Origin of the sequence: Zhongshania marina, from assembly GCF_002915595.1 — a bacterium.
Classification (GTDB): domain Bacteria; phylum Pseudomonadota; class Gammaproteobacteria; order Pseudomonadales; family Spongiibacteraceae; genus Spongiibacter; species Spongiibacter marinus_B.
The window spans coordinates 1-220407 of record NZ_PQGG01000040.1 but is presented as its reverse complement, the minus strand read 5'-3'; the positions used below and the strand labels follow the sequence as shown (position 1 = coordinate 220407).

General features: G+C 48.9%; 189 protein-coding genes, 2 tRNA genes, 1 pseudogene and 2 riboswitches. Of the genes and pseudogenes, 109 read left to right on the top strand and 83 right to left on the bottom strand.

Annotated features, from left to right (window positions below):
• Positions 1 to 279, top strand: a 279-nt coding sequence (locus C0068_RS17730) for an integrase core domain-containing protein (protein ID WP_146047867.1), incomplete at its 5' end; no start/stop codon positions are given.
• 92 nt (positions 280 to 371) lie between these two features.
• On the opposite strand, the gene C0068_RS19490 is transcribed toward C0068_RS17730, so the two are convergent.
• Positions 372 to 929, bottom strand: coding sequence for a hypothetical protein (locus C0068_RS19490; RefSeq protein WP_146047923.1), 558 nt, complete (start codon positions 927 to 929; stop codon positions 372 to 374).
• A gap of 123 nt (positions 930 to 1052) precedes the next feature.
• Here C0068_RS19490 and C0068_RS17720 point away from each other — a divergent pair, with 123 nt between their 5' ends.
• The gene (locus C0068_RS17720) at positions 1053 to 1346 is read left to right on the top strand and encodes a DUF1244 domain-containing protein (protein WP_103685810.1); all 294 of its coding nucleotides are present in this window, start codon (positions 1053 to 1055) and stop codon (positions 1344 to 1346) included.
• Between the two features lie 30 nt (positions 1347 to 1376).
• On the opposite strand, the gene C0068_RS17715 is transcribed toward C0068_RS17720, so the two are convergent.
• Positions 1377 to 1829, bottom strand: coding sequence for a hypothetical protein (locus C0068_RS17715; RefSeq protein ID WP_103685809.1), 453 nt, complete (start codon positions 1827 to 1829; stop codon positions 1377 to 1379).
• A 78-nt stretch (positions 1830 to 1907) separates the two neighbouring features.
• Between C0068_RS17715 and dinB the strand changes: the two genes are divergently transcribed.
• Entirely contained in the window at positions 1908 to 2999 is a 1092-nt protein-coding gene (dinB, locus tag C0068_RS17710) for a DNA polymerase IV (RefSeq protein WP_103685819.1), read from the top strand.
• Positions 3000 to 3081: 82 nt separating this feature from the next.
• Here dinB and C0068_RS17705 read toward each other — a convergent pair whose 3' ends face one another.
• From C0068_RS17705 to gcvP, 3 genes are all read right to left on the bottom strand, one after another.
• Complete coding sequence (locus C0068_RS17705; protein ID WP_158250023.1) at positions 3082 to 4395, bottom strand: OmpA family protein; 1314 nt, start codon at positions 4393 to 4395, stop codon at positions 3082 to 3084.
• A 66-nt stretch (positions 4396 to 4461) separates the two neighbouring features.
• Positions 4462 to 7236 (bottom strand): hypothetical protein, encoded by a 2775-nt coding sequence (locus C0068_RS17700; protein WP_103685807.1) that lies wholly within the window; start codon positions 7234 to 7236, stop codon positions 4462 to 4464.
• A 239-nt stretch (positions 7237 to 7475) separates the two neighbouring features.
• Positions 7476 to 10352: an aminomethyl-transferring glycine dehydrogenase gene (gene gcvP / locus C0068_RS17695; protein WP_103685806.1), complete on the bottom strand. Its 2877-nt coding sequence runs from the start codon at positions 10350 to 10352 to the stop codon at positions 7476 to 7478.
• 340 nt (positions 10353 to 10692) lie between these two features.
• On the opposite strand from gcvP, the gene C0068_RS17690 reads away from it, so the two are divergent.
• The 4 genes from C0068_RS17690 (at position 10693) to C0068_RS17675 (ending at position 13717) form a co-directional block, all read left to right on the top strand.
• Positions 10693 to 11811, top strand: coding sequence for a peptidoglycan-binding domain-containing protein (locus C0068_RS17690; RefSeq protein WP_146047922.1), 1119 nt, complete (start codon positions 10693 to 10695; stop codon positions 11809 to 11811).
• A 72-nt stretch (positions 11812 to 11883) separates the two neighbouring features.
• Positions 11884 to 12465, top strand: a complete 582-nt coding sequence (locus C0068_RS17685; protein WP_103685818.1) for a uracil-DNA glycosylase family protein — start codon at positions 11884 to 11886, stop codon at positions 12463 to 12465.
• The gene (locus C0068_RS17680) at positions 12462 to 13061 is read left to right on the top strand and encodes an NUDIX domain-containing protein (protein ID WP_103685804.1); all 600 of its coding nucleotides are present in this window, start codon (positions 12462 to 12464) and stop codon (positions 13059 to 13061) included. The genes C0068_RS17685 and C0068_RS17680 overlap by 4 nt, the downstream gene beginning before the upstream one ends.
• 59 nt (positions 13062 to 13120) lie before the next feature.
• Positions 13121 to 13717: a DUF1134 domain-containing protein gene (locus tag C0068_RS17675; RefSeq protein WP_103685803.1), complete on the top strand. Its 597-nt coding sequence runs from the start codon at positions 13121 to 13123 to the stop codon at positions 13715 to 13717.
• Positions 13718 to 13772: 55 nt separating this feature from the next.
• On the opposite strand, the gene C0068_RS17670 is transcribed toward C0068_RS17675, so the two are convergent.
• Together C0068_RS17670 and greB are read right to left on the bottom strand one after the other, a co-directional pair.
• Positions 13773 to 15059, bottom strand: coding sequence for an alpha/beta hydrolase (locus C0068_RS17670; RefSeq protein ID WP_103685802.1), 1287 nt, complete (start codon positions 15057 to 15059; stop codon positions 13773 to 13775).
• 107 nt (positions 15060 to 15166) lie between these two features.
• Complete coding sequence (gene greB, locus C0068_RS17665; protein WP_103685801.1) at positions 15167 to 15667, bottom strand: transcription elongation factor GreB; 501 nt, start codon at positions 15665 to 15667, stop codon at positions 15167 to 15169.
• Positions 15668 to 15881: 214 nt separating this feature from the next.
• On the opposite strand from greB, the gene C0068_RS17660 reads away from it, so the two are divergent.
• From C0068_RS17660 to C0068_RS17615, 10 genes are all read left to right on the top strand, one after another.
• Positions 15882 to 16700 carry a M23 family metallopeptidase gene (locus C0068_RS17660; RefSeq protein WP_103685800.1) on the top strand — a complete coding sequence of 273 codons (819 nt, stop codon included), beginning with the start codon at positions 15882 to 15884 and terminating at the stop codon, positions 16698 to 16700.
• Positions 16701 to 16760: 60 nt separating this feature from the next.
• Entirely contained in the window at positions 16761 to 16946 is a 186-nt protein-coding gene (locus C0068_RS17655) for a Trm112 family protein (protein ID WP_103685799.1), read from the top strand.
• Positions 16947 to 17128: 182 nt separating this feature from the next.
• Positions 17129 to 19750 (top strand): alanine--tRNA ligase, encoded by a 2622-nt coding sequence (gene alaS, locus C0068_RS17650; protein WP_103685798.1) that lies wholly within the window; start codon positions 17129 to 17131, stop codon positions 19748 to 19750.
• Positions 19751 to 19861: 111 nt separating this feature from the next.
• Complete coding sequence (locus C0068_RS17645) at positions 19862 to 21091, top strand: aspartate kinase (protein WP_103685797.1); 1230 nt, start codon at positions 19862 to 19864, stop codon at positions 21089 to 21091.
• Positions 21092 to 21167: 76 nt separating this feature from the next.
• A complete protein-coding gene (gene csrA, locus C0068_RS17640) occupies positions 21168 to 21347 on the top strand; it encodes a carbon storage regulator CsrA (RefSeq protein WP_103685796.1) in 180 nt (59 codons plus the stop codon).
• Between the two features lie 147 nt (positions 21348 to 21494).
• Positions 21495 to 21586: transfer RNA gene (locus tag C0068_RS17635), tRNA-Ser, on the top strand.
• Positions 21587 to 22034: 448 nt separating this feature from the next.
• Positions 22035 to 23195: an efflux RND transporter periplasmic adaptor subunit gene (locus tag C0068_RS17630; protein WP_233208859.1), complete on the top strand. Its 1161-nt coding sequence runs from the start codon at positions 22035 to 22037 to the stop codon at positions 23193 to 23195.
• Between the two features lie 76 nt (positions 23196 to 23271).
• On the top strand, positions 23272 to 26379 hold the full coding sequence (locus C0068_RS17625; protein ID WP_103685795.1) for an efflux RND transporter permease subunit: 3108 nt from the start codon (positions 23272 to 23274) through the stop codon (positions 26377 to 26379).
• A gap of 81 nt (positions 26380 to 26460) precedes the next feature.
• Entirely contained in the window at positions 26461 to 26742 is a 282-nt protein-coding gene (gene ppnP, locus C0068_RS17620; protein ID WP_103685794.1) for a pyrimidine/purine nucleoside phosphorylase, read from the top strand.
• A gap of 278 nt (positions 26743 to 27020) precedes the next feature.
• On the top strand, positions 27021 to 27866 hold the full coding sequence (locus C0068_RS17615; RefSeq protein ID WP_103685793.1) for an OmpA family protein: 846 nt from the start codon (positions 27021 to 27023) through the stop codon (positions 27864 to 27866).
• Positions 27867 to 27985: 119 nt separating this feature from the next.
• Here C0068_RS17615 and C0068_RS17610 read toward each other — a convergent pair whose 3' ends face one another.
• Both C0068_RS17610 and C0068_RS17605 read right to left on the bottom strand, forming a co-directional pair.
• Complete coding sequence (locus C0068_RS17610; protein WP_103685792.1) at positions 27986 to 29308, bottom strand: flavohemoglobin expression-modulating QEGLA motif protein; 1323 nt, start codon at positions 29306 to 29308, stop codon at positions 27986 to 27988.
• A 10-nt stretch (positions 29309 to 29318) separates the two neighbouring features.
• Positions 29319 to 30428: a GNAT family N-acetyltransferase/peptidase C39 family protein gene (locus C0068_RS17605; protein WP_103685791.1), complete on the bottom strand. Its 1110-nt coding sequence runs from the start codon at positions 30426 to 30428 to the stop codon at positions 29319 to 29321.
• Positions 30429 to 30661: 233 nt separating this feature from the next.
• Between C0068_RS17605 and C0068_RS17600 the strand changes: the two genes are divergently transcribed.
• Positions 30662 to 32128, top strand: coding sequence for a RimK family ATP-grasp domain-containing protein (locus tag C0068_RS17600; protein ID WP_103685790.1), 1467 nt, complete (start codon positions 30662 to 30664; stop codon positions 32126 to 32128).
• Between the two features lie 14 nt (positions 32129 to 32142).
• Here the strand turns inward: C0068_RS17600 and C0068_RS17595 are convergent, their stop codons facing one another.
• Positions 32143 to 33222: a DUF3080 family protein gene (locus C0068_RS17595; RefSeq protein WP_158250022.1), complete on the bottom strand. Its 1080-nt coding sequence runs from the start codon at positions 33220 to 33222 to the stop codon at positions 32143 to 32145.
• Between the two features lie 21 nt (positions 33223 to 33243).
• Positions 33244 to 33807 (bottom strand): glutathione peroxidase, encoded by a 564-nt coding sequence (locus C0068_RS17590; RefSeq protein WP_103685788.1) that lies wholly within the window; start codon positions 33805 to 33807, stop codon positions 33244 to 33246.
• A gap of 243 nt (positions 33808 to 34050) precedes the next feature.
• On the opposite strand from C0068_RS17590, the gene C0068_RS17585 reads away from it, so the two are divergent.
• The 3 genes from C0068_RS17585 to C0068_RS17575 all read left to right on the top strand — a co-directional run bounded on the left by C0068_RS17585 (position 34051) and on the right by C0068_RS17575 (position 37825).
• Complete coding sequence (locus C0068_RS17585) at positions 34051 to 35523, top strand: 3'-5' exonuclease family protein (RefSeq protein ID WP_103685787.1); 1473 nt, start codon at positions 34051 to 34053, stop codon at positions 35521 to 35523.
• Between the two features lie 136 nt (positions 35524 to 35659).
• Positions 35660 to 36838: a pyridoxal-phosphate-dependent aminotransferase family protein gene (locus tag C0068_RS17580; RefSeq protein ID WP_103685786.1), complete on the top strand. Its 1179-nt coding sequence runs from the start codon at positions 35660 to 35662 to the stop codon at positions 36836 to 36838.
• A gap of 144 nt (positions 36839 to 36982) precedes the next feature.
• Positions 36983 to 37825 carry an HDOD domain-containing protein gene (locus tag C0068_RS17575; protein WP_103685816.1) on the top strand — a complete coding sequence of 281 codons (843 nt, stop codon included), beginning with the start codon at positions 36983 to 36985 and terminating at the stop codon, positions 37823 to 37825.
• 136 nt (positions 37826 to 37961) lie between these two features.
• Here C0068_RS17575 and C0068_RS17570 read toward each other — a convergent pair whose 3' ends face one another.
• The 4 genes from C0068_RS17570 to C0068_RS17555 are packed head-to-tail and all read right to left on the bottom strand — an operon-like array spanning position 37962 to position 41465.
• Positions 37962 to 38714 (bottom strand): YciK family oxidoreductase, encoded by a 753-nt coding sequence (locus C0068_RS17570; RefSeq protein ID WP_199176221.1) that lies wholly within the window; start codon positions 38712 to 38714, stop codon positions 37962 to 37964.
• A 24-nt stretch (positions 38715 to 38738) separates the two neighbouring features.
• Positions 38739 to 39404 (bottom strand): HAD-IA family hydrolase, encoded by a 666-nt coding sequence (locus C0068_RS17565; RefSeq protein WP_103685784.1) that lies wholly within the window; start codon positions 39402 to 39404, stop codon positions 38739 to 38741.
• Complete coding sequence (gene ubiG, locus C0068_RS17560; protein ID WP_103685783.1) at positions 39404 to 40135, bottom strand: bifunctional 2-polyprenyl-6-hydroxyphenol methylase/3-demethylubiquinol 3-O-methyltransferase UbiG; 732 nt, start codon at positions 40133 to 40135, stop codon at positions 39404 to 39406. Before ubiG ends, C0068_RS17565 begins: the two co-directional genes overlap by 1 nt.
• A 1-nt stretch (position 40136) precedes the next feature.
• Positions 40137 to 41465 (bottom strand): TRZ/ATZ family hydrolase, encoded by a 1329-nt coding sequence (locus C0068_RS17555; RefSeq protein ID WP_103685782.1) that lies wholly within the window; start codon positions 41463 to 41465, stop codon positions 40137 to 40139.
• 273 nt (positions 41466 to 41738) lie between these two features.
• Here C0068_RS17555 and gyrA point away from each other — a divergent pair, with 273 nt between their 5' ends.
• From gyrA to C0068_RS17490, 14 genes are all read left to right on the top strand, one after another.
• Positions 41739 to 44393 (top strand): DNA gyrase subunit A, encoded by a 2655-nt coding sequence (gyrA, locus tag C0068_RS17550; RefSeq protein ID WP_103685781.1) that lies wholly within the window; start codon positions 41739 to 41741, stop codon positions 44391 to 44393.
• A 100-nt stretch (positions 44394 to 44493) separates the two neighbouring features.
• Positions 44494 to 45573 (top strand): 3-phosphoserine/phosphohydroxythreonine transaminase, encoded by a 1080-nt coding sequence (gene serC / locus C0068_RS17545; RefSeq protein ID WP_103685780.1) that lies wholly within the window; start codon positions 44494 to 44496, stop codon positions 45571 to 45573.
• Positions 45574 to 45577: 4 nt separating this feature from the next.
• Positions 45578 to 46723 (top strand): prephenate dehydratase, encoded by a 1146-nt coding sequence (gene pheA / locus C0068_RS17540; protein WP_103685779.1) that lies wholly within the window; start codon positions 45578 to 45580, stop codon positions 46721 to 46723.
• A 39-nt stretch (positions 46724 to 46762) separates the two neighbouring features.
• Positions 46763 to 47866 (top strand): histidinol-phosphate transaminase, encoded by a 1104-nt coding sequence (gene hisC, locus C0068_RS17535; protein WP_233208858.1) that lies wholly within the window; start codon positions 46763 to 46765, stop codon positions 47864 to 47866.
• Positions 47859 to 48755, top strand: coding sequence for a prephenate dehydrogenase/arogenate dehydrogenase family protein (locus tag C0068_RS19730; protein WP_434061425.1), 897 nt, complete (start codon positions 47859 to 47861; stop codon positions 48753 to 48755). Before hisC ends, C0068_RS19730 begins: the two co-directional genes overlap by 8 nt.
• A gap of 39 nt (positions 48756 to 48794) precedes the next feature.
• Positions 48795 to 50096, top strand: coding sequence for a 3-phosphoshikimate 1-carboxyvinyltransferase (gene aroA / locus C0068_RS19725; protein ID WP_233208856.1), 1302 nt, complete (start codon positions 48795 to 48797; stop codon positions 50094 to 50096).
• 2 nt (positions 50097 to 50098) lie between these two features.
• Positions 50099 to 50797 carry a (d)CMP kinase gene (cmk, locus tag C0068_RS17525; RefSeq protein WP_103685777.1) on the top strand — a complete coding sequence of 233 codons (699 nt, stop codon included), beginning with the start codon at positions 50099 to 50101 and terminating at the stop codon, positions 50795 to 50797.
• A 138-nt stretch (positions 50798 to 50935) separates the two neighbouring features.
• Entirely contained in the window at positions 50936 to 52615 is a 1680-nt protein-coding gene (gene rpsA, locus C0068_RS17520; RefSeq protein WP_103685776.1) for a 30S ribosomal protein S1, read from the top strand.
• Positions 52616 to 52736: 121 nt separating this feature from the next.
• On the top strand, positions 52737 to 53033 hold the full coding sequence (gene ihfB, locus C0068_RS17515) for an integration host factor subunit beta (protein ID WP_103685775.1): 297 nt from the start codon (positions 52737 to 52739) through the stop codon (positions 53031 to 53033).
• Between the two features lie 77 nt (positions 53034 to 53110).
• Positions 53111 to 53404: a lipopolysaccharide assembly protein LapA domain-containing protein gene (locus tag C0068_RS17510; protein ID WP_103685774.1), complete on the top strand. Its 294-nt coding sequence runs from the start codon at positions 53111 to 53113 to the stop codon at positions 53402 to 53404.
• A 6-nt stretch (positions 53405 to 53410) separates the two neighbouring features.
• Positions 53411 to 54613: a lipopolysaccharide assembly protein LapB gene (locus C0068_RS17505; RefSeq protein WP_103685773.1), complete on the top strand. Its 1203-nt coding sequence runs from the start codon at positions 53411 to 53413 to the stop codon at positions 54611 to 54613.
• 8 nt (positions 54614 to 54621) lie between these two features.
• On the top strand, positions 54622 to 55323 hold the full coding sequence (gene pyrF, locus C0068_RS17500) for an orotidine-5'-phosphate decarboxylase (protein ID WP_103685772.1): 702 nt from the start codon (positions 54622 to 54624) through the stop codon (positions 55321 to 55323).
• Between the two features lie 39 nt (positions 55324 to 55362).
• A complete protein-coding gene (locus C0068_RS17495; RefSeq protein ID WP_103685771.1) occupies positions 55363 to 56334 on the top strand; it encodes a DHH family phosphoesterase in 972 nt (323 codons plus the stop codon).
• A gap of 1 nt (position 56335) precedes the next feature.
• Positions 56336 to 58108 carry an SLC13 family permease gene (locus C0068_RS17490; RefSeq protein WP_103685770.1) on the top strand — a complete coding sequence of 591 codons (1773 nt, stop codon included), beginning with the start codon at positions 56336 to 56338 and terminating at the stop codon, positions 58106 to 58108.
• Position 58109: 1 nt separating this feature from the next.
• Here C0068_RS17490 and C0068_RS17485 read toward each other — a convergent pair whose 3' ends face one another.
• Together C0068_RS17485 and C0068_RS17480 are read right to left on the bottom strand one after the other, a co-directional pair.
• Positions 58110 to 58454, bottom strand: coding sequence for a hypothetical protein (locus C0068_RS17485; RefSeq protein WP_146047921.1), 345 nt, complete (start codon positions 58452 to 58454; stop codon positions 58110 to 58112).
• A gap of 422 nt (positions 58455 to 58876) precedes the next feature.
• On the bottom strand, positions 58877 to 59353 hold the full coding sequence (locus C0068_RS17480; protein ID WP_199176218.1) for an Lrp/AsnC family transcriptional regulator: 477 nt from the start codon (positions 59351 to 59353) through the stop codon (positions 58877 to 58879).
• 214 nt (positions 59354 to 59567) lie between these two features.
• On the opposite strand from C0068_RS17480, the gene C0068_RS17475 reads away from it, so the two are divergent.
• The 6 genes from C0068_RS17475 (at position 59568) to C0068_RS17450 (ending at position 70606) form a co-directional block, all read left to right on the top strand.
• On the top strand, positions 59568 to 63044 hold the full coding sequence (locus tag C0068_RS17475) for an indolepyruvate ferredoxin oxidoreductase family protein (protein WP_103685767.1): 3477 nt from the start codon (positions 59568 to 59570) through the stop codon (positions 63042 to 63044).
• A 20-nt stretch (positions 63045 to 63064) separates the two neighbouring features.
• Positions 63065 to 64120, top strand: coding sequence for a Glu/Leu/Phe/Val family dehydrogenase (locus tag C0068_RS17470; protein ID WP_103685766.1), 1056 nt, complete (start codon positions 63065 to 63067; stop codon positions 64118 to 64120).
• A 374-nt stretch (positions 64121 to 64494) separates the two neighbouring features.
• The gene (locus C0068_RS17465) at positions 64495 to 65979 is read left to right on the top strand and encodes a circularly permuted type 2 ATP-grasp protein (protein ID WP_103685765.1); all 1485 of its coding nucleotides are present in this window, start codon (positions 64495 to 64497) and stop codon (positions 65977 to 65979) included.
• Positions 65979 to 66911, top strand: a complete 933-nt coding sequence (locus tag C0068_RS17460) for an alpha-E domain-containing protein (RefSeq protein ID WP_103685764.1) — start codon at positions 65979 to 65981, stop codon at positions 66909 to 66911. The genes C0068_RS17465 and C0068_RS17460 overlap by 1 nt, the downstream gene beginning before the upstream one ends.
• 225 nt (positions 66912 to 67136) lie before the next feature.
• Positions 67137 to 69662 carry a circularly permuted type 2 ATP-grasp protein gene (locus tag C0068_RS17455; protein ID WP_103685763.1) on the top strand — a complete coding sequence of 842 codons (2526 nt, stop codon included), beginning with the start codon at positions 67137 to 67139 and terminating at the stop codon, positions 69660 to 69662.
• A complete protein-coding gene (locus tag C0068_RS17450; protein WP_103685762.1) occupies positions 69659 to 70606 on the top strand; it encodes a transglutaminase family protein in 948 nt (315 codons plus the stop codon). The genes C0068_RS17455 and C0068_RS17450 overlap by 4 nt, the downstream gene beginning before the upstream one ends.
• Positions 70607 to 70774: 168 nt before the next feature.
• Here C0068_RS17450 and C0068_RS17445 read toward each other — a convergent pair whose 3' ends face one another.
• From C0068_RS17445 to C0068_RS17435, 3 genes are all read right to left on the bottom strand, one after another.
• The gene (locus C0068_RS17445; protein WP_199176217.1) at positions 70775 to 71905 is read right to left on the bottom strand and encodes a sensor histidine kinase; all 1131 of its coding nucleotides are present in this window, start codon (positions 71903 to 71905) and stop codon (positions 70775 to 70777) included.
• Between the two features lie 122 nt (positions 71906 to 72027).
• On the bottom strand, positions 72028 to 72732 hold the full coding sequence (locus tag C0068_RS17440; RefSeq protein ID WP_103685760.1) for a response regulator transcription factor: 705 nt from the start codon (positions 72730 to 72732) through the stop codon (positions 72028 to 72030).
• A 13-nt stretch (positions 72733 to 72745) separates the two neighbouring features.
• Positions 72746 to 75151 carry a TonB-dependent receptor gene (locus C0068_RS17435; protein WP_103685759.1) on the bottom strand — a complete coding sequence of 802 codons (2406 nt, stop codon included), beginning with the start codon at positions 75149 to 75151 and terminating at the stop codon, positions 72746 to 72748.
• A gap of 542 nt (positions 75152 to 75693) precedes the next feature.
• On the opposite strand from C0068_RS17435, the gene C0068_RS17430 reads away from it, so the two are divergent.
• Positions 75694 to 76038 carry a PBPRA1643 family SWIM/SEC-C metal-binding motif protein gene (locus C0068_RS17430; protein ID WP_103685758.1) on the top strand — a complete coding sequence of 115 codons (345 nt, stop codon included), beginning with the start codon at positions 75694 to 75696 and terminating at the stop codon, positions 76036 to 76038.
• Between the two features lie 39 nt (positions 76039 to 76077).
• On the opposite strand, the gene C0068_RS17425 is transcribed toward C0068_RS17430, so the two are convergent.
• On the bottom strand, positions 76078 to 76446 hold the full coding sequence (locus C0068_RS17425) for a DUF3703 domain-containing protein (protein ID WP_103685757.1): 369 nt from the start codon (positions 76444 to 76446) through the stop codon (positions 76078 to 76080).
• A gap of 219 nt (positions 76447 to 76665) precedes the next feature.
• Between C0068_RS17425 and C0068_RS17420 the strand changes: the two genes are divergently transcribed.
• The 8 genes from C0068_RS17420 to C0068_RS17385 all read left to right on the top strand — a co-directional run bounded on the left by C0068_RS17420 (position 76666) and on the right by C0068_RS17385 (position 84249).
• The gene (locus tag C0068_RS17420) at positions 76666 to 77526 is read left to right on the top strand and encodes an SDR family NAD(P)-dependent oxidoreductase (protein ID WP_103685756.1); all 861 of its coding nucleotides are present in this window, start codon (positions 76666 to 76668) and stop codon (positions 77524 to 77526) included.
• A gap of 176 nt (positions 77527 to 77702) precedes the next feature.
• Entirely contained in the window at positions 77703 to 78536 is an 834-nt protein-coding gene (locus C0068_RS17415) for an alpha/beta fold hydrolase (protein ID WP_103685755.1), read from the top strand.
• 2 nt (positions 78537 to 78538) lie between these two features.
• The gene (locus C0068_RS17410; RefSeq protein WP_103685815.1) at positions 78539 to 79327 is read left to right on the top strand and encodes a fumarylacetoacetate hydrolase family protein; all 789 of its coding nucleotides are present in this window, start codon (positions 78539 to 78541) and stop codon (positions 79325 to 79327) included.
• Positions 79328 to 79365: 38 nt separating this feature from the next.
• Positions 79366 to 80283, top strand: coding sequence for an acetaldehyde dehydrogenase (acetylating) (locus C0068_RS17405; protein ID WP_103685754.1), 918 nt, complete (start codon positions 79366 to 79368; stop codon positions 80281 to 80283).
• 12 nt (positions 80284 to 80295) lie between these two features.
• Positions 80296 to 81324, top strand: coding sequence for a 4-hydroxy-2-oxovalerate aldolase (gene dmpG / locus C0068_RS17400; RefSeq protein WP_103685753.1), 1029 nt, complete (start codon positions 80296 to 80298; stop codon positions 81322 to 81324).
• Positions 81325 to 81456: 132 nt separating this feature from the next.
• The gene (locus C0068_RS17395) at positions 81457 to 82578 is read left to right on the top strand and encodes a helix-turn-helix transcriptional regulator (protein WP_103685752.1); all 1122 of its coding nucleotides are present in this window, start codon (positions 81457 to 81459) and stop codon (positions 82576 to 82578) included.
• Positions 82579 to 82619: 41 nt separating this feature from the next.
• A complete protein-coding gene (locus C0068_RS17390) occupies positions 82620 to 83375 on the top strand; it encodes an SDR family NAD(P)-dependent oxidoreductase (protein WP_103685751.1) in 756 nt (251 codons plus the stop codon).
• Between the two features lie 151 nt (positions 83376 to 83526).
• Positions 83527 to 84249 carry a YebC/PmpR family DNA-binding transcriptional regulator gene (locus C0068_RS17385; RefSeq protein ID WP_103685750.1) on the top strand — a complete coding sequence of 241 codons (723 nt, stop codon included), beginning with the start codon at positions 83527 to 83529 and terminating at the stop codon, positions 84247 to 84249.
• A gap of 167 nt (positions 84250 to 84416) precedes the next feature.
• Here C0068_RS17385 and C0068_RS17380 read toward each other — a convergent pair whose 3' ends face one another.
• Entirely contained in the window at positions 84417 to 85007 is a 591-nt protein-coding gene (locus tag C0068_RS17380) for a hypothetical protein (RefSeq protein WP_146047920.1), read from the bottom strand.
• A 428-nt stretch (positions 85008 to 85435) separates the two neighbouring features.
• Entirely contained in the window at positions 85436 to 86308 is an 873-nt protein-coding gene (locus tag C0068_RS17375) for an AraC family transcriptional regulator (RefSeq protein WP_103685748.1), read from the bottom strand.
• A gap of 204 nt (positions 86309 to 86512) precedes the next feature.
• Between C0068_RS17375 and C0068_RS17370 the strand changes: the two genes are divergently transcribed.
• The 11 genes from C0068_RS17370 to C0068_RS17320 all read left to right on the top strand — a co-directional run bounded on the left by C0068_RS17370 (position 86513) and on the right by C0068_RS17320 (position 99415).
• A complete protein-coding gene (locus C0068_RS17370; RefSeq protein ID WP_103685747.1) occupies positions 86513 to 87931 on the top strand; it encodes an aldehyde dehydrogenase family protein in 1419 nt (472 codons plus the stop codon).
• Positions 87932 to 88001: 70 nt separating this feature from the next.
• The gene (locus C0068_RS17365; RefSeq protein ID WP_103685746.1) at positions 88002 to 89162 is read left to right on the top strand and encodes an acyl-CoA dehydrogenase family protein; all 1161 of its coding nucleotides are present in this window, start codon (positions 88002 to 88004) and stop codon (positions 89160 to 89162) included.
• Entirely contained in the window at positions 89159 to 89950 is a 792-nt protein-coding gene (locus tag C0068_RS17360; protein ID WP_103685745.1) for an enoyl-CoA hydratase, read from the top strand. The genes C0068_RS17365 and C0068_RS17360 overlap by 4 nt, the downstream gene beginning before the upstream one ends.
• Positions 89950 to 91071: an enoyl-CoA hydratase/isomerase family protein gene (locus C0068_RS17355; protein WP_103685744.1), complete on the top strand. Its 1122-nt coding sequence runs from the start codon at positions 89950 to 89952 to the stop codon at positions 91069 to 91071. The genes C0068_RS17360 and C0068_RS17355 overlap by 1 nt, the downstream gene beginning before the upstream one ends.
• A gap of 121 nt (positions 91072 to 91192) precedes the next feature.
• Positions 91193 to 92077, top strand: coding sequence for a 3-hydroxyisobutyrate dehydrogenase (gene mmsB, locus C0068_RS17350; RefSeq protein WP_103685743.1), 885 nt, complete (start codon positions 91193 to 91195; stop codon positions 92075 to 92077).
• A 177-nt stretch (positions 92078 to 92254) separates the two neighbouring features.
• A complete protein-coding gene (locus tag C0068_RS17345; RefSeq protein ID WP_103685742.1) occupies positions 92255 to 92776 on the top strand; it encodes a shikimate kinase in 522 nt (173 codons plus the stop codon).
• 123 nt (positions 92777 to 92899) lie between these two features.
• Entirely contained in the window at positions 92900 to 93397 is a 498-nt protein-coding gene (locus C0068_RS17340; protein ID WP_103685741.1) for a 6-pyruvoyl trahydropterin synthase family protein, read from the top strand.
• A gap of 122 nt (positions 93398 to 93519) precedes the next feature.
• Complete coding sequence (locus C0068_RS17335; RefSeq protein ID WP_103685740.1) at positions 93520 to 94224, top strand: SDR family NAD(P)-dependent oxidoreductase; 705 nt, start codon at positions 93520 to 93522, stop codon at positions 94222 to 94224.
• Between the two features lie 361 nt (positions 94225 to 94585).
• A complete protein-coding gene (locus C0068_RS17330) occupies positions 94586 to 96508 on the top strand; it encodes a PrkA family serine protein kinase (RefSeq protein ID WP_103685739.1) in 1923 nt (640 codons plus the stop codon).
• Between the two features lie 169 nt (positions 96509 to 96677).
• Positions 96678 to 97901, top strand: a complete 1224-nt coding sequence (locus tag C0068_RS17325) for a YeaH/YhbH family protein (protein WP_103685738.1) — start codon at positions 96678 to 96680, stop codon at positions 97899 to 97901.
• Positions 97898 to 99415, top strand: a complete 1518-nt coding sequence (locus C0068_RS17320; RefSeq protein ID WP_103685737.1) for a SpoVR family protein — start codon at positions 97898 to 97900, stop codon at positions 99413 to 99415. Before C0068_RS17325 ends, C0068_RS17320 begins: the two co-directional genes overlap by 4 nt.
• Positions 99416 to 99479: 64 nt before the next feature.
• Here the strand turns inward: C0068_RS17320 and C0068_RS17315 are convergent, their stop codons facing one another.
• Complete coding sequence (locus C0068_RS17315; protein WP_103685736.1) at positions 99480 to 100295, bottom strand: enoyl-CoA hydratase-related protein; 816 nt, start codon at positions 100293 to 100295, stop codon at positions 99480 to 99482.
• 278 nt (positions 100296 to 100573) lie between these two features.
• On the opposite strand from C0068_RS17315, the gene C0068_RS17310 reads away from it, so the two are divergent.
• A complete protein-coding gene (locus C0068_RS17310; protein ID WP_103685735.1) occupies positions 100574 to 100864 on the top strand; it encodes a DUF6482 family protein in 291 nt (96 codons plus the stop codon).
• Positions 100865 to 100879: 15 nt separating this feature from the next.
• On the opposite strand, the gene C0068_RS17305 is transcribed toward C0068_RS17310, so the two are convergent.
• A complete protein-coding gene (locus C0068_RS17305; RefSeq protein WP_103685734.1) occupies positions 100880 to 102421 on the bottom strand; it encodes a hypothetical protein in 1542 nt (513 codons plus the stop codon).
• 247 nt (positions 102422 to 102668) lie between these two features.
• Between C0068_RS17305 and C0068_RS17300 the strand changes: the two genes are divergently transcribed.
• The 3 genes from C0068_RS17300 (at position 102669) to C0068_RS17290 (ending at position 110353) form a co-directional block, all read left to right on the top strand.
• A complete protein-coding gene (locus tag C0068_RS17300; protein ID WP_103685733.1) occupies positions 102669 to 104867 on the top strand; it encodes an amidohydrolase family protein in 2199 nt (732 codons plus the stop codon).
• Positions 104868 to 105143: 276 nt separating this feature from the next.
• Positions 105144 to 109286, top strand: coding sequence for a response regulator (locus C0068_RS17295; protein ID WP_103685732.1), 4143 nt, complete (start codon positions 105144 to 105146; stop codon positions 109284 to 109286).
• Between the two features lie 107 nt (positions 109287 to 109393).
• Positions 109394 to 110353, top strand: coding sequence for a diguanylate cyclase (locus tag C0068_RS17290; RefSeq protein WP_103685731.1), 960 nt, complete (start codon positions 109394 to 109396; stop codon positions 110351 to 110353).
• A gap of 46 nt (positions 110354 to 110399) precedes the next feature.
• Here C0068_RS17290 and C0068_RS17285 read toward each other — a convergent pair whose 3' ends face one another.
• The gene (locus tag C0068_RS17285) at positions 110400 to 111452 is read right to left on the bottom strand and encodes an NAD(P)-dependent alcohol dehydrogenase (RefSeq protein WP_103685730.1); all 1053 of its coding nucleotides are present in this window, start codon (positions 111450 to 111452) and stop codon (positions 110400 to 110402) included.
• A gap of 163 nt (positions 111453 to 111615) precedes the next feature.
• Positions 111616 to 112698, bottom strand: a complete 1083-nt coding sequence (locus C0068_RS17280) for an EAL domain-containing protein (RefSeq protein ID WP_103685729.1) — start codon at positions 112696 to 112698, stop codon at positions 111616 to 111618.
• Positions 112699 to 113392: 694 nt separating this feature from the next.
• On the opposite strand from C0068_RS17280, the gene C0068_RS17275 reads away from it, so the two are divergent.
• The 8 genes from C0068_RS17275 (at position 113393) to C0068_RS17240 (ending at position 122439) form a co-directional block, all read left to right on the top strand.
• Positions 113393 to 113956 (top strand): CBS domain-containing protein, encoded by a 564-nt coding sequence (locus tag C0068_RS17275; protein WP_103685728.1) that lies wholly within the window; start codon positions 113393 to 113395, stop codon positions 113954 to 113956.
• 243 nt (positions 113957 to 114199) lie between these two features.
• Positions 114200 to 114700, top strand: a complete 501-nt coding sequence (locus C0068_RS17270) for a MarR family winged helix-turn-helix transcriptional regulator (protein WP_103685727.1) — start codon at positions 114200 to 114202, stop codon at positions 114698 to 114700.
• A complete protein-coding gene (locus C0068_RS17265) occupies positions 114700 to 115851 on the top strand; it encodes an HlyD family secretion protein (protein ID WP_103685726.1) in 1152 nt (383 codons plus the stop codon). Before C0068_RS17270 ends, C0068_RS17265 begins: the two co-directional genes overlap by 1 nt.
• 1 nt (position 115852) lies before the next feature.
• A complete protein-coding gene (locus C0068_RS17260) occupies positions 115853 to 117400 on the top strand; it encodes a DHA2 family efflux MFS transporter permease subunit (RefSeq protein WP_103685725.1) in 1548 nt (515 codons plus the stop codon).
• Between the two features lie 183 nt (positions 117401 to 117583).
• Positions 117584 to 119680 carry a TonB-dependent receptor family protein gene (locus C0068_RS17255; RefSeq protein ID WP_103685724.1) on the top strand — a complete coding sequence of 699 codons (2097 nt, stop codon included), beginning with the start codon at positions 117584 to 117586 and terminating at the stop codon, positions 119678 to 119680.
• A gap of 243 nt (positions 119681 to 119923) precedes the next feature.
• Positions 119924 to 121057: a CaiB/BaiF CoA transferase family protein gene (locus C0068_RS17250; protein WP_103685723.1), complete on the top strand. Its 1134-nt coding sequence runs from the start codon at positions 119924 to 119926 to the stop codon at positions 121055 to 121057.
• A gap of 135 nt (positions 121058 to 121192) precedes the next feature.
• Positions 121193 to 122215 (top strand): SAM-dependent methyltransferase, encoded by a 1023-nt coding sequence (locus C0068_RS17245; protein WP_103685722.1) that lies wholly within the window; start codon positions 121193 to 121195, stop codon positions 122213 to 122215.
• 147 nt (positions 122216 to 122362) lie between these two features.
• A tRNA-Arg gene (locus tag C0068_RS17240) sits at positions 122363 to 122439 on the top strand.
• A 102-nt stretch (positions 122440 to 122541) separates the two neighbouring features.
• On the opposite strand, the gene C0068_RS17235 is transcribed toward C0068_RS17240, so the two are convergent.
• Positions 122542 to 123507: a M56 family metallopeptidase gene (locus tag C0068_RS17235; RefSeq protein ID WP_103685721.1), complete on the bottom strand. Its 966-nt coding sequence runs from the start codon at positions 123505 to 123507 to the stop codon at positions 122542 to 122544.
• Positions 123500 to 123940 (bottom strand): BlaI/MecI/CopY family transcriptional regulator, encoded by a 441-nt coding sequence (locus tag C0068_RS17230; protein ID WP_103685720.1) that lies wholly within the window; start codon positions 123938 to 123940, stop codon positions 123500 to 123502. Before C0068_RS17230 ends, C0068_RS17235 begins: the two co-directional genes overlap by 8 nt.
• 113 nt (positions 123941 to 124053) lie before the next feature.
• Between C0068_RS17230 and C0068_RS17225 the strand changes: the two genes are divergently transcribed.
• A complete protein-coding gene (locus tag C0068_RS17225; RefSeq protein WP_103685719.1) occupies positions 124054 to 126108 on the top strand; it encodes a TonB-dependent receptor in 2055 nt (684 codons plus the stop codon).
• 79 nt (positions 126109 to 126187) lie between these two features.
• Here the strand turns inward: C0068_RS17225 and C0068_RS17220 are convergent.
• The 5 genes and pseudogenes from C0068_RS17220 to C0068_RS17200 form a co-directional block, all read right to left on the bottom strand.
• Positions 126188 to 126478: pseudogene (locus C0068_RS17220) on the bottom strand (SDR family NAD(P)-dependent oxidoreductase); the annotation flags it as partial.
• Between the two features lie 140 nt (positions 126479 to 126618).
• Positions 126619 to 128814, bottom strand: a complete 2196-nt coding sequence (locus C0068_RS17215) for a TonB-dependent receptor (RefSeq protein ID WP_103685717.1) — start codon at positions 128812 to 128814, stop codon at positions 126619 to 126621.
• A 159-nt stretch (positions 128815 to 128973) separates the two neighbouring features.
• Complete coding sequence (locus C0068_RS17210; RefSeq protein ID WP_103685716.1) at positions 128974 to 129924, bottom strand: FecR domain-containing protein; 951 nt, start codon at positions 129922 to 129924, stop codon at positions 128974 to 128976.
• A gap of 6 nt (positions 129925 to 129930) precedes the next feature.
• Positions 129931 to 130440, bottom strand: a complete 510-nt coding sequence (locus C0068_RS17205; RefSeq protein ID WP_103685715.1) for a sigma-70 family RNA polymerase sigma factor — start codon at positions 130438 to 130440, stop codon at positions 129931 to 129933.
• Positions 130441 to 130895: 455 nt separating this feature from the next.
• Positions 130896 to 131867 (bottom strand): DUF6607 family protein, encoded by a 972-nt coding sequence (locus tag C0068_RS17200; RefSeq protein ID WP_199176216.1) that lies wholly within the window; start codon positions 131865 to 131867, stop codon positions 130896 to 130898.
• Between the two features lie 183 nt (positions 131868 to 132050).
• On the opposite strand from C0068_RS17200, the gene C0068_RS17195 reads away from it, so the two are divergent.
• The 7 genes from C0068_RS17195 (at position 132051) to C0068_RS17165 (ending at position 140578) form a co-directional block, all read left to right on the top strand.
• Positions 132051 to 134048 carry a TonB-dependent receptor plug domain-containing protein gene (locus C0068_RS17195; protein WP_103685714.1) on the top strand — a complete coding sequence of 666 codons (1998 nt, stop codon included), beginning with the start codon at positions 132051 to 132053 and terminating at the stop codon, positions 134046 to 134048.
• Positions 134045 to 135379: an HmuY family protein gene (locus tag C0068_RS17190; RefSeq protein ID WP_158250021.1), complete on the top strand. Its 1335-nt coding sequence runs from the start codon at positions 134045 to 134047 to the stop codon at positions 135377 to 135379. Before C0068_RS17195 ends, C0068_RS17190 begins: the two co-directional genes overlap by 4 nt.
• Positions 135380 to 135492: 113 nt before the next feature.
• Positions 135493 to 136122: a biliverdin-producing heme oxygenase gene (locus C0068_RS17185; protein ID WP_199176215.1), complete on the top strand. Its 630-nt coding sequence runs from the start codon at positions 135493 to 135495 to the stop codon at positions 136120 to 136122.
• On the top strand, positions 136116 to 136514 hold the full coding sequence (locus C0068_RS17180; protein ID WP_103685712.1) for a YbaN family protein: 399 nt from the start codon (positions 136116 to 136118) through the stop codon (positions 136512 to 136514). Before C0068_RS17185 ends, C0068_RS17180 begins: the two co-directional genes overlap by 7 nt.
• 431 nt (positions 136515 to 136945) lie before the next feature.
• Complete coding sequence (locus C0068_RS17175) at positions 136946 to 137818, top strand: M24 family metallopeptidase (protein ID WP_103685711.1); 873 nt, start codon at positions 136946 to 136948, stop codon at positions 137816 to 137818.
• On the top strand, positions 137815 to 139572 hold the full coding sequence (locus tag C0068_RS17170) for an SDR family oxidoreductase (protein WP_103685710.1): 1758 nt from the start codon (positions 137815 to 137817) through the stop codon (positions 139570 to 139572). The genes C0068_RS17175 and C0068_RS17170 overlap by 4 nt, the downstream gene beginning before the upstream one ends.
• Positions 139573 to 139588: 16 nt before the next feature.
• Positions 139589 to 140578, top strand: a complete 990-nt coding sequence (locus C0068_RS17165; protein WP_103685709.1) for a metal-dependent hydrolase — start codon at positions 139589 to 139591, stop codon at positions 140576 to 140578.
• Between the two features lie 227 nt (positions 140579 to 140805).
• Here the strand turns inward: C0068_RS17165 and C0068_RS17160 are convergent, their stop codons facing one another.
• The 3 genes from C0068_RS17160 to C0068_RS17150 form a co-directional block, all read right to left on the bottom strand.
• Positions 140806 to 141600 carry a MerR family transcriptional regulator gene (locus C0068_RS17160; protein ID WP_103685708.1) on the bottom strand — a complete coding sequence of 265 codons (795 nt, stop codon included), beginning with the start codon at positions 141598 to 141600 and terminating at the stop codon, positions 140806 to 140808.
• A gap of 124 nt (positions 141601 to 141724) precedes the next feature.
• Positions 141725 to 142582 (bottom strand): metal-dependent hydrolase, encoded by an 858-nt coding sequence (locus C0068_RS17155; RefSeq protein WP_103685707.1) that lies wholly within the window; start codon positions 142580 to 142582, stop codon positions 141725 to 141727.
• 17 nt (positions 142583 to 142599) lie between these two features.
• Positions 142600 to 143466 carry an SDR family NAD(P)-dependent oxidoreductase gene (locus C0068_RS17150; protein WP_103685706.1) on the bottom strand — a complete coding sequence of 289 codons (867 nt, stop codon included), beginning with the start codon at positions 143464 to 143466 and terminating at the stop codon, positions 142600 to 142602.
• 144 nt (positions 143467 to 143610) lie between these two features.
• Between C0068_RS17150 and C0068_RS17145 the strand changes: the two genes are divergently transcribed.
• Positions 143611 to 145176 (top strand): flavin-containing monooxygenase, encoded by a 1566-nt coding sequence (locus tag C0068_RS17145; RefSeq protein WP_103685705.1) that lies wholly within the window; start codon positions 143611 to 143613, stop codon positions 145174 to 145176.
• Here the strand turns inward: C0068_RS17145 and C0068_RS17140 are convergent.
• The 4 genes from C0068_RS17140 to C0068_RS17125 are packed head-to-tail and all read right to left on the bottom strand — an operon-like array spanning position 145169 to position 149246.
• Entirely contained in the window at positions 145169 to 145882 is a 714-nt protein-coding gene (locus tag C0068_RS17140; protein ID WP_103685704.1) for a YceI family protein, read from the bottom strand. The two genes, C0068_RS17145 and C0068_RS17140, sit on opposite strands and share 8 nt — an antisense overlap.
• The gene (locus C0068_RS17135) at positions 145879 to 146643 is read right to left on the bottom strand and encodes a hypothetical protein (RefSeq protein WP_103685703.1); all 765 of its coding nucleotides are present in this window, start codon (positions 146641 to 146643) and stop codon (positions 145879 to 145881) included. The genes C0068_RS17140 and C0068_RS17135 overlap by 4 nt, the downstream gene beginning before the upstream one ends.
• 17 nt (positions 146644 to 146660) lie before the next feature.
• Positions 146661 to 148796, bottom strand: coding sequence for a DUF1302 domain-containing protein (locus C0068_RS17130; RefSeq protein WP_103685702.1), 2136 nt, complete (start codon positions 148794 to 148796; stop codon positions 146661 to 146663).
• Between the two features lie 33 nt (positions 148797 to 148829).
• Positions 148830 to 149246 carry a DUF4282 domain-containing protein gene (locus C0068_RS17125; protein WP_103685701.1) on the bottom strand — a complete coding sequence of 139 codons (417 nt, stop codon included), beginning with the start codon at positions 149244 to 149246 and terminating at the stop codon, positions 148830 to 148832.
• A 153-nt stretch (positions 149247 to 149399) separates the two neighbouring features.
• Between C0068_RS17125 and C0068_RS17120 the strand changes: the two genes are divergently transcribed.
• The 5 genes from C0068_RS17120 to C0068_RS17100 all read left to right on the top strand — a co-directional run bounded on the left by C0068_RS17120 (position 149400) and on the right by C0068_RS17100 (position 153802).
• Positions 149400 to 150146, top strand: coding sequence for an Abi-alpha family protein (locus C0068_RS17120; RefSeq protein WP_103685700.1), 747 nt, complete (start codon positions 149400 to 149402; stop codon positions 150144 to 150146).
• Positions 150147 to 150186: 40 nt separating this feature from the next.
• Entirely contained in the window at positions 150187 to 151419 is a 1233-nt protein-coding gene (locus C0068_RS17115) for a DUF445 domain-containing protein (protein ID WP_103685699.1), read from the top strand.
• A gap of 207 nt (positions 151420 to 151626) precedes the next feature.
• Positions 151627 to 151998, top strand: a complete 372-nt coding sequence (locus C0068_RS17110) for a hypothetical protein (protein WP_103685698.1) — start codon at positions 151627 to 151629, stop codon at positions 151996 to 151998.
• Positions 151985 to 152437: a hypothetical protein gene (locus C0068_RS19720; protein ID WP_103685697.1), complete on the top strand. Its 453-nt coding sequence runs from the start codon at positions 151985 to 151987 to the stop codon at positions 152435 to 152437. The genes C0068_RS17110 and C0068_RS19720 overlap by 14 nt, the downstream gene beginning before the upstream one ends.
• 348 nt (positions 152438 to 152785) lie before the next feature.
• Positions 152786 to 153802 (top strand): nucleoid-associated protein, encoded by a 1017-nt coding sequence (locus tag C0068_RS17100; protein ID WP_103685696.1) that lies wholly within the window; start codon positions 152786 to 152788, stop codon positions 153800 to 153802.
• 88 nt (positions 153803 to 153890) lie between these two features.
• Here the strand turns inward: C0068_RS17100 and leuA are convergent, their stop codons facing one another.
• Positions 153891 to 155582 (bottom strand): 2-isopropylmalate synthase, encoded by a 1692-nt coding sequence (gene leuA / locus C0068_RS17095; protein WP_103685695.1) that lies wholly within the window; start codon positions 155580 to 155582, stop codon positions 153891 to 153893.
• Between the two features lie 302 nt (positions 155583 to 155884).
• Between leuA and C0068_RS17090 the strand changes: the two genes are divergently transcribed.
• From C0068_RS17090 to C0068_RS17065, 7 genes are all read left to right on the top strand, one after another.
• Positions 155885 to 156364 carry an Lrp/AsnC family transcriptional regulator gene (locus C0068_RS17090; protein WP_103685694.1) on the top strand — a complete coding sequence of 160 codons (480 nt, stop codon included), beginning with the start codon at positions 155885 to 155887 and terminating at the stop codon, positions 156362 to 156364.
• A 32-nt stretch (positions 156365 to 156396) separates the two neighbouring features.
• Entirely contained in the window at positions 156397 to 156762 is a 366-nt protein-coding gene (locus tag C0068_RS17085) for a Rieske (2Fe-2S) protein (protein WP_103685812.1), read from the top strand.
• A 35-nt stretch (positions 156763 to 156797) separates the two neighbouring features.
• Positions 156798 to 157235, top strand: coding sequence for a DUF2721 domain-containing protein (locus tag C0068_RS17080; RefSeq protein ID WP_103685693.1), 438 nt, complete (start codon positions 156798 to 156800; stop codon positions 157233 to 157235).
• A 33-nt stretch (positions 157236 to 157268) separates the two neighbouring features.
• The gene (locus C0068_RS17075) at positions 157269 to 157862 is read left to right on the top strand and encodes a Tom37 metaxin N-terminal-like domain-containing protein (protein ID WP_199176214.1); all 594 of its coding nucleotides are present in this window, start codon (positions 157269 to 157271) and stop codon (positions 157860 to 157862) included.
• The gene (locus C0068_RS19895) at positions 157832 to 157975 is read left to right on the top strand and encodes a glutathione S-transferase C-terminal domain-containing protein (protein WP_199176213.1); all 144 of its coding nucleotides are present in this window, start codon (positions 157832 to 157834) and stop codon (positions 157973 to 157975) included. Before C0068_RS17075 ends, C0068_RS19895 begins: the two co-directional genes overlap by 31 nt.
• Positions 157976 to 157986: 11 nt before the next feature.
• Positions 157987 to 158577, top strand: a complete 591-nt coding sequence (locus C0068_RS17070; RefSeq protein ID WP_103685692.1) for a DJ-1/PfpI family protein — start codon at positions 157987 to 157989, stop codon at positions 158575 to 158577.
• Positions 158578 to 158953: 376 nt separating this feature from the next.
• Complete coding sequence (locus C0068_RS17065; protein ID WP_103685691.1) at positions 158954 to 160228, top strand: NAD(P)/FAD-dependent oxidoreductase; 1275 nt, start codon at positions 158954 to 158956, stop codon at positions 160226 to 160228.
• A 68-nt stretch (positions 160229 to 160296) separates the two neighbouring features.
• Here C0068_RS17065 and C0068_RS17060 read toward each other — a convergent pair whose 3' ends face one another.
• The 13 genes from C0068_RS17060 to C0068_RS17000 all read right to left on the bottom strand — a co-directional run bounded on the left by C0068_RS17060 (position 160297) and on the right by C0068_RS17000 (position 172578).
• Entirely contained in the window at positions 160297 to 161091 is a 795-nt protein-coding gene (locus C0068_RS17060) for a sulfite exporter TauE/SafE family protein (RefSeq protein WP_103685690.1), read from the bottom strand.
• Positions 161081 to 161263: a cbb3-type cytochrome oxidase assembly protein CcoS gene (ccoS, locus tag C0068_RS17055; RefSeq protein ID WP_103685689.1), complete on the bottom strand. Its 183-nt coding sequence runs from the start codon at positions 161261 to 161263 to the stop codon at positions 161081 to 161083. The genes C0068_RS17060 and ccoS overlap by 11 nt, the downstream gene beginning before the upstream one ends.
• The gene (locus tag C0068_RS17050; RefSeq protein WP_103685688.1) at positions 161256 to 163700 is read right to left on the bottom strand and encodes a heavy metal translocating P-type ATPase; all 2445 of its coding nucleotides are present in this window, start codon (positions 163698 to 163700) and stop codon (positions 161256 to 161258) included. The genes ccoS and C0068_RS17050 overlap by 8 nt, the downstream gene beginning before the upstream one ends.
• On the bottom strand, positions 163697 to 164230 hold the full coding sequence (locus C0068_RS17045) for a FixH family protein (RefSeq protein ID WP_103685687.1): 534 nt from the start codon (positions 164228 to 164230) through the stop codon (positions 163697 to 163699). Before C0068_RS17045 ends, C0068_RS17050 begins: the two co-directional genes overlap by 4 nt.
• 23 nt (positions 164231 to 164253) lie before the next feature.
• On the bottom strand, positions 164254 to 165708 hold the full coding sequence (ccoG, locus tag C0068_RS17040) for a cytochrome c oxidase accessory protein CcoG (protein ID WP_103685686.1): 1455 nt from the start codon (positions 165706 to 165708) through the stop codon (positions 164254 to 164256).
• Positions 165709 to 165733: 25 nt separating this feature from the next.
• Positions 165734 to 166615 carry a cytochrome-c oxidase, cbb3-type subunit III gene (ccoP, locus tag C0068_RS17035; protein ID WP_103685685.1) on the bottom strand — a complete coding sequence of 294 codons (882 nt, stop codon included), beginning with the start codon at positions 166613 to 166615 and terminating at the stop codon, positions 165734 to 165736.
• Entirely contained in the window at positions 166608 to 166796 is a 189-nt protein-coding gene (locus tag C0068_RS17030; protein WP_103685684.1) for a cbb3-type cytochrome oxidase subunit 3, read from the bottom strand. The genes ccoP and C0068_RS17030 overlap by 8 nt, the downstream gene beginning before the upstream one ends.
• A gap of 19 nt (positions 166797 to 166815) precedes the next feature.
• Positions 166816 to 167424, bottom strand: coding sequence for a cytochrome-c oxidase, cbb3-type subunit II (gene ccoO / locus C0068_RS17025; protein WP_103685683.1), 609 nt, complete (start codon positions 167422 to 167424; stop codon positions 166816 to 166818).
• Positions 167421 to 168854 carry a cytochrome-c oxidase, cbb3-type subunit I gene (ccoN, locus tag C0068_RS17020; protein WP_103685682.1) on the bottom strand — a complete coding sequence of 478 codons (1434 nt, stop codon included), beginning with the start codon at positions 168852 to 168854 and terminating at the stop codon, positions 167421 to 167423. The genes ccoO and ccoN overlap by 4 nt, the downstream gene beginning before the upstream one ends.
• 138 nt (positions 168855 to 168992) lie before the next feature.
• Complete coding sequence (locus tag C0068_RS17015; protein ID WP_103685681.1) at positions 168993 to 169604, bottom strand: Yip1 family protein; 612 nt, start codon at positions 169602 to 169604, stop codon at positions 168993 to 168995.
• A 139-nt stretch (positions 169605 to 169743) separates the two neighbouring features.
• Positions 169744 to 170490, bottom strand: coding sequence for a fumarate/nitrate reduction transcriptional regulator Fnr (gene fnr, locus C0068_RS17010; RefSeq protein WP_103685811.1), 747 nt, complete (start codon positions 170488 to 170490; stop codon positions 169744 to 169746).
• 132 nt (positions 170491 to 170622) lie between these two features.
• On the bottom strand, positions 170623 to 172032 hold the full coding sequence (gene hemN, locus C0068_RS17005; RefSeq protein ID WP_103685680.1) for an oxygen-independent coproporphyrinogen III oxidase: 1410 nt from the start codon (positions 172030 to 172032) through the stop codon (positions 170623 to 170625).
• A 15-nt stretch (positions 172033 to 172047) separates the two neighbouring features.
• Positions 172048 to 172578: a hemerythrin domain-containing protein gene (locus C0068_RS17000; protein ID WP_103685679.1), complete on the bottom strand. Its 531-nt coding sequence runs from the start codon at positions 172576 to 172578 to the stop codon at positions 172048 to 172050.
• A gap of 149 nt (positions 172579 to 172727) precedes the next feature.
• Here C0068_RS17000 and C0068_RS16995 point away from each other — a divergent pair, with 149 nt between their 5' ends.
• Both C0068_RS16995 and C0068_RS16990 read left to right on the top strand, forming a co-directional pair.
• Complete coding sequence (locus tag C0068_RS16995) at positions 172728 to 174857, top strand: acetyl-CoA hydrolase/transferase C-terminal domain-containing protein (protein WP_103685678.1); 2130 nt, start codon at positions 172728 to 172730, stop codon at positions 174855 to 174857.
• Between the two features lie 276 nt (positions 174858 to 175133).
• Complete coding sequence (locus C0068_RS16990; protein ID WP_103685677.1) at positions 175134 to 175514, top strand: hypothetical protein; 381 nt, start codon at positions 175134 to 175136, stop codon at positions 175512 to 175514.
• A 104-nt stretch (positions 175515 to 175618) separates the two neighbouring features.
• On the opposite strand, the gene C0068_RS19600 is transcribed toward C0068_RS16990, so the two are convergent.
• Together C0068_RS19600 and C0068_RS16980 are read right to left on the bottom strand one after the other, a co-directional pair.
• Positions 175619 to 177493, bottom strand: coding sequence for a TapB family protein (locus tag C0068_RS19600; protein WP_199176212.1), 1875 nt, complete (start codon positions 177491 to 177493; stop codon positions 175619 to 175621).
• 352 nt (positions 177494 to 177845) lie between these two features.
• Positions 177846 to 179648: an acyl-CoA dehydrogenase C-terminal domain-containing protein gene (locus C0068_RS16980; RefSeq protein WP_103685676.1), complete on the bottom strand. Its 1803-nt coding sequence runs from the start codon at positions 179646 to 179648 to the stop codon at positions 177846 to 177848.
• A 263-nt stretch (positions 179649 to 179911) separates the two neighbouring features.
• Here C0068_RS16980 and C0068_RS16975 point away from each other — a divergent pair, with 263 nt between their 5' ends.
• Complete coding sequence (locus tag C0068_RS16975; protein WP_158250020.1) at positions 179912 to 181039, top strand: enoyl-CoA hydratase/isomerase family protein; 1128 nt, start codon at positions 179912 to 179914, stop codon at positions 181037 to 181039.
• 95 nt (positions 181040 to 181134) lie between these two features.
• On the opposite strand, the gene C0068_RS16970 is transcribed toward C0068_RS16975, so the two are convergent.
• Positions 181135 to 181764: a hypothetical protein gene (locus C0068_RS16970; RefSeq protein ID WP_103685674.1), complete on the bottom strand. Its 630-nt coding sequence runs from the start codon at positions 181762 to 181764 to the stop codon at positions 181135 to 181137.
• Positions 181761 to 183074: an ammonium transporter gene (locus C0068_RS16965; protein WP_103685673.1), complete on the bottom strand. Its 1314-nt coding sequence runs from the start codon at positions 183072 to 183074 to the stop codon at positions 181761 to 181763. Before C0068_RS16965 ends, C0068_RS16970 begins: the two co-directional genes overlap by 4 nt.
• Positions 183075 to 183451: 377 nt before the next feature.
• Here C0068_RS16965 and C0068_RS16960 point away from each other — a divergent pair, with 377 nt between their 5' ends.
• On the top strand, positions 183452 to 183664 hold the full coding sequence (locus C0068_RS16960; protein WP_103685672.1) for a DUF2061 domain-containing protein: 213 nt from the start codon (positions 183452 to 183454) through the stop codon (positions 183662 to 183664).
• Positions 183665 to 183704: 40 nt separating this feature from the next.
• Here C0068_RS16960 and C0068_RS16955 read toward each other — a convergent pair whose 3' ends face one another.
• The 14 genes from C0068_RS16955 to C0068_RS16890 all read right to left on the bottom strand — a co-directional run bounded on the left by C0068_RS16955 (position 183705) and on the right by C0068_RS16890 (position 194756).
• Positions 183705 to 185141, bottom strand: a complete 1437-nt coding sequence (locus C0068_RS16955) for a PepSY-associated TM helix domain-containing protein (RefSeq protein WP_103685671.1) — start codon at positions 185139 to 185141, stop codon at positions 183705 to 183707.
• A 64-nt stretch (positions 185142 to 185205) separates the two neighbouring features.
• The gene (locus tag C0068_RS16950) at positions 185206 to 185751 is read right to left on the bottom strand and encodes a hypothetical protein (protein WP_103685670.1); all 546 of its coding nucleotides are present in this window, start codon (positions 185749 to 185751) and stop codon (positions 185206 to 185208) included.
• 316 nt (positions 185752 to 186067) lie between these two features.
• Positions 186068 to 186460, bottom strand: coding sequence for a cupin domain-containing protein (locus C0068_RS16945; RefSeq protein WP_103685669.1), 393 nt, complete (start codon positions 186458 to 186460; stop codon positions 186068 to 186070).
• Between the two features lie 29 nt (positions 186461 to 186489).
• Complete coding sequence (locus C0068_RS16940; protein ID WP_103685668.1) at positions 186490 to 186669, bottom strand: hypothetical protein; 180 nt, start codon at positions 186667 to 186669, stop codon at positions 186490 to 186492.
• Between the two features lie 230 nt (positions 186670 to 186899).
• Positions 186900 to 188594 carry a Na(+)/H(+) antiporter subunit D gene (locus tag C0068_RS16935; RefSeq protein WP_103685667.1) on the bottom strand — a complete coding sequence of 565 codons (1695 nt, stop codon included), beginning with the start codon at positions 188592 to 188594 and terminating at the stop codon, positions 186900 to 186902.
• A complete protein-coding gene (locus C0068_RS16930; protein WP_103685666.1) occupies positions 188581 to 188865 on the bottom strand; it encodes a hypothetical protein in 285 nt (94 codons plus the stop codon). The genes C0068_RS16935 and C0068_RS16930 overlap by 14 nt, the downstream gene beginning before the upstream one ends.
• Entirely contained in the window at positions 188862 to 190334 is a 1473-nt protein-coding gene (locus C0068_RS16925) for a proton-conducting transporter transmembrane domain-containing protein (RefSeq protein ID WP_103685665.1), read from the bottom strand. The genes C0068_RS16930 and C0068_RS16925 overlap by 4 nt, the downstream gene beginning before the upstream one ends.
• Positions 190334 to 191809, bottom strand: coding sequence for a monovalent cation/H+ antiporter subunit D family protein (locus tag C0068_RS16920; RefSeq protein ID WP_103685664.1), 1476 nt, complete (start codon positions 191807 to 191809; stop codon positions 190334 to 190336). Before C0068_RS16920 ends, C0068_RS16925 begins: the two co-directional genes overlap by 1 nt.
• Positions 191803 to 192159, bottom strand: a complete 357-nt coding sequence (locus C0068_RS16915; RefSeq protein ID WP_103685663.1) for a cation:proton antiporter subunit C — start codon at positions 192157 to 192159, stop codon at positions 191803 to 191805. Before C0068_RS16915 ends, C0068_RS16920 begins: the two co-directional genes overlap by 7 nt.
• The gene (locus tag C0068_RS16910) at positions 192156 to 193130 is read right to left on the bottom strand and encodes a DUF4040 domain-containing protein (RefSeq protein WP_269844907.1); all 975 of its coding nucleotides are present in this window, start codon (positions 193128 to 193130) and stop codon (positions 192156 to 192158) included. Before C0068_RS16910 ends, C0068_RS16915 begins: the two co-directional genes overlap by 4 nt.
• A gap of 51 nt (positions 193131 to 193181) precedes the next feature.
• On the bottom strand, positions 193182 to 193502 hold the full coding sequence (gene mnhG, locus C0068_RS16905) for a monovalent cation/H(+) antiporter subunit G (protein WP_103685661.1): 321 nt from the start codon (positions 193500 to 193502) through the stop codon (positions 193182 to 193184).
• A complete protein-coding gene (locus C0068_RS16900; RefSeq protein WP_233208854.1) occupies positions 193495 to 193773 on the bottom strand; it encodes an MrpF/PhaF family protein in 279 nt (92 codons plus the stop codon). The genes mnhG and C0068_RS16900 overlap by 8 nt, the downstream gene beginning before the upstream one ends.
• Positions 193774 to 193775: 2 nt before the next feature.
• Positions 193776 to 194243 carry a Na+/H+ antiporter subunit E gene (locus tag C0068_RS16895; protein ID WP_103685659.1) on the bottom strand — a complete coding sequence of 156 codons (468 nt, stop codon included), beginning with the start codon at positions 194241 to 194243 and terminating at the stop codon, positions 193776 to 193778.
• Positions 194244 to 194327: 84 nt separating this feature from the next.
• A complete protein-coding gene (locus tag C0068_RS16890) occupies positions 194328 to 194756 on the bottom strand; it encodes a Rap1a/Tai family immunity protein (protein ID WP_103685658.1) in 429 nt (142 codons plus the stop codon).
• 353 nt (positions 194757 to 195109) lie between these two features.
• Here C0068_RS16890 and C0068_RS16885 point away from each other — a divergent pair, with 353 nt between their 5' ends.
• Complete coding sequence (locus C0068_RS16885) at positions 195110 to 195829, top strand: response regulator transcription factor (RefSeq protein WP_103685657.1); 720 nt, start codon at positions 195110 to 195112, stop codon at positions 195827 to 195829.
• On the top strand, positions 195826 to 197181 hold the full coding sequence (locus tag C0068_RS16880) for an ATP-binding protein (RefSeq protein ID WP_103685656.1): 1356 nt from the start codon (positions 195826 to 195828) through the stop codon (positions 197179 to 197181). Before C0068_RS16885 ends, C0068_RS16880 begins: the two co-directional genes overlap by 4 nt.
• A 109-nt stretch (positions 197182 to 197290) precedes the next feature.
• Here C0068_RS16880 and C0068_RS16875 read toward each other — a convergent pair whose 3' ends face one another.
• Positions 197291 to 198478: a lipid-transfer protein gene (locus C0068_RS16875; RefSeq protein ID WP_103685655.1), complete on the bottom strand. Its 1188-nt coding sequence runs from the start codon at positions 198476 to 198478 to the stop codon at positions 197291 to 197293.
• A complete protein-coding gene (locus C0068_RS16870; RefSeq protein ID WP_103685654.1) occupies positions 198475 to 198924 on the bottom strand; it encodes a Zn-ribbon domain-containing OB-fold protein in 450 nt (149 codons plus the stop codon). Before C0068_RS16870 ends, C0068_RS16875 begins: the two co-directional genes overlap by 4 nt.
• Positions 198925 to 199202: 278 nt before the next feature.
• On the opposite strand from C0068_RS16870, the gene C0068_RS16865 reads away from it, so the two are divergent.
• From C0068_RS16865 to C0068_RS16850, 4 genes are all read left to right on the top strand, one after another.
• Positions 199203 to 200390, top strand: coding sequence for an acyl-CoA dehydrogenase family protein (locus tag C0068_RS16865; RefSeq protein WP_103685653.1), 1188 nt, complete (start codon positions 199203 to 199205; stop codon positions 200388 to 200390).
• A gap of 30 nt (positions 200391 to 200420) precedes the next feature.
• The gene (locus tag C0068_RS16860) at positions 200421 to 201557 is read left to right on the top strand and encodes an acyl-CoA dehydrogenase family protein (RefSeq protein WP_103685652.1); all 1137 of its coding nucleotides are present in this window, start codon (positions 200421 to 200423) and stop codon (positions 201555 to 201557) included.
• Between the two features lie 184 nt (positions 201558 to 201741).
• Positions 201742 to 202143 (top strand): hypothetical protein, encoded by a 402-nt coding sequence (locus C0068_RS16855; protein ID WP_103685651.1) that lies wholly within the window; start codon positions 201742 to 201744, stop codon positions 202141 to 202143.
• Positions 202144 to 202297: 154 nt separating this feature from the next.
• Entirely contained in the window at positions 202298 to 203194 is an 897-nt protein-coding gene (locus C0068_RS16850) for an alpha/beta fold hydrolase (RefSeq protein ID WP_103685650.1), read from the top strand.
• A gap of 21 nt (positions 203195 to 203215) precedes the next feature.
• Here the strand turns inward: C0068_RS16850 and C0068_RS16845 are convergent, their stop codons facing one another.
• The 3 genes from C0068_RS16845 to C0068_RS16835 form a co-directional block, all read right to left on the bottom strand.
• Positions 203216 to 204124, bottom strand: a complete 909-nt coding sequence (locus C0068_RS16845; protein WP_103685649.1) for a hydroxymethylglutaryl-CoA lyase — start codon at positions 204122 to 204124, stop codon at positions 203216 to 203218.
• Positions 204125 to 204265: 141 nt separating this feature from the next.
• On the bottom strand, positions 204266 to 205036 hold the full coding sequence (locus C0068_RS16840; RefSeq protein WP_103685648.1) for an SDR family oxidoreductase: 771 nt from the start codon (positions 205034 to 205036) through the stop codon (positions 204266 to 204268).
• Between the two features lie 24 nt (positions 205037 to 205060).
• The gene (locus C0068_RS16835; RefSeq protein ID WP_103685647.1) at positions 205061 to 205780 is read right to left on the bottom strand and encodes a glutathione S-transferase family protein; all 720 of its coding nucleotides are present in this window, start codon (positions 205778 to 205780) and stop codon (positions 205061 to 205063) included.
• A gap of 250 nt (positions 205781 to 206030) precedes the next feature.
• On the opposite strand from C0068_RS16835, the gene C0068_RS16830 reads away from it, so the two are divergent.
• From C0068_RS16830 to C0068_RS16815, 4 genes are all read left to right on the top strand, one after another.
• Positions 206031 to 208433, top strand: a complete 2403-nt coding sequence (locus C0068_RS16830; protein ID WP_158250019.1) for a TonB-dependent receptor — start codon at positions 206031 to 206033, stop codon at positions 208431 to 208433.
• A gap of 127 nt (positions 208434 to 208560) precedes the next feature.
• Positions 208561 to 208792, top strand: a riboswitch (cobalamin riboswitch).
• Between the two features lie 176 nt (positions 208793 to 208968).
• Entirely contained in the window at positions 208969 to 210108 is a 1140-nt protein-coding gene (locus C0068_RS16825; RefSeq protein ID WP_103685645.1) for a TonB-dependent receptor, read from the top strand.
• Positions 210109 to 210117: 9 nt separating this feature from the next.
• Positions 210118 to 211173 carry a TonB-dependent receptor gene (locus C0068_RS16820; RefSeq protein WP_103685644.1) on the top strand — a complete coding sequence of 352 codons (1056 nt, stop codon included), beginning with the start codon at positions 210118 to 210120 and terminating at the stop codon, positions 211171 to 211173.
• Complete coding sequence (locus C0068_RS16815) at positions 211173 to 212765, top strand: PepSY domain-containing protein (RefSeq protein ID WP_103685643.1); 1593 nt, start codon at positions 211173 to 211175, stop codon at positions 212763 to 212765. The genes C0068_RS16820 and C0068_RS16815 overlap by 1 nt, the downstream gene beginning before the upstream one ends.
• Positions 212766 to 212846: 81 nt before the next feature.
• Here the strand turns inward: C0068_RS16815 and C0068_RS16810 are convergent, their stop codons facing one another.
• On the bottom strand, positions 212847 to 213098 hold the full coding sequence (locus tag C0068_RS16810) for a GlsB/YeaQ/YmgE family stress response membrane protein (protein ID WP_103685642.1): 252 nt from the start codon (positions 213096 to 213098) through the stop codon (positions 212847 to 212849).
• A 172-nt stretch (positions 213099 to 213270) separates the two neighbouring features.
• Positions 213271 to 214206 (bottom strand): LysR family transcriptional regulator, encoded by a 936-nt coding sequence (locus C0068_RS16805; RefSeq protein WP_103685641.1) that lies wholly within the window; start codon positions 214204 to 214206, stop codon positions 213271 to 213273.
• Positions 214207 to 214355: 149 nt separating this feature from the next.
• Here C0068_RS16805 and trxA point away from each other — a divergent pair, with 149 nt between their 5' ends.
• Positions 214356 to 214679, top strand: coding sequence for a thioredoxin (gene trxA / locus C0068_RS16800; RefSeq protein WP_103685640.1), 324 nt, complete (start codon positions 214356 to 214358; stop codon positions 214677 to 214679).
• An 88-nt stretch (positions 214680 to 214767) separates the two neighbouring features.
• On the opposite strand, the gene C0068_RS16795 is transcribed toward trxA, so the two are convergent.
• The 3 genes from C0068_RS16795 to C0068_RS16785 are packed head-to-tail and all read right to left on the bottom strand — an operon-like array spanning position 214768 to position 220052.
• The gene (locus tag C0068_RS16795; RefSeq protein ID WP_103685639.1) at positions 214768 to 215073 is read right to left on the bottom strand and encodes a DUF2149 domain-containing protein; all 306 of its coding nucleotides are present in this window, start codon (positions 215071 to 215073) and stop codon (positions 214768 to 214770) included.
• A gap of 1 nt (position 215074) precedes the next feature.
• Positions 215075 to 215533: a MotA/TolQ/ExbB proton channel family protein gene (locus C0068_RS16790; RefSeq protein ID WP_103685638.1), complete on the bottom strand. Its 459-nt coding sequence runs from the start codon at positions 215531 to 215533 to the stop codon at positions 215075 to 215077.
• A gap of 22 nt (positions 215534 to 215555) precedes the next feature.
• A complete protein-coding gene (locus tag C0068_RS16785) occupies positions 215556 to 220052 on the bottom strand; it encodes a cobaltochelatase subunit CobN (RefSeq protein ID WP_103685637.1) in 4497 nt (1498 codons plus the stop codon).
• Positions 220053 to 220165: 113 nt separating this feature from the next.
• A riboswitch (cobalamin riboswitch) is annotated at positions 220166 to 220403 on the bottom strand.
• Between the last annotated feature and the right edge of the window lie 4 nt (positions 220404 to 220407).

Below are 220407 nucleotides of genomic sequence, written 5' to 3'. Positions count from 1 at the left end.
AATGACATTGATCATACGAAGACGAAAGCAATGCATCCGCAAACCAATGGGATCTGCGAGCGCTTCCACAAGACCATTCTGCAAGAGTTCTATCAGATCACCTTCCGCAAGAAACTGTATGCCGATATTAACGAGCTACAAAAAGATCTGGACGAATGGATTAAATATTACAACAATGAGCGAACTCATCAGGGCAAGATGTGCTGCGGCAGAACGCCAATGGCAACTTTACTTGATGGTAAAACGATCTGGGCTGAGAAGAATTTAGCTCAGATCTAAACTGGCAGACACCGGTAAAAAACGGGTAACTGTCAGATCAAGTCTGAGCTACTACACTTAATTGCTTTACAACCCGTGCTTTGAAGGTGCTGCTACTGTTTTGGGGCTGCTTTTTTAGCGGCAGCCTTTTTAGGTGCGGCTTTCTTCGCAGGTGCTTTTTTGGCTGGCGCTTTTTTAGCAGCAACTTTTTTCGCCGCTGGCTTTTTGGCCGGGGCTTTTTTTGCTGCTGCCTTTTTGGGCGCAGCTTTGGTTTTGCTGTCAAAGCTTTTTGCGGCATCTTGGGCTGCTTTGGCTAGTGCCTTAGCGCGTTGATAGTCGCCTTTAAGCTCGGCCAGTTGATTCTTGGCCATAATCATTACAGCCTTGGCGTCTAGCTCTAATTCCTTGGCACTCTCGACAGCGGAGTGTGCGCGATCAACTTGCTTTTGGATTCGGCTATCCATTTTTGCTTTGGCTTTTTTCTGCAATTCGCCAAGCTTGGCTTGTTCTGCCTTTAATTTTTCGCGGGCGCGTTCTGCCTGTGCTTTTGCCTTATCGATAGCTTTATTGGCATCCACCATTAAGCGGTCACGCAGTTGTTCAACTTTTGCTTCTAGCGATTCAATTTCTTTGCGGATCAGTGCAACGGGATCCATCTTCTTATTTGTCATATCAGCGAGCCTCGGTAAACGTGTATTTTGTATTAATCGACGAACTTCACTACTTGCAACAGCCATAACATAGCAAACTTTGCGATAATGCACAGTGAAACTTTAATTTATTAGGACGAAACAATGGATAAAACGCAAATTGATGCAATTGAGGCGGCTGTATTTCGGCGTCTATTAGCTCATTTAGATGAGCGTAAAGATGTTCAAAATATTGATCTGATGAATTTGGCGGGTTTTTGTCGCAACTGTTTGTCTAAATGGTATATGGCCGCAGCGGCGGACGAGAATCTGAGTGTCGATTACGATGCGGCACGAGAGCGCGTTTACGGTATGCCGTATTCGCAGTGGAAGGCGGAATTTCAAGGTGAAGCCAGTGCAGAACAATTAGCTGGCTTCGAAAAAAATAAACCGGAGTAATAAAGGTTTATTGGCACTGCATTGATGTTGTTATAGGCCACCGTTAGGAATAAAGCGGTTGTCGGTGTTATTGCGAATCCATAACAGCATTTCGCGGTCCAGTTTTTCGCCGCGCTTGCGCAGTACCTTATTAAGCCATATAGCAGGCGACTCTTTGCCAGCGTCCCAGCCGCTAATAAGTTTTTCGGCACGGGTGAAAAAGCGAATTAAGGCAATAATATCGTCATTGCTGAGTTCTTCTGCGGCGGCCTGCCAGTGTTCTTGAGAGACGCGCATAAAGACGCTATAGCGTTGTTGTTCATCACTTGTGAAGGGAGCTGGTAGCGCTTCTAACTGATCCTCTTGGCTTATCGCAATACAGCGTTGCAGCCACTGCGAGTCTATTGTGAGCGTGTCTTTTTCTTTTTCGGGGGTCCAGCTGCCAATGGTCATTTCTAAATTGCTCGCATTACTAACAATGCCGCCAGTATAGCGCATATTCATTAGTGACTTACGAGTGGGTATTTGATATTTTGCTGGCTATTTATACAGTTGTTTGAGTGGGGTAGTGAGTGGTGCGTTTTGCGTAAGATAATTCACTGCGACTGTGATTGCTTTTATGCCTCAGTGGAGCTGCGTGATGATCCAAGCTTACAAGGACGACCCGTTGCCGTAGGCGGTGCGGCGGATCGCAGAGGGGTAGTCGCAACATGTAATTACGAGGCTCGCGCCTTCGGTATTCATTCGGCTATGCCGACGGCGAGTGCTATGCGGCGCTGTCCAGAACTTATCGTGCTCACTCCGCGTATGGAAAAATATCGCGAGGTTGCACTGCAGATAAGAGAGATTTTTGGCCGCTACACTAGCGAAATTGAGCCGCTGTCTTTGGATGAAGCTTATCTGGATGTAAGCAACTGCAGCGATTTTCAAGGTAGCGCGACACGTATTGCGCAGGCGATTCGTCGCCAGGTAAGGGAGGAAGTAGGAATCACGATTTCTGCAGGTGTCGCGCCTAATAAGTTTTTGGCGAAGGTAGCAAGTGACTGGGATAAGCCCGATGGCTTGACGGTGATTACGCCGGCGCAAGTTGATGAGTTTGTATTGGGTTTGCCGGTTAAGAAAATTCATGGTGTTGGCAAAGTGATGGCCGCGCGAATGGCAGAGCATGAAATTTATTCCTGTGCGGATTTGAGGGTGCGCTCATTGGAGGAGCTGCTGACACTTTTCGGCAAGTTTGGCCATCAACTGTATGACTATGCGCGAGGTATAGACGAGCGCTTAGTCAAGCCGCACAGAGAGCGTAAATCATTGAGTGTTGAGACGACCTTTGCACAGGATCTTGTCGGTGTTGATGCCGCTAAAGCCGCGGTATCGGATTTATTTGTCGAGCTTGAAAAGCGTTTGATACGAGCGGGTGATAAGCGGTTTTCAGGGGCTTTTGTAAAATTGAAATCCGCAGATTTTCGACAAACAACGATTGATCGTCGACATGACGGTGAGTTGAGCTTGGCGCTTTTCGAAGGCTTGCTGGAGGGGGCCTGGCCACGGATGGCCGCAGCACTGCGTTTGATCGGGATAGGAGTGCGTTTTTCGGCAAAAGAAGAGCAAACGGAAAAGAGCGTATTGCCGTATTTTCGTGAGGAACAATTAGATTTATTTTCTGATCTTGACTGATTTTATTGGTTTTCGGTTTAGCACCAAAACGTGGGCAATAAAAAAGGGCGGTAAAACCGCCCTTATTCAGTATTTCTCAGCCTTATTGATTTGGGCTAATAACCTGTAATTCAACACGGCGATTGCGCTCACGGCCTTCGTCTGTGTTGTTGTCAGCTACTGGTCTGCTTTCGCCATAACCTTTCGCTTGTTGACGTGAACGGCTAATGCCTTTAGTCGATAAATAATTAACGACTGACTGCGCACGTTGCTGAGACAGTGTCAGGTTATAGGAATCACTGCCGACAGAGTCGGTGTGGCCCATAATGATGATGCTAACGTCAGGCTCGTTTGACAGCGACTCGGCCACTTTATCTAGAATGGTTTGTGAGTCGAGCATTAAGCGCGATTTATTGAACTCAAAGTGTACGCCTGAGAGCTCAACGGTTTGAGAAATAACACAGCCGCGCGAGTTAACTTTCAAGCCGGGTAGAGTGCCAGGACATTGGTCAATCTTGTCAGGTACGCCGTCGCCGTCGCTATCAAGTGGGCAGCCCTGCGCGTTCACTGGTACGCCACGTGGTGTATTTGGACATTGGTCGATGTCATTTGGTACGCCATCGCCGTCGTCATCAATTGAACAGCCGTTTACGTTAACCCGTGCGCCTGGTGGCGTATTGGGGCACTGATCGCGGAAGTTTGGAATACCGTCGTTGTCGCTATCCAATGGGCAGCCAGTGGAATCAACTGGAGTACCACGGGGGGTGTTGGGACACTTATCTAAGCGGTCTGGTACGCCGTCACCGTCTGAGTCGTAATTATACGGCAGTGGCTTTTCACCGAAGGGAACAGAAATACCTATTAAGACAGCGTAGGTGTAGAAATTATCGTCGTTAGGGAATAGTGGAGCTTGACGCTTGATACTATCGATCTGATAGCGCACTTCGCCACGTATCGCGACAGTATCAAGTTCATAGCTAAAACCGCCGATAAGATCGCTACCATAGTCAGACTGAGTGGCAGTGATTGTACCTGCATCATATTCTACTTCGTGGTAAGTCAAACCTACACCGATGTATGGTTGAACTGGGTCGGCATCTAGCATGAATGCGCCGCGTGGGAAGTATAAAAAGTCTAAGCCACCCGCAGTACGGCTGTAGGTGTCATCTTTAGAGTTTTTGAACTCACCATAATTAAGGTGCGTGTCGACCATAACGTAGGCGCTAATTGGCTTGCCTAGACCGATTTTACCTTGGTTGCCTGAATCAAAATCGCTTTTATCGGCAATCGTGGAGCCGATTATGCCGTGCATGCGCCAGCGATTATCAATTACCGTTTCTTCGTCGTCTGCCGCAAAAGCAGAAAAAGCGCTGCACCCTACAGCTAGAGCAAGCGTTATATTACGCATTTGACTCATCAACATATTCTCCATGTTCAAGCACATATTAAAACGCGACCTTGCGGCCGCGTTTATTCATTTTCATTAAGGTGTTGGCAGGCCAGGAATGCTCGGCAAGTCTGGTGTACCGCCTGGGAGCGTGGGAATAGCGAAGTTCCCAAATACGTCTTGGCAATCATCAAAGCTGATGCCAGTTAATTCGCTAAATGCACCCGGATTGAGGCCCAGTAAGGCATCTAGCAAAGTGCCTACTACTGTTGTTAGCGGATCTACGACGCAGGCATCAAGTCCAGTAATGACTGGGCTTAATGGAGAGCCATCTCCAAGTAATGCATTAGTTACTTGGCCAAGACCGCCGATAGGACTATCAGGGAAATTCTCGTTAATAGTAGAGAAATTACCGGTGATGAGTGCGTTAACAATTTCTTCACCTGGAATCGCACCGCCGTCATCGTTGGTGGCAAGAGCGGTGAGAATTGGATCCGCTATCGTGCTGATGGTGTAGACCAAAGGAAGTACAATACCGGGGCCTTCTAGGCCTGGGAAGTTTCCACCGAGGGTCAATACCGGTTCAAGTGTTTCACATAGCTCGTTAGAGAAAACTAGTAGGTCATCGTCAGCTGCTGGCAACACCAGAACAGTAGAGCCTTCTTGGGTAACGATATCGCCCTCAGTAAAGCCGTCGTTGTCACTGTCGATAAACGCCTGTACGCAGACAGTGCTTAGACGTAGCAGACCGCGGGACTCCAGCGAGCCTTTGGTTTGACCGCTAAAGCTTGCTGCAGGAGTACTAGATGTTTCTGGTAGGCCGGGGATTTGATCTAAACCAGGAACTTGATCGAAGCCAGGAAGTTGGTCTAGACCAGGGATTCCATCAGCGCCTGGCAAGCTAGGTGCCGCACTGGATACGCAGCTCGGTGAGGCACTTGAATTGCCAGACCAATAGCCTGATAGAGCTGAGAAAATAAGGCGTTCGCGGTTGGTTACGTCTACTAGTGGAGAGCCGTCAGCTTTTGGATTAGCTAAAAATGCTGCACTCATGTCATCTGCGCCGCTTTCAAATAGTGCGAAAGCGTAGAATCGTTGGTTGCCGCGAAGGTAGTTTTCGCCATCAGCTACGGTACCCACGAGGTCTGTGCGACCAACACATGAGAACTCGTCAATAGAAACATCGTCAGGTGAGTTGGCATTTGATGCTTGGTAAAGGTGAAGCTCAACAACCTCGTCATCAACTGCATTTATCGTACGAGTAGCCTGTACATCAGAAATTCCATCGGTATATCTAGCACGTAGAGTGGCAGTACCGTCTCCAGCAACCGCATCATCTTTAGGGTTAACTGTGGTTGTGTTGCTGTTTTGCTTGGGGCTGACGCTAAGGCGGTCAGTATTGTTTAGTTCCCAGCTCACAAATGATGCTGGGCAAGCAATGGTATCGGTGCTGTCAAAGTCTTTGAATGTACACATCGCTATGTAATCAATGCCATCGTTGAAGACATTTAAGAAAATAGTGTCAGTGTCATTTGCAGGCATTTCACCGTCGGCACGAACAATTTTGATCGCAGTGACTTCAGCGTCTACCAGTTGCAAGTTTAGCGTGTCGCTAATGACGGTTTGTTGAGCGGTGCCAAGATCATTGGTGTAAGTACCCTTAGCTACGCTGGTGCGATCAGAAACAGGTAGAGCAGCGTAAGCAGATTGGCTAACTAATGATGCATCACCATCTACCGCATCTGGACCTTCAGAGAAAATGGTAGTTGGTGTCGCAGACCAAGCTAGAACGTCTGGCCCTTTACACTGGTATTCGACAACCGGTTGTTGGTTGGGGTTTTGTGGGTTTGTATAAGTTAATTCAGCCACTAGTTGCAGGCGTTGTGCCGCTGGGACTTTAACTGTGCTGTTATCTAAGCCTTTACAGCTGCTTAGGTATTGCGTTTTAAAGAAGTTTTGGTTGCTAGAGACGCCATTACATGCATCAGCCGCTGGGTTGGCGACAGCACATACTGCGACTTTGCTTACGGTCGCAGGGATTAAATTAACGACCAATGATGCAATCTCGATAGCTCCTTCGCTTCCGCAGGGAACAGGAGCGCCTTGGGCATTAGAAACCGCTGTAATAGTTACCGATACTTGAGATTGATTTGAATCAGTAAAGGGGTTGCTTATGGTTGCAGGTGCGAATGCCGCCCCATTGGCTGGAACAACTGTTGGGCCGAAAGCAAATTTGCTATTGCTCGAGCAGAAAGTTGCATTAGCGGTGGAGTTTTCTGTTACGCCGGGCAGGCCTTGCAGGTTCTGTAAAAGCTGATAATTTGCATTAGCCTTGGCCTGAGGATTAGATGGGTTAAAGGCAATAACGGTTTGGCCGCTAATATATTTATTTCCACTAACCAGTGGTGGAACTATTGTGAATGGCTCAGTAATAGTATAAGTGGTGCCTTTAAGCGGATATTTGCCGGTAATTGTAAGGTTTTTCAGGGTGTCCGTACTGGCAAGTCTAACGGTACTAATAATATCCAATACGTCGCGAAGTTGCCCAGCGTCTCTAACCGCATCTGCAAGCTTGGCTATGGCAGGGCTGCCAATGCTTCCACCTAAAGTCCATTGGGTTCCGGCTGTAACATTAAGCTCGGGCCCTAGGTTATTCTCTACGCCGTCGGTTTGTAGTGCTAACATTCTCGCTTGAATGCTGTTGGTGCCGGTTCCAGCAAGTTGACTTCCATTAGGGAAATCAATACGGAGGGAGCTTGGATCTAAGCCGGGGCTTGGACGGTCAGGGCTGCGGGCATCACCGCCGCCACCACAGGCAACAAGCAAGCTTGCCGCCAATGTTAACGATAAGGCTAAGGTATTCGTTTTCATTTATTCCCCTCCGGGAGAGACTAGCTGAAACAGATTTGTGCGAATATTAAAATTTTAAGTATACGTAGTTTCACGGATGTTATATGTAAAAACAACACTCCATGCGTCTAAGTTCCCATGTTAGAGCTAAAAATGTGAAAATTTCTGTGAAGTAGTCATAAAAAACCGCTTTTGCCCTAAAAAAATGCAGTGATATTCGACGCTTAGGCGAATATATGCCCTCTTTTGAGGGCATGATTTTAGTCTTGGAGATACATTTCAATGGGTGGGCAGGAGCATATTAAATTTCTATCTCCAAAAACATTGTCAATTCTGTTGACGGTTGGCCAGTATTTGCCGTCGCGTAGTTGTGCCACAGGGAAACTCGCCTCTTCACGGGAATAAGGGCGATCCCAGTCGGTGACGATATCGGCAAGGGTGTGTGGTGCGTTAACGAGGGGGTTGTTGTCAGCGGGCAATTGCCCACTTTCCACGAGGCCTGCTTCGCGACGAATATGAATCATGGCTTCACAGAAGCGGTCTAGTTCGATCTTCGATTCGCTTTCTGTCGGCTCTATCATCAGCGTGCCGGGTACGGGGAAGGACATGGTCGGTGCGTGGAAGCCATAGTCCATTAAGCGTTTGGCGATGTCTTCTTCACTGATTCCCGTGCTCTCTTTGAGTGGGCGTAGGTCGATAATGCACTCGTGGGCGACGCGGTCATTGCGACCGGTGTATAGCACGGGGTAGTGCTCTTTAAGTCTTGTGGCGATGTAGTTGGCGTTGAGAATGGCGACTTGGGTTGCTTTCTTTAAACCGGCGGCACCCATTAATGAAATATACGTCCACGAGATGGGCAGTATGCCTGCGCTGCCGTAGCTTGCCGCAGACACCGTGTCGTTGTGTGCGTCAAGTCCTTCCACGGGGAATACGGGGTGGTTGGGTAAGAATGGGGCTAGGTGCGCTTTAACACCGATTGGGCCCATACCTGGTCCACCGCCACCGTGGGGTATGCAGAATGTTTTGTGCAAATTGAGGTGGGATACATCAGCACCGAATTCACCTGGAGCTGCTAAGCCAACAAGGGCATTCATATTGGCGCCATCGACGTATACCTGTCCGCCGTGTTGATGGGTGATGTTACAGATTTCACGGATACCCTCTTCAAATACCCCGTGGGTTGAGGGGTAGGTAACCATCAGCGTAGAGAGTTGTTCTGCGTGGCGTTCGGCCTTGCTGCGAAGATCGTCAATATCGACATTGCCGAGTTCGTCGCAGGCGACGATGACAACCCGCATTCCAGCCATTGCTGCGGAGGCGGGGTTGGTGCCGTGGGCTGAACTTGGTATTAGGCAGATGTCGCGGGCAAAATCACCACGGCTTTCGTGGTAGCGCTTTATTGCGAGCAAACCGGCGTACTCGCCCTGCGATCCGGCGTTCGGTTGCATTGAGAACTTGTCGTAACCGGTGCAGGCGATTAACTGCTGCTCTAATTCGTCTATTAATTGCAGGTAGCCAGCGACTTGGCTGCGCGGCGCGAATGGGTGCATATTGCCGAATTCTGGCCACGTAATTGGAATCATTTCAGTGGTGGCGTTGAGCTTCATGGTGCAGGAGCCCAATGCAATCATTGAGTGATTTAGGGCGATGTCTTTGCGCTCTAGTCGATTCATATAGCGCAGCATTTCTGTTTCTGAGCGATGCTGATGGAATACGGGATGACTTAAAAAGCTGCTCTGGCGGCGCAGATTTGTTGGAATGCCGGGTAATTCGGCAAGGCTTTCATCTAGCGCTTGGATAGACGGAAGAGCTTTATCGCCGGCGAAAATCTGCCATAGCTTCTCAATGTCGTCGGTGCTTGTTGTTTCGTCAAAGCTAATGCTGACGCTGTTGTCGCCGCGTCGGATATTAAGTAGCTCGGCTTCGGCCTTGTCGGCTAGCGCGATGCTGGCGCTCCCCGAATTAACAGTAAGGGTGTCGAAAAACGCATCATTGCTGCTGTAGCCGAGTTGCGCTAGACCGGCAGCAAAAATTCCTGTCATGCGATTGATGCGTTGCGCGATGGTTTTTAAACCGTCGGGGCCATGATAGATCGCATAAAACACGGCCATGATCGCTAGCAATGCCTGAGAGGTGCATATATTCGAGGTCGCTTTTTCGCGGCGAATATGTTGCTCGCGGGTTTGCATTGCCATACGCAGGGCTTTATTGCCACGACTGTCGATAGATACCCCAATTATGCGGCCAGGGATAGAGCGTTTATAGCTGTCGCGGGTTGCAAAGAAGGCGGCGTGGGGGCCGCCAAATCCCATGGGTACACCGAAGCGTTGTGCGCTTCCAACTACAATGTCTGCCCCTTGTTCACCAGGTGGTGTAAGGAGAATTAAACTCATAATGTCGGCGGCGACAACTGTCATTGCATCTTGGGCTTTGGCCTGGCTGGCAATGCTCGACAGTTCCGAGATGCTGCCGTCAGTCGCCGGGTACTGCAGTAGCACACCAAAGCAGGAAGTGGTGACGAGTTCAGTTTCGGCATCGCCAACAACAATTTCTAAGCCTAAAGGCAGGGCGCGGGTTTTTAGAACCGCAATAGTTTGCGGGTGACAGCGGCGATCAACAAAAAATACATCGCTTTTGTTTTTGCGTGCGGAGCGTTTGCACATGGCCATCGCTTCAGCTGCAGCGGTGGCTTCGTCCAGTAGCGAGGCATTGGCAAGTTCTAGGCCGGTGAGATCTATCACCATTTGTTGGAAGTTTAGTAGTGCCTCCAAACGGCCTTGAGCAATTTCTGGTTGGTAGGGAGTGTAGGCGGTATACCAGCCGGGGTTTTCTAAGACATTGCGCAAAATGACCGGCGGCGTAATTGTGCCGTAGTAACCCGTGCCAATAAACGAGCGAGCGACTTGGTTTTTTGCGGCGATAGTGCGCAGGCGCGCGAGGGTTGCAGATTCACTTTGCGGTGCCGGTAGCGGCATGTCGCCACGCAAGATAGATGCGGGCACGGTTTGTTGTATCAGCTCGTCTAGCGAGCTTGCGCCAACGGCTTGGAGCATGGCTGCAGTTTGTTCTTCGTTTGGGCCAATGTGGCGGCTCAAAAAATCGTCACTTTGTGAGAGGGTGGTGAGTGTATGAGTCATTCTGCGAGTTGCCTGCGTCGTCGGATTTGCGGCGCTCATTAAATCATATTTGGGCGGCCTTTTCTTTGGCAATTTTCCGCGACTAGCGTGCTTTGGAGGTCTTTAAACTTGGGTATTCGCCTTGCAAATTTCTATATTCATCGCTGTTATGGATGCGGCTGAGTTTGCGGCCGTATTACACATTATTTTTTTACGAATATTAGTGTAAATCACATGTCGATTGTATGTGTCTTAGTTGTTGAAAATACTGGTTTTTTATTGTTTTTACGGTCGATATGGCAGCTGCAGTCGTTATAAGATATTGCCATCTAACATCCTGTTTAAGAGGTTTATCTTTCCTGTGGCTGCACTGAATACTATATGGCATAAGTGGCGTGAGCTGGGTGTGCGAATGTTTGCGGTGTTTGGTCTAGGTGTGTGTGCAGCCTGTGCGCCGTATCCCTCATCTACAAGTACACAGCTTGCTTTGGAGCCGAGTCCTAAAGAGGAGCGTATTTCTTCATTGGAACTTGCCCTCGCTGACGCCTTGATCGAAATTGAAAAAATGAAAGCGCGGGAGCCTATCGCCTCTGGCGCAGATGCACTCCCTGCCATTCCGCCTAATGCCGAGACCGGCCGCTGCTATGCCAAGTTGTTAGCGCCGCCGACTTATATAGATCGAATTGAGCGCCGGATTGTTAAAGAAGCTAGTGAGCGCCGCGAGATGATTCCCGCGCGACTGGAGTGGTTTGATGAGCAGGTATTGCTTAGTGAAGAGCATGTTCGTCTTAGGCTTGTGCCAGCTACTTATAAATGGCAGGAGGAAAGAACCCAAATTGTACCCCCAAAAAGTCGTCAAGTATTGGTGACGCCTGCGCGCTATGACACGGTCGTAGAAGAGGTGATTGAGTCACCCGAGGAGTGGGTGTGGCGGCCTGGACGCGGTGATATCGAAAAGATCGATGAGGAGAGTGGGGAGATTGTGCATCAAGTCCACATTCCCACCCGCTATCGACAAATTAAAAAGCAAGTCTTAGTGGAGTCTGCTAAATACAGAAAAGTAGTTGAGCCGGCGGTCTATGAAACCGTGCGAAAAAAAGTAGTTGATGTGCCAGAGCACACCATTGAAGAGCGAATTCCCGCAGCCTACAAAACCGTGAAGGCACAGCGAGTAGTAGAGCCAGAGCGCGAAGTGATTCACTATATTGAGCCTGTATATAAAGAGTTCAATTATCGAGAGAAAGTGACCGATGCCCAATTGGCTTGGCGCATGGTGCCCTGTGAACGAGACTTAAATAAGGAGCTGGTATACAAGATTCAGCGCGCTTTACGAAAGCTCGGTTACGATACCGGTGGAATTGATGGGGTGTTGGGAAAATATACTCTCATAGCTATTCACGATTTCCAAAAGCAGCAGGGCTTGGCGACTGGGCGTTTGTCTACTGAGTCGATTAAAGCGCTCGGCGTAGAGTTTGAGTAATTTTCGCTTGTTGCGCTATTTTTAGTACCTCGGTGCTTGCCGCCAGTAATTGTGGCGGCGCACAATGACGGTATGGAAACATTAGCCACCTTGTTAACCGCCGTTCGTGATTGCGATATATGTGCGGCGAATTTACCGCTTGGCCCTCGGCCGGTAGTGCATGTGGATGCATCTGCGAGAATACTCATTATTGGGCAAGCCCCGGGAACACGAGTTCACGAGAGTGGTATTCCGTGGAATGACCCTTCCGGCGATCGTCTGCGCCAGTGGTTGAATATTGATCGGGAGCAGTTTTATTCCGATAAGCGTTTAGCCATTATGCCTATGGGTTTTTGCTATCCTGGCAAGGGGCGCTCGGGCGATTTACCTCCCCGTAAAGAATGCGCGCCGCACTGGCATGAGCGATTGCTTGCTCAAATGCCGTCGATAGAGCTGGTGCTGTTGATTGGTCAGTACGCCCAGAATTATTATTTAAACGACGCATTTAAAACCCTGACTGAGCGGGTGGAAAACCATTCAGCCGATTCTTATTTTTTCCCTTTGCCGCACCCCTCGCCCCGAAATCAGCTATGGTTAAAGCGTAATCCTTGGTTTGACGCCAAGGTCTTGCCTCGACTACGGCAGAAGGTGGGGGACATTTTGGAGACGACATGAGCAAAATGCTTGGCCCTTGGCAGCAGCTTGGTGTTAATAAGGTGTACGAGAACCCTTGGGTTCGCCTTGAGCACCACGAGGTGAAGACCCCAGCAGGTACTGATGGAATTTATGGCAAGATTTGCTTTCAGAATATAGCGGTCGGCATTATCCCAATTGATGAAGAGGCTTATACCTATCTGGTAAAGCAATACCGCTACCCTTTGGAGGAGGATAGCTGGGAAATTCCTGAGGGTGGCTGTCCATTAGGAAGTTCGCCATTAGCAACAGCGCAGCGCGAGTTGTTAGAGGAGACTGGTCTAAGTGCTGCTCAGTGGGTTAAATTGATGGATTTGCATACGTCTAATTCAGTCTCAGACGAGCGCGGCGAGGTGTTTTTAGCGAGAAACCTACTTCAGGGTGAGGCCGAATTAGAGGCGACTGAGGATATTATCGTTTGCCGATTACCCTTGGAGGAGGCAATCGAAATGGCAATGGATGGCCGAATTACTGATGCGATCAGTGTTGCAGCTTTATTCAAGGTAAAGATGTTGCTGATGAGTTTTAATGATGATGTTCAGCAGATGTTTTTTGCATTGCCAGAGGCAGTGCTGTAAATCTTTAAATCAGTATCGAGATAAACGACGAGTAAAATAAACGGTGATTGGAGAAGTATATGAAAAATGTAAACCGACAATTTCAATATCTAATGGGTGCCTTGTTAATACTGATGCTTGGCGTGACAACTCCGGCATTTGCTGAGGATGCGGCTGAGAAACCCAAGGCGTCTGAAGGGTTTACCAAGGAGGAGGTGTTAGAAAAAGCAGATTCTTTTTTTGGTGAAACCACTGCAGGCTTGGCGAAGGCGATAGAGAAAGTATTTGCTGAGCAGGGTAGCCCAAATGCAATCATTGCGGGTGAAGAAATTTCCGCAGCCTTGGGTGTTGGTGTGCGCTACGGTCAGGGTGAGGTACAGCGTTATGGTGGCGAAGTGTTGCCAATATTCTGGCAGGGGCCATCGCTTGGCTTTGATATGGGGGCAAATGCGTCAAAGGTGTTCACTTTGGTTTATCACCTTGATGATATGGAGCAATTAATGCAGCGTATTCCCGGCGTTGACGGTAGCTTTTACGTTGTGGCTGGCGTGGGTGTGAATTACCAGCAAAATGGCGAGCTTATTTTAGCGCCGATTAGAACCGGTGTTGGTTTGCGTGCTGGTGCGAGTGTTGGTTATGTTCACTATAGTGATAAAAAGTCGTGGATACCGTTCTGATTTTTTTGGAACGAGGGGACGATGCTCCCCTCGTTTTATACCTTTCTGAATCTTCTTAGTCTTCAACTTGTTCCGTTTCTGGCAATTCGCTTATCGCTTCTTTAGCGGTGTCCTTCGCTAAATGGCGGCGGTAAAGTTCGTTTAAATACAGCGTTAAATGATTCACTACGATTTGCGTGCGCAGAGAAATTGCGATTTCAAAGGCGTGTTGCGCGTCTGGTAATTCGGCGTAACTAACAGCCTGATTTGAAACCTCTTTTAGTGCGTCGTAAAGTACCCTCGACTCTTGAACGGGCACCAAGGTGTCGGCTTCGCCGTGAATAATTAAAAATGGCGGAGCATCTTTATGCACCCAGTATAGCGGTGATGCCTGACGCCATAATTCGGGTGATTCGGCGCGGGTTTTTTTAAGTACTTTGGCAGACACCCACTGACTCAGGGATTCGCTACTGCGCTGGCCCTGGCTGTTAAGAAAATCGTAAACACCGTAGAAAGGGATGCAGGCCTGAACAGTGGTATCAGCAGTTTCAAAGCCCGGCTGAAACTCTGGCGCATTAGCACTTAGGGCTAGTAAGCAGGATAAATGCCCGCCTGCCGAACCACCTGTCGCCGCGATAAATTGAGGGTTGCCACCATATTCACTGATATTTTCTTTGATCCAGTGCAGGGCGCGTTTGCAGTCGATGATATGATCTGGAAATGTAGAGCCGGGACTCAGCCGATATTCTACCGCGACGCAAACCCAGCCATTGGCTGCCATTTGGTACATAAGGGGCAGCGCCTGTTCATTTTTGCTACCAAGGTTTTCTAACCATGCGCCACCGTGCATTTGGAATAAGACGGGGGCGTTCTGGGGGAGGTCATCGCGGTGGTATATATCTACCCGCAATGAGCGGCCATCGACTTTGGAGTATTCGATATTTTTAACGCGGCGCACATTTGGCAATTTGTAAGCAAATGGTTTTGCTAGCCGCTTCGCGTCCGGCTCAATTAAGGTGGCGTTTTCGGTGTTTAGCGTTTGTTCTGGTGCTAATTGCAGGGCGTAGCGAACCGCTTGCGCCATGATGGGGTCGGCGCGTTGCGCTCTAAAGTAAAAAATGGCAATGGCGGTCCAGCTGCAAAGTGCTATCGCCAGTCCCAGTGCATCACCTAGGCCGCTTAATTCACCAAATACTACGATGAGCAGCGTAAGACCAAACTCCACTGCAATGACGTGCAGTGCCAACTCGCCCGTGATAAAGCCAAATATAAAGCTGAATACCCCGAGTAATTCGGGTGCGGATTTGTGGGGGCGGTAGACGTTCCACGCCGTCCAAGCCCAAATCAGTGATAGCAGCAGCATAGTGGATTCTCTTCTTAGTAGCGTAATCGTCGTTGGCGCCAATGATAGGCTATGTGTATGACGATCTCTAGCGGCCCTTAAGATCCTCTGTAAGACTTGTTCAGTGATCAGTTACCGTAGCGAATACCGATAATATAATAGCTTTGCGAGCCCTTTGGGGTTGTCACAATGACTTCGTCGTCCAATTGCTTGCCCAGCATGGCTTTGGCGAGGGGGGAGTCCATTGATAGTTTATATTGGCTTAAATCAAATTCATCTGGGCCGACGATACGGTATTCATATTGTTCTTCGTCGTCATTTTCGACGGTGACCCAGGCGCCGAAGTAGACTTTGTTTTGTTGCTTTGGGGTTTCTGTGACGACGGTCAGTTCCTCTAGGCGCTTGGTCAAATAGCGAACGCGGCTATCTATCTCCCTCAGCCGACGTTTGCCATATATATAATCGCCGTTCTCTGAGCGATCGCCATTTTTTGCCGCTTCATGCACGGTGGCAGTAACCTGTGGGCGTTCAACTTTCCAAAGTTGACGGAGTTCCTCGCGGAGGGCTTTTTCTCCCTCTGGAGTAATGTAGCAAGAACCTTTTGGGCGAGGCGGACGGTAGCGAGTCATGGTATGGGTGTCAGATTGTATTTATAGAGTTGAGCATAACCGTAGTGCCTTGTGAATACAGTGCTAAAAATAGGCGTAAAATGCGTGTCGCTTACGACAAATGCAGCAAATGCCACTGCTTTGCCTTAGTGTTACTCGCTTCGTTTTCTTAATATCACTGTTTGGAACGAAAGCTGGGTATGGTAGCGTAGCGTTTGTAATTAGAGGATAGCAAATGATGAAAAAATGGTTGGTAAGTTGCCTTGCTACATTCGGGTTTGCGGCAGGGGCTTATGCTGAAATTGAGTTGCAGGGCAGCTTACAACAAGGCGGTTTGATCTGGGCGACGGTGGCACCAAGTAGTAGCGTTAGCTTAGATGGTAAATCGCTACACATTGCCGACAATGGCTTATTTGTGGCCGGCTTTGACCGCGATGCAGGGCCAGTGTCGGTCTTGAAAATTTGCAATTCGACAGGTGAGTGCGCTGAGCAGCAACTCGATATTGTCCAGCGTAGCTATGATGTTCAGCGTGTAAACGGTGTACCGCAAAAAACCGTTACTCCCCCCGCGAGTGTGCTTGAGCGTATTCGTCGGGAAGGCGCATTAGTCAGCAAGGCCCGCAGCGAATTTTCCGCTAGGCAAGATTTTATCAAAGAGTTTAAATGGCCCTTGCTGGGACCTATCACGGGTGTATTCGGCAGTCAGCGTGTCTATAATGGCAGCCCTGGTCGGCCACATTATGGTTTGGATATCGCCGCACCTACCGGCACATTGGTTTCTGCGCCCATAGGTGGGGTGGTTACCTTGGCCTACCCCGATATGTTTTATTCCGGTGGCACTTTGATTATTGATCACGGTCTGGGCGTGTCCTCTACCTTTATTCATCTTAGTCGGATATTGGTAGAAGAGGGGCAGCTTGTTAAGCAGGGTGATCCCATAGCCGAGGTTGGGGCGACGGGGCGTGCGACGGGGCCGCATTTGGACTGGCGTATTAATTGGGCAGACCGCCGCCTTGATCCTGCATTGATAATTGGGCCGATGCCTGAGCATTAAGTGTTAGCGAAGTGGCGCCTATGGCGTTAAAAACAATGATTGTTGAGTGCATAAAAGCTAATGATAGATAAAAAATTACTAGAAATACTGGTTTGCCCTGTTAGCAAGGCACCATTAGATTATGATGAACAGCGCAATGAGTTAGTGTGCCGCGCCAGCGGTCTTGCCTACCCAATTCGCGACGGTATTCCCGTTATGTTGGAGTCAGAAGCACGTGTTCTGACGACGGATGAAAAACTTGGCTAGCGCTAACTCCCTGTTGGTGCAAATTTCTTGCGCTGCATAGCGGCGCAAACTGTTCAAGTCAGATACAAGTTCCCGCAATTTCGATATACTTGGCGTTTTTTCGCCACGGCTTAGGCTGTGGCGAGTGGCTGTTTAGCATGTCAATAGCCACCGACAAGAGCCCACGGAGTGAGAGAGTTTCAATGAAAAGCGCCGCCATTCGCGAAGCCTTTATTCGGTATTTTGAAAGTAAAGGACATACCCAGGTAGCCAGCAGTTCGCTAGTGCCAGGTAATGACCCCACTTTGTTGTTTACTAACGCGGGGATGGTGCAATTTAAAGATGCCTTTCTGGGTCGGGAAAAACGTAACTACGTTCGTGCGGTTAGTTCACAGCGCTGTGTGCGTGCCGGCGGTAAGCATAACGATTTAGAAAATGTGGGTTACACCGCTCGCCACCATACTTTTTTTGAAATGCTGGGCAATTTCAGTTTTGGCGATTATTTCAAGCGTGACGCAATCACATTTGCATGGGAGTTTTTGACCTCTCCTGAGTGGATGGGTATTCCCGCCGAAAAATTGTGGGTAACGGTGTATGCCGATGACGACGAGGCGTATCAGATTTGGAACGAGGAGGTAGGGGTTCCTGCTGAGCGCATGGTGCGTATTGGCGACAATAAAGGCGGCAAATACGCTTCAGATAATTTCTGGTCTATGGGCGATACCGGCCCATGCGGTCCTTGCACTGAAATTTTTTATGACCACGGCGAAGACGTGTTTGGTGGTCCTCCGGGTAGCCCAGATGAAGATGGCGATCGCTATATCGAAATTTGGAACAACGTGTTTATGCAATTTAACCGAGATGCCGACGGCACTATGACGCCGCTTCCTGCGCCCTCGGTAGACACGGGGATGGGCTTGGAGCGCATATCTGCTGTCATGCAGCATGTGCATAGCAATTACGAGATAGACCTGTTTCAAAACCTGATCGCAGCCACTGCCAGCGTCTTAAATGTGGACGATCTGGAACACACCTCGCTGCGGGTTATTGCCGACCATATTCGCTCCTGCGCATTTTTGGTGTCGGATGGGGTGATGCCATCTAACGAGGGTCGCGGTTATGTGCTGCGACGAATTATTCGCCGCGCGGCAAGGCATGGAAATAAACTCGGCGCAAACGCTGCATTTTTCCATAAATTAGTCGCACCGCTTGCCGCTGAAATGGGCGAGGCTTACCCAGAGCTGCTTGCGCGACAGGCGCAAATTGAGAAGGTGTTGCTGCAGGAAGAAGAGCAGTTCGCTAAGACTCTTGAGCAGGGTATGAAGATTCTTGAACAGGATTTAGAAAACCTCAGCGGGAGTCAAATTCCAGGCGATACCGTTTTCCGGCTGTATGACACCTACGGTTTTCCGGTTGATCTCACCGCAGATATCGCTCGTGAAAAAGGCCTGAGCCTAGATTTGGACGGTTTTGAATCTGCGATGGAAGCTCAGCGTAGCCGTGCGCGTTCAGCCTCTAATTTCAAGGTCGATTTAAGTGATGAGCTGGCTTTAGATGGCGAGACACGCTTTTCTGGCTACCAAGATCTGGCCGAATCCGGCGCGGTGACAGCCATTTTACGGGATGGTCAGCGGGTTAGCTCATTAAAAGAAGGCGATACCGGCATCATCATTTTAGACAACACGCCATTTTACGGTGAGTCTGGTGGCCAAGCAGGCGATAGTGGTTACTTAAGCGCGGAAGGTGTGCGCTTTGAAGTGCGCGACACTCAGAAATCAGGCGGTCATCACCTGCACCACGGCGTGTTATTAAGCGGTGTGCTGGCTGAGGGCGAGACACTGTTGGCTGAGGTAGATAGCAGCGTTCGTCAAGCTACGGCGTTAAACCACTCGGCGACCCATTTGCTTCATGCAGCTCTGCGTCAAGTATTGGGTGAGCACGTTACTCAGAAGGGATCGCTGGTTGATTCTCAGCGTTTGCGCTTCGACTTCTCGCATTTTGAGGCAGTGAGTAAACAAGAGCTTTCGGAAATAGAGGCGCTGGTAAACCAGCAAATCCGCTTAAATACCGCTGTTCAAACAGAGCTGATGGACATGGACGGTGCTGCAAAACGCGGAGCCATGATGCTGTTTGGTGAGAAATACGGCGACAGTGTTCGGGTGTTGAGCATGGGTGGTGATTTCTCAATAGAGCTTTGCGGCGGTACGCACGTGCAGCGTACCGGTGATATTGGTTTAATGCGTATTACTGCTGAGTCGGGCATCGCTGCAGGCGTTCGCCGGATAGAGGCTGTTACCGGCGCAGCCGCATTGGCGGTATTTGATAGCGCTGAGAATGAGCTGAGCCAATTGGCTGGTTTGCTTAAAACGGGCAGAGAAAAAATTGGCGATAAAGTTCAGCAGCTTCTTTTGCAGCAAAAGCAACTCGAGAAGGAGCTAAGTGCCTTAAAGGGCAAGTTGGCGAGTTCGGCAGGCAACGACTTGATGGCTCAGCTTGAAGAAATTAACGGAGTGAAAGTACTGGCGACCAAGCTGGACGGAGCTGACGCGAAATCACTGCGTGACACGGCTGACCAACTCAAGAATAAGCTGGGTTCTGGAGTGCTGTTGCTCGCTGCTGACGAGGGTGGAAAAGTGTCTTTAGTTGCCGGCGTCACCAAAGATATTACTGATCGCTTCAAGGCGGGTGAAATTATGAAATTGGCCGCCGAAGCGGTCGGCGGCAAGGGTGGCGGGCGTCCTGATATGGCCCAGGGTGGTGGCACGGATTGCGCCGCTATCCCCGCTGCATTGCAGGCTGTGCGGGATTATTGTCTCTCAAAGTAGAGTGATATTACGTAAATCACGTATAGCATGCATTGAGTCATTTCCTTTAAATTTGATCTGGTGTTTAATGAGCGCCCTCTGCGATGGGCGTTTATTAAGTAGAAGCGAATCATGAGTCTGATAGTTCAAAAATTTGGTGGTACCTCGGTAGGGACTGTCGAGCGAATCAAGGCCGTAGCCAAGAAGGTGGCGGCGTTTCGCGAGCAGGGGCACGACATTATTGTTGTTGTGTCGGCAATGAGCGGCGAAACTAATCGTTTAATCGATTTGGCTAAAGCCATGCAAGCTGTGCCAACCCCGCGCGAGATGGATGTGCTGGTGTCTACCGGCGAGCAGGTCACTATATCGCTGCTGTGCATGGCATTGCATGATCTAGGACAGGGGGCTAAGTCGTACACTGGAACACAGGTGCGGATATTAACTGATGAAGCGCATACCAAGGCGCGGATCAGGGATATCGACGATGCAAAAATCCGAGAAGATTTAGCCGCTGGAAATGTGGTTGTGGTTGCAGGTTTTCAGGGTGTTGATGAAAACGGCAATATTACTACCCTAGGTCGCGGTGGTTCAGATACAACCGGCGTAGCATTAGCCGCTGCTTTAAAGGCAGACGAGTGTCAAATTTACACCGATGTGGATGGCGTATATACCACGGATCCGCGGGTTGTAAGTAAAGCGCGTAGGTTGGATCGCATTACCTTTGAAGAAATGCTGGAAATGGCCAGCTTAGGATCAAAGGTTTTACAAATTCGCTCGGTGGAGTTTGCTGGAAAGTACAATGTACCTTTGCGGGTATTGCACGCTTTCCAAGACGGCCCAGGCACATTGATTAGCTTAGAGGAACAATCGGATATGGAAAACCCGGCGATTTCGGGTATTGCTTTCACCCGTGATGAAGCAAAGATAACTGTTTTAGGCGTACCTGATACCCCAGGTTTGGCTTACCAAATTCTTGGGCCGGTGAGCGACGCCAATATTGAAGTAGACGTAATTGTTCAAAACGTCGCAGAAGATAACACCACAGACCTTACTTTTACGGTAAGTCGTGGCGATATGGCAAAGACTGAAGCCATTGTGCGTAATCTGGTGAAACAAACGGGTGCGCGAGAAGTCAAAACTGATGACAAAATTGCCAAAGTGTCTTTGGTTGGCGTAGGAATGCGCTCCCATGCTGGTATTGCCAGCAAAATGTTTAAAACCTTGGCGGAGGAGTCAATCAACATTCAGTTGATTACGACATCGGAAATTAAAATTTCGGTGGTAATCGATGAGAAATATTTGGAACTAGCCGTTCGTTCGCTGCATACAGCGTTTGATTTGGATTCGGAGCCTAGTATTTAATTTTTACGCTATTTGCGCTGCTGCACATGGACTGGCACTAGGGTATGGCGATGGGCTCTTACAAGGAGATGCCATAATGTTAATTTTAACTCGTCGTATTGGTGAGACTTTAATGGTCGGTGATGAAGTGACCGTTACTGTACTTGGAGTAAAGGGCAATCAAGTTCGTTTGGGTGTTAATGCACCCAAGGATATTGCCGTTCACCGAGAAGAAATATACGACCGTATTCAAACAGAGAAGGACGGCAACAAGTAATACACTGAAAAAGACGCTCTAGGTCTTTGCTTATTTTCTCAGTGTGGTATCATGCCGCCCGATTCGTTAAACAGCGCTATGTGCTGATTAACGCTCTACTTTTTATGTGTTCCCACTTAGGGAAAGCCTAACTAGAAGAGACATCCCGGAGAGGTGGCCGAGTGGCTGAAGGCGCTCCCCTGCTAAGGGAGTATGCGGTTAATCCTGCATCGAGGGTTCGAATCCCTCCTTCTCCGCCATACAAATAAAAAAGCCCCAGTTGAAAGACTGGGGCTTTTTTATTTGTATTTTGTGTTGCGAGCAAATTCGGTTTAATGAATGCTGCTGTCCCCACGTTTGTGATGAATAGTCGAGCCTCCTATTTTCAGGGGGGGTGATGTTTTTTGCCTAGAATCTCCTTAGCTTTGGGTTTTGTTGCAGTATCTCACTCAGAAATGAAAGACCTCATTTCCTTGAGAATTAGAGCGCGGTGTTAAGTTACTGTGTATTAACGATTACGCTAACGTAATGTTCAGCCGCAATGCTCGACCTTTACTTGGGACAGTGCTACTTTTTCGGCCAGCTATACAATGCCTGTGTTGGTGTTGTGATGTGCTTTATAAATAGATGAATTGTGCTGACATACGGCTAATTTTATGCACAGCAGCGGCTACACATCTTAATCTTTGAGTTGCATAGGGAAATATTATGAGCAGGCGGATGTTGATTATGCTGCTGCTGAGCGCGGTGTTGTTTGGCGGCGTATTTGGCATGAAGTGGTTTGGCAATAAGAAAATGAATGAGTTTCTTAATGCCATGCCTGCGCCTGCGGTTACAGTGTCCAGCATCAAAGCCCAAGAAATGACCTGGGAGAATCGCCTGGAGTCAGTGGGGAGTTTGGTGGCGGTGAATGGTGCCGACCTTACTGCAGAGGTAGACGGCGTTGTTACCAATATTTACTTTGATTCTGGCGACACCGTAAAGCGCGGTGATCTGCTACTTAGTTTGGCGTCGGCAAGTGAGCAGGGCGAGTTAAAGCGCTTGCAGGCACAGGCTGAGTTGGCGGAATTAAACCGCAAGCGCAGTGAACAGCTATTCCAGCGGAAAACCATCTCGAAATCCGAATATGATACCGCCGTAGCTGAAACCAATGTTGCTGTAGCAGCGGTGCAAGCGCAAAAAGGCCGCTTAGAGCAGAAATCGATTAAAGCCCCTTTTGACGGTCAGCTTGGTATTCGACGCGTGAATGTCGGCCAGTATTTAGGTGTTGGTGTCGCCATTGCAACATTGCAAAAGCTTGATCCTATTGATGTCGACTTCTCATTGCCTGAACGTTATTTGTCGATTTTAAACACCGACCTCAAAGTGTCTGTCAAAGTCGATGCATATGGTGACGAAGTGTATGAAGGGCAGGTGCAGGCTATTGAGCCTAAAATTGACCCTCAGACGCGCAATGTCGATGTGAGGGCGCGCTTAGCCAATCCAGACGGCAAACTCAAGCCAGGTTTGTTTGCGACAGTTGTTATTAGTCTAGCAAGCAGCGACGCGGTGGTAGTGATTCCACGTTCCTCGGTGAATTACACATCTTATGGAAACTCGGTATTTGCTGTTCAAAAGAACCCTGATGCTGGGCCGCCGCCAGAAGAGCCAAACCCAATGATGGGTCCCTATACGGACCTCGAGGTGATTCAACGCTTTGTTACCCTCGGTGAAGCCCGCGGTGACTATATTGCCGTGAGTGAAGGCCTAAGTGAGGGCGACGAGATCGCTAGCACTGGGCTGCTTAAACTGCGTAACAAGCAGCCAGTCATAGTCGACAATAGTAATGCTCCTAAGCCTGAGTTAGATCCACACCCCCCCGAAGGGTAAGCGGTGTTTTGCGACGCCGTGAGATTTTGCACGGTAAAGATCTGGCGATATACGCGAGAGTTAGCTGAGAGAAGCGATGAATTTCACTGATATTTTTGTAAAACGCCCAGTACTGGCTGTAGTTGTCAGCTTGGTTATTTTGTTTTTGGGGCTGCGCGCGGCGATGGAGCTTACCGTGCGTGAATACCCAGAGCTACAAAACGCCCAAATCACGGTGTCTGTTGTTTATCCCGGTGCGGATCCTCAGTTGATAGAAGGTTTTATCACGACACCACTTGAGCGTGAAATTGCCTCTGCCGACGGCATTGATTTTCTTACCTCTCAGTCCGTTCAGAGTAGCTCTATCATCACCGTAAATTTGCGCTTAGACAAAGATGCAAATGAGGCCTTAACGGAAATCTCCGCCAAAGTCAGTAAGCTGCGTAATCAACTACCGGAGGGCTCAGAAGACCCGATTATTCAGTTGGCAGACGGGAATTCTACCGCTGCCATGTATATTTCATTTTTCTCTGAGCAGCTCAGCGAAAGTCAAATAACCGATTATTTGGTTCGTGTTGTTGAGCCAGAGATATCGGCTATCGCAGGTATCGAAAAGGCGCAGATCCTCGGCGCCAAGAATTACGCCATGAGGGTGTGGCTTAAACCAGAGAAACTGGTGGCATATAACTTAACCGCCAGTGAAGTGTTTGCCGAAATTCGCAAGCAGAATGTCTTGTCGGCAGTGGGTATTACCAACGGTAATTACGTAAAACTAGGCTTATCGGCAGCAACGGACCTGCGGGATGTCGACGAATTCCGGCAAATGGTTGTCAGCTCAAATGGTGACACTCTGGTTCGCTTGCAAGATGTGGCGAATGTTGTTTTAGGCGCTGATGACTACGATACCAGTGCATACTGGGATGGGCAGGCTGGCGTATTTATTGGTCTAACGGTACGGCCAAATGCCAATCTACTTGAAGTAATGACCGAAGTTAGAAAAGTATTGCCTGGAATATTTAAAGCCTTACCCGAGGGGCTAGAGGGTGAAATTGGTTTTGACAGCACGGTGTATGTCAGTAATGCGATAAGTGACGTAAAAACAACTTTAGTAGAAGCCGTCATTATTGTTGTTGTAGTAATTTTCTTATTCCTTGGCTCGGTTAGAAGCTCATTAATTCCGGCAGTAACCGTCCCTTTGTCCTTGGTTGGTGCCTTGTTTTTAATGTATGGCATGGGATTTTCAATCAACCTCCTAACCTTGCTAGCCATGGTGTTGGCAATCGGTATGGTTGTCGATGATGCAATTATCGTTTTAGAAAATATCCACCGACATATAGAAGAGGGTTTAGAGCCGCAAAAAGCTGCCTTAATTGGCGCCCGTGAGTTAGTTGGCCCCGTTATATCAATGACCATAACCCTTGTCGCGGTCTATGCGCCGATTGGGTTCTTAACCGGTATCACCGGCACCTTGTTTACTGAGTTTGCGTTTACCTTGGCCGGCGCCGTATTGATATCTGGTGTTATTGCGCTGACCTTAACACCCATGATGTGTGCCAAAATTTTGAAGCCCTCCCATGACGGAGAGTCAGGCAGCCGTCTGGTACATTTTTTGGACGAACGATTTGAGCATTGGCGGCAGGTATACCGCGAAAAGCTTCACGGCGCTTTAAATCAACGCCACGTTATTGGTGTTTTCGGTCTCATCGTTTTTATTTCCTGCTACTTTTTGTTTGTATCAACCCAGTCAGAGTTGGCACCAGCGGAGGATTTCGGTTTTGCTGGCTCGCTCCATGAAACCGACGGCTATTCATCCAAGGAATATTTGAATCAGTACTTTAAGCAAAGTCAGGAAATTCCACTTACCAATGACTCCATAGATCATGTCTTTGCCTTTAGTACCAATGTAGGTGGTGGTACCAACACTGCATTTGAGGGGATGATTGCAAAGCAGTGGGATGAGCGTGAGAAAACCATGACTCAAATTACTGATGAGATAAACGCAGAGTTCCAAAAAATTGCAGGTATTAGAGCGGCTATTTTTCAGCCGCCACCGTTACCTACGCCGGGTCAGGGCTATCCCGTATCCTTCGTTTTGAAGTCAACCGCAGATCCGCAAACCATCGCTGATGTTGGAGCGGCGATAGTATCGCGAGCCCTCGCTAGCAACCGATTCTTTTTTGTTGCTCCTGATCTAAGTATCGACAGACCAGAAGCGGTGATTGATATTAATCGCGATAAGGCGGCCTTGCTCGGAATCGATATGGATGTTTTAAGCACTGATCTAGCCGCGATGATGGCGGGTGCAGAGGTTAATCGATTTGCTTTGCAAGGTCGCTCTTATAAGGTAATTACTCAGGTGACCCGCGATGCTCGGTTAAACCCAGAACAGCTGGGTTCATTTTACGTGCGTACGGGCAGCGGTGACCTAGTGCCCTTGTCGACGATCGCAACGATTAGCGAACGGGTCGTGCCGCGTTTTCTATCGCACGCCCAGCAGTTGCGTTCAAACACCATTGTTGCTGTACCGCGCCCTGACGTATCGCAGGGCGAGGCACTTGCTCTGTTAGAAGACATTGCGCGGGAAGAAATGCCAGCCGGATTTAAAATCGATTACGCTGGGACTTCTCGGCAGTTTAAGCAAGAGGGCTCAGCGCTGCTGACGACCTTTGGGTTTGCCCTAATTATTATTTATTTGGTGCTAGCGGCGCAGTTTGAGTCCTACCGTGACCCATTAATTATTCTTGTTACCGTGCCTATGTCGATTTGTGGCGCCTTGCTTACCTTGAACATTTTTGCGATGACCAACGGTATGCAGCTCACTAATTTCTCTGGCATGACCTTGAATATTTATACCCAAGTAGGCTTGGTAACCTTGATTGGGGTTATTTCCAAACACGGGATACTGATAGTTGATTTTGCAAACCGCTTACAGGAGCAGGGCTTGTCAAAGCGCGATGCAATTGAAGAAGCGGCATCGATTCGCTTGCGGCCAATTTTGATGACAACTGCGGCACTTGTCGTCGCTATGATTCCCTTGTTATTGGCTAGTGGTCCCGGGGCTGCCTCACGATTCTCCTTGGGGATGGTGATTGCCTCTGGAATGAGCATTGGCACCTTGTTTACCCTTTTTGTCGTGCCGGCAATGTACCTCTATTTGGGTCGAGACCATCACTGTTTGCCAGCGGTAGCGGCCACAGCAGAGTAGACTGCGCTAATTACTGGTGCACAACAGCAAGGCCGCGTATGATTACGCGGTTTTTTTGTACCTTTTGGGGACGTGAATTTAATGATTAAGCACAATAGCTATTTTGATAACAATGTTCAGTCGCTAGGCTTTGCTACTGCAGATAAGCCAGCCTCGGTTGGTGTAATGGCGGCCGGCGAATACCGCTTTGGCACCGAAGCGGCAGAGCGTATGGAAGTGATTAGCGGCGCCTTGACGGTATTACTGCCTGGCCAAACTGAGTGGCAGACCTTTGCTGCTGGCAAAGGTTTTGATGTGCCAGCGAATAGCCACTTCGATTTACAGGTTGCTGTGAATACGGCTTACCTGTGCATTTACGGTTAAGTCTTAGGTAATTTTATCGAGCGCGTGGAATGCACGCGCTTTAAGCCCACCGTTTTAAGGCCTTTTCTTCTGATTTTCTCTTCTTTATTTCCCCCTTTTCTAACGCCCGTACAGCACGTAATACGAAATTTGTGAAATCGGCGCGTATTTTGCTATCTCATATGTGTTACCCAAATTGGGTCGCAATTTTATTTCTTGTCTATTGAAATGTTTAAACGCGTTAAGTCCAGCGAGTAGACGCCTGTCTGCGTTGGGCTGCGCCACATGACGGGGGTCATATGAAAAAGGCAAAATCTGGTTTAATTTTAGCAGCTGCAATATTGGCGATGCTGCCGTTTGGTTCTACTTGGGCGGGGGTTTGTCAGGCGCCAACGGCGCATTCCGAGCTGGATCTTGATGGATGTATGTCTGGCGATATCTTAATTCTGCGCGAGGTACACTTTGATACTGATTCAGCAAAAATTAAAGAAATCTCCTTTGATTTTTTGGATCAAGTGAGTAAAGAGCTAAAGGAAAATCCCACTATTAAGGTGGCTGTACAAGGCCACACTGACTCAATCGGCGCTGCCGATTACAATATGAATTTGTCGCAAAATCGCGCGGAATCTGTGCGCTATTATCTGGTGTCTGCAGGGGTGAATCCCCAGCAATTAGTGGCGCAAGGCTTTGGTTTAACTGAACCTTTAGCCGATAACGCTACTTCGCAAGGTCGTGCGGAAAACCGTCGTGTTGAGTTGAAAATGGTCGGTACGCTAGTCCTTTCAGAGCCGCAACCTACCAATGTTTATATCTCTACTTTTCACGCCGTGCCAATGGAGTTGGTTATTCCTGCTGGCTCACAGGTGACGTGGACAAATTACGATGAAATTTCCCACGATATTAGTTTTGACGGTGTGCAAGGCTCACGTATTTGGACTAAGGGTTGGAACGGTGATACCTACAGCCTGCAATTTGATAATCCAGGCACATACAGCTATCACTGCAATGTTCATAAAGACGTTAATGGTCGAATTGTTGTAAAGCCAGCGGTTGAGGAATACGTAACAACAGAGTCGCCAATTTACCCTGGGCAAACAACCAGCTCGTATAAAGGTAATCAAACTACCCAGCGAGTAGGGAGTTAATTCGTGGGGTATTGATACATATTGGTGCAAGATTGCATATTTTGTATTTTAATTTTTGCACTAAAATGTGAACATTCGCCCCAGATTGGGGGCAAGAAAGGCGGCCTTGGCCGCCTTTCTTATGTTTGGCCGTTAGCCTTAGAAAGGGTTTGGTCGAACAAGTTTTTAAAGTGTGCCTGTACTCGCTCTAAGTCTAGCAATGACATTCCGCTCGAAAAGCCAAACCACACATATAGGCCGTTCAGGTCTCTAAACATCGGTGGTAAATAGCGGGGAGCTTGTATTAACCCTGCTTGCTGGTATTGGTGGAGCACCGGAATATCGTCGAGCGCGACTTTGCCAACGAAAAGCATGGGTAGAAGTTCGGGCTTGTCTGACAGAATGGCACTGCGAATAAAATTCACGGTTTCTACAAACCCTTTTACGTAGGAAAGATCCTTCGTAAAACAGCTCCCACCTTCAACCATGCCGCCGCGAAACACCCGCTGGGCAATTTTATAACTGTCGTGACTACTTAAGCCCTGCGCGACAAAATGCCGGTATACCTCTAAAAAATCGGCGCCATTTTCCGCCATGTCTATCGCTACGACGCGATCACTAATACGCCTTGCGCGATCGGGAAAGGAGCTAAAGGTCAGCGTTTCAATAAGTACCGCCAAGCCCTCTTGAAGTGCCGTGATTCTCGGCGAGCCAACGCTTAGCCACGTGGCCCAAGCTTGGTTGCGGCCATTTAACGTGGTGCCAACGTGTACCCAGCCTTCGTGAACCTCTAATACTTGTAAGTCGAGGCTTGAGAACGATGAGTGGGTATTGACCTTAATGCAGTCGCCGCCCGCCGAGGCATCAGAGACAATGCCATCGGTTTCTTTAACCGTAAATGCACTGTCAGAAAAATAGGGGGCCAAGCGTTGTTGCAGCTTCTCAACAGCGATTTCGGCGCTAATATTCTTGGGGTAGGCGGCGGCTAGGTGCTTGGCTGCCGGTAGCGAAAAAATATGGCAGAGGCGCTGACCCATTTCAATTAAGGTAAGTTTGTCGCCCCGTAAGTGATCCCGCGCAGATCCGTAAAGCTCTCTGCTTGCTCGCAAAAACTCGGTATTTCCGCGGTTTTCAACCAAGCGAATCACCGTTAAATACTGTTCAATGGTTTCCGCCAAGATATTGCCTAGCGGGTCGTCGTGGCCAAGCCGCTGCTGCACTTGTTTGTGCAGGGCGGTGAGTTCGGCGGCCTTTGTTACAGGGTCAAAATTGAGTGGGTTGCGCAGATAATAGTTGCGGTCAACGGCGGGCAGCTTCTCCGCCTTGTCTTTAAAAAATTGCTGTTCAATTGTTTGCGGCCATTTGATGGCATCCAGTATCAGAATGGGCTTTTGGATGGCGATGAGGGATTCAGAAAGCTGCTTGAGCGATTCTTGGTATTGACGATCCAGATGATGACTCATGCGCAGTGGTTTACTCCGATACCTGAGGGTGGATGGCAAGAAGGCAGCGCAGCCGGTCGCGGCCGAAGCTCGCCATATTCGTGAAGGCATTGATGCTTATTGGCACATGCATAAAATCAGTTTCACTCTGCCAGCGGCTGTCGTTGGTGTCGGGGTCGCTAATATAGACAAAGTGCTCGTCAGATTTGCTCACGTAAACCCAGTGCGGCGCACGGTTGCGGTTTAGTGCCCATGTGCTAATCAGTGCAATAACGTGGCTGTGCCGTTCAAGAATCTCACGAAACTGGCTAGGCCCCAAGGGGTTAATCTCAACGCTGTCTGGGTGGTTTAATAGCTGCTCGCTAAAGTCTTGGTGTACTAATTCAATAACCTGCCGCTTTTCCTCGCTGCGTACACTGTCGATAAATGGTGTGCCGCTGCGGTTGATATACAGACGAGCGCCGAAGCCGCGTTTCAAGGCTGCTAAGGCCAAACCGTGGGGTGAGCTGCCGCCGTGGCCGGTGGTCATAAAAATAGTCGTCGCCTCGCGCCACAGTTGTAATTCTTCGCGGCGGCTAATGGGGTAGTTGGGGTCGATGTTGCGCATCGCCATCATCAGCGCCGCTGGGCCGCAGGTGAATTCTGTGGTCTGCCGGTAATAGGTGGGGGCTTCGGTAATGGCCGACCCGGTTTCTGCCTGTAGGCGTTTTTCAAAGCGCAGCGCGGTACAGCCATCTTCGTAATAGTCGTCGATACTGTCGAAGGTGGCATAACCTAATTTTTCATAAAGCGCGATGGCGGCGGGGTTGTCTATTCGCACTTCCAGACGCATAAATAGGCAGTCCCGTTCACGGGCTTGCGTTTCGGCATGGGCCAATAATTGTTGGGCAAAGCCTTGCCCCCGAAAAGCTGGATCCAAGGCGATTGAGTAAAGCCTTGCGAGACTGGTGCCGGTGCGGAACAGCACAATGCTGTAGCCACATGGAGTGCCGTCACTCAAAAGAATAGACGTTGAGTGAGCGCCGGCCTTGATTAGGCTTTTAAAGCTTCGACGCGAGAGTTTGTCGCCACTAAAACAGCGCTGTTCTATGGCCTCTAAGCTATCTAAATCACCTTGAACTGCAGCGCGGATGTGGTTCACGGGCACAGCCTGAAGTTTGGCTTATTCGCACTGGCAGTAGCTGCGAATTGCGCTATGGTATTGATATCGCGGTAGCGTCTGATCGTTGCAAAATTCATAGGGCGAGTAGGCCTTGCTAAAGAACGGATCATACTGCGCAATATTTACTGGATACAATCATCTTCGGCATATTGTTAATGGTAAAAATTGGTCGCAGAATGCCGGTCATTGTATCGCCTACTAGGAACTGGTTGATGTCACGGTTTTTTGTTGTTGTTGACGACCTAAAAGATTGGTCGCCGTATTATCCGAGTCAGGATGTCATTACCTTCGATGACTATCTTGAACGCATCACCCAGAGTAGTGGCGAGCGGGTGCGGGTAATTAACCTATGTAGAAGTTATCGCTATTTAGGCACCGGTTATTATTGCTCGCTACTTGCTGAAGCGAGGGGGCACAACGTTTTGCCGTCGGTGAACACCCTTAGTGAGTTGGCGCGTAAATCGCTTTCCGATATTTTGCTCGAAGGGGTTGAGCCTTTGCTTGCAAAATTGGCAGAGGGAAAAGCGGGAGAAAGCTTTAGCGTTAGAAGTTGGTTTGGGGAGTGTTTGGCACCGGAATACGCGGCCATTGCCAAGGCGGTATTTGAGCGTTTTCCCTCGCCACTCCTCGAAATTACTTTTGAGTACAAGCAGCGATGGCAAATTAAAAAGCTGCAAATGATGGCGCTTAAATCCCTCAAACAGGGTGGCGAGCAGGAGGCTTTTGCATCTACGTTTGAGCGCTTTAGTAACAAAATGTGGCGTAAGCCAAAGGCGAGAAAGTCGTTTCGATACGACTTGGCAATACTCGTTGATCCAGAAGAGAAACTCCCGCCCAGTGATAAAGCCGCATTGCGCAAATTTTCCAAGGCGGCAGCGAATTTAGGTATATCGGCAGAGCTAATTACCAAAAAGGACTATTTGCGTTTGCCTGAGTACGATGGCTTGTTTATTCGCGAGACAACCTCGGTAGACCATCACACCTATCGCTTTGCGAAAAAGGCGGCGGCGGAAGGTCTGGTCGTGATGGATGATCCAACGTCAATTTTGCGCTGCACAAATAAAATTTATTTGGCTGACCTGCTCAGCAGCCATAAAGTGCCAACACCGCGCACGGAGTTTTTGCGTCGCGATAATCCCGAAGAGCTAAAACGCATTGCCGACACGCTAGCTTATCCTATTGTGTTGAAAGTCCCTGACGGTGCTTTTTCCCGTGGTGTGGTGAAAGTGGAAAACTGGGAAAGCTTGGTCGCAGAAAGTCAGCGCCTGCTTGATAAATCAGCCCTCTTGTTGGCGCAGGAGTTTATGTACACCGATTACGATTGGCGTATCGGCGTTTTAGACAGCAAGCCATTGTTTGCTTGCCGCTATTATATGGTTCGCAATCACTGGCAAATTTATAAGCACAGCAGCAGTAAAAGTCAGTCAGGCGGCTTTGACACGATGCCAACCTACGAAGCACCAAAAAAGGTGCTCGACGTTGCGGTAAAGGCCTGTAAATTGATTGGCGATGGTTTTTACGGAGTAGATGTTAAGCAGTCGGATAACCGCGTGGTTGTGATCGAAGTGAACGATAACCCGAGTATTGATTCTGGCGTAGAAGACTTGTTTCTAGGTGACGGGCTCTACGATTCCGTCATGGAGGTATTTTTACGTCGCATGGAACAGCGCCGCCGCTAATTTGGGCGGCACTTTTAGTGCTGCCCGCTTTCGCCAGGTGACAAGCCACATTGTACTAATAGCTCAGCGGCAACTTTAACGTGTTGCCGCTGCGCCTGCGTTGCTTTTTCTAAGAGTTCATCGCGCTGCGTTACCCATGTTAAATACGCCGTCGGCACTGCAATATTCTTGGTATTCATTGAGAAAAATAATGTATTTTCAATGGCGTGAATCTGTTCCAGTAGCGCGTATTGATGTTGATTAATAAGGCTGGCTTGCGTTTGTATTCGACCAATAAAATGGCTGCTAAGCACATTGCGAAATTGTTCTGCCGCTGGTGTTGGCGAAGGCTTTAGACACAAAGGTCGGCCGCTAAGTCTTTGTGAAATAATGTCACTGGCGCGTGCAAGTTCATGAGTATTCAATTGCTGGGCACGTAGTAATGCGCCGCCACCACCTAAGCGAATTTCTCCTAATGTTAGTAAGACGTCATCAGCATTATGTTGCCAATTTCCACTTAGCCATTGTTGTTGCCAGTATTGCCAACGGGCGAGCGCCGCAATGCTTGGGTCTTTGCCATCATTAGGGTAAGCACGTAAGTCTGGTGGTGCTTGCCAAAATTCCCGAAACTCAGCACCTGCGATACTTGCCAAAAATATACGGCTAGGTAGTTCGCGTCTTTTTAAATTGACGGCTTCACGTAGTTGAGTGGCGAGGCTGTTCTTGCCATCGCTATTTAATATCTGGATACAGTCTTCTGCTTCATTTAAAAAGCGCAGATCAAAAATAAGTTTTGCACTGGCATCACCGTGGCGACCGAGAATACTGTTACGCTGGGCTATGGTTTCTCTCAGGGCGCAGCGGCGCAGGCGCAAAAAATCGAGTAAATCGATATTGCTGGTTTCAAAAGTTAAAGCCAGATCGCGCGGCCTCGGAAAGTGCAAGCTTGCATCAATATTAGCACTGCTCGTATCTCTATCGAGTACGCGGCTTACTCTAGAGATGTAATCTAGCCAACTAGATTCTAACTCGCCTCGGTCTGCGCAGCTGGCAAGTAGTAAAATAAAACACAGCAAAAGCGCAAGACGGATTGCAGTAGTTTTATTCTGGCGCATGCACATTATTCGCTGTTTAAATTATTTAATTTCAAGCCGATTAGTAATGGCATTGCGCAGTGAGTTTGAATCTGGCTTCGTCATTGAGCTGAAACTCTCTGATTCTCCCGTAGCAGGATCGAAAACATATTTATAAAAATTCCATTTGGGTGTTGTGTCACTGGCATCCGCAACTAATTTGAGTAAGGGGTCGGGGCTGTCGCAACGAATACATGATTTATGAAACACCGGAAAACTTACGCCATAATTTGCATGGCACACCTTTGAGGTTTTCTCTGCATCCTCGTATTCCTGACCGCCAAAATCTGCGGTGGGTACACCCAATACCAACAAGCCTTGCTCTTTAAATTCTTGGTATAACGCTTCCAAGCCTTCAAATTGCGGAGTGAAACCGCACATACTGGCGGTATTTACCACCAGCAGCACTTTGGCGCTTTTTACTGTATCGCAAAGATTGAGTTCGCCAGCTTCTAAGGTCGGGCGGGATTGCTTTAGGTTTTCTGGACATTCCCATGCAACAGCATTGTAACTGCACAGCAGGCCAAGCAAGCACAGTGTAGGCTTAAACCTAAGTAAGATGGACATATATCACCACGCTTTCATTTGTAAAATGGATGTGTAAGCTTATACTCAAATTTGAGTTGTAAGACACTATATACTAATTGAATAGAAGTTCAGATCATCTGCAAAGACCTTTGCAAGTGACGTGGATACATGCTGTTTCTAGGATTTGGTCCCTTGTCTTTAGTTTTTCCCATCTAGATTTACATATTTCTTGGCTTTATAAATAGCTTATAACGGTTGTTAATTACATGATTGCTAAATTTTATGCTTGATCAATATCGCTTTGCCTTAGTTGATCTTGAAACCACTGGCGGTCAGGCGCGTGACGATCAGATTATGGAGATTGCGATACGTCTTGACGATGGTTGTGGGCGTTCTCTTGGGCAGTGGCAGTCGCTTGTTGATCCTCAGTGTTCTATTCCTTTTTTTATTCAGAATCTCACGGGTATTAGCCCGGCTACGGTGCGTGGTCAGCCACGCTTCGCGGACGTGGTGGATACGGTGTGGGGGTATTTAGAGGGCGCGATATTGGTCGCGCATAATGCAAAATTTGATGCGGGTTTTTTGCGGCATCATTTGCGGTCCTTTGGGTATGAGTATGAGCCCAAGGTTTTGTGTACTTTGAAGTTGGCGCGGACCCTATATCCCGACTGGCCTAAGCATGGCTTAGAGGCAATTTGTCATCGTATTGGCTTTTATTCTCCGGTGCATCACAGAGCGATGGCTGACGTTGATGCGATGAAGGCATTTTTGGATTATGCGAGGGAAGATAAGGGCGAGGCGGTTTTTAATTTTGAGCTGGGTTTGCAGTTGGGGCTGCCGGTATTACCGCCGTCACTGAGTCAGGAAGATATTGACGCTATTCCTCGTCAGCCCGGTGTTTACCGCTTATTGGGTGAGGCTGGGGAGCTGTTGTATTTAGGTGGGGCGACGTCGCTGCAAGCGCAGGTGCTTCATCATTTCGCTAATTGTTCCGGCGATAGCAAGGCGACTAAATTGGCGCGGCGAGTTTGGGGTATTCAGTGGCAGGTATTGGCGGGTGACTTGTCAGTGGGTTTTTATTTGAGTACCGCTTTGCGTTATGAGACACCGCTAATGCAGCGTCGCCCAAAGGCTGCTGGCAAGCCCTGCTGTGTGCGTTTTGTTGTAAATGAGAATGATCTTACTCAGTTGCGATTTCGCTCTGGTTTACCGGCAAGTGTCGTTCAGTCGGGGGAGCTATTTGCCATTTTTCGCGATAGAAAGCAGGCCAAAGCCCGTGTCGCTGAGTTGGCTAAGGAGTCCGGTCTGTGCTTGTATTTACTGGATATTCTTGCCGAGGGTGAGCAGTGCGCCTGTGCGAATTGTGCTCTGCCTAATGATGGCGTTCCTATAAATGGAGCTGTCGAGCCGCAGAACACCAATCAAAAAATTATAGCGGCGCTGTCTAGCTATTTGTATACGCCGTGGCCTTTCGAGGAGCCGGTATTTATTTGCGAGCGGAATGCGTCGGGCTTTGCTGAGTGGCATTTGGTTAATGACTGGCGATACTACGGCAGTTTTGTATGGGATGCCGACGCTAAGTTAATGCGTGAGCACATTGTGCCTCGTGAAGAGGGTGAGGCGCAGATAGACCTAGAGAGTGCTCAACGGCGGTGTGAGCAGGTTAAAGATTTTCAGTATGAGCACTATCGACTGATAAAGGCCTTTATTGATGAATTGCCCTGCCAGACCTTGTCCGATTTTTTCGCGGTGTAGGGACTTGTTTGCCGCTTTATAAATGCGGTTTCTAACAGGGCGGGGTATTCAGGTATAATCGCTGTCAACTTTATTGGCCACAATCAATCATTGCTCTTTGGTTGTTGGCGTCGTTGCAGATTAGCGAGATTATATTATGGCAATTTCTTCGTTCCATCCTCCTCGTCGTACCTTGATGGGCCCCGGTCCTTCAGATGTACACCCTCGGATTTTAGAGGCTCTTGGCCGGCCAACGCTGGGGCATTTAGATCCTTTATTTGTGGGCATGATGGATGAAACCAAGGCCTTGCTAAAGTATGCGTTTCAGACCAGTAATGAGCTGACTCTCCCAATTTCTGCACCAGGTTCTGCCGGTATGGAAGCCTGTTTTGTTAACCTTGTTGAGCCCGGTGACAAGGTGCTGGTGTGTGTGAACGGCGTGTTTGGCAATCGTATGATTGAGAACGTGACGCGTTGCGGCGCTACTGCTGTGCGACTCGATTTTGCTTGGGGGACGGCGGTAGAGCCGGCGGCGGTTGAGGCAGCTTTAAAAGAGCACGGCGATATTAAAGTTTTGGCTTTTGTTCATGCCGAGACCTCAACGGGCGCACTCAGTGATGCAAAAACATTGTGTGGCTTGGCGAAGCAATACAATGCCTTGAGTATTGTTGATGCGGTTACCTCAATGGGCGGTGTGCCGCTGATGGTAGATGAGTGGCAGGCCGACGCGGTGTATTCCGGCAGTCAAAAGTGCCTGTCGTGCACGCCGGGTTTGTCGCCCGTTACCTTTAGTGATGCCGCGGTGGCAGCCATAAAGGCGCGTAAGCACCCAGTGCAAAGTTGGTTTTTGGATATGAACTTGATTTTGGGTTATTGGGGTGAGGGCGGAAAGCGCGCTTACCACCATACTGCACCGGTGAATGCACTTTACGGCTTGCATGAATCCTTGGTTATGCTGCAGGAAGAGGGCCTGGAAAATGCTTGGCAGCGTCATGCCACGATGCACAAAGCCTTGGCGGCTGGGCTAGAAACGCTGGGAATTCGTTTTGTGGTTGATGCGGATCACCGCTTGCCGCAGTTAAACAGCGTTTATATTCCAGAGGGCATTGATGACGCGACCACCCGTCAATACCTGCTTGCGAATTACGACTTGGAGATCGGCGCGGGCTTGGGTGATCTTGCTGGTAAAGTGTGGCGAATTGGGTTGATGGGCTACAGCGCCAGAATGGAGAATATTAGCCTGTTGTTAAAGGCACTGGCTGCGGCAATGACAGAGCAAGGTCTTGCCTGTGATGCTGAGAAAGCCATTGCAGCTGCGCAAGCGGCCTTAGTTTAATTTTAAAATAGCTAAGCAAAATGCCGAGCTGATGGTCTTCATTGGTTCGGCATTTTTGTATCTTCACTATAGGTATTTTTAGCACTGATGATGTGCCTAGGCTTTTGCTAGTCTCTCTTTATGTCTAGCAGTGAGCTTATAAATGTGTCCCTAAGTAATCCCTTGGTCGAACAGGTTCGGCTTGACCTATTAGACGCCATTGAAAATGATTCGATAGTCTTGCCGACTTTGCCAGAAGTCGCGCTAGAGATTCGCGAGGCGGCCAGCGATCCCGATGTGAATGTTGGTATGTTGGCGACGATCATCGAAAACGACAGTTCAATTGCGACCCGCATTTTGCGTATTGCCAATAGCTCCTTATTAAGGGGGTTTCAGCCTATTCACGACGTAAAGTCAGCTATAGGTCGAATTGGTCTCGCCTATACCAGCACGCTGGTGACGACCTTGGCGATGCAGCAAATATTTTTGTCGACCAAAGAGGCGCTGAATCAGCGTATGCGTGCGATTTGGATGCACAGCACCGACGTGGCGGCGATATGCCATACCCTCGCTAAATCACAGCCACATTTAAAGCCAGAGATGGCGACACTGGCGGGTATTGTTCACCAAGTGGGTACCTTGCCTGTTTTGTCATACGCGGTGGGGCGCGGGTTTTTGCGTGATCATCCCAATTTACTTGATCACATATTGATTAGCCTCAGCCCCGAGGTTGGCAGTCGAATTCTTGAGGCCTGGGGTTTTGCAGAAGAGCTGGTGGTGGTACCGACGCAACATATGGATTTTAATCGTGAAGCACCGGAAGGTGATTATGTTGATTTAGTCACGGTTGCGAATTTGCATAGCTATGTGGGTAGCGAACACCCCTTGGCAAGTGTGGATTGGTCGACGGTAACGGCCTTTGCTCGCCTAGGTTTGCCCGTGACTCCAGATACCAGTGAAGGATATCAGCAGCAAATAGAAGCGATGCAGGGCTTGTTGCGCGATTGATTTACCTCTATTGCGCCCGAGCTAGGGCGCACAAGGAGTGGGCGCCGACCGCGATTGCCGCGAACAATACTTAAGCGTAATTCCATCGGCCTCAGTGCGGCCTCCTACAAAACCAATCATACCTGTAGATGCTCTGTTATTTGCTCTGAGCGTCAAACTGTTGACCGTTGACGGTCTTACTGGCATCGCTCATTAAATAGAGATAAAGCGGCATAATGACCTCTGGCAGAGGGTTGTTTTGCGGATTTTCACCGGGATAGGCGGTGCGTCGCATAACAGTTTGGGTGGCGCCAGGGTTAATGCTGTTAACGCGGATATTGTTAAGTTCAAACTCTTCCTCTGCCAAAATTTGCATCATGCCTTCTGTGCCAAATTTTGATACCGCATAGGCTCCCCAAAATGCCCGACCTTTGCGGCCAACGCTAGAAGAGGTAAGAATAATAGAGGCATTTTCTGCAGCAGCCAGCATGGGCAGTAGCGCCTGAGTCATCATAAACGGCGCGGTCAAATTTACGTGCAATACCTCGTCCCAGCTGTCTACGGTAGTTTGAGCTAGGGTGCGGCGTTGGCCGAGTACGCCAGCGTTATGTAGTAAACCGTCTAGGCGGCCAAATTCGCGTTCTATGGTGTTTGCCAGTTCTTCGTAATCTTTCATTGCGGCGCCGCGCAAATGCACGGGATATATCGCTGCTTGTGGGTAGCCAGCGGCTTCTATCTCATCATATACGGCTTCAAGCTTCTCAATGGTGCGGCCTAGCAAAATTACTGTGGCACCGTGTTGGGCGTAGCTCAGTGCAGCGGCGCGGCCGATGCCGTCGCCAGCGCCGGTTACGAGTATGACTTTGTTTTCAAGGCACTGCGGCGCGGCGACAAAATCTGGGGGAAGCATTAAAGGCACGTAAAATCCTCGGGTTTATGACTGCAGTAATTTGTTGATGAGTGGAATAAGATCGCTGGCGGTGTCGACCACGTAATTGGCGCCCCAGTTGTCGGCGCTGTCATTTTCTAAAATATAGCCGTAGCGACAAGCGACGGTGCGCATACTGGCATTGCGCCCCGCGTCGATGTCGCGTTGATGATCCCCTACATAGATCGCGTTTGCTGGTAGGCAGTCGATTTCTTTGCAGGCCAGATATATGGGCTCGGGATGCGGTTTGCGATGCGTAACGTGGTCGGGGCAAATTGCGGTGCCGCAACGCGTCTGCAACTGCATTGCCGCAAGCAGTGGTTCGGTAAAGCGCGACGGCTTGTTGGTGACAATTCCCCACTTTAATCCCTGAGACTCTATGTGGCTTAGCACGTCGGCCATGCCGGGAAAGAGGGTTGTGCTGACCGAGAGCTGGGCAAGATAGCGGTCGAGAAACTCATTGAGTAAATCGGCAAAGCCGTCGCTACCTTCGGTTTGCTCAAACCCTAGGCTGACGACCGCGCGGGCGCCGTCGGAAACCTTGCGACGCACGGCGTCGTAGCTCTGTTGCGGGCGACTGTGTTCGTCGAGCATGCTGTTGAGTACCGCGGTGAAGTCGGCGGCGGTATCGAGCAGAGTGCCATCAAGGTCAAATAATACGGCGTGCAGCATCAGGCGGGTTTCTTAACGTGAATCATATAGTTTACATCGACGTCGTTGTCGTTCAGTCGATAGGTGCGCAGCAGCGGGTTATAGGTGAGTCCCGTCATGTGTTGCATTTGCAGACCGGCGTCGCGAACCCAGTTACCTAGTTCCGCAGGGCGAATAAAGCGGCTGAAGTCGTGGGTACCCTTGGGTAGCATTTTTAATAAATACTCGGCACCGACAATGGCAAACATAAAGGCTTTGGGGTTGCGATTTATGGTGGAAAAGTAAATATCGCCACCGGGTTTGCACAGGGCCGCGCAGGCGCGAATAACCGATGAGGGATCGGGAACATGTTCTAGCATCTCTAGACAGGTCACGACGTCATAGCTTGCGGCTTCTTCTGCGGCGAGTTCTTCCGCCGTGGTTTGCACATATTCAACCTTGGCGCCGGACTCTAGTTGGTGTAAGCGCGCGACACTCAGCGGGGCTTCGCCCATGTCGATACCTTTAACACTGGCACCGCGTTGAAACATGGCCTCTGATAAAATGCCGCCGCCGCAACCTACATCCACTACTCGGCGTTCCGCGAGTGGTGAGCGTTCGTCAATATAATTGACTCGCAGGGGGTTAATATCGTGCAGGGGTTTGAACTCGCTATTGCGATCCCACCAGCGATGGGCCAGTTCTTCAAACTTGGCGATTTCTGCCGGATCGACGTTGTTTCTGTGTTGTTGCTGCGATTCCGCGTGCTGCATTTTATTCTCCGCTAATTCTTGAGCGCCAGAGTTCTGCGCGAGCAATAATGTCTCGGCGGTCTAGCGTGGTCAGTTCGCCATTATCCAGTACCTTGCGGCCCATGATCCAGCTATAGCGAACCTGATGACTGATATTGGTATACACCAGTTGTGATACGGGGCTGTAAACCGGCTGCTGTTCTAGTGCTGATAAATCTATGGCGATCACATCGGCTTGTTTGCCTACTTCGAGGCTGCCGACGAGATGGTCTATGCCTAGCGCTTTGGCGCCATTCAGGGTGGCCATGGTGAGTGCGTAGTGGTCTGGTAGTGCGCTGGCATCACCGGCAACCACCTTGCCCAGCAGTGCTGCGCTGCGCATTTCGCTGAATAGATCGAGGTCGTTATTGCTCGCGGCGCCATCGGTGCCGATTGCGACGTTAATGCCGGCGGCCCGCATTTTTTCTACCGGAGAAAAGCCGCTGGCCAGTTTCATATTTGACTCAGGGCAGTGCACCGCATGGCAGCCAAAATTAGCGAGGGTGGCGATGTCGTCATCATTCAGGGCTGCAAGGTGTACGCACTGGGTTTTGGGGCCGAGTAAGCCTAGTTCTGCCAAACGCTGGATGGGCCGTTTGCCGGCTTGGGCGACGGCATCATCTATTTCTTGCTGGGTTTCGTGTAGATGAATTTGAATTGCGGCGTCTGCTTCGGCGGCGAGGGTGGCTACTCGCTGCATCGCGTCGTCGCCAACTGTGTAGGGTGCGTGTGGGCCAAAGGCAACGGTTATGAGTTTGCTGTGTTTTAGCTCGTCCCGCAGGGCGAGGCCTTTGCGCAGATACTCGTCGGGGCCGCTGCCCCAGGCGCAGGGGAAGTCGAAGATGGGGAAGCTAAGTTGGGCGCGAATGCCAGCTTTGCGAATGATGCCAGCGGCGGCCTCCGGGAAAAAATACATATCGCTGAAGGTGGTCGTGCCGCTGCGCAGCATTTCTGCAATGGCTAGCTCGCAGCCGTCGCGAACAAATGCCTCGTCTACCCAGCGCCCCTCTGCAGGCCAAATGTGGTCGTTAAGCCAAGTGTGTAGTGGTTTGTCGTCGGCCATGCCGCGAAATAGGCTCATGGCCGCGTGGCCGTGGGCATTGATTAGCCCCGGCATTAGCACGTGGTTATCTAGCCGTAGTACGTCGGCGGCCTCAATGGCTTCTGCTTCTTTTGCGGGTAGGATGGCGCAAATTTCGCCATTGCGAATGGCCAGTGCGTGCTCAACTAGCGGCGTGCAGTTGGGCGCAACGGGAATAATCCAACGTGCAAATATGAGGGTGTCGACGGGGTGTTGGCTTTGGGCAGGCATGGGGCTGTCCGTATCTGTTTACGCAAAGGCGCAAGTATACCCGTTAACGCCACCGCTGTGGGTGCCTTTTGCTGCGGTAGTACATTGATTTACGGCGATTTTGAACTGTCTACGGGCTTGAGATTTATGCTATGATTGCCGCTTTATTTTCCGCTTAGACCAGCTGCGCCGTCGGCGGAGGCGGCGACAGTGGTGAGTTAAATACCGGATAAGGCCGATTTCGAGGCGACACTGCCACGTGACGACTATCCATAATAAGGAATTACCCGATTCATGGCTGATATAGCTAAAGAGATTCTGCCGGTAAATATCGAGGACGAGTTAAAGCAGTCCTACCTTGATTATGCAATGAGCGTTATCGTCGGTCGGGCACTGCCCGATGTGCGAGACGGTCTAAAACCAGTTCACCGCCGCGTGCTATTCGCTATGAGCGAGCTCGGTAATGACTGGAATAAAGGCTATAAAAAGTCTGCCCGTGTGGTGGGGGACGTAATCGGTAAATATCACCCTCATGGTGACTCAGCGGTATACGACACCATCGTTCGGATGGCGCAGCCGTTTTCACTGCGCTATATGCTGGTCGACGGTCAGGGTAATTTCGGTTCCATCGATGGCGATAATGCGGCGGCCATGCGTTATACCGAAATTCGTATGCGCAAAATTGCCCATGAAATTCTTGCTGATCTAGATAAAGAAACCGTTGATTGGGTGCCCAACTACGACGGCACCGAGCAAATTCCAGCGGTTATGCCTACCAAAATCCCCGCGCTATTAATTAATGGCTCTTCGGGTATTGCGGTTGGTATGGCGACGAATATTCCGCCACATAACTTAACTGAAGTTATTAATGGCTGTTTGGCCCTGCTGGATGATCCAGATATTACTGTTGATCAGTTGATGGAGCATATTCCTGGCCCAGACTTCCCAACTGCGGCGATCATCAACGGCCGTGCCGGCATTGTTGAAGCCTATAGAACAGGCCGTGGCCGTATATATGTTCGCGCCCGCGCTGAGGTCATCGTCGACGAAAAGACCCATCGCGAAACCATTCTTATTCACGAACTGCCTTACCAAGTTAACAAGGCGCGTTTGATTGAGAAAATTGCTGAGCTGGTTAAAGAGAAGAAGATAGAAGGTATTTCTGAGCTGCGCGATGAGTCTGATAAAGACGGTATGCGTGTTGTTATAGAAATGAAGCGCGGCGAAAGCGGCGAAGTCATTCTGAACAATCTTTACGCCCAGACCCAGCTGCAAAACGTATTTGGTATTAATATTGTGGCCTTGGTCGACAACCAGCCGCGTATTTTGAACCTCAAGCAGCTGCTTGAATACTTTATTCGCCACCGTCGCGAAGTCGTTACTCGCCGTACGGTTTTCTTGCTGCGCAAGGCGCGTGAGCGCGGTCATGTGCTGGAAGGTTTGGCGGTTGCGATTTCAAATATCGATGAAATTATCGCCACTATTAAAGCTTCTGCAACGACCCAAGAAGCAAAAGACAGCTTGATCTCTCGGCCGTGGAAATTAGGCGATGTAGCAGGCATGTTAGAGCGCGCCGGCGAAAATGCCTGTCGCCCTGATGATCTTGAAGATCAGTACGGCCTGCGGGATGGGCAGTACTTCCTGTCGCCGGTACAGGTGCAGGCGATTCTTGATTTACGTCTACAGAAATTAACGGGTCTTGAGCACGAAAAATTACTGGGCGAGTACCAAGAGCGCCTGCTGGAAATTGCTGAGTATTTAAATATTCTGGCCAACCCAGACGTGCTTATTGCGGTTATTCGTGGTGAATTAGAGCAGGTTGTAGCGGATTACGGTGACGAGCGTCGCAGTGAAATTGTGGCGTCGCAGCTCGATCTTAATCACGAAGATTTGATTCCAGAAGAAGACCGCGTGGTCACTATTTCTAACGGTGGTTACGCTAAGTCGCAGCCCTTAGATACCTACCAAGCCCAGCGTCGCGGTGGTATGGGTAAGTCGGCGACCTCGGTGAAAGACGAAGATTTTGTTGAGCATTTATTAGTGGTGAACACCCATACCACGATTTTGTGTTTCAGCAATATAGGTAAAGTGTATTGGCTGCGGGCCTATCAAATTCCTGTTGCGGGCCGTAACTCTCGCGGTCGGCCAATGGTGAATTTATTGCCGCTGGATGAGAATGAGCGCATTACGTCTATTTTGCCGGTTAATGAATACACCGAAGGCTATTTCATCTTCATGGCGACCAGTTTTGGTACCGTGAAAAAGACCCCGTTAGAGGCATTCTCTCGTCAGCGCAGTGTTGGTTTACGCGCAATTGAGCTCGATGAAGGCGATGTGCTGATTGGCACCGCGATCACCAATGGCGAGAATGATATTTTGCTATTAACCAGTGCGGGTAAGGCGGCGAGATTCCCAGAAACAGCCGTTCGCGCTATGGGTCGTACTGCTCGCGGTGTGCGCGGTATCCGTATGGATGATGAGCAACGCGCTATCGCGATGATTATTCCGCAAGAGGGTGGTCGGGTTTTGACCGTCTCTGAGAACGGCTACGGTAAGCGTACCTTGGTTGAAGATTTCCCTGCTAAAGGTCGTGGTAATCGCGGCGTTATTGCGATGGCTATGAGTGAGCGTAACGGGCCTTTGGTTGGTGCGGTGCAGGTCTTTGAAGGCGACGATCTGATGCTGATCAGTGACCAGGGCACTTTGGTGCGCACACGCACGGACGAGGTTTCTATCCTCAGCCGTAATACACAGGGTGTTCGTGTTATTCGTTTGAAAGAAGACGAGCATTTGGTTGGCGTTCAGCGTGTTGAGGAAGAAGATGACGAGAAGTTGTTGGGCGCCGGTGACGATGCAGAAACTGCCTCATCAGACGATGTGATTGCCGGCGAAGCGGCGAGCACTGACGGTGATGCAGCAGCGCCAGCGGATGATGGCGGCGACGAGTAATTTTTGTCGATATTGCTTTGCTATAACTGAGTAACGAGTTGCGGCGCCGCTGGCGCCGTTTGTTTTTATATTTTTTAATCTTTCGGAGTGGCGATTCAAGATGGCGCGTCGTTTTAATTTTTGTGCAGGTCCGGCTTCAATTCCTGAATCAGTATTGGCGGAAGCCAGCGAGCAGCTAATGGATTGGCAGGGCCGCGGCTTGTCGGTCATGGAGATGAGCCACCGTTCCGATGAAATGGTTGGCATTGCGAAAGAGGCCGAAGCGGATCTGCGTGAGCTGATGGGGATCTCTGACGATTACGCGGTACTGTTTCTGCAGGGCGGCGCAAGCAGCCAATTCTCGGCCGTGCCCTTGAACTTGATGGGTGAAGGCAAGGTTGTTGATTACGTCAACACTGGGGAGTGGTCTAAGAAAGCCATTAAAGAAGCAAAGCGCTACGCTAAAGTAAATGTGGTAGCGTCCTCTGAGGATACTAATTTCACTACGATTCCTGCATTTGATAGCTGGAATTTAAGTGACGACGCAGCTTATTTGCACTACACGCCAAACGAAACGATTGGTGGTCTGGAGTTTTTCTGGACGCCAGACAGCAAGGTGCCTTTGGTGGCGGATATGTCGTCCACTATTTTGTCGCGTCCCATCGATGTAAATAAATTTGCGTTGATTTACGCAGGCGCTCAAAAGAATATCGGCCCCGCTGGTTTGACTATTGTGATTGTTCGTAAAGATTTGCTGGGCAAAGCCAGCCCAATCACGCCAACCATGATGGATTATAAAACCGCTGCTGATAACGATTCTATGTACAACACACCGCCAACCTTGGCGTGGTATTTGGCTGGCTTGGTATTCAAGTGGCTGAAGGCCCAGGGTGGCTTAGAGGCGATGGAGCGTATTAACCGTCGCAAGGCAGAAAAGCTATATAGCTATATTGATGCCAGCGGTTTTTATAGCAACCCCGTTGAGGTCGCTAGCCGCTCTTTAATGAATATCCCCTTTGTGTTGGCGGACGCGAGTTTAGACAAGGCGTTTTTAGCGGGCGCGGAAGAGGCCGGTTTGCTGAATTTGAAAGGTCATCGCTCGGTGGGCGGGATGCGCGCTAGCGTATATAACGCTGTGCCTGAAGAAGCGGTAGACGCCTTGATCGCCTATATGAAAGATTTTGCACAAAAGAACGGCTGAGATTATGAGCGAATCCAACACGCCGCCGATAAGTCTGGACGATTTACGTCAGGACATCGATAGCATCGACACCCAGATTCACGACCTGCTGAATCGCCGTGCTAGCTGCGCTCAGCAGGTTGCCGAAGTGAAATTGCGGGAGTTTGCCGCAGCTCAGCAATTTGAGTCGAGTGCCGACAGCAGTAGTTCACAGCAGCTACTATTTTATCGGCCCGAGCGCGAAGCGCAGGTTTTGGCGCGGGTGAAGGCGGCAAATAAAGGCCCTTTGGCTGACGACACGGTGGCGTTTATTTTTCGCGAAATTATGTCGGCCTGTTTGGCCTTAGAAAAGCCGATGGAAGTGGCTTATCTGGGGCCAATGGGTACATTTAGCCAGGCTGCTGCGCTCAAGCATTTTGGTCATGCTGTTATTAGTGTGCCGCAAACCTCTATAGATGAAGTGTTTGCCAAGGTGGCTAATGGTCAGTGCCATTACGGCGTGGTGCCGGTAGAAAATTCTACCGAAGGTATGGTTTCTCATACGCTTGATGCGTTTATCAATTCGCCTTTAAAAATTTGCGGTGAATTGGAATTGCGTATTCGTCTGCACTTGCTGGTGGGGAAAGACGGCAAAGATAAGCCAATCACGCGGATTTGCGCGCATCAACAAGCCTTGGCGCAGAGCCGGCGCTGGTTGGATGGGCATTATCCTGGTATCGAGCGTTCTGCGGTGAGTAGCAACGGTGAGGCGGCGAGAATGGCTGCCGAGGAAGAGGGCGTTGCAGCGGTTGCCGGCGATATGGCTGAACAGCAGTATGGCTTATTACAGTTGGCGGCAAATATTGAAGATCAGCCGGATAATACGACACGCTTTTTGATCATTGGTCGTGAGGATGTGGCGGCCAGCGGGCGCGATAAAACTTCTTTGGTGGTGTCTGCGCGTAATCGCCCCGGCGCGCTGTTTAAATTACTAGAGCCGTTTCAAAAGGCAGATGTCATGCTCACGCGTATCGACACGCGACCATCGCGCACCGAGCCGTGGACCTACGTGTTTTTTATAGAGTTTGAAGGGCATCGTGACGATGCCATCATTGTCGATATTCTCAAGGATATCGAGCAGCATTCCATTATGTTTAAAGTCTTGGGATCTTACCCAAAGGCGGCAATTTAACGATGGTGTTTGGTGAGGGTGTAACGAGTGGCGTGTGATGTGTTTGCGTTGGCAAATGTTGGCGTTCAGGGCTTGCATCCCTATCAACCGGGTAAGCCAATAGAAGAGCTGCAGCGCGAGCTGGGTTTGACTAGCATTGTTAAATTGGCGAGCAATGAAAACCCTTTGGGACCGTCGCCGTTGGCAATGGCCGCTGCACAAGCTGCCTTAAAGCAGTCGCATCTCTATCCCGATGCGAGCGGTTTTGATTTAAAGAAAAAGCTCGCACTTAAATTAGGCGTCAGCGAAAACCAGTTCACGCTTGGTAATGGCTCTAATGATGTCTTAGATCTGATTGCTCGCACCTTTTTGAGTGCAGGTAGTTCGGCGGTGTTTTCCCAATACGCGTTTATCGTGTACCCCATTGCGGTTCAAGCGGTTGGTGCGCGGGCTATAGTCACCCCAGCAAAAAATTGGGGGCATGACCTAGATGCGATGGCGGCAGCCATTGAGCCCGATACCAAAGTGGTCTTTATTGCTAACCCTAATAATCCCACCGGAAATTACCTTGACCGTGCAAGCCTGAGTGCGTTTTTGGCCAAGGTGCCTGAGCGCGTTATTGTTGTGCTTGATGAGGCCTATATAGAGTTTGCCGGTGTAGAAGATTTTCCTGATGGGCTGACCTTTCTAAGCAAGTATCCCAATATTATTGTTACGCGGACCTTCTCTAAAGCCTATGGTTTGGCTGGGCTGCGTATTGGCTACAGTGTGAGCAGCCCGCAAATCGCTGATTTATTAAACCGCGTACGAGCGCCGTTCAACGTTAGTATTCCCGCGATGTCGGCGGCCCAGGCGGTGTTGGATGATGACGATTATTTAAGCCGCAGCCAGCAAGTAAATAGTGCAGGTATGCAGCAGTTGTGTGCCGGCTTTGAGGCCTTGGGCTTGAGCTATATACCGTCGGTGGGAAATTTCGTTGCACTTGAATTACCCTGCGACGCTATGCCGGTGTATCAGGCCCTATTAAAAGAGGGCGTGATAGTCAGGCCGGTGGGGGTGTATCAAATGCCAAAACACCTGCGGATTTCCATTGGCTTGGAGCATGAGAATGCGCGGTGTTTGAATGCGCTGCAAAAATTAAAAAGTGAGGGTGTTCTTGATTAATAAGCTCACCATTATTGGCTTGGGGCTGATGGGTGGCTCCTTAGCCAAGGCCTTAAAAGCGCAAGCTGCGGTTGGCGAAGTGGTCGCTACTGGGCGCCGCGCAGAGTCACTGGAGCGTGGCGTGCAGCTAGGGGTGATAGATTCTTATACCCTAGATATGGCTGAGGCAGTCGCCGGCGCCGACGTGGTAGTGATTGCAACGCCAACACTGGTTGCCGAAAAAGTGATGGCGGATTTAGCGCCACTCTTAACGCCCAATATCATTGTCACCGATGTGGCAAGTGTGAAAGGCAATATCCAGCGCGCGGCAGAGCGAATTTTTGGTGAGGTTCCCGCTAACTTTGTCTTGGGGCATCCCATTGCAGGGTCTGAGCAAAGTGGGGTGGAGGCCTCTTCGGTTGATTTGTTTCTTGATCACCGAGTTATTTTAACGCCGCTTGAAAATACCGCGAGTGAGGCCGTTGCCTTGATTCGCGCAATGTGGGAGTCCTGCGGGGCTGAGGTGCTGTGCATGGATGTAGCAGAGCATGATGCGGTACTTGCGGCGACCAGTCATCTTCCCCACGTATTGGCCTACACCTTGGTGGATGCGCTGGCGCAAAATGGCGCCGCTGCTGATATTTTTAAATTTGCCGCGGGCGGGTTTCGCGATTTTACGCGGATTGCGTCCAGCGACCCGACCATGTGGCACGACATAGCCCTAGCCAATCGCGAAGCGATTTTGCAGGGCATAGATAGTTTTAGTGCGCACCTAGCGCTTGTTCGTAAAGCGATAGAAGAGGGTGATGGCGAGGCTATTTTTGCGAGCTTTGATCGCGCTAAGCGCGCCCGTGATGAGCATTTTTTGGGGCAGTATCTCAGTCGTCAAAAAAAATCCCCTTCATCGTAATTTCATATTTTTCTGATTCCATTAAAAGAGAGCTTTATCGTGGATTTCCTATTACAGCCCGGTGGTCAAATACGTGGCACGGCCCGCGTTCCGGGAGATAAGTCAATTTCGCATCGCTCTATTATGCTGGGAGCGATTGCCGACGGTGTTACTACCGTAGACGGCTTTTTGGAAGGCGAGGATGCGCTGTCGACGCTTAATGCATTTCGGGCGATGGGTGTAGAAATTGAGGGCCCAGAAAATGGCCGCGTGCGTATTCACGGTGTTGGTCGCGATGGTTTGAAAGCGCCGCTGGGTGATGTGTATGTTGGAAATTCTGGCACCTCAATGCGCTTGCTTGCCGGTCTGTTGGCGGGGCAAAAGTTTGACGTGACGATGACCGGCGATGTGTCATTGAGTAAGCGTCCGATGGAGCGAGTTGCCAAGCCTTTGCGGGAAATGGGGGCGGTAGTAGAAACTGCTGAGGGTGGGCGTCCGCCATTAACACTGCGCGGTGGTCAATCATTAAAGGCAATTGATTATGTATTGCCAATGGCGAGTGCGCAGGTGAAATCCTGTGTTTTGTTGGCGGGTTTATATGCCGAAGGCGAAACCCGTACCACTGAGCCGGCACCAACCCGCGATCACAGCGAGCGCATGTTGCGCGGCTTTGGTTACGATGTTGAGGTCGATGGGCCAGTAGCTAAATTGCAGGGCGGCGGACGTTTGACGGCGGTGCATATAGATGTGCCGGCAGATATTTCTTCTGCAGCTTTCTTCATGGTGGCGGCGAGTATTACCCCGGATGCAGATTTAACTCTTGAGCACGTTGGCATCAATCCAACTCGCATTGGCGTGATCAATATTCTGCGTGCGATGGGTGGCGACATCACGGTATTTAATGAGCGCGAAGTGGGTGGTGAACCCGTTGCGGATATTCGTATTCGCCATGCTCAGCTCAAGGGTATTAATATTCCTGAAGATCAGGTGCCCTTGGCAATTGATGAATTCCCTGTGTTGTTTGTCGCTGCAGCCTGTGCGGAAGGGCAAACGGTCTTGAGCGGCGCGGAGGAGTTGCGGGTTAAAGAGAGTGACCGTATTCAAGTAATGGCTGATGGCCTGCAGGCGATGGGTATAGATGCTAAGCCGACAGAAGACGGCATTGTGATTCAAGGCGGGCAGATCACCGGAGCAACGGTAGAAAGTCATCACGATCACCGTATCGCCATGTCATTTGCGGTGGCGTCTTTACGCGCTACTGATCCAATTCGGGTGACGGGTTGCGATAACGTCGCGACTTCATTTCCAAACTTTGTAAGCTTGGCTGCAGGTCTAGGTATGAATATAGAGGTGCAGGCTTGAGCATGAGAGACGCGACACTAGCTGCTCCGGTTATTGCTATTGATGGTCCCAGCGGATCTGGAAAGGGCACCTTGTGTCAAAGCTTGGCACGACATTTAGGGTGGCATTTATTAGATAGCGGAGCCTTGTATCGCCTTGTTGGTATGGCGGCGGATAAACACGGTTGCGCCTTTGACGACGAAGCTGCAATCGCTGAATTGGCGGCTAATCTTGATGTCGAATTTGTCCCAGGTGCGGCGGGTGAGCCGACCCGGGTTCTGCTCGAAGGCGAGGATGTGAGTGCCGATTTACGCACAGAAATCACCGGTATGCTGGCTTCTAAAGTGGCGGTATTACCCGCTGTTCGCAGTGCTTTGTTAGGGCGGCAGCGCGATTTCGCCAAAGCGCCGGGTTTGGTTGCTGATGGCCGCGATATGGGAACCGTCGTTTTCACGACCGCGCCAGTTAAGATATTCCTCACCGCAAGTGCCGAGGAGCGTGCCGAGCGGCGCTATAATCAGTTGAAATCGCAGGGCGATGATGTTAACCTCGCGACCCTTTTAGGGGAGATACGCGCTCGCGATAAGCGAGATTCTGAGCGTGAACTCGCCCCTTTAAAGCCCGCAGACGACGCTGTGCAGATAGATAGCAGCGGATTGGGTATAGAAGAAGTGTTTAACCGAGTGTTGGCGGAAGTCAACGCTCGTCTTGTTAGTTTGTAAATTGAACTAACTAAAAACCGTCGCATGCAGCGCAAATACCAGCTGGCGTTGTATTGAGGCAATATGAATTGACCCGTGTAAGCTGGATATACGGCGATACGGTGGCGTTGCCACTATTTAATACTCAGGTAATGACTAATGAGCGAGAGCTTTGCTGATCTATTTGAAGAAAGTTTAAAAACCATTGATATGAAACCCGGTTCAATCGTAACCGGTGTTGTAATTGATTTTGATAGCGATTGGGTAACTGTACACGCAGGCCTGAAATCTGAAGGTGTTATTCCCCGCGAGCAGTTCCTAAGCGAAAGCGGCGAATTCACTCTGTCTATCGGCGACGAAGTGCAGGTTGCGCTTGAGTCTGTTGAAGACGGCTTCGGTGAAACCAAGCTATCACGTGAAAAAGCCAAGCGCGCTGAGGCGTGGACTACTCTTGAAGCAGCGTACGAAGCTGAAGAGACTGTTGTTGGTATTATCAATGGCAAGGTCAAAGGCGGTTTTACTGTCGATATCAACAGCATCCGTGCCTTCCTGCCCGGTTCTTTGGTAGATGTTCGTCCAGTTCGCGATACAGCGCACTTGGAAGGCAAAGAGCTTGAATTCAAAGTCATTAAGCTGGACCAAAAGCGCAACAACGTTGTTGTTTCGCGCCGCGCCGTTCTTGAGAGCGTAAACAGCGAAGAGCGCGAAGCGCTACTCGAATCTCTGCAAGAAGGTATGGTTGTTAAAGGTATCGTTAAGAACTTGACCGACTACGGTGCATTCGTAGATTTGGGTGGTATCGATGGCCTGTTGCACATCACTGATATGGCTTGGAAGCGCATTAAGCACCCAAGTGAAATCGTTGAAGTGGGTCATGAAATCGACGTACGTATTCTTAAGTTCGACCGTGAGCGCAACCGCGTTTCATTGGGTCTGAAGCAATTGGGTGAAGATCCATGGGTTGCTATCAAAGCCCGCTACCCAGAGAACTCACGCGTTAAAGCTAAGGTTACTAACCTGACTGATTACGGCTGTTTCGCTGAGATCGAAGAAGGCGTTGAAGGTTTGGTTCACGTTTCTGAAATGGACTGGACTAACAAAAACATTCACCCATCTAAAGTGGTTAATGTTGGCGACGAAGTAGAAGTGATGATTCTGGATATCGACGAAGAGCGTCGTCGTATTTCTCTAGGTATCAAACAGTGCCAGCAAAACCCGTGGGATGCTTTCGGTGGCCAATTCACCAAAGGCGACAAGATCAAAGGTGCTATCAAATCTATTACTGACTTCGGTATCTTCATTGGTCTAGATGGCAACATCGACGGTCTGGTTCACTTGTCTGACATTTCTTGGAACGAAACTGGCGAAGAAGCCGTACGTAAGTTCAAGAAGGGCGACGAGATCGAGACAGTTATTCTGTCTATCGACCCAGAGCGCGAGCGCATTTCTTTAGGCATCAAGCAGCTTGAAGACGACCCGTTCTCTAACTACGTTGCTGAAAACGACAAAGGCGCCATTGTTAATGGTGTTGTTAAAGAAGTCGATGCGAAAGCCGCTATTGTTGTGCTGAGCGAAGAAGTTGAAGGCGTGTTAAAAGCGTCTGAAATCAGCCGCGACAAAGTTGAAGACGCGCGTAACGTCTTAAAAGTGGGCGATGCTGTTGAAGTTAAGATCATCAGTGTAGATCGCAAAAACCGCGCAATGACCTTGTCTATTAAAGCCAAGGACGTTGATGACGAGAAAGAAGCTGTTAAGTCACTGCGTGAAAAAGAAGTCGAAACTGCTGCTCCAGCAACAATCGGCGACTTGATCAAGGCTCAGATGGAAAACAAAGACTAAGGTCTTTGATCTGAGTCGCAGGTTACGGGCATTTACTTGAGCTAAATGCTCGTAACTATCTGGCTTACATGCAAAAAAATGCTAAGCTAGGCTTGAGTGTTGGAAACAACGGGAACAAGCTATGACCAAGTCTGAATTAATTGAGTTGATTACTGAGCGTCAGCCGCAGCTGTCCCATAAGGACGTTGAGTTGGCGGTTAAAACTATGATCGAACATATGTCGACGGTTTTAGCCACGGGTGATCGTATTGAAATTCGAGGTTTTGGTAGTTTTTCTCTGCATTACCGAGAACCCCGCATGGGGCGTAACCCTAAAACAGGTGAAACTGTAGAGTTGCCCGGTAAATATGTGCCGCATTTTAAGCCCGGCAAAGAGTTGCGAGAGCGCGTAAATTTGAGCCTGCAGTCAGGCACTTAGCTCTGCACTACTAGCGTTATGATTAAAGAAACGGTATGGTCATTGGCCATGCCGTTTTTTTTTTGGAAAAAGGTTAGATGCGTCTGATCCGTTCAATTTTAGTACTACTGTTGCTGCTCCTTGTTCTTGCGCTTGGGCTGCTATTTACCATTCAGAATGATGTGCTAGTGCCGCTCAATGTACTGGTTGCTGAGCTTCCGGCACAGCGCTTGTCAACGTGGATTATATTGTCTTTTTTTCTTGGTGGTTTTGCTGGTTTGGCGGCGAGCACCGTCGTTATTTTACGATTGCAGGCTTCGCGTCTGCGTTTGCGCCGCTTATTAAGTAGTGAAAAATCCAAGCTTGAGCGCACTCAGCTTGTAAGTAGCTAATTTGGCATGAGCGCTGAGTTAATCCAATTTCTTTGTATTCTTGCAGCGGTTGCGAGTGGCTGGTTGATCGGCTATTTCTATCGTCCGAAATGGCGGCACGCAAAAAAAAATGATGACAATGCGAGCTCCTACTACAAAGGCCTAAACTACTTACTGAGTGAGCAAGCTGGTGCGGCCGTTATGACGGTGATTAATGAGCTGCCAGTAAATATTGAAACCCTGCCCACGCATTTGGCCTTAGGGAATTTAATGCGCAGCAAGGGTGAGGTGGATGGCGCAATTCGTATCCATCAAAATTTATTATCACGTCCGAGTTTACCAAGAGACAAGCTCTACCAAGTCCACCTTGAGTTGGCTAGAGACTATATTTCTGCGGGACTGTTAGATCGCGCCGAGCGCTTGCTGAGGGATGTTGTAGATGAGTCAGCAATATATCGCATGGACGCTTTGGAGCATCTGCAAAATATCTATCAGAGCGAAAAGGAGTGGGATCAGGCCATTGCGGTAGCGCGCTTGCGACTGCCACAGCGGAGCTGGCTCAAAAAGCAAACCGTGCTTACCGCAACTGAGCGGGCGGTCGAATGCTCCCTGAGCCATTATCACTGCGAGAAAGTGAAGCCTTTATTACTTGCAAGTGACGTTAAGGCGGCCTCAAAGGAACTGCAGTTGGCACGCAATTACGACGGTAATAATGTCCGGGCGTATTTGCTGTCGGCGGACTTAGCTATAAGTCAAAACAAGCCACAGCAGGCCTTGGATTTGCTGCACTCGGTAATAGATCGACAGCCTGCATTTGCTAGTGAAGTTGTTCCCATTTTCCGTAAGGCATTTCTTGGCTTTGCTAATCAGGCTGCTTATCTGGATGCACTTCAGCGAGCGGCGCAAAAAACATCTAGCACTGCGTTTAATATCGAGTGCGCACAGGTAATGGCCGAATGTAAGGGGCAGGAGTCGGCCCTGCAATTTTTGCATGAGGTGGCATTGCAGCGCCCGACCTTTGGTTTGCTGTCTGAGGTACTAAATAAGCCTGAAGGAGAGCGTAGGCAGAGTGGTGCCTTGGTAAGACAATTATTAGACCAGCTTAAAGCCGAGCGTCCCGTTTACCGGTGTCGGCATTGCGGATTTTCTGGGCAAAAACTGCACTGGTTGTGTCCCAGCTGTGAGCAGTGGGGTACCATTGCGCCCATCCGAGGAATACTAGGTGATTGATTTACGTTATGACTGAAAAATCTCCGCTAATTGTTGCGCTGGATTTTGCCGTGCGCGCTGAACTTGATGCTTTGCTGGAAAAACTAGACCCTTCGCTTTGCCGCGTAAAGGTCGGTAAAGAGTTGTTTACCTTGTACGGCCCAGATATTGTGCGGGACTTGCATAAACGTGGGTTTGACGTTTTTTTAGATTTAAAATTTCACGACATTCCCAACACCACCGCAGCCGCAGTGGCGGCCGCCGCTGATATGGGGGTGTGGATGGTAAATGTACATGCCTCGGGCGGTATGAAAATGATGACGGCGGCAAAAGCTGCTTTGCAAGCTTATGGCAAAGATGCACCGCTTTTGATTGGCGTAACGGTTCTTACGTCAATGCAAAGCGAAGAATTGGCGTCAATCGGTGTTGGCGGAGACGCGTTGGCGCAAGTGGGGCGCTTGGCGCGCTTGAGTGCAGAGAGTGGCTTGGACGGCGTAGTCTGTTCGGCCCGTGAAGTTTCGGTATTGCGTACGCTGATTCCAAAAGATTTTTTACTTGTGACACCTGGAATTCGGCCAGCGGGAAGCGAGCTTGGCGATCAGCAGCGGGTTGCGACGCCCAGTGATGCTATTGCGATGGGTAGTAATTATTTGGTGGTTGGGCGACCGATTACAAGAAGTGCGGATCCATTAGCGAGTTTGAAAGAGATTAACGCGTCACTTGGCTATTAGCGCTAGTAAATTTATTTATAAAAATAGGGGAGTTTGGTAATGGCGGTAATTGATGTATTTAATGGGGACGCGGACGGCCTGTGCGCCTTGGTGCAGTTGCGAAATGCGAGCCCGCAAGAGAGTACCTTGGTTACTGGCGTTAAACGCGATATCAATTTGCTAGACCGAGTATCAGCAAAATCTGGTGATCAAATTACCGTATTGGATGTGTCTTTAGATAAAAACCGCGATGCCTTGAATAGTGTGTTGGAGGCGGGTGCCGAGGTGGTGTATGTGGATCACCATTTTGCCGGCGATATTCCAGAGCATGACAAGCTAAGTGTAAATATCAATCCCGCAGCGGATGTTTGCACCAGCTTATTGGTAAACGGCATATTGAAAGGTCAATTCGCAGAGTGGGCTGTTGTGGGTGCATTCGGAGATAATCTTCGCAAGAGTGCGATGGCGGTGGCAAAGCCCTTGGGTTTAACCGCGGACGAACTGCAGCAGTTGGAAAATTTAGGCATATACCTTAACTACAATGGTTATGGCGTGAGTATAGAGGATTTACATTTTGATCCTGCTGAGCTTTATCGCCGTATTGCGCCCTTTGCTAGTCCGCGCCAGTTTATGAAAGAAGCGGCAGATACCTTTGCGCAATTGGAGGAGGGGTATAGCAATGATATGGGCGCGGCAGGTCAGTTGCCCGCAGTGCATGCCGACGAGCTTAGCGCTGTTTTTATTCTCCCAAATGAGCGCTGGGCGCGACGTGTGAGCGGTGTCTATAGCAACGATTTAGCAAATGATTTTCCTGATCGAGCTCATGCAGTTTTAACAGAAAAAAAAGATGGCAACTATCTAGTAAGTATTCGAGCGCCGCTTAATAATAAGCAGGGCGCAGACGAGTTTTGCCGGCAGTTTCCTACTGGTGGTGGACGAGCTGCGGCAGCGGGGATCAATGATTTACCCGTAACCAGTCTTAATGATTTTGTAGAGAAATTCCAAAAGTTCTATCGGAGCTTGTCGAGCTAATATGTTCACCCTTGATGCGTGGATTGCCCTGAGTGTCATCGCTGGTTGTTTGCTGGCTTTAATTTTTACACGGCGGCCACCGGATATGATTTTGTGTGGTGGTGTGGTGATTCTGTTGCTGGCAGGTGTTCTATCACCCAAGGAGGCCTTGGCGGGCATGGCCAATGAGGGGATGGTCACCGTTGGGGTGTTATTCATTGTTGCTCAGGCCTTGTCTGAGACTGGTGTTGTCAATTGGATATCGCTAAACGTGTTGGGACGGCCTAAATCGGTTCGCTTGGCGCAGTTTCGATTGATGGCGCCGGTGGCAATGTTCAGCTCCATATTAAATAACACCCCCGTTGTGGCGATGATGATCCCCGCTGTGCGGGATTGGGCAAAGCGCAATAATTTACCCGTTTCGCAGCTGATGATTCCCCTGAGCTATGCGGCGATTGTGGGGGGCACATGTACCTTGGTTGGTACCAGTACCAACCTAGTAGTAAACGGCATGATGATCGAGGCAATACCGGGGCAGGCCTTGGGTATGTTTGATATCGCCTGGGTTGGTTTGCCGTGTGTTGTCTTGGTTACCGCATTTACCATTATTACTAGTCGATATTTATTGCCGACCAGCAACGGCAAGGCAGAGCGTTTTGGCGATACGCGGCAATATATTGTTGAGATGCTCGTTGAGCCTGGCAGTCCAATGATTGGCCAATCTATCGAGGAAGCGGGTTTGCGGCAATTGCCGGCGATGTTCTTGATCGAAATTGTTCGTGACGAGCGTTTAATGACGGTGGTATCGCCAAAGGAAATTTTGATGGCGGGGGATCGACTTATTTTCGCAGGAGACGTGCGTTCAGTTGTTGATCTTAAAAACTTCCACGGTCTTCGCTTGGCGGAGGATCAGGCATTCAAATTAGATGCGAATAACTTATCGCGCTGCTTGGTTGAGGTGGTGATATCCCCTAATTTTCCACACTTGGGGCGATTAATTCGTGAAATGCGTTTCCGCAATAATTACGGTGCGGCGATCATTGCTGTTTCTCGTAATGGTGAGCATTTAAAGGGCAAAATCGGTGATTTAGAGCTAGAGCCGGGTGATACTCTGTTGCTAGAAGCTTACGAGGATTTTGTTCCCAATCAGCGCTACTCTCGCGATTTTCTGCTGGTTAGCGCCATAGAAAATTCGCGTCCAGTGCGTCATGAGCACCGTGGCCGTGCCGGTATTATCATGGTCGCTATGGTATTGGCTGTAGCTTTTGGCTGGCTATCAATGTTGAAAGCCGCGTTTTTGGCTGCGGGGCTGATGGTGGCTACACGCTGTATTCGAGCCGCTGATGCGCGCCGCAGTGTTGATTGGCAAATATTATTGGTGATAGCTGCTTCAATTGCCCTTGGCGGCTCTTTGGAGTCAACAGGGGCGGCCTCTGTTATTGCACAACAAATAATAGGCTTGGCTGTGGGTTCACCGATGGCGACATTGGCGGCCATTTTTATTGTTACCACCTTGTTCTCTGCGGTGATCTCAAACTTGGCGGCGGCGGTAATCGTCTTTCCGATTGCCTTGGCGGCAAGTCAGCAGCTTGATGTCAGTATGTTGCCGTTTGCGGTTACGTTAATGATGGCGGCGTCGGCTAGCTTTGCAACGCCTATCGGCTATCAAACCAACTTGATGGTTTATGGTCCTGGGGATTATCGGTTTAGCGATTTCTTTAAAATTGGCATACCGCTTACGATCATAGTCGGGGTTTCAACTGTGTTAATCGCACCAATAGTTTGGCCGTTTTAATTTATTTGCATTGACGCTCGGCGAGCTGTGACCACTGGTTGCGGCTCCTCAGCTCATCTTGATCAACAATAATAAGCTGTACGTTCTGGCTGCCAAAGCCGTAGGCTTTTAAAGAGTCGCAAACTTGCTCGGCATATTTCTTTTCATTGATTGTATTCTTGGCCACCGCAATTAGCAGTGTGTCGTGCTTTACCCAAATCGCATCGCTGCCGGGGAATTCTGCAGAGCCTTCTAGGGCGCGTTCGATTTTTTTATGAGCGTTGCTGAAATCTCTTGTTTGTCCGTAGCAGACACCGCTTAAAAGCAGTGTAAGAACGATTGCGCTGATTCTTAGCGTTACCCTCATAACATGGTTCCAGCAGTGTTTATATGTGTGGGTTTTGGGAGGTGTATGCAGTATAGCTTGAGTAAAGGTGTAAAGCGGCATTTTATATACTGACATAATTATTATAATCGCCATCATCCCCCCTGAATGGGGGGATGTGCTGACGCAGTAACTCCGTTAAATTTTTGCGCAGAGCTATCGTACTCATAATCAACATTTTATTGAGTCTTTTGATATTCGCTATGTTTCCCGTACATACTTAATATCGCTGCTCGCCATCTCATGGGTCGGCCACTGCGTCGGTGTATGAGGGGGCACAGGGATGTGCCACCTTCATCGTCCTTTCCAAACCTTAGATTTTACCTCTTACATTTTGTGGCTCACCTAGCTCGAATGAAATTTTCTCGCAAGATAGACGTTGATACCTACCCGAATAAATCATTTTAAAGCTGAGTTTTTAATGGCAGCTCGGTGGTGTTCTTTATTTCTGTGACAGCGATATGAGAATGAATTTCTCGAATCATCGGTAAACATAGCAGTCGGTCGCGCACAAAACTTTCGTAGTTGCGAATATCCTTCACAATAATTTTAAGCATGTAATCCCAAATCCCCGTCATGGTGTAGCACTCCATCACCTCGTCAAAGTTTTCAATTGACTGCTCAAATTCTTCTAAATTTTGGCGGCCCGAAGTGGTTAAGTTAATGGTTGCGAATACCACTAAATCCATTCCTAGAGCGTGGCGGTCTAGCAGCGCGACTTTTTTCTTGATAACGCCTTCCTGCTCAATGCGATTGATACGCCGCCAGCATGGCGATTGCGACATACCGACTAAGTCGGCAACGTCGCTAGACGATTTGCTGGCATCGGATTGCAGGACGCTGAGAATGCCAATGTCTTGCTTGCTTAGTTCTGCGCTCACTGTGGTCTCCATCTTGTTTGCAAACAGTATTCTCAGAATAGCTGCAATTACTCATTTATCAATATCGATAGGTCTTATTTATGCGTATTGAAATGTAAAATTGCATAAATATTTTAATAATGGTTGGTTTTTGGGTCTTATTAAAATAACTATAGCCAATATTAAGAGATAAGATTCATCCTAATGATGCTTCAATAATAACGGGATTCACGCCATGCCTCTTTCTGACAATGCTCTTAAGATCTCTTTAGAAGACAAATATATGTTGGACAGTAGCCGTGCCTATATGACCGGCATTGAGGCATTGGTGCGCCTGCCGATGTTGCAGCATCAGCGCGATTTGGAGCGTGGATTGAATACGGCGGGGTTTATCTCTGGCTACCGTGGTTCGCCGCTGGGTAATGTTGATCAGGCCATGTGGAGCGCCAAGAAATACCTCGAAAAACACCATATTCAATTTGTACCTGGGGTAAATGAAGATTTGGCTGCGACGGCTGTGCGCGGCAGTCAGGAGGTGGGCCTGTTCCCCAATGCTAAATACGACGGCGTATTTGGTATGTGGTACGGCAAGGGGCCGGGTGTTGATCGCAGTATGGATGTTATTAAGCACGCCAATGCGGTCGGCACCTCAAAGTTTGGCGGAGTATTGGCGGTGGCGGGTGATGACCACGCGGCTAAGTCATCTACCTTGCCCCATCAGTCTGAACATATGTTTATGGGGGCGTCTATTCCGGTACTGGCGCCGGCCAATGTGCAGGAAGTGTTGGACTTAGGCATTTACGGTTGGGAGTTGTCTCGCTACTCAGGTTGTTGGGTGGGATTAAAGGCCATTACTGAAAATATGGATTCGGCAATCTCAGCAGAAATTGACCCGCGCCGAGTCAATATTGTGCTGCCAGAGGACTTTGTGATGCCACCGGACGGCGTACATGCGCGCTGGCCAGACTCACCCTTGGCACAAGAGCTAAGGCTCAATAAATACAAAATTTATGCTGCGCGGGCTTTTGCGCGGGCGAATAATTTGAATCGCATTGTGATTGACAGTCCCAAGGCTCGTTTGGGAATTGTCACCAGTGGCAAGGCTTATCTCGATGTGCTGCAGGCCCTCGAAGACTTGGGTATTGATAAGCAGCAGGCCGCAGCTATTGGCTTGCGGGTTTACAAAGTTGGCATGCCTTGGCCGCTTGAGCCTTTAACAACCCATGAGTTTGCAGCGGGTTTGGAAGAAATACTGGTAGTTGAAGAAAAGCGTTCGGTGATTGAAGATCAGATTACAGGCCAACTCTATAACTGGCCGGTGGCCGACCGTCCGCGCGTTATTGGCGAGTTTGATGAGCAAGGTAAAGATCTTTTACCTAATCTAAGTGAACTCACGCCGGCGATGGTGGCGCGGGCTATTGCCGCGCGTATTCGCCGTTTCTATAAGAGTGACTACATTGAAAAACGCCTGCGGTTTTATGAGCAAAAAGAGCAATCTATTGCTAATAAACACGGTGTAATTAACCGCACCCCGCATTATTGTTCTGGTTGTCCGCACAACTCCTCGACTGTTGCACCTGAGGGCAGCGTGGTGCTCGGCGGTATCGGTTGTCATTATATGAGTACATGGATGCCTACGCGCCCAGCGACTACCTTTACCCAAATGGGCGGTGAAGGTGTAACGTGGGTGGGGCAGGCCGCGTTTACGGAGAATAAACACGTCTTTCAGAACTTGGGTGATGGCACATACTTTCACTCCGGTAGCTTGGCGATTCGTCAGGCCGTCGCGGCGGGTGTCAATATCACCTACAAAATTCTGTATAACGACGCGGTGGCGATGACGGGTGGCCAGCCGCTTGATGGTTCGCTAAGCGTTGAGCAACTTATTTTGCAATTGCGGGGCGAGGGGATTAAACGCATCGCCTTGGTGTCTGATCATCCCGAGAATTATTCTTGGCCACAAAAAGATGGTTTTACTATTAGCCATCGCGACGATTTGTTGGCTATTGAAAAGGAATTGCAAAACGTCACTGGTGCGTCGGTGCTGATCTATGAACAAACCTGTGCTGCAGAAAAACGTCGTCGCCGCAAAAAAGGCACAATGCTTGATCCTAATCGCCGTATTTTTATTAACGATGCTATCTGTGAAGGCTGTGGCGATTGCGGTAAGAAATCAAATTGCCTGTCCGTTTTACCTAAGGAAACAGAACTGGGGCGCAAACGCCAGATCGATCAAAGCGCTTGTAATAAGGACTATTCCTGTGTGAACGGCTTTTGTCCGAGCTTTGTCTCGGTTATCGGAGGCACGCCACGGAAAAATACTGCCGTCGCGACGGATGGCTTTGCAGAAATTCCACTGCCCAGTTTGCCAAGTATTACACGACCTTGGAATCTTGTTGTTACCGGTGTGGGTGGCACCGGCGTGCTAACCATTACCGCAGTATTGGGTATGGCGGCGCATATAGAGGGCAAGGGCTGCGCCACCATGAACCAGACTGGTTTGGCACAAAAATTCGGGCCGGTAGTGAGCCACTTGAGAGTCGCCAATAATCAAGACGATATTAATGCCGTAAGAATTCCCGCTGGTGATGCAGACCTGTTATTAGGTTGCGATTTAGTCGTGGCGGCCTCTGATGAGGCGATCGCCAAGGTCAATATTGAGCGCACCGTGGCGGTTGTCAATGATACCGAAATGACCACAGCGGAATTTATTTATAAGCGCGATGCAGAATTCCCCGCGGATACTATGAAGCAATTGATTGTCGACGAAGTGGGTGAAGGCAAAGTGAGTTTTGTGGATGCCACTGAATTAGCTAGCCATTTATTGGGTGACACTTTGGCGAGCAATTTTTTTATGTTGGGCTACGCATTTCAAAAAGGCTATGTGCCGATCAGTTACGACGCCATTGATAGAGCCATTGAGCTAAATGGCGTGGCGATAGACTTTAACAAACAGGCGTTTTTGTGGGGCCGTCGTGCAGCACACGATATCGACGCAGTTCGCCAAGCGGCGGGTGTAGAAGTTGAACATTGGTCACCATTGAGTGAGCTAGATGAGATTATTCAGTATCGCTATGACCATCTGTTGAAATACCAAGATAAAAATTATGCCGACAAGTATTTGGCAATGTTGAATAGGGTAAAAGCAAAGGAAGAAGAAATTTGCGGAGTGGCGGCTGAGCTAACGACGAGCTTTGCTAAATCGCTACATAAGCTCATGGCTTACAAAGACGAGTACGAAGTGGCGCGTCTGTACAGTGATGGCGACTTTGCTAAAAAGCTCAATGAGGCCTTTGAAGGCGATTATAAATTGCAGTTTCATATGGCGCCGCCGCTGATGGCTAAAATAGGTTCTGACGGCTTTCCTGTTAAGAGAACATTTTCGTCGTGGATGCTAAGCGCTTTTACCTTGCTTGCGAAATTAAAATCTCTTCGTGGAACGCGCTGGGATGTGTTTGCTTACTCCGCAGAGCGAAAGGCGGAGCGTGCCCTGCGTGATGAATTTATAGGCGATCTTGATGATGTACTGATCAAGTTGAATGAGAAAAATATTAATGTCGCCGTCGAGTTGTTTGCCTTAATTGATGATGTGCGCGGCTTCGGTCATGTAAAAGAGGCTGCTATAAATCAATATCGTCTGCGTCGCGAGCATCTTATCAAGCGTTTGAGTGGCGATGTTGTCCAACTTGTGGACGTTCACGACGCGGCGTAATAGTTAAAAGGGAGTGAGTAATGACGGTGTTTAACTCGCCTTATTTCGATGGCCACGAGCTCATCTCGTTTAAACACGACGAGCGCAGCGGTTTGCGCGCTATCGTAGCGGTACATAACTCAAATCTAGGGCCGGCCCTGGGCGGTTGTCGAATGTACCCCTATGCAAATGATGACGATGCGCTGAATGACGTGCTGCGTTTGTCGAGGGGAATGAGCTATAAATCTGCTTTGGCCGGCTTGCCCTTGGGCGGCGGCAAGGCGGTCATTATTGGTGATCCCAACAAAATAAAGTCCCGAGACTTGCTGTTAGCGATGGGCAGCTTTGTTGATGATTTAGCCGGGCGCTATATCACGGCGGAAGATTCAGGTACTACGGTAAGTGATTTAAAAATTATTGCAGAGCGTACTTCCTATGTGTCGGGTGTCATGGAGGGTGGTCGCTTTGGCGGTGATCCGTCGCCCTATACTGCACAGGGAGTATTTTACGGAATAAAAGCCGCCTTAAAATTTAAATGTGGCAGCGATTGTTTGTCTGGAGTTCGTGTTGCGGTGCAGGGCGCGGGCGCAGTGGGGCGGCACTTGATTGCTCTGCTGATTGGCGAAGGTGCTCAAGTCTTTGTCGCCGATGTGAATCCCCAAAATTCCGATTTGGCGCGTCAAGCTGGCGCTACGATAATTGGCTGTGACGAGGTGCTAGGTTTTAAGGCCGATGTACTTGCTCCCTGCGCAATGGGGGCGGCTATCAATTCAATTTCTGTAGAGAGTATTCAAGCGGGTATCGTCGCTGGTGCCGCAAATAATCAGCTAGCCAGCGATGCTCAGGGCGAGCGCTTATTGCAGCGGGGGATTTTATACGTCCCAGATTTTGTGATTAATGCTGGCGGTATTATTGATGTGTATTACCAGCGTGCAGAGGGGAGCTCTGCGAATACCTCGGCGCATATCGCAACAATTGCCGATACATTGCTAGAGGTATTTACCCGCTCTAGTGCGAGCAATATGTCTACCGAAAAAATTGCCGAGGGCTTGGCGGAAGAGAAATTTTTGTTCAAAAAACGCATTAAAGCGGCATAAGACGGCCCTTTCTTAATAGCATCTCTAAACCGTTAAATTTAATACGAATCGGTTTGTCTAAACATTGGCATCAGTATTTTGGGTGAAATCCACAGAGTGTGCTTTTATGGCTGCAGTTCTGCCCAAAAGCCGAGTATGCTGGTTTGAGTATCTGGGCCGATATGCTAGCTAAAAAAATTGATTAGCACGTGTCAAATTTGTGCAAGTTGGCCTGCCTATTGCTGCTGAGTGTCATAAGTATTGGGTATATTCGGGGCATAAGAGAGAAAAGAAATCGATTATGCGCTAACACATAGCGAGACTCTGATCGAGGTTGCTCTATTTTGGTGCGCTGCGATTGAGAGGAAAATAATTTCCAGCAAGGTGTTTTATAGATGACGAAAGGTGCAGACAAGGAATCTGGCGGTATCGATTGGAGTCAGTATCAAGCCGATGGTTTTTTCGATGAAATGATCACGCCCAAAGGAGGGGCTCGCCGCGCTAGTCAGCGCGTAGTAAAACATTTAGCGCAACTTAGTCGTGAAGAGTTAGAGAGCCGGCGGGTGGCGGCTGAAAGCACAGTGCGCGACATGGGTGTGAGTTTTACGGTGTATTCCGATGGTGAGAATATCGACCGCACATGGCCCTTCGACCTTATTCCGCGAGTGATTAGCGCCAAGGAGTGGGAGCAGACCGCCAGTGGGCTGATGCAAAGGGTGCGGGCGTTAAACCTGTTTATTAATGATGTATACCACGAGCAGAAGATTTTTAAAGACGGCGTGGTACCGGAATACCTGATTAAGGATTCTAAAAATTTTCGTCCGGAGTGTGTGGGTATTAATCCACCGAAAGGTGTGTGGGCGCATATATGCGGTTGTGATTTGGTACGTGATGCTGACGGCAAATTTTATGTTTTAGAAGATAATTTGCGGGTTCCCTCAGGTGTCGCCTATATGCTGGAAAACCGCGAGATCAGCAAGCGCGTATTGCCAGAGTTATTTGAGACTAACAATATCCTCCCCGTCGATGATTACCCCGCCAAGCTATTTAATATGTTGGCCTCGGTGTCGCCGCGTAAGGTGCGCCAACCAGAGATTGTCATTCTCACGCCGGGTATTTATAACTCGGCTTATTTTGAGCACGCCTATTTGGCCCAGCAGTTGGGGGTTGAGTTGGTGGAGGGTAGCGACTTATTTGTCGATACCGATGACTGCGTGTACATGAAAACCATTTCCGGTCTTGAGCGGGTTGATGTCGTTTATCGGCGGATAGATGACTTGTTCCTAGATCCGGAAGCCTTTCATCCCGACTCGATTTTAGGGGTGCCGGGGATCATGCGCGCTTGGCAGGCGGGTAATGTGACCTTGGTAAATGCCCCCGGTGCCGGTGTGGCAGATGACAAAGTGGTCTACGCCTATGTGCCGAAAATGATCGAATACTATTTGGGCGAAAAAGCGATTCTGCCCAATGTCGAAACCTATCTTTGCGACGATCCAGAGCAGCTTAAATACGTTGTAGAAAATATCGAAAAATTGGTGGTTAAGCCCGCCAATGAATCGGGCGGTTACGGCATGATGGTCGGCCCCCATGCCACCAAAAAAGATCATGAAGAATTTCGTAAATTAGTTCAGGAAAATCCCCGCAATTATATCGCCCAGCCTACACTGATGCTTTCTACCGCACCGGTGGTCACCGGGCCAGGAGAGGCCGAACCGCGACATTTAGATTTGCGACCCTTTGTTTTACAGGGCACAGACTTGGCGGTAACGACAGGTGGTTTAACACGGGTAGCCTTGAAAAAAGGCTCGCTTGTCGTTAATTCGTCACAGGGTGGTGGTAGTAAAGATACCTGGATTATCGCGGAAGGGGGCGCAAAATAATGATGCTATCTCGAGTTGCAGAGCGAGTGTATTGGTTTGCGCGCTACTTAGAGCGTGTTGAAAGTATGGCCCGCCTGATTCAGGTTTATACTGGGCTATTATTCGACCTCCCACGGGATACCGGCATTAGCTGGCATAACTTGGTCATTGCCAGCGGCAGTCACGGGGAATATAACCGGCGTTTTACCGTTCAGGACGAAAAGCGGGTCGTGAAGTTTTTATTAGAGGATCTTAGCAACCCAAGTTCGCTGGCTTCGTCACTGCGTATGGTGCGGGAAAATATTCGCACCACCAGAGACATAGTGCCGCAGGAGAGCTGGGAGCTGGTGAACGAGTTCCAGATTTTTGTCTCAGAAAATATCACCCAAGGTGTTAATCGCCGATACCGCCATGAGTTTCTAGAGGACATTATTAAAACCTGTCAGCAGATCAATGGCCTAATCGCCGATACTATGCGTCGCGATGCGGCATGGCATTTTTTGAATATGGGGCGCAGCTTAGAGCGGGCCGATATGACCCTCCGGATTTTGGAGGCAGGTGCGAGTATGTCTAGCGACTTTATTGAAAATGACACCAACCACGTTTTAGATGCGGTGTGGGGGAGTGTGCTTGGCACCTTGAATGCCACCATGCCTTACCGGCGAACAATGAAGGTGGCGATTAACGGTGACGATGCCGCACGCTTTTTACTGGAAGACACGCTATTCCCACGCTCCGTGAGTTGCGGTTTGTTACGGATGCAAGATTCCGCCAAGCAGTTGCCGTCTAATGAAAACGTTGTGGCTTGTTTGGACAGTTTTTTGAAAACGGTTACCAAGGGCAGTGATTACAGCGATGTATCGGTGGGTTTTCCCAGCTATCTCACCGAGCTGGAAAAAAACTCACTGGTGATTCACAAAGCCATTCAGGGGACATGGTTTCAGCCAGCATAATTAGTGTTAGTAGGTAAATCTAGCAGCCGCATGGGTTTGCCCAGATTAGGGACTTACGGTAGTCTTCTCCATCGTGATTTGCTGTTGGTGGCGGTCGCGATTCCAGCACCAACATGGTGCAAGATCGTGGTGTTTACGGTTTGGGAATCGCGGATGTGACCGTAGTGATATTCCTTTAATTCTGGGTATTTCTTTTACTCGACGCACGCTTTTGGCGCCACATCCATGTTAACTGAACGCTTTGTTTATAAACCGCAGCATGACCAATACGACGAGGTCATCGGAGCCGATGGCAATGTTCGCGAACATTGGCATTATCCTATGCGGGTACTTAATGCTATGGGTATGGATGCCCTCCTTGAACGGCAGCGCACCGCCAAGCGTATTCTTCGCGACGACGGCGCTAGCTACAGCCCCGGGGACCAGCTCAATGTTAGTCACACCTGGAGCTTAGATTTACTCCCCATGATCCTGTCGAGTCAGGAGTGGGAGTCTATAGAAAATGCCCTTCGCGAACGCTCTGAGCTTCTCAATTTAATCCTGAGTGATCTTTACGGTGAGCGCACGCTCATCCATAACAAAGTCATCCCACCGGCGGCTATTTTTAGTCACCCAGGTTTTCTGCGGGCCTGCGACGGCATTCGCTTGCCGGGCGAACATCAGCTGATATTTCACGCCGCAGATTTGGTGCGCTCGGCCAGTGGCGAGTGGTTGGTCATTGGCGACAGAACCCAAGCGCCATCGGGAACAGGCTACGCCCTAGAGAACAGAACTGTATTGCGGCGGGTGATGCCCAGCTTATTCCGCGACGCCCACGTTCACCGCCTGTCTAATTTCTTTTTGCAGTGGCGCCGTAAATTAGCGGAGCTTAGCCCGACCAAAGACGCGCCATTGGTGGTTTACCTCACGCAGGGTGCGTTCAAGGAAAACTCCTTTGAAGACGCTTATCTCGCGAACTACTTGGGCTATCCCTTGGTACAGGGTCGGGATTTAACTGTTCGCAAAGGCGCTCTATGGTTAAAGTCGCTAGACGGTCTGCGCAAAGTTGACGTGGTGCTTCGCAGAATAGATGACAGCGTAGCCGACCCCGTGGTGTCGCGGCAGAGTTTTGGGCAGGGTGTGCCGGGCTTAACTGAAGTGGCCCGCGCCGGTGGTGTTATTATCGCCAACCCTCTCGGCAGCGGCATATTAGAAAGCCCAGTACTGGCTAAATACATGCCGGCAATTGCCCGCCATTTTCTTGGTCGCGACTTGCGGCTAAGTTCGGTACCAACCTGGTGGTGCGGCGATGCAACTGATTTAGAGTATGTTAAGGCCCATTTCGACGACCTACTGATTCGTCATACCTGCCGAGTGCCAGGGCGTCACAGCCAGTTTGTAGCGGAGCTAAATCCCCAAGAGCGCGCAGACTTGTTGGCAAAGGTCTTGGCAAACCCCATCGATTATGTGGCGCAAAGTGCCGTGCGTCCTTCGCAAACACCGGCTTTAGATGGCAAGGTCTTTAGCAGTCGCCCCTTGGTAATGCGTGGCTTTACCGTTGCCAGCGGCAGCTCATATAGTGTTATGCCCGGTGGGCTTACCCATATTGGCACTCACACCGACACCCAGCATATTGTTAGCCAGTACAGCGGCGGTAGCAAAGACACGTGGATTTTGGCGTCTGAGCCAGAAATAGAAGACAGCGTATTCGAGCCTGAAAAATTAGCGCGCCAAAAAATGGATCGCAATTTCAGCTTGCCAAGCCGTGTTATCGACAATTTATTTTGGTTTGGTCGTTACGCGGAGCGGGCGGAATCAGGTTTGCGTTTGGTTCGAACCGTTTTTGAAGAACTCAATAGTATTGAGCCCCTGTCGCCAGAAAACCGCCGCGTACTGCTGTGCTCAGTTACCAAGGTCACCGGCACCTTTCCAGGCTTTACCGCGAAAGATGCGGATTTTGAAACTCCTGAGCATGAGCTGCTCGACATAGTTTCAAACCGCTCAAGACCTGGCAGTATTGCCCATTGCCTAGAAGCGATTCTGCATTCCGCCGATGGTGTAAAAGAGCTGCTGTCAAATGACATGCTGCGCTTGGTAAACGATATTCGCGACGGCATGGAGTATCTGAATAAAAATCTTGAAAGTAGTTTGCAGGCCGCGCCAGAGGAATTACTCGACCCATTGATTACCAGCTTGTTAGCGCTCTGTGGTTTAAGCCAAGAAAGCATGGTGCGTAGCCGCGCTTGGCGGTTTATGGAGATGGGCCGACGCTTAGAGCGCGCGCAACAAACTGTTGAACTACTAAGTCATGTCTTAGTTAACGACAAGGGTGATAGTCAGGGCGTTCCGCTATTAAAGCCGGTGTTGGCGAGCTTGGAATCGCGCATCGTTTACAAGCGCTATTACCGGAGTGGCTACCGCTTAGACAAGGGTATGGAGCTGCTTTTGTTTGATCGTCAAAACCCGCGTTCGCTGATGTTTCAGCTCGAAAGTTTACGCAATCATTTAGAAGACGTTGAAGGTGCGAACAAGAGTATTCAGCTGAGCGATGATATGCGTTGTATTTTACGTGCAACAAATAATCTATTACTCACGCCGCTGGAAGAGATTGCCAAACGCGACGAGAAAACCGGCAACCATTTAAAGTTGGGCGCATTACTTGACCAGTTAGACGCTGACCTGAAGGCGGCATCCCAAGCTTTGGCAGATCGCTATTTCGATCACGCTATGGGGCCGCAACCCGTTGAAATGAGTGGCAGAGGTGTTTCATGAAATATCGGGTAAGGCATTCAACCCGCTACGAATATGCCGATCAGGTGAATCAGGGATATAACGTCGCGTACTTAATTCCCCGCGAATGTAATGGGCAACGGGTAAATTATAGTGATATTCGTATCATTCCTGCACCGACGAGTAGAATTAAGCGCGTTGATTATTTTGGCAATGTAGTCTGCCATTTTACGGTAGAGCGACCGCACCAATCCTTAGAGGTTATTGTGGACAGCGAGGTTGAAATCGCGCCATCTGAGCCGCGCCTACTAGGCGGCGGAATCACCTGCGCAGAAGTGTTAGCAGCTTTAAAATCTGGTAGTGAATTAGAAGACATGTCGGCGACAGAGTTTTCCTTTAACTCACCGATGATTGCCACCAGCCCTCAGCTAGCTGATTTTGGTCGCGACCTATTCCGTCCCGAAAGGTCTTTTTTAGAGGCGGTGGGGGAATTAAATTCCCGTATTTTTAAGGATTTTAAATACGATCCTGGCTTTTCAACGGTCGCAACCCCCTTAGTTGATGTACTAAAAAACCGTCGTGGCGTGTGCCAAGATTTTGCCCACTTGGCCATTGGCGTAATGCGTAGTCTTGGCTTTGCTGCCCGCTATGTAAGTGGTTATCTGGAAACATTGCCACCACCAGGCCAGGTTAAAATGCAGGGGGCAGATGCCTCACATGCTTGGTTTGCGGTTTATATTCCGGGGGATGACTGGCAGGATTTTGACCCTACCAACGACGTCATGCCCGCAGATCAACACATAACAACTGCCTGGGGGCGCGACTATTCAGATGTGACTCCCCTAAAAGGCGTGGTGTTTGGCGGAGGAGGAAAGCAGATCTTGTCTGTAGCGGTAGACGTTGCAAGAGTTGAACTGGGCAATGCCATTGGATTTAACACCGTAGCGCCGGCTCCCAGCCAAACCCAGAGTCAGTCGCAGACCTAGTCAGGCGAACTATATGGGCAGCGCTGATTTTATTTAAAATACTGTCTGTTGATTCATTCGTAACGTGCATCTGGCCGGACACCAAGTAAGTTATCAGGCGGTGTTTTACATCATTAAAGCACTTGAACTGTAGCTATCTAAAAGCTACTACCTGCTTGTCTTTTGTCTCTACCATGAAAGACGGGCGGCTACACAAGTCTCGTCAGCATGTAGAGAAAATGACCAGCCATTTCGTTCACACAGCCTTTGCACTATGCCCAAACCTAGGCCATATCCGTTTGGCGGAGACTCCTCGGGTTGTGTGCGTTGCGCATCAGTTTCACTGCGTACCTGATTGGTGACGAATAGCTCGTGTTCTTTGATGTGAATCGTGATTGGTCTCTGCCCGTCGAGCGTGTGCTCGAATGCATTTCGTACCAGATTATTGACCGCGATAGAAAAAGCCTGCTGATGTCCGCAGACTTTGGGATTGGCAAGTTGGTCGATATCAACATCGACCAACTTGCTGTTCAATAGGTAGCGTTGCTGATCTATCGCCTTGCTTACCAGTGGCATCACCAAAAACTGCTCATCATATAATCCGTCGTCGGTTTCGCGAGCGAGGGCCAAGAACATTTCTATTGTGGTTTTCATGTCGAGCGTGGCACGCCTTACTCGATTTAGTGCCTTCACATCAGTCGCTGACAGTTCGCTTTGCTCTAACAGTTCAAGTGCGCCGGTTATTACTGTGATTGGCGTGCGCAACTCATGACTGGCTGAATCGGTAAAGTATCGCTCCCTTGCAACGAATGCGCTGATACGCTCAAGCGTCGTTTCAATGGTTCTAGCAAGCACGCCAACCTCATCATCACCGAACCTGCTAGATTGTATACGCTTATAATCGTCGGCAGAGAGTTGTTGCGGATCTATATCTGCAACTACTTTGGCAAGTTGCGCGACTGGGGCGATAGCTTTACGCATCACAATAATTCCCAGTGCGAAACCCAGCACACCGAGAGTAACGACGATACCGATAATAAGTAGTAGCCACCACCAATCCTCTGATGACTCAGCCTCAATCCCAGCAACGTTGAAAACCACAAATGCGTTTTGCTGTTCAATGTCAGTCGCCGGATTTCCGTTGTCGACAGAAAGCACCGCGACATGTAACTCATCGGCATGGAATTCGTACAATCCCTCGTCGGGGTTTGTTTGCGCCCACTCCTTGAGTGATGCCGGCAGGCTAGCAGCATCATCGTATCCGCGTAGATTTGTCGGCAAAAAAGGGTAGCTTTCGGCGGCACGTTGTAACTGATTCACTAACACACGATCTTCGCTTAATCTGATTGCCGCGAAGAACGCGAATCCCCAGGCTATGCTAAGTACTGCTACACATATAGTAAATGCAATGGCGACACGCGTACGCAAACTGTGCCGGTACATTACTTAACATCCTCTGCAATTCGGTAGCCGATGCGATGTACGGTATGAACTAAGGGGTTATCAAAAGGCCTATCGATAGCTTGTCGCAGCTTGTATAAGTGTGAGCGAAGTGCGTCACCATCTGGGCGTTCGTCTGCCCATAGCAAAGTTTCGAGATCATCACGAGACACAACAGACGGCGCAACTTCCATTAATCGTTGCAGCAGTTTCATACAAGCGGGGTTGAGGTCGACGCGCTGTCCCGCGCGATGGACTTGTAGTGTGGAACGGTTCAGGGTCAGGTCACCAACAGTTAACAGCTCGTCGGTTTTTCCGCGACTGCGTTTGTAAAGGGCCTGTAATCGCACATGCAGTTCCTGTAATGCGAATGGTTTGACCAAATAATCATCGGCGCCTGCCTCGAACCCCTTAAGTTTATCGTCAAGTGTGTCCCTCGCCGTTAGCATAAGAACAGGTGTTTCTATTTTGGCATCCGTTCGCAGCTTTTTGCAGAAATTCAAGCCACTCATCCCTGGCAGCATTAGATCCAGCACGATCACGTCGAATGGATTCGTTAACGCCAAATGCATCGCACTGATACCGTCATAGGCAAAATCGAGTATATAGCTATGCTTTTCGAGATATGCCGCAATATTTTCACAAATATCGCGGTTGTCTTCGACAATCAAGGCTCTAATCGGCGCTGTAGCAAACGCATGTGCCATGCGCAATTCCTCCTTACCAGGCGTAATCCAGTCGCAGACCGATCAATGGCTCGGCTTCGCTGTCGTCTTTTACTTCAATGCCTCTGCGGTAGTCAAACTCGGTGTCGTCGCTTGATGATGAAGCTGTTACGTTGATGATATCGAGAAAGGTTGTAACATCTATGGGGCCAAATGCGCGTCTGTAGTCAACACGGACATTCACTAAACTGGAACCACTTTTACGGCCGACGTTGCGCTCAGTGATTTCCTTTGAGTAGCGTAGCGGTTGTCCTGGTCCTAGCACGTCTGAGTGAATTATGAACTCGTCGTCTGGTCTGCCAGAAAGATATTTGTAGCGTCCAGCGATCTTCCAGCGGTCGTTAATTTCCCAAGTAAGGCCGAGGGTGGCGACGTGCTCGCGACTAAATTCAGCAGCTACGTCACCGCGCCCATCTTTCCGGTCAACCACGGCGTCGTTGTAGGAATAGCTTGCGCTTGCGTAAAGACCTTCGCGGATCGTACCGTCGACGACGAAGTCGATGCCGTACGACGTGCCGTCACCAATATTGGCAAATGTTCCATTTGCTCGATCAAGGTCTACCACAAGCTCGTCGAGATGTTGATAATAGGCCTCCAGTAATACTGACCAGTTATTGTTTGGGAAATATTTTAAACCGATACTATGATGCGTTATTTTTTCGGTTTTAAGCTCGTTTGAATCGTTAGCCGCAAGTTCTAAAAACCGTGGCGATTGATGAAAGAGCCCTGCGGTCGCGAAATATCTAACTAATGTACTCGGCTGCCAATTTACGCTGAGCCTCGGTGACGCAAAGCTTTCGTCTGCAAAGCCGTCCCGCTCAAATCGTAAGCCAGTGCCAAATTCCCAATCACCGAATTCAAAAACTTGATCGACATAGCCAACATAGCTCGTTTCATTTTGGCTTATTGAAGAGTTGATGTTCTCAGGAGTCAGTACGATATAGCGCTGTTCGGGATCTTCTCTAAAATCATCGTCGTCGTAGATAAATCGGTTCCATTCGCCATCTAAGACTGTGCTGTAATCAAGTTTAATTTGCGTTACTCGGATACCGGAACTGAACACACCCCATTGATTTACGGTTTCGAAATCGCTTCGCCAGCCCATCTCCGTTTCATCTTCGGCGATGGTAATAATGTCTTCCCGCACAGGGAAACTAGACGCGGGTGATCCTGCTGGGACGAGGTCGGGGAAAGCTTCGCCCTCTGAACTGATTTTGTCGCTTGAACGATAGTAAACCTTGTTGGTCCAGACTGATTTTTCACCGATGAGTGATCGTAATGTAAGGCCGAACAAATCGCTATCTTGTTCCGCATCTTGAAGCGAAGCATCTTCGAAATTGGGCGATTCAAAAACGTGAATTACACCGCGTGTATAGTCCTCGTGTGTATCTATCAGTAGAATTTCAAAGGTGTTGTTCTGATTGATGGGTATAACCGACTTTACGATGACGTCTCTTAAGACAGGCTCTCCAATGTCTAGCTCTTCAATAGTTTCAAACAACGCGCCGAAGTCTAGCTGTCGAGCAGAAACCAGCAAAGTAGCCTCTTCAGTGATACCGATCGGGCCGTCATAACCCACTTCATAGCCGGCAAGGTCGTAGCGGAAACTTGCTGAAGGGCTTGGATTGCCATCAGCGACTTCCAGTTTGAGTAGCGATGCTGCGCGGCCACCATAAGCCGCCCCCCATCCACCCGGTGAGAATGATGCTCCACTGATAACATTCGGTGCGAAAATCGAGAAGCGGCCACCACCACCGACATCTTCCTCTTCACCTAGGGTCGCATCAAAGTGCACCGCTTTATCGAAGGGAAAATCATCAACAAACAATAAATTATCTCTCGGACCTCGACCGCGAACACTAAAGCTTGCGAATTCACTAGCGGAAGCCAGACCAGGCAATCCATCTAACGAGAGTAGCGGATCTGCGCCCCCGCCTACAGCACTTCGCAATGCTTCTCTGTCTAGATAGGTGCTAGAAGCTGATGTAGATGGATCAGTCATCCATCCGCGAACTATCACTTCCTCAACAGCCTGTGCTCTTAGTTCGAATTCAATCTTGATATTCTTCCGAGTAATTACGCGTACACTTGGTTCATAGCTTGATGCGTACCCGCGTTTGACGACGTTCACCGAGTAGAGGCCGGGGTCAAGTTGTTCAATGGCGACACGACCTTGCTTGTCGGTCTCTAATGATTGTGTGGAATTGGTTTCCCGTTCCGTGATCTTGATCTGCACGGCTGAGAGTGGCCGATCGGTAATCTGATCCTTTACTAAAAAAGTCATACCACCGGGTGCTTCTGCTGCGAGGGCAAAAAGTGGAAGGCCGATTAGGAGTACCGAAATCGTTAGCCACGACATCTGTCTGAGATTCTTGTTATAAGTGTTTAATTGCCTGCCCATAGAGTTAATCCTCCAATAATCGACTGTATTATTTGGTTGGAAGGTTAACACCGTCAATGTGACTAAAATGTCGCTGAAAGGTAAAGGATATATGAGGAGTCCCTTGCCTTACTTACGCCCATCACCTGACGTATCCACCAAATTGATATTGGTGCTTAGTATAGGTGACGCAGCGGTTCTATTTCTGTGGGAGAGGGTATCGACAGCTTTTAGGAGAGGTCGAGGAGATTGGTATTATTCAGGCATACGACGCGTTTTCTTTTGAACTAGCAATTCGGTCTGCGGCTAAGTACTAAAAAGCTATCGTACCCCATAGTGGCAAGTCTCAGTTATTACCTCAATGTATGCATTGTCCTTATCTTTTGGATGGTGTTCTCATGTCTTGTTAGGTGGGGGACTGTTAAATCTTGAGTGTTGGCAAATTTTGAAAAGATTCCCTAGGTTTATAGCGACAAAAAGCAAATATCGACGTATTGTGCCGTCAGCAATTTTAATGGTCTGGGCGCTCTGTCCACATCCGATACTTTATCAAGGTCGTCAACGTGTCTAAGTTTTTCTTTAAAGGCCGCAAAGATGCGCGTCAAAGTCATATTAATCATGGTTATCAAAGCAAGGCGAACACCAAACCCGGAAGTAAAAAATATCCACTGAATGTGGTGGTGAACACTGAGCAGCGCAAGCAGGAGGTGGAGGCGATGCTGGAGGAGGCGGGTTTGTATGCTGAGATTGAGGTTGATAGCAGCGAGTCGGCGGTGGAAGATATTAGTGAGTTAACTGTACTATTAAGTATGAGCGGAACCCAGACCGTTGAAAAAACACCGGCTCGCAACGAGCCCTGTCATTGTGGCAGTGGCAAAAAATATAAGAAATGCTGCGGTGCGGCATAAGCCTTATTTGGTCTTATTTAATGGGCTTGACGGAAACGCTTATGATTGCCCCTGCTTGGCCTTCAAAATAGTTTGTTGATGCTCCGCTGATAGCGGCAATTTCGCAAAGGGGCTGATATTGCTGCCTCCGGTATTGCCGCTAGGCACTAAGCCAATTGCCGTTTTGGTGGCGGCGCCAATTATTCTAAATAGCTGTCCTAGCACTTCTCGGCCATTTAGTTGCCGCAAACCCCACATTAACATTAGACAGTGTACTTTGGTGTGTTGGTAGGTCGATTCTTGTCCCAGCACATGGGCATTTTCCAGATGCTTAAATTCCTGTTCTGGCTTGTTGGCACGTCTGGCAGAAGCGGCCAAGTCCAGTTCTTTGTTTACATGGGGTGCGATATTCTGTGTGAACGTCAGCATGGTGTAGTCCCTGCGGTGGTGTTATTTAGCCACCCCTAAAATAATCTGATGGCTTCTTTAAAGCAATTGCTCGGTGCGGCGGTGTATCTCGTCTATCCGTGGGAGGGTGTTCGTTTACAGGGCGTACTATGATCACGTATTTGCGGCTGATGTACTCCATGTCTTGCGGTGAGTTTGATGCCTGTCTAAACCGATAATAAAACAGAGAACGGAGCGGCTATGTTTTTGGGGAGTGAATGTATTGCGTTGGTGACCGGCGCGAGTCGTGGCGCCGGTAAGGGTATCGCTTTGGCGCTAGGGGATGCTGGCGCGACGGTTTACGTCACGGGACGAACTCAGGCTGAGGGTGATGCGGCCTTGCCGGGAACGGTCTTCGCTACTGCTGAGGAGATTAATCAGCGTGGTGGTCGAGGCGTTGCGGTGATATGCGATCACGGGAATGACGACGAAGTGGCTGCTTTGTTTGCGCAGATTGAGGACGATCACGGCAGACTCGATATTCTCGTTAACAACGCCTTATGTGTTCCCGACGCTTTAACGATGGCCGGCCCATTTTGGGAAAAGCCCTTAAATCTGCAAGATATTCTAAATGTGGGTCTGCGTTCTAGCTATGTGGCGGCGTATTACGCGGCTCCGTTGTTAATTAAGCGCGGTGGCTTGCTGGTAAACACTTCATCTCCCGGTGGTCGGAGTTATATGCACGGGCCGGCCTACGGTGCCGGCAAAGCCGGTGTTGATAAAATGGCGCATGATATGGCTGTCGATTTTGAGCCGCATCAGGTTGCTGTTGTTTCGCTGTGGATGGGCTTGCTGAAAACCGAGCGCACTCAAGCTGCGTTTGCGGCGGATCCCGATTTATACCGCGAAATGATGGCGATGGTGGAATCTCCCGAATTTACCGGCCGTGTTATCGCCGCTTTAGCGGCAGATAAATTGCGCATGACACGCAGTGGTAAGGTGTATTTTGCTGCTGAGTTGGGTGCGGAATATGGATTGGCCGATATTGACGGTCGTTTGCCGCCGTCGCCACGCTTGATGTTTGGTGATGAAACACAGTTCACCGACATTGTTATTCAATAAGCGGGGCGTTTGGCAATCATCTTAGCTAGTCAAAATAGCTGTCATCCGTTTGAGGTATTAGGGTGTATGGCCTAAGCCGGTAACATTGCTTGCAAATATAAGGTCACTGTTGGCGCGCTGCGAGACGCCAATTCAAACTCTAAAATCTGCAAAATTTGCTACTGGGGAAAATAATAATGGCAGCGATAGTCGCGGGTTTGCCCGAAGCACACTATGCGGATCTGCCTAATGGTCAGCGTCTGCATTATATCGACAATGGCAGTGGGCCGGTGGTTGTGTTTCTGCACGGCAGCGGCAGTGGCGCTAGCGGTCACAGCAATTTTAAATACAACTATCCCTATTTGGCTGAGCGCGGATATCGGGTAATTGTGCCGGACCTGATCGGTTACGGTTATTCAGATAAGCCAGAAGATGCCCAGTATCACCTCGACTTTTTTGTCGAGTGCATTAAGCAGTTGCTCGATCATTTAAAAGTTTCCACCTGTGCCTTGATTGGCAACTCTTTGGGCGGCGCGATCGCCATAAAATTTACCTTGGATAATCCCGCACAGGTCGACAAGCTGGTGTTAATGGCCCCCGGCGGACTTGAAGAGCAGGCCGATTATTTTCATATGCCTGGTATGCAGGTGATGAAAGAGGTGTTCACCTCTGGCCCGATGGCACCTGAGCGTTTAGAGGATTTTATTAGGCGCGGTTTGGTGTATGACGACAGCGTGGTGGACGAGCAGCTAATCAATGAGCGTTGGGGTATTTTTCAGCAGCAAAATAGCCAAGTGATTACTTCAATGGTCGTGCCCAATATGGCATCGCGTTTGAAGGAGATAACTTGCCCCGTGCTGGCATTTTGGGGTGTGAACGAAAAAATGATGCCGGAAACGGGTATTCAAACCTTGGCAAAAAATTGCCCAAATATTCGTTTAACACTGGTTTCACAGTGCGGGCATTGGGTAATGGTAGAGCACCGCGATATGTTTAATCGCAGCACCGATGATTTTTTGAGAAACGGCTAATGATGCACAAAGGATTGATTGAGTTACTAGGTGATGATTTGTATAAGGCCATGCGGACTTTTCGGCCTTTGCAGCCTTTAGTTGAGCAGGCGCCAGATATCACTATTGACGATGCTTATTACATCTCTTTGCGGATGTTGGCGCGCCGTGTTGAAGATGATGGCGAGGTCGTTGTCGGCAAAAAAATTGGTGTGACCAGTAAAGTAGTACAAGACATGCTGGGGGTTCATCAACCGGATTTTGGTTTTCTAACCGATGCCATGGCTTATCCAAACGGTGCAGAAATTCCGGTGGCTGGGAATTTGATTCAGCCACGAGCTGAGGCGGAAATTGGCTTTAAATTAAAAGCTGATTTGCAGGGCCCAGGCGTGACCGAAGCGGATGTGTTGGCGGCTACCGAATGCATTATGCCGTGTTTTGAAATTGTCGATTCGCGCATTAAAGATTGGAATATTCGGATTCAAGATACCATTGCCGACAACGCCTCTTGCGGCGTCTATGTCTTGGGCGATGCGAGTGCTGATCCTAAAGATCATGACCTGCCTAATTTAAAAATTACCGTTTGGAAGAATGGCAGCTTGCTTAGCGAGGGGTTGGGCAGCGCAGTGCAGGGCAACCCCTTGACGGCAGTGGCATGGTTGGCAAATACCTTGGGACGCTTTGGTATTCCCTTTAAGGCTGGCGAGGTGATTTTATCGGGATCGCTTGTACCGCTAGAGCCCGTTGTCGCTGGCGACAAAATGGAAATGGAATTACATGGCATTGGCCGAGCGTCGATTAAGTTTGTATAAGGCGGGTTTACTCGCTGTTAATTTAGAGAGTGCAACACATGACAGGAAAAATTAAGGCGGCAATTATTGGCCCCGGTAATATCGGCACCGATTTGCTAATGAAGGCATTGCGCTCAGAGTTGATTGAGCCGGTGTGGATGGTTGGGGTAGATCCCGATTCACCGGGTTTATCCCGCGCCGCCGAAATGGGCTTAAAAGTGACGTCAGACGGTGTAGATGGCATGTTGGCCACCATGAAAGCGGACGGTGTGCAGATTTGTTTTGATGCAACGTCGGCTTATGTGCACGCTGAAAATTCCCGCAAGGTGAATGAGCAGGGTGCGTTGATGATAGACCTGACCCCTGCAGCTATTGGCCCTTATTGCGTACCGCCGGTTAATTTGAAAGACGCGCTCGCGGCGGGCAGTAATAATGTAAATATGGTGACCTGTGGCGGACAGGCAACTATTCCAATGGTCGCCGCGGTGTCGCGGGTGCAGTCAGTAAGCTACGGTGAAATCGTGGCGACGGTAAGCTCTAAATCCGTTGGCCCGGGAACCCGTAAAAATATTGATGAGTTTACCCGCACCACGGCAGGCGCAGTCGAGATGGTAGGTGGTGCGCGAAAGGGCAAGGCGATTATTGTTATTAACCCCGCCGAGCCACCACTCATTATGCGCGACACTATTCACTGCCTTACCGACGACGAACCAGATCAGGACGCAATCCGTAAATCGGTTGATGAGATGGTGGCTGAGGTACAAAAGTATGTACCTGGCTATCGCCTAAAAAATGGGCCTGTATTCGATGGCAATCGGGTGTCCATGTTTATGGAGGTAGAAGGGTTAGGCGACTTTCTACCTAAGTATGCCGGCAACTTAGACATTATGACGGCGGCTGGCCTGCGCACCGCAGAAATGTTTGCGGAAGAAATGCTGGCCGGACGTTTTTCGCTTAGTACAACAGCGTCGGTCTAAGGAGAGAGAATAATGGATTTACGCGGTAAAAAAGTAGTGCTACACGATATGTGCTTGCGCGACGGCATGCACGCCAAGCAACATCAGATTTCTTTAGACGAAATGAAGTCTATCGCCAAGGGCTTAGATGAAGCGGGAATGCCGCTGATTGAAGTAACCCATGGCGATGGTCTGGGTGGTTCTTCAGTCAATTATGGCTTTCCCGCCCATAGCGACGAGGAGTACTTAAAAGCTGTTGTAGGTGTGGTGAAAAACGCGAAAATTTCTGCGCTGCTTCTGCCCGGTATCGGCACTGTCGATCACCTTAAAATGGCCGCCGATTTAGGAGTGACGACGATTCGCGTGGCGACCCACTGCACTGAAGCCGATGTGTCGGAACAGCACATCGGTATGGCGGCGCAAATGGGATTGGATACCGTCGGTTTTCTTATGATGACCCATATGATCGAGGCGGAGCAGATTGTTGAACAGGCCAAACTTATGGAGTCCTATGGCGCTAATTGTATTTACTGCACCGATTCTGCGGGCTATTTACTGCCAGATCAGGTCAAAGAGCGCATCGCGTTGCTTCGCCGTGAGTTAAAACCAGAAACGGAGCTGGGGTTTCACGCCCATCACAATCTTAGTCTTGGGGTGATGAACTCATTGGTGGCGGTTGAGGCTGGTGCAAATCGAATAGATGGCTCCGTCGCGGGTTTGGGTGCCGGTGCCGGTAATACGCCTCTTGAGGTGCTGGTGGCGGTCATGGAGCGTATGGAAGTAAATCACGGCATTGATCTGTATAAAATTATGGATGTCGCCGAGGATTTGGTTACGCCGATTATGGATAGCCCCATCCGTATCGATCGCGACTCCTTAACCCTTGGCTATGCGGGTGTGTATTCGTCATTCTTGTTGTTTGCCAAGCGTGCGGCGGCAAAATACGGGCTGTCTTCGCGTGATATTCTTGTTGAGCTGGGCCGTCGGCGCACGGTTGGCGGTCAAGAGGATATGATTGAGGATCTTGCGCTAGACATGGCAAAGGCGCGCGGGCTTATTTAGTTAAGTTCTAGGCAATTTAAGCTAGTCCACATCTGTCTATCTAAAAAGGCCTTTCTTCTAAGGCCTTTTTTGTAGGCTTTTCTCGGTTATACTGGCGGCCCTAATAATTAATAAGGTTCATTTGCTGCCGTTATGCTGATTGATCCCGCCTTTGATGAAGTAATCGCGACAATTTACCAAGGCCCTTTAGAAGAGGAACCGTGGGAAGATTTCCTGTCGGTGCTGTGCAAAATGATGAGTGCGGTGTCGGTGACGCTGGTATTGAATCAGCCATCCGAAAAAGGCCGTGGGGTTTTGCGGGTAGTGGGCGGTAATCTTGAATCACTGGCTCGCTATCAAGAGCGCTTATTTGCCATGGACCCGTTTCAGTCGCTACGCCCCGGCGAAGTAAAAAGCTTGATGGAAATGGTTCCTGGGGAAGGCTGGCTAGATAGCGAACTCTATAAATTGTGCATGAAACCGGCGGGGCTGTACGACTCGCTAGGTGTAGATATTGTTGTTCCCGGTGAGATGAACGCCGGCTTGCGGGTCGCCCGTGGCGAGCATTCCGCGAGCTTTGATCAGGCCGACCGCGATTTGATCTACGCCTTGGTGCCGCATTTGGAACGTGCACTGCGCTTTCATGTCAGATTAAACAAGGTTGAATCTGAGCGGGCTTTGTACGCTGGCGCGGTGGAAAGTTTGTCATTGGCGACTATTATTCTTGATGAAAATGGTCGCGTGCTTAGCTGCAATAGAATGGCGGAGCACCTGATTATCCGCGAGCCAGATGTTCGGGTTGAAGATGGTCAATTGCTTCTTGGCGATCAGGCGACAACCAAGAAATTGCAGCGTTTGATTAATCGGATATTGGAGCATCGCAGCGGCGATGAGCCGACGGTGGTTGAAGCAATGCGGGTGCCACGTGATGGCGATTTTTCTGATTTAGGTGTGATTGCGCGACCCGTACCGGTGACTGAATGGTCTGAAGGTAAGTCGGTGCCCACGGTTGCTATCTTTATCAGCGACCCCGAGTACGGAGCTGAAGCCCCGGTGGCGGTGATTATTCAGTTATTTGGCTTTACCCCAACCGAAGCTCAGCTATCGCTACTGCTGGCCGATGGTTTAAGTCTTGATGAGGCTTCTGCGGCGCTTGGCATGAGCCGCAATACCGCACGCACACATCTGCGATCGATTTTTTCAAAAACCGGTGTCAGCAGGCAAACGCTGCTGGTGCGGTTGATTCTGAAAAGCGTGGCACAGCTAGCTGACTAAACTCGCTTAGCTGGTCACATTCGTCGTAAGGGGAGTGTGTGATGGCTATTTTGCAAAATAAAGTAGCGGTGGTAACGGGCGGCGGCCAAGGTGTCGGTGCTGGTATTGCCTTTGCCTTAGCGGCTGAGGGCGCAATTGTTGCGGTGCTGGGTAGAACCTTAGCCACATTAGAGGCTACCTGCGCAGAAATTCATCGGCGGGGCGGCGAGGCACAAGCCTTTGTTTGCGACGTTACGGTGGCAGAAGACATCGATGCGGCGATTTTAGAAATAGTCGATGAGTTTGGTGGTGTCGACATTCTAGTGAATAACGCTCAGATCGTGCCCCTTGGCAATCTCCTCGAAATCAATGAAGACGAATACCTCGACGGTATGGACTCCGGCCCTTTGGCGACCCTGCGATTTATGAAAGCCTGTTACCCCTTTTTGCGCGGCGATGGCAGCATCGTGAACGTCGGCAGTTCGGCGGCAATGCGCTCTGATTCTGCTGGCTTTGGGGCTTACGCCGCAGCTAAAGAGGCGACCCGTGCACTGAGCAGGGCTGCAGCCTGTGAGTGGGGGCAAGACAATATCCGCGTTAATTGCATCATGCCCTTAGCGATGTCGCCGGCGATGAGCCGTTGGGTTGAAAGCGGCGGGGATGATGTCGAGGACTTTTTAGATACGGTTCCCCTAGGGCGAGTAGGTGACTGCGAAGAAGACGTGGGGCGGGTTGTGGTGTTTTTATGCGGGCCAGATGCCGCTTATATTACCGGTCATACCCTGCCAATAGATGGTGGGCAGGCATTTTTACGCTAATCTAGCCTGCCATTCGGGCCGCTTGGCCCTCGATCCTGCGCCGTTAAGCCATTTTGCGGCGCTGGAGGCTAATGAATGTGACGAAATGTTTCCCTATCTGAATACCTGTCTGTAAAATCCGTGTTTTTGTTATTTTCAGCGGAGCAGCGCAATGGGCAGAGCCTACCAAAACCGCAAAGATTCCATGGCCAAAACCTCAGATGCCAAGGCCAAGGTGTACAGCAAATACGGACGTGAAATTTACGTCTGCGCTAAAGCAGGTGGGTTTGACCCCACTGGCAATTTGGCGCTACGTGGCATGATAGAACGTGCCAAGAAAGATCAAGTACCGAGTCACGTTATTGAAAAGGCCATAGAGAAGGCCAAGGGCGGTGCTGGGGAAGACTTCGCCCTAGCCCGCTACGAAGGTTATGGTCCTGGCAACTGTATGGTTATCATCGAATGCCTTACCGACAATCCCAACCGAACCTTTGGTGATGTGCGTTTATGCTTTACTAAAACCAAAAGCAAAATCGGCACCCAGGGTAGTGTCAGCCATATGTTCGATCATTCCGCCATTTTTGTATTTAGTGGTGATGATGAAGAGGCGACATTAGAGGCCTTGATGGAAGCGGATGTTGATGTCAGCGACATTGAAAACGAAGGTGGAAAGATATCGGTATTTGCACCGAATACCGACTACTTCAAAGCCAAGCAGGCCTTGATGGAAATGGGTGTTACTGAATTCGATGTTGATGAAATTCAGTTCTTAGCACAAAACACATCCCCCGTTGGCGGTGATGATCTGCCCATGTTTGAAAAATTCATGGATATGCTCAACGATTTAGATGACGTGCAAAACGTTTACCATAACGCGGAATTGCCAGAGTCGTAATTGTTCCTTTAGCTCGGTCCTAGCTGAGCTTTAGCATCGCCCCAGTATTGAAAGCTGGGGCTGCTTCTAGCCTCTATTTAATTTCTGGCCTTTAAAATTACCATACCCAGAAAGCAAAAAGCCGAGCGTCGTGCTCGGCTTTGATGGGGCATTTGTGACAACGTGGTTTATAGAATGTCGCCAACGATTGGCAAACCACTTACTACACCACCAACTACGGGCAAGCCGCCGACAAGAGGGATGCCACCACCGAGTAGGCCGCCAACAACAGGTAAGCCACCGCCAAGTAGGTCTCCGCCTAATAAGCCGCCAATAACGGGTAGGGTGCCAACAATGGGCAGGCCACCACCTGTGAGGCCACCGATGACGGGTAAGCCGCCGCTAGTTAGGCCGCCGATTATAGGTAGTCCACCACCGCTCAGGCTGCCGATGATGGGTAAGCCACCACCTGTTAAGCCGCCAAGCACGGGTAAACCGCCACCTGCCAAGCCACCAACAACGGGTAATCCGCCGAGTAAATCACCGCCTGCCAGACCGCCAACAACAGGTAAGCTGCCAAGTAGATCTCCGCCAGCTAGGCCGCCGACGACGGGTAGGCCACCAAGTAGATCACCGCCAAGTAAGTCGCCACCAACTATACCGCCTACGACCGGCAAGCCGCTTAATAAACCGCCCACTACAGGTATTTGCGCCTGTGCTGTCATCGCTGAGCTAGCTATCGCCAAACCGCCGAGTAGTGCTTTCATTTTCTTATTCATAATAAATCCTTGTGATTGATAAGACTGATCATATTTAGCGTCATACTGATTAAGGTCTTCATCGGTGAGCGCTGGTCTCATTTTTTCCGAACGATTTCATTCTGTCGTAAATAAATTTTTGTCACAACGTGCGCCTATAGTTGATTGTTATTTTTGTGCGTTTGGTCTCGTTTAGTGTGTTTAAATTTTTAAAAATTATATTGGTAGATGTACTTATGTGCTTTAAAACAGGCGCTATTACACAAACATGTTTATATGTGTTGGGTAGTGTTACAGTTTTTATGTTTTGTTATTTAGAGTTGGTGGGATGTGTTGGTGAGGTTTTGGATTGACGTGTATCTACGACACATTTTTGTGTTTTTGAGAATAAAGTGATTAAATTTTAATCAGGTAAGGTGCTTGGGTTCTTTCAGTGTTTGGGGGCGGTCTTAGCGGCGATGTTTTCGATAATCATTGGGTGCCACGCCGATGGTTTTTTTAAACAGCCGAGAAAAATAATAGGCATCGTCGTAGCCTACCGCCGCCGCGACTTGCTTTACAGATTGACTGGTGCTGTCCAATAAATAGCAGGATCGTTGAATTTTCATATTAATAAAATATTGGATCGGTGATTGCCCCGTATGTGATTTAAATTTTTTAGTGAAATGATATTTAGATAGCTTTGCGCTGGCGGCCAATTCATCCAAGTTAAGTTGGCCGTGTACATGCTCCTGCATGGTGGCGCGCAGCCTTTCCCAATTGAGTGCTTTACCGCTTTGTGGGCGCTGCTGGCGAACGAGCAGTGCAATATAGCTAAGCAATGCTTGGAGCTGATGTCCGCCTTGAATAAATTCCGCAAATTGATAGCCACTTCGCCTTAGTTCAGAAAGCCCGTCAAAAATTCTTACTACTCGGGGCTGGACGCCAATATTAAACGAGGGCGTGCTGAGCTGAATGTGCTGGTAGAAGTGGTCAGCTAGGCGGCCATTAAAATGCAGCCAATAGATTGTCCATGGATCCTTGGTGTCAGCCTTGTAGGCGTGGGGGTGATTGGGTGGCAGTAAAATAATGTCGCCGCTGCGGATTCGGTAACGTTTGTCGTCGCACATCAGGGTGCCTTTACCGTCAATACAATAAATAAGTAGGTAGCTGTTTTCCTGCTGCCGGTGCATTCGATGCCCGAAGGCGGCGGGGTAATAACCCATGGCGATGGGAAATAGTCCCTCGCTTAAGGGATGGCCCGCTAGCTGGGTTTGTACAAATTGCGGCGTAAGAAAGCGAATTCCAAGTGGTGGTAGTGGCCAATCCGAGGTAATTGCCATTATAAGCCTTTGATAAATATAATAAATTTATGTTTTTTTGATAAAGAGATACGCTTACTTGCTTGCGCAATATAGTCCATCAAGTCGGCAATATAGTCAATCCTACCGCCTGCGGGGATGTGTTTATATAGTTGCCCTGTTTATGCGCACACAGAAAAATCTGGGTGCACTTTTGTTAGCCACAAAATAATCTGGAGAAATACCATGGCCGCTGAAACCGCCGTAGCCACTACCGAAGAGGCAAAACTTGTACAGTCTCTGATCGAGCGTTCACGCAAAGCGCAGGCTCAGATTGCGAATTACACCCAGGAGCAGGTCGATGAATTGATCACTGCTATGGTGTGGTCGGTTGCACGTCAGGACGTGGCAGAAAAAATTGCGAAGTTCACCGTAGAAGAAACCCAGCTAGGGAATTACGACGGTAAGTACCTTAAGATTTTTAGGAAAACCCGTGCGGCCTTATTCGACATTATCAATGATAAGTCGGTAGGTGTGTTAGAAGAAGACAAAGAGCGCAATATTGTTAAGATCGCCAAGCCCGTCGGTGTTATTGGTGCCTTAACTCCTTGTACTAACCCAGAAGCTACGCCGGTGATTAAGGCTATCTCTGCGGTCAAAGGTCGCAACTCAATTATTGTTGCGCCGCATCCCCGCTCTAAGCTAACCAATAAAATGATTTGCGATTTAATGCGCGAAGCGCTCAAAGCCTGCGGCGCGCCAGAAGACTTGGTTATCTCTATGGATAGCCCATCTATGGAAGGTACTGCAGAGTTGATGAAACAGTGCGATCGTATTCTGGCTACCGGCGGCGCGCCAATGGTTAAGTCTGCATACTCAAGCGGAACACCTGCGCTGGGTGTGGGCGCGGGCAACGCGGTTATCACCGTTGATGACACTGCGGACTTGGATGAAGCAGCTGAAAAAATCCGTATTTCTAAGACGTTGGATTTGGCCGCCTCATGCTCTTCTGACAATGCGGTTATTGCCTTTGAGTCTAATGTAGAAGCCTTGCTTGAAAAGCTTCAGGCCCAAGGTGGTTATATTTGTAACGCTGAAGAAAAGGCGAAATTGCAGAACATTATTTGGGAAGACGGCCACATTGCTGCACGTATCGTTGCCCAGCCGGCAAGCGTATTGGCGGAAATGGCAGGTATTGATCTGCCAGAAGGCAAGACTTTCTTCATCGTACCGGAAACTGGCGCAGGCCCAGAGCACCCATTCTCTGGTGAGAAAATGTCTGTGGTAATGGCCTTCTACACGGTGAAAGATATTGATGGCGCGATAGCCACGACCAACGCCATTCAAGCCTACCAAGGTCAAGGCCACTCTTGCGGTATCTATTCATACAGCGATGAGAACATCATGAAGTTCGCCTACGCGACTAAGACCTCACGGGTTATGGTTAACCAGCCACAAGCACCGTCAAATAGCGGTAACTTGTGGAACGGTATGCGTCAAACCTTCTCTTTGGGGTGTGGCTCTTGGGGTGGTAACAGCACCAACAACAACATTACCTGGCGCGATTTGATCAACGAAACTTGGGTATCTAAGCCATTGGCTGTGACCAAAGAGCTTCCGTCTGACGACGTGCTGTTTGGCAAAGTAATGGATAAATTCAAGTAAGAAGTCGCGTGTAAACGCCGCTTTATTGCGGCGTTTTGCATTATTTGGGTGTAAATAAAAAGAGAACAACATGGACTTTAATCTTTCTGACGACCAAAAAGCGTTCGCCGAAAGTGCGCGGTCATTTGCAGACGGCGTGTTTAAGCCAAATGCGGCCCAGTGGGACGCAGAACATATATTTCCTAAAGACGCGCTAAAGCAAGCCGGCGAGCTGGGCTTTATGGGTATGTATACGCCGGAAGATGCCGGCGGCTTGGGTATGAGCCGCTTGGATACCAGCGTCATTGTTGAAGAGCTCGCGCGGGGCTGTACCTCAACCGCTGCATTTTTGACCATTCACAATATGGCCACCAGTATGGTGGGCACTTACGGTAAACCCGCTTTGATAGAAGAGTGGTGCGGCGATTTGGTGATGGGTGAGAAGCTGGCTTCTTACTGTTTAACTGAGCCCAACGCAGGTTCAGATGCCGGCAACCTCCGCAGTACAGCCCGTGCTGAGGGCGACAACTATATTGTTAACGGCAGCAAAATGTTTATTTCCGGCGCGGGTTCGACCGATCTATTGGTTGTGATGTTGCGCACCGGTGGCGACGGCCCTAAGGGCATTAGCGCCTTTGCGATTCCAGCGAATGCGCCGGGCGTAAGCTACGGTAAGAAAGAAGAAAAAATGGGTTGGAATAGTCAGCCGACCCGCACCGTTAGTTTTGAAGACGTGGTGGTTCCTGCCGCAAATATGCTCGGCAGCGAAGGCCAAGGCTTTAAGATTGCCATGAAGGGCTTGGATGGCGGGCGTATTAATATCGCTACCTGCTCAATTGGTACCGCCCAAGCCGCACTGGAGACCACCATTGAATACGTGAAAGAGCGTAGGCAGTTTGGCCAGGCGATTGCCGATTTCCAAAATACTCAATTTAAACTGGCAGACATGACCACCGATCTTGTGGCGGCGCGACAAATGGTACGTTTGGCTGCATTCAAGCTTGATAGCGGCGACCCAGATGCCAGTACGTATTGTGCAATGGCAAAACGTTTTGCTACCGATGTGTGTTTTACAATCTGTAATGACGCCCTGCAATTGCATGGCGGTTACGGGTACATTAAGGAATACCCACTAGAGCGCCATGTTCGTGACAGTCGCGTTCATCAGATTCTAGAGGGTACAAATGAAATTATGCGGGTCATTATTGGCCGACGTTTATTAATAGATGGCGCCTTGGAGGTTATTAAGTGAGCAACTACAGCCCAACAGAAAAACTAAAAGTAGAGATCATTGACCACACCGCTTTGATTACTATCGATAATCCTGGTGCAAACACGTGGGATGCTGAGTCTTTGAGCGGTATGCGCGAGTTGATCGCCAACTTGAATGCCGACAAAAATATTTACAGCCTTGTTATTACCGGCGCGGGTGAGAAATTCTTCTCAGCGGGTGCGGATTTAAAAATGTTTGCCAGCGGTGACAAAGCGGTTGCGCAGGATATCGGTTTAAAATTTGGTCAGGCTTTTGAAGCATTGGCTGACTTCCGTGGTGTTTCGATTGCGGCAATCAATGGCTTTGCTATGGGTGGCGGTTTGGAATGCGCTCTGGCCTGCGACATCCGCATTGCTGAAACCCATGCGCAGTTGGCTCTGCCAGAAGCGAAAGTGGGTCTGCTGCCCTGCGCTGGTGGTACTCAGCGTTTGACTGCCCTGGTTGGTCCGGGCTGGGCGAAGCGCATCATTTTATGCGGCGAGCGTGTTAAAGCTGACAAGGCTTTGAGCTTAGGTTTGGTTGAGGAAGTTGTTGAATCCGGTACGGCTAAAACCGTGGCGCTGGCATTGGCGGCACAGGTTGCTCAGCAGAGCCCAGTATCGGTGACTTTCTGTAAAGAGCTGATTCACAAACCACGCGAAGCCGTAATGCCACAGGGTTTGCTATTAGAGCGTGAGCGCTTCATTCAGTTGTTTGACACCTTGGACCAAAAAGAAGGTGTGAACGCATTCCTTGAAAAACGCAGCCCAGAGTGGAAGAACGCCTAATGACTGGCCACGTAGAAGAAGTTTTATTCGAAGAGCGCCGCTCCGCCAGTGGCCCTGCAGTTGGTGTTATTACGCTGAATGTAGAGAAGACGCTGAATTCACTCACCCTGAATATGGTTGAGTTGATGCTGGTAAAACTCCGTGAATGGCGTGATCGCAGCGATATTGCCTGTGTCTTTATTCACGGCGCTGGCCAGAAAGCACTGTGTGCTGGCGGTGATGTTCAGGCTTTATACAAGTCATCGATTGAGCAGCCCGGTGGCCCCTGTGAATATGCGGAAGCATTTTTTGAGCAGGAATATCGTGTTGATTATTTGCTGCATCAATTCGACAAGCCGGTCATCGTTTGGGGTCACGGTATTGTTATGGGTGGCGGCATGGGGGTGTTTGCGGCGGGCAGCTATCGCGTTGTTACCGAAAAAACTCGCCTTGCCATGCCTGAAATTACCATTGGCCTGTATCCAGATGTGGGTGGTAGCTATTTCTTAAATCGCATGCCTGGTCACAGCGGTTTGTTTCTCGCTTTGACGGGAGCGTCGTTTAATGCTGCTGATGCCTTATACCTTGGTTTGGCCGAGGGCTTTATTGAGCATGAGTACGCTGGCGAGGTGCTAAACGCATTAACCAACACGGTTTGGTCTACTGGCGTGGCTGAAAACCAAGAGCGTGTATTTGATTTGATGGCTGGTTTTGCAGCTCGCTCTAAAGCGGCTTTACCAGCGGGTAATGTTGAGGCGGCGGCCGCCGAAATCGAGGCGCTGTGCACGGCTGAGGACGATTTGGGGGTGATTAATAATATTATCGCAGCCCAATCCGACAATCCTTGGGTTCAGAAGGCGGCGGCAACTTTGGCCTCTGGCTCACCACTTAGCGCGCGTTTGATTGCAGAGCAGTTGCGACGCTGTAAGGGCTTGAGCTTGAAAGCTGCCTTTCAGGCTGAGGCCTTGTTGTCGACAACGATTATTCGTCAGCCTGAGTTTGCTGAGGGCGTGCGCGCTTTGTTGATAGACAAGGACAAAAACCCCGCTTGGCAGCACACATCGCCGGCAGAAGTACCGCAGGAATTGATTGAACATCACTTTACGGCACCGTGGCCAGACAACCCTTTGAGTAATCTTTAAGGCGAGTTCGGCACCGGCAAGGTAAAGGGATACAAGTTTTGAGGCGGTTTCGGCTGTCTCATTTTTTACATCAAACGGGGGCTCATTAGAGTGCCCGCAGTCTAATAAACAGGTGAGTATTATGGCTAAGGTAGCGTTTATTGGTTTGGGTAATATGGGCGGGCCAATGGCTGCCAATTTGGTCAAGGCTGGTCATCAGGTGACGGTATTTGACTTGGTAGAAGCTGCAATGGACGCCGTTGTTGCTCAGGGTGCTGGCAAGGCAGCTAGCGCGCTTGAGGCTTTAGCGGGTGCAGATACCGTGATCACTATGCTGCCAGCAGGCAAGCATGTTGCTGGATTGTATTTAGGTGAAGAGGGGCTTATCGCCAAAGCTGCAGATGGCACCTTGTTTATGGATTGCAGTACCATCGACGCAGAAACCGCTCGTCGTGTTGGTGAGGCAGCGGCTGCGCGCGGTCTGCAAATGATTGATGCGCCGGTATCTGGTGGCGTTAAAGCGGCTCAGGCTGGCACCTTGGCCTTTATGTGTGGCGGCAGCGCGGACGGCTTTGCTCGTGGTAAGTTAGTGTTAGAGGGCATGGGTAAAAATATATTCCATGCTGGCGACCATGGCGCCGGTCAAATCGCCAAGATCTGTAACAATATGCTATTGGCTGTGCATATGGTCGGTACCGCAGAGGCCTTACAACTGGGCGCGAATAATGGCCTAGATCCTAAGGTCTTGTCAGAGATTATGCTGAATAGCTCTGGTAAAAACTGGTCATTAGAGAACTACAACCCGTATCCAGATGTTATGCCAACAGCGCCTGCATCAAATGATTACAAGCCGGGCTTCATGGTTCAGCTAATGCTAAAAGATCTTGGTTTGGCAATGGAAAATAGTCTAGCTACGCAGAGCTCGGTACCAATGGGTGCTCTAGCGCGCAGTCTATATGCATCGTTCTCGTCTAAGGGCAACGCTCAGCGTGATTTCTCTTCAATTTTAGAAATGTTTCAGTCTTAAGCTATAGCGAGGAATTGCCTCGCTATAGCTTCATCCAGTTCCCTTCAAGTAGTAGCTTTGGCGGTAGTTATTTCGATAGCTACCGTCTTTTTTTTGTTTGCGGTTTTATGTGTTTGCGGTCAAGGTTTTGTGGCACTGTAAAACCCCAGCTAATGATTGTGATGAATAGGTCGTTATATGTCCGAAAATGCGCCATCCAGCGTTGTGCTTATTGGTATGCCTGGCGCGGGTAAGTCAACCATTGGTCAGGCTTTAGCGATTGCTCGTGGCCAGGACTTTGTCGATACCGACCGTCTCATCGAGCAGCGAGAGGGAAAAAGCCTGCAGGCTATTTTGGATATGCACGGCTACCAAGCGCTGCGAAAAATAGAAGCGGATGTGTTACAGAGTAGTGACTTTTCAAACAAGGTGGTCGCCACAGGGGGGAGTGCGGTGTATAGCGCTGCGGCGATGACTCACATAGGGCAATTTGGCCCCTGTGTTTTCATTGATATTCCTCTGGCTGAGATCATACGGCGGGTAAGCAACTTCTCTGAGCGCGGAATTGCGGGCCCTCCTGGTCAGGATTTGCAGGGTGTGTACACTGAGCGCTTGCCGCTTTATCGCCGCTATGCAGATATTAGCGTCGATGGCAGCGATTTAGACGAGGCAGGGCTATTGGCGAGGGTGGTGGCTTCCCTCGTGGAATACAATAAGTAAGGGGTGCAAGGCTTGGTGGCGCTGGGTTAAGCTATATGCAGCAAACACCCCTCAGGACGCTGGCGTCGCCGAGGTCGTGATCAGATAGAAAAAATAATGAGCCAATAAGGAATAGTGAGTGTAATGCCTGTAAAAGCCTACACCAACATAGAAATTAGCAAAGAAGACCTAAAATTCTCCGGTGCCCACTTCACCATCTTTTCAGCAACAGACCGCGAGCGCCTTCATGGCCACAACTTTAAGGTCAGTTTATTACTGACTGCTGATGTGGGTGATAACGGCATGTGCTTTAGCTATGTCGAAATCAAAACGCGCCTGCGCAAACTGTGCGCGAGTTTGGACGAATATACTCTGCTACCCGCCGAATCACCCTATATGCGGGTTGTGGAACGAGGTAATTTTTATATTGCCGAGTTTAACGGCGAAGAAATTCCATTTCTGCAGTCCGATACCCTCGTTTTACCCGTGCGCAATACCACTGTAGAGGAGTTCGCTCGCTACTTGCTTGAATTGCTGCTTACCGATGCGCCGTTTATTGAGGGCAACGAGATACGGGAGCTGGTGATGAAAGTGTCCTCTGGCCCTGGGCAGTGGGGTTCTGCAAGCTGGACACGAGACTAACGCGCTATTGCCGTGCGGCAATTATCGCCATTCCATAATGGTGCACCGGGCGAGCTAGCTATGGCATTGCGTTTACGATGGCACCTTAAACCTTCCTATTATTTACTAAACGAGAATAACCCATGAGCAAAGTTTTAATACTCAGCGGTGGTAGTCAAGGTATTGGCTACGCCACCGCGAAACGCTTTCTGGCTGAAGGGTATCGGGTGATTAATCTGTCTCGCCGCGCTATTGACTTGGTCGGTGCGGAGCACATTGGCGTAGACATGCAAAAACGCGATTGGCTGGATAATTGCATTCACGAGTTAGAGGCCATAGTTAAGGCCGCAGACAGTGTGGTGCTACTCCATAACGCGGCTCGCCACGATGGCGATACAGTGAGGGATTTGTCAGCAGAAAATTTTGCCGAGGTGTTGCAGGTCAACTTAATTGCGCCACAGCAATTAAATAGTCGCTTGATTCCGTGGATGAAAGCAGGTTCGGCAATTTTGTATATGGGATCTACACTCAGTGAAAAGGCGGTGGCGGGTTGTGCATCTTATATTGCGAGCAAGCACGGTGTTGTTGGCTTGATGCGGGCGACGACGCAAGATCTTGTCGGGCTGGGTATTCACACAGCGTGCATATGTCCGGGCTTTACCGACACGGCGATGCTGCGGGGGAATCTTGGCGACGATCCTGCAGTGATGGCGGCGATTACGGGGATGGTTAGTTATGGGCGCTTGATTGACCCGGCGGAGATTGTAGAAACCCTGTACTTCTGCGCCAATAACCCCGTGATTAACGGCAGTGTATTACACGCTAATCTCGGTCAAATCGAGCGCTAATTGGCTTTATGCCGGGATTGAATACGCCGGGTTATGGCTGGTTTAAGTTGTGATGTTAGGCTGGGCCGAGGCGCTAAAATGAGGTGGGCATACGTATATTGTGCGCCCAAATAGGTAGCATCCAAGATAGAGAATTTTTCTTGCTAGCAGGATTATTTTCACCGTGGTGCGACGTAGTTCATGTTTAAGATATCGTAATTTTTTTTTAAAAAATTTTATCTAAATTATTGATAAACCAACTGGATGACGGCTACGTATCAGAGTAGAGTAAAGATGCATGCACACTTATAAGGCGTTTTGAATTAGCTTTTAGATAGGTGATTCTGGACGTCGAAGTACAGCACTGAAGGAGATTGCAAAGATGGGCATACTTGATAATGTTCGTGAGCAATACCTAAAGGGGCGTGACGAAGAAATGTCCCTAGAGGCCTACCTTGACCTGTGCCGTCAAGACCCACTTGCTTACGCAACCCCTGCTGAGCGTATGCTGGCCGCCATCGGCGAGCCGGAGTTAATCGACACCCGCAAAGACCCGCGTTTATCTCGCATTTTTTCTAATCGTCTTATTCCGCGCTACCCCGCGTTTGAAGAGTTCTACGGGCTAGAAGATGTTATTGCCCAGATCGTGGCGTTCTTTAAACATGCCGCGCAGGGATTGGAAGAGCGCAAGCAGGTACTTTATTTGCTCGGCCCCGTCGGTGGTGGTAAGTCTTCTATTGCTGAACGCCTCAAAAAGCTAATGGAAGCAGCGCCGATTTATGCTCTTAAAGGCTCGCCAATTAATGAGTCGCCGCTAGGTTTATTTGACCCACAGCGCGACGGCAAGCAGCTGGAAGAGGAGTACGGCATTCCCCAGCGCTACCTTACTGGCTTGTCCTCGCCTTGGGCGATCAAACGCCTTGAAGAATACGAAGGTGATTTGAGCAAATTCCGTGTGGTGAGAATTCAACCCTCGGTTTTGAAACAGGTTGCCGTCACCAAAACCGAGCCTGGGGATGAGAATAACCAAGATATTTCTACCCTTGTGGGTAAGGTCGATATTCGTAAATTAGAGGCCTATGCCCAGGACGATCCTGACGCCTATTCTTATTCAGGTGGCTTGTGTCTTGCGAACCAAGGTTTGCTTGAATTTGTAGAGATGTTCAAAGCACCTATTAAGATGCTGCACCCTTTATTAACCGCGACCCAAGAGGGTAACTATAAAGGTACTGAGGGCTTTTCGGCCATTCCATTTCAGGGGGTGATTCTCGCTCACTCGAATGAATCTGAGTGGCAGAGCTTCCGGAATGACAAGCATAACGAAGCGTTTCTCGATCGGGTTTATATCGTAAAAGTGCCTTACTGCTTGCAGGTAACCGAAGAGGTTAAAATTTACAAAAAGCTGCTGCGCCATAGCTCGCTCTCTGAAGCGCCCTGTGCACCGGGAACGCTGGAAATGTTGGCGCAGTTTTCGGTATTGTCGCGCCTGCGTGAGCCAGAAAACTCCAGTATATATTCTAAGATGCGGGTCTATGACGGCGAGTCCTTGAAAGACACCGACCCTGCAGCCAAATCCTTCCAAGAATACCGCGATTATGCGGGTATTGATGAGGGCATGAACGGCATGTCGACCCGCTTTGCATTCAAGGTGCTGTCGGCGGTGTTTAATTACGACAACTCAGAGATAGCGGCCAACCCAGTACATTTAATGTATGTGTTGGAGCAACGAATTCTTCGTGAGCAATTACCAGAAGATACCCAGCGTGTGTACCTTGAATTCATCAAGGGTTGGCTTGCGGTGCGCTATGCCGAATACGTTGGGAAAGAGATTCAAACCTCCTACTTGGAATCTTACTCAGAATACGGTCAAAACATATTTGATCGCTACGTGACCTTTGCAGATTACTGGATACAGGACGAGGATTACCGCGATCCTGAGACCGGTGCAATTTTTGATCGCAGCACATTAAACGGTGAGCTTGAAAAAATTGAGAAGCCTGCGGGAATCGCTAATCCTAAAGATTTCCGTAATGAGATCGTTAATTTTGTGCTGCGGGCACGGGCGCAAAATGAAGGGCGTAATCCAAGCTGGACCAGCTACGAAAAATTACGCGAAGTCATTGAGAAAAAAATGTTCTCTAGTACGGAGGAGTTGCTGCCAGTTATTTCCTTTAATGCAAAAGCCTCTGTTGAAGATAAGCAGAAGCACGAAAATTTTGTTACCCGAATGGTGGAGAAAGGATATACGCCTAAACAGGTGCGTTTGTTGTCTGAGTGGTATCTGCGGGTCAGAAAGGCAGGTTAAGGCCTAGATGCAAGCCATAATTTTGTTTGCTGGCGATAGGAAACGCGTGAGATGTGGAGTTTATAGCTATAAACGAACTTTCGAGCGCGCTTTTGATAAGGCCAGAGGGCAAAAGGCTAATTGCAAACAGGTATCAGCTTAAAAATACGGCCAATATAAGGGGCGTACTATGTCAATGATTATTGACCGCCGCCTGAATGATCGCAATAAAAACGCGACGAATCGCCAGCGTTTCATCAAGCGGTATAAGGCACAACTGCGACGTTCAGTGGCAGATATTGTGGCAGACCGATCAATCACCGATATGTCTCGCGGTGGTGAGGTTGGCATTCCGGTAAAGGATATTTCTGAACCGAGATTTCGTATTGGTCGGGGTGGCGACCGCGAAATGGTCCATCCTGGGAATAAGGAATTTAATACTGGCGACATGATCGCCAAACCTAAATCCGGTGGCGGTGGTGGAAGTGGTTCTGGCGGAGAAGGCCAGGGTGAAGAGGGTCAGGACAATTTCATGTTCACTCTGTCGAAAGAAGAGTTCATGAATTTATTCTTTGATGATCTGGAACTTCCTCGTATGGCGCGCACGGTGCTGGGCGACTCCCAACAATTTACTTATCGTCGCGCTGGTTACACACCTAGCGGTGTCCCCGCGAATCTCTCTGTGCCACGTTCAGTAAAAAATGCGATGGCACGTCGTATAGCCTTAACGGCACCTCTTAAACGTGAGCTTGAAGAATTAAAGCAAGCAGGGGCCGATGCTGAAGAAATTGAAGCCTTAGAAAAACGGATTCAGCGAATTCCCTATCTCGATGAATATGACCTGCGATTTCGCCATCGGGTTAAAGAGCCGAAGCCAATTAGCCGCGCAGTGATGTTTTGCTTAATGGATGTGTCGGCGTCTATGTCGGAGGCAAAAAAGGACTTAGCAAAGCGGTTCTACACACTTCTATATCTGTTTTTAAGTAGAAAATACGAGCAGGTTGAGTTGGTGTTTATTCGTCATACCTCGAATGCTGAGGAGGTAGACGAACACGCTTTTTTCCATGACCCACAAACCGGCGGCACGGTGGTCATGTCAGCTTTGAATTTGATGATTGATATTCAGCAGGAGCGCTATTCACCGAATGAGTGGAATATCTATGGCGCTCAGGTATCTGACGGTGACGCTTTTGGCAGTGACCCGCAACGCAGTGCAATGAAACTGAACAAGGATATTCTGCCTTTATGTAAGTATTTTGCTTACGTAGAGGTGCCAGATAGTCCCTCTACCATCACGCCATTGGCGGCGGCTTATAGCCAGATTCGCAGTGAAACCTTCGCCATGAGTACAGTAATGGATCGCGGTGATGTGTATCCAGTATTGCGTGAGCTGTTCCAGAAGGAGTCTGTATGACGGCGGCTAAACGGGGTAAGACGGTGTTGTCTCAGGGTGGGGATTGGAACTTTGAGTTATTGCAGCGCTATGACAAGGAAATTGGCATCATTGCCAAAGAGTACGGCTTAGATACCTATCCCAATCAAATCGAGGTGATTGCCTCTGAGCAAATGCTAGATGCCTATGCCTCGGTTGGTTTGCCAATCAGCTACAGCCACTGGAGTTATGGCAAGGAATTTATACAAAATGAAGAGGCGTATCGGCGGGGTATGAGAGGGCTGGCTTATGAGCTAGTTATAAATTCAGACCCCTGTATCGCCTATCTGATGGAAGACAATAGCATGCCCATGCAGGCCTTGGTGATTGCCCATGCTTGCTACGGCCACAATTCCTTTTTTAAAGGCAATTATCTTTTTAAGCAATGGACCAGCGCAGACGCAATTGTTGATTACATGGTGTTTGCGCGGAAGTATATATTTGACTGTGAACAGCGCTACGGCGAAGACCGAGTCGAGGAAACTATCGACGCCTGCCACGCTTTGATGGATCACGGTGTCGATCGTTTTCATCGGCCGTCGCCGCTGTCGGCTGAGGATGAACTGCATCGTCAGCATGAAAGAGAGGAGCATGCTTGGAAACAGTACGACGATATTTGGCGCACGCTACCGCAGAAGGCGGCGGATAAAACCCGCGCTAAAAGTAAAATGCGTAGCTTTCCGCCAGAGCCACAAGAGAACCTGCTGTATTTTATTGAAAAATATTCGCCGACCTTAGAACCTTGGCAGCGTGAGATTGTTCGCATCGTTCGTAAACTTGCCCAGTATTTTTATCCTCAGGGTTTAACCAAGGTGATGAATGAAGGTTGGGCGACGTTTTGGCATTACACATTGTTGAACACCATGTACGACCGCGGCTTGGTCGACGATGGCTTTATGTTCGAGATTTTGCAGTCGCATACCAATGTGGTGATGCAGCCCGGTTTTGATCATCCGGGCTATTCAGGTATCAACCCCTATGCCTTAGGTTTTGCAATGATGCGGGATATCCGTCGTATTTGCGAAGAACCCGATGACGAGGATCGGGCTTGGTTTCCCGATATCGTAGACAAGGATTGGCGCGAGGTGCTTGACTTTGCTATGCGCAATTACAAGGACGAATCCTTTATTGCGCAGTATTTATCGCCGAAGCTGATTCGCGAATTCCATTTATTTGCGATAGCCGACAAGCATAAAGAAGATCATTTACGGGTTGAGGCAATTCATAATGAGGCAGGTTACCGCGAAGTGCGGCGCATGCTGTCTAAGCAATATAATCGCGATGTGCTGATTCCCGATATTCAAATACTGCGATACGAGCATATGGGAGATCGCTCATTGGTACTCCGTTATAACCGGCTTCGTGAGCGACCCTTAACCGACGATGCCACTGAAGTGCTTAAACACCTTAGTCGGCTCTGGGGATTTACCGTGACAATGGAGGTGTTTGAAGAAGGCCGCGGCGTGGTGGATAAAGTGGAAGTTAGTCCCGCCTAATGTGTAGCGCCACCCCTAGCTTATCGGGTGGCGTTTACTGGTCTTCATTTCGGTGCGTGGTAAATTAATTGCCCTCAAATTGCGCAGGTGTTTTGTCTAGGAAGGCTTTTAGCGCTCGCTGATGGTCTTCAGTTTGATGGCATTGGCTTTGAACGTCGGCACATACCTCTAGAAAATCCCCCAGTTCCTGTCGCTGCGCTAACTTCAGTAAACGCTTTGTCGCCCGCAATGCCTGCGGTGGTTTGCTCGCATATTCCTTGGCATAGCGCTCTGCAACGGCGAGGAGTGTTTCTTTTGGTACACACTCAAGTAACAGTCCTAAAGATAGTGCTTCTGCACTTTCTATGATGCGTCCACTGAAGGTGAGTTCGGCTGCGCGCTGATAACCAATGAGCCTTTGCAGGAACCAAGCTCCGCCGTCACCGGGGATAATACCTAAATTAATAAATGTCTCGCCAAAGCGAGTCTTTTCACAGCCAATTCTAATGTCGGCCATACAGCAGAGATCGAAACCGGCACCAACTGCTGCACCATTTACAGCGGCGATGGTGACTATTTCTGCGCTGTGCATGGCGCGGGAAATACGTTGGATACCATTCTTATAGCTGTCGCTGATTTCGCTGGGGCTTCCGCCAAACATGCCAACTTTGTCCCGCATTTCTTTTATATTGCCGCCAGAGCTAAATGCAGAGCCGGCGCCGGTGATGATAAGGCAGGAAATATCCTTGTTCCGGTTAGCCCACTCCAATGTGCTGCACAGATCATCTATTAAGCTCGTTCCGGTCAGTGCATTGCGCACATCATCGCGTTCAAAGCAAAGTGTAGCGTAACGATTGGTGACAGTAAGTGTGGCATCGCAAAGTATTGGTTGGCTAGACATTGGGCGTGGCTTCCGAGTGCAAATAAAGTTAAAAAATTATATCAAAGTAAATGCAACTAAGTGGTTTTGAATGGGGTCATAAAATGGGAACAGGAAAATTCTTTAAGCTGGCCTTGTTTTTGCAATCATATATTGGGCAGCAGAGCCAAATATGCATTTGTACAATTAGTTGAGTTTGACGGGCGTTGATCTACTACTGCAGTGCATACGTAATGAGTTTGTATTTGTGTATTGGCATATATGCTGTATTCCATTCGCAAATAATAATAGGTGAAAAAATGACCAAAGTTTTTACAGATCAGTTAGCCGCATTACCTATTACAGAGATAGTCATTAAGGTGATAGAGGGCGGGCGGTATACCGCATTCCTAGCCTTGGAGGGTAAGCTGCTGCGAATATTCGAGCTGGACAATACGCCTTTGTGCCGTCGTAGTGTTGCCGAAATAAAAGCAGCTTTACTTGAGCACGGTTGCGGAAGTAGGGTGGTGCTCATTCATCATTCTGCCAATGACGAACTCATGATGCCCGACGCCGCGACAACGTCGAGTATGAAGTTAGCCTTAGGGTAAAGCGTATAAAGCATCTTAGCTTGGGTTTCCCATAGGTAATGACAGTATCCACAGCCCAGCGACGGTGAAGGCGATCATTAATACCAGCATCGGGATTTGGCTTAGCATGGCCTGCCGTTTCGACCCGAACAACGCAAGCGCTTGGCGATGAGCAATATAGACGCTCATAATATGCCCGAGCACAATTAGACCTAGCTGTGCATGCCAGACAGTTTCCACATTGGGAATGATCGGCGCACGGAACCATTCCGCAGTAGCAAAAATATTCATGCCAATACCAAAGGGATCAGAGGCGAGGCTGATGATCTTAATTCCCTGTGTTTGCACTAATGGATAGTAGTGACTTAGGTGATAGGCTAGTACGATGGGTAGCAGTGAATAGGCAAAGTGCAAAGCAAGTTGTTTACTGGTGAAGCTACTATTCACGATGTATTTACTTAAAGCAATAAAGCCATAATAAATTAAAAAATAAATTAGCGGTAAAAGTACTAAGCACATGGTTTGATAGATTAAATACAGCGTCCTTAATTTGGGGTAGGCGCTAAATGGGTTCGTCCCGACATAAGGTTGAAAGTAAGGATTCAAGTCAACCCAAAATGTACGTATCCAAAGCTGTGATTCATGTAGACCATCAAAAGCCGTTGAGGCTAGCATGCATAAAATGAATGCAAGCAGGCTTAGTTCTGAGGGGGCGGATCGATTCAAGCGTATAAACGGGCTTTGAATAACGGCGCTAGGTTCAGTATTTTCCTTTGCTGTACGACGACACACAAAACTCATTTTTGACAGCAACATCAAAAGAGCGCTGAAAAGCTCACCGTATTTATACCAATTCCGTATGCCTACTAAGCCCGCCGCAAGCAAATTTAATACAGTGTAAGCGAGTAAATATTTAGATAGTGATAGCGGTGTCGCCGTCCCAAATAATTCCAGCCAAATAAAAACCATATACAGAATTGTTGCCGGCCAATAGTTCAAGCGTGCAGGCCAATTGAATAATCCCTGCTGATAGGGTTTATAAAATCGGCCAATGCCATCTGACAATATTTTCCACGGGTTTAACCATTGGTAGCTGTTTCCTGTTAACGCACAGAAATACGCGTAGGCCAGTACAAAAATCACCCAGAAAAAGGTCATATTAAAATTGCCGTAGGGATTGCGGTTGCCAAGAAGGCCAGTCGCAATACATAGCAATAACATGAATACACTGAACCCTTGTACCCACGGTTTGGCGGACCGTAGTGCTGAAATCAATGCATTTGGAATATTCAAGCGAATGCTGGAATTGGCTTGTAAATTGTCAGCGCGCAAAAAATACCCAAACACCAAAAAGGACACCGCAAGCGCCGCAGCGGAGCCATATAAATATAAAGACAGTGGTACTGGCAAAGTGTAGGTTTGGCCGAATGAGTGGCCGTAGGATGCATTGCAATAAAGCAGGCTTAGCGCAATCAGCGCCAAATATTTGATTATGCGAGGCATAGATTGCGCATTTACACATAAAGCTGGCTTGCTTTGTGTGGCGGAGGGCGCTTGCTTGCTAGTGCATTGACTCATCTTATCGCCTTGTTGAGATTAGCGCTTGGCTTGCCATACCTCACTAAGGTGATGGTGATCTTGGCAATAGATGCTACTGTGGCGCCTAACTTCTATTAGAGTGTTGTCAGTGTACGTAAATGTGACTTCTGACACGGCAGCTAGTGTGTATTGTTAGATATAAGTACACATTATGATAGCATGCGTCATTGTGAAATTGCTTGGTGACGTCAGGGCCAGCGATATTGCTTAATTTTAGGATACGACTATGTCTGTATTTTCTCGGCTAGGAATTATTATTGCAGTTGCTGCGGCGCTGTCAGCCTGTGGTGGCTCTTCATCCTCGTCATCGCGGGGAAATTCCTCCCCCACGCTCAGTTTTGCTGAGAACAACTTTGTTTTAGCAAATTCCTGTTTTGCGATGCGGGATAGCGCTGGCCGTTTTGTGGTTCGAGGCGACGACGGGAACTATGTTTCTAGCGCGACAAGGCTGGCCGACGCGACACCGTTTTATATGAAACCAACGGCGCTGGGTGAATACCTCATCTATGACGACGAAGGCACATTTTTAAATGTTGCCGCTGGCATTATTAAAAGTGCTGCCACGCCGTCTGAAACGTCTAATTGGATTGTGAGTGGCGTGGGCACAAACTTTACCCTGGTGTCTGAGTTCGCAGCAGGTATGGCTTTGGCGGTGAACCCTAGCACGGCTCGATTAGAACTGGCTGACGCGCCAGCGGCAACTGCATTCCAGTTTGCGGAGAATACAGGCTGTGCAACATTTCCAGAGTTAAGTACCAACGTCAGCGGCACTACGTATAAAGGGCGGGGCGTTGATGCACCGGTTATTGGCTTTGCCGATGTTCACTCTCATATCAGTGCGACAACCTTCTTAGGTGGAGCGCATGCTGGGCGGCCATTCCACCCCTTTGGTGTTACTGAGGCAATGGGTAGCTGCGAAGCCGAACACGGCCCGCAGGGTTCTTTAGATTTGGTCGGCAACTTACTAGGCCCCAGTGGTATGCCCTTGGGAGTGCACGACACCGCCGGCTGGCCAACCTTTGTAGACTGGCCTAAGCGCGACGCGCTGACCCATGAAGCAATGTATTACAAATGGATTGAACGTGCGTGGCTGGCGGGTTTGCGAGTCTTGGTTAACGACTTGGTTGAGAATGAAGTACTTTGCACATTGCAATCCGAAGCCGCTATTGCCAGTCAGTCAGGCTTTGATTTGGCCGACATTATTGGCGATGCGGCGGGAATGGTCATGCTAGAAAAGTGCAATGAAATGGAGAGCGCGATTTCGCAGATCCAGTTCATGCATGATATGCAGGATTATATTGACGCCCAAGAAGGTGGCCCTGGCCTAGGTTGGTTCCGAATTGTCGATAATCCGACCACGGCACGTGAAGTTATTAATGAGGGCAAACTTGCGGTCGTGCTTGGTATTGAGATTTCGCATCTATTTAATTGCGATGTAACTCAACCGGGCGGGCTTACCGAAATTAACGGATGTGATGAGGCAGAGATAGCGGCGCAGATGGATCGTTTATACGATTTAGGTGTGCGTGAGATGTTCCCTATCCACGAATTTGACAACGCTTTTGGGGGCAATGGGATCTTTGACGGCTTAGTACTTAATGTCGGCAACTTTGTTGATACGGGCAAGTTTTGGCAAACCTATGATTGCCCTGAACAGCCTTATTTCTTTGAGGCTGGCGCGATCATGACCTCCTTGGATCCCTCTGGGGGTGGCAATCCCGTGTCGGATTTACTCACGGAGCTGACCCAAGGTATTTTACCGATTTATCCGACTGCGAAGCGGCAGTGTAATGCGCGTGGCCTAACCGCACTTGGCGAGTTTATGTTTCAGCGCATGATGGATAAGAAACTGATAATTGAAATCGATCACCTAGAATTGTCGATTAAAGATGATGTTCTGGCGATGGCAGAAGCCAAAACGCCAAAGTATCCGCTGGTATCTACCCACGGAGGTCACGGCGGTATTAGCATCGAACAGGTCAAGCGGATATTAGACGTTGGTGGAATTTTGTATCCCGCTAAGGGCAATGGTAAGCAGTTTGTTGCAGACCAAAACCGCTTGCGCCCACTCAAAAGTAGTAACTTTGATTTTGCGATGGGCTACGGTGCCGACACCAATGGCTTGGCGACGCAGTCTGGGCCTCGCGGCAGCGATTCCGTTAATGTCAGCTATCCTTTCACCTTGTTTAGTGGAGAAGGTTGGGGAGCGCAGTTTGCTGACATCCCAGCGCTGACCTTTCAGCAGTCAGTTGTGCCTGAGGGTAATCGCAGTTTTGATATTAATGCCGAGGGTTTGGCTCACTACGGTATGATCGCAGATTGGGTAGAGGCTGTGCGTATCGAGGGTGGCGAGCAGGCCATAACCGACCTATACAACTCCGCAGAAGTCTATTTACAGATGTGGGAGCGAACAATTAACCGCTAATTTGTCGTGTGGGCGGCGAGTGTCGCCCACTTTCTTCCTGCCTTGCCACCTTTTTTCACAGCGCTTATCTATTCCCTCAAAAACGCCGTTATTTCCGTGCTTTGGATGGCTATTCCTTGCAAATCCTAGTGTATTGCTAATTGAGACTTTAGGGCCCTAGGTCTATAAGATACTAATCTAGCGACAATAACAAAAGACCACGTTTATTAAGCTTAGGCGATTGCGTTATAGTCATCATGCGGTCTGTTTTTGCCCTTGCGTTTACGGGAGTATCGGGTGTTTAAGAGCTATAAATCGATAGTGAGTACACTGCAGTGGCGGTATATCGTCGTTGTGCTGCTAATTTTTGCGGTGGCAGCAACAGTGATGATTCCAATTTCGGATCACAATGTACGCAAGAATCAAACGAACACACTGGAGCGACATCTTGATGATGTGGCGGCAGCCCGCAGCAAGGCCATGCTCGCAACTTTAGACAGGCTAAAAAAGGACGCTTATTTTTTGTCTGGCACCCCTCCTATTAGTGGCATTATTCGCGCTAGCCGCAACAATGGTTTTGACGAGCGCGAAAAAAGTTCTCTTCAAATATGGTCAAAGCGCTTACAAGAAATTTTTGTGTCCTATTTAGAAACCCATCCCTCTGTTATGCAGGTGCGCTATATCGGTGTTAGCGAAGGTGGTAAGGAGCTGGTGCGGGTAGACCGTAAAGATGGTCGCATTCGTAAAATTAAAGCGGGCGGATTGCAGCAAAAGTCTGACAGTGAATATTTCAAAGAAGCCATTACGCGTCATGCCGGCGAAGTGTATGTCTCGGAGATAAATTTAAACCGCGAGTACGGCGAGATAGAAGAACCCCACGTGCCTACTCTGCGTCTAGCGACACCGATTGTTGATGACAATCACCGCGTGTTTGGCATACTCGTGATCAATTTAAATATGGAAGAAATTTTCCGTACTTTAAGTAGTGAGCTGGAAAGCTACGAAAATATTTATGTGCTGAATAGTGAAGGTGATTTTCTCTTACACCCTGTGCAAGAAAAGGCTTTCGGTTTTGAACTGGGCAAACATTATCGCTGGTCTGATGAGTTCAGTACTGGGGATGACGACACCGACTCGGCATTTATTCGTTTAGACAATCAAGAAGTCGTTCATGCAATATTGCGTACCATAACCTACGACACTAATCGTTCTATTGATTTGGTTGTCACCGCGCCAAACACGGTAATTGATGATGCAGTGGCAGCAGCAAGACTGTTTAATCTTTACATTTTATTTGGGTTTGTCGCTCTATCTTTGGTCTTTTTATACCTCGTTGCGGCCAACCTTCGGCGCCGTGCGCAGGCAGATCAACAAAATGCACGTATGGCGGCCATTGTTGATGGAACAGATGATGCGGTAGTGAGTAAATCACTGAGTGATGTGGTGCAGAGTTGGAACCGCGCCGCCGAGGAGATGTTTGGCTACAAAGCAAGCCAAGCTATCGGCAAGAATATGACGGAGCTTATTGTTCCTGAGAATTTGCTCTCTGAAGAGCTTGAAATATTTAACCGCGTATCGAAAGGCGAAACGGTTTCTGACCTTATTACTCAGCGTCGCACCATAAGCGGTGATCTTATCGATGTTGCCATCACCGTATCGCCTGTGCAGAGAGAGGGCAGCGAAATATTTGGTATCGCAAATATCATCCGCGATATAACGGAAGTGAAGGCCGCTCAGAAGCAATTGGTATTGCTGAATGAGGGGCTTGAGAAGCAAGTGGAATTGCGAACTAGAGAGCTGCAACGGACTGCTGCATTGCAGAATGGCATTTTAACTAATGCGGGATACGCTATTTTTACTAATCGTCCCGACGGCACACTCACACTGTTCAACCCCGCTGCAGAGAAAATGCTGGGTTATAGTGCAGATGAGGTGGTCGATAAAAAGCCAATGTGGATGCTCTTTGAACCTTCTGAAATTCAGCCTGAACTTGAGCGCCTTAGTAAGGCCGGTGGTACGGGTGATCAGATCCTTAGTGATGTGAATTACGAGCGCGAATGGACCTTTGTTCGCAAAGACGGTTCGCATTTCCCCGTGATGCTGAAAAGCAATACCTTGTACGATAACGAACAGCAGGTGATCGGCTACCTAGGTATCGCCCGCGACCTAACAAGACAAAAACGACAGCAGCGGGAGCTAGAAGAAGCTAAGGCAGTGGCGGAAGAGGCGAGCAAGGCCAAAAGTGAATTTCTGGCTAATATGAGTCATGAAATACGCACGCCAATGAACGCGGTATTGGGTATGTTAAACCTGCTCAAATACACCGATATGACAGACCGGCAATCGGATTATGTACGCAAAGCCAGCGGTGCGGCGGAGGCCTTGTTGGGAATAATTAATGATATTTTGGATTATTCAAAGATTGAGGCCGGCAAATTAATTCTCGATATTCAGCCGGTAATTATTGACGATGTTTTGCGTGATATCGCGGTGATTCTCAGCATGAATCTGAGCGAAAAGAATGTTGAGATATTATTTAATATCGACCCTACGGTGCCGAAAATGGTCATGGGCGATGCGCTGAGAATGAAGCAAATTTTAATTAACCTTGCAGGTAATGCGGTGAAGTTTACCGAGCAGGGTGAAGTGATGTTGTCTTTATATATACAGTATGAGCGTACGCAGAAATTGGTGTTGGGATTTAGCGTGCGTGATACCGGTATTGGCATGACGCAGGAACAGCAGCAGCGGGTATTCGAGTCTTTTGCACAGGCAGAAGCTGGCACTAACCGCCGTTTTGGTGGTACTGGTTTAGGTCTGGTTATTAGTCAGCGACTTATCCGGCTTATGGGTGGTGAGCTAGAGGTCGAAAGTGAGCTGGGCAAAGGAAGCACATTCTCATTTTCATTGATAGTTGACAAGGTTGCAGATCAGGAATTGATCGAAGCCGGGCGTCGAGTTATTGCACCCGAGTGCAGAAACTTACATATATTGGTGGTTGATGATAATGCCAGTGCAAGACAGATTATTTCAGGCATCTGCGAGTCTTTGGGCTGGACGACAGTGGAGACGGAATCCGGCGCGAAAGCAGTTGAGTTGATAGCGGAGAGCCTTGTTAGCGGTAAGCGTTTTGATATCGCTTTTATAGATTGGATGATGCCGAACATGGACGGTTGGGAAACCGCGAAGGCTATTCGAAATCTGGGGGAGAGCTCGGAATTGCCTCGTCTGGTCATGGTCACCGCCCATGCCAGAGAAGTATTCGACCAGCGCGTCGATGCGGAACATTCACCCTTAAATGGTTTCTTAATGAAGCCAGTAACGGCGTCAGATATTTATAACTCCGTGGTTGATGCGCAATCTGGGAAGTTGCCAGCAGCTTTAGAGGATGGTCCTCGCGATGCTCAAAAGGCTAAAAATTCTTTGTCTGGTATGCGCATATTACTTGTTGAGGACAATATAACTAATCAGCAGGTGGCTCGGGAATTGTTAGCAATAGAGGGAGCGGAGGTTGACGTTGCCGACAACGGACAGCTTGGTGTTGATCGTATTCGTCGTGCCGAAATGCCCTTCGACGTGGTGCTGATGGATTTACAAATGCCAGTAATGGATGGTTACGAGGCAACGCGGGAAATTCGTGAAACCCTAGGTCTTAAGTTTTTGCCAATAATTGCGATGACGGCAAATGCCATGCCCTCTGATAAAGAGGCGTGTTTAGCCGCAGGGATGAATGATCATATTGGGAAACCCTTTGAGTTGGCGGAGTTGGTGAATGCCTTATTAAAAGCCGCTGGCAGACAGGAAAACTCGATCACAGCAGATCTTGAAGAAAATGATGCTGTCCCAGATAGCGCCGTATTGCCGGAAGCACCCAAGGGCTTTGTTTTTAAAGAAGCGCTGCTGAGGATGGGAAATAATCGCAAACTTTATGCTGGGCAAGCGCGTATGTTTGCGGATCGGCATTGCAATGACGTACAGCGCGTGCTGGATTTATTGCACAAAAATAATCGCCCCAGTGCGGTTCGTGAGCTGCATACTCTAAGAGGTGTGTCGGCGACCTTGGGGGCGCAGGCATTGGCGGCATCGCTGTCGGAGGCTGAATTAGCAGCAAAAAGCGTTGTTGAGGTGTCTGTTATAGAATCGATACTCAGTAAATCTGAGGAGCTACTGCGGCAGGCGAGTGAGGTGCTGGGGGATCTTGCTAATCATTTAGATCCTCTTGAAATTGCGGATGCAGTTGAGAAGGAAATCGACACAGAAAAGCTACAAGAACTGCTGCAGCTATTGAAAGAAAGTAATATGCGGGCAATGGATGTTCACGCTGAATTAAAGGCTGGTTTGACGACATTTAGTGATCAAGCGCAGGCTTTAGATGAAGCAATTTCGATGTTAGATTTTACCAAAGCACATGAGATTCTGAGCAAGATTTTGCCGGCATAAGTTTGAATTTGTATGATGAAAATTTTCTTTGCAATGTTGTCGGTCGTGGATGTGCAGATATTCAACTCCAGTGGCGATGTTCAAATTTGCGTAAATAGGCTCAAGATATGACTGATACACAATCTCTATTTTCTTTGGATGTTGATTTTGCGCCAGGCGCGATTTATCCGGAGCGGCCTAAACTGCTCATTGTTGACGACCAGCCAGTGAATATTCAGGTTTTATATCAGGTGTTTAGTGCAAGCTGTGAAGTGTTTATGGCAACCAGCGGGCAACAGGCCTTGGATGTTTGTCGCCAGAAAGATCCTGACCTTATTTTGCTAGATGTTGTCATGCCGGACATGGACGGTATTGAAGTTTGTCGCAAGCTTAAGTCAGAGCCGGAAACCCGAGATGTTCCCGTTATTTTTGTCACCTCACAAGATAGCCCAGAAGAAGAAACTTTGGGTTTAGAGGTTGGTGCCGTCGATTTTATTACTAAGCCTGTTAATCCCTCCGTTGTGAAGGCGAGAGTTAAAACCCATTTGATGCTGAAGATTCAGGCAGACGCGCTGCGGCAGTTGGCATCGGTAGATGGCTTAACGGGCATTTCTAATAGGCGAATTTTTGATGAGCGATTACAGGTTGAGTGGCGGGCGTGTCGCAGAACTGACAAGCCTCTGTCGGTCATTATGATTGATGTCGATCATTTCAAAAAATACAACGACCATTACGGCCATTTAGAGGGTGATGCTTGTTTGAAAATGGTCGCCGACGCCTTGAAAGGACATGAGTGGCGTGGCCGCGATGTCGTGTCGCGTTACGGTGGCGAAGAGTTTGTCTGTCTGATGCCAGAAACCAGCTTAGAGGCGGCATTAGCAAAGGCCGAGGCGATTCGTAGTAGGGTGTATGACTTAGCCATGCCCCATGCAATGTCGGGCAATGCAGATCGCGTTACTATTAGTGTTGGCGTTGCTTGTACAACACCAAAGACTAATGAATCTAAAGAGCTTTTATCCGCTGCCGACGAACAACTGTATAAAGCTAAGGAAGGTGGGCGGAACCGTGTAGAGGGCGCCTCACTATAGCGGTGTGCGTAATCGCGCTATTCTTCTAGAGAATGGCGCGCATATTTTACTTTTGGTTTTTTAATGTCGCTAAGTCAATTACAAAGCGATATTTCACATCACCTTTAACTACCCGCTCAAATGCGTCGTTAATGTCATCAATACTGATTAACTCAACGTCTGCGGTAATATTGTGTTTGCCGCAGTAATCGAGCATTTCCTGAGTTTCTTGTATTCCACCGATCATTGAGCCAGATATCACCTTGTTGCTTAGCACTAGCGATGATTTAAAGGCCAGCTGCTGATCCGGCAAACCCACCAAGCACAGTGTGCCATTGCGCTTTAATGCCGATAAATAGGGATTAATGTCGTGGACGGCGGACACTGTATCAAGAATAAAATCAAAGCCGCGGGCTGCTTTCATCGCCTCTCTGTCGCTGGAGACCACTATATGGCTTGCGCCAAGCTTTTTGGCATCGGCAGCTTTAGATTCGCTGGTGGTAAATAAAGTGAGCTCTGCGCCAAAGGCGTGGGCAAATTTGAGGGCCATGTGGCCGAGTCCGCCGAGTCCTACGACGCCGACCTTCATGCCGGGGCCAATATTCCAGCGCCGAAGTGGCGACCATGTTGTGATCCCCGCGCAGAGTAGGGGGGCGACTGCCTTAGGGTCGAGGGCGTCTGGAATACGGAGCGCAAAATCCGCATCTATCACATAGTTTGTGGAGTAGCCGCCTTGGCTGATTACGCTGCCGTCTTTGCGCTCCTTGCTGCCATAACTCATGGTCACGCCTTTCTGGCAATAGTGTTCTTCGCCATCCTGGCAGGGCTCACAATGCCGGCAGGAATCGATGATGCAGCCTACGCCAACCAAATCGCCAATTTTGAATCCACTGACGTCGCTGCCAACGTTGCTAACGCGACCAATCATTTCGTGACCGGGCACGATGGGAAAGCGGCTATATCCCCATTCATTGCGAGCGTAGTGTATATCTGAGTGGCATACCCCGCAGTAGAGAAGTTCTAGCACGAGATCGCGGCTATCTGCTTCGCGACGCTCAAATTCAAAGGGGGCAAGAGGTAAATCAGCGGCGCTGGCGGCATAAGCTTGGGATTTGATCACTGGCGTTCTCCGTAAAAACAACGATGGCTAGATTATTTTAATTAGCCAAGCACGAATGGGTTTCACCATAGCCTAGTAGCGGTGTGCATCTCAATAATAATGTTGGAATTGTAAGGCTGGCTTATTTGGATAGCTGATATTGGGACGCCAGCGCAGTGCGTTTTTATTCTGATGTAATAGCAGTGGGGCGGCCGTAATAATAGCCCTGGAAATAATTAATACCGATAGTATGGCAAGCGATGGCGTCGTCTTCTGTTTCTACGCCCTCCGCTAATGTTGCTATGCCCATGTCTTGAACCAGCTTGTTGAGTGATGCCAGTAATTTATAGCGTGCTGATTCGCTGTTGCCGATACCGCGAACTAGGCTAATGTCGAATTTGACAATGTCCGGCGGCGCTTCGGTGAGTTCGCGTAAGCGGGCTTGCCCAGAGCCGAAGTCGTCGTACGCCAAGCCAATATTTAAGTCAGTTAAGCCGTTGCGAATGGCGATCATGGCGCCAAGGTCAGTTACCGCCGCTTCATGCACTTCAAATATAAGCTGTAAGCTAGGGTGGAGCTTGCGTAGCTCACTCAGTTCAGACAGTAATTGGTCGGGGTTGTGGCATTCCTCAGGGTGGGAGTTAAAAAATAGCGGCTTTTTAATGCCAGCTAATTCCGCTTGCATAAAGCCCCGTCGCCGAAATAGCACGCTAAGTTCAATTTGCTTATTAAGGGATTCGGCAATTTTAAATAGCTCGAAAGGGCTGGCATCTAGCGAGGGGTGTTTGCCCCTGCCTAGGAGCTCATAGCCATATACGTCACCGTTCTGCAGGGTAATAATTTGCTGAAACGTGGTGACTAGCTGCTGGTCGAGTAGCTCTGCAAACTCTTTGCTTTTTACTGCAAAATGCTTGGGCAGTGTTTGCATATAGATGCGGGTTCGGTCGTCGTCTTCTGTGCTATTGTCTTCGGCTTTTAGGCAATATTCAATGCCTGCAAAATGCACAATGTCGCCGAGCTGCAATTCGGTATTAGACTCAATTCGTTGGTGGTTTATAAAGCAGCCATTGGTGCTGTCTAAATCGCAGAGAATAAGTTTGTTGGCACGCAGCTCGATTCGGGCGTGAACACGAGACAGGGACGAGTTGTTGATGATGACCGCGCAGTCCGCACTACGCCCAATGGTGATGGGAAGCGTGTCGAGCACGATTCGCTGCGGATTTGTGCTACCGGCGATGCGGCTTTCAAGATAGTAGGTGTTATCCATAAGACCTGTTTGTTCACAGCAATGTAATTGTGCGAATAATACCGTTATTGGATTCTAAGTCTGGGAATATACCTTAGCCACCTGTTGGAGTCATCGTCCGCTTTAGTATCGCTGTGATTGTCTGATCAATTAATAGCGTAAGGAGATGATTTTACAGCGCATTTCTGAAAGCGCTGGGTTTGCGATGAGTCGGTAGTGGCTGCGTATCCGTGGTAAGTAGTCGATAGTAAAATTGAGAGGCATGTTAATTTTGACCTTAATTACACATAAATACGCTATGGCTGTTTGTTATAAAACGGAGTAAGTTTAGTCGTGTTGAGGACTTAACTGAGTTGGGTATGTTGCGATTTGTTTGTTCCATAATGGTCTTAATGCTGTGCAGCTTTGCACTGGCAGATAACCATCATGTTGCAAAAAACACCATTCCTGCCAGTGTAAGCAGTCTTGTCGAGGTCGATTCTGGTTTTCCTGAATCCCCAGAACTTGTATTTACCTTAACTAAATCCATTTCTAGTGTAGGCCCCCTTTATTTCTTAAATGGGCTTGCTCCAGCCCAGCCTTGTTCTTGCGTCGCCCAGCGCATTTATGGGAATACCTCAATTCGGTCTCCGCCAATCGCACTCTGATTATACAAAGTATTGTTAATGGCCTGTGGTGATTAGCAGTTTGTTTGAATATGTAGAGTGAAAAGATCATGAGACATTTTGAATTGTATGAGGCTGATCAGGTCGATCAGTTGGTTCGCCCCGAAAACTTCCAAAAAATTAGCGCGGATTCTCCCGCAACCGTCGTGTTTACCGATTTTACGGTATATGAGCCCTTGGTCATTGATGCGAATAGCAGCGCCGTGGACGCAGAGAGAATGATGAAGCGTTCGCATGTTCGCTTAAAATTAGTGATTGATGAACACGGTTTGTTTGTTGGTGTTATCGCGCTCGAGGACTTGAGCGACAGCGAAATCATTAAGAAGGTTGCTAAGGGCTTTAACCGCGAGGAGCTGCAGGTCGCTGATATGATGCGCAAGCGTCAGGACTTAAAGGTGTTCGATTATAGTGACTTGGCCTTGATGACAGTCGCCGATGTGCTGTCGGTATTAAAGCAGTTTGGTCATCAGCACTGTTTGGTGGTGGAGCGCGAGAAGCATCAAATCCGCGGCGTGATTTCCGCCAGCGATATTGCCCGAAAATTGAAAATGGATGTATGTATTCAGCAGCCCCCCAAGTTTGCTGAATTGTATTTGTCTGCCCTTCATCGCTAACAGCGAATAGTGGCACTTCCCGCACTGCCGGGAAGTGCCTTAGGTGTTTTGTATTCATTGCGATTTTTTCTGCTCATAGTTGCCCAGTTTCGCGGGCGGCTTTGGTATCTAGGTCTTCCGTACTATTCCTTTTCGGCTTACTTTGTTATCAAAATCAATAATTTAGAAAGTTACCTATTTAATAGGTGTCTAGTTATTAGCTACCTATTGATTAGGTGCCTATCTATTTGCTACTATGGCCTCATGAAACGTACTAGCCAATTTTCAATTGCAGCATCAATGCTGGCCGAAACCTCTCGAGTCGTGAGGGAGGAGTTTCGTCGTCGGGCCCAGCATTTAAATTTAACTCAGCCGCAGTGGCTAACCTTGCTGAAGCTGTCCCGAGAGCCTGGTATTAATCAGGCGAGTCTCGCGGTGCATCTCGATGTGAATCCGGTGACGGTGGCGCAGAGTGTTGATCGCTTGGTTAAGGCGGGGCTGGTGCTTCGCGAAAGGCAGGAGCATGACCGCCGTGCGGTGAGTCTGTATTTAACTGAAAAAGCAGAGCCATTGTTAGAAGAGTTAAACGAAATAGCAGAGCAGACCCGCGCCATTGCATTTGCGGGTTTTAGTGTTGCCGAAGCTAAAGTACTAGAAGATATGCTAGTGCGAGTAAAAAAGAATTTTTGCAATTTAGATAGTGATGCTGTGAAAGCGGAAACGGCTAACGTTACGCCGGCGCGTTCAAGCAAGGAAGGTGTGTAATGGGAAGCCAAGAAGAGACATTGTCAGCAGATTTGAACTCAGCTCAGAGGCTTAGTCGGCGTCGTTTACGCACCCGCTTATTTATGGTCGTTCCGGTTGTCGGGCTTTTTATTGCCGTGTATTTATTTATGTTCGGCGGGCGCTATATCGCTACTGATAATGCCTATATCAAAGCCGACGTTGTGAATGTTGGCGCTGAGATTAGCGGCAATATTGCCTCGGTTCCTGTTAAAGAAAACCAGTTTGTCGAGGCTGGCGATATTTTATTAACAATTGACGCACGGGCTTTTGAGGTCGAATTGCATGACGCGCAAGCTGAGCTAGAGCAAGCCTATATGCGTGTTGAGTCTCTAAAAGCAGCATATGTGCAGAAACAAGCAGCGTTGGCGGCAGCTAAAGATGATTTCGATTTTGCATCAAAGCAGCAGCAACGGATTAACGATTTACACCAGCGTGGCATGGCATCGGGAACGGCGCTGGATCAAGCGCAACGCGACCTCAATGTCGCTAGAAATACCGTTAGTAAATTAGTCAGTGACAGTGCAGAGACCTTGGCGCAGTTAGGTGGAAAATATGAAGTAGATGCCGATCATCACCCCCAGGTGATGGCGGCACAGGCGGAATTAGAGCGCGCAGAATTGAATGTTGAACGCTGTATTTTGCGTGCTCCAATCGCCGGTATTGCCTCTAAGGTGCCACATCGCGGGCAGTACGCAATGCCCGGCATGCCGCTGATTAGCGTTGTAGCAAATTCTGACCCTTGGATTGTGGTGAATTTTAAAGAAGATCAATTGGCCAAGCTGGAACCGGGCGCAGAAGTAGCGGTAGAAATTGATGCCTATCCTAGCGAACAATGGACAGCAACGGTTGACAGTATTGCACAGGCTACTGGCGCGGAGTTTGCGCTATTGCCACCTCAGAATGCAACGGGGAACTGGGTCAAAATCGTCCAGCGTTTACCGGTGCGTCTTGCCATTAATCATCACGAAAATGAATCGCCACTGCGCGCCGGTTTGAGTGTTAGTGTCGAAGTTGACACGGGCGTACCGGACAGAATGAAAGCAATACTGGCTTTTTTCGGTGGAAATAGCGATAAGCTCTCTACCGCGAATAATTCCCGTGATACCGCATTAATTGCAGGCCAGCTATAAAATGCGTGGTGACGCGCTAAAGGCTAGCGCTCCCGCCGTAGCTCTTGGCGCGACGGGCCTGATAACCTTTGGCACCTTGTCTGCAACCATGATGCAGGCATTAGATACCACTATTGCCAATGTCGCGCTGCCCCATATGCAGGGGAGCTTGTCGGCGTCGCAGGAGCAGGTCGCGTGGGTCTTAACCTCGTATATTGTCGCTTCGGCGATTGCGACAACTCCTACCGGATATTTAGCAAACCGCTACGGTGTGAAGCGAATATTTCTGATTGCGGTGGCGGGCTTTACTATCGCCTCCATGCTCTGCGGTATAGCGAGTAGTCTTACTGAAATTGTATTTTTTCGTTTACTGCAGGGCATATTTGGCGCGGCTTTAGTACCGCTTTCGCAAACGACCTTATTAGATACTTACCCACCCGAAAAGCAAGGTTCCGCGATGGCGGCGTGGGGCGTTGGGGTAATGATTGGCCCAATTATTGGCCCCGCCCTAGGTGGTTGGCTGACGGAGTATTATAGTTGGCGCTGGGTTTTTTATATTAATTTACCTATTGGCATTGCTACTTTTTTTGCATTAAAAGCAGCGCTTCCGGATTCGGAGCCGCGCCGCTCGGCGCCGATGGATTTTACTGGCTTTTTATTCCTTAGTGTTGCCATTGCATCCCTGCAATTGATGTTGGATCGCGGCCAAAGTTTGGACTGGTTTCAGTCCACCGAGATCATGGTGGAATGTGGTTTAGCCATTGCTGCAATGTATTTGTTTGTTGTTCATACCATGACGACAGACAAGCCGTTTATATCACCTAGCTTGTTTAAAGACCGCAATTTGGTGGGCGGCTTAATCATTATTGCCATGCTGGGTGTGGTGTTGTTTTCGACTTTCGCATTATTGCCCCCGTTTTTGCAAAGATTGCAGGGCTATCCTGTCATTACAGCAGGTTTACTCATGGCGCCGCGTGGCATAGGCACCATGATTGCCATGCAGATTTCTGGTCATATCTTGAGCCGTGTCGATGCTCGGCTTCCCATACTGGTAGGCATGCTGCTTTTGGCTTATGCCCTGCATTGGATGTCGAACTTTACCGCCGACGTGGGGGCGCAAGAAATTGTGCTAAGCGGTATGGTGCAGGGCTTGGGTTTGGGTTTTATATTTGTGCCTTTGTCGGCGGTGACGTTTTCTACCTTGGCGCCTGAATTCCGTGGCGACGGTACTTCTTTATATAGCTTGCTGCGCAATGTTGGTAGCAGCGTGGGCATTGCGCTTGCCTTTGCCTATCAGGATTACGGTACGAAAATGGCGCATTCGGTACTGGCAGAAAATGTGAATGCCTTTAATCCGGCGCTGATTGAGTATGTGAATTCCTCAAATGGTCTTAATGGAGTGAATGCCCTATTAGGCGTCGAAAGCGAATTGCAGCGCCAGTCTGCCGTTTTAGGCATGCTTGGCGATTTTCATTACATGGCATTGGGTGTTTTGTGCGCGATACCCATGCTGTTGCTTCTGCGTCCCGGCAAGCTGGGCCAGAGCAGTCATGATGCAGTAATGGACTAATCTTTTTAAAAGCCCTTGTTCTTGCAATGCTTTGCCCTTGGTGTTCACATCAAGGGTTTTTTTTGCGCCATTTTTCCAAGTAATTTTGCTTGTATATCCTATGGTGCGACGATTTGCCGCATTGGTTCTTGGGCGGGAAAACCCTAGAATTTCGCCATATTTTTCTATGTGGTTTACTGGCTTATGAAACAATTCCCCTTTATATGTACGGCGGGCCTACTGGCTGCGCTTCCTGTGAGTACGTTTGCTGATCACGCCGCAAACAAAATGGAAGAAATGCTAGTGCAGGGGCAGGAGCTAAAATCTACGCTTCAAGCTGAACAAGTGCTAACGCCGGGGGCGGTGTCTATTTTAGATAGTGCATCGTTGATGGAGCGCAACACTGCCAACCTGTCTGACGCCCTGCGTTATATTCCCGGTGTTTGGTCAGTGAGCACCAGCGGCAGCGATAGTATTTTCTTTTCTAGTCGCGGTTCAAATCTTGATGCTACCAACTACGATATGAACGGCATCAAGCTATTGCAAGATGGGCTTCCGGTTACCACCGCTGATGGTAATAACCATAATCGTGTGATTGACCCTTTGGCTAGCCGTTACGCAACCATCGCGCGCGGCGCTAACGCCTTAAAATATGGCGCGAGTACACTGGGCGGCGCGATAGATTTTGTGACGCCCACAGCGCGAAATACCGAGAACAATGAACTGTTTATAGGGGCAGGGAGTTTTGGTCTGCAGCAATCGCGGCTGACATTACGTTCGGTATTGAGTGAGTCTTTGGACGGCCTTATTACCCTAGAGCAGAAGCAGCGCGACGGCTATCGTGATCACAATGAAAGCGAGCGCAAAGGTGTGTATGCCAATCTTGGTTGGCAGCCCAGTGACAATATTGAATCGCGTTTCTTTTTTACCTACATCGCCAATGACCAAGAGTTGGCGGGTGCGCTTACAGAGGCAGAACTAGCGGCCGATCCTGACCAAGCGGGCGCTACGGCTGAGTCAGGTAATTTTCAGGTCGATGTTAATACTCGGCGTTTTGCGAACAAAACCACCTTCACATTAAGCGAAAGCAGCAGTATCGAGGTGGGGGCTTACCAAGAAAATCAAAGTTTGTATCACCCGATTGTAGATAAGGTTTTGGTCGACTTCGATGGTGATGGTCCCGATGCGCCGGTAGAGGTTTTCAGCTTGCTGATTGACACCGACCATCAGGATCGTGGCGCAATGCTTCGCTATAAGCACGCGCTGGGTGATCACGCGATTTTACTTGGCCTTAACTGGGGTGAGAATAAAGTTGAGGGCGGTAATTATCGCAACGATGGCGGTTTGAGAAATGGCCTGACGACGCTTGTTGATAATAGCGCTGAAAGTGTTGAAATTTTTGTGATGGATCGCTGGCAGTTTAGTGATCGCTGGACATTGGTCTATGGAGTTCAATCTATTTCAAGCGAGCGGGACGTGCGCAACACCACGGTAAGCAGTGGCGCTCTGCGTAATCCCTCTGCGGATTACGACAGCATCAACCCGCGCGCGGGTGTTATTTATCAGTTGAGCGACGGTGTCGACGTGTTTGCTAATGTCAGCAAACTCTATGAGGCGCCCACTAATTTTGAATTAGAAGATGAAGCTAGTGCTACTAGCGCGACCTTAGATCCTATGCAAGGGCAAGTGTTTGAGGTGGGAAGCCGCGGACGTTATGCGCTTGCAAATGACGGCTTTTGGCGCTGGGATGTGTCTCTATACTATGCCTTGATTCAAGATGAAATTTTGTCACAAGACGACCCCGCTGCACCAGGAACCAGCGTAACCAGCAATGTGGACGATACCATACATGCGGGAATAGAGGCCCTGCTAGATGCGAGCTTTGCCGTTTCTCATATGGCTCGGATCGAGCCTCTGCTAAGCATTACATTTAATGAATTTTCCTTTGATAATGATGCGAGCTATGGCGACAATAGTTTTCCCGCTGCACCGTCTTACGTTATTCATGGTGAAATATTATATCGCCACGATAATGGTTTTTACGCCGGCCCGACCTTTGACATAGTGGATGAGCGCTACGCAGACTTTTCTAACTCCTACACTATTGACGGCTACAATTTGCTGGGCTTTCGCCTTGGTGTAAACCGCGAAGTGTGGCAGGTGTCTCTCGATATTCGCAATATCACCGACGAAGACTATGTGTCGGTTCACAGCGTTGTTGACACGGTATCGGCTAATTCAACTATCTTTAATTCTGGCGAGCCCCGCTCTGCCTATGCGGGATTTGTATTCCGCTTCTAATTCTTCCCCGCAAGACCATCGTCTAGGCACCTCCGTATGATAGAAATTGTGCGGGGGAGTGGCGCCTAAAACCAAAACCCGCCGACTTTGACGGTTCCCTAAATCAAGTTGAACGTGCAAAATAGCGCGGTGCTTGGTTTGGAGGCGATTGCGTCCATACTGCAATAAATAGTTAGCGGTAGCTAACATACAATAATCGGCTAATAGCCGAGCCTCATTGACAATGAATACACAGGAAGAGATATGGGACCACTTGCAGGAATACGAATTATAGAGCTCGAGGGGCTGGGGCCAGCCCCGTTTGCGGGAATGATGTTTGCTGATATGGGCGCGGAGGTGATTTCCATCACCCGCAAATCAGCAGCTGCAGATGCGCCAGTTGCAAATGTCATTAGTGAGCGCGGAAAGAAATCGATTGCGCTTAATTTAAAAGACCCGCGCGGCGTTGAAGCTGTGTTAAAACTCTGTGAATCTGCAGATGCCTTAATAGAAGGCTTTCGTCCAGGTGTGGCGGAGCGTTTGGGTATTGGTCCAGAAGACTGTGCAGCGCGCAACCCAAAACTGGTATATGGCCGTATGACCGGCTGGGGCCAAACTGGCCCGCTGGCCCACACCGCTGGCCACGATATTAACTATATTTCTCTTTCCGGCGCACTCCATGCAATGGGACGCGACGGTGACAAGCCTGTACCACCAATAAATTTAGTCGGTGATTTTGGCGGCGGCGGTATGTTCTTGGCCTTTGGAGTGGTGTCTGCCATCTTAGAGGCGACCCGCAGCGGCAAGGGGCAGGTGGTAGATACTTCTATGGTAGAAGGCTCTGCTGCGTTAATGCATATGGTGTACTGCTTCTTTAACCAAAAACAATGGACTGATAAGCGTGGTGTGAACCTGCTAGATACGGGCGCGCATTTCTATGAAACCTACGAAACCAGCGATGGTAAGCATGTTTCAATTGGGCCTATCGAGCCACAGTTCTATCATTTGTTAAAAGAGAAGCTAGAGTTAGACAAAAGCTTTGAGCCGCAGCTAGATCCTACGCGCTGGCCTGAGCTGAAAGAAAAGCTAGCCGTGATCTTTAAAACCAAAACCCGCGACCAATGGTGTGAGCTACTTGAAGGCACGGATGCGTGTTTCGCTCCGATACTGTCGATGACAGAAGCACCAAAGCATCCCCACAATGTGGCGAGAAAATCTTTTATTGAAGTGAATGGTGAAATTCAGCCGGGCCCCGCACCAAAGTTCAGCCGCACAGTGCCTACTGTGCAAGCCGGTGCGCCACGCCCTGGTAGTGATACAGAAGACGTACTGTCGTCAGTTGCTGGCTACGATAGCGAGACACTTGCCGCGCTGCGTGCAGCGGGTGTATTGAGTTAAGCTGCTGTTGTGATGAACAAGGGTCGCTTTTGCGGCCCTTTTTATTGCCTAAAATTTGTTGCTGCCAAGATCCGTATTCCGTCCCGAATCGTAATGAGCCTAAGTAAAACGAATCGCTCAGTGACGGAGTTAATCATGATAGATCCAATCGTACTTGCCGAACGTGGTTTAGTGCCTGATGTGCTGCTGCGGCGGGGGATTCGCCGCGAACTAGCCGACCGTTTGGTACAAGAAGGCAGCGGTGATTTAAACAGCAATGAAGTCCGTCGCAGGCAATTTCGCGACGAACTTCGCAACTCGGAAATTGCAATTAATACCGGCGATGCCAATGCCCAGCACTATGAAGTGCCGGCGGCGCTATTCGAGCTAATGTTGGGGCCCTGTCTCAAATACAGTAGCTGCTGGTGGGATGAAAATTGTGAAAGCCTAGCCGATGCCGAACAGGCTATGTTGGAACTATACGCTGAGCGGGCTCAGTTAATTGACGGGCAAAAGGTGTTGGATCTTGGCTGTGGGTGGGGCAGTTTTACCCTGTGGGCTGCTGCCCGTTATCCCGCGTCGCATATTACCGCAGTATCCAATTCCGCTGGCCAGCGTTTATTTATAGAAGAACAAGCTAAGCAACGCGGTTTGAGCAATATTGAAGTAATAACCTGCAATGTCGCCGAGCTCGCCTTTACACAGCGCTTTGACCGCGTTGTAAGTGTGGAAATGTTAGAGCATGTAAGAAACTACCGAGACCTGCTTGCTAATGTCTCCCAGTGGTTAGAGCCAAATGGCCTTATGTTCGTGCATATATTTTGTCACGCCTATCTGCATTACCCCTTTGATGGCGGCTGGATGACGGACAATTTCTTCAGTGGTGGCCAAATGCCCGCATTCGACACACTCATGCACTTCTCAGAACATATGCGTATGGTCGATAGTTGGCGCGTGAACGGCGAACATTACTCAAAAACTCTCGAAGCCTGGCTTGAACAGCTGGATGCTAACAAAACAAAAGCGCTCGAGATTCTGAAAGATGCGCCCAATCCTAAGGTGCAATACCAGCGCTGGCGGATGTTTATGCTGGCGTGCTCTGAGCTATTTGCCTACCGAGGAGGGCAAGAGTGGTTTGTTGGTCATTACCTACTTACACCTGGGCAACAAGCAGACTAAACGGGATAATTTGAGGGCTAGCGCATTCCGTAATCGGCTTATATATCAATATGTTGGTGAATCTTTGAGCAACATACGGAATTTAACAATATATTGCGAGAAGTCGTTGACAGGGCAAGCCCGCTTCCATATAGTACGCAGCCTGAAGCGCCCGTAGCTCAGCTGGATAGAGTACCTGGCTACGAACCAGGCGGTCGCACGTTCGAATCGTGCCGGGCGCGCCAAACATAAGTCATTGACTTATATGAAGAAACCCAGATCCTTGATCTGGGTTTTTTTATGCCTGAAATTTGGCTGTGACGCCCTAGTGACAAATTTCTTTAAGGTTAGCTAGATAGCCATTCCAATAGCGGGTGCCCAAAGTGAACAGCGGTAATGACTGATAGTAGCCATATTGCAGCGATTAAAAATTCCGGTAAAAGCCGTGATATGTTTTTTGAGCTGCTACTCGCGTTCTGCAAGTGTAGCTCTCGTTGCAGGGCTGTTACTCGTTTTCTTTGATGGTTGTTAGTCGTTAATGGGGCGAGACCTATGGAGTCTGTCGACGCCAAGGTGTCGATAAGGGCATTGAGCTTATGATGTTTTTGTTCTAATTGAGCCGCTACCAAATCACAGATATGTTCGCTGTAATTTGAATAGTTTTGTCGGATATTACGTCTAATATTTTTTGGCCAAGTAAATGTCGCCCAATACAATAGCCATTTGCGCAGATTGTCGCGTCGTATGGCATGTGTTTTTTCGTGGATTAATACAACGCGTAACTGCTCCGCAGATAGGGATGCTAGTAAGCCACTCGATATAAAAATCTGCGGGCGTAATAGGCCAGCGCACCACGCTATATGTTCAGGGCTGTCTATCAGGCGGTATTTGGGAGAGTTATCTTCTGATAAGTCGCGAAGAACCCGCAGTCGTTTTCTGCTGTGTATAAGTTGAGTGGCGATTAAAGTGCAGAGGCCTGTTAAAACAATGACTACCGAAAAGACTGACACAATATCTTCGAGGGTATCTGTGCTCATGTGTAGTGTATGTGGTGTGCAAAGTGTTTCATGGCAATGAGTTGATACGAGCGGAAATGCCAGTTCAGGTACCGATAATATAAGCAGTGCAAGTATGGCAGCGGCGGGCGGCAGCAGTACGTAAATTAGAGTGGCGCGAGAGGCTTGCTGCGCGCCGCTTGTGTTAAGCACCCGCAATAATAGTGGATAAGTTAAAGCGAATAACCAAGACAGCACTAAGGTGATTAGAGTCCAACCAACGAGGTAATTGCCGATATTGCCAAGTGTGCTATTCATCTGGGTTAGGTGTTAATCCTTGGATTTCATTGCGGAGATCAGCCGGCAGCGGTTCAGAGGTTTCTTGGTCAATGAATGACATAAATCCCGAAATCATCGGAGCAAGGTCACCATCTCCAAGTTGATCGGCGATTTCGCCTAATAGCTGCGTGATAATGGTATTACGGCTGACGGCAGCACGATAAAGATAAAAGCGGCCGGTTTTCTCTCTGCTAATCAATTCTTTTCGATGAAGGCGCTCTAAGGTGCTCTGCATAGTACTTAAACTCAGGCTGTTATCTGTAATTTCTTGTAATACCTGTTGGGCTGAAAGTACTTCTCCTCGCCATAATATTTTCATTACTTCGAGTTCGCGACCGCCCAATGTGGGGGCAGGTGATCTTTGGCGGTGGTGACCTAGTAAGCGATCAATGCTTTTTTTAAAGGTATTCATAAATACCGACCCCTTATCGGTTTTTAGCGCGCGCGGCAAAATGTGATAGACAAGTTACGGCGCAAACGACGATACGGATTTTCGCCGACGAATAATAGAGAAGAGAACATCGAATGAAAAGATTGGGGTGGGTGTTATTGGTACTACTAGGCGATACCGCGATCGCCAGCGAGACGGAATTAGAGACGGTTGAGGTGGAGGGGCGGCGAATCAATCTGCTTGGTGCAGCAGTCTCTGCCTCTGAAGGTGTGGTTGGTCAGCAAGAAATTGCACTTCGCCCCCTGCTGCGCACCGGTGAGGTACTGGAGCTTGTGCCGGGTATGGTAGTGACGCAACACAGTGGTACGGGGAAGGCCAATCAATATTTTTTACGCGGCTTTAATCTTGATCACGGCACTGACTTCAATACCAGTATAGATGGTATGCCGGTCAATATGCGCACCCACGGTCACGGCCAAGGCTATTCTGACCTTAATTATCTTATACCTGAAATGGTTGCTCAGCTCGCATACAAAAAGGGTGCTTATTATGCTGACATTGGCGACTTTAGTGGCGCAGGTAGTGCGCAGATAAGCACCTCCAATAGACTAGACAAAGGTTTAGTGGAAGTCACCATAGGCGAAGATGCTTATTACCGGCTACTGGCTATGGACAGCGTGGTACATGCTGGTGGAGTCACAAGCTTTGCATTCGAAGCTAATAGCTACGACGGCCCGTGGTCGGACATTGAGGAAGATTTACATAAGGTTAATCTGCTACTGAAACATAGTGTTGCCTTGGATGATGGCCAGTTGAGTGTAGCATTTATGGCCTATGACAATAGCTGGAATAGTGCCGATCAAATTCCATCGCGGGCGGTAGAACAAGGTATCATCGACGAACTTGGGTCAATCGATGACAGTCTTGGCGGAGAATCTAGCCGTTATAGCTTTAACGTCAATTGGGAGCAAGGGGCTTGGCAGGCGTCGGCTTATATCATCGACTACGATTTGAGTCTGTGGTCTAACTTCACGTATTTTCTGGACGATGAAATCAACGGTGATCAATTTGAGCAAGTTGATGATCGCAAACTTTATGGTGGGCAATTTAGCTATCTCGCTGAAAGCCAGCTAGGGGGGCGTGGCATGAGCAATAAATTCGGCGCTGATTTTCGTGTAGACGACATTAAGGAAGTTGGCCTATACCACACCCAAGAGCGGCAACGCATTGGCGCTATCCGCAGCGACCGAGTTGAAGAATCCAGCGTAGGCATTTACTGGGAAAATCGCATTACATGGAGTGATCAACTACGTAGTGTTATAGGTGCGCGCTACGACGTTTACGACTTTGACGTAAGTGACCAAACTGGCATAAATACAAATGGTGTAGATTTGTCCGCCAATAGTGGTACAAGCGACGATCAAATTTCATCGTTGAAAGGCAGTCTTATCTATACCTTAAATGATGAGTGGGAAGGCTATATTTCTGCGGGCCAAGGTTTTCACTCCAACGACGCTAGAGGCACCACAATACAGGTATCGCCCACTGATGGTAGTCAGGTGAATGCCGTTGATCCATTGGTTAGATCTCTGGGCTATGAGTTCGGTGTGCGCGGCTTTATCAGTGATCGCGTTAATACCTCATTGTCGCTGTGGACGCTGGAACTAGACAGTGAGTTGTTATTTGTCGGTGATGCGGGTAACACCGAAGCCAGTCGCGGCTCCAAACGGAGCGGTCTAGAACTTACCGCCTATTACCAGATTACTGAGTTGTTGAGCTTGGATTTTGAATATGCCTATACAGATGCTGAATTTACCGATTCGGCACCAGAGGGCAATGAGATTCCAGGAGCAATTGAAAATGTATTTCAAGCGGGCTTGAGCGCTGATTTCGGCAGCGGTTGGTTCGGCAGTTTACGGCTTCGCCATTTTGGTGAGCGGCCACTCATTGAGGATGGATCAGTCACGTCAGATGCGAGCACAATTTGGAATCTGCGTGCAGGCTATCGTGTGGCGAATTGGGTCATTAAAGCAGATGTTCTCAACCTAACTGATAGCGACGACCACGACATCGACTATTTCTATGCTTCGCGCCTTGCTGGTGAGCCTAGCGGAGTAGAGACTGACGATATTCATTATCATGTTATCGAGCCGCGTACAGTGAGAGTGTCAGTTGGGCTCAGTTTTTAATTTAAGCCCAGTGCGGAGCACCAATTTCTTGTTAGTAACTAATGTTTCATACAAAACGATCCGCCTTTTGGAACTAGGGTTAGCGCCCCAGATATTGATCGTGCGCATCTGACGATAAAAACGCAATCACGTCAGCAGTGGCGTTTGGTTTTATCCAGCTACTAGAGGTTGTTTCCGGCAAGGCGAGGCGGCTTTGTTTTATTACGCCCAGTGCTGCTTCGCTCATTGATACTGCGCTTAGTAAATTCAATCTAAACATACGATCCCAGCTGGAAAACTCGCCGTCGTTAAATTTTTCCCAGGTGAAGCTCCCAGCCGCATTTACAAGTACATCTATGCTGCCAAAAGTATTCTTTATTGTGGTCACAAGTTTTTCGTAATCTAGTGGTTTGTCGGAGCCTTTGGCTACCTGTTGCTACACGGTCTTCTTAGAGATGAAGTATCCGCCATTCGCAAAGTGCATTGACGAGACGGCAGGCTTATACCATCTCGTCAGAGTAAAGAAGCTTATTAAAAGCCAAGGCGTGCGCTTAATATGATCGACCGTCCCGGTTCTAAAAGCGTTTTAACGGTAGTGAATTCCTGCCCATAGCTTGCTCTGTCTGTGTAAGACTCATCAGTTAGATTGTCTATGGACAGCCGTAGGTTTAGATTATCAGTCGCCGCGTAATTCACGTAGGCGTTAACAACCGTGTAGCTATCTTGTTTTGCGCCGCTGTCTTCGACGGCATCATTTTCTAGGGCAAATTCGGCATCCATTCCTAAGGTCACAGGAACCTGAGATAGATTTAGTGTACCGCTAATGGTGATGATTTCGCCCAAGGGTACGGTGAAGTAATTACCATCGTATGAGCTGGCTACTATGCCGTCCATTTCGGATTCAATATTGGCGTATTTCATTGTGATCTCGCCTCGCTGACCGAGGAAGCCGACCACAATATCGTAGCCATCAATTTTAAAGTTGGCGGCCAAATCAGGGCCTCCACCGTAGGATGGTGTGCGACCATTTTCAATATCGGTTTGGTATAAGGTTGCTTCCGCAAAAGCACCACCAACTAGTGTGCGAAGGGCAAAGCTGTAGTTTTCAGCTTCTACCGCTTTGATATTGTCATAGCTCCAGCCACCGTTAAGAATGAAGTTCTCTGCTAGTGCGACGCCACCCCATACTTGGGCGTAAGCTGCTTTGGCGGTGAGGTAGTCGTTAATTTGGTAGTCGGCGGCAATATTGCCACTGGTGCCAGAGTCATCGTGACTCGAGCCGTCAGTACCTGTGAAGTCTTGCTGATCATGACGTATGCCGTAGGAAAGATTTAACTGCTCACCGATAGTCTGACGCATTTGAATAAAGACGCCCAAATTTTCTGCTTGTTCTTCTAAGTCTGGATCGCCTTCGTATCTGAAAATAGCGCTGTCGTCGTAGTGATCTACGCCTGCAACAATTTCGCCGAAGCGTGTGTAAAAGGTGTTTTTAACGGTCATGGACTGACTTTCGGTAATGCCTGTGTAAACAATAAGGGCGGTCGGATCATCCAACGGAACTTCACGGGTTTCTAGTTCGGTTTCGCCACTAGCAATTGTCACACTTGGGTTCCACAAGCCTTGCGCGGTGTCTCGGCTGTAGTTGAAATTGAGACTCTCTCGCGTCAGGTCATAGACACGAGATTCCGGCACGGGACGGCCCACAGTTAAACCAACAAAGTTAGCGCGGTAAGGGCGCTGAGATTCATCGTTTACGTTTTCCATCGATAGTTCAAAACGACCTACCTGTTCATCCTCATAGGCGACTTTGCTTAATTTGCTGAGTAAGCCTGGCTCGGTAAAGCGCACGGTGTCACCTTCGCCATCTTCGTAATCGTCTCCGTTGGTATGATTCAGATAGAACAGTGCTTCAAAACCGCTGTTGCGGCCGTATATGGAAGCGCCGGTAGTAAGCTGATCGCCGTTGGAGCTGTAGCGACCATCAACAAAGCCACCAAAATTACGTTGCGGGGATAGCAAGTCTTCTACATCGACGGTTTCATATACCAAGCTACCGCCGATCGCGCCCGGGCCATCATCGGCGGCGGCAACACCCGCAGAAGCACGTACCGCTTTGAGTAGTGATGGGTCAATCAAGTTGGTGGCATTGTGGTGAAATACCTTATTGTTCTGGCGGCCGCCGTCAATGCTGACCGCCATTGCGGTTTCTTCAACACCACGTACATATACTTTCTGATTGACGGGAATTGATCCGCCAACAGCGACTGCGGCGTCTTTTTTGAATAGCTCCTTTACGTCACGGGGTTGCACCGCATTAAGTTCATCTCGGCTGTAATCTAAGGATGTTTGTGGTGAGTTGATTGACGATGCGCTGATTTTTACGGCAGGCAAACTTGTTAAATTTTGGCTTTTTTCAAGTGTGTAACTGCCATCTTCCTTTTGAATCAATTTTAAACCGCTGCCTTCGATCAGTAAGTTCAATACCTGTTGCGGGGTGTAGTTTCCGTCGAGCGCAGGGCTTTGCAGGCCTTGAGTTAATGCAGGATCAAAGGCGAGGGGGATGCCGTTTTGGGTGGCGATAAGGGATAAATTTCGGCCAAGCGGACCTGCTGCTAGCTCATAATGTTGGGCTTGAGTTGCGGTGTCCGCAAAAGTAGCTGTGGCGCAAGCAAGCGCCAGCGCGCATAGCAATGGTCGAGTTAAAGCAGCGTGGGTGAAGGGGCGCATGGTGTTTCCTTGTGGTAAGTGCAGTAATCAATATGTTCTGTACTTACCTTGCCAAGTGAAAACGGAGAAAGTATCAGCATTAGGAAAAATAATTTTATATATTTCTAAATTAGCTGCGAATGGTAGCTTGCGTTAAAAAAGTAGAGCGATTTTTTTTACCTAGTCTTTAGGCGAAAGTGTTGTCATATAACCAAACAAGGCTTTGTTGACGGTGATAGGGTAGGTGGCCGCGAGCATGTCTAGGGCTTTGTTGGTGTCGCTAAGAGGGAATGCGCCAGACACCGCTAAGTTGGCAATGGCTGGCTCTACCCGCAGGCGGCTATTACGAAAACGGCTTAAGTCATCACATAGAGTTTGCAATGGCATGGCATCGGCCATAAGCATGCCATTAGTCCACGCGGCGCTCAGGTCGTCTGCAGGAATAATATTATCGGTTTGAAGGGCGTCAAATGTGGTTTGTTGCCCTGCAGTGATTACCACTGCAGGGCCGTTAGCTGGAGTGACTTCGACGGCACCTTTGAGTACGGCTAAGTGGCTGGTGTTGGTAAATTGGCGCACGCTAAAACGGGTGCCTAGAGCGCGTAATTGTCCCTGTACACTGCTAACTAGAAATGGACGAGGGTCGTTCCGATGGCTGGTTTCTATATAAATTTCGCCTTTGCGCAACATAATCAAACGCTGCTCATTACTGAATGACACATCGATGGCCGTGTCGGTATTCAGGGTGATTTGCGATCCATCGGCAATGGTCACTTTTTGTTGTTCGCCCACGCGGGTGCGGTAGTCAGCAATATGAAGCTGTTTATGGGTGATGTCCCAAACACTCCAGCCTACGGGAGCGGCGGCGATAAATAAGGCAAGTTTGGCGACCGCTTCACGGCGCTCTGGTTTGCTTGGGCGATCCAAAGTAGCCATGCCTATTGAAGGCGGTAAGGTGCCGAGTTTGGTAGTAATTTTTTCGGCGCGCTGCCATGCTAGGCGGTGGGCATTGCTAAGTGCTAACCATTGTTTAAAGCGGTTTATCTCGGCATCGTCCATAAGGTCCTCTTGCATTTTTATCAGCCAGTCCGCTGCTTCTTCAAGTACTTTCCGCTCTAGGGTGATAGACATTGCCGCTTACTCCATGACCAGCATGCATTGAACCAGTGCGCGCTTGATGTATCGCTTAATGGTGATTTCAGACACTGCTAGGCGGGCAGCAATATCGCGATACTTCATGCCCTCCAGTTGTGCTAATAAAAACGCCTGTCTAACGTCGCTGGGCAAACTGTCGAGTGCCGCATCAATCTCATAAAGGGTTTCAAGTATCAGTTCTTGATGCTCTGGCGAAGGCGATTCTGGCTCCGGTAACAGCATCAGTGTCTGTAAATAGGCCTGTTCGATGTCTCGACGACGCCAATGATTAATCATCAGCGAGCGGGCGATATGCGTGAGGTAGGCGCGGGGTTCACGAAGAGGCGTTGTGCTGGTATCCCGCAATAGCACTTTAACAAAGGTGTCTTGGGTCAGATCGGCGGCTGTCTCTGAACAACCCAGCCGCGAGCGCAGCCAGCCCCGCAGCCAGCCGTGATGGTTGCTGTACAAATGCTGGATATCGCTTGTGTGAGCTAACTCGCTGCCTGACACGTTATATTCCTGAAGAGGTTACTTGTCGCAAATGAGAATCGATCTCATTGTATTCTGTGCGGTAGCATAAATGCAACTAGCGGGCTTAAGATTGATCTGGTGTGCAAACTTCGGTGTGGCAATTTCAGAATGTATTTCCTTTAGGAATCTTCATAGAAGCACCGCAACAAGGTTAGGAGGCAGAAACCTCACTAACTAAGACTATCAGTGAAACCTATCAGTTTAGAGAAGGCTATGTCGGCGCCCCAGTCCCCCGAGGCTACGCTGCCTCCGGGCGGCCTCGGTGTACAATTGGAGCTTCGATACTGAGTACGGCGTAAGAGATTATGGCTGAGATATGGGGTTGTTCGTCGTCGTACTTCAGGATGGATTTTAATGAGGTTTGGCAGAAATTTATAAGCACTTGTAAAGGCCTGAAATAAGGGTTCAGTTCTCAGGCCTGATTTATTTAGCTGTTAATCTCGTGGCGCTGCAGTGTGCGTAGCAAGAATATCGGCAATATCTTGGTCACTAATCTCTTCGCCTTGCTGGGCTCTTTCAGCGAGTGCAAACATTGGGATAATAATGGCCATGCCGTCGACTTCGGTAAGCAATTTAATGCCATTATTTTCGGTGATGAGTTGCGCCCATTGCGTGCGTACACGTTGCCAAAATGATGCGGTTTTCTCCCAGTATTTGTACGCTGGTGAGAAATCCATTTCTGTGGTTTTGGTATAGCTGTTGTAGCCAAATTCTCGAGTTAAAGCACTGCTGTTTTGGTTTTGCTTGCGCTGAACTTTGCTATTGTCTTGTTCATGGCTCCAGCCAGCTGGGGTAATAGTGTGGCGATTGACAACCCGTAATGCGTTGTAGTCATTGCGGCTAGTGTATTCACGGCGGGGCAGTGGTCGCCAGCTGCGGTCGGAAGTCCAAGTTGGGGTGTCAAATTCATATTCCCAGCGGCCGCTGCCGCAGTAGCGCGGCGCATCAGACACTTCGTAAACGCATTGTGTCCATCTGCCTTTTGATTCGCTTTTAGGCAGCGACTGTAGTCGCCATGTTTGATCGTCATCAAATTCCAAGCGCTCGTCCGCCTGATAATGCCAGTCTTGACGCCAGTGCTTTATCACATTGCCATCTTGCATTTGTAGCAAATGTTGAAGAGAGATGAAGTCACCCTCGTCGGCGATGACGATGACGGTTTCCCAAGCCGCAGTATCTTTGCCTGGCCTTTTTTCATAGTTGGGCGCAAGAGTCACAGTTTCATTAAATTGAAAACGGACTTGGTATTCTCCCTGCATAGCGAGTATCGCTTGGCGGTCTTGTTCAAAAGAAATGCTGTTTATAGAAGCCTTATCGGTAGTTTTTAACACCGCCTGCGTATTTGGGTTGATCGTGCATCCCGTGATGAACGCGACAAGCGGGAGTAAAAAAATTCGGAGCAACATATGCCTGTTACCTAATTCAAATTACGTTTCAAGAAAGCGCTATTGTAAACAGTTGCTATTGATAATGACAATCATTGTCGTTTACTATTGTGACTTACTGGCCAAGCCGCTAGTCAATAGGGCGCACTTTAGCTCGGCGCAAGTAAAGAATTTACACACACGCATTCTATGTAAGAGAAACCCATGAAGACGTCCAGTGGCACCTTAGCGTATTGGCTAAAGCCAAGTTTGCAGCTAGCTACTTATATTGCGCTAAGTTCAGTGCTGCTCCACGCAAACTACGCGGTAGCACTGAGTGAGTCAGTGGTGAATAGCGATACATCACGTAAGGATAATCAGCGTCTTATTGAAACCGTTGTCGTAACGGGCACCCGCACACCGTACTCATTAATCGATTCGCCAGTAGAGGTGCAGTTAATTGACGCTGCACAAATTGCACGGTCCGGTGCCCGAGATGTTGCTGAGCTACTTGAGCGTGAGGGTGGCGTTTACGCAAACCGTGCAGCGGGGCGCGGCTCAGCTATTCAAATTCAAGGTTTGTCTTCAGAGCATGTGCTTATTTTAGTGAATGGCCGTCGCATGATTGGCCGAATAAACGGTGCCATTGATTTAAGTCGGCTTCATGTTGCTGACATTGAGCGTATCGAAATTGTAAAAGGGCCGTCGTCTGCGCTTTATGGTGGCGATGCCTTGGGCGGCGTGGTGAACATTATTAGTCAGCGTAAGGGAGAGGGAGGAGCGCTCATCTTGCGTGCTGATGATGCGGGAAATCAAGACGTATTCGGGCAACTGGCTTTAAACGGCGACAGCCTTAGTGCGTCTTTGTCGGGTGGCTATAGTCATTTAGATGGCTTTGATTTAGATAAATCCACTATTGCCGAAGACGGCGTAGTAGGCGATTCCACTTTTGGTGGCGTGAGTGGTAATTGGCAAGCGAATGAGCAATTTGGTGTCGATTTTGACCTCGCGTATTCCTTAGATGATACCGAGCGCAATGATGGCGGCACCGGCGGCGCAGTTTATAAAACCTATAAACAAATTGAAGAAACTCGTTTGGGTGTACGGCCGAAAATGAGCTTGGAAAATAGCACTCTAACCGTGGATTTTTATTACAACCGCTATTACGACCAATTTTTGCAAGATCAGATTGGCAGTAATGACAATACCATAGACGAAGAAACTGTTAATGAGCTGATGTCCGCAGGCTTGCAATGGGATATTTCGCCATCGGTATTAAATACATTATTTGGCGAACATTTACTTTCTGTCGGTGCCGAATTTCAGATTGAAGAATTAGATGCCGACCGTTTGGGGCAGGTGGCTGAGCGGGATCGCCAAGCGGTTTATATTCAAGATGATCTTCAATTAGCTGACGGGCGATTACATTTGGTGCCGGGGTTGAGGCTCGACCGAGATTCACAATTTGGTGATCAGCTCTCGCCTAAACTTGCCATGCGCTACGATATCAGTGACACCCTTTTTACGCGTGTCGGTTACGGTCAAGGTTATCGCCCGCCGAGTTTTCGAGAACTGTTATTGCGTTTTGATAATCCTTCGGTGGGCTATCGTGTAGAGGGTAATCTCGATTTAAAGCCCGAAAGCAGTACGGGATTTAATTTTGGCCTGAGCTGGCTGCCATCGCCACAGCACAGCGTTTCTATTTCTGCCTACAACAACGAAGTTGAAGATTTAATAGATATTATTCAAGTCGCAACAACGCCTTCCATGATTTTCAGCTATCGCAATGTGTCTCGCGCCAGTCTTATGGGCCTAGATATGCAGTGGGCATGGCAGCCAGAGATCCTACCGGAATTCAATTTGCAATTTGGCTACGGCTATTTATGGAGTGAAGACAAGGCCACCGGCGAAGAGCTGTCAGGCAGGCCTAAGCAGCGAGCTAACTTGGCATTGGCTTGGGATACTCAGCGCTATTACTTGGCTCTGCGCGGCACATGGACCGACTCGCGAACTTTTGGTGTAGAGCTAGACGCAGGCGGCCCGCCTACCGGTGCTGGCGAAGCCGAGGCTTACACCCTGCTAGACGCTCGCGCTGCGTGGAAGGGCTTTGCACCTTTTGAGCTGGCCGTTGGGCTAAACAATATTAGCGATGCTGGCGATTCCCAGTATCTTCCCATTCAGCCGCGAAACGCTTACCTAGAAGTTAAATGGAATTTGAAATGACGCAAATGAAACCATCAATAATTGCTCTATTGCTGAGCTTTGCATTCTTACTTGCCGCTTGTACAGAAAACCTATCTTCAAAAAGTGATGACAACAACACCGAGTCAGAAGGCGGCGTCACGCCTACGTTAACCGAGCCAGGCCCCGGTGGCGATCAGCTTAAATTTAGTCTTAGTGGCAATGTATTTATTGCTGAGGTTGACGCTAGTGGTAATGATTGGGTGTACGTTGATTTAGTGAATCAACAGCAAGTAAATCCCGTGAATCCCGACGCCAGCGACGAATGGCATTTGGCGCATAAAGGTGCGGAAATAAAACTAAACGGCGGTGTTTCTGGTGCGCCTAGTAGCGGTTTTAGTTCGGCAGTTTATGCAGATAAGACCGCAGAGGGCGAGAATTATCCCTTTGATTCTATCAGTGCCGCGCCCCCAGCTGGCACAGTGACTTTTCACACCGACGAAGTCGGCGATCACGATGGCAATCCATTGACGCTAGCGCAGGCCATCTATGCCATGAACACCTATCCAGCGGCAGACAAATCACCAACGCCCATTATTGGCGGTGGTGATCACGGTTGGTACCGCGATTCTGCTTTTGGGCAAAATATCACTGAGCGATCTAACGTCGCATATATACTGCGAACCCACGATTGTCATTACTTTAAGTTAAAGATGGTTTCTTACCGCAGTAGCGACGACGAGGCCGGCCACCCCACATATCAATTTGCTGCAATTAGCGGGGGCACTTGTATGCCAGAGCCAGAGGAGGGCACGGCCCCCTTGGGGAGGGCTGATTTCACTACAGAAAATAATATTAGCACTGCACAGGTAGATGCTTCTGATGAGGAAAATTGGGTTTATCTTAATCTGGCTGAGCAGCGCCAAGTAGTTCCCGTCAACCCCAGTGACGACAGCAGTTGGGATATCGCCATTATGCGTACCGATATTAAAGTCAACGGCGGAAGCTCGGGAACCGCCAATGTGGGTATACACGATATGCTCGATGCAGATTGGAGTGCTGTTACCGCAGAGCCCGCTGACGCGGAATATCATAGTGATGAAGAAGATGCCTTAGCATTCATCACTTATCCAGAAGCAGTACGCACTGGCGACGCAGCCTGTGCGGGTATCAACAGCGATTTTGGCTGGTACTACTATTCTGGATTCTGTAATGACGGTGATGGCGTGCATCATATTTCACCGCGTAACGTTGTATATGTGCTTCGCGGCCAAGATCAGGCAATTTGGAAACTTCGTATTCTGAATTATTACGGCGACTCAGGAGCGGCGGGTAATTTTGAGATTGAATACAGCCCCTTGAGTTCGAATTAGTCTGGCTAATATACGGCAGTGGCTGATCGATTTGGGCTTACTGATTTAATCAAAAATATGTTTGTCGATGCATTACGTCGTGTAAAAACTGAAATTAGCTAGAAGGGTTAGTAATGAGTTTGGATATTGAGTATAAATTAATGCCGCTTTCGGCGCGCTTAAAACAAGGAACTAGCGCCGAGCATAGCCGGTTAGATAAGCGTATTATGAAGTTGTCGCCTTTTGCTGATCGCCAGCGTTTTTCTAGGTTCGTGCGGATGCAAGTTCGCTTACATGCCGTAACCGAAAATCTCTATAATAGCTCTGAGTTGCAGTCCCTTTTACCTTCTTTAGCAAAGGGTGATCGCTTGGCAAAGGTGTTGGCTGATTCTCAGGATTTGGGTGTAAGTGAAGTCGAATTGGCGCAAGATATTTTTGCTGCGAAGGCGGTCCCCAAAGCAAGCAAGTTGGGGGCTTTGGGGTGGGTTTACACCCAAGAGGGTTCGAGTATGGGGGGCGCTATTCTTTTTAAAATTGCGAAAGAGAAGCTAGGCTTATCGGAAGAATTCGGCGCGCGCCATTTAGCAGGCCACGCTGAAGGCCGCGCTCGCTACTGGCGGAAAGTTACCGGCGATTTAGACGCAATTCAATTGGACGACATACAAATGCAAGAAGTGATCGCGGGCGCTATAGACGCTTTTAATTTTGTTTATCAATCTGTCGATGAACTATACAAAGACTTAGACTCAAAAGCTGCATGCTGAGTCAGCTTATCTGGCGATGCTTGGCACTGTGCTTTGTGGTCTTAGCCATTATCGGTATTGCCTTACCTGGTATGCCTACCACGGTATTTTTACTCTTAGCGACTTGGGCTGCCGGTCATGGTTGGCCGGCGCTCAAGCAATGGCTCCTGACACACCCCCGCCTTGGACCACCCATCCATACTTGGCAGCGACACAGAGCGGTGCCACGGCGGGCTAAATATTTAGCTGGCGCCAGTATGGTCGTGAGCATACTTTTGATTTCTTTTTCTACGTTTCCGCTGTGGGCAAAATGTGTGCTGGTATTTCTTATTGTGGCCGTATTGATTTGGCTGCTAAGTCGTCCTGAATTATCGCAGGAGCAGCTCCTTGAAATACGTAGTAAATGGAATTGAATCGCCTATTAGTAAGTCTCAGTAAGTCATCTTAGGGCGATGTATTCCAATATCATTACGCGCTTTTATGGTGGGCGCAGTGTAGATGTATTTGTCTATGCGACTGACAGCCAAACCTCTCTAAAGCCTTTAACGGCTAATCTAGAAGTGTTTCATTATCTCTTGAGCTTGTTCTGCTTTTCGAACGCATTTTGATAAACGCGATGTTTGTCAGCGATAAGTGTGGATGCCTTTTTAATCACTACATTCTGGCTAAGACCTATTGGTTTCTACTGTGCCTTTCGCGGCGTTGAGCCTCACGCTATGGGGTGGGAGGCGTCACTGAAGCACCTTGTTTTTTCTTGAATTAGTCTAGATTTCTAATTGTTGCATCGCTCCCTGAATACTGTTACAGTTTTTGATGTAACATTAATCAGTAGAAGAATAACATTATGAGCGCAAACACTCTTTCTAATGAAGATCTAACAGGATTTCGTGATATTCAGCGGCTTGCTTATGACTGTGCCGAGGCGGTTGCCGCAGACCTTCAGCCTGGCGTAAGTGAAAAGGATGTTGCTAAGAAAATGGAATCTTGGCTAATGGATCACGGGGTGGATGACTGGTTTCACAAGCCCTTCGCGTGGTTTGGTGATCGGACTGCTTTTGATGGATTTATTGGTTTTAAGCATCTTGGTGGCTTTAATCCTGCGTTCTATCCTGGCAATCGTCGTCTTGAAGAAGGTATGCCTTATATCCTCGACTGTGCGCCTAGTCGTCATGGCTACACGGCTGACATCGGCTACTGTGGGGTAGTTGGTGAAAATAAGCTTTTAGACCAGTTAATGGACGACTTGCTCGAGTATCGAATATTGCTGCTGGAGCAGGTGCGACAGCGTCTTCCCTTAGCTGATATCAGTCGTGCGGTTGATTCACTTTGTGCCCGTCATGGCTATGAGCCCCGTCATAAAGCATACCCTTTTGAAACACTTGCTCATCGGGTTGAGCTTCTTAAAGACGATGGTAAGCAGAGCCATATTAATCTGGCTCATTTCGGTTTGAGGAATATTCGCGAGCTGGTGGCTGGTGGCTGGGGGATGTTGAAGGGTGGTGACTCTCCGATATGGAATAGCGGTAAACGCGCGGATCACGCACCAACACCTGGCCTGTGGGCGGTGGAGCCTCATCTAGGTTTTCGCGGCACCGGCGCAAAGTGGGAAGAGTTGTTGGTTGTGACTGAAACAGATGCGTATTGGCTGGACGACGATGTGCCGCATGTACGCCGTTGGCAGTCTCGTGGTCTTTGGCCTTTGGAGAAAGTGGCATGAACGAAATAAATCGCACTATCACGGTAAATGGCGTCAATCTCCATGTCCGGGAGTGGAATCCGGAAGCGCAGCCTACCATTGTTATGGTTCATGGCTATCCAGATTCAAGCCATGTTTGGGATGCCACGGCGAAACTGCTCGCAGAGCGTTTTCATGTGGTGGTTTATGACGTACGCGGCGCCGGCGAATCTGATGCGCCCAAGCATACCAAAGCGTACTCGCTTGAGCACCTTGCGGGTGACTTCCGCGCAGTAATTAATGCGGTTAGCCCGAAGCGTGCGGTGCATCTTGTCGCCCATGATTGGGGTTCAATCCAGAGCTGGGAGTCTGTAAGTGATCCGGCTATGGCGAGCCGAATTGCCTCGTATACTAGTATTTCTGGGCCGTCATTGGATCATACCGGATATTGGATTGGGCAGCGTCTTAAGAGCGGCAAGCCTAGCGAATACCATAAAGTTGTTAATCAGCTTATTCACTCTTGGTATATCGGTGCTTTTCATTTGCCGGGCTTCGCACCTGCGTTGTGGAATACCGGGCTAGATAAATTGTGGCCAAGTATTTTGGAGCGCGTTGAAGGGGTGGGTGAGGCTTGCCCTAACCCTAGTCAGCGTAAAGACGGCGTGACTGGTGTGCGTCTTTACCGTGCAAATATGAGCCAGCGACTCACTGCACCACAGGAAAAACGAACCACGGTACCTGTGCAATTAATTGTTCCCGAGCGGGATAAGTTTGTAACGGTTGAATTACTGGATGACTTGTATAAATGGGCACCTCGGCTATGGCGGGAAGATGTCGATGCGGGTCATTGGTTGCAGGTTAGTCATCCGCAGTTGGTTGTAGACCGAGTAAGTCGCTTTGTTGATTTTATCGAGTCCGGTGCAGATGATAACGAGGCGCCTGTGGCGCTTAGACGTCTCCAGACTGATGACCAGCGCAAAAAGTATTCTGGAAAATTGGCGCTTGTTACCGGTGCCGGCAATGGTATAGGCCGAGAAACATTGTTGGCCTTAGCGGAACAAGGGGCTGACGTTATTGGTATAGATATTGATCCGGTGGCGCTAGATCGCAGCATCGAATTAGCGCAACTTTTGGGTGCCAATGCGCAAGCTCGTGTCATGGATGTTAGCGACGCAGCGGCGTGGGAGGCCTTAGCGGCGGAATTAGAGGCAAACAATGATAGTCCGTCAATTTTGGTCAATAACGCCGGTATTGGTATGGCGGGCCCATTTTTGGAAACTAGCGCGAAGGATTGGGAGAAAATACTGGGCGTTAATCTCTGGAGTGTGATTCATGGATCACGTCTCTTTGGTCAGCAAATGGCTAAGGCTGGGAGGAGGGCTACCATTGTCAATGTCGCCTCGGCAGCGGCGTTTACGCCAACTCGCACGATGACCGCATACTCCACCACCAAAGCAGCTGTTCGCATGCTATCAGACTGTATGCGTGCTGATCTGGCTGATTCGGGTATCCGAGTGATTACGGTGTGCCCCGGTATTGTAAATAGCGGCATCACAGATCGGTCTAATTTTGTTGGCCAAGACGAAGCGGGTGAAAACCAAAAGCGTGCCCGTGCCTCAGCACTTTATGCGCGCCGCAATTTAAGTCCTAAGGCGGTTGCTAGCGGCATTCTCGACGCCATTGATGGTAGTAATGATGAAGTACTGGTAGGGGTAGAAGCGTACGGATTGAACTGGCTGGGTCGTTTTGCGCCGAAGCTGGCTCGTCGTATAGCGCGTTATGACTTAGCAGGGTAGTAGGAGAACACTGACAATGAATACACAAGTGAAAGTAAAAGCAGAATCAAAATTGCGTAATGTTCTGAAGTTGTCGGGCAAGAAAGGATCTTCCAGCCCTCATTACATGACGCCGCGGCGGGTAGAGTTTGATTGGTCAAAAACGAAGCTGGAGTGGATACCAGACCAGCCTTTTGCTAGTCATTTTATTAACGAATTGAATTTGATTTTGCCGGCTGGCGAGTTTTGGTTTTGCCGTCTTTATAACCAAGCTCTGCCCTTGATCACCGACGAAAAATTGCGTGCAGATGTGCAGGCTTTTATGCGCCAAGAAGCAATGCATGCTCGCGCTCACGGCGGGGCGATTGAAAAATACCTAAATAGCCATGGGATTGAGACCGAGCGTAATACTGACTTTATGGACAAGTTGTTCACCGTCATTCTTGCCGACAAACCTTATGGTCGCAAAGTGCCTAAGTTTTTAGAGCGGCGCTGGTTGATATTTCGCTTGGGCATCATTGCCGCAATTGAGCACATGACCTGTGTGCTTGGCATGTATGCGATGGAGAACAAAACATGGGATGAAGCGGGCGCAGACGAAATGTTGCTAGATCTATTGCGTTGGCATGGAGCTGAAGAAGTTGAGCACCGCTGTGTCGCTTTTGATTTATATCGACATTTGGGGGGCGGATATCTTTCTCGCTACTACCTCGCATCAATTTCATTCCCCTTGATCTTTATGATTTGGGCAGATGGAGCGGCTCATATCATGAAGCAAGATCCGCGCTTTGCTAAGAAGAAGCCTAGTGCATTCCGTCCTTGGTTGTGGCGGGAGTGGGCGAAAGTCTCTAAGACGGGGCATTTACCGCATCCAGCGTGGTTGTTTATGAAAGAGTTGCCTTTTCTTTCCCCCTTATACCATCCGTTAAATGAGGGTTCGACAGAGCAGGCATTAGCCTACTTAAATAGTTCGCCAGCCTACCGTGCTACCCAGCAACCCAAAGCTGTGAATGCTAAGGCTGTTTGATAGAAAGTTTAGTCAGTATCAGTAAAGATTAAATTCAGGTCGTAGCTTGAATAGCCAGCTTCAATATTATATTGGAGCTGGTTTTTTTTGACTTAGAGAATTCTAGTGTTGGTAGCCACTACGCACGGGCTCGCTAAAATCACACTCGATGTTTGGTTTTTTTAGGCGAAAGAGTGGCGGTACTTTAAAAAGTTCTTTGTGGGACTTATTAAAGAAGTATCTGGTTGTTACTCGTGTAAATGCTCAATTACTGCAGAAAGGCGGTCGCCGAGAAAGTTTCGCAGAGAGCGGTTTAATGCAAGTTCTGCTTCGGCGCGAATAGCTTGGTGCGCAACTGGTTTGAGTTCCCAAATAAGGCGTGACAACTCACTAAGGGTTTCTGGCGGGGGAAGATCGTCGCCAAATTCATCAAATCGATCTACAGCAACTTTGACGAGGCCATCAGCGGCGCGTTGAACATTGCCGCGTAATAAGCGCATGAGTTCGATGATTTCTTCAAAGGACATCCCCAGCTTTACCATCTGCTCACCAGCTTCAATTAGCTTGGGGCTTGGGGCTACAAATTTATTGCGCTTCCGCTCTAATAGTCCGAGTTTAACTGCTTCATCAATGATGCTTTTACGAGCAGCTTTAATGCCGAACATTTTTAAAAGTTCGCTAATGGTGTACTCGCGTGGTTGTTCTGAATTGAATACTTGGGTGATAGCTCGCTCTAAGCCCAGAAGATCTTCTAGATCGCGGCCGTCCGTCCACGCGGCGAGTAGCTCGCGAATATTCTCAATAGTGTAACCACGATCAAGCAGGTTATTAATAATATCGAGTCGCGCCGCGTGGTCGTCGTTATATATGCCAAGTCTTCCGCGTTTTAAAGGTGGGGCGAGAATCCCACGATCTTGATAAGCGCGGATGTTGCGTACAGTGGTATTGCCACGGCGAGCGAGATCGTCAACCGTGTATTCGCCATCGGCCAATTGTTGTTTGCTGGATTTGCGTCCGCGGATAGAGCTAGTGGGTGCTTTCATCCCGCTTATTATATAGCTGATATAGTCATTGGCAATAGATAACAATACCGCTGGTAATGATCCCAGCGGTATTGGCGTTGCAGAATTTTACTGAATTACCCATCAAGGTAGGCTGCAGTTGCGCTTAGGCAGCTTTAGCTGGCGGTGCAAAGCGTTGCGCTAGGGCTTCTAGGCGTTTTAGCTGTGCCGAGTTGTCATGATCCCAAGGGTGGAAGTCTCGACGGAAGTAGTCAATAAAGTCTTTTGAAAAATGTCGCAGAATACCTTTGCGACCAAATAAGATTTTACCACCAGCACGCCATCCTTTGAGGTCAGTCATCGCTCCTGAACGGTAGTTCATATAAAGCCAGAATGGCAACACGCTACTCCAGAAAATGCTCATGGCAATGATCATTGAGCTACCGCGAATAGCGTAGGCCTTGGTGTCTTGGCCCACTACATGCTCGTACACGTCATAACACACGCCTTTGTGTTCAGTTTCTTCAAGCGCATGCCACTGCCACACTGCCGCCATATGTTCATCTGCACCTTCTAGAAAACTTTCGTCCTCAAGGATATAGCCCGCGAGTGAGGCGGTAAGGTGTTCTAGTGCACAGGTGCCACCAAGTTGCATTGACGGCGGTAGGATTTTGCGCATGGTTTGCAGTAATTTGCCAACAAAGGCATCCATTTGCTCGCCGCCCAAGCCGGCTGCTGCGATTGCAGCATTGTAGTCACGATGTTCGCGGCCGTGCATTGCTTCCTGGCCAATAAATGCGCTTATTTCCGCCAGTAATTTTTTGTTGTTGATTTGTTTTTTGTCGCGGTAGTGACGTACTGAGTCGATAAAGAACTGTTCACCTTCGGGAAAGAACACCGATAGTGTGTTGTAAAAATTGCTGGCATGGGGGCCGTCGGGGTGCCAGTTAGTCATGCGTTTGCTGTCGAATGTAAAGCGCAGATCACGACGTACAGGTTTTACAGCTAGAGTTGTAGTTTTCATTTTAGTCGCTTCCTTATTTATGCTTTTGTAATTTCTGTGAGGGGGGCTTTAGCTTTGTTGAGCGGTGTTAGACGGTTCAACAGTTGTTCAAAGAAGTTGAATGCATTGGTGTATTGTTTGGGGAATAGTCGTTGAACGATATCGAGTGCGACGGCGTCAGGCCCGATCAGAATGCGAGCGCGCTTATTTTGAATCCCCTTAAGGAGAATGCTTGCCGCCTTGTCAGCATCGGTAAAGCTAATTCGAGAAAAAAGATCAACGCCGGCTGCTGCATCGCTTACGCCACCCGGTGCTTGGTAGAGTCGCGCGTTGCGTGCAATGTTGGTGCGGATGCCGCCGGGGTGTATTGAGTGCGCAGTAATATTCGTCCCTTTCAATTCGGCCTGTAAGGCTTCAGTAAAACCGCGGATGGCAAATTTGCTGGCGTTGTACGCGCCCTGGGTGGGGATGGATAGTAATCCGAACAAGCTAGATACATTAACGATGGCTGCTTCCGGCTTTGTTAACAATTGCGGTAAAAAAGCCTTGGTGCCGTATACCATTCCCCAAAAATTGATATTGAATAACCACTCGAAATCATCGTAGTCCAGCTCGGCAATAGTCTGCGATACCGCGACACCGGCATTGTTAATCACTACATCGGCGCCACCTAGCTCAGTGCTGACACGCGCTGCAAATTGGTAGACCGCCTTCCTGTCGGCAACATCAAGCTCTTGGACGAGGTGGCGATGCCCTGTTGCGTCGTTCAATGCGGCTAGGGCGCTGGCATCTTTGTCTACTAATGCGAGTACCGCATCTTCGCGGTCGAGTTGTAGGGCTAGGGCCCTACCTATTCCTGATGCGGCGCCGGTAACGACGACGACCTTGGTTTTAAAGTTCTTCATGTCATGCCTCTTATTCTTAACAGAATTCTATGAGTCACTGATATTTGTAACATTGACTATGTTGACATTAATAAATGTAACGTTGTATGTTGGCATCGTCAAGTAGTGATATAAAAATATGAAGGTTAATGACGGAGAAAAATTATGGGCGCATCGCAATCCGACAACATCACGAGAACCTCTCGACGGAAAAACCAAGCCGAGGGGGTACTGGATGTTGCAATTATAGGTAGCGGGTTCTCTGGCATTGGTATGGGCGCGGAGCTTAAAAAGCGCGGTATCAATGATTTTCGCATTTTTGAGAAAGCAGCTTCGGCGGGGGGCACCTGGCGAGACAATAGCTATCCGGGTTGCGCCTGCGATGTTGAGTCGGCGCTTTACTCTTTTTCGTTTGCGCAAAATCCGAGCTGGTCGCGGGGCTTTGCTCCCCAAGCAGAAATACAGCAGTACCTTGAAAAAGTACTTCGCGATGTCAATTTAGATGAGCATATGTGCTACGGCCATGCTTTGTCAGGGGCTCGCTTCGATGCGCAAGAGAAAATTTGGCAGTTAAAATTTAGCAATGGTCAGCGTGTACAGGCCCGGAAGTTGGTCTCTGCTATTGGTGCTTTGCATCTGCCGAATATTCCAGATATTCGCGGCTTAAATGATTTCAAGGGTGAGGTGTTTCACTCGGCCCAGTGGCGCCATGATGTCGATTTGACGGGTAAGCGTGTTGCGGTGATTGGTACTGGTGCCAGTGCGATACAGTTTGTACCGGCAATTACCCAGCAGGTGAAGTCATTAACCTTATTTCAGCGTTCGGCCGCGTGGGTATTACCAAAACCTGATCGAGTTATCTCTAAGCTGGAACAGGGCTTATATGAGACTGTACCGCCTTTGATGTCTTTACGTCGTGCGGCGACTTATTCGCGACTAGAAGGGCGCGCACTGGCATTTAATTACTTCACCAGCGCTTTGAAGGTGGTAGAAGCGCAGGCAGTGCGGCATATCAAAAAATATGTAAAAGATCCTGTAAAAGTGCAGAAGCTGACGCCTGACTACCATATGGGGTGTAAGCGGGTTCTTATTTCGAACGACTATTACGCGGCAATTAATCGCGAGCATGTTGCACTGGAGACCTGCGGTATTGAGCGCGTCAACGGAAATGCGATTATAGATAGTAATGGCGTGAGTCATGAGGTGGATGTGATCATCTTGGGTACAGGGTTTAAAACTCTGGATGCCGTTGCGGCGCTCGATATTCGCAATGCTGACGGGCAGACATTGGCTGAGTCTTGGGAAAACGGCGCCCAGTCACATTTAGGCTGTATGTTGTCAGGCTTCCCTAATTTCTTTTTATTGTTAGGGCCAAATACCGGTTTGGGTCACAACTCCCAAGTGTATATGATCGAATCTCAGATTCGCTATATTGGCGACGCGCTAAGTAAAATGCGTCAGCACGGTTTAGCGAGTGTTGAGGTAAAAGAATCGGTGCAGACAAAGTTTGTTCGTCAGATTCAGTCGCGCTTAAAAAATACGATCTGGCAATCTGGTTGTCAGAGCTGGTATATCAACGATAAGGGTGAAAACTGGACTTTATGGCCGGGCTTTACTTTTGTGTACCGATACCTGAGTAGAGAATTTAAATTGGGGAACCATCACTGTGTTCCCCGCAAGGTAGAGAAGGAGGCGGCGGTGCTCGACGTAGTAGAGGGCGAGCTTATTTAGTCTCCTTTTTTAGGAGTTGTAATGTGGCCGGCCTGAGGTTCAGCTCCGAGTGAACAATCGTAGCTGATACCTCTTCTTGAGGTAGTTCGGCGACGAGATTTAGGCGCGACGTTACCGGTGTTGATACTCTCTGGTCGACATTTATTGTTGTCTCAATAACGGTGTCTACCGGTAGTTGTAGCATCTCGTCAGCGTAGACGGTAATAGGGCCGTTATAATTAAAGCGGATATTGTCTTTTACCGGTACGCGTAAATTAACTGGCAGATCAAACTTCATCGGAATCGAGGTGGAAATTTTGAGATTGCGCAGTTTTTTTACATTGCCGAAATTAATTTCCGTTGTTGCGGTTATCGCCGCCATGGTATCTACGGGAATAATACCTTCGTAGACGACTTCAAACGCAACTGGGATATTGGCGTCTAATTTGACGTTAACCGGATACTCACCTTTGAAGGGAACATCCAGAACCTCTTTAAACGGCACTACCGTGCTGATATCTCCATTGAGTTGAATGTCGAGGGGGCGAGTGCTCTCCATCGACGCGTTTAGTTGTGGGGGAAGGCGGACTTTTATATCTTGCTCGCTCAGTGTGAGTTTGATCAGGCCAAACTGAAATAGCTGAGTGCCGGCCCAAGTGCCAGCGATGATGATTGCCAGCGTTAGTGGAAGCAGCAATAGAAGACCGCGGGGTGAAAGAATTTTCATTCGGACTCCTTCTTGTCTTCATCGCGTCGCTCGGGGGAGTCTTCGTCGCTAAGACCTAATTTTAGCGTGTTCAGTGGAATATTTAGGTCGGCGTAGGTGATGGTGGCCTTAATATCCTCTTTGGGTAGAAATAACTTAGCCTCGATATCTGAGTGCACAGGAACACTCATATTGCTGCGAATGGGAATTTCGGCGTCGATTACTGTATTAAGCGGTACTGTTAAGGCTTGTTTTAGTACAGCTTTTACCGGTGTTAGTAGGTCAACGGGAATATTTTCGCGCACGGGAATCTTTAGGCTAATGGGGACCTCTGCTCTTACTGGTACTTTGCCACGAATTGGAATGTCGATGATTTCCCCGAGCACTTCTGCTTCAACGACCGCATCAAGGTCAAGAACTTGATCAATGGTAATAACGTCGTTAACGAGAACAGTGAGCTCGACGGGTACGCGGGTTTTTATCGCAGCCATCAGGTTTAAGGTTTCATTTACCGGTACGGTTACATCTTTATTGATGGGTACCTGAGTGCGGATCATTTCATTAATACTGATATCCAGCTGATTCAATACGCGTGCGCGCACCATGAGGGCGTCGTTAATCCTGATGTCGGCGGGTTGCTCGTGAAGCAATAGACGCGCTTCGACATTTTTGATTGTCCATGCGGCACCAAGGCCGCCACCAATAATGACGCCGACGGCTAAGGTGCTAAGGAGTAGGGCGATGGTTGAAATACCGGTTTGATGTTGTTTTGTTTTTATCATTATAGGGTTTCCACTGTTCAGAATTTGTAGCGTAGGTACATCGACATAAAGTCTCGGTCTCTAAATGCATTGCGGTCTCCGCCGCCGCCGAAGAAGTTATAGGTAGTGCCTAGAGTCCAGGGGCCGCGACGAAAATCAACTTGGAAAATACCAATCTGACGTCCTTCAAGAAAGTTCTCCGCAAAGCCTGGGCTGACGCCTTCAATGTCGTGCAGCCAAACCAGTAGAGGTCGCATTTCTACACCTTTGATGGGAAGGTCAAATGAGCCTATTGCGGTTAATCGGTAGCCCCAAGAGAACTCGCTTACATAGCCTCCTTCATTACGTATGGGGTTCAGTAATGAACCGTTACCGGTGTCTGCTGTACCTGGACTGGCGTGGGTGTGGGTACCTGGCCCCTCATATTGCAATTGATCGAGTGATGGCAGGCCCGGCACCCAAATACCCTGTACCTCAGCCAAGAGTGCAAACTGCTTGGAGCCTAAAAATGAACTGCGATTGCCGAACAGTTTCGTTGCGGTAAGGGTGAGCTGTACGGTTTGCTCGGATTCGTAGCCACGAATATATGCGTTGGGGGCAATTTCGCCAGCGGTGCCGCCGCGATAGCTGGTTACGTAGTCGGGTAGTGCGGTTTGCGAGGCGGGAATAGTTGCGGCAGGCAGTCCTGGCAGGGTTCCCGGTATGATTAAAATGTCGTGTCTGGGGAATGCGGGCTGTAGACCGGCAAAGATAATGTCTTCGAGATCGACTTGAACGGGCTGGTTGTGCCGGTAAGCAAATTCCCCGCCGTAGAGAATACCGCTCGATTCAATATTAAAGGTGGCGCCCAAGAGGTGGATGTCTTCTGGGTATTCAAGAAAGTAGCGGAAAGTGTCTAGGGGCAGTGCTTCAAAATCTTGGCCTGGTGTATTTAGAAGGGGGATCCCGCAGTCAATCAAAAATTCAGCGATATTGCTGGTATCAACGCCGCGGCCATTACCTTCACGGCGAGTGCAGGAGGCATCGGCCGCGTAGCCACTTAAGCTCGGGATGCGAGCGTGATAATTGGCCAAAAATACTGCTAATTCGGTGCCGTCAAACCAGTCGTCCCGAAAATAGCGTAAGCCTACGCCAAATTGACCGCCGTCTTTTGCTTCACGGTTGGGGGCGCGGCGGGCGCTAAAACTGGTGCCCGAAATTAGGGATAGCAAAGGGCTTGCAGGGGTCTGAAGTTGGTCTGGATCATTGGGTGTTTTTGCAAATGGCAGTACCACGGATTCGTTGTGGGTGACCTCGTTGCCAGCGTCTAAAAATGAGTAGACAGCGCCCTTGGCTGGCAGGCCGTAGGGTAACCATTCAAACTGGTAAAAGGCTTGAACTCGCAGGCGGTCCGACCATGCCATGTCAAAATTGACTAGCCCGACGGGGCGATAAATTTCCTCTAATTCAAAACCGGGACGGAACAAATTATTGGTTTCGTAGGGGTTTATAAAGTTTAGGTTGCCCCGTAATACAAAGGTGGACTCTCCCCAATTTAGGAGTTGGCGGCCGATTTTAATGTCGGCTTCGCGTTCGCCAATTGGCATGCGAAATGACACCCATGCGTCCCGCAAGTCAATAAATTGGCCGATTGCGGCTTCGGTTTCTTCTGGGCGATCACGGTAGGTTGCCTGGCCTGGCTGGGTTCCGGGACTCACAATTTGATTGCTATAGAACTCTTCAAAGCCGTAGTTCACGGCATCGAATAGATATTGCCAGCTGATCTCTACGTCGAAATTTTCAAAGCCAAGTGATAGCCGAGAGTCCCATTTTAGAAACCCAAGGACAGGATCGCCTGCATCATAATTTAGGTTGCCGTCGTCGGTGTTAGAGGATAGTAATCCTCTGGCCGCCATAAAGCGTTCATTCGGCGCTGTGTCATTTCTAGACAGCCCAATACAATCGTCAGCAGCACATAAATTGCGGTTCTGCTCAAGGCTCACTTTGCCGATCATGTCTGGGTCGGGGGATTCTACTCGGAAGCCGACGCTCCACATTAATACGTTATCAAACGACACTTTTACGGCTGGCGAGCTGGGTATGTTCAGGTCAATCGGTGTTTCACTCTCTACTTCGGCGTGGAGTAGGCCGGAAAGCAGAGATACCGTGAATATGACGGTACGGTATTTAGCCAAAATAAAATCCCCTTACTTATTGTTTTTAGGTGTTTATTTTTGATTTTTTGAGCTATTACTTTGTTTGCGTGTTTTCCAAAACTGGATTCTAGGAAGATCGGTGGCAATTTCGTCGGTAACCCCAGAGACTTTTTCTAGCTCGGTGTGCAATGAACGAACCACGACGGTCATTTCAAAAATGGATAGGCAGAGTTCTAAAATGACGCGCCAAATGGTTACCAGGCCAATAAAAAGCATTGGGGAAAAGACAAATGACCAAATTAGGCGTGCAGGCCAGCTGTTCGATTCCCATGAGCTTACCGCTAAAGACAGAGCAAGAAGAGCAGCAAATATGATTCCAGCTACGTATATAGTCGGTAGCATCCTGGTGGTAACAATATGGTTAAAGTTGATATCACTAAGTGCTTTGGCAAACTCGGAAATAAACTCACCAAGCTTTCTCTTCGGCATACAGCCCTCCGTCGATGGTCTATTATTTTGGTATTATTATCGATAACTTAGTATAGCGACTTTAGATGTTGTACATATTACATTGAGTAATGTAGCATTACAAGGTGTCAGTGTTTACTGCCGAATGATAAATAATAACTGTTGGCTTTACTTATGCGCACTACTGAACAACTTGTCAAACTTGCCCGCAAAATATCTGAAAGTGCTGAACGTCTGCCTGGTGCGGACTTTGTTCAGCGTGAATATGAAGTGGTTGAAGATGCGATGCTTCAAACTCTTCACCGGCGTTTGCGGCGCGCTGTCTCGCGTGAGCCGCAAAACAGCGGGCTGCTAGGAGGGCCTGATTCAGCGGCTAGTAATGAAAAAACAGTTGCTGGAAGTGACCGCTGTTCCGATCCTATTCAACCTAGATCCCCCGCGCAGCGTCTACAATTTATGATGCAGGACGCTATGGAGCAGAGCAAAGAAGAGTCCGTACGTAGTTGGGCGAATCGAGTTCTGGATCACATAGTTGCCGATGAAGTGAGGATTTTATCTGCTTTGTCCGACGGCAGTGGTCACGCGGTCATAAGTGTTAGCGGCTCACAGACCTTAACTGGTCAGCGCGAAATATTACTGTCTGGTATTTCCTCCGTTGTTAAACCTGCGAGGGTCAAAGTACGGGATTTAATGCCGGTCTATCTCTCAAATCTCAATGCTTTGGGGTTAATTGAATTTGGCGCGATTAACTCTGAATTTGAATTAGATTATCAAGTGTTAGAAGCAAATAGTGATGTAATGGAGGCGTTAGGCGTCGCGCAGAAGGCGGGGTATTTTCGTCTTCGATGTGATCGCAAGACGCTGAAGCTTAGTCGAGCTGGCAACTTATTTTGGGATATATGTAACGTCGAAGATCAATAAAATAATTTGCTAGATAAAAATATAATAATTGGGGTGATTTATGTTAGAGGCCGTATGGTTAGAATTTTCAGCGCACTGGGTGCTTTATTTATCTATGCCCATAACGAGTGGCGTCGTTGGCTTTATTACCAATGTGGTGGCAATCAAAATGATGTTTTCGCCACTGGAATTTGTTGGTAAACCACCAATTTTGGGTTGGCAGGGAATTATTCCTAGCAAAGCCGGAAAAATGGCGAGTATTGCGGTAGATACGATTGTTCCCCGCTTGATTACCGAGAGGGAAGTTTTTGATCGGCTTGACCCAGTTCGTGTTGCTGAAGAAATTGAGGGGCCTATTATCAATCTGGTCAACCATATGGTTGAAGAGATTATGTCTGAATTTGAGCCAGGCATATGGGAAACACTGCCGCGTGCGGCAAAAGATCTCATCATACATCGCATTCAAGCCGATTCGCCGGCTGCCGTAGCAGAGGTGATGAAGGATCTGCGAAATGACATAGAAAATGTTTTCGATTTAAAAGATATGGTGGTTACCACCTTGGTGCGAGATAAAGCACTTATCAATCGTATATTTCAAGAAACGGGTAGTGAGGAATTTAAATTCATCGGTGTGTCGGGGTTATATTTCGGCAGCTTGTTTGGCTTTTTTCAAATGCTCGGATGGATGTTCTATAAAGCAGATTGGCAGCTGCCATTGTTTGGTCTGTTAGTGGGGTATTGCACTAATGTGGTGGCATTGCGGATGATTTTCCAACCTCAGTCGCCAATGCGATTAGGGCCATGGAAGCTACATGGTATTTTCCATAAGCGCCAAAAAGAGGTTTCTCGCGATTATGCTCGACTCATTGCTGACGAAATTGTTACACCGAGCAACATCATTGAAGCCGTGTTAAAAGGTCCGTATTCTGACCGAGTATTTATGATGATTGCCCGTCACGTAAAACGTGTTATTGATGACCAATCTGGTATCGCTCGTCCCTTTGTGGCTTGGACGGTAGGTACTCGCCAGTATGTAAAAATTAAAGAAGTAGCTGCAGAACGTTTGGTTGAAAGGCTACCAGATGCAGTTAAATCAATTGATGTTTATGCAAAAGACGCCATGGATCTCGCTAATACCTTGGCTTCTCAGCTTGAGGTGCTTCCGCCACCAGATTTTGAAGATATGCTGCGGCCAGCATTTAAAGAAGATGAATGGATTTTGATTTTGGTGGGTGCTGCACTAGGCTGTTGTGTTGGTATTGCTCAGCTAATTTTATTTACATATTTGGGGTAGCCCTCTTGGTGTAAAGGGAGCTATAAAATGCGTGAGGCGCGAAGAGTGCCTCACGCATTTTTTGTTATGGTGTTAAAGTTTTTATCTTATCTCATTCTTTGGACCTGTTTAGATAGGTGGGAGTGTTTATAAAGATGTATATTGTGGCTAAAGAGCGCCAACTCTGCTGCCTTGTATAGGCGGTGTGATAATTTATTGAGGAAATCTATGTATTATTTTTCATTAGCTCTATTTGCATTACTTTTAATAGTTATTACTTATTTATTAGTTAGGCTGAATGCACAGCGCCGCCTGTTATTGACGCTTCAGGACGAACAGCGTGCTTTAGCCAAAGCGTGGAGGGCTAATCCTGTTGATTTTAATCAAATTCCGGTGTCAGAAGGCAAGGGGTTTATTGCGATTAAAATATTAAATCCGGTTGAGCTGGCGACAAAAGAATCAGTATTTGCTGGGCTATTAAATAATTTTGCACCAGATGTGATTCGCAGCATAGTGTATAAACGTACTGTGGAAATTATGCGCGGTCAGCTTGAAGAAAGAGGCGTGCAGGCGGAGATAAGTATTCATGGTTTGGGTTGATATTTTGCTATGTGTAGCAGCGGTGCTCTTGGCGGGAATTTCATCTTTTTCCCTGTGGAGGCATGAGTGCAATATAAAAGCGTTCTCTCTTCGTTTGCGTGAGGACGCCGCCAGCTTACTTGAATTGCGCTACCAGGAAGACTGGCATCGTCAATTGGAGTCAGCGCAGGACTTTACGGAAACGGTTATAGATACTAGTACCGCTACCGTCCGTAGTGTCCATATGGGAATCGCAAAAATTCCTTTCGATACGCTTGAGTCGTTTGCTGCAACTCGAGATACAACAAGAATAGTTAGGCAAACTCACGATTTGATCTCAGAATCTGTATACACCTCGATTAGAGGTATAAATAAGGCCGCAGGCTATTTGACGAGAGCGGGCATAGACATGAAGGCGCGTCGGATAAAGCCCGTGTTACCGCCTGACGAGGAAAAGTAGCTATTTATCCTATATGTTTCGTTAAGCATTTTATGGCGCGGAATTTCTAATATAGGTTTAGCAGGAGTCGGGCAGGCTCTATATACGGCAGTAGCGCTACTGTTTCAATATTCAGCTTCCGTATTTCAAAAATTACTCAATTTTCTTTCCCTAGCGGTGTGATGTGCCGAGTTGTGTGGTATTTTCCGCGAGGCGTTCCTGCATATTCTGGAAATAGCGCGAGTGGTCTGTAATCTACTCACTTTACCAGTTTCCCCGCATACTGATTCTCAAATGTTTGTTTGCGCAATACTAAGAATGCAGGAAGCGCCACATGCAAGGATTTAAACTAAACATGAGTGGGATTGTATGATTGATGTAAGTTCTGCGCGGCTGACACATATTGCAGTGCATCGGGTGGGAAGCAAGGCGCGTGAAGAGGGGATGCGTCTTGCTGAGAAGGAGTCGACGGCTGATGAGTCTTTGAGTGAGTTGCTTATTAAGCACTACTTACTCCCGCTTTCTAAGCAAAGCGAGATATACGATTTTTTTCATGAGTCAGATATTTCCTTGAATACTGTGGCGAATATTGCTGGAAAAATATTCAATGCATCTGGTGAATTTTTGAACAGCACTCAGGCTATTGCAAAGCATTTGTATGCCACGTCTACCCACCAAAACATTTCGGGCGGCGACCTGATTTTTTTGCAGTTTGCTGGAATAAAGCATAATGAAACTGCGTCGAATGCACTTGCCGTGCTAAAGATTGAGAATAAAGACAATTTTATTGAGATTGTGGAGTCATCGGACTCCTTTGATATGTTTGAGCGCAGCGGTATTTCTTTAAATAAAATACAGAAGGGCGCGCTAATCCTTCCTAATGATCAAGGTGTGTTTGTTGTCGACAATCTTGGCCAAAAAACAAAGTATTGGATGGAGTCATTTTTGAAGGTATCGCCAAGGGCAACATCAAAATCTTATGCCAAGTTGAGCGGCTTAATTTTGAAGGGGGTCAGCTCCAAAATAGAAGATACCCAAGATATCGCCGAACTGAATAAGGAAATTACCGAGAAGATAAAGTCTGCCGAGCTCACTTCGATAGGTGAGCTAAAGCATATCTCCTCGCAATATATTGATTCCGAAGCGCTATCTGAGGTGATATCTGGTGTGGCGAGCAGTACCGGCATTGATATAGCCGACGATTATCAAATTAAACCAAAGGATTTTGCTAGGCAGGCAAAGCCGATCACTAGCCGAGTGAGAGTGCGGGCGGGTGTGGGTTTGGTGATTAGTGATTCTAAGTATTCGGTATCTGATATGTCGATTACCGACAATCAGGATGGGTTTCAGGCGGTGGTGAACATTAAGGCGAGAAAAGAGAAATAGAGCGTTATCGCTTTGATTTTATTTTGAGATTTGACGATGAAAAAAGCCGCGCCGAATGACTGCAGCGCGGCTTTTTTTTCCTCGAACATTAGCTTGCCATACGTTCTGCGTTTGCAGAGATGTTTGCAGCCTGTACTGAGGCATTTAGTACTGCCTGCAGTGAAGCTGAAATAACATCGCGGTGTTTGGCGATACCAATATAGCGTTGCTTGTTAATCGACAGGTGCACATAGGCGATGGCCTGCGAGTCTGTGCCTGTACCTAGCGCATGTTCGCGGTAGTCCAGTATTTCAATCTTGTCACCAAACTCGTTTTGCCATGCGTCAACCAAGGCGCTGATTGCGCCGTCGCCATGGCCTTTGAGCGTGGTGCTGCCACGCCGGTCGCTAAAGCTCAGGCTTAATACGTCTTGGCCGCCATTTTCAGAATTGTCCTGACTAACTGAAAAATTCTGAATAGATATATTCTGTTTGGCCTGCAGATAGTGGGCGTCGAATAAATCCCATATTTGCGCGGACGTCACTTCACCAGAAATTTCCTCTGCTCGAGCTTGCACCATTCGGCTGGCGTCAATTTGTAGCCAGCGCGGTAGTTGCAGACCGTAGTCATTCTCCAATACCCAGCTCACGCCGCCTTTACCTGATTGGCTATTAATGCGAATTACCGCCTCGTAGCTGCGTCCTAAATCAGCGGGGTCAATCGGCAGATAGGCGACCTGCCAGTGCTCATCGTCCTGCTGCTTGCTCAGGCACTTGCGGATGGCGTCTTGGTGGCTTCCTGAAAATGCCGTGAATACCAACTCCCCCGCATAGGGGTGGCGCGGATGCAGCGGTATGTTTGTACAGTGCTCTACCACGGCAATAATTTCGTCCATATCGGCCAAATTCAGGCCGGGATCTACGCCTTGGCTGTAAAGGTTCATCGCCATAGTGACAATGTCCATATTGCCTGTGCGCTCGCCGTTGCCCAGTAGCGTACCTTCAACCCGATCGGCACCGGCCATTACCGCCAGCTCGCCCGCAGCGACACCGCAGCCGCGATCATTGTGGGTATGCACAGACACGGTAATGTCTTTGCGGTAGCGGGTGTTGCGGCAGAACCACTCCACTTGATCTGCAAATACATTGGGGCTGGCGCATTCCACCGTTGCCGGCAAATTAATAATGATAGGGTTTCCACTGTCGCGCCATTCGGCAATGACGGCATCACTAATTTCTACGGCAAAATCAACTTCTGTGCTGCTGAAACTTTCTGGTGAATATTGGAATGACCAGTTGGTTTCTGGCTGCCTAGCGGCGTACTCCTTCACCCATTTTGCGCCTTGAATAGCAATGTCGATAATGCCTTGTTTGTCTAGGCCGAAAACCCGTTCACGTTGTACTGGGCTGGTGGAGTTGTATACATGCACAATGGCATTCTTTGCGCCTTTTAGTGATTCGTAGCTGCGGGCGATCAATTCTTCGCGGGCCTGAGTCAACACCTGAACTGTGACATTGTCGGGGATACGGTTGCCGTCGATTAGCGCGCGCACAAAGTCGAAGTCCGGCTGCGATGCTGCGGGAAATCCCACTTCAATTTGGGTGAAGCCGAGTTTGACTAATAGATCCCACATACGCAGTTTTTGCTGCACGTTCATGGGTTCAACCAAGGCTTGATTGCCGTCGCGTAAATCGACTGAGCACCACTGTGGTGTTTGTTCGATGCTGTTGTTGGGCCACTGGCGGTCTGGTATGGCGATGACCGGCGTAGGCCGATATTTGCGGTGGTTGAATTCGCCCATGATCAAAATTTCCTAAGTCTATAAGTTGTGTGGTGGCAGGGCCCGGGGTGCCGGGCGTTTTACCGTGTATTCCTGTTTCACTTTTTATAAAAGTTGCTGTTTTGTGCGGCCCGATCGCGGGGTGTTGCGCTCGTTTCGACAAGGGGTGGGAGCGATAACTCCACGGTTCCCAGTATAGGGGGAGAGGTCTGGCATAAGATTGCGAATTTTAGCTTGAAATCGTTCTTATTTGGTCTAATATTGCTATTAATGTTAGAAAAATAGAATGTTATGCCTTTTATTGTTGATATGGTGGAATTTAAGTGAACTTGGATGGCTATGATAGGCGAATTCTAGAAGCTCTGCAGGAAGATGGTCGCTTAAGTAATCAGGACTTGGCAGATCGTATCGGATTGTCGCCGTCTCCGTGCTTGCGACGGGTTCGTCGCTTGGAAGAGGCGGGGTTAATTGGGGCTTATCGGGCCGTACTTAACGCCCGCGCGCTGGGTCTGAATTTAATGGCGTTTATTCAAATCAGTATGGATAGGCACACGCCCGAGCGCTTTGAAAATTTTGAGCGCCATGTGGGTGACTATCCAGAAGTATTAGAGTGCCATTTGATCACGGGCCAGTCGGCGGATTATTTGCTGAAAGTGATTGTTGCCGATATGGACGGATTTCAGGCTTTGTTACTTAACAAGATCACTCGAATAGATGGCGTTACCGGCGTACACTCTAGCTTTGTGATGAAGTCTCCGGTGAGTAAAACCTCGCTGCCCTTGTTGTCGTCACAAAATGCTTGAGGATGTTAATAACTGACGAACTGGGGGCGACAATGGAAAGGATTTTTGCTGCAAATCTAGACGAAATTCAAAACGACACCTTACTAAGTAAAACCGTTAATGGCACTAAAGTATTATTGAGCCGAGTGAATGGGCAGCTTTGTGCGGTAGAAAATCGCTGCCCCCACTTGGGCTTGCCGCTGGCTAAGGGCAAGGTTTGTGACGGTGCAGTAGTGTGTCCTTTCCACGGCTCCAGTTTTGATTTATTGAACGGCGAGAATATTGATTGGACGAATGCATTTATTGGAATGCCAATGCCGACCTGGACCCACAAATTAATTGCTTTGGGAAAATCACCCCAGGCATTAAAAACTTTCAAAGTAGAGTGTGAAGGCGAACAAGTTTTTTTACATCTGTAAGGCCTGCTATAGATGGCCTTAAATTAGGGAATAAAATGGCAGTAGATATTGAGGTCGTCACCATTACCCACGCCATACAGCAGGCGGTTGCACCGGTATTCTTGCTGGCGGGTATTGGTGGAATTTTAAATGTATTGACTAATCGTTTAGCCAGAATTATTGATCGCAGTCGCAATCTGCATCATCGGCTAGAGACAGTAAGCGAAGAGCGGAGTATGGTGATTCGCGATGAATTAAGCATGCTTACCCGCAGGGCGCGAGTGGTGCACCGAGCAATAGGTTTTAGCACTGCCAGTGCGCTGTTAGTTTGCGTGGTTATTGCGTTGTTGTTTTTGAGTGCGGTTGTCGGTTGGAATAGCAGCCTTGTGGTGGCGGCTTTATTTGTGCTGGCAATGTGTTTTTTGATTGTGGCGTTAAGTGGCTTTTTACGTGAAGTCCAGTTGGCAACGCGGATCATGTTAAACGGGCCTTAACAATGTGCATAGGTGATTTGCCACGGAGGCAATATGATTACCTTATATGGATTTGGGGAAGGCTTTGGGCTAGTAGATGCTAGCCCCTTCGTTTTAAAAATTGATGTTTATTTGCGCATTGCGGGCTTGGAGTTTGAGCGCAAGTCTGAAATTGCAAACCTGCGTACCGCCCCCAAGGGCAAACTGCCGTATATTGTTGAGGGTGGTAAAACCATCGCAGATTCGGCATTTATTCTTGACTATCTAAATAGCAAACCCGGTGTGAGCTTGAGCTCGGACTTAAGTCCAGAACAGCGAGCTCAGGCGTATTTAATTGCCAAATCACTAGACGAGAATATGTATTGGTGCTTGCTCTATTCGCGTTGGATTAGAGAGCAGACATGGCCACTAACAAGGGCGACATTTTTTGGATCATTGCCTTTTCCGATGCGTCGCTTCGTGCCGTATATTGTGCGTAGAAGTGTTCGTTCGGCGATTTATAAGCAGGGTCTAGGTCGTCATTCTGATTCAGAAATACAGCAAATATTTATATATAGCCTCGATAGCCTCTCGGTCCTTTTAGGGAATAAAGCTACTTCTTTAACGACAAACCGAGTGTGCTTGACGTCTGTGTTTTTGGCTTTTTAGCACAGTTTATTTTGGCTGATATTGATAATGACTTTAATGATATTGCGCGGCGCTATGAAAACCTCGCTAGTTTTTGTCGCAACATCCATAAACGTTATTACAGTCAGGCGTAGTGGTACGGCTTATGAATATTGGTATTTACTGTTATGGCAATGCCGAAATTTTAGATTTCGCGGGCCCCTTTGAAGTGTTTTCAACGGCATCCCGCGTGAGCGATGAGCAGCCGTTTACTGTGTTTTTAGTTTCTGAAGCGGATGGCCCTGTATGCGCTCGCGCAGGGTTTACGGTTATTCCCAACTACCACTTTGGCAATCATCCACAAATAGATGTGCTTATTGTCGTCGGCGGAGTCCATCACCATGAGATGTCTAAGCCCGCGGTGTTGTCATGGATTGGCAAGCAGGCCGCGCAGTCAAGCTTGACTGCGTCGGTTTGCACCGGCGTATTTTTACTTGCCGCTGCGGGTGTTGTTAGCGACCACGAAGTCACCACTCACTGGGAGGATATTCCGAGTCTTAAGGAGTGTTTTCCGTCGTTAAAGGTGTGCGAGAAGTTGCGCTGGGTAGACAGCGAGGGAGTGGTCAGTTCCGGTGGAATTTCTGCCGGTATCGACATGAGCTTGTACTTAGTGGCACGTTTGCACAGTGTAGATTTGGCAATCCGAACAGCTCGGCAAATGGAGTTTGATTGGTCTATGTCGCCGGACAAAACATAAGATTTGGCAATGTAGTATTTTCTGTATTTTTTAAACTAAATACTGGCACTAACCGGCGACTAGCGTTACCCTTGGTAACATATTTTCCGCTTACAAATCCTGACTGCCCCGCAGTGGCTCAAGTCGCTAATATACATTTTTTGGACTAGCTAATCCTACTGTTTGCCAGAGTCAAATTGCGCTTTTATTTCTGTACCAGAAAGACGAGCGAAGTCCTTTATGAGTACTCCCAAATTTGTCGGGCTTTGGAAGCGTGTTGGCGCGTCATCATCTGACCCCGTCATAGCTGTTCGCACTTTTTTTGTTTGCTTTACAAAATATTGGTGTCGAGTGAGTTATGAATCAAAAGATTTAATATTATGTAAATGAGGTGTATATGAATATCGTGGTTGTTGGTGGCGGTGCAGGAGGTTTACCGCTGGTTACGAAATTAGGAAAACGTTTAGGTAAACGCGGCTTGGCAAATATTACATTAGTAGATGCCAGTGCGAGCCATATTTGGAAACCCCGTTTTCACGAAGTTGCCACCGGTGCAATAGATTCAGATTTGGATGCGGTGGATTACCGTGCTCATGCCCACCAAAATTATTACAATTTTTCTAAAGGCCGTATGAGCGGCTTAGATCGAGACAAGAAAGAAATTATTCTTGAACCCGCAACTGGGTCTAGCGGAAAAGAAATACTTCCTGAGCGCCGTATTCCTTACGACTACCTTGTTATTACAGTGGGTAGTCTGGGTAATGATTTCAACACCAAGGGTGTTCGCGATCATTGCTTATTCTTAGATACAAGGGAGCAGGCAGATCGTTTTCATGAGCGGTTTTTAAATCACTGCCTCAGCGCAGATTTTTATCGTGACACGGTTTCAGTTGCTATTGTTGGTGGTGGTGCAACTGGCGTAGAGCTGGCGGCAGAAATCCATCATGCAATCGCACTCCTTAAACTATATGGACACAAGGAGCTAGATCGCAGTCGTTTACAAGTACACGTTATTGAAGCGGGGCCCCGTCTGTTGCCTGCCTTAAGCGAGCAAATTGCTAGTGCAGCGCAGACTGAATTAGAAAATATGGGCGTAAAAGTACATACCGGTACCATGGTTAAGCAAGCCGATGAGCAGGGTTTTATCACCGGTGACGGCGAGCGTATTGACGCTGAATTACTGGTATGGGCCGCTGGAATAAAAGCGCCGGACGTGATTGGCGAGTGGGGGCTAGAAGTTAATCGTATTAACCAATTGGTGGTTGATCCCAATTTGCAAACTGCTGACACCGCCGTATTTGCTATAGGCGATTGCTGCGCCTGCGAACTTACTGAGGGCAAAAACGTACCTCCCCGTGCGCAGTCTGCTCAGCAAATGGCCAACCATACAGCGGCAAATTTACAGCGCATAGTGAAAGGGCAGCCGTTAAAACCTTTTAAGTATCGTGATCACGGCTCGCTAGTGTCGCTGTCTGAGTACTCAGCCTTGGGTAGTTTAATGGGCAGCGTTCGAGGTGGCAGCTTTTTCATTGAAGGCTGGATGGCGCGGATGATGTACGTCAGCCTGTATCGACTTCATCAAGCGGCGATCTATGGCTGGCTGCGTACTTTAATGCTGCTAATGGCTGGGCGCTTTAATCGTTTGTTAAGGCCGCGCTTAAAACTGCATTAAGCACATATTGGCATCTGCTTATTAGCTGGGATATCTGGTTAGGTGGAGCACTGAATGTTGGTCCTTTGTTACATCATATGATCTGTGTATTCGGTATGATCTTGGTGCTCTGTGCTGTGATGATGGGAACCCTGATGCGCATAGAGTGTGTAGAGTGGGTAGAGGGCCAGCAGTATCAGTAGTGTGGCAAAGCCATAGCGGGTAGTTGTTTTTTTTATAGCGCCGCGCAGGCCACCGCTTAAGCTTCCTATGCTTAGCACGGCGGGTGCGGTTCCCAGTCCAAAGCAGGCCATCAATATAGCGGACTGTGCGGCGCTGCTACTGAGCGCTGACCAGATCAGGGTGCTATATATGAGTCCACAGGGTAAAAGCCCCCATAAGCCACCTATAGCCAGGGCCTTAGCTGGTGTATTAATGGGAATGAGGTGTTTACTTAAGGGTTGAAGTTTTTGCCACAAACCGCCCACCACTTTTTCTAGGGTTAATGCTAAGCCCCTCCAGCCAGCAATAGACAAGGCCATAAGAATTAGCATCACACTGGCAAGAATACGAAGTCCTTGGCTGATGGGTAGTAGCTGGGTGTCGGCAAATGATCTCGCAGCGGCTATTGAGCCACCCAGAATAGCGCCCAGTAGGGCGTAGCTTGATATCCGGCCGAGCTGGAATAAGACGCTGTAGTATACGCTATGTAAGCCATTGCTTAGCTTTTGCTCGCTCGCAATTATATTACCTTGTTGGCGAGTTGGTGCAGCCACAGATGCGCTAAGTAGTCCCGTTATACCGCCACACATACCTAGGCAGTGAGGACTGCCGGCTAAACCAAGTAAAAACGCGGCGGAATAGCTAAGGGCCTCAGGCATCATCGTCGCGGCTCTCCTTTGGCTTGCGCTGGGGTAGGTCTTCGTCAAACAGAATGCGCTGACCTTCGCGATCTAGATCTTCAAATTGATCATGTCCAACTGACCACCAGAACAGAAAGGCGAGTAAGCCAAAGAATACCAGCGCGATGGGTAGCAAGATCAGCAAACTAGCCATTTGAGCCTCCGTTGATGAGGAGTTCATCTCGCGCTTGGGAGGCTGAGGACGTTGACGCTAACAAATGATCCTTTGGCGTGCGGTTTAAGCGAAGGGCATTAAATACCACAAGTAGCGAGCTAAGCGACATGCCGAGTGCGGCTAGCCAAGGTGGCACTAAGCCCATTGCAGCCAAAGGTAGGCCGAGGAGATTGTAGCCCAAGGCCCAAGACAAATTTTGAATTAATACGCGCCGGCTTTGTTTTGCTTTGTCGAAGAGGGTAACGATACTACTGAGATTATTGTCTAGTAGTACAACATCTGCTTGTGTGCGGGTGAGTTGGCTAGCGGTGGTCATGGCCACAGAGATATCTGCAGCAGCAATCACTGGCGCATCATTAATACCGTCGCCCACCATCATTACGGTGGCGCCCTGTGCTTGAAGGCGTTTCACGTGGGCGAGTTTTTGCTCGGCGCTGCATGCTGCGTAAAAGTCTTGGATACCGAGCGCTGTACTCACCTCGGCAACCTGATTGGAACTGTCTCCGCTTAGCACCTCTGTCTTAAGCCCAAGAGTTCGCAATGTGTGCAGCAGTGTTGGTGCGTCCCCACGAATTTCGTCGGCCAGATAAAAGTGGGCGAGTGGGGATGTATTGTCGCTCAGAAACACATTGAGATTGGGGCTGTTAGTTGGCGCGTCTATTCCGCAAAATGCGGCGGTGCCGATTCGATATTCTTTGCCGTTAATTAGACCTTTGATGCCAGCTCCACTGACGATTTCAATATTTTCAGGACTAAGAGTGTTGCGATGTTCTTGTTTGAACGCGTGGGAGATCGGATGAAGCGATTGCGCTTCTAAGCTGGCGGCAATATTCAGCGCAGTCTGTTCGTCAATATTGCCAAGCAAGCGACAGGACAATATATGAGGGCGACCTTCCGTGAGGGTTCCAGTCTTGTCGAAAACGACGTGGCTCACATTGCGCATTTGCTCAAGTATTCGACCGTTGCTCAGCAGTACGCCTTGTTTTCCTAGTGCTTTGATTGCTGCGGTGTAGCTGGCTGGGGTTGCCAGTGATAGCGCACAAGGGCAGCTGACCACTAAAATTGATAGTGCAATGAGAAACGCTGAATTGCTGTCTTGGCTAGACCAGTAGACAAAGCTCAGGCCGCTAACGAGCATCACCAATATTACGAAATGGCTGGCCATGCGGTCTGCTAGCTGGGCTACAGCTGGTTTGGCAGCTTGGGCCTGCTCTAGCAGTTGGTTTATTTTCGCCCAAGCGGTGTGAGAGCTCACTGCCGTGATTTCAATGTCGATATTTCCGTCGACATTGCCGCAACCTGCCATAGCGGTGTCGCCGGGTACGCAGCGGGTGGGGAGAAATTCGCCATTGAAAGCGCTGCTTTCCAAGCTGCTTTGACCTCGGCGGATAATACCATCAGCGGGGATGGTTTCTCCCGGTCGAATATTGATTAACTCGCCAACAGCCAATGACTTCACTGGGGTCCATTCGAACTCGCTGCTGCCAATATGCTTTATTTTGCGAGCTGACATGGGGAGAGAGCTGGCGCTATGTTGATGTTGTGCAACCCGCAATTGTAAATAGCGGCTTAGTAATAAGAAAAAGGTGAACATGCTTATTGTGTCAAAGTAAACATGATCACTTTGCAGCAGCGTTGCGGAAAAACTAGCGATATACGCTGCGATTAATGCGATGGAAACCGGCACATCCATGCCGGGATGTAAGCGTCGTAGGGAGCGCCAAGCATTTTTAAAAAATGGTTGTGCAGAGTAGAGCAGTACAGGGGTGGTGATAAGCAGGCTAAATACTCTAAGTAGCGTGCGGGTACCGTCGTCGATGCCTTGAAAGTCCCCAGCGTACAGTCCAATAGCCACCATGCCGGCTTGCATCATACCAATTCCAGCTACCCCTAAGCGCCGTAATAGACCGTCCATTTCGTCGTGAAGTTGTTTGTCCCGATTGCTGGCAGACCAGGGTAGGGCTTGATAGCCCAAATTTGAAAACAGATGGAATATCTGACTGACGAGGAGTGCTTTTGGATTCCATTTTACTGTCGCTACGGCATTTTGTAGGTGGACAGTGACGGACTCAATGCCCTCGACTTTTTGCAAGTGATGCTCAATTAGCCAGGCGCACGCGGCGCAGCGCAAACCGCTTACGCTGAAACGGCTTACCCAATTATCGCCGTCGCGGTGTGAGAATTCCTCAATGAGTTCTGGGTAATCAAACCGGCGGTAGTCGTCGCTGTCTTCACTGGGAGTGACCGCTGTGCTGGATCGCAATCGGTAGTAATCGTCTAAGCCTGCGGTGAGGATGAGCTGTGCAACGGCTTGGCATCCTCGACAGCACATCGCTTTGGCTGTGCCGTCAACGGTGACATGATAATCCGTGCCAGAAGGGACGACTTCGCCACAGTGGTAGCAGACATCGCTCATGGCGTCTCCGAGTAAGGGTGCTGGCTGTCTATGATGAAATGTTGGCTGAGATCGGTATTGAATTCAGTTTTTAGTCGCCAGTTTATATCATCGCTGGTATCGAAGGGAGTCAGGGTGATATACCAGCGCCCCTCTGGGTTGTGAGAAAGTTGTCCGCGGTAGTGATTGTCGCCATCTCTTAGCAATACACTTTTAATATCTAGTGTCTCATTAGTAGGGTGCTGCCAGTGCAAAACCAAATGTGGATATGGTGGCAACGACACACCGCGAAGAGTGATTTCTATGTAGTCTTGGCTGAGTTTGCCGGCGGCGCTAAGTTGCATTTGGCGGGCAGTTTCATCCTGCTTCAAATAACGGTTAATGGCTAAACCATCTTTGTAATAATCGTCACGCACTAGATTGTCGCCGTGAGTAATCGCGATGATGATAGTGATAATACTCGCGATGACTACAGCACTAGGTAGGGCGATAAGAAACCAAGGCCAAAACTGTTGGTACCACTTGCTTGTTGCGCCGGTCTTTGTGGGCATAGAGATATCCGTGATCGCGAGGCTTACTCACTTGGCGAAAAAAAGCGACTTTTGTGGCTGACAATATCGTTGTCTGTATCTAGGCGCTGTGCCTTAAATTCAATGTCAAAGGCGCCGCGCACTTGTTGCTGAGCCTCAGCGCGAAGCGTGATAGGGATATCGACGACCTCACCGCTAAGTACTTGGAATTCAATTGAGCCTATCAGTTTCAATTCCTTTGGAGCAACAACCGATAATTGGTAGCGGTGCGACTGTTGGGTTTTATTGGCGACCTTCAATGTGTAGCGATTATCTATATCACCGTTTTCTTGTTGATAATATAGGGCTTGGCGATCGCGCAATACACCGAGTTCGATGGTGTCTCGATCGGCAATTCGGTAAGTCAGTAGTCCACACATAATGACCACCGCTGAAATGTAGCCAAGTAAACGTGGGCGTAAAATTTTTGATGGCTTACCGGCTAAGGTATTCTCTGTGGTGTAGCTAATTAGGTCCTTAGGATAGTGCATTTTTTCCATTACAGAGTTGCACGCGTCTACGCATAGCGCGCAGCCGATACACTGGTATTGTAAGCCGTCGCGAATATCAATGCCGGTAGGGCATACCTGCACGCAGAGCTGGCAATCGATGCAATCTCCTAAACCGACATCGGCGGATTGTTCGTTTCGCTTGCGCGAACCGCGCTTTTCACCGCGTTTTTGGTCATAGGAAATAATGAGTGTGTCGGGGTCGAACATAGCTGATTGAAAGCGCGCGTACGGGCACATATAAATGCAAACTTGCTCTCGTAGCCAGCCGGCATTACCGTATGTTGCTAAGGTGAAAAAGGCGATCCAAAACACTGCCCACGGGTGTATGTCCAGCGTAAAAAATCCATAACTTAAATCGATAATAGGCGTGAAATATCCGACAAAAGTAAAGCCGGTATAAAATGCCACGGCTAGCCACATGCTGTGTTTAATGAATTTTTTGGCAAATTTATTTGCGCTCCATGGGGAGGCATCTAGCTTGATACGTTGATTGCGACTACCTTCGATTTTTTGCTCGATCCACATAAAAATACTGGTCCACACGGTTTGCGGACAGCTAAAACCACACCATACTCGGCCGGCAAAATTCGTTACCGTAAACAGCGCAAAAGCAGCAATGATGAGTAACCACGCTAACATGGTTAGGTCTTGCGGCCAGAAGGTGAGGCCAAGCACATTAAACTGTCGTGCAGGCAGGTCGAATAATACGGATTGTCTGCCGTCCCACTGTAGCCAAGGTAGTAGAAAATAGCCCATAAGCAGTGGCCAGCCGGTCAGCGTTCGAAGCCGTTGAAAATAGCCCTCTATTTTGCGCGTGTAGATTTTTTCACGCTTTTGGTAGAGGTCGAGCTCAGACACTTCCGCTGGTACAAATTCTTCGACGGGTATCCGGTTCGGATCATTGTCTGACGGCGCGCTACTTTCGTTGACGGGCGTATTTACATTCATTCCGGCGTTACTCTACGGCTCGCTGTTATCGGCTGGGCCGGCTTAATTGGTAGACATATGCTGTTAACAGATGAATTTTTTCTTCGCTGAGCTTGTCGTGGTGGGCCGGCATTTGTCCGTTGCGGCCGTTGGCAATACTTTGTTTAATTTGACCGGCGTCGCCACCATAAAGCCAGATGTTGTCGGCAAGATTTGGTGCCCCCATCATCTGATTGCCGCCGCCGTCTGGACCGTGACAGGCGGCACATAGCATGGCGAATTGCTTGCCGGCAGGAGTGGTGCTGTCAGCGCCAGTGCTACTTAAATTTTTAACATACTGTGTCATGGCCTCTAAACCATTGTTGTCGAGCATGTTTTTCCATGCGGGCATGACGCCGCTGCGGCCTTGATTGATAGAGGCGCGGATTTGCTCTGCGTCGCCGCCGTACAACCAGTCATGATCGCTAAGATTGGGAAACCCATAGCTGCCTTCGGCGTTGATACCGTGGCAAATGGCACAATTATTGGCAAAGATACGTTTGCCAAGACGCATTGCATTCCTGTCGCTGGCAAGGTTTGTGACCTCGGTGGCCATAAAGCCTTTATAAAGTTCTGCGGTTGCTTGTTCGGCTTCGGCGACTTCTTTTTCCCATTTGCCTACGGAAGTCCAGTTCAATAAGCCGGGGAAATTACCTAGACCGGGGAAGGCGATAAGATAAGCAACGGCAAAAACAATACTGACAACAAACATTTTAAACCACCACGATGGTAGTGGATTGTCGTATTCCTCAATGCCATCGTATACATGGCCGGTTGTTTGGTTTTCTTTTGAACCGGTGATTTTGCGATTGCTAAACAGTAGCCAGGTAATCAAAACAAGGGAGATTACCGTAAGGGCGATGATCCATATGCTCCAAAAACTACTCATTGCTGCTCTCCACTTTTTTGGTATGGGATACACTGCGACCAAGCTCATCGTCGGCAAAAGGCAGTAGGGCGGCATCCTCAAAGTAGGCTTTGCGGCTTTTACGAAATACACTGAAGCTCAAAGTAATAAAGGTAATGAATACCAGCAGTGTTGCTAGCGCTCTCAAGCTGTCTTGATCCATATTGATTATCCTTTGGCTACTAGCGTTTGTATTTGATCAGGGTGCCTAACTGTTGCAGATAGGCAATCATGGCATCAATTTCTTTTTTACCAGCTACCGCGGCAGCGGCACCTTCTATATCGGCGTCGGTATAAGGCACCCCGACCTTGCGCAGGGCGGCCATTTTTCTACCAACCATGTCGGCATCGATGGTGTTGTTAAATAGCCAAGGGTAGGCCGGCATAATCGATTCAGGCACTACTGCACGGGGATCGAATAAATGCGCGCGGTGCCATTCATCACTGTAGCGCTCACCTACACGGGCGAGGTCTGGGCCGGTGCGTTTGGAACCCCAGAGGAAGGGGTGCTCGTATACGCTTTCGCCCGCGACCGAGTAGTGGCCGTAGCGCTCGGTTTCAGAACGCATTGGGCGAATCATTTGGGAGTGGCAGACGTGACAACCTTCTCGAATGTAAATATCGCGGCCAGTTAACTGCATGGCATTGAGGGGTTTTAAGCCTTTGATCGGTTCCGTGGTTTCCTTTTGAAACGCCAGGGGCACTAACTCAACCAGAGCGCCAAAGCTAATAGCAATAATGATAAAAATAATCATTAGGCCGATATTTTTTTCTACGAGATCATGATTCATGCTGCCACCTCTGCAGAGCGATTAGCCTTGGATAACGCCTCACCGTTGCGAATGGTTTGCCATACGTTCCAGGCCATCACTAACATACCGAATAAGAAGATACAGCCGCCAATGAAGCGGACAATGTAGCCGGGGTGGCTTGCGAGTACTGATTCTGCAAAGCTGTAGGTTAGGCTGCCGTCGCTGTTATAGGCGCGCCACATTAAGCCTTGTACGATGCCGTTGACCCACATAGAGGCGATGTACAGAACGGTACCGATGGTCGACAACCAAAAGTGGAGGTTAATTGCTGGAATACTGTGCATTTTTTCCTTGTCGAATAGTACTGGTATTAAATGATAGATCGTTCCGATTGAGATCATCGCTACCCAGCCAAGTGCGCCAGAATGCACATGGCCAATGGTCCAGTCAGTGTAGTGCGACAGTGAATTGACGGTTTTAATTGCCATCATCGGGCCTTCAAATGTCGACATGCCGTAAAACGAGAGGGATACAACCAAAAAACGCAAAATAGGGTCGGTGCGCAATTTATGCCATGCGCCCGATAAGGTCATCATCCCGTTAATCATGCCGCCCCATGATGGCGCCAGTAGAATGAGCGACATCACCATACCCAAACTTTGCGCCCAGTCAGGAAGCGCTGTGTAGTGTAAGTGGTGAGGGCCAGCCCAAATATACACGGATACTAGCGCCCAAAAATGCACAATAGACAATCGGTAGGAATACACTGGTCGCTCAGCCTGTTTGGGCACGAAGTAGTACATCATGCCTAGAAAACCTGCTGTTAGATAAAACCCGACTGCGTTATGTCCGTACCACCATTGGATCATGGCATCTACTGCGCCGGAGTAGATAGAGTAAGATTTAGTTAGGCTAACGGGTACCGCCAAGCTGTTCACAATATGGAGAACGGCCACTGTGATAATAAACGCGCCGTAAAACCAGTTTGCTACGTAGATATGAGACATCTTTCGTCTCATGATAGTGCCGAAAAACACAATAGCGTAGGCGACCCAAACAAGGGTGATTAATATATCAATCGGCCACTCCAGCTCGGCATATTCTTTTGTGCTGGTGTAGCCCATGGGCAGTGAAATTGCTGCCAGTACGATAACAAGCTGCCAGCCCCAAAATACAAAGGGGATAAGTGGACCGCCAAACAGACGAGCTTGGCAGGTGCGCTGCACTACAAAGAAAGACGAGCCCATGAGGGCGCACCCACCAAAGGCAAAAATAACCGCATTGGTATGCAGGGGACGTAATCGTCCGAAGCTAAGCCATGGGGTGTCGAAGTTGAGCACCGGCCACACCAGCTGTGCGGCTAGCAGAACGCCTACAGTCATGCCGACAATACCCCATACGACCGCCATGACCGTGAACATTCGCACTGCATCGTAGTCGTATTGGGGTTGAGGATGTTGCGCGTCCATATGGATTCCTTTCGTCTTGAGTGCGGAAAATGTGCAGTGTCAGTATTATCCCAAGTCTTCATGGCTTACGTTTTGATTTAGATCAAAACTAGCAGTAGCTGGGGAAAAGAATAGGGTTTTGCTAGTGAGCTGGTGGTTTTAGCCGTCGATAAAAACCGGCGCCAGCCCCATTTCCCAGAGGATGACAACACTGCCCATAAGAGCCATAAATATCACCATGCACACCCCTACGACCGCTGAGGCGTATAGGAACCCGCGCTCTGCGGGTATTCCCATTACTGCGGGAATACCAATGTACAAAAGGTAAACCGCCCAACTAAGGCTGGCGATACCCAGCAAAAGGTCTAGCCAGAAAATGGGGTAGAAGCCACATAAACCGGCAATAAAAAGAGGGGTTGCGGTGTAGCTGGCTACAACCATGCCTTTGGTCATACTGGATTGGCTGCCATAGGTTTCAGCCATCCAGTGAATGAAGTACCCAATAATGGCGAGTGAACCGAGCATGGCGATATAAAAGGCAATGACAATGCGTAAAGCGCTGGCTTCGGTGAGTAGAACTATCTCGCCGTCACCTACTGTCCAGCCTATTTTGGTGGCGCCGTAATACCACGCAACACAAGGGCCTAGGGCGAAAATAATGGCGTAAAGTAGCTTGCCGGAAAGAGCTGTGTCAGGCAGCTCGCCCACAGTGTGCCACTGCTGACGAGGGCTTAATAGAAACCCCAATGGGTTGCTAACCAGTGTAGCCATGTTTTCTGCTCTCTTGTGTTTTTGTCTCTATTGGCACGATAACAGCATTATCCGCAGGCCTAATTGATTTATGTCAATTAGCCCGTTGATAAAAGCCGGTACTGCCAAATTACTTATTATTTTGAATTATTTTATAGTTCTAGTTTGCTAAAGATGCAACTCGTTTAAGTGCATCAATATCCAAAACTAAGATCTCCTTTTTATTGATTTTTATGAGTCCTTGCTTGGCAAAGCGACTGAATACTCGGCTGACCGTTTCAATAGTGAGGCCGAGGAAGTTGCCTATATCTGTGCGTGACATAGGAAGCCGAAAACTGAAGGCCGATAAGTTGCGTCTGGCGTTGCGCGCCGAAATACTTACCAGCAAAGACGCGAGCCGCTCTTCTGCGCTGTGCTTGCTAAGTAAGGTAATATGGCGTTGATCCTCAACAATTTCTTGGCTTAGCAATTTAAAAAAATGCTTTTGCATATTGGGTAAACGGCCGCTTAAGTCTTCTATTTTTGAGAAGGGAATTTCGCAAATTGCCGACACTTCCATGGCTTGCGCGGAATTTGCGTAGCGATTTTGGCCAATGCCATCCATGCCAAGTATTTCGCCTGGCAAATAAAAGCCGGTGACTTGTTCTTCGCCCTTGTCGGACACACGATAGGCTTTTACTGACCCTGAGCGCACTGCAAAAATAGAGTTGAAATTGTCACCCTCGCGATAGAGGAGTTCGTCTGTTTGTAGTGGACGGCCTCGCTGTACGATCTCGTCAAGTTGTACAACCTCGTCTTGTGCCAAGGCCAGCGGGAGGCAAATTGCACTGAGCCGGCAGCTTGAGCAATTTTGTCTCGCGTTATGCGGGCAAATCTTGTCTTCGGTGCTGTGTGCGCTGCTTGTAATCACATGGACGGCCTTGGTTATTACCGCAAATGGGTAGCCATCAGTTTTACTTAAAGTGCCGCTAAAATTCAAGCTTTTAACGGTTTTGGCCAGCTATGCTGCCTAAAAGTGGTGGCTTGTATAGCGATGACATTAGACCGTTTTTGAGTAGGACTGTGTGCCTTTGTGTAAATATTGATCAAATACCATACAGACATTGCGCAGCATTAGTCTTCCGACATCGCTAACGAGGATACCGTCGGCAGATATAGTTATTAAACCGTCTTGTTGCATTTCCCTTAGTGTCGGTAGCAGGTCGGCAAATTTCTCCCAAAATGAGTGTTTAAATTTCATCAAAAATGCATAGGCAGAGACGCCAAGGTTGCAAGCAAGCTCCATAATCACGTAAGCACGTAGTTCGTCTTCTGGTGTTTTGACCAGTCCTTTGTCAATCGGCAGTTGGCCGGCATCGAGTTTTTGGTAGTAGCTTGCTAAGTCTTTGTTGTTTTGCGCATAGCAATTGCCGATGGAGCTGATGGCAGACACACCAATACCGAGTACATCGGGGGCTAGACGAGTTGAGTAACCTTGAAAGTTACGTTGCAGACGACCTTCTTTTTGGCAGCGTGCTAGCTCATCGGTGGGGCGAACAAAATGATCCATGCCAATATAAATATACCCAGCTTCGCTTAAACGCTTGTTAGCCAACAGAATCATGGCAAGTTTTTCGTCACTGCTAGGTAAAGTGTGGCGCTCAATTGCGCGCTGAGGCGGAAAATGCTCCGGAAGGTGGGCATAGTTGTAGAGTGATATTCGATCTGGCTGTAGCGCGATTACATCGTCTAGACTGCGGTCTAAGGTTTCGCAGGTCTGCAGCGGTAAGCCGTAAATAAGATCAAAGCTAATTGAGTTGAAGCGTAGCGCTCTGGCGGCATCTACTAGCTGAAAAATTTGCTCTGTTCGCTGTACCCGATTGATGGCTTTTTGAACTTGGGGGTCCGTATCTTGGATGCCAAAACTCAAGCGATTAAAGCCCAGTCCGCGGAGTAGCGCCAGCCGCCTGTCATCGACTGTGCGGGGGTCAATCTCAATAGAGTATTCTCGTTGTTGACTGTCTTCGAAGTTGAAATGACTAGCTAGAAGATGAATTAATTCGGTTAGCTCAGCGTCGTCTAAATACGTTGGCGTGCCTCCGCCAAAATGCAGTTGGCTAACTTTGCGAGGTGCACAAATATGTTTAGATAGTAGCTCAATCTCAATGGCTAAGTGGTCTAGATATTGACGAGTAGCATTGGGGTTTTTAGTAACTATTTTATTGCAGCCGCAGTAGTAGCATAGCCAGCGACAGAATGGGATGTGGACGTAGAGAGACAAAGGCGCTGCGTAGTTGCCGACCTTGTCCAGATGTTGCATGTAATTGGTGTCGGTGAACTCCTGCTTAAACTGCAATGCGCTTGGGTAGGACGTATAGCGGGGGCCCTGGGTGGTGTATTTGGCTACCAGCTCTGAATACGGTGTTTGTGTCGTCGTTGTGTAGTCAGATGATGCAACGGTTATGGTCATAGGGGGCTCGCTGGTTCACTGGGCATCGTTGCTGGTGGGTGACAAGCTGACGGCCGTCACATTGTTGGCGGTGTTCCTGTTGGCATTTGCTCGTAATTGCTCATTTACGGTGTGCCAATCGCTTTCATTGAAACGCTGCTTAATGGCGTCGAAAATATTTCGCTCGGCACGGATGTGACTAATTTGTTTTGCGCAATAGTGACGGCTAAGCTGCAGGGTTTGATGGGAGGGGGGCGATTCCAAGCTCTGACACTCTTGGTATATACCGCTTAATTCAACACTCAGTGCTTCAAGATGGGGGTGTTCTTTTAGCAACTCATTTACAGCTTTAAAACTAATACTAGGCTTAGATAACAGCTGATTAAAAAGTACATCTTCTGTCGGATGGTGCCATATTTCAGGGTAGACTCGGATGTAGTTAAGAATGTTAAGAATTTTCGTGCAGTTGTCGCCATTGCTGTAATGGTTAAGCTCATTACTTAGTGAATACATCATTTGCAATATACGATGGTGATCTTGTTCTAGTTGATCTAGTAAATACTGCATGACGAAGTCTCTCGAGGGATATACTACAGATCGCGTCTGCGGCTTGTTCCGCTGAATCTCAAATTTATCAGGGTTTGATTTTATCCATCTTGATATAGGTCAAGTGCCCTGCTTATAGTGTCACTTGGTTTTACGTTGCTGGGAATATCATGTCTTTAAAACACGTTGGTCTTAGGTTTGTAGATATTGAATCTTGCGTTGATGAGATCATACGTCGGCTGGGTAGCGATTTACGCGTCGCTATGCCGCTGGGTCTGGGTAAGCCAGTTGAATTAATTGATGCCTTGTATCGCCGAGCATGTGATGACTCTGATCTTTCATTGACGATTTTTACCGCACTTAGTTTAGAGCGCCCTCGGGAGAGCAATCCTATTCGCGGACGCTTGCTTAATCCTGTTTTTGACAGACTGTATGCTAATTACAGTGAGCCACTGTATCTGCAAGATGAGCGCAAAGGTCAACTACCGGCGAATATATCACTCTGCGAATTTTACTTTAAAGCGGGGAGTCGCTTAGGTCATGCTGCTGCGCAGCAGAATTACATTAGTTCTAATTACACTCATGCTGCGCGTGATGTAGTCGCCAGAGGTAGCAACCTTGTTATTCAATTACTAGCACGAGAGGGCGATAGGCTCAGTATGAGCTGTAATCCCGACACTTCGGCCGAGGTAGTTGCGCGCTTAAATGATGAGGGCCGAGATTATGTGGCAGTGGGCGTGGTGCACCCCGATTTGCCCTTTATGTATGGTGACGCCGAAGTTGATGCTGATCAGTTTGATTTTTTAGTGGCAACAGATAGTGAGCAGCACGGTTTATTTCAAGTGCCGCATTTAGCGCCGATTCCCGATACTGACTACGCTATCGGTTTGCGGGCGAGTGCGTTAATTGCGGATGGTGGAACCTTGCAGCTTGGCATTGGCGCAATGGGCGATGCGATAGTTCAATCAGTATTGCTCCGACATCAGCGCAATGAAGACTATCGCGAGTTATTGAAAAAATTTGATGTCGATGAGCATTGCGCGCAGTTAGTGGAAACCGTTGGCGGGCGCGGTGTATTTGAAAAGGGTTTATATGGTGCGACGGAAATGTTTGTGGAGGGGTTTCTGCATTTATTTCAGGGTGGCATCTTACGTCGTCCGGTCTATGATTTTTGGGCCTTGCAACAACTTATCAATCTTGGCCAGTGCAATCCGGAACAACTAGATCCGGCGTGCTTAGTGGCGATGGCGGAGCTGGGGGTGCGTGAGCTTAGGGGTAAAGACTTTGATATCTTGCAGTATCACGGTTTTTTTAGAGACGATTGCTACTATAAAGAAGGGCAGTTGTTTTCGTCATCGGGTGTATCTTGTGCGGCAAATATGGCCAACCCTACTAGCCAGCAGTTCATAGCAACACACTGTTTGGGCTCGCAATTGCGTAACGGCAAAGTCATGCACGGCGGCTTTTTTTTAGGGAGTGACGCATTTTATCGCGCGCTTCGGGATATGCCAGAAGACGAACGACGCAAATTGGCAATGTGCGGCGTCGATAAGATTAATCAGTTAGATCAAAATCCACGCTTATATAAGGCGCAGCGCCAAACAGCGCGTTTTATTAATACTGGTCTGAATGTGAGTCTAAACGGCGCAGTAGCATCTGATACCTTGGAGAATGGCCAGGTATTGTCCGGTGTGGGAGGGCAATACAATTTTGTGGCGATGGCGCACCAGCTTGGGGGCGGGCGCTCGGTGTTGATGATTCGCGCTAGTCGCGTACAGGGTGGGAAGGCGCTATCTAATGTTGTCGCTAGCTACGGCGCCTGCACTATTCCTCGTCATTTACGGGATATTGTCGTCACTGAGTATGGCATTGCAGATTTGCGATCGAAAACCGACGAAGAAGTTTGTATCGCCCTAATAAATATTGCAGATTCGCGTTTTCAAGATGAATTGCTGGCAGCCGCGAAGACCGCCGGAAAGCTATCACCATCATATACAGTGCCATTGCAGTTTAGGAATAATCTTCCCCATGTGATCAGTGCCAAGGTTGCATGGGCGCGAGCGAAGGGTATGATGCCGGCATATCCCTTTGGCTGTGATTTCACTGAGGCGGAATTGGACGCGGCGAAATGCTTAAAAGCGGCCGCAGATTTGAGCTTGACCCAGAAGATCGTCGCCATAATAAATGGCGGCGAGGAGACGGAATTAGCGAGCCGTATTTTGTCGGTATTAGGGCTTTGTGAACCGCTGGGATTTAAAGATAAATTGATTAAACGCCTGATTCAGCGGCTAGCAAGATAAAAATTTTAATTGAATTGCGTCTAACGACTAAAATATATTGCGATGACCGTCACAAAATGAGCTATTTATTTGACTCGTTAATATGCTTAAAAATATCGATATGTATTTGTTTTTATTGATAATAAAAATTGTGTTCTGCCATAGTTTAGGGGATATACACACTCCCAATTTGAGTGATTATTAACTATTGTACATGTCAGGGTTAATGTTACCTCTGTATTTGGGTCAGTATTTTGAGCCATTTGGCGGTGACGCATTTAGTACAATAGGTGTAACGTGAATAAAAAATTAGCAAGCTATGCATTCTGTTCAATATTTTGCGCGTCGGCATCCTCGGTGTTTGCAGAGTCAGAAAGTTGTTTAGATTGGGAGGTGCAGACCTTTCCCGCTAGCTCAGCAAATTCCAGCTGTTCTTACTTTAACCACGATAAAGTATCAACGCGATTTACCGTTCACAATGTGTGTGATACCAAGGTGAGTGGTGTCTTTAGTTACTACAAAGAAGATATGAATAATAAATCCGTGATGAGTGTGCAGCCCTTTGCTGTTAATCCCGGTGCTAGTCAAGAAATTGCTAATCCCTGTGGCTTACAAAGTAGTGCCGCTTATCAAGTCTCGCAGGTTACTTCTTTTGAAGGTGATTTGAGCGTGAAATAGTTACGCTCGGTTCATTAAAGTTTAAAAACTTATCGTACTTTGATGTCTTAGCTTGGCTAGGTGGTGGGTGGACCGGAGCGAGATATCGCTCCGGTCCACTAGCCTTAGTTACCGATCACTTTGTTGCCATTGATTGACAGGCTTACGATGACGTTTTCGGTGTCGCCTGCAACAGATTTAACGAAGAATCCATGATCAACCGAAATCCACGTTGTACTCGTGCCGCTATTGTTTCCGTCGAAGCTGGTGGTTTGAGTGAATTTACACGTTTCAAACGTCCCCGCCGGTACGGTAATAGACTCACGACCTACGTAAGTGCGGTTATCAACTACGTTTGTGGTAATCGTTTGGGTGGGTAACTGCGTACCGCCAAATGAAGATTTTGTTTCAGTTGTTTGAACATAGCTGTGTGAATAGCTTTGACCAGCAGTTAGATTAAAGCGATCTTCTTTTGGAGGATCTTGCGAGATAGTTGCTTGCACAGTTACGCCACTTTCTGTTGTCGCATCAGGTACAACGCCATATACCAGCAAGGTGGTGTTATTGTCCGTGAGGCCAGTATAGGTATAAGTAATTGAGTCAGAGTTAATTTCTGGGTTCGTTGCAGAGCGAGCCTTCACGACAGATTTACTTTCAGTCGCTTGGCGTCCTTTAAACGTCGCAGTTCCTAGCACATCGGTAACCGCGGTTGTCAGCACTGTTGCGCCTTGAGCTGCATTTGTTGAGTTGTAGACGTGCTCAACATGTGTGCCGGCCTTGTCAGTTAACGGGTTTAAACAGGCTACTGCCGAGCCACCGCTGCTTACGCCGCCGTTATCACCACCGGTGTCGCCGCCGTTGTCACCACCAGTGTCACCTCCAGTATCTCCACCGGTGTCGCCACCAGTATCGCCGCCAGTGTCACCTCCAGTATCTCCACCGGTGTCGCCACCAGTATCGCCGCCGGTATCACCGCCAGTATCGCCACCGGTATCACCACCGGTATCGCCTCCGGTATCACCACCAGTATCGCCACCGGTATCACCACCGGTATCGCCTCCGGTATCACCGCCAGTGTCGCCACCATTATCGCCGCCAGTATCTCCACCGGTATCACCACCAGTGTCTCCACCGGTATCACCGCCAGTATCGCCTCCGTTACCTTCGTCAGCCGCTCCTAAATTCGTGGAGGTCGGATTGTTGTCGGCTGCGCTTCCTTCATAGTTGTAGTCATTGGCTGCGATTGACAGCGCGGAGCTCATGTCACTAATAAAGTCGGTGTAAGGCGTGGGGATGTCGATGCCGTTTGCTTTGCTATCAATTTTTCCGTCAACTAAGTCTTCAGCTAGTTTTCTCGTTATTGCTAGCGCCGGCGTACCTGAAACGTCGTCTTTTCCGAGCTCAGCCAATGCTGCAAGAATTAAGGCGTAGTTGCCTGATGCTGTAGCAGGTATTGAGCTATTGCTACCGTCAAGCAAAAGCGGTGCTGTCAGTATATTGTCGATGCTGGGTGCTAATACTGCTTTAATTTTATTATTTAGTTCAAGCACTTTAGAGCTTGTTAATGGGAAGGCAATTTCTCGGTTAGCTAATTGATAAGCTAACTCCGTTAAGGGGGTAATTGCCAATGCCTTAACGCTGTCTGCAATAGCGTGCAGTTTTGTACCAACGGGTAGGCTAACAAACGTGCCAAGAGCTTCATCGTAATAGGTGGTTTCTGCCGTTGCAGTAAGTACCGCGACAATGGGGCCGCTATAGTTTTCTATAGTAATATCAAGTAGGCCATCTCCACCGATTGTTCCACTTGCTAATAGCGTGCTGCCATTGTTTGAAAAGATCTGCGCATCGGCATTCATGACTAAGCCTAATGACGGACTTAGGGTCACGGTTGACGACGAGGTGGGATTTGGTGACGAGTTACGTGATACTTCGTCTTCAAAACATGCAACTAATACGCTCGCACTTACTACGGGAATTAGTGTTTTAACGATCCATTTCATTTGAAGCACTCCTGCGGTCCTTTTTGATTTTTGATGATTTACATAGCTAAGTTTCAGCGTCTTGTCGTAATTTTTCCGTCGGTATTGCCCTGGGCATCACATTCTTGGGCTTTCCCATTTTGTTGAGGTAAGCCGTAAAAGTTGATGTTTTTTAGCAATTGCGGAAGAAAATATTACTGAAACGTTCTGTTTCTACGTGCGTGAATTTAGAGCCAAGGAGCAGTATTTATGAATGGCGATATGCTCGCTACCCCCTGAATAGGGGGGCGATGAGGTGCTGCTGATGTGGGATGTGCGCGGTAAAGCCGGTAGATAAGGCCCCACAGCAAACTTGCTTGCGGGGCAAACTCGCTTAGCGCGCGGTAAAGCGATCTAGCGACATGGCCATTACGCTGTCGGTGCTGCTATTCATGCAGCCAGCGTGACCTTTGGCGCGGGGCAGTAGGCGAGAGAAGTAGAACTCAGCGGTTTCCAGCTTCGCTTCATAAAATGCCTTGTCCTCACCACCTTCAGCCAGTTTATTTGCAGCGACTTCGGCCATCATTGCCCAGTAGTAGGCCATAGACAAATAGCCGCTGTACATCAGGAAGTCAAAGGAGGCTGCGCCAACTGCATCGCGGTTTCTTGATGCGCGGGCAACCATTTTGACGGTGTGCCAATTCCAGGCCAAGGTGTAGCCGATTAATTTGGCTGAATAGCAGCGGCGCTTACCACTGATTAAATTCTTAAAGCCGAATTTATATAATTTTTTGCAGAAACCGCCGTAGAGTTTGAATCCATCTAATACAACTTTGCGACCGATAAGATCCATGGCTTGAATGCCGGTCGTACCTTCATACATGGTGGCAATGCGGGCGTCGCGATAGATTTGCTCCATGCCATGTTCTTTAATAAAGCCGTGGCCGCCAAATACCTGCATAGCATTACTGGCAGACTCTAGACCCGTTTCGGTTAAGAAGGCTTTTAGGATGGGAGTTAAAAACCCAAGCTCGTTTTCTGCAGCGTCGCGATCTTCCTGTGACTCTGCTTGCACCATGCGGTCAGAATATTTTGCTGCATCGTAAATCATGGCGCGCCCACCTTCCGCAAAAGCTCTTGCGGTTAGTAGCATACGACGCACATCGGGGTGGTGAATGATCGCATCGCCGGCTTTGTCTGGATTTTTAACGCCAGATAGCGAGCGCATTGAGTAGCGGTCTAGCGCATAGGGCAGGGCATTTTGATACGCCAATTCAGACGCTGCCAAACCTTGAATAGCAGTACCGATACGGGCGGTGTTCATGAAGGTGAACATCGCATTCAGGCCTTCGTTCTCTTGACCAAGCATATAGCCGGTTGCATCGTCGAAGTTGATAACGCAGGTTGCGTTACCGTGAATACCCATTTTATGTTCAATGCTGCCACACTTCACACCGTTGCGGTCGGTGATCGTGCCGTCTTCGGTGGTGTTGAATTTGGGCACGATGAATAGTGAAATTCCTTTGGTGCCTTCTGGTGCACCAGGGGTACGGGCGAGCACAATGTGGATAATGTTTTCCGCTAGATCGTGTTCACCTGCAGAAATAAAAATCTTGCTGCCAGTAAGTTTATAGCTGCCATCAGCTTGGGGCTCGGCTTTACTGCGCATTTGGCCGAGGTCAGAGCCGCAGTGAGCTTCTGTCAAACACATGGTGCCGGTCCACGTTCCTTCGCATAATTTGCTTAAATAAAGCTGCTTTTGCGCTTCGGTGCCGTGCACATAAAGGGTGTTCATCGCGCCTAGGCTAAGACCGGGATACATTCCCCAAGACCAGTTAGCGGTGCCAACTAGTTCAGATTTAATTAGGCCCATAGACATAGGTAGACCTTGGCCGCCGTATTCAACGGGGTGAGACAGACCTTGCCAGCCGCCTTCAACCCACATTTGGTAGGCCTCTTTAAAGCCCTCTGGCGTAGTCACTTCACCATCATTCCACTGGCAGCCTTGCTCGTCGCCAACTTGGTTTAGTGGTGATAGGACTTCTTCTGCGAATTTTGCCGCCTCGAGGGTAATGGCTTCTACCATATCGGGTGTTGCTTCAGCGCCCGCAGGAATAGTTTGGTAATGGGCGTTGAAGTCCAGTAATTCGTTAATAACGAAATTGATGTCGCGTACTGGAGCTTTATATGTAGTCATAATGTGCCTCTGCTGTTCCCGTTTATCGGGGATCAATTACGGATTGAAGCATAACGGATGCACCAAAGGGGTAAATTGGCCGCTTTGAGTCAGAAAGATGACGATTCGGTCAATGCCTCTAGGGCGCAAGCGTGTGCAACAGGATAGCGCTATCACTTGTCAGAGCTGTTACTTTCAATTGTCGCGTGTGCAGTAGTTGCCGCAAAGGCTTGAGCCGTATGCTCTGCAGCGCGATACTGGGCCTCTTCCGCAAGGAGAATACTATGCAAGTTGAATACGCCGTGTGTTTTGAAAGGCATCCCCTGCCTGCAGGAGGGTATTTGGCCCAGCTTACACTTAATGCGCCAAGTCGTTTGAATGCATTAAGTTCTGAAATGGTGACCTTGCTGCATCGCTTACTACTGGAAATTCGCGATGATGCTGAGGCTGTGGCGGTATTTATAGATGGCGCCGGTGAGCGGGGCTTTTGCGTGGGGGCGGATACCTTGCGACTCCGCGAGTCGGCCCTCGCCAACCCGGGTGGTGCGGCGGTAGAGGCAGATGCATTCTTTGCTCATGAATACGCGGCGGCACATTTAATTCACCGTTTTCCAAAGCCGGTGGTGTGTTGGGGCAGCGGTATTGTGATGGGTGCTGGCTTGGGGCTTATGGCAGGCGGCAGTCATCGCATTGTCACCGGTAGCAGTGTGCTGGCTATGCCTGAAATCAGTATCGGTTTATTTCCCAATGTTGGCGCCAGTTGGTTTTTGGGGCAAATGCCGGGCGCTACGGGTTTGTTTACCGCTTTAACAGGGGCGCATTTGTCGCCGGCCGACGCCCTGTATGCGGGGTTGGCGGATTATTGTCTGCGCGATAACAGTAAAGAGCAGGTTTTACGCAGAATTATAAACTTAGACTGGTGCGATGATCCTGAGTGGAATGCCGAGCACTTAACCGAATGCCTCACCGATATTGAGGCCGAGCAGGGCGTAATACTGCAGCAGGCCTCATTGAAAGATCACCGAGCATGGATAGATGATGTCTGTAGCCTAGCGTCGCCATCGCTTATAGAGAAGGGGATCTGTGGCTATTCCGGCAATGCCGAGTGGCTGCAACTAGCCGCGCAGGGTTTGGCGCGGGGGGCATCGAGCACCGCGAAACTGATCTTTAGGCAGCTAGCTGAGGGCCGCAGTTTAAGTTTGGCCGATGTGTTTAAAATGGAATTGGTATTGTCATCGAATAGGGTGCGAGACCCCGAGTTTGCCGAGGGCGTGCGAGCGCGCTTAATTGACCGCGACCGCGATCCGCACTGGTGCTATAAGAGTATTGCAGAGGTACCCGACTCAGAAACCGATGCATTATTTTTGTCGCCGTGGCCGCAAAGCCCCTTGGATGCCTTGTTTGCCTTATAGGTTTCTTTCACGATAAATAGATCGCGCTATGTTTTTCAGCCACTGTCCCAGTTGCGGTTCTATTTAATTTAGTGAAAGCAAAATATCGCAAATATCTACAGCAGTTCGTCCAGAAATACATCTAGCTTCGGGTGCTCATGTTGTACACGCCTGACGCCACTGGCGAGAATTTTGTCGGCGCGCACGGGGCCAATGTTTTCGCAGAGCAAGACGTAGTATTGGTTTAGTAATTTTTGTAGCAATGCCGGAGAGGCATTGCCCAGCTCTAGGGCTTGACGGTTACCCAGCCAACACTGCAAGGCTTCTAAGGTGGGAAGCGGCAATTGCCGCTGGCGTAATGCGGCAAATAGATCGATACGCAGTTTGTGCTGCAATTCGTCGTCTAATTGGCTCATCATTGCCAGCATTAATTCTGCGAAGGCTTGGCTGGCGGAAACGGGGTTTATGGCCATACTTTCCGCATCACTACCGCGAGGATCGGCTAATAGCGTGGCGCTGTCTTGGCTCATCGCCTTGATTAAACTGCGTAAAATAGCCGAGCGCTTTTCCTTAAGATCCTGCGTCTGGCAAATATCTGCTACAAAGCGCTGTAACGCTAAACTTGGTTGATCGATATAACGGTTTTCCCAATGTTTTACCGCTTTTAATACCGTCGCTTCGTCCATAAATTCCTGTAGGCCGGAGTATATAGCGCGCCGGCGGTCACTGACGCTGCGCTGATTCATCGCTGTAGATCCATATTGCTGGCGCGATCTGCGGTATAGGCAATATCGCCGGAGTTAAATTCTGGATAGCCAATCTCGGCGTGTTCGCTTAGATCCAGACCCCGTTGTTCGTGCTGGCCGGGTGCGCGTAAGCCCATGAATAGATCAATGACAAAGTACATGATTAAGGCGCAGCTAAAAGTCCAAATAAAGCAGGCGCCAATGCCGATGAGTTGAACGGTAATTAATTTTCCATCAAACATATTTCCCGTGAAAAACATGCCGGCAGCGAGGGTGCCCCATGCTCCGGCAAAGCCATGCACCGAAACTGCGCCCACCACATCGTCAAGTCGCATTTTTAGCATCACTTGGCTACCTAACATACAAATAATGCCGCCAATACCGCCAGTGACGACGGCGTAGAGCGGTAGCATTGAGGCGCAACCCGCCGTAATGGCGACGAGGCCCGCAAGGCTGCCGTTAATCGTATCGGTTAGCAGGATAGGTTTGCGCATGAGCACGGCCAATAGCATGCTGGCGCAGGCTCCTGCAGCAGCAGCTAGTTGGGTATTTAAATTGATTAGGCCAATATCGACTGATGCGCTTAAGGTCGAACCGCCGTTAAAGCCAAACCAGCCGAACCACAATATGAAGCCGCCCAACGCGACCAGTGTGAGGCTGTGACCCCGCAGTTCTCGCGGTTTTCCGCTTTTATCAAATCGTCCCAAACGGGGGCCAAGTATGATTACCCCCGCTAGAGCGCACCAAGCCCCAACAGAGTGAACGACGGTAGAGCCGGCAAAATCTATGAAGCCCATTTTTGCGAGCCAGCCATCGGCGTTCCATACCCAGCTGCCAAAAATGGGGTAGATAGCGGCGGTGATGATTACGGCGCCCACTAAGTAGGCGTCAAAGCGAGTTCGCTCAGCCATTGCGCCACTGGCAATGGTGACCGCAGTGGCGGCAAACATGGTTTGAAATAATAGGGTGCCGTAGGTTGTGGGGTCGCTGTCGTTAATTAAAAACAAATCGGTGCCAATCAAACCACTGGGATTGCTCCCGAACATGAGACCGTAGCCCAGTGCCCAGAAAATAAGGGTGCCGATGCACACATCCATATAGTTTTTCATCACCACGTTTAGGGAGTTTTTGCTCCGCGACATGCCAGACTCTAATAGGGCAAAACCAGCCTGCATAAGAAAAACCAAGGCGCTAGCTGTGACCAGCCATACCATATTGGTGGCGGCGCTTAAGTCGGCAATGTCGTCGGCAAACACTAGCGAGGAAAAAAGAAGCGCAGAGAGCGTTAGGGTAATGCGTGCTGTTTTCATTCGGACCCTTCGTCTAATTATGGCGGCGCACTGAATCGGCGCAGCGCTAAGGTCCAGTGTGCAACTGCTGTGCCATAAGTGGATGATTAAATATAAGTAGTCCTGAATTAGGCGCTGGAATTTGAAGGCTTCTAGGAGATTTGAAATAAGCGGAGCACCCAATTGGTTCTTGGTGGCAATTTGTGTGCTTTGGTGGTGCGCTTTAGTGGCATTGAAAGGGTTTTTTGGTCATAGCTAAAATCAATGAATATAAGTGGAATAATTAATTTTATATATCAAATGGTAATCATTATCATTTGTTGTAAATCGCTTAGCAGCTCATAGGGGCTCGCCGCGAAAACAAACCATGTGTGAATGAAATGACCGAGGAGGCCATTATGAAAAAGACAATCAGTTTCGCCATGATGCATTTCTGTGTGGCTTTTTCCGTTGCTTATATTATGACCGGTAGCGTGGTGGTAGGTGGGATGTTGGCTTTAATCGAGCCAGCGGTGAACACAGTGGTGTTTTACTTCCACGAGAAAGCCTGGACACACTTTGACCGTCCGCCGCGCGCTTTGCGTGAAGATGCTGCAATGGCGGTGATGTGAATAAGTCCTGCATAGCACGATGAGTTAGCAAAAATTGCTACTAGGTATTACTCATTGCTCTAAGTTGGGACTTGCGTGGCGACATCCACAGAAAAACTGCGGCGGCGACCAACAGGCTGATGTTGATACCTAATGGCGCGGCTTGAAATGATTTGCTGCCGAACAGGATGCCGTAGGCAAGTACCAGCCCAATCAAACTGGCGGCATTGAGTTTTAACAGCAGCGCTTTTGCCAATAAATCATTATTGATTGATTGAGCCAATGCTGAGCAGGCGACTAGGCTTAGCCAAAACAAGCCCAAAGAGTGGAATTGAAACAGTAGTTGAATGATGGCGCTTGCACTCAGTGCTAGCGGTGTGCCCCATACCAAGCCCAGCCACAGGTTGTTGAGGGCGTCGCGACTTTTGCGGCGGGCAAACCAAATATTAATCCCGCTTACAGAGACAACGGTCAGCGCTAAACCAAAAATGCCGTACAAGACTTTTACAAAAAATCCGCCGTAATGTCCAAAATGCAAACGGTACACTGAGAAAATAGCTTGGCTGCCAATTTCGCCATCTGAAAAGCCTACTTTATCAAGGTAGTTGCCGCTGCCGTCGAAACGGTATTGCTCTGAGTAAATCAGTCGGTCGTGATGTTGGGCGCCCACCACAATGAATTGTTGTGCGCTGCCAACGTCTTCCACGGTGATATAAAACGGGCTGGCTTCAGGCGCGATGCTCGGCATTTGCGCAAGGGCTTTAGCAACGTCGGCGGTGTGTAATGCTTGGTCTAATTCCGGTTCAGCGCCAAATATAGCCGGAACAATGGCCTTGGTGTCGCCGTCAAAGAAAGCGGGGGAAACGACAAGGCTGATCAACAAGGCTAGGCCAAAATAAGCGCCGGTAATGGCTATCATTAAATGAAACGGGGCGCCCCACACGCTTAAGCGATTGTGGATATCTGCTTGTTCTAGGTGTTTGGAGCCTTTTAATCGCAGAATAAAGGCGTCGCGGAATATGCGCGGATGGGCGAAAAAGCCAGAGATAATAAGGCCACACAGTAGTGCGCCCAGAATACTAACGACGATTACCCCAAATTCTTCAGGCAGATGCAAGAAGATATGCAATTCCGTTAAAAGATGGGTCCATTCATGACTTACTTTTTCCCCCAATGAACCGTCACTATTTAAGAACCAACCGCCGTCGTCATTCGAAATCGATACCCGCGGCATACTTTCTGACGGCAGTGAAATATACATGTGATGGGTGTCACTACTTTTGGCTAACACCTCCTCGTAGGCGCTCTGCAATGAATCTTGTGGTAAGGCCTGAAACTCATCTACCAGCGGTTGTTCCCAGCGCTCAAATTCCTGATAAAACACTGCCAAGGTGCCAGACAGGCAAACCAAGTACATCATGACGCCAACTAAAAGACCTAGCCAAGAGTGGCTGGATAGTGAGTTTTTAACCAGCGTGGGTGACAGTAGTTGCTTCATGATTCTGCTCTGTTTTGAGTTTGTTATGGCAAAGAGGTTATAAAACTTGGGGCTACAAACTTAATTACTGGCTATACACAATAGCGGCACCGATGAGTCCGGCAATGCTAATCCCCAATGTCGGGCGGTAGCGGGTTGGGTCGGCGCAGGCCCACCACGCCGCTAAGCCCCACACCAGCGGAGCGATCATCACCACTAATACCACGGCATTGACTCTAGACCAGGGTACGAATGTAGCTAGGGCCACGCTTATATAAGCGGAGGCCGCGCCGGAGAGTGGAACAACAATAAAAAATAGCGCGATATGTCTTAGCATCGTCCGCGTCGCAGGCACAACAAACACCACATTTTCTGTGGCCCGTTGATTTTTGCGCTTAATTTCTAAATTGAATAACACCATTAGCCAGGCCAGTAGTGGTAGCAACATCAATCCATAGGCGACACCAAACTCGCCGCCGTAGCCGCGAATTAGAAATACACAGGACGCTAGATTCAGCAGCCATCCCATCGGCATTAACCAAGTTTGGTTTTGGGGGCGCTTTTGCCAAGAGAGGTATAGGCAAGTGATACCACCAATAGCGGCAGCAATACCTAGAAGTCCATTTATCATGTTTTGTTATCCAGCACTTTTTGCGTGTTTTTTTGAGATTAAGCGTTTAGTGGGTGTCGGCTTTTGCGATTGAGGAGGTACTTCTACGAGCAAATAGCCGATGCTAAGAAAACGTGTTTTGGTATCTCGCCAAAGAGACGGTATGTATTATTCAAGGCTCCGATGCATGACGCTGCGAGGCTTGGTCGTCCTAGATATTTGTCTAGCGTGGGTGGAGAAATACGGGGTAAATACTAATGAGAGCGATTCTTAAATGCAAGTGAAGCTGCTGTAACAATTGGCATCATCCTACTGTTAGGACAGGAGGGGCCGGCATTTATGTGTTTGATTTATGCTCGGTTCCTTCACCGGGGGTAATGAATAGAACCTTGGCTAAGGTACTTGTACGGGCGGTATGCCATGTGTTTTTAGGAATCACAATATAGTCGCCAGCATGGCTTAGCTGTTGGCTTTGCTCGCCCGTTGCAGTGTCCAGCACCAGTGTGATTTCACCTTCGATCAGCATGACCATTTCATCACCCTTAGGGTGAATCTCCCAACTTGCCCAGTCACTTTCAAAGCTATACATGGCTACTAGGCTGTGTTGCTTAAATTGATTAAAGCGCGAATCTAAATCTTGATATAGCGACGGACTGACTGCGACAGGTGTTGCCGATTGGTCTGGGCCGAGCACTAAGAACTCTTGAGATAGTTGATGTTTTTTGGTCATGCTCGGCCTCGCTTCTGAGGAAGTGAAATTTACGACATGAAAGATTTAAATAGCGCCAAAATCAAGGACAAGCCGACCAGCGGCAAAATCCAACGGCTAATTTTAGCTTGTTGTTCCGGTGAGGGCCGAGGGGCGAATTTTTCAATTACTGGTACTAATACAATCAAGGCAATAAATAAAAAGGCCAGTATGGTTAGAAGATTTCCCATGGGGCAGTGCTCCGAAAAACAGTTTGAGCCACCTCGGTCTAAGCTGGTATGTATTGATAGAAGAGGGGCTGATTAACGTCAGACCCATACTAGCAATTAATAGTGAGAATTGCTGAGTACTGAAATCACTAATGCGGCGACCGCATAGTTTTCGCTGTAGCGTGCTCGCACATCTCCCTGTTTAGATTGCAAATCGTCGCCAGCATGTGTGCGAGTGCCAATAAATAAATTTAGAAAAATCGGAAAACCAACAAGACGGCAAGTATGGTGACGACCAAAGCGACCATACTGCTGATTGAGATAGATCGGGAAAATAATCCGTCGCCGCTATGAAGAGTGGCTAAGCGCTGCTCAAATGTACGGCCCATGACGGCGATGCGACGGCGTAGAGCTTCATCTGTCTGGCGCACAATGGAGCCGCAAGCGTTAATGAGGCGAGGAAGCGGACGCCGATACAGCCAATCGACGTCTAGGTTGGTTGAGGGTAGCTCCGGTGGGTAAAGGCCTTTCAGATTTAGCCAAACAAATGCCAAAGCCGAGAAAAACAGCAACTGTGTTTGGGTGAGAATATGGCTCACATCATAGGCGCTGTAGTCGGTCGCAAAGGGCAGGTGTTGATAGAGTAGTTCTGGGAATATGCCAATCGTCAGGCATAGGGCGGCTGCTATAGACATTGCCAGTAGCATATTCCAAGGCGCCTCTTTACAGCGTATACCCGAGTCGTGTGCAAAAAAGGCGAAGTAGGGAATTTTAATACCAGCGTGATGGAAAACCCCAGCCGAGGCGAACAGTAATAGCAGCCACACCACATCAAAATTTTCTTTGAGTGCTGCTGACATGATCATCGATTTACTAACAAAGCCGCTGAACAGCGGGAAGGCTGATATAGACGCTGCGCCGATGATACAGAGCACTGCCGTCTTGGGCATTGATTTATAAAGCCCGCCGAGCTCTGAGCCGTTGATACGGCCGGTGCGGTATAGCACAGCCCCCATCGACATAAACAATAAGCCTTTAAAAATAACGTCATTGAATGCGTGGGCAACGGCACCATTGATACCTAGTTCGGTGCCGATACCAATGCCCACCATCATAAACCCGATCTGGTTGATCAAGCTGTAGGCAAGAACTCGGCGCAGATCATTTTCAATGACGGCAAAGAATATGGGGAAACAGGCCATCGTGGCGCCGAGATATACCAGCAGTTCGGTGCCTGGGAAGCCCCTTGCCATGGCGTATACCGCCACTTTTGTGGTGAAGGCGCTGAGGAATATGGTGCCCGTCGGTGTCGACTCAGGATAGGCGTCTGTCAGCCAGTTGTGGAAAAACGGGAATGCGCACTTGATGCCAAATGCGATAAAAATAAACCAACTGGCGACGGAGTCTAGGCCGATTTCGGTAAACATCAGGCTGGACTGATCTTGGTAATATAAAATGACGCCCACTAACAGCAGCATTCCCGAGATGACCTGAGTCATCAAGTAGCGCATCCCGGCGTGGTAGGCCATGTCACTGCGCCGCGCCCAAATTAAAAAGACCGACGTAACCGCCAGCATTTCCCAAAAAACAAACAAGGTTAGTAAATCACCGGCGAAGACTGCACCCAAGGCACTGCCTGCATAAAGCATGGCTGCAACTTGCTGAATTTTATCTTTGACGTGTAGGGAATAAATTACGCTGATGAGCGCGGCAATATGAAACAAATAGCCGAACAACAGGCTTAGCCTATCAATGTGGATGGGCTTAAGATCCATGCCCATTAACTGCGTTTCGACGCCGTAGAACGCCGGTAGCTGCCAGAGGTTTAGTGCACTCAATACAATGACCACAATCATTGCTGGGCCGCGCCAAGTCGCGCCACCAAGCAGGGCGATTACAGCTCCTAGATAAAAGAGCAGGAAGGGCGGCAGTTCAATCCCCACCATTGGCATTCTCCGTCTTGGTTTCGCGAGCTTGCTGATAGTAGCCTTCTTCGCGCATTAAGATTTTGCGCATCCACTTAGCAACCAGTACTAAAATCACACAGCCGATAAATCCGTAAATAGGATAGAAGCCATACAGGCCCTCCCAGGGGTGTTCGGTGTGCCGATGGATCACAAAGTCCAAGCCAACTAACAGCGCGCAAATTACGTAAAGACTGTTGAGAATAAGGCGCAGTGTTGCGGGGCGATCAAAAAAGTCTTGGGATTGGCTCATGGCGTTCCCTCGGTAAAAATCTGCGAGACCAGCTCAAATAGCGGGTTTGGAAAGAAAAATAGCAAAACGCATGCGCTCGCAGTGGCGCATATTGCAATGAGTGCCGCCGGTGGCGCCTCGTGAATAGCCGTAGCTTGCGCGTCAGCTTGTTTTCCTGGGAAGAAGGCGCGCAACGGGATTGGTAGTAAGTAGGCGATATTTAGCAGCGAGCTGAGTATTAGTACTGCCATTAAAATCAGGTGGTCGGTCTCTAAAGTGGCGGTTAGTAGCCACCACTTGCTCCACGTTCCCGCGGTGGGCGGTAGCCCGATAATACTGAGTGAGGCGATAAAAAATGCTGCCATGGTGATTGGCATGCTTCGACCCAGACCGGTCATCGAACTAATCTCACTCTTGTGGCTAGCCACGAGTATTGCGCCAGCGCAGAAGAAGAGGGTGATTTTTCCTAGCGCATGGGTCGCGATATGCATTGCGCTGCCCATTACACCGCTTTCAACGGCAAGCAAGGCTCCCAAGGTGATATAGCCGAGTTGGCTAATGGTGGAGTAGGCGAGGCGGGCTTTAAGATTGTCTTGGCGCAGTGCTACTAGTGAGGCGAGTACTACACCGGCGCCGGCTAGATAAAGGAGATAGTCGGTCGCAGGTATTTCTTGCAGCGTATCTAGGCCAAAGATAAAGACCAGAATCTTGATCAAGCTGAATACCCCAGCTTTCACCACCGCGACGGCATGGAGTAGGGCGCTAACCGGAGTAGGAGCGACCATCGCCGCCGGTAGCCAGCGGTGAAATGGCATAACCGCTGCTTTGGCGACGCCAAACACAAATAGCACCAACAATAGTGACAGCAGTGCTATAGGTGTTTGCTCAGGGAAAATACCACCTTGTTGGAAGTCTAAGCTACCCGCTACCAGCCACGTTACGATAATGGCCGGCAAGAAAAAGGCAATTGACGTGCCCATTAATATTCCTAGGTAGACTCTGCCGCCCTGTTTGGCTTTTTCGGTACCCGTGTGGGTGACGAGGGGGTAGGTGCACAGCGAAAGCACTTCATAAAAAACAAACAGCGTGAACAAGTTCTCTGCGTAGGCGATGGCCATTACCGCTGCGATGGCTATCGCAAAACAAACGTAGAAGCGAGTTTGGTGATCCTCATTATGGCCGCGCATGTAACCAATGGCGTATAAGGTCGTCACCGGCCAGAGCAGGCTAGCCACTAAGCCAAAAAGAAGACCTAGGGCATCGACTCTGAAGCTCAAATTAAGTCCGGGTAGTATCTCTAACCAGTGTCGAGACAGTGCTTCACCCTGATTAAAACTGGAGTACAGTTTTAAATTGACTAGTAAAAGAATCACACCGGCGATGAGGGATACCGCCTCGCGCATATTTGGTTTCCGGCTGAACGCAAGTACGCCGACTATTGCAATAAGAGGCGTGAGTATGGCGACGTCAATAAGCGAAGTTGTATTCATTAGGGGCGTCCCTCCACTAATGCTGTCGCTGCTTCAGAGCTGATCGATACCGGTAAACGAGTATCAATGCCGAAATAAACATTGCCTAACACCAGCAACCAGAGAGCCAGCAGCATTGCAATTGGTGCTTCTTTCACGGGAGAGTTATCTGCGGCAGGTTTGAAGTAAAGCGCTTCCACCACTCGCCATATATAGACGATAGCAATCAGTGAACCTAATAGAATTAAAAATACCAATGGCCAGCGACCCGTTAAAGCGGCGGCGGATACCAAATACCATTTGCTGATAAAGCCAGCGGTGAGGGGAACGCCAATTAAGCTGAGTCCGCCGACAACAAAACCAAAGCTGGTCCAAGGCATTTTTCTACCTAGCCCCTGCATCGAGGTTAGGGTAGTGGCGCCAATGCGAGCAGCAATTGCGGCCAGAGCCATAAATAGAGTGGCTTTCATTAATGCGTGGTTAAAAACATGAATCAAGGTCGCTTGCAGCCCCAGCACACCGCCTATCCCCAAGCCGATAACCATATAGCCAATCTGCGCGATACTGGAATAAGCGATAGCGCGTTTTATTTCCTCTTGATAAATCGCCACAATCGACGCGCTGAATACTGCGAGAACGCCTAAGGCAACAAAGATATCCGCCAGTGGTACAACGAACTGGCTAAATTCACTTGGGAAAATGGTGTAGGTAAACCGGATTAATAAATAAAGCGCTACCTTGGTGGCGCTGGCGGCTAGGAAGCTTGTCACAATCGATGGTGCTTGGCTGTAGGCGTTTGGCAACCACAGGTGCAGTGGGAACAGCGCAAGTTTTAAGCTGATACCAACCAGAATAAACGCATAGGCGGCAAATACCGTAGAAGACTCGCCAGCTGACGGCAGCCGTTGCGCGAGATCCTGCATATTGAGGGTGCCGGTCATGATATACATGAGGCCGATACCGATAAGGATAAAGGTCGCGCCAATCGTACCCATAATTAGGTAGCGAAATGCTGCCCATAAACTTTTTCTATTGGGGCCTAAGGAAATTAGTGTGTAGGTCGACAGCGATGAAATTTCCAAAAAAACAAAGACGTTAAACGCATCTCCTGTTGCTAAAATTCCCAGTAAACCGGCGAGACAGAGCAACCACGCTACATAAAATAAACCCTGCTTTTCTAAAGAAATCTCAGTGCTAATACTGCTCTGTGCCGCTAATAGAGAAATTGTACTACTGGCAGACACAATGACGAGCAGCCACGCATTGAGCAGATCAATTCTGTACTCAATTCCCCACGGCGCTTGCCAGCCACCTAAGGCATAGCTAATTACGCCATGATTGTAGACCGTAGTTAGCAGAATGGCGGCGACACAAAAACTGAGGGCGCTGACAAGCAGGGCGAATAGCCATGCCAGCTTGCCCCTACCTAAGATAAGACAGGCAGGGGCCCCGAGCAGGGGCAGAATAACTTGTAGAATCGGTAAATGGCTTAACACGTATGGTCTCGCTGCTGAATTTCGGACTCTTCAATTGTGCCGTAGGCTTTTTTGATTCTTATTACCAGTGCAAGTCCCAAGGCGGTGGTGGCGATGCCGACAACGATTGCGGTGAGAATTAGCACATGGGGCAGAGGGTTTGAGTAGCTCGTGATTCCGTCTTGCAGGATAGGTGCGCTACCGCCAGTGACTTTTCCAGAACTGATATACAGAATAAAAACCGAAGTCTGAAAAATATTGAGTCCCACTAGCTTTTTTACCAGATTGCCCTGAGCAATCACGATGAAAAAGCCGATCATCATCAGTGTCACAACAACCCAATAGTTGTAATGGCTAAGTAGTAGCGTCATTCCTTTGTCTCCGCTGAATTGTTCACTTGGCTAGCGAAACAGTAGAAGATCATTGTCATGACGGCGGCAACCGTGATTCCCACACCAAGCTCAATAATAATAATGCCGATATGTTGGCCGGTAACCGGATTCTCTGCTAATACCGAGTAGTCAAGGAAATCACCGCCGTGAAGCATAGATACCAGTCCCACTGATCCGTAAAGCAATACACCGAAGGCAGCTAGGATTTTGAGTAAGGCTGAGCTTACTACTTGCCGCGCGAGATCGACGCCGAAAAATATTGTGTACAAAATAATCCCTGCAGCAAAAATTACGCCCGCCTGAAAACCGCCACCCGGTCCGTACTCCCCGTGAAACTGCACATAAAGTGCAAATAAGAGAATGGGGGGGATTAAAATTTTACTGACGATGCGGAGAATTTTGTGCTGGTGTGCACCGCTGATCACGGGCGATTGACTGCCGCTAGGTTTTAGCGTCAGCAATGTTAAAACACCGATACCTGCGGTGAAAACGACCGCCACTTCGCCAAATGTGTCGAAGCCACGGTAACTGGCTAATACCGAGGTCACAATGTTTGGAATGCCGATCTCGTCAGCGGATTGCTCTATATAGCGCGGGCTCACATGGGTGTTGGCTGGTGCATCGGCAAAGCCAAATTCGGGCATGCTGAGCGTGCCGATCACTAATAGCGCACCGGTAATTGTCACCAATATTAACGCGGGAATACTTCGGCCGGGATTGTGCTTTTCTTTGCGTCCCACCAGTGCCACCGTTAGTAGCATTAGTAGAGGCGATATTCCCGACCCAACGGCGGCCTCGGTAAATGCGACGTCTACCGCGTCCATTAATACGAAAAAGCTCGCAGACAAGAATCCATAAATTCCACTGAGCATGATCACGGCAAGTAGATCGCGGCTTAATACGATTCCCAATGCAGTAGCTAATAGCAGGCTTAGCAGGCTGATATTGATAATGAATTCTATGGCGATATCCTCCCCGCTGTTTTTTCATAGCGCTCACGTTTACGCATCATGGGATTTCTCCCTGAGCGTTTCATGTTGTTGATGGCGCCAAACGGCTTTCGCCAAGGCGTGGCTTGCGGTGGGACTTGTGAACAATATAAACAGTAAAATCATGATGAGTTTGAGAAGCACCAAACTCCATCCGGCCAGTAACATTAATCCAGAAAGAAGTAGGCTTGTTGCAAGGGTTTCAGTCACTCCCGCAGCATGCATACGGCTGTAGATATCTGGAAATCGCAAGACACCGAGTGCACCGGTGAAAATCAAGCCGCTGCCTAGTAACAATAGAATGCCACTAATAATTTCCAATAAATTACTCATTAGTAGAGCCACCTTTACTTGGATTTTGGGTGTGCTCAAAATACCGTAGAAGTGCGATTACGCTGATGAAATTCATTAGGGCATAGATTAGCGCAATATCTAAAAACTCAGGTCTACCGAATAAAAAGCCAAGAACGGCAATAAGCAAAACAGTTTTGGTTCCGAATAAATTGGCGGCTAGCACTCGGTCGAATATGCTGGGGCCGGCAAAGCCCCTGACCATCGCCATCGCCATAACAACTATTAGGGTAAAGGTAGTGACAGCAAGCATCATTACTCCAATTTATCTACTCGGCAGCTCATCGAGCCTGCATCGAGATCGTCAAGGTTGCTTTGGGTGAGGCCGTGTACAAGTACCTCGTTGTCTGTAAGCTCTATTGCAATAGTTCCTGGCGTGAGGTTAATAGAATTGGCGTAGATAACCCGACCGATGTCGGTTTTCTGATTTACCGGAAAGCGCCGCATTCCAGGACTAATTGTGCTATTGCCTGACCAAATACGTTTAACAACATCAATGTTGCTGGCAATGATTTGAATAGTTAGCCACGCGTAGTATCGAGGAAGATGGCGAGTTAAGTGGATGGGTTGGGATTCATGATCTACGACATCCATTCTGTGACAGATCCACACGACCAGTGCAACTGATGCCGCACCAAAGGCTAGCAAAAGACCAGAATAGTGGCCTGAGTTGGCTAGCCAAATAATGGCTAATAGAGCAGAGATGCTAAAAGTGTGCTTCATAATTGTCTCAGCTAGATTTGCTGTTGTTAGCAATGTTTTCTGGTTGGTGTTGCCCCCGCGATAGTCTAGGTGGAGAGCTATTTGTTAGCAGGGGTAGTGAGCTTTCAAAATTTGTTTTAGCAGGGAACTTGCTAATTGATCTTTATGTGTCGCGCTGGCATTAGTGATTTGGCTGGCTAGTTGTGCAATGCTGATGTCACTTGGCAGGCAGTAATGTGCGCTTTTTAAGGAGTCAATTTCTAAACTACCGCCAGGAGCGCGGGTTCTTATAGCACGCTGCGTGAAGTCAGATTGCTCATCATTCGCGACTATTATTTGACTGCTACCTGACACAAAACCTTGAAGATAGGCACTGCAAATTGTGCCGTCTTTACTTCCAGTTTCTGCAATATATTCGACACAACTACGTTGCAGTTGTGTGGTGCTAAGCGCCTCCACTGCAAAAACTGCGGTGCTGTTTAAAAAAATACAGATCACCAGAGTTAGCTTAAAGTACCGTTTATAAACAAGCATTCGCCTTCTCCACTTATCTTTTTTATTGAGATTACTTTCGCACCTAATGTGTGAAAAGTGTTGTCATAAGTGTAAAAAAGTGTGTCAAAGGTGGGCTTGCTCCTAAATATATTGGATGAACCTTTGTCATATAATCGCAAATTTCACGAGAGAGTGAGAGCGATTAACATTATGATTTATTTTGTATGTGAAACTTCTACTGTTCTGAGCTAATTGCGCTGTTATAGTTTGATGGTAATCAGGTATTGTGATGTGGCGGGAGTTCGATTAATTCAGGTGCTAAAGAACATCCATAAGAGATTTTAACGGGTACTTATCGATGTCAAATATTATAAAAATTGGTGGTATGCAAAATGGTAATTGACGCAAGGTTATGTATTCTTGTTGTCGACGATAACGAAGATATTTTGCAATTGGTTTCTGAGTTATTGACGGCAGAGGGCTATCAGAGTTTGTCCGCTGCAAACGGCGAAGAGATGTATGCAGCACTTACTCAGCAACGGCCGGATTTGATTTTACTGGATGTAATGCTACCTGGGCGCGATGGCTTTGAATTGTGTCGCCAACTTCGAGCTGATCCCGAAAGCCCACCAGTTATTATGCTTAGTGCTAAAGATCAAGAAATAGACCGGGTGGTGGGCTTAGAGTTAGGTGCGGATGATTACATTGTTAAGCCATTTGGGCGACGGGAGCTGATTGCTCGTATAAAGGCCGTTTTACGTCGTAGCGGTAATACTGAAGGAAGGCGAGCACAAGGGGTTTACTGTTTTGACGGTTGGCGGTTTAAACCCGCTAGAATGGAGCTTATCGACAGTAATTCTACGGTTATTCCTCTGTCTACTAGCGAGTCTGATTTGTTGTTGGTTTTTGTACAAAACCCGCAAATTCCTATGTCGAGAGATCGTCTTTTAGCCATGACGAAGGGGCGCAACAGCGCTGCTTTTGATCGAAGTATCGATTCTCATATTAGCCGTTTGCGACGAAAACTGGGAGACAGTGCCAAGGCCCCAGAAATTATTAAAACTGCATGGGGTGCCGGTTACCAGTTTACATGTGCCGTTGATCTAATATGAAACGAATGCTGCCAGATACCTTGAAGGCAAGAGCCATATTGATACTTACCTTAGTTTTTATTGTCTCTCACACCTTGAGCTTGATGATTTATAAGGCAAACCGTGATCAGAGTGTTCTTCTTATTGAAGCCTCTGATTTGGCCGAAAGAATCATGGGTATAGTTGATTTGGCGTATAAGTTTCCCGCCGACCAGCGCGAGAAAATTTTGAGCGCGGCGCAAACACAGTTTTTGACTAGCTACCCTGACTTGGTGCCTTTAGATGTGGTTGCGTGTCAGCAAAGCGATGCTTTGGCAGAGATATCTCAGCGCATTCTTGATCTTTTTCAGCAGCGTCCAGCTTACCAGATCGACGTTTGCGTTCGCCGCTTTGGCGGTTTTCAACGACTTCTTGGTCAGCGCTCAGATAAAAGTGTGGATATGCTGGTTAATATTCATTTTCCCGATGAAGAGACAGCGTCTTTCCATGCGGAGCTTCCTGAGGCTAGCTCTTTACTTTATGAGGCCGCCACACTTTATCTATTGATAGTTATCACCATGGCATTACTCATTGCTTGGTATCTCATTACTAAGCTGATCTCACCCATTGATAAATTAGCAAAAGCTGCGGAACAAATTGGGGTTAACCTCGACGTTAAAGCACTTGATGAAATAGGACCAAAGGAGGCGCGTGTCGCTGCCCGTGCATTCAATGAAATGCAGGCGCGATTACAGCGCCTATTGCATGGTCAAACAGAAATGTTTGCAGCGATTTCCCATGACTTAAAATCGGCGGTAACTCGCCTACAATTGCGCTGTGATCTCTTAACTGATCAAAAAGAGCGAGAAGGCTTGCAGCGAGTCGTGCAGGACATGCGCGCTATGATTGCATCTATCATCGACTTCGTCCGCGGTGATGGTGTCGATGAGCCGCTGCGGCGAATTAGTATTGGCGATCTGCTCGAAAGCCTGTGTGAAGATTTAATTGAAGAAGCTGTACCCATTGAATACCAGATTGATCAAACGGCCTATGTGCAGGCGCGACCCGCGCAATTGCGGCGCGCCATACAAAATTTAATTGATAATGCTTGCAAGCACGCTGAAGGTACATTTGTTCATTTGCAGGTAGAGGAGTCGGGGGTATTAATTAATGTGGACGATAATGGGCCAGGTATTCCAGATAGCCAGTTAGAGGCTGTTATTCGGCCGTTCGTGACGGTCGATCAGTCACGCAGCCACTCAGGCGCGGGGATGGGGCTAGGATTAGCAATCACGCAAAAAATCATTCTCAGCCATGGCGGTACACTTACCTTGAGTAATATCTCTAATGGAGGGTTGCGCGCGCAGCTGTGGTGTCCCTTTGGGCCGGTTTAAAAAGCGACTTCATTGCTTTTTTTATAGAATTTATTTGCTGATACACGTTGTGGACATTGCTACCAGCTTGGGGCTGATAATTATCAACCCCAAGCTGAATAATTGGCGACTACTTTTTCAGAATTACCGAAGAGCCGTGGCCAAACAGCCCCTGGTTGGCAGTAATACCGACCTTGGCATTTTCTATTTGGCGCTCGCCGGCTTGGCCCCGCAATTGCCACGTCAACTCGCAAACCTGCGCTATGGCCTGTGCCGGCACTGCTTCGCCAAAACAGGCTAGGCCGCCGGAGGTATTTACCGGCAAGCGGCCGCCGAGCTTGGTTGCACCTTCACGAACCATTTGTGCTGCCTCGCCACGTGGGCAGAGCATAAGGTCTTCATACCAATCTAGTTCAAGCGCTGATGATAGATCGTAGACCTCTGCCAAGCTGACATCTTCTGGTCCAATACCGGCCTGTTCGTAGGCCTTTTTGGGTAGCGCGGCACGAAAACTGTGGGCTTCAACGCCTGCAGCGGCGGCCGAGTCAGTGGCGATGTCTGGCATTTCAACGACGGCACTGGCGAAGGTGGGGGTTACCGTTGAAACCGCTGCCACTTTAACCGCATTGGCTTTACCTATGCGTTTGGCGTAATCCATGCTGGAAACGATCATTGCCGCTCCGCCGTCAGAGGTTGCGCAAATTTGTAATAGGCGCAGCGGGTCGGCCACCATGGCAGAGTTTAAAATTTCTTCCATGGTGAATTTCTTTTTATAACGGGCATTGGGATTGGTGAATCCGTTTTCGCTATTTTTAATTTTTACCAAGCCAAAATCTGCTTCGGTGTCGCCGTATAAATCCATGCGACGGCGGGCATACAGTGCGAAATAAGTGGGATTGGTAATGCCAAGGTAGAAGCGCAGCCAATCTGGGTCTTCGGGTCTATGACCTTTGGCGGGGGCTAAGAAGCCTTTAGGCGTGGTATCTGCACCAACTACCAAGGCGACTTCACATTCACCGGCTAAAATCTTTGCTCGTGCTGCCGCTAAAGCTTGTGACCCAGAGGCGCAGGCGGCGTAAGATGTATTTACCTCTGCGCCGTGCCAGCCCAAGGCCTGCGCAATGGTTGCGCCTGCAACGTAACCGGGATAGCCACAGCGCATTGTGGCCGCGCCTGAAACAAACTGAACGTCTTGCCACGGAATGCCCGCATCTTTAAGCGCCTCGCGGGCAGCGTAAACACCGTATTCGCTAAAGTTGCGGCCCCATTTACCCCAGGGATGCATGCCCACGCCCAATACTGCAATATCCTGACTCATGCTGATTCTCCCTGAGCGATGGGTTGCCATTTCCACGTGACTTTTACTGCCTCGTCGTCTTCGTGCAAGGCCTCTAATACCAGCTCGGCAGTTTGTCCTACTTTGAGTTGATCAACACCGACACCCTTTACCACTTGGCCAAGAATTATCATTTGTTCTTTTTCTAACTCCACCGCCGCAATCGCGTAGGGCACAAAAGGCTCCTCGGCAACAAAGGGCTCGGGTGGCTTGTAACAGGCGTTGGTATAAGACCAAATTTTGCCTTGGCGACTGAGTTCCACCTCATTGAAGGTAGTGCTGTCACATGCGGGGTTTTTGCAGAAGCTAAGTGTTTTAGGAAAATAGTAGGTTCCGCATTGCTCGCAGCAAGCGCCAATAAGATGCGGGGTATCCGTGTCGAGTGTGAACCAGCCTTCTATAGCCGCTTGCACGGGTTTGTTGCTCATTGTGAATCTCCACCGAATGAACGGGCGACGCCGAATTTAGTTATGTCTTTTGGCGGCGAATCGCGCTCTGATAACGCTTAAATCATCGCAAGATCAGCAACTTACTACTATCGTCTGAATGGCTGATAAGTGCTGGCGGTGGTGCTTAATGACGCTGTTGAAATACTGACTGCAATTGTCACTGGGGTGAGTGAATTTGCAATTGTTGTCACAGGGTCAAAGCCTATGATTAGCGTTAGTAAAACCCATTATTTAGACCACGACCTCAGGGGATGGCAATGAAAGTTGAGTTTACCGCGGCGCAAGATGCCCTGCGCAAAGAACTGCGGACCTATTTTGAAAATTTGATGACCCCAGATTTGAAAGCCGAGTGCGACGAAGCAATGGGCGAGGGTGGCGGACCACTCTGGCGCGAGGCCCTTAAAAAAATGGGTAAGGATGGCTGGATAGGGGTTGGCTGGCCTAAAGAGTTGGGTGGGCGGGGCATGAGTCCCATCGAGCAATTTATTTTTGTAGAAGAGGTGATGCGAGCGGGCTACCCCTTTCCTTTTCTCACCACAGAATCTGTCGGCCCGCAGTTGGCGGAACACGGTAATGAGCGCCAGAAGCGGGAGATTGTCCCCAAGATACTCGCCGGCGAGTGTTTAATTGCGATTGGCTATTCAGAGCCAGGTGCGGGCACCGATCTTGCCAGTCTAAAAACCACGGCAGTTAAGGATGGTGACGGATGGGTGATTAACGGTCAGAAAATGTGGACCAGTCTCGCCCACTTTTGCGACTACGTGTGGCTGGCCTGTCGCACAGATCCCGAGGCGGCAAAACCCCATAAGGGTATTTCTATGTTCATGGTGCCGACTAGCGATCCGGGTTGGAGCTGCAGTCCTGTTCATACCCTTGGTGAGGTACGCACTAACGCGACGTTTTACGACAATATTCGGGTAGCCGACGACGCTATGGTCGGCGAGTTGAACGGTGGCTGGAAGCTTGTTACCAGCCAGTTAAACCGAGAGCGTCTGAGTTTGGTTAACTTTGGCCCGACCGCCGAAATGTTCAATAACGTGGTGCGCTGGGCGCAAAATTTAGAGCTGCCCGATGGCGGCAAACTTATTGACGAAGCGTGGGTGCAAATGAACCTTGCCAAGGTGCGCGCCGGTGTCGAAGCCCTAAAGTTGGTTTGTTATAAGCAGGCCTGGGCGATGACCGAGGGCAATCTTGAAATGGCCGACGCCTCTGCGGCAAAGGTTTATGGCTCGGAGTTTTTTATTGAAGTGTATCGCCTCTTGGGTGAAGTGATTGGTGAGGCTTCGTTAATTAGTCGCAGAACCGAGGGCGCGAACCCCATTGCCTCGCGTATCGAGCGCTTATATCGCACCGCATCCATTATTACCTTCGGCGGCGGCACTAATGAAATACAGCGCGATATTATTTCTGCAGCCGGTCTGTGGATGCCCCGTGCATCACGCTAAATCTGCCATTACGAATTAGAGGATTAAATTATGGATTTTGGATTTTCTGAGCAGCAGCGCGATGTGCAGAATTTGGCGCGACAAATTCTAAGCGACAATGTCACCGCAGAAAAACTTAGCCAGTATGACGATTACAAAGCCGAGCGCTTTGATCGGGAGCTGTGGCAAAAATTCGCTGAGGCGGGTTTGCTGGGCGTGGCCATAGACGATGAATTTGGCGGTATGGGCTTCGGCTTTTTTGAGCTCGGTCTACTGGTAGAAGAAGCGGGCCGTGCTATTGCGCCACTGCCCTTAATTTCACATTTGATTTCTGCGGCGCTGCCGATTCAACAATTTGCTAGTCATGCTCAAAAGCTGGCGTGGCTGCCGAAAGTCGCCAGCGGTGAAATTTTGCTAACAGCGGCATTAAGTGAAGCCTATAACGACGACCCAACACAGCCGTATTTAACGACGGCGAAGGCAGAGGGCGACAGTCTTGTGCTTAACGGCGAGAAAGCCAATGTGCCCTTTGCGCACATTGCCGATCGAATATTACTGGCGGCAAAAACCAGCGATGGTATGGCGGTGGTATTGCTAGATCCTAAAGCAGAGGGCGTCAGTCTTAGCGCGCAGCAAGTCACTACCTACGAGCCGCAGTATGTAGTGAGCTTAAACAATGTACGCATTGGTGCGGGCGATATTCTAGCTACCGGAATGGATGGCCAAGCACTGATTCAATGGCTTGCCGAGCGCACTACCGTCGCATTGTGCGCGCATCAGCTAGGCGCCAGCGACAAGGCTATGCGGATGTCGGCGTCTTACACCGCGGAGCGTAAGCAATTTGGGGTATTAATTTCGACGTTTCAGGCGGTGGGGCATCGTGCCGCTAACTGCTTTATCGACGTTGAATGCCTGCGTTTAAACACCTATCAGGCGATTAGCCGTTTGGACGGCGGCTTAGACGCAACAAACGAAGTGCAGATTGCCAAGATTTGGGCCGGTGATGTGGGGCACCGCGTGAGTTACGCCGCTCAGCATTTACATGGCGGCACCGGCATCGATCGCGATTACCCACTGTGGCGCTACTGCACCTGGCTGCGCTATAACGAAATGGCCCTAGGAGGTTCTGCAAAAACCTTGGCCAAGCTCGGTAAGCGCATAGCGGCGGGGCAGGCCTTCTGCAGTTAGTTTCTGGATGATTTTAGAGCCGCCTGCGGGCGGCTTTTTTGTATCTGCCATTCCGGTGACGGTGCTTTAATGACGGCTATACTTAAGCTGCTACTTAACAAGGATAGATAAGGGGTGTTAGCATCGCGGTTTTGGCGGGAATGTGTTTTATCCCCTGAATGTAAAATAAAACAGGATAATAATAATGACACATATTCGGCATATTGCTGCTTGGCTTTTAGTCGGCGGGTTTGTCGGCGCTGTAAATGCCACAGAAACCGGAAATATTCTCGGTGAAGTGGGGTTTGTTGACGAAGAAACCGGTGTCACGGTTGAGGCTGTTGAGCGTGGCGAAAAGTCTGGCGAGTACCGCGTATTAATTTCTGTGCCGCGCAAAGGCGATTCGCCGGCAATGGAGATCGAGGAGGTGTTGGTTACCGCCCCGGAAATAAAAGCCGATGAAGCAGAAGTGCCACCGCGCTATGAGTTTGTGAAGGATTATAGCGAAGACCGCTATGGCTTTTATGTGTATATCGGTAAACGCCGAGATTGGCCCTTTCGTATTTATTTTAAAGACCACAGCAGCGAGCTACTTCATAATCGCTAAAGCCAAACCTATCTCAATGGCCATTTATCACAGCTTTCCAGCGATATAAATACGCCGATAATACTCGAATTAGCACCGTTTTCTGTTAGGGTTTGTTCATTCTTATTTGCGGCCACAGCCAGTGGCTGGTGGGCTAAATTTAGGTGCAGATAATATGGAATGGACACGTGACCGCATTGCCGTCAGTGACGGTGTTGAACTTGCCTACGAAGAAATTGGCGCGCCAGATGCGCAGGTCATTTTACTTATCATGGGTTACGCCAGTCAGTTAATTGTGTGGCCGGAATCGTTTTGTCATCGCCTAGCCGACACTGGTTATCGGGTTATTCGTTTTGATAATCGCGATGTGGGTTTATCTAGTCAAATTGATGCGGCAGTGCCAAATATAATCGGTTTGAGCCTGCGCCAAAAACTTAAATTACCGCTAAAAGTCGCGTATACACTAGATGATATGACCGCCGATACAGTGGCGCTGCTAGATGCACTAAGTGTCTCCAGTGCCCATATTGTTGGTGCTTCTATGGGGGGCATGATCGCACAGCTAATGGCGGCTAATTATCCTGAGCGGGTGCGCTCCTTGGTGTCGCTGATGTCTAGCTCTAGCTATGGCGGAATGAAGCCGAAAATCCTCTGGCATATTTTGAATAAAGCCGCACCAGAGCGCGATGCACAGATAGCTCATTCATTAAAAACATGGCAATTAATTTCTAGCCCTGAATTTGGCGATCCCGTTCAGCAATTACGTTCGCGGATTGAAGCAGCCTACGAGCGGGGTAATTATCCAGCGGGTAAAGCGCGGCAAATGGCGGCGATAATGGCCAGTGGCAGTCGCCAAAAAATACTGCCTAAAATTAACGCGCCAACTTTGGTGATACACGGCGACAAAGATCCTATGCTGCCCTTAAAAGGCGCTAAAGACACCGCCCGCCGTATTCCAAACGCACGCTTGGAAGTGGTGGCGGGGATGGGTCACGATATTCCCGAGGCCTTACTCGGTGAGCTGGTCGATCTGATCTTGGGGCATGTTGGTGGGAAAACCGAAAAACAGTAGCCTCAATTACTTCCCGTATTCTTATAGCAGTCCTTTTTCAAGCTGCCTTTTAATCCACCTGGCGGAATTCGCCGTCGCATTTGCGCCGGTTTGCTCGCCCACTAAATTTGCGGCGAGCACTAGCTTGCCTAAATCTATACCGGTGTCGAAGCCCATTTGATTCAGCATGAGTACCACGTCTTCGGTGGCGACATTACCTGAGGCGCCAGGCGCGAAGGGGCAGCCGCCTAGGCCGCCAATCGACGAATCAAATTTACGAATTCCACACTCAACAGCTGCAAAAACATTGGCGACACCCATAGCGCGGGTGTCGTGAAAATGGCAGGACAAACGCTGGGCGCCGAATTCTTTAACCAACTTAGTCATTAAGGATTTAACTTGGCCAGGTGATGCCGCGCCGATGGTGTCGGCCAGTACTACTTCTGGTGCGCCAGCCGCGAACAGCTCGGCGCATAAGTCGATGACGGTTTTTTCTGGCACTAGGCCTTCAAAGGGGCATTCCCAAGCCGTGGCAATACAGGCGAGGGTGGTGATGTGATCTGCTTGGCCACGTCCCAGCACGTCCTTTGCAAAGCTAAGCACTTGAGCGTTGTTCATGCGGATATTTTGTTCGTTCATGGTATTGCTGGCGGCAATGACTATGTTCGCGGTGTCAATGCCAGATGCTTTTGCTAGCTCATAGCCTTTAAGGTTGGGTATGAGTGCAGAAAAGTGGTAATCACCCTTTGGTAGCGCTGCAACCAGTTCAGCGGTGCCGCGCATTGCTGGTACGGCGACAGGCGATACAAACGAGCCCACTTCAATATGCTTTACGCCAGCGTCTATTAAGGCATTTATCAGCGCAAGGCGTTGCTGAGGTTCTAAAATCACCGCTTGGTTTTGCAGGCCGTCGCGTGGGCCTACGTCGTTGATAATGATTTTTTCAGGCATACTGAATCCGTTTTTTGATTACTTTAACGAGGAGTGTGATCCGCCACTAATTAGCTATGATAGCAGCGCATATGAGCTAGGCGATATCTTTAGTCCTGAGAGGCTTCAGTTTTGTCGATATACAGATAACGTGCCTACTATTCAGCTTGCGTAGACAACCGACCCGCCATCAATAACTAAGAGCCCTCCGGTCATATAAGATGAGGCCCGAGAGCATAAATAAATGACGGTGCCGGCGGCGTCTTCTAATGCGCCAACACGGCCCATAGGGATGCTGTTGTTTAAGGCCTCTTCGTCCTCCATTAAAAACGCCGTCATACTGCTGGGGAACATGCCGGGAGCGATGGCGTTTACATTAATATGGTCTTTAATCAAGCTGGCCGCTAATTGCTGAGTGAGCTGTATGACGGCGGCTTTACTGGCAGAGTAGGAAAAGGTCGGCTGCTGGGAATAGCGTAGCGCGTAAATCGACGAGAGATTGACGATACGGGCAGGATCATTTTTTGTACCGGATTCACGCAAAAGCGGCAGTAATTTCTGACTTAGAAAAAACACAGACTTAACATTAAGGTCCATGACTTTATCCCAGCCACTTTCTGGAAATTCATCAATAGGAGAACCCCAGGTAGCGCCGGCATTATTAATGAGAATATCGAGTTTACTTTCTTTAGCTGCCAATGCTTCCGCGAGCTGGCTTATCCCTTCTAATTGAGAAAGGTCTGAGGGTATCGCAATACATTCGCCAAGTTTAGACAAGCGCTGCTGTGTTTCTTCTAGCTCTTTAACTTTGCGGGAGGTGATATACACCTTGGCGCCGGATCGCACAAAACCTTCTGCAATCATCGCGCCTATACCGCGAGAGCCACCAGTCACTAAGGCAGTTTTGCCGGCTACGGAAAATAAGTCCTGCATAATATCTCCTATTCACGATCTGGATTAGCGTTTGCGATATTGTTCTTCGCCAAAGGAATAAGACCATGTTTTCTCGTCTAACTCCATTTTGAAATTAGGCGGAAGTTGATAAACCCAGCCATGGATTAAGTCTTTACCGCGCTGAACCGCTGGGCGCGCATCGATGCGTTGAAACCATGCATATAAATTCGGAAAGTCTTTATCTAAATGAATGTCGATTAAGGGCAGGGCGCGCAGCCACGGCCAGCAGGCGATGTCGGCAATAGAATAGTCGCCGGCGAGGTAGTCTTGGTCTTGTAGCTGGGTCTCTAATACTCGGCATTGGCGGAGGCTTTCGTTTACATAACGCTCCCGAGCGTAATCCTGTTGCACCCGGGCATAGCGAATAAAGTGGTGCGCTTGGCCCTGAAGGGGCCCAACGCTGGCGACCTGAAACATCAACCACTGAATTTGCTGAAAGCGTATGCTGGCGTCCTTTGATATTAATTTTCCGGTTTTTTCAGCCAAATAAAGCAGTATCGCGCCGGTTTCAAAAACCACCATTGGCTCGGGGCCACCTGATATGGGGTCGTGATCGACAATTACCGGCAATTTATTGTTTGGATTTAGCGCAAGTAATTCTGGTTTAAATTGATCGCCCTTACTGATGTCGTAGGGAATAACATTGTATTCAAGCCCGAGCTCCTCTAGAGCGATCGAAATTTTGTGGCCATTGGGGGTGGGTACAGTATGCAGGTCGATCACGGCGCGACTCTCCTTATGTTATTGTCAATTATGTTGACATTTAAAGGCGGCGATTGTCCAGCCTAATTTATTGGTGTCACCGCGATATTACAGAGTGAAGGCAGCACTTGACGGGGGCTGGGCGAGGGGCTAATAATGTAAACATAATTGACAATATGGCGAAGTGGGAATTTTTGAATTCACCGTCGGCCAGCCGCCGATGACATACCTTGTTTCGGCTATAAATAATAATAAATATAAGGTGATAGAAATGCTGTTCACTCAAAACAAAACTCTTATGGCTACTGCGTTCTTGGCTTGCACTGCGCAAACGGTCATTGCAGATGCTGCTGACCGCGTGGCGAGTAGCGAATCGACATCTCGTAGAATGCTCGAGGAGGTGGTGGTCAGCGCCCAAAAAGTTGAGCAATCCTCGCAGGATGTTCCAATCTCATTAACCGCCGTGAGCGGTGATTTTATGCGCGAAGTTGGCGCAACTGGCTTGCAAGATATTGCACCGTATATTCCCAATGTGCGTTTCTCTTCAGATACTGACCCGGCTTTAGCGCAGATTAACATCCGTGGTTTTGGTTCTAACCCCTTGAACTCCGCCTTTGATAGCTCAGTTGGTTTTGTTCAAGACGAGGTGTTTTTTAATCGCCCTTCATATTACAACGAGGCGATGTTTGATATTGCTAGGGTAGAGGTCTTGCGCGGCCCGCAGGGCACGCTGTTTGGTAAAAACACCATTGCAGGGGTTTTTAATGTGACAACAAAAGGGCCAACAGAGGAGCTCGCAGCAGATTTTCGGATAAATAAAACCGATCCCGATGAAGTGAGTTATGAGGCTGGTGTTGGCGGCATGGTCACGGATTGGTTTGGAGTTCGTGTAGCCGCGCAGGATATTAGCCGCGACGGTCAATTGCATAATCAGTTTTTAAATCGTCAAGATGACGAGCATGAACAAAACGCCCAGCGACTCAAATTACTATTTTTACCTTCAGAAAATATATCTGTAGAGCTGATGGGCGTTACATCAGAAACCTCGGCAAATTACTGGGGTCTTCAATTAATGAATTTGGACGAGGGCACAAGTGCCTTTTTGGAAAATTACGACCCTGATATTGAAGGCGATCCTTATAATTTTAAGGGCTCCTATGACCAGTCGGGATTCTTGGATAAAACATCTGACACACTCAGCATGAAAACCGATTGGGATATAGGCCCCGTAGGTGTGTTGAATAACCTCAATATGGTGTTAGTGCTAGCCGATACCGAATTAACGATAGATAGCTTGGTTGATCTAGATACTTCACCGGCTGATCTTGCTGCTTTGGCCGTGGTGTCTGACTATGAGCAGCAATCTGCAGAATTACGTTTTACCGGAACCGCAGACAGCTTGTTTGGCATTGGTGCGGGAGTGGAGTTTGTGCTTGGCGCCTACGTGTTTGATTCGCGCTTTAGTCAGCGCACACAAATTACGGCAGGCAGCGACTTTGGTGCCTATTTGACGACAGACGACGCCCTGCAATTGGTGTCTGGGCAAACAAGCGTATCGAGTGGCGGCTTACTTGGCGGCTTAAATTTAGCGGGCATTGGATTAATAAGCGATATTACTGGCGCAGTTATCGGCGAGGATTACCTGCAGCTTGATTACCTTTTGAATGTCGACGCACAGGCGATTTTTGCGCAAATGACCTGGGCGCTGACCGAGCAGTTAATTGTCACGCCGGGGATTCGGTTTAGCAGAGAGCACAAAGTGGCCGACGCGAGTGGCAAAGGCGTGTGCCAAACCGCCGCCTTGGGTACGCCCTGTTTAATGGAGTTGGCACTGAGCGCAGAAGACTACGACGAGCGCGGGCTAAGCCGCAAAGAAACAGACGTGTCGCCTAAATTGTCGCTTCAATATTATTTGAATAGCGATACCAATGTATTTCTTACCTATGCGAGAGGATATAAAAGCGGCGGCTTTAACGCCTCGTCTTTTGGTGGCGAAGACTTAGGTTTTGAACCAGAGGAAGCGGCAACTATAGAAGCCGGTTTTAAAGGCGAGTTTTTTGACAACACCCTACGTTTGAATGCGGCGGTATACCAAACCCAGTTCGATAATCTGCAAGTGTTGGCATTTAATGGCGCATTCTTTGATGTGACTAACGCAGCGTCGGCGATTTCTCGCGGCTTGGAAATGGACTTTATGTGGCTCACGCCATTTGAACCGCTAAGTATTGCGGGTTCTTTGGGCTTGTTGGATGCCAAGTACGACAGTTACCCAAATGCGCCGGCACCCGTGACCAGTGGTTTAAATGCGAATCAGGACTTGAGCGGTAAACGTATCGCCTTTGCGCCTGAGCAAAGCGCCAGTATCACCCCGACCCTGACTCTGCCGATTTTTGGCTTGGCGATGCGTGCCAGCGTAGATTATTTGTATCAGGGCAATCAGTTTACCGACGGCGATTTAGATCCCAATAGTTATCTTGAGGGCTTTTCTCAAATTTCTGCGCGGATTAGTTTGGGGTCGTGGGATCAGCGTTGGGCGCTAACATTGGGCGGTAGCAATTTGACCGATGAGAAAGTGTTGAATCAAGTTTTAGATACCGTGTTCTTCCCCGGTTCGTATAATGCGCGACAAAAGTCTGGACGCAAGGTTTTTGCGTCGCTGTCGTTTGCTTGGTAAGTCTTTACTGGGTGGAAACAGGGAAATAATATAGCAGTGCGACGAATTGCCGCAGGTTTATACAGCCGCTTGTGTTTGACGGCCTTTATAAAAATCTGTACATTTCGCCGCGTTGCAAGAGTCACTAAACAGACTCTTAATAACGGGTTCTCGCAACTTTTCTAGTTCGAGATTAAACGGGAAGTTGGTGTATTTCTAAAATTGAGAAATAAACCCAACACTGCCCCCGCAACGGTAAATGAGTGAGTCATTAAATGACTCTAAGGCAATATCATTCTGCCACTGTGCTTAAAAGCATGGGAAGGCGATGTTGTTAAACGCTCATGAGTCCGGAGACCGGCCCGCTATTACGCAAACGAACCACGGAGGGTGGTTGCGTTGGCTCGGTTGTGTTAGTGCACAAAGTGCGCTCCATTCTGTCTTGCCAATCTATTCTCTGTGGAATTCTTGAAAGTCTGATTTTACGGCGTTTATGCGTCTGTTCAGGACTTTCTTTGTGTCCATTTGCCCGGGGTTGGGCTACTGAGGATATCTCATGAATTTACGAATCCTATTCGCTGTAGCGCTTGTGTTACCAGCGCAGGCTTTGCCGGTATTTGCAGACGTGTCGGCTAAAGATCAGCAAACTAATACCGAGTATATGTTAGTTACTGGTATCCAAGATCGCAGAAATTTAGCTTTAGATGAGGGTAGCGAAACAGGCTCCCGACTTAATATTTCCCTGCGTGATCTTCCCGCAAGTGTGTCTGTTATCAGTCAAGATATGATTCAACAATTTGGCGCACGCACGGCAATGGAAGCCGTTGAAACCGCAGTGGGTATGATTGGCGGTACCGGTGTGGGTTCTATCCCCGGCTACTCAACGCGGGGGTTTAGCAGTAACGATATTACTATATTGCGTGATGGTGTTCGTCAAAATACTAACTCACAATCGGCTCGACCGCTTGATAGTTTTATGTTCGATCGCATCGAAGTCTTAAAGGGCCCGGCTTCCTTGTTGCACGGAGAAGGCGCGGTGGGTGGGGCCATTAATTATGTGACTAAAATGCCCACTAAGGATTTTGTGGGTGAGGCTTTGGTGAGTGCGGGGTCTTGGGATAATTATCGCAGTGCTATCGGTATGGGCGGGCCAACGGCGCTAGAAAATCTTTACTACCGCGCGGATTTTTCGCATAACGAAAATGGCGGATATGTTCACGGTAGTAGTGAAAGCTACGACGCACTGGGCGGCAGTTTGCTTTGGGAGGCTAGTAATACAGCACGCTTTACACTTAGCGGGAGTTATTTCGAAGATGACGTCGAAAGCTATTATGGCACCCCGGTAGTGTACGATGCGGTGATTAATTCGGATGGCGTGCAGGAGGTTCGGCCTGCCAATACGAGCACCGACACGCTAGTAAATCCCCGCATCGCAAGTGGAACTCGCCGCCTAAATTATAATAATTTAGATAATTTCGCTCGTGCAGAAAACGGTTACGGCCGTTTTATTAGTGACCTTATTTTGTCTGATAACTGGTCGCTTCGTAATGAACTCTATTTGGCGACACAAAAATTAGATTGGCGAAATACTGAGAAAACGGTCTGGAATCCGCTAACGGAAATGGTGGACAGAAGTAGTTTTTTCCTTATCTATCGAGACGATACGCAAGTCGGAAACCGCTTAGATCTGCGCTAGAATGGTGAATTGCTAGGTCGGCCTAATCAATTTGTGGTTGGCACATTGTATGACCACAATAATCAAAATCGTAATAGTGGTCAGAGTTATGATGGTAGCCCAGACCCTGCTAGCGTAAGTTTGCGGGATGTTGATCGAGGATATGGCCCTGACGTTAAAGCGCAAAGAACAGCCAAGATTATCACTAAAAACACGGCATTTTATCTCGAGAATGTACTCGACCTTAATAGTGAGCTAAAACTGATCGGCGGCCTGCGCTACGACGCCATCGACGTTGAACGTAAATCCTATACCGGTGAAGACAAATACCATAAAAGTTATTACCCCGTGACTGGGCGTTTTGGTGTGGTATACAGCGTGTTACCTGAAGTTAATTTATACGCAAGCTACAGTCGCGCAGCCCAGCCGGTGTCTCAGTTAGTTAGTCTTAATGCGAGTCGAGACGAATTCAGTTTACAAAAAGGTGAACAGATAGAACTCGGGGCAAAGGCTAGTTTGCTGGAGGATAGCCTTGATGTAACGGTCGCGCTTTACGATATAGAAAAGCGGGATATTCTCACATCCGACGTTATCAATGGCGTCAGAATAAGCTCGCAAATAGGCGCTCAGGTGTCGCAAGGGTTAGAAGTGGCAGCATCTGCTAGGTTGGCAGATGACTGGCGTGTGAATGCGAACGTGGCGTGGAACTGGAAAGCAGAGTTTGACGAATTTAACGAAAACCTCGGCACGGATATTATATCGCGCAGCGGCAATACTCCCACTAATGTTCCGGAGTGGACCGCGGCGCTTTATATCAATAAAACCCTAGGTGATTGGCAGATTAATGGTGGTGTACGCTATGTGGGCGAGCGCAACGCCAATAACAATAACGGCATTGAACTAGAGTCCTATACCACCCTCGATGCCAGTGTTGCTTATCGCTGGCAGCGGTATACGGTTACCCTGCGCGGCCGTAACCTTAGCGATGAAGTCTATGCATCCTGGGCTTCCACCGGCGGTTTAACGCAGCGCTTGGCTGATCCGCGCAGCGCTGAACTAAGCGTTCACTACAGCTTTGCCGACTGATGTCTAATCAACCAGCAATGCATAAAAAGAAACGACATATCGTCAGGCTACTGACATGGAAGTGGTGGAAGCGACAGTTGTTTCTATTGCACCGGTGGCTGGGCATTATTCTGTGCCTGTTATTTTGCGCTTGGTTTGTCAGCGGTATTTTCATGATGTACGTGGAATATCCGACGTTGAGTTTACGTGAGCGTTTAGCGGGACAGGCGACATTGGATTTCTCGTCGTCAAAATACAGCGCTGCAGACGCGGTAGCGACGTTAAGCGCGAAGGATTTTCAGTGTGTCGCCACACCAAGAGAGAATCAGTGTGACGCAGCGATAGATTCTAATGCCGCCGTGGAGCCAACAAAAGTTCGTCTTGGCATGATGTTGGGTCGGCCGCTGTATTACGTGAATGTACTTGGCGGCGCGCAACCCCGTGCGGTCTACGCAGATACTGGTGAAGTGCTCGATGTTGTTGAAGTGCCGCTGGCCCAGCGTCATGCCGAGGATTTTTTTAGGCGTAGCCGTGCAACTAACAAAACGTTTACAGCGCACTATCTTGGCCGTATTCAAGCCGATCAGTGGACATTATCTTCGGCATTGAACGGGCACCGACCTTTGCTGTATTTTGCCTTTGACGATGACCAGCATACCGAATTTTATGTTTCCTCTGTCACTGGTGAGGTAGTTCGTGACAGTCATAGATTGGAGCGAGCGCTGAATTATTTTTCTGCCGTGACCCACTGGATCTACCCCACGGTATTGCGGAAATTTCCCGATCTTTGGGCTTGGGTCGTAGATATTTTAGCAACGGCGGGAGTCGTGCTTTCGGTAAGTGGTTTGTGGATGGGCTGGCTGCGCTGGAAGCGAAAGCCAAAGCCTGGCAAGCCGGCTATTCCGTACAAGGGCATTATGCGCTGGCACTATATAACAGGGGTGTTGTTTGGCACGGTGACCTTGCTGTGGGTTTTTAGCGGATTACTGTCGATGAACCCCGGTCAGCTAAACCCATCTCGTTCTCCTTCAAGTGTTCAGAAGCAGCAGTTCACCGGTATTGAACAGGCGCTTATTCCCGAGGCATTTCCCCATGTTACCCCGGAGTTTGTCGACACCGTGGTAGAGGCCGAACTCGTTCATTTTGATGGGCGGGCGCAGTACCAGATTTGGCATCGGGACGGAGTAACACAGAGGATCACTGGCGATGGCATCGCGCTGTCGGCACCAGATAGATCACGCTTGATCGAATTGGCGGGTAAATTACTGCCCGGCCAAGCGAGCGAGTATACAGTGCTCGATCGCTACGACAGCTACTACTTTACACGCCATCCTGAACGCGGTGGCAAGCCACTTCCCGTTCTTCGGGTTATGTACGGTGACGCCGACAATACCTGGTTTCATATCAACCTCAGCAACGGCGATTTGCTAGATAAAAGTAGTTCGGTAAACCGATTGTATCGCTGGTTATATAACGGCTTGCACTCTTGGGATTTTATCTGGCTGTGGGAGCGCCGACCGCTGTGGGATATTGTGGTAATCACTTTATCACTAGGTGGTTTTAGCTTGTCGGTATTGGGGGTGGTGGTAGGGTGGCGTCGCCTGAAGTTTTAAGCAGAATCGCCAATAGCGGTGAGTTAAATTGCTAGTTGCGTCATACCGGCTTGAGGTCGGTATGACGGCTGACTTTAGTCGTTACGCCTTTTTAATAAGCCGAATAATATAAATTAAAATAATGGCCCCAGCGGTGGAGGTGATTATTGAACCAATTAAACCGCCAGCTGAAATACCTAAAAAGCTAAATACATAGCCACCCACGATAGCGCCAACCACGCCGACAATAATATTGCCGACTAAGCCAAAGCCGCCGCCTTTCATGATCTTGCCTGCTAGCCAACCCGCTAACGCACCAATCGCTAAGAAAATAATCAATCCCTGTGCATCCATTGTGTCACCTCTGGTTTTTTTGATTTTGCTAAACACGCTCGTAATGTTAGGTTTCTAAATACAATTTTTGTTCAACATTATGATTAGTCTAAAAAGCCACTTTACGCTATTTAGGCTTGTTGTGTTTTTTAGCATGTCCATCTTTTGCCGATTCTAAGATTGATGAATTTACCTAACTGCCGGAATCCGAATTACAGTGGCTGCATTTAGCCCACTCTTCTTGAACGACGTTTTCCAGTAAATCACGGAGCCAAATTAAGCCGGGATCTCGATCTAATCGCGTGTGCCATACAAGGTAGATGGGGCTAGGCTCGATGCTCAGCGGCGGATCAGTTATCCAAAGTTCTGAACTAAAATGCGTGCCACCGGCCACCATTTGGGGAACCACCGCGATTAAATCACTGTGACTTAACAGCTTGGGGACAGCGGAAAAATGATTAACGGTCATTGCCACTCGACGGCGTTTCTCTAAGCGCTGTAGTGCTTGATCGACATTGCCCCGTGGGTCACCAGACTGAGAAACCAGTAAATGCTTGGCCGCGAGGAAATCATCCATGGTGATTGGCTTGCCTGCCAGGGGGTGGCTTTTGCGCATAACCAGTTTGTAGCTGTTTTGATATAGCGGAATTGAGCGCAGACTGCGGTCGTGTTGGTTTAAAGGGCCTAGGCCAATATCAATGCGTGCTTCGCGCAATTGTTCGATGACACCCATACGCGTGTAGGGCACCGCATATAAGTCAATATGCGGTGCCTGTACCGCGACCTGACAGCTAAACGGTAGCCAGTATAGGTCGACAGATAAATCGGCAATGGCAATGCGGAACTGGCGGTGGGATTGTGCTGGGTCAAAGCCCCGTGACTCAAGCGCCGACGCGAGTTGCTGCATTGGATCGCGCACTTGTGCCCACAAACTTTGGGCAAAGGCGGTTGGCTCAATCTGGCGACCTTTCTTTACAAAAACAGGGTCTTTCCAAATATCGCGCATCCGCGCAATCGCATTCGATACCGCAGGTTGGGACATGGCCAAACGATGGCCGGCCCGGGTAACTGAGCCTTCGGTCATAATCGCGTCGAAAACTTGCAGCAGCGTTAGTTCTTGGCTTTTCATCCTGTTAGCTCTAGCGTCGGTGATTGGTCTACTGTAACTCATCACAATTTATGATGTTTAGTATATCTAGAGACAATTTTTCTTTTGTGTGGTGCGCGCCCATAGTTAATCCCGTAAGCAAAGACCTTAATTGCGGCAGGAGAAATACAATGTCATTAATTCAACAGCTTCAAGAACAGAACTTCAATGAGACGGTCAGTAACACCAAGGGCCCAGTGCTAGTCGATTTTTGGGCGGAGTGGTGTGGGCCGTGCAAAATGATGAATCCCGTGCTTGAGAACTTGGCTGGCGAACTGGATGGTAGCGTCGCTATTGCGAAGCTCAATGTAGATGAGAGTCCAGATATTGCCCAGCGTTACAATGTACGCGGTATCCCGACTTTGCTGTTGTTTAACAATGGTGAGTTGGTAGCTCAACGCACTGGTGCAGCATCGCAACAGCAAGTGAAGGCGTTTATTGAGCAGTCTTTATAATGGATCAGCTATTAGGGCCTGTTCACACTAATCTGATTAGTGTGAACAGGCCCTAGGTCGCAAAACGGCCTAATAGCTATATGTAAAACTATTCCCCAATCAGAATCAGTTTGCCGGTCTCTGGGTCGCGGTAAACCTGTCCCAATGCTTCATAGCCATCGCCGCTTTTTAGTTTGTCTTGCACGGTTTTTGGCACTGTTGGCAGTTCTTTGCCTAAGCGAATATCTTTATTGATTTTTTCGGTACTGAAATGCTGCTGTAAGTCAGGGCTGAATGACACCAGCGCCGCAATTAAGCCGCAGGCAAACACCAAGATGATATCGACCAAATTCGCCATTGGGCCGAGCGGGTCTTCGTCGGATTCGAGAAATTCACTATCTCGCCATTTATCCATATTAGCGACTCTCCCCTTGGGATAGACCACTGAGTTGCTGAATAGCTTGGTCGTACCAGCGTCGGCGCAGGCGACCTAGTACAAAGCCGATCATACCCGCTAGCAAGCCGATGACGGTGGTGTCGAAGGCGACAGTCATGGCGGTGGTGAGTATGCGTAACTCACCGTCGCCTAGCGCGGCTAGACCGGGGCCGAGGGGGATCAGGGTTCCCATCAGGCCCAACATGGGTGTTAGACGGGTGAGAAAATCAGCGCGCTCAATGCGGCGCTTGCCCGCTTGTATTAGCGCATCACGATTTCCGGCGTCGCGTAGATGACGAATTCCGCCAAAGCGTTCGCCAATGCTAATGCCAATTTCGTATATGGCGAGGCCGACAAAAAACAGCAGCGCCCAAATCACTGGTGTTAAAAGTAGCGAGGTAATCTGGTGCATGATGCCCAGAGAAATTCCTGAAAACATTATTTGCTCTCCATACGGCTATTTATTTGCCAGCCTGGCGACCGCGCCATAAACCACCCAGCATAATTAAAATGCCAAATGCGATAAGCCACGGCAGATAATTTGAAATTTCGGTTTGGCTAGACTCAGTACTGCTTTCGGCGTCCTTGTTTGTTGAAGAAGAATTTTGCGCCGCAGTCTTGGTGTTACTGTCTATATGTACCGCGTCTAATGAAATTTCTTGTATGTGGCTCGGCGATGTTTCACTGCTGTTTGTCGCATTGATGTCGGCGTCGGCCATGCGGCTTTTGGCTAATACAGATTCTAACTGCGCGGCTTTCTCGGCAGACAGTTGTGACTTCACAAGAGCATACATAGGATGACGAGCGTGGGTGTGTCCGCTGCCGGGGTTGCCGTGCTCTATAATATTGTCGGCAAATTGCTGGGCCAGTTGCTTGGTGGTTTCTGCGTCGGCCTGCCAAAAACCTTTGTCGATGGCAACTAACATCACCGCTAAAATATTGGTTTGCACGTAGCGGTTATTGTCATCTGCAAGAAAGTCATCTAAGCCAAGGTTTTGCGCATCGTCGATGTAAACGGATTTCACTTCTTCCCAAACGCGGTCATTGATAATGTCTGGGCTCGTAACCTGCCAACCCCACAAATACTCAATAAATTCGCTGCCCATGGTGCGGGCACCGGAATAGCCTTCATCCATTAAGGGCTTGATCCACTGCGGATTAAAAAAGCGGCCGCGCAGTTCAGAGAGCAAGGCGTCGTGGAGGGCGTCGATTTGCAGATTGCGATTATCGGCGTGATTGATGACCGCGCTGGCGGGCACCTTGCCACTGACGGTTTCTACCGCCAGATTAAAACCGCCTAAATAGTCAAAGGCATCGTTATTGTCGATTAAGCCGTAGAGGTTGCTGGCGCGACCCAAAAAGGTTTGCGACACGCTTTTGAGTTGGCGCTCAAACACATCTTGGGCAGATTCGCCCTGCATACCGGCGCCGTAGGCGTGGCCCATACGTTTAATAAATACCTCGGCCAATTCACAGCGGTCTTGCCATGCGCCACTGCGTTCTACCAGGCGGTTAATGCCGGCGCCGTAGCCGCCGGGGGCAATGCCGAATACCCGCAGGCTGGCTTGGCGACCCAGTTGCTCGGGCTGCATGCTAGGGTTGGCGGCCAGTAATTCGCGGGCTTCGTTCACCCAGTTATTCGCAAATTGGTTTTGCTCTAGCGGCTCGTTGCCGCCTTGCTCGTCTGTCCCGAGTGGAGCCAGTGCTTTTTGTAATGCTAGGCTAAGCGCGGGGTAGTCGTGGCTAATACGGTCTCGGCTGGCGTCCAGCGCCATTAGGCCAGCTTTGTCGAGCAGTAGTAAATGTTCGCCGTAAAGGTCTCTGAATAAACCCGAGGTGGTAAATACCACGTCTAAGCGCGTCGGCTGATCGGGGCCGAGGGGTATGCGCTCTAATCCTTTGATTATGCCGCGGCTATTCCATATTGGTTTTACGCCGAGCAGCTTCATACCAAAGGCAATCATCGCGCCTTCGTCGCGCACCGCGTCAGAGGCCCACAAAATAATGCCCTGCTTGTTATTGCTGGTGTCCACATTGGCAATCGCCACGCCAGACTCGCCGCTAAGTACTTTGGCTGCCAGCGCATTGCCCACATCGAAGCCCACACGGGTTGGCAATAGGCTGCCGTCTAGCGCATAAAAATTGCGGCCGGTGGGCAAAGATTCCGGTGTGCGAATGGGGTCATTGCCCTTGCCGGGCGCGACAAAATGCCCGTTAAGACCGTTGAGTAATGCGCGCATTTCTGCGGCGGGTGAGGCGACGAGCTTTTTACGCCAGTCGGTTTCACGCAGTTTAATTTCTTGGCTATTGCCGTTGTTGTCACCCTGTAGCATGGAGCTAATCATGGTGTCGACGGCATTGCCTTGCCAGTCGCGACCAAATACATGCAGGCCGAGCGGCATAAAGTTTTCTTGTAATTTGGTGAGGTAGTGGCCCACCTCATGGAGCAGGAAACTGTCGTCGGTTTCTTCAAAGCCAATGCCACGCACTTTTAATTCTTCGTCCATACTGGCGATGAGTTCGTCGCGCAAATTGGTCTCGTCGATTTTTTCGCGCAGTGCTTTTACGGCGCGCGCGCGGGTATCGGCGTCGCTGGCGGCTTCAGCACTTTCTATAAGTTGGCGTATTTCTAATAGGGCATCGTAAAGTTCGGTGGCGGCCAGTGGTGGAGTGAGGTGATCTACCATTACCGCAAGGCCGCGACGTTTAGCTTGTATACCTTCGCCAACGCCATCGACGATATAAGGGTAGACACTGGGCAAGTCGCCAACGGCAATGCTTGGGTAGTCGTTTTCGCTTAGGCCCACACTGCGCTTTGGCAGAAATTCATAGGTGGAATGGCGGCCTACGTGCACTAAGGCATCGGCTTTAAATACGTCTTTTAAATAGTGGTAGAAACCTAAATATTGGTGCGGCGGCGGGAAGGACATATTGGCGTGCAATAGCTCTTCGTTAATTTCCCAGCCGCGCGGTGGTTGCGGGCCTAAAAATACATTGCCGAATTGCACGCCGGGAATCAGCATTTTATCTTGCCAAACCATTACCCGACCCGGTGCATCACCCCAGCCACGAATACCTTCAATCCCCATATTGATTAGCGCGTTTACCAATGTTTGGCTCGCCTGCCAATCGGGTTTACCGCCGTCGGCACTGCGGCTAATGAGTGCCGTATATTCCGCTTCGGTTTGCGCCAGCAAATCTAAGGCTCTAACCCGGCCAGCGTCGCGCACACCGTCGAGGGCGTGTTTTAAATCGCTGATGGTGTTGCTCATACGGGCGCTAATTAATGCTAGTTGCGATTGGCGTTCTGTTACCGAGGGCAGGGCGGTCGCCGTGCCGATCTGCTCCTGCAGCCATGCCTGCAGTTCACCCAGGGGGCCGTTGACCATTTCAGCCTGCACACGCTTTGGTAACGTGGCGAACCAGCGTTGGTAGTCTTGTGCGCTGATTGTGTTGATCTGGGTTGACATGGCCGCCAGTGCGGCGCGGTCATCCGGCAGGTTCACGCCCTTTGCCTGCAGTAGGTCTAAAAGTCCGGTGGCGTCTTTTGGCAGTGGGCCGGTGTGATAGCCTGCGGCTTTCAAGGCCCGCAGCATTTCTAATAGGCTTTCGGGTACATTGAGATTGTCGGCACCGATATTGTGGCGACCCGGAGGGTGGTTGTAATACACCACGCCAATGCGTTTGTCGGCATTGGATTTTTCTTGCAGATCCATCCAGCGTGCTAGGCGTTGGCTTTGGCGTTTAACTTCATTGCTGAGTGGCTTGCTGCGGTACACGCTGCCGCCGGTGAGGGGGTCTATGCCGCTAGGTTCAGCTAGGGCTAAGACTTGGGCTTGGGACACACCTTGAAGCTCCGGCATGGCCACGCGGTAGTGAACGGAATCTCTGGGAATACCCTCGGGCGATAAATCCCATTCAGCCTCTGACCATTCACTTAAGCGGATGGCCTTTAATATGGGGAGGTTCAATTCGCCCAGTAATTGGGTGACGGCCTCGCGACCTTCACCGCCACCAATTACAAAATCTTGTATCGCAACAATGGCTGCTGGTGTGCCCGCCAAGGGGCCGCGCATAATGCGATGAATCTCTTGTACGGCATTCACGCTTGGCTCACCCCAGCCGGCGAGAATAGATACGCACTGCCAATGCTTGGCTTGGCAAAGTTGTTGATGTAATTCCCAGTCGCCAGAAATATCGCCACCGTCGTGATCGAGAATCCACAGCGTGCGGCGCATTGGCTTTAATGTTTTGCTCAGAGCCTCGGCACTGAGCCAATGTGCGGCTTTATTTTGATATAGGGCGAAGCGTACCGGAGCCACTTCTCTCACCGGCGCGATCTCTTTGCCACCGCTGAGAATAAAATTGAACAAGCTTGCGGTGTTGTCCACAGAACGATTAACCCAGTAGGAACGTGCTTGTAGCCAGTCTGCATAGCGTGGTGCAGATTTTTGTTTGGCGGCCAATGAGGCGGCGTCAATCACACCATCGCGGTCGCCAACGATTTCCTCAGGCATATCCTTGGCAAAAATAGCGCCGTTGCGATCCCGTTGCAGTGCCATTAATTTGCGGTCGCTGTGGAGTACGGTACGCATTTGGGTGGCGGGAAAACGCTGGCTTAAAAGGCGGTCTACCGCTTCGCCAAAAACCGCGATCATTACTAGGCTTTGGCTGCTGCTGATAAGGCTTTGCAGATGCTCGTCATCCATCGCGATAACTTGGCTGACGGTGCGAATTCGAATTTCTATGTCTTTATGTTGCTGCAGTAGTTGGTGAGCACCGGCAATTAAGGTCGGGGCTGAGCGGTCAGACACAATCGCAGTAAGTGCGTTAACCTTATTTGCAGCCTGAGCGGCGCTGGCACCAAGTAAGCTAAAAAAGGCGCTTAGCAAAAATACAATGGAGTAGAGCTTGGATCGTGCAGCAAAGGGCTTTGCTGTCGCTAACAAAGTAAACATAGAGTGCTTCCCGCCGCTGCTCGCCCGCATACGGCTAATATGGCCATTGACTGATAAAGGCGGGAAGGTGCAGGCTCAGTCGTGGCTGAACAAAGCGTCGACACCCCGTCGCGTTTATCTTGTTATTTCAGGCCGGTCTCCGGACTCACAGAGTGCTCATACATCAGCACGATCAATTCGCCTTCCCACGTAAAACGCAGTGGCTGCTCGCTTTGCTAAAAGCCAGCGGAACGATCATCTCTGTTTACCGTTGCGGGGGCAGTACAGGCATTGCAATGCTGATTAGCAGCGCGCACCTGTTTCCCGTTTCACCTCTGTGTGCAGAAACACACGCGGGCACCTGAAACATCGGCGC

Coding starts and splice junctions, on each gene's coding strand:
- C0068_RS17145 (WP_103685705.1), top strand. CDS start 143,611: ATGGGCGCATCGCAATCCGACAACATCACGAGAACCTCTCGACGGAAA.
- C0068_RS17265 (WP_103685726.1), top strand. CDS start 114,700: ATGGGAAGCCAAGAAGAGACATTGTCAGCAGATTTGAACTCAGCTCAG.
- C0068_RS17115 (WP_103685699.1), top strand. CDS start 150,187: ATGTTAGAGGCCGTATGGTTAGAATTTTCAGCGCACTGGGTGCTTTAT.
- C0068_RS17000 (WP_103685679.1), bottom strand. CDS start 172,578: ATGCAGTATTTACTAGATCAACTAGAACAAGATCACCATCGTATATTG.
- C0068_RS16795 (WP_103685639.1), bottom strand. CDS start 215,073: ATGGATAAATGGCGAGATAGTGAATTTCTCGAATCCGACGAAGACCCG.
- ccoP (WP_103685685.1), bottom strand. CDS start 166,615: ATGAGTAGTTTTTGGAGCATATGGATCATCGCCCTTACGGTAATCTCC.
- C0068_RS17625 (WP_103685795.1), top strand. CDS start 23,272: ATGAATTTCACTGATATTTTTGTAAAACGCCCAGTACTGGCTGTAGTT.
- C0068_RS17065 (WP_103685691.1), top strand. CDS start 158,954: ATGAATATCGTGGTTGTTGGTGGCGGTGCAGGAGGTTTACCGCTGGTT.
- C0068_RS16965 (WP_103685673.1), bottom strand. CDS start 183,074: ATGAAAACAGCACGCATTACCCTAACGCTCTCTGCGCTTCTTTTTTCC.
- trxA (WP_103685640.1), top strand. CDS start 214,356: ATGTCATTAATTCAACAGCTTCAAGAACAGAACTTCAATGAGACGGTC.
- C0068_RS16930 (WP_103685666.1), bottom strand. CDS start 188,865: ATGAGCCAATCCCAAGACTTTTTTGATCGCCCCGCAACACTGCGCCTT.
- C0068_RS16825 (WP_103685645.1), top strand. CDS start 208,969: ATGAATTTACGAATCCTATTCGCTGTAGCGCTTGTGTTACCAGCGCAG.
- C0068_RS17355 (WP_103685744.1), top strand. CDS start 89,950: ATGACTGGCCACGTAGAAGAAGTTTTATTCGAAGAGCGCCGCTCCGCC.
- C0068_RS17555 (WP_103685782.1), bottom strand. CDS start 41,465: ATGCCTGCCCAAAGCCAACACCCCGTCGACACCCTCATATTTGCACGT.
- C0068_RS17425 (WP_103685757.1), bottom strand. CDS start 76,446: ATGCTGACGTTCACACAGAATATCGCACCCCATGTAAACAAAGAACTG.
- C0068_RS17195 (WP_103685714.1), top strand. CDS start 132,051: ATGAAGACGTCCAGTGGCACCTTAGCGTATTGGCTAAAGCCAAGTTTG.
- C0068_RS16875 (WP_103685655.1), bottom strand. CDS start 198,478: ATGAGTCAGGATATTGCAGTATTGGGCGTGGGCATGCATCCCTGGGGT.
- ccoS (WP_103685689.1), bottom strand. CDS start 161,263: ATGGCTAGTTTGCTGATCTTGCTACCCATCGCGCTGGTATTCTTTGGC.
- C0068_RS16805 (WP_103685641.1), bottom strand. CDS start 214,206: ATGAAAAGCCAAGAACTAACGCTGCTGCAAGTTTTCGACGCGATTATG.
- C0068_RS17595 (WP_158250022.1), bottom strand. CDS start 33,222: ATGCGCCAGAATAAAACTACTGCAATCCGTCTTGCGCTTTTGCTGTGT.
- C0068_RS17335 (WP_103685740.1), top strand. CDS start 93,520: ATGAGCAAAGTTTTAATACTCAGCGGTGGTAGTCAAGGTATTGGCTAC.
- C0068_RS17435 (WP_103685759.1), bottom strand. CDS start 75,151: ATGGGCAGGCAATTAAACACTTATAACAAGAATCTCAGACAGATGTCG.
- C0068_RS16955 (WP_103685671.1), bottom strand. CDS start 185,141: ATGAAGCAACTACTGTCACCCACGCTGGTTAAAAACTCACTATCCAGC.
- C0068_RS17165 (WP_103685709.1), top strand. CDS start 139,589: ATGAATACACAAGTGAAAGTAAAAGCAGAATCAAAATTGCGTAATGTT.
- C0068_RS17580 (WP_103685786.1), top strand. CDS start 35,660: ATGGCAATTTCTTCGTTCCATCCTCCTCGTCGTACCTTGATGGGCCCC.
- C0068_RS17410 (WP_103685815.1), top strand. CDS start 78,539: ATGCACAAAGGATTGATTGAGTTACTAGGTGATGATTTGTATAAGGCC.
- C0068_RS17495 (WP_103685771.1), top strand. CDS start 55,363: ATGGCGGTAATTGATGTATTTAATGGGGACGCGGACGGCCTGTGCGCC.
- leuA (WP_103685695.1), bottom strand. CDS start 155,582: ATGGGCGAATTCAACCACCGCAAATATCGGCCTACGCCGGTCATCGCC.
- C0068_RS17085 (WP_103685812.1), top strand. CDS start 156,397: ATGGAAAGGATTTTTGCTGCAAATCTAGACGAAATTCAAAACGACACC.
- C0068_RS17150 (WP_103685706.1), bottom strand. CDS start 143,466: ATGAAGAACTTTAAAACCAAGGTCGTCGTCGTTACCGGCGCCGCATCA.
- C0068_RS16855 (WP_103685651.1), top strand. CDS start 201,742: ATGACACATATTCGGCATATTGCTGCTTGGCTTTTAGTCGGCGGGTTT.
- C0068_RS19720 (WP_103685697.1), top strand. CDS start 151,985: ATGGTTTGGGTTGATATTTTGCTATGTGTAGCAGCGGTGCTCTTGGCG.
- C0068_RS17160 (WP_103685708.1), bottom strand. CDS start 141,600: ATGAAAGCACCCACTAGCTCTATCCGCGGACGCAAATCCAGCAAACAA.
- C0068_RS17645 (WP_103685797.1), top strand. CDS start 19,862: ATGAGTCTGATAGTTCAAAAATTTGGTGGTACCTCGGTAGGGACTGTC.
- C0068_RS17380 (WP_146047920.1), bottom strand. CDS start 85,007: ATGAATAAGAAAATGAAAGCACTACTCGGCGGTTTGGCGATAGCTAGC.
- C0068_RS17370 (WP_103685747.1), top strand. CDS start 86,513: ATGGCCGCTGAAACCGCCGTAGCCACTACCGAAGAGGCAAAACTTGTA.
- C0068_RS17615 (WP_103685793.1), top strand. CDS start 27,021: ATGAAAAAGGCAAAATCTGGTTTAATTTTAGCAGCTGCAATATTGGCG.
- C0068_RS17100 (WP_103685696.1), top strand. CDS start 152,786: ATGATTGATGTAAGTTCTGCGCGGCTGACACATATTGCAGTGCATCGG.
- C0068_RS19600 (WP_199176212.1), bottom strand. CDS start 177,493: ATGAAATGGATCGTTAAAACACTAATTCCCGTAGTAAGTGCGAGCGTA.
- dmpG (WP_103685753.1), top strand. CDS start 80,296: ATGGATTTACGCGGTAAAAAAGTAGTGCTACACGATATGTGCTTGCGC.
- ihfB (WP_103685775.1), top strand. CDS start 52,737: ATGACCAAGTCTGAATTAATTGAGTTGATTACTGAGCGTCAGCCGCAG.
- C0068_RS17420 (WP_103685756.1), top strand. CDS start 76,666: ATGTTTTTGGGGAGTGAATGTATTGCGTTGGTGACCGGCGCGAGTCGT.
- C0068_RS17310 (WP_103685735.1), top strand. CDS start 100,574: ATGACCAAAGTTTTTACAGATCAGTTAGCCGCATTACCTATTACAGAG.
- C0068_RS17345 (WP_103685742.1), top strand. CDS start 92,255: ATGTCCGAAAATGCGCCATCCAGCGTTGTGCTTATTGGTATGCCTGGC.
- C0068_RS17325 (WP_103685738.1), top strand. CDS start 96,678: ATGTCAATGATTATTGACCGCCGCCTGAATGATCGCAATAAAAACGCG.
- C0068_RS17570 (WP_199176221.1), bottom strand. CDS start 38,714: ATGCTTCCCCCAGATTTTGTCGCCGCGCCGCAGTGCCTTGAAAACAAA.
- C0068_RS17225 (WP_103685719.1), top strand. CDS start 124,054: ATGAAAAGATTGGGGTGGGTGTTATTGGTACTACTAGGCGATACCGCG.
- C0068_RS17315 (WP_103685736.1), bottom strand. CDS start 100,295: ATGTCTAGCCAACCAATACTTTGCGATGCCACACTTACTGTCACCAAT.
- C0068_RS17175 (WP_103685711.1), top strand. CDS start 136,946: ATGAGCGCAAACACTCTTTCTAATGAAGATCTAACAGGATTTCGTGAT.
- C0068_RS16870 (WP_103685654.1), bottom strand. CDS start 198,924: ATGAGCAACAAACCCGTGCAAGCGGCTATAGAAGGCTGGTTCACACTC.
- C0068_RS17050 (WP_103685688.1), bottom strand. CDS start 163,700: ATGAGCGATGTCTGCTACCACTGTGGCGAAGTCGTCCCTTCTGGCACG.
- C0068_RS17190 (WP_158250021.1), top strand. CDS start 134,045: ATGACGCAAATGAAACCATCAATAATTGCTCTATTGCTGAGCTTTGCA.
- C0068_RS16925 (WP_103685665.1), bottom strand. CDS start 190,334: ATGAATACAACTTCGCTTATTGACGTCGCCATACTCACGCCTCTTATT.
- C0068_RS17140 (WP_103685704.1), bottom strand. CDS start 145,882: ATGAAAATTCTTTCACCCCGCGGTCTTCTATTGCTGCTTCCACTAACG.
- ppnP (WP_103685794.1), top strand. CDS start 26,461: ATGATTAAGCACAATAGCTATTTTGATAACAATGTTCAGTCGCTAGGC.
- C0068_RS17200 (WP_199176216.1), bottom strand. CDS start 131,867: ATGTTGCTCCGAATTTTTTTACTCCCGCTTGTCGCGTTCATCACGGGA.
- C0068_RS17385 (WP_103685750.1), top strand. CDS start 83,527: ATGGGCAGAGCCTACCAAAACCGCAAAGATTCCATGGCCAAAACCTCA.
- gyrA (WP_103685781.1), top strand. CDS start 41,739: ATGGCTGATATAGCTAAAGAGATTCTGCCGGTAAATATCGAGGACGAG.
- C0068_RS17490 (WP_103685770.1), top strand. CDS start 56,336: ATGTTCACCCTTGATGCGTGGATTGCCCTGAGTGTCATCGCTGGTTGT.
- C0068_RS17440 (WP_103685760.1), bottom strand. CDS start 72,732: ATGGCACATGCGTTTGCTACAGCGCCGATTAGAGCCTTGATTGTCGAA.
- C0068_RS17110 (WP_103685698.1), top strand. CDS start 151,627: ATGTATTATTTTTCATTAGCTCTATTTGCATTACTTTTAATAGTTATT.
- C0068_RS17320 (WP_103685737.1), top strand. CDS start 97,898: ATGACGGCGGCTAAACGGGGTAAGACGGTGTTGTCTCAGGGTGGGGAT.
- C0068_RS17215 (WP_103685717.1), bottom strand. CDS start 128,814: ATGCGCCCCTTCACCCACGCTGCTTTAACTCGACCATTGCTATGCGCG.
- rpsA (WP_103685776.1), top strand. CDS start 50,936: ATGAGCGAGAGCTTTGCTGATCTATTTGAAGAAAGTTTAAAAACCATT.
- C0068_RS16900 (WP_233208854.1), bottom strand. CDS start 193,773: ATGCTTGCTGTCACTACCTTTACCCTAATAGTTGTTATGGCGATGGCG.
- C0068_RS17415 (WP_103685755.1), top strand. CDS start 77,703: ATGGCAGCGATAGTCGCGGGTTTGCCCGAAGCACACTATGCGGATCTG.
- C0068_RS16895 (WP_103685659.1), bottom strand. CDS start 194,243: ATGAAGCACACTTTTAGCATCTCTGCTCTATTAGCCATTATTTGGCTA.
- C0068_RS17125 (WP_103685701.1), bottom strand. CDS start 149,246: ATGCCGAAGAGAAAGCTTGGTGAGTTTATTTCCGAGTTTGCCAAAGCA.
- pheA (WP_103685779.1), top strand. CDS start 45,578: ATGAGCGAATCCAACACGCCGCCGATAAGTCTGGACGATTTACGTCAG.
- C0068_RS17600 (WP_103685790.1), top strand. CDS start 30,662: ATGTCACGGTTTTTTGTTGTTGTTGACGACCTAAAAGATTGGTCGCCG.
- C0068_RS16975 (WP_158250020.1), top strand. CDS start 179,912: ATGCAAGTTGAATACGCCGTGTGTTTTGAAAGGCATCCCCTGCCTGCA.
- C0068_RS17715 (WP_103685809.1), bottom strand. CDS start 1,829: ATGAATATGCGCTATACTGGCGGCATTGTTAGTAATGCGAGCAATTTA.
- C0068_RS17585 (WP_103685787.1), top strand. CDS start 34,051: ATGCTTGATCAATATCGCTTTGCCTTAGTTGATCTTGAAACCACTGGC.
- C0068_RS16815 (WP_103685643.1), top strand. CDS start 211,173: ATGTCTAATCAACCAGCAATGCATAAAAAGAAACGACATATCGTCAGG.
- C0068_RS17170 (WP_103685710.1), top strand. CDS start 137,815: ATGAACGAAATAAATCGCACTATCACGGTAAATGGCGTCAATCTCCAT.
- C0068_RS16810 (WP_103685642.1), bottom strand. CDS start 213,098: ATGGATGCACAGGGATTGATTATTTTCTTAGCGATTGGTGCGTTAGCG.
- C0068_RS17120 (WP_103685700.1), top strand. CDS start 149,400: ATGCGCACTACTGAACAACTTGTCAAACTTGCCCGCAAAATATCTGAA.
- C0068_RS17275 (WP_103685728.1), top strand. CDS start 113,393: ATGAGACATTTTGAATTGTATGAGGCTGATCAGGTCGATCAGTTGGTT.
- ccoG (WP_103685686.1), bottom strand. CDS start 165,708: ATGAATGTAAATACGCCCGTCAACGAAAGTAGCGCGCCGTCAGACAAT.
- mmsB (WP_103685743.1), top strand. CDS start 91,193: ATGGCTAAGGTAGCGTTTATTGGTTTGGGTAATATGGGCGGGCCAATG.
- C0068_RS16860 (WP_103685652.1), top strand. CDS start 200,421: ATGGATTTTGGATTTTCTGAGCAGCAGCGCGATGTGCAGAATTTGGCG.
- hemN (WP_103685680.1), bottom strand. CDS start 172,032: ATGACCATAACCGTTGCATCATCTGACTACACAACGACGACACAAACA.
- C0068_RS16995 (WP_103685678.1), top strand. CDS start 172,728: ATGTCTTTAAAACACGTTGGTCTTAGGTTTGTAGATATTGAATCTTGC.
- C0068_RS16850 (WP_103685650.1), top strand. CDS start 202,298: ATGGAATGGACACGTGACCGCATTGCCGTCAGTGACGGTGTTGAACTT.
- C0068_RS16840 (WP_103685648.1), bottom strand. CDS start 205,036: ATGCAGGACTTATTTTCCGTAGCCGGCAAAACTGCCTTAGTGACTGGT.
- C0068_RS16935 (WP_103685667.1), bottom strand. CDS start 188,594: ATGGTGGGGATTGAACTGCCGCCCTTCCTGCTCTTTTATCTAGGAGCT.
- C0068_RS16830 (WP_158250019.1), top strand. CDS start 206,031: ATGCTGTTCACTCAAAACAAAACTCTTATGGCTACTGCGTTCTTGGCT.
- C0068_RS17230 (WP_103685720.1), bottom strand. CDS start 123,940: ATGAATACCTTTAAAAAAAGCATTGATCGCTTACTAGGTCACCACCGC.
- C0068_RS17455 (WP_103685763.1), top strand. CDS start 67,137: ATGTTAACTGAACGCTTTGTTTATAAACCGCAGCATGACCAATACGAC.
- cmk (WP_103685777.1), top strand. CDS start 50,099: ATGAGAGACGCGACACTAGCTGCTCCGGTTATTGCTATTGATGGTCCC.
- C0068_RS17330 (WP_103685739.1), top strand. CDS start 94,586: ATGGGCATACTTGATAATGTTCGTGAGCAATACCTAAAGGGGCGTGAC.
- ubiG (WP_103685783.1), bottom strand. CDS start 40,135: ATGCAGCACGCGGAATCGCAGCAACAACACAGAAACAACGTCGATCCG.
- C0068_RS16970 (WP_103685674.1), bottom strand. CDS start 181,764: ATGAATCAGCGCAGCGTCAGTGACCGCCGGCGCGCTATATACTCCGGC.
- C0068_RS17565 (WP_103685784.1), bottom strand. CDS start 39,404: ATGCTGCACGCCGTATTATTTGACCTTGATGGCACTCTGCTCGATACC.
- C0068_RS17505 (WP_103685773.1), top strand. CDS start 53,411: ATGAGCGCTGAGTTAATCCAATTTCTTTGTATTCTTGCAGCGGTTGCG.
- C0068_RS17390 (WP_103685751.1), top strand. CDS start 82,620: ATGGCTATTTTGCAAAATAAAGTAGCGGTGGTAACGGGCGGCGGCCAA.
- C0068_RS17135 (WP_103685703.1), bottom strand. CDS start 146,643: ATGATAAAAACAAAACAACATCAAACCGGTATTTCAACCATCGCCCTA.
- C0068_RS17340 (WP_103685741.1), top strand. CDS start 92,900: ATGCCTGTAAAAGCCTACACCAACATAGAAATTAGCAAAGAAGACCTA.
- C0068_RS17255 (WP_103685724.1), top strand. CDS start 117,584: ATGAAACAATTCCCCTTTATATGTACGGCGGGCCTACTGGCTGCGCTT.
- C0068_RS16945 (WP_103685669.1), bottom strand. CDS start 186,460: ATGACCAAAAAACATCAACTATCTCAAGAGTTCTTAGTGCTCGGCCCA.
- C0068_RS17290 (WP_103685731.1), top strand. CDS start 109,394: ATGACTGATACACAATCTCTATTTTCTTTGGATGTTGATTTTGCGCCA.
- ccoO (WP_103685683.1), bottom strand. CDS start 167,424: ATGAATCATGATCTCGTAGAAAAAAATATCGGCCTAATGATTATTTTT.
- C0068_RS17300 (WP_103685733.1), top strand. CDS start 102,669: ATGTCTGTATTTTCTCGGCTAGGAATTATTATTGCAGTTGCTGCGGCG.
- C0068_RS17660 (WP_103685800.1), top strand. CDS start 15,882: ATGATGAAAAAATGGTTGGTAAGTTGCCTTGCTACATTCGGGTTTGCG.
- serC (WP_103685780.1), top strand. CDS start 44,494: ATGGCGCGTCGTTTTAATTTTTGTGCAGGTCCGGCTTCAATTCCTGAA.
- pyrF (WP_103685772.1), top strand. CDS start 54,622: ATGACTGAAAAATCTCCGCTAATTGTTGCGCTGGATTTTGCCGTGCGC.
- C0068_RS17705 (WP_158250023.1), bottom strand. CDS start 4,395: ATGAGTCAAATGCGTAATATAACGCTTGCTCTAGCTGTAGGGTGCAGC.
- C0068_RS17610 (WP_103685792.1), bottom strand. CDS start 29,308: ATGAGTCATCATCTGGATCGTCAATACCAAGAATCGCTCAAGCAGCTT.
- C0068_RS17260 (WP_103685725.1), top strand. CDS start 115,853: ATGCGTGGTGACGCGCTAAAGGCTAGCGCTCCCGCCGTAGCTCTTGGC.
- C0068_RS16915 (WP_103685663.1), bottom strand. CDS start 192,159: ATGACGCTACTACTTAGCCATTACAACTATTGGGTTGTTGTGACACTG.
- C0068_RS16885 (WP_103685657.1), top strand. CDS start 195,110: ATGGTAATTGACGCAAGGTTATGTATTCTTGTTGTCGACGATAACGAA.
- C0068_RS17485 (WP_146047921.1), bottom strand. CDS start 58,454: ATGAGGGTAACGCTAAGAATCAGCGCAATCGTTCTTACACTGCTTTTA.
- C0068_RS17675 (WP_103685803.1), top strand. CDS start 13,121: ATGAAAAATGTAAACCGACAATTTCAATATCTAATGGGTGCCTTGTTA.
- ccoN (WP_103685682.1), bottom strand. CDS start 168,854: ATGGACGCGCAACATCCTCAACCCCAATACGACTACGATGCAGTGCGA.
- C0068_RS17700 (WP_103685807.1), bottom strand. CDS start 7,236: ATGAAAACGAATACCTTAGCCTTATCGTTAACATTGGCGGCAAGCTTG.
- greB (WP_103685801.1), bottom strand. CDS start 15,667: ATGACTCGCTACCGTCCGCCTCGCCCAAAAGGTTCTTGCTACATTACT.
- C0068_RS17720 (WP_103685810.1), top strand. CDS start 1,053: ATGGATAAAACGCAAATTGATGCAATTGAGGCGGCTGTATTTCGGCGT.
- C0068_RS17245 (WP_103685722.1), top strand. CDS start 121,193: ATGATAGATCCAATCGTACTTGCCGAACGTGGTTTAGTGCCTGATGTG.
- csrA (WP_103685796.1), top strand. CDS start 21,168: ATGTTAATTTTAACTCGTCGTATTGGTGAGACTTTAATGGTCGGTGAT.
- C0068_RS17465 (WP_103685765.1), top strand. CDS start 64,495: ATGACGAAAGGTGCAGACAAGGAATCTGGCGGTATCGATTGGAGTCAG.
- C0068_RS17155 (WP_103685707.1), bottom strand. CDS start 142,582: ATGAAAACTACAACTCTAGCTGTAAAACCTGTACGTCGTGATCTGCGC.
- C0068_RS17180 (WP_103685712.1), top strand. CDS start 136,116: ATGCTGAGTCAGCTTATCTGGCGATGCTTGGCACTGTGCTTTGTGGTC.
- C0068_RS17680 (WP_103685804.1), top strand. CDS start 12,462: ATGAGCAAAATGCTTGGCCCTTGGCAGCAGCTTGGTGTTAATAAGGTG.
- C0068_RS17460 (WP_103685764.1), top strand. CDS start 65,979: ATGATGCTATCTCGAGTTGCAGAGCGAGTGTATTGGTTTGCGCGCTAC.
- C0068_RS16980 (WP_103685676.1), bottom strand. CDS start 179,648: ATGACTACATATAAAGCTCCAGTACGCGACATCAATTTCGTTATTAAC.
- C0068_RS17305 (WP_103685734.1), bottom strand. CDS start 102,421: ATGAGTCAATGCACTAGCAAGCAAGCGCCCTCCGCCACACAAAGCAAG.
- C0068_RS16865 (WP_103685653.1), top strand. CDS start 199,203: ATGAAAGTTGAGTTTACCGCGGCGCAAGATGCCCTGCGCAAAGAACTG.
- C0068_RS16940 (WP_103685668.1), bottom strand. CDS start 186,669: ATGGGAAATCTTCTAACCATACTGGCCTTTTTATTTATTGCCTTGATT.
- C0068_RS17685 (WP_103685818.1), top strand. CDS start 11,884: ATGGAAACATTAGCCACCTTGTTAACCGCCGTTCGTGATTGCGATATA.
- C0068_RS16950 (WP_103685670.1), bottom strand. CDS start 185,751: ATGATAAATGGACTTCTAGGTATTGCTGCCGCTATTGGTGGTATCACT.
- C0068_RS17270 (WP_103685727.1), top strand. CDS start 114,200: ATGAAACGTACTAGCCAATTTTCAATTGCAGCATCAATGCTGGCCGAA.
- C0068_RS17405 (WP_103685754.1), top strand. CDS start 79,366: ATGACAGGAAAAATTAAGGCGGCAATTATTGGCCCCGGTAATATCGGC.
- C0068_RS17395 (WP_103685752.1), top strand. CDS start 81,457: ATGCTGATTGATCCCGCCTTTGATGAAGTAATCGCGACAATTTACCAA.
- gcvP (WP_103685806.1), bottom strand. CDS start 10,352: ATGACTCATACACTCACCACCCTCTCACAAAGTGACGATTTTTTGAGC.
- C0068_RS16960 (WP_103685672.1), top strand. CDS start 183,452: ATGAAAAAGACAATCAGTTTCGCCATGATGCATTTCTGTGTGGCTTTT.
- C0068_RS17185 (WP_199176215.1), top strand. CDS start 135,493: ATGAGTTTGGATATTGAGTATAAATTAATGCCGCTTTCGGCGCGCTTA.
- C0068_RS17250 (WP_103685723.1), top strand. CDS start 119,924: ATGGGACCACTTGCAGGAATACGAATTATAGAGCTCGAGGGGCTGGGG.
- C0068_RS16890 (WP_103685658.1), bottom strand. CDS start 194,756: ATGCTTGTTTATAAACGGTACTTTAAGCTAACTCTGGTGATCTGTATT.
- C0068_RS17630 (WP_233208859.1), top strand. CDS start 22,035: ATGAGCAGGCGGATGTTGATTATGCTGCTGCTGAGCGCGGTGTTGTTT.
- C0068_RS16790 (WP_103685638.1), bottom strand. CDS start 215,533: ATGTTTTCAGGAATTTCTCTGGGCATCATGCACCAGATTACCTCGCTA.
- C0068_RS17210 (WP_103685716.1), bottom strand. CDS start 129,924: ATGTCTATCACCCTAGAGCGGAAAGTACTTGAAGAAGCAGCGGACTGG.
- C0068_RS17475 (WP_103685767.1), top strand. CDS start 59,568: ATGCCTCTTTCTGACAATGCTCTTAAGATCTCTTTAGAAGACAAATAT.
- C0068_RS17470 (WP_103685766.1), top strand. CDS start 63,065: ATGACGGTGTTTAACTCGCCTTATTTCGATGGCCACGAGCTCATCTCG.
- C0068_RS16785 (WP_103685637.1), bottom strand. CDS start 220,052: ATGTTTACTTTGTTAGCGACAGCAAAGCCCTTTGCTGCACGATCCAAG.
- mnhG (WP_103685661.1), bottom strand. CDS start 193,502: ATGAGTAATTTATTGGAAATTATTAGTGGCATTCTATTGTTACTAGGC.
- C0068_RS17080 (WP_103685693.1), top strand. CDS start 156,798: ATGGCAGTAGATATTGAGGTCGTCACCATTACCCACGCCATACAGCAG.
- C0068_RS17655 (WP_103685799.1), top strand. CDS start 16,761: ATGATAGATAAAAAATTACTAGAAATACTGGTTTGCCCTGTTAGCAAG.
- C0068_RS16845 (WP_103685649.1), bottom strand. CDS start 204,124: ATGCCTGAAAAAATCATTATCAACGACGTAGGCCCACGCGACGGCCTG.
- C0068_RS17060 (WP_103685690.1), bottom strand. CDS start 161,091: ATGATGCCTGAGGCCCTTAGCTATTCCGCCGCGTTTTTACTTGGTTTA.
- alaS (WP_103685798.1), top strand. CDS start 17,129: ATGAAAAGCGCCGCCATTCGCGAAGCCTTTATTCGGTATTTTGAAAGT.
- C0068_RS17670 (WP_103685802.1), bottom strand. CDS start 15,059: ATGCTGCTGCTATCACTGATTTGGGCTTGGACGGCGTGGAACGTCTAC.
- C0068_RS17375 (WP_103685748.1), bottom strand. CDS start 86,308: ATGGCAATTACCTCGGATTGGCCACTACCACCACTTGGAATTCGCTTT.
- C0068_RS17075 (WP_199176214.1), top strand. CDS start 157,269: ATGATTACCTTATATGGATTTGGGGAAGGCTTTGGGCTAGTAGATGCT.
- C0068_RS17280 (WP_103685729.1), bottom strand. CDS start 112,698: ATGGATAACACCTACTATCTTGAAAGCCGCATCGCCGGTAGCACAAAT.
- C0068_RS17510 (WP_103685774.1), top strand. CDS start 53,111: ATGCGTCTGATCCGTTCAATTTTAGTACTACTGTTGCTGCTCCTTGTT.
- C0068_RS17450 (WP_103685762.1), top strand. CDS start 69,659: ATGAAATATCGGGTAAGGCATTCAACCCGCTACGAATATGCCGATCAG.
- C0068_RS17015 (WP_103685681.1), bottom strand. CDS start 169,604: ATGGCTACACTGGTTAGCAACCCATTGGGGTTTCTATTAAGCCCTCGT.
- C0068_RS16880 (WP_103685656.1), top strand. CDS start 195,826: ATGAAACGAATGCTGCCAGATACCTTGAAGGCAAGAGCCATATTGATA.
- C0068_RS19490 (WP_146047923.1), bottom strand. CDS start 929: ATGACAAATAAGAAGATGGATCCCGTTGCACTGATCCGCAAAGAAATT.
- C0068_RS17030 (WP_103685684.1), bottom strand. CDS start 166,796: ATGGATCAAGACAGCTTGAGAGCGCTAGCAACACTGCTGGTATTCATT.
- C0068_RS17045 (WP_103685687.1), bottom strand. CDS start 164,230: ATGCCCACAAAGACCGGCGCAACAAGCAAGTGGTACCAACAGTTTTGG.
- C0068_RS17235 (WP_103685721.1), bottom strand. CDS start 123,507: ATGAATAGCACACTTGGCAATATCGGCAATTACCTCGTTGGTTGGACT.
- C0068_RS17365 (WP_103685746.1), top strand. CDS start 88,002: ATGGACTTTAATCTTTCTGACGACCAAAAAGCGTTCGCCGAAAGTGCG.
- C0068_RS17070 (WP_103685692.1), top strand. CDS start 157,987: ATGAATATTGGTATTTACTGTTATGGCAATGCCGAAATTTTAGATTTC.
- C0068_RS17590 (WP_103685788.1), bottom strand. CDS start 33,807: ATGTCCATCTTACTTAGGTTTAAGCCTACACTGTGCTTGCTTGGCCTG.